The 230,686-nt window shown below is 57.6% G+C and carries 186 protein-coding genes, 8 tRNA genes and 5 pseudogenes (1 of these 199 running past the window's edge); 124 read left to right on the forward strand and 75 right to left on the reverse strand.

Features of this window, described 5'->3' with window-relative positions; translation table 11 throughout:
- Positions 1 to 26: 26 nt before the first annotated feature.
- The 3 genes from ptsH to cysZ form a co-directional block, all read right to left on the reverse strand.
- The gene (ptsH, locus tag S7A_RS05940; RefSeq protein ID WP_003848868.1) at positions 27 to 284 is read right to left on the reverse strand and encodes a phosphocarrier protein Hpr; all 258 of its coding nucleotides are present in this window, start codon (positions 282 to 284) and stop codon (positions 27 to 29) included.
- 387 nt (positions 285 to 671) lie between these two features.
- A complete protein-coding gene (gene cysK / locus S7A_RS05950; protein WP_009088849.1) occupies positions 672 to 1,640 on the reverse strand; it encodes a cysteine synthase A in 969 nt (322 codons plus the stop codon).
- A gap of 141 nt (positions 1,641 to 1,781) precedes the next feature.
- On the reverse strand, positions 1,782 to 2,549 hold the full coding sequence (gene cysZ, locus S7A_RS05955; RefSeq protein WP_009088851.1) for a sulfate transporter CysZ: 768 nt from the start codon (positions 2,547 to 2,549) through the stop codon (positions 1,782 to 1,784).
- A gap of 218 nt (positions 2,550 to 2,767) precedes the next feature.
- Here cysZ and zipA point away from each other — a divergent pair, with 218 nt between their 5' ends.
- From zipA to S7A_RS05970, 3 genes are all read left to right on the forward strand, one after another.
- Positions 2,768 to 3,781 carry a cell division protein ZipA gene (zipA, locus tag S7A_RS05960; RefSeq protein WP_033736157.1) on the forward strand — a complete coding sequence of 338 codons (1,014 nt, stop codon included), beginning with the start codon at positions 2,768 to 2,770 and terminating at the stop codon, positions 3,779 to 3,781.
- Between the two features lie 75 nt (positions 3,782 to 3,856).
- Positions 3,857 to 5,875: an NAD-dependent DNA ligase LigA gene (ligA, locus tag S7A_RS05965; RefSeq protein ID WP_009088853.1), complete on the forward strand. Its 2,019-nt coding sequence runs from the start codon at positions 3,857 to 3,859 to the stop codon at positions 5,873 to 5,875.
- Between the two features lies 1 nt (position 5,876).
- Positions 5,877 to 6,095, forward strand: coding sequence for a DUF3820 family protein (locus S7A_RS05970; protein ID WP_009088854.1), 219 nt, complete (start codon positions 5,877 to 5,879; stop codon positions 6,093 to 6,095).
- 28 nt (positions 6,096 to 6,123) lie between these two features.
- Here S7A_RS05970 and S7A_RS05975 read toward each other — a convergent pair whose 3' ends face one another.
- Entirely contained in the window at positions 6,124 to 7,134 is a 1,011-nt protein-coding gene (locus S7A_RS05975; protein WP_009088858.1) for a bile acid:sodium symporter family protein, read from the reverse strand.
- Between the two features lie 95 nt (positions 7,135 to 7,229).
- Between S7A_RS05975 and S7A_RS05980 the strand changes: the two genes are divergently transcribed.
- A complete protein-coding gene (locus tag S7A_RS05980) occupies positions 7,230 to 8,150 on the forward strand; it encodes a LysR family transcriptional regulator (RefSeq protein ID WP_009088859.1) in 921 nt (306 codons plus the stop codon).
- Here S7A_RS05980 and S7A_RS05985 read toward each other — a convergent pair.
- The 5 genes from S7A_RS05985 to S7A_RS06005 all read right to left on the reverse strand — a co-directional run bounded on the left by S7A_RS05985 (position 8,147) and on the right by S7A_RS06005 (position 9,116).
- Positions 8,147 to 8,500, reverse strand: coding sequence for a FlxA-like family protein (locus tag S7A_RS05985; RefSeq protein ID WP_033736159.1), 354 nt, complete (start codon positions 8,498 to 8,500; stop codon positions 8,147 to 8,149). The genes S7A_RS05980 and S7A_RS05985 overlap by 4 nt on opposite strands.
- A gap of 234 nt (positions 8,501 to 8,734) precedes the next feature.
- Positions 8,735 to 8,810: transfer RNA gene (locus tag S7A_RS05990), tRNA-Lys, on the reverse strand.
- A 4-nt stretch (positions 8,811 to 8,814) separates the two neighbouring features.
- Positions 8,815 to 8,890: transfer RNA gene (locus tag S7A_RS05995), tRNA-Val, on the reverse strand.
- A gap of 34 nt (positions 8,891 to 8,924) precedes the next feature.
- Positions 8,925 to 9,000: transfer RNA gene (locus S7A_RS06000), tRNA-Val, on the reverse strand.
- A gap of 40 nt (positions 9,001 to 9,040) precedes the next feature.
- Positions 9,041 to 9,116, reverse strand: a tRNA-Val gene (locus S7A_RS06005).
- 271 nt (positions 9,117 to 9,387) lie between these two features.
- Here S7A_RS06005 and gltX point away from each other — a divergent pair.
- Positions 9,388 to 10,803: a glutamate--tRNA ligase gene (gene gltX / locus S7A_RS06010; RefSeq protein ID WP_009088861.1), complete on the forward strand. Its 1,416-nt coding sequence runs from the start codon at positions 9,388 to 9,390 to the stop codon at positions 10,801 to 10,803.
- 35 nt (positions 10,804 to 10,838) lie between these two features.
- Here the strand turns inward: gltX and S7A_RS06015 are convergent, their stop codons facing one another.
- The gene (locus tag S7A_RS06015) at positions 10,839 to 11,192 is read right to left on the reverse strand and encodes a YfeC-like transcriptional regulator (RefSeq protein ID WP_009088863.1); all 354 of its coding nucleotides are present in this window, start codon (positions 11,190 to 11,192) and stop codon (positions 10,839 to 10,841) included.
- A gap of 111 nt (positions 11,193 to 11,303) precedes the next feature.
- On the reverse strand, positions 11,304 to 12,092 hold the full coding sequence (locus S7A_RS06020) for a formate/nitrite transporter family protein (protein WP_009088865.1): 789 nt from the start codon (positions 12,090 to 12,092) through the stop codon (positions 11,304 to 11,306).
- Positions 12,093 to 12,452: 360 nt separating this feature from the next.
- On the opposite strand from S7A_RS06020, the gene S7A_RS06025 reads away from it, so the two are divergent.
- Together S7A_RS06025 and S7A_RS06030 are read left to right on the forward strand one after the other, a co-directional pair.
- Positions 12,453 to 12,528, forward strand: a tRNA-Ala gene (locus S7A_RS06025).
- Between the two features lie 44 nt (positions 12,529 to 12,572).
- Positions 12,573 to 12,648: transfer RNA gene (locus S7A_RS06030), tRNA-Ala, on the forward strand.
- A gap of 300 nt (positions 12,649 to 12,948) precedes the next feature.
- On the opposite strand, the gene S7A_RS06035 is transcribed toward S7A_RS06030, so the two are convergent.
- Positions 12,949 to 14,139 (reverse strand): NupC/NupG family nucleoside CNT transporter, encoded by a 1,191-nt coding sequence (locus tag S7A_RS06035; RefSeq protein ID WP_009088868.1) that lies wholly within the window; start codon positions 14,137 to 14,139, stop codon positions 12,949 to 12,951.
- Positions 14,140 to 14,508: 369 nt separating this feature from the next.
- On the opposite strand from S7A_RS06035, the gene S7A_RS06040 reads away from it, so the two are divergent.
- Positions 14,509 to 15,750 carry an Nramp family divalent metal transporter gene (locus S7A_RS06040; protein WP_009088870.1) on the forward strand — a complete coding sequence of 414 codons (1,242 nt, stop codon included), beginning with the start codon at positions 14,509 to 14,511 and terminating at the stop codon, positions 15,748 to 15,750.
- Positions 15,751 to 15,795: 45 nt separating this feature from the next.
- Here the strand turns inward: S7A_RS06040 and S7A_RS06045 are convergent, their stop codons facing one another.
- Complete coding sequence (locus S7A_RS06045) at positions 15,796 to 16,200, reverse strand: DUF2502 domain-containing protein (RefSeq protein WP_009088875.1); 405 nt, start codon at positions 16,198 to 16,200, stop codon at positions 15,796 to 15,798.
- A gap of 170 nt (positions 16,201 to 16,370) precedes the next feature.
- Entirely contained in the window at positions 16,371 to 17,360 is a 990-nt protein-coding gene (mgrA, locus tag S7A_RS06050) for an L-glyceraldehyde 3-phosphate reductase (protein ID WP_009088876.1), read from the reverse strand.
- A gap of 219 nt (positions 17,361 to 17,579) precedes the next feature.
- On the opposite strand from mgrA, the gene ipdC reads away from it, so the two are divergent.
- A complete protein-coding gene (gene ipdC, locus S7A_RS06055; protein WP_009088877.1) occupies positions 17,580 to 19,232 on the forward strand; it encodes an indolepyruvate decarboxylase in 1,653 nt (550 codons plus the stop codon).
- Between the two features lie 160 nt (positions 19,233 to 19,392).
- A complete protein-coding gene (gene glk / locus S7A_RS06060) occupies positions 19,393 to 20,358 on the forward strand; it encodes a glucokinase (RefSeq protein WP_009088878.1) in 966 nt (321 codons plus the stop codon).
- Positions 20,359 to 20,481: 123 nt separating this feature from the next.
- Here the strand turns inward: glk and S7A_RS06065 are convergent, their stop codons facing one another.
- Complete coding sequence (locus S7A_RS06065) at positions 20,482 to 21,210, reverse strand: LytTR family DNA-binding domain-containing protein (RefSeq protein ID WP_009088880.1); 729 nt, start codon at positions 21,208 to 21,210, stop codon at positions 20,482 to 20,484.
- Complete coding sequence (locus tag S7A_RS06070) at positions 21,207 to 22,877, reverse strand: sensor histidine kinase (protein WP_009088882.1); 1,671 nt, start codon at positions 22,875 to 22,877, stop codon at positions 21,207 to 21,209. Before S7A_RS06070 ends, S7A_RS06065 begins: the two co-directional genes overlap by 4 nt.
- 278 nt (positions 22,878 to 23,155) lie before the next feature.
- Between S7A_RS06070 and S7A_RS06075 the strand changes: the two genes are divergently transcribed.
- Together S7A_RS06075 and alaC are read left to right on the forward strand one after the other, a co-directional pair.
- On the forward strand, positions 23,156 to 23,680 hold the full coding sequence (locus S7A_RS06075) for a GNAT family N-acetyltransferase (RefSeq protein ID WP_033736493.1): 525 nt from the start codon (positions 23,156 to 23,158) through the stop codon (positions 23,678 to 23,680).
- 117 nt (positions 23,681 to 23,797) lie between these two features.
- On the forward strand, positions 23,798 to 25,033 hold the full coding sequence (gene alaC, locus S7A_RS06080; RefSeq protein WP_009088884.1) for an alanine transaminase: 1,236 nt from the start codon (positions 23,798 to 23,800) through the stop codon (positions 25,031 to 25,033).
- Between the two features lie 51 nt (positions 25,034 to 25,084).
- Here alaC and ypdK read toward each other — a convergent pair whose 3' ends face one another.
- The 3 genes and pseudogenes from ypdK to S7A_RS06090 all read right to left on the reverse strand — a co-directional run bounded on the left by ypdK (position 25,085) and on the right by S7A_RS06090 (position 27,989).
- Complete coding sequence (ypdK, locus tag S7A_RS21195) at positions 25,085 to 25,159, reverse strand: membrane protein YpdK (RefSeq protein WP_099257831.1); 75 nt, start codon at positions 25,157 to 25,159, stop codon at positions 25,085 to 25,087.
- 201 nt (positions 25,160 to 25,360) lie between these two features.
- Entirely contained in the window at positions 25,361 to 26,389 is a 1,029-nt protein-coding gene (locus tag S7A_RS06085) for an HlyD family secretion protein (protein ID WP_009088887.1), read from the reverse strand.
- 2 nt (positions 26,390 to 26,391) lie between these two features.
- A pseudogene (locus S7A_RS06090) lies at positions 26,392 to 27,989 on the reverse strand (MFS transporter).
- A gap of 149 nt (positions 27,990 to 28,138) precedes the next feature.
- On the opposite strand from S7A_RS06090, the gene S7A_RS06095 reads away from it, so the two are divergent.
- From S7A_RS06095 to S7A_RS06115, 5 genes are all read left to right on the forward strand, one after another.
- A complete protein-coding gene (locus tag S7A_RS06095) occupies positions 28,139 to 28,924 on the forward strand; it encodes an IclR family transcriptional regulator (protein ID WP_009088889.1) in 786 nt (261 codons plus the stop codon).
- 7 nt (positions 28,925 to 28,931) lie between these two features.
- Positions 28,932 to 29,384, forward strand: coding sequence for a universal stress protein (locus S7A_RS06100; RefSeq protein ID WP_009088890.1), 453 nt, complete (start codon positions 28,932 to 28,934; stop codon positions 29,382 to 29,384).
- Between the two features lie 9 nt (positions 29,385 to 29,393).
- Complete coding sequence (locus S7A_RS06105; RefSeq protein WP_009088891.1) at positions 29,394 to 30,200, forward strand: hypothetical protein; 807 nt, start codon at positions 29,394 to 29,396, stop codon at positions 30,198 to 30,200.
- 266 nt (positions 30,201 to 30,466) lie between these two features.
- A complete protein-coding gene (locus S7A_RS06110) occupies positions 30,467 to 30,748 on the forward strand; it encodes a lipoprotein (protein WP_009088892.1) in 282 nt (93 codons plus the stop codon).
- A 510-nt stretch (positions 30,749 to 31,258) separates the two neighbouring features.
- Positions 31,259 to 32,134: an SMP-30/gluconolactonase/LRE family protein gene (locus S7A_RS06115; protein WP_009088893.1), complete on the forward strand. Its 876-nt coding sequence runs from the start codon at positions 31,259 to 31,261 to the stop codon at positions 32,132 to 32,134.
- A 35-nt stretch (positions 32,135 to 32,169) separates the two neighbouring features.
- Here the strand turns inward: S7A_RS06115 and S7A_RS06120 are convergent, their stop codons facing one another.
- Positions 32,170 to 33,396 (reverse strand): OFA family MFS transporter, encoded by a 1,227-nt coding sequence (locus S7A_RS06120; RefSeq protein WP_033736497.1) that lies wholly within the window; start codon positions 33,394 to 33,396, stop codon positions 32,170 to 32,172.
- Positions 33,397 to 33,681: 285 nt separating this feature from the next.
- Between S7A_RS06120 and S7A_RS06125 the strand changes: the two genes are divergently transcribed.
- Positions 33,682 to 33,915, forward strand: a complete 234-nt coding sequence (locus tag S7A_RS06125) for a hypothetical protein (protein WP_009088895.1) — start codon at positions 33,682 to 33,684, stop codon at positions 33,913 to 33,915.
- A 36-nt stretch (positions 33,916 to 33,951) separates the two neighbouring features.
- On the opposite strand, the gene S7A_RS06130 is transcribed toward S7A_RS06125, so the two are convergent.
- Positions 33,952 to 34,851 carry a DMT family transporter gene (locus S7A_RS06130; RefSeq protein ID WP_009088897.1) on the reverse strand — a complete coding sequence of 300 codons (900 nt, stop codon included), beginning with the start codon at positions 34,849 to 34,851 and terminating at the stop codon, positions 33,952 to 33,954.
- Positions 34,852 to 35,029: 178 nt separating this feature from the next.
- Here S7A_RS06130 and S7A_RS06135 point away from each other — a divergent pair, with 178 nt between their 5' ends.
- The 10 genes and pseudogenes from S7A_RS06135 (at position 35,030) to S7A_RS06175 (ending at position 44,418) form a co-directional block, all read left to right on the forward strand.
- The gene (locus tag S7A_RS06135; protein WP_009088898.1) at positions 35,030 to 35,899 is read left to right on the forward strand and encodes a helix-turn-helix domain-containing protein; all 870 of its coding nucleotides are present in this window, start codon (positions 35,030 to 35,032) and stop codon (positions 35,897 to 35,899) included.
- Between the two features lie 604 nt (positions 35,900 to 36,503).
- Complete coding sequence (gene tssB / locus S7A_RS06140; protein WP_009088899.1) at positions 36,504 to 37,001, forward strand: type VI secretion system contractile sheath small subunit; 498 nt, start codon at positions 36,504 to 36,506, stop codon at positions 36,999 to 37,001.
- 33 nt (positions 37,002 to 37,034) lie between these two features.
- Complete coding sequence (tssC, locus tag S7A_RS06145) at positions 37,035 to 38,582, forward strand: type VI secretion system contractile sheath large subunit (protein ID WP_009088900.1); 1,548 nt, start codon at positions 37,035 to 37,037, stop codon at positions 38,580 to 38,582.
- 17 nt (positions 38,583 to 38,599) lie between these two features.
- Positions 38,600 to 39,148, forward strand: a pseudogene (tssK, locus tag S7A_RS06150) (type VI secretion system baseplate subunit TssK); the annotation flags it as partial.
- The gene (gene hcp, locus S7A_RS06155) at positions 39,145 to 39,606 is read left to right on the forward strand and encodes a type VI secretion system effector Hcp (RefSeq protein WP_033736161.1); all 462 of its coding nucleotides are present in this window, start codon (positions 39,145 to 39,147) and stop codon (positions 39,604 to 39,606) included. The pseudogene tssK and the gene hcp, both read left to right, overlap by 4 nt.
- A gap of 163 nt (positions 39,607 to 39,769) precedes the next feature.
- Positions 39,770 to 41,521, forward strand: a pseudogene (locus S7A_RS06160) (AAA family ATPase); the annotation flags it as partial.
- A gap of 170 nt (positions 41,522 to 41,691) precedes the next feature.
- A pseudogene (gene vgrG / locus S7A_RS06165) lies at positions 41,692 to 42,240 on the forward strand (type VI secretion system tip protein VgrG); the annotation flags it as partial.
- A pseudogene (locus S7A_RS20730) lies at positions 42,237 to 42,431 on the forward strand (type VI secretion system baseplate subunit TssE); the annotation flags it as partial. The pseudogenes vgrG and S7A_RS20730, both read left to right, overlap by 4 nt.
- Before the next feature lie 14 nt (positions 42,432 to 42,445).
- Positions 42,446 to 42,916 (forward strand): hypothetical protein, encoded by a 471-nt coding sequence (locus S7A_RS06170; protein WP_009088911.1) that lies wholly within the window; start codon positions 42,446 to 42,448, stop codon positions 42,914 to 42,916.
- Positions 42,917 to 43,032: 116 nt separating this feature from the next.
- Entirely contained in the window at positions 43,033 to 44,418 is a 1,386-nt protein-coding gene (locus S7A_RS06175; RefSeq protein WP_009088913.1) for a VasL domain-containing protein, read from the forward strand.
- A 257-nt stretch (positions 44,419 to 44,675) separates the two neighbouring features.
- On the opposite strand, the gene S7A_RS06180 is transcribed toward S7A_RS06175, so the two are convergent.
- Together S7A_RS06180 and S7A_RS06185 are read right to left on the reverse strand one after the other, a co-directional pair.
- Positions 44,676 to 44,747 (reverse strand) — tRNA-Arg (locus tag S7A_RS06180).
- Between the two features lie 177 nt (positions 44,748 to 44,924).
- Positions 44,925 to 45,872 (reverse strand): formate/nitrite transporter family protein, encoded by a 948-nt coding sequence (locus tag S7A_RS06185; protein ID WP_009088915.1) that lies wholly within the window; start codon positions 45,870 to 45,872, stop codon positions 44,925 to 44,927.
- 242 nt (positions 45,873 to 46,114) lie between these two features.
- Between S7A_RS06185 and ccmA the strand changes: the two genes are divergently transcribed.
- The 10 genes from ccmA to mlaA all read left to right on the forward strand — a co-directional run bounded on the left by ccmA (position 46,115) and on the right by mlaA (position 53,977).
- Positions 46,115 to 46,732, forward strand: a complete 618-nt coding sequence (gene ccmA, locus S7A_RS06190) for a cytochrome c biogenesis heme-transporting ATPase CcmA (protein ID WP_009088917.1) — start codon at positions 46,115 to 46,117, stop codon at positions 46,730 to 46,732.
- Positions 46,732 to 47,391, forward strand: a complete 660-nt coding sequence (gene ccmB, locus S7A_RS06195) for a heme exporter protein CcmB (protein ID WP_009088919.1) — start codon at positions 46,732 to 46,734, stop codon at positions 47,389 to 47,391. The genes ccmA and ccmB overlap by 1 nt, the downstream gene beginning before the upstream one ends.
- Before the next feature lie 50 nt (positions 47,392 to 47,441).
- A complete protein-coding gene (locus S7A_RS06200; protein WP_009088920.1) occupies positions 47,442 to 48,182 on the forward strand; it encodes a heme ABC transporter permease in 741 nt (246 codons plus the stop codon).
- Positions 48,179 to 48,412 carry a heme exporter protein CcmD gene (gene ccmD, locus S7A_RS06205; protein WP_009088921.1) on the forward strand — a complete coding sequence of 78 codons (234 nt, stop codon included), beginning with the start codon at positions 48,179 to 48,181 and terminating at the stop codon, positions 48,410 to 48,412. The genes S7A_RS06200 and ccmD overlap by 4 nt, the downstream gene beginning before the upstream one ends.
- Positions 48,409 to 48,894 (forward strand): cytochrome c maturation protein CcmE, encoded by a 486-nt coding sequence (gene ccmE, locus S7A_RS06210; protein ID WP_009088922.1) that lies wholly within the window; start codon positions 48,409 to 48,411, stop codon positions 48,892 to 48,894. Before ccmD ends, ccmE begins: the two co-directional genes overlap by 4 nt.
- A complete protein-coding gene (locus tag S7A_RS06215; RefSeq protein ID WP_009088923.1) occupies positions 48,891 to 50,849 on the forward strand; it encodes a heme lyase CcmF/NrfE family subunit in 1,959 nt (652 codons plus the stop codon). Before ccmE ends, S7A_RS06215 begins: the two co-directional genes overlap by 4 nt.
- On the forward strand, positions 50,846 to 51,403 hold the full coding sequence (locus tag S7A_RS06220; RefSeq protein ID WP_009088927.1) for a DsbE family thiol:disulfide interchange protein: 558 nt from the start codon (positions 50,846 to 50,848) through the stop codon (positions 51,401 to 51,403). The genes S7A_RS06215 and S7A_RS06220 overlap by 4 nt, the downstream gene beginning before the upstream one ends.
- The gene (locus tag S7A_RS06225) at positions 51,400 to 51,855 is read left to right on the forward strand and encodes a cytochrome c-type biogenesis protein (RefSeq protein ID WP_009088929.1); all 456 of its coding nucleotides are present in this window, start codon (positions 51,400 to 51,402) and stop codon (positions 51,853 to 51,855) included. The genes S7A_RS06220 and S7A_RS06225 overlap by 4 nt, the downstream gene beginning before the upstream one ends.
- The gene (gene ccmI, locus S7A_RS06230) at positions 51,852 to 53,063 is read left to right on the forward strand and encodes a c-type cytochrome biogenesis protein CcmI (protein WP_009088931.1); all 1,212 of its coding nucleotides are present in this window, start codon (positions 51,852 to 51,854) and stop codon (positions 53,061 to 53,063) included. The genes S7A_RS06225 and ccmI overlap by 4 nt, the downstream gene beginning before the upstream one ends.
- Positions 53,064 to 53,212: 149 nt before the next feature.
- Positions 53,213 to 53,977 carry a phospholipid-binding lipoprotein MlaA gene (gene mlaA / locus S7A_RS06235; RefSeq protein ID WP_009088933.1) on the forward strand — a complete coding sequence of 255 codons (765 nt, stop codon included), beginning with the start codon at positions 53,213 to 53,215 and terminating at the stop codon, positions 53,975 to 53,977.
- A gap of 93 nt (positions 53,978 to 54,070) precedes the next feature.
- On the opposite strand, the gene fadL is transcribed toward mlaA, so the two are convergent.
- Positions 54,071 to 55,354 (reverse strand): long-chain fatty acid transporter FadL, encoded by a 1,284-nt coding sequence (gene fadL, locus S7A_RS06240; protein ID WP_009088934.1) that lies wholly within the window; start codon positions 55,352 to 55,354, stop codon positions 54,071 to 54,073.
- A 358-nt stretch (positions 55,355 to 55,712) separates the two neighbouring features.
- Here fadL and S7A_RS06245 point away from each other — a divergent pair, with 358 nt between their 5' ends.
- The 4 genes from S7A_RS06245 to sixA all read left to right on the forward strand — a co-directional run bounded on the left by S7A_RS06245 (position 55,713) and on the right by sixA (position 60,281).
- Positions 55,713 to 56,009, forward strand: a complete 297-nt coding sequence (locus S7A_RS06245) for a YfcZ/YiiS family protein (RefSeq protein ID WP_009088938.1) — start codon at positions 55,713 to 55,715, stop codon at positions 56,007 to 56,009.
- A gap of 158 nt (positions 56,010 to 56,167) precedes the next feature.
- Positions 56,168 to 57,478: an acetyl-CoA C-acyltransferase FadI gene (gene fadI / locus S7A_RS06250; RefSeq protein WP_009088939.1), complete on the forward strand. Its 1,311-nt coding sequence runs from the start codon at positions 56,168 to 56,170 to the stop codon at positions 57,476 to 57,478.
- Positions 57,478 to 59,598, forward strand: a complete 2,121-nt coding sequence (fadJ, locus tag S7A_RS06255; RefSeq protein WP_009088940.1) for a fatty acid oxidation complex subunit alpha FadJ — start codon at positions 57,478 to 57,480, stop codon at positions 59,596 to 59,598. Before fadI ends, fadJ begins: the two co-directional genes overlap by 1 nt.
- A gap of 200 nt (positions 59,599 to 59,798) precedes the next feature.
- Positions 59,799 to 60,281: a phosphohistidine phosphatase SixA gene (gene sixA, locus S7A_RS06260; RefSeq protein ID WP_009088942.1), complete on the forward strand. Its 483-nt coding sequence runs from the start codon at positions 59,799 to 59,801 to the stop codon at positions 60,279 to 60,281.
- Positions 60,282 to 60,309: 28 nt separating this feature from the next.
- Here sixA and smrB read toward each other — a convergent pair whose 3' ends face one another.
- Positions 60,310 to 60,858 carry an endonuclease SmrB gene (gene smrB / locus S7A_RS06265; protein WP_009088943.1) on the reverse strand — a complete coding sequence of 183 codons (549 nt, stop codon included), beginning with the start codon at positions 60,856 to 60,858 and terminating at the stop codon, positions 60,310 to 60,312.
- A gap of 159 nt (positions 60,859 to 61,017) precedes the next feature.
- On the opposite strand from smrB, the gene prmB reads away from it, so the two are divergent.
- The 6 genes from prmB to S7A_RS06295 are packed head-to-tail and all read left to right on the forward strand — an operon-like array spanning position 61,018 to position 65,604.
- A complete protein-coding gene (gene prmB / locus S7A_RS06270; protein ID WP_009088944.1) occupies positions 61,018 to 61,950 on the forward strand; it encodes a 50S ribosomal protein L3 N(5)-glutamine methyltransferase in 933 nt (310 codons plus the stop codon).
- A 45-nt stretch (positions 61,951 to 61,995) separates the two neighbouring features.
- Positions 61,996 to 63,081, forward strand: a complete 1,086-nt coding sequence (gene aroC, locus S7A_RS06275; RefSeq protein ID WP_009088945.1) for a chorismate synthase — start codon at positions 61,996 to 61,998, stop codon at positions 63,079 to 63,081.
- A gap of 4 nt (positions 63,082 to 63,085) precedes the next feature.
- On the forward strand, positions 63,086 to 63,910 hold the full coding sequence (gene mepA / locus S7A_RS06280; RefSeq protein ID WP_009088946.1) for a penicillin-insensitive murein endopeptidase: 825 nt from the start codon (positions 63,086 to 63,088) through the stop codon (positions 63,908 to 63,910).
- An 8-nt stretch (positions 63,911 to 63,918) separates the two neighbouring features.
- Positions 63,919 to 64,722, forward strand: a complete 804-nt coding sequence (locus S7A_RS06285) for a sulfite exporter TauE/SafE family protein (RefSeq protein ID WP_009088951.1) — start codon at positions 63,919 to 63,921, stop codon at positions 64,720 to 64,722.
- A gap of 19 nt (positions 64,723 to 64,741) precedes the next feature.
- Positions 64,742 to 65,287, forward strand: coding sequence for an elongation factor P hydroxylase (locus S7A_RS06290; RefSeq protein ID WP_009088952.1), 546 nt, complete (start codon positions 64,742 to 64,744; stop codon positions 65,285 to 65,287).
- A 32-nt stretch (positions 65,288 to 65,319) separates the two neighbouring features.
- Positions 65,320 to 65,604 (forward strand): YfcL family protein, encoded by a 285-nt coding sequence (locus S7A_RS06295; RefSeq protein WP_009088954.1) that lies wholly within the window; start codon positions 65,320 to 65,322, stop codon positions 65,602 to 65,604.
- A 37-nt stretch (positions 65,605 to 65,641) separates the two neighbouring features.
- Here S7A_RS06295 and mnmC read toward each other — a convergent pair whose 3' ends face one another.
- The gene (gene mnmC, locus S7A_RS06300; protein ID WP_009088956.1) at positions 65,642 to 67,648 is read right to left on the reverse strand and encodes a bifunctional tRNA (5-methylaminomethyl-2-thiouridine)(34)-methyltransferase MnmD/FAD-dependent 5-carboxymethylaminomethyl-2-thiouridine(34) oxidoreductase MnmC; all 2,007 of its coding nucleotides are present in this window, start codon (positions 67,646 to 67,648) and stop codon (positions 65,642 to 65,644) included.
- Between the two features lie 154 nt (positions 67,649 to 67,802).
- Here mnmC and fabB point away from each other — a divergent pair, with 154 nt between their 5' ends.
- Positions 67,803 to 69,023: a beta-ketoacyl-ACP synthase I gene (gene fabB / locus S7A_RS06305; protein ID WP_009088958.1), complete on the forward strand. Its 1,221-nt coding sequence runs from the start codon at positions 67,803 to 67,805 to the stop codon at positions 69,021 to 69,023.
- Positions 69,024 to 69,104: 81 nt separating this feature from the next.
- On the opposite strand, the gene S7A_RS06310 is transcribed toward fabB, so the two are convergent.
- Positions 69,105 to 70,526, reverse strand: a complete 1,422-nt coding sequence (locus S7A_RS06310) for a PLP-dependent aminotransferase family protein (RefSeq protein ID WP_009088959.1) — start codon at positions 70,524 to 70,526, stop codon at positions 69,105 to 69,107.
- Between the two features lie 87 nt (positions 70,527 to 70,613).
- On the opposite strand from S7A_RS06310, the gene S7A_RS06315 reads away from it, so the two are divergent.
- The gene (locus S7A_RS06315) at positions 70,614 to 71,057 is read left to right on the forward strand and encodes a rhodanese-like domain-containing protein (RefSeq protein WP_009088961.1); all 444 of its coding nucleotides are present in this window, start codon (positions 70,614 to 70,616) and stop codon (positions 71,055 to 71,057) included.
- Between the two features lies 1 nt (position 71,058).
- Here S7A_RS06315 and flk read toward each other — a convergent pair whose 3' ends face one another.
- The 4 genes from flk to S7A_RS06335 all read right to left on the reverse strand — a co-directional run bounded on the left by flk (position 71,059) and on the right by S7A_RS06335 (position 75,161).
- Positions 71,059 to 72,108, reverse strand: a complete 1,050-nt coding sequence (flk, locus tag S7A_RS06320; RefSeq protein WP_009088962.1) for a flagella biosynthesis regulator Flk — start codon at positions 72,106 to 72,108, stop codon at positions 71,059 to 71,061.
- 112 nt (positions 72,109 to 72,220) lie between these two features.
- Complete coding sequence (locus tag S7A_RS06325; protein WP_009088963.1) at positions 72,221 to 73,726, reverse strand: tripartite tricarboxylate transporter permease; 1,506 nt, start codon at positions 73,724 to 73,726, stop codon at positions 72,221 to 72,223.
- Positions 73,727 to 73,736: 10 nt separating this feature from the next.
- Positions 73,737 to 74,168: a tripartite tricarboxylate transporter TctB family protein gene (locus tag S7A_RS06330; protein ID WP_009088964.1), complete on the reverse strand. Its 432-nt coding sequence runs from the start codon at positions 74,166 to 74,168 to the stop codon at positions 73,737 to 73,739.
- 12 nt (positions 74,169 to 74,180) lie between these two features.
- Positions 74,181 to 75,161: a tripartite tricarboxylate transporter substrate binding protein gene (locus tag S7A_RS06335; RefSeq protein ID WP_009088965.1), complete on the reverse strand. Its 981-nt coding sequence runs from the start codon at positions 75,159 to 75,161 to the stop codon at positions 74,181 to 74,183.
- Between the two features lie 120 nt (positions 75,162 to 75,281).
- Between S7A_RS06335 and tctD the strand changes: the two genes are divergently transcribed.
- Together tctD and S7A_RS06345 are read left to right on the forward strand one after the other, a co-directional pair.
- A complete protein-coding gene (gene tctD, locus S7A_RS06340; RefSeq protein WP_009088966.1) occupies positions 75,282 to 75,953 on the forward strand; it encodes a transcriptional regulator TctD in 672 nt (223 codons plus the stop codon).
- Positions 75,944 to 77,332, forward strand: coding sequence for a sensor histidine kinase (locus S7A_RS06345; RefSeq protein WP_009088967.1), 1,389 nt, complete (start codon positions 75,944 to 75,946; stop codon positions 77,330 to 77,332). The genes tctD and S7A_RS06345 overlap by 10 nt, the downstream gene beginning before the upstream one ends.
- On the opposite strand, the gene S7A_RS06350 is transcribed toward S7A_RS06345, so the two are convergent.
- Positions 77,313 to 78,212, reverse strand: a complete 900-nt coding sequence (locus tag S7A_RS06350) for a DMT family transporter (protein WP_009088968.1) — start codon at positions 78,210 to 78,212, stop codon at positions 77,313 to 77,315. The genes S7A_RS06345 and S7A_RS06350 overlap by 20 nt on opposite strands.
- Before the next feature lie 96 nt (positions 78,213 to 78,308).
- Between S7A_RS06350 and S7A_RS06355 the strand changes: the two genes are divergently transcribed.
- The 15 genes from S7A_RS06355 (at position 78,309) to hisP (ending at position 92,487) form a co-directional block, all read left to right on the forward strand.
- The gene (locus S7A_RS06355) at positions 78,309 to 79,088 is read left to right on the forward strand and encodes a helix-turn-helix transcriptional regulator (RefSeq protein ID WP_009088969.1); all 780 of its coding nucleotides are present in this window, start codon (positions 78,309 to 78,311) and stop codon (positions 79,086 to 79,088) included.
- A 55-nt stretch (positions 79,089 to 79,143) separates the two neighbouring features.
- Positions 79,144 to 80,277, forward strand: a complete 1,134-nt coding sequence (gene pdxB / locus S7A_RS06360; RefSeq protein WP_009088970.1) for a 4-phosphoerythronate dehydrogenase PdxB — start codon at positions 79,144 to 79,146, stop codon at positions 80,275 to 80,277.
- Between the two features lie 132 nt (positions 80,278 to 80,409).
- The gene (locus tag S7A_RS06365; RefSeq protein ID WP_009088972.1) at positions 80,410 to 81,417 is read left to right on the forward strand and encodes an aspartate-semialdehyde dehydrogenase; all 1,008 of its coding nucleotides are present in this window, start codon (positions 80,410 to 80,412) and stop codon (positions 81,415 to 81,417) included.
- Positions 81,418 to 81,419: 2 nt separating this feature from the next.
- On the forward strand, positions 81,420 to 82,223 hold the full coding sequence (gene truA, locus S7A_RS06370) for a tRNA pseudouridine(38-40) synthase TruA (RefSeq protein ID WP_009088974.1): 804 nt from the start codon (positions 81,420 to 81,422) through the stop codon (positions 82,221 to 82,223).
- 29 nt (positions 82,224 to 82,252) lie between these two features.
- The gene (locus S7A_RS06375; protein WP_009088975.1) at positions 82,253 to 82,915 is read left to right on the forward strand and encodes a DedA family protein; all 663 of its coding nucleotides are present in this window, start codon (positions 82,253 to 82,255) and stop codon (positions 82,913 to 82,915) included.
- Positions 82,916 to 83,059: 144 nt separating this feature from the next.
- Positions 83,060 to 83,974, forward strand: coding sequence for an acetyl-CoA carboxylase, carboxyltransferase subunit beta (gene accD / locus S7A_RS06380; RefSeq protein WP_009088976.1), 915 nt, complete (start codon positions 83,060 to 83,062; stop codon positions 83,972 to 83,974).
- A 94-nt stretch (positions 83,975 to 84,068) separates the two neighbouring features.
- A complete protein-coding gene (folC, locus tag S7A_RS06385) occupies positions 84,069 to 85,337 on the forward strand; it encodes a bifunctional tetrahydrofolate synthase/dihydrofolate synthase (RefSeq protein ID WP_009088977.1) in 1,269 nt (422 codons plus the stop codon).
- The gene (gene dedD / locus S7A_RS06390) at positions 85,327 to 86,109 is read left to right on the forward strand and encodes a cell division protein DedD (protein WP_009088978.1); all 783 of its coding nucleotides are present in this window, start codon (positions 85,327 to 85,329) and stop codon (positions 86,107 to 86,109) included. The genes folC and dedD overlap by 11 nt, the downstream gene beginning before the upstream one ends.
- A 263-nt stretch (positions 86,110 to 86,372) precedes the next feature.
- Complete coding sequence (cvpA, locus tag S7A_RS06400) at positions 86,373 to 86,858, forward strand: colicin V production protein (protein ID WP_009088980.1); 486 nt, start codon at positions 86,373 to 86,375, stop codon at positions 86,856 to 86,858.
- 37 nt (positions 86,859 to 86,895) lie between these two features.
- Positions 86,896 to 88,413 (forward strand): amidophosphoribosyltransferase, encoded by a 1,518-nt coding sequence (gene purF, locus S7A_RS06405; RefSeq protein ID WP_009088981.1) that lies wholly within the window; start codon positions 86,896 to 86,898, stop codon positions 88,411 to 88,413.
- 113 nt (positions 88,414 to 88,526) lie between these two features.
- Positions 88,527 to 89,096, forward strand: a complete 570-nt coding sequence (locus S7A_RS06410) for a UbiX family flavin prenyltransferase (protein ID WP_009088982.1) — start codon at positions 88,527 to 88,529, stop codon at positions 89,094 to 89,096.
- Positions 89,097 to 89,356: 260 nt separating this feature from the next.
- On the forward strand, positions 89,357 to 90,139 hold the full coding sequence (gene argT / locus S7A_RS06415; protein ID WP_009088983.1) for a lysine/arginine/ornithine ABC transporter substrate-binding protein ArgT: 783 nt from the start codon (positions 89,357 to 89,359) through the stop codon (positions 90,137 to 90,139).
- Between the two features lie 167 nt (positions 90,140 to 90,306).
- Positions 90,307 to 90,996 carry a histidine ABC transporter permease HisQ gene (locus S7A_RS06420; protein ID WP_009088984.1) on the forward strand — a complete coding sequence of 230 codons (690 nt, stop codon included), beginning with the start codon at positions 90,307 to 90,309 and terminating at the stop codon, positions 90,994 to 90,996.
- Positions 90,989 to 91,705, forward strand: coding sequence for an ABC transporter permease (locus tag S7A_RS06425; RefSeq protein ID WP_009088985.1), 717 nt, complete (start codon positions 90,989 to 90,991; stop codon positions 91,703 to 91,705). The genes S7A_RS06420 and S7A_RS06425 overlap by 8 nt, the downstream gene beginning before the upstream one ends.
- Before the next feature lie 8 nt (positions 91,706 to 91,713).
- Positions 91,714 to 92,487: a histidine ABC transporter ATP-binding protein HisP gene (gene hisP, locus S7A_RS06430; RefSeq protein WP_009088986.1), complete on the forward strand. Its 774-nt coding sequence runs from the start codon at positions 91,714 to 91,716 to the stop codon at positions 92,485 to 92,487.
- Between the two features lie 80 nt (positions 92,488 to 92,567).
- Here hisP and S7A_RS06435 read toward each other — a convergent pair whose 3' ends face one another.
- Positions 92,568 to 93,515, reverse strand: coding sequence for a sugar-binding transcriptional regulator (locus S7A_RS06435; RefSeq protein ID WP_009088987.1), 948 nt, complete (start codon positions 93,513 to 93,515; stop codon positions 92,568 to 92,570).
- A gap of 194 nt (positions 93,516 to 93,709) precedes the next feature.
- On the opposite strand from S7A_RS06435, the gene dalD reads away from it, so the two are divergent.
- The 3 genes from dalD to S7A_RS06450 are packed head-to-tail and all read left to right on the forward strand — an operon-like array spanning position 93,710 to position 97,878.
- Entirely contained in the window at positions 93,710 to 95,098 is a 1,389-nt protein-coding gene (dalD, locus tag S7A_RS06440; RefSeq protein ID WP_009088988.1) for a D-arabinitol 4-dehydrogenase, read from the forward strand.
- Positions 95,099 to 95,100: 2 nt separating this feature from the next.
- Complete coding sequence (gene xylB, locus S7A_RS06445; protein ID WP_009088989.1) at positions 95,101 to 96,570, forward strand: xylulokinase; 1,470 nt, start codon at positions 95,101 to 95,103, stop codon at positions 96,568 to 96,570.
- Positions 96,571 to 96,597: 27 nt separating this feature from the next.
- Entirely contained in the window at positions 96,598 to 97,878 is a 1,281-nt protein-coding gene (locus tag S7A_RS06450; protein ID WP_009088990.1) for an MFS transporter, read from the forward strand.
- Positions 97,879 to 97,911: 33 nt separating this feature from the next.
- On the opposite strand, the gene S7A_RS06455 is transcribed toward S7A_RS06450, so the two are convergent.
- Complete coding sequence (locus S7A_RS06455; protein WP_009088992.1) at positions 97,912 to 98,808, reverse strand: TIGR01777 family oxidoreductase; 897 nt, start codon at positions 98,806 to 98,808, stop codon at positions 97,912 to 97,914.
- 182 nt (positions 98,809 to 98,990) lie between these two features.
- Here S7A_RS06455 and yfcF point away from each other — a divergent pair, with 182 nt between their 5' ends.
- Positions 98,991 to 99,632, forward strand: a complete 642-nt coding sequence (gene yfcF / locus S7A_RS06460) for a glutathione transferase (protein ID WP_009088994.1) — start codon at positions 98,991 to 98,993, stop codon at positions 99,630 to 99,632.
- Positions 99,633 to 99,739: 107 nt separating this feature from the next.
- On the forward strand, positions 99,740 to 100,264 hold the full coding sequence (gene yfcD / locus S7A_RS06465) for an NUDIX hydrolase YfcD (RefSeq protein WP_009088996.1): 525 nt from the start codon (positions 99,740 to 99,742) through the stop codon (positions 100,262 to 100,264).
- A gap of 104 nt (positions 100,265 to 100,368) precedes the next feature.
- Here the strand turns inward: yfcD and pta are convergent, their stop codons facing one another.
- Positions 100,369 to 102,498: a phosphate acetyltransferase gene (pta, locus tag S7A_RS06470; protein WP_033736164.1), complete on the reverse strand. Its 2,130-nt coding sequence runs from the start codon at positions 102,496 to 102,498 to the stop codon at positions 100,369 to 100,371.
- A gap of 85 nt (positions 102,499 to 102,583) precedes the next feature.
- Positions 102,584 to 103,786 carry an acetate kinase gene (gene ackA, locus S7A_RS06475; RefSeq protein WP_009089000.1) on the reverse strand — a complete coding sequence of 401 codons (1,203 nt, stop codon included), beginning with the start codon at positions 103,784 to 103,786 and terminating at the stop codon, positions 102,584 to 102,586.
- Between the two features lie 335 nt (positions 103,787 to 104,121).
- Here ackA and yfbV point away from each other — a divergent pair, with 335 nt between their 5' ends.
- The 3 genes from yfbV to S7A_RS06490 all read left to right on the forward strand — a co-directional run bounded on the left by yfbV (position 104,122) and on the right by S7A_RS06490 (position 105,887).
- Complete coding sequence (gene yfbV, locus S7A_RS06480; protein ID WP_009089002.1) at positions 104,122 to 104,574, forward strand: terminus macrodomain insulation protein YfbV; 453 nt, start codon at positions 104,122 to 104,124, stop codon at positions 104,572 to 104,574.
- A gap of 145 nt (positions 104,575 to 104,719) precedes the next feature.
- Positions 104,720 to 105,214 (forward strand): YfbU family protein, encoded by a 495-nt coding sequence (locus tag S7A_RS06485; protein ID WP_009089004.1) that lies wholly within the window; start codon positions 104,720 to 104,722, stop codon positions 105,212 to 105,214.
- A 13-nt stretch (positions 105,215 to 105,227) separates the two neighbouring features.
- Positions 105,228 to 105,887 carry a sugar phosphatase gene (locus S7A_RS06490; protein ID WP_033736505.1) on the forward strand — a complete coding sequence of 220 codons (660 nt, stop codon included), beginning with the start codon at positions 105,228 to 105,230 and terminating at the stop codon, positions 105,885 to 105,887.
- 29 nt (positions 105,888 to 105,916) lie between these two features.
- On the opposite strand, the gene yfbR is transcribed toward S7A_RS06490, so the two are convergent.
- On the reverse strand, positions 105,917 to 106,516 hold the full coding sequence (gene yfbR / locus S7A_RS06495; RefSeq protein ID WP_009089008.1) for a 5'-deoxynucleotidase: 600 nt from the start codon (positions 106,514 to 106,516) through the stop codon (positions 105,917 to 105,919).
- A 69-nt stretch (positions 106,517 to 106,585) separates the two neighbouring features.
- Positions 106,586 to 107,803, reverse strand: coding sequence for a pyridoxal phosphate-dependent aminotransferase (locus tag S7A_RS06500; protein WP_009089010.1), 1,218 nt, complete (start codon positions 107,801 to 107,803; stop codon positions 106,586 to 106,588).
- Positions 107,804 to 108,764: 961 nt separating this feature from the next.
- Between S7A_RS06500 and lrhA the strand changes: the two genes are divergently transcribed.
- The 15 genes from lrhA (at position 108,765) to S7A_RS06575 (ending at position 126,077) form a co-directional block, all read left to right on the forward strand.
- A complete protein-coding gene (gene lrhA / locus S7A_RS06505) occupies positions 108,765 to 109,688 on the forward strand; it encodes a transcriptional regulator LrhA (RefSeq protein ID WP_003854247.1) in 924 nt (307 codons plus the stop codon).
- 640 nt (positions 109,689 to 110,328) lie between these two features.
- Positions 110,329 to 110,772, forward strand: coding sequence for an NADH-quinone oxidoreductase subunit A (locus S7A_RS06510; RefSeq protein ID WP_071987796.1), 444 nt, complete (start codon positions 110,329 to 110,331; stop codon positions 110,770 to 110,772).
- A 15-nt stretch (positions 110,773 to 110,787) separates the two neighbouring features.
- Positions 110,788 to 111,465, forward strand: coding sequence for an NADH-quinone oxidoreductase subunit B family protein (locus S7A_RS06515; RefSeq protein WP_009089012.1), 678 nt, complete (start codon positions 110,788 to 110,790; stop codon positions 111,463 to 111,465).
- Positions 111,466 to 111,578: 113 nt separating this feature from the next.
- Positions 111,579 to 113,378, forward strand: a complete 1,800-nt coding sequence (gene nuoC / locus S7A_RS06520) for an NADH-quinone oxidoreductase subunit C/D (protein ID WP_009089013.1) — start codon at positions 111,579 to 111,581, stop codon at positions 113,376 to 113,378.
- Positions 113,379 to 113,380: 2 nt separating this feature from the next.
- Positions 113,381 to 113,896: an NADH-quinone oxidoreductase subunit NuoE gene (gene nuoE / locus S7A_RS06525; protein WP_009089015.1), complete on the forward strand. Its 516-nt coding sequence runs from the start codon at positions 113,381 to 113,383 to the stop codon at positions 113,894 to 113,896.
- A 2-nt stretch (positions 113,897 to 113,898) separates the two neighbouring features.
- On the forward strand, positions 113,899 to 115,239 hold the full coding sequence (nuoF, locus tag S7A_RS06530) for an NADH-quinone oxidoreductase subunit NuoF (protein WP_181161926.1): 1,341 nt from the start codon (positions 113,899 to 113,901) through the stop codon (positions 115,237 to 115,239).
- A gap of 112 nt (positions 115,240 to 115,351) precedes the next feature.
- Positions 115,352 to 118,075 carry an NADH-quinone oxidoreductase subunit NuoG gene (nuoG, locus tag S7A_RS06535; protein ID WP_009089019.1) on the forward strand — a complete coding sequence of 908 codons (2,724 nt, stop codon included), beginning with the start codon at positions 115,352 to 115,354 and terminating at the stop codon, positions 118,073 to 118,075.
- The gene (nuoH, locus tag S7A_RS06540) at positions 118,072 to 119,049 is read left to right on the forward strand and encodes an NADH-quinone oxidoreductase subunit NuoH (protein WP_009089020.1); all 978 of its coding nucleotides are present in this window, start codon (positions 118,072 to 118,074) and stop codon (positions 119,047 to 119,049) included. Before nuoG ends, nuoH begins: the two co-directional genes overlap by 4 nt.
- Positions 119,050 to 119,060: 11 nt before the next feature.
- Entirely contained in the window at positions 119,061 to 119,603 is a 543-nt protein-coding gene (gene nuoI / locus S7A_RS06545) for an NADH-quinone oxidoreductase subunit NuoI (RefSeq protein ID WP_009089021.1), read from the forward strand.
- 10 nt (positions 119,604 to 119,613) lie between these two features.
- Positions 119,614 to 120,165: an NADH-quinone oxidoreductase subunit J gene (nuoJ, locus tag S7A_RS06550; RefSeq protein ID WP_009089036.1), complete on the forward strand. Its 552-nt coding sequence runs from the start codon at positions 119,614 to 119,616 to the stop codon at positions 120,163 to 120,165.
- Positions 120,162 to 120,464 carry an NADH-quinone oxidoreductase subunit NuoK gene (nuoK, locus tag S7A_RS06555; protein WP_003854236.1) on the forward strand — a complete coding sequence of 101 codons (303 nt, stop codon included), beginning with the start codon at positions 120,162 to 120,164 and terminating at the stop codon, positions 120,462 to 120,464. The genes nuoJ and nuoK overlap by 4 nt, the downstream gene beginning before the upstream one ends.
- Complete coding sequence (gene nuoL / locus S7A_RS06560) at positions 120,461 to 122,296, forward strand: NADH-quinone oxidoreductase subunit L (protein ID WP_009089038.1); 1,836 nt, start codon at positions 120,461 to 120,463, stop codon at positions 122,294 to 122,296. The genes nuoK and nuoL overlap by 4 nt, the downstream gene beginning before the upstream one ends.
- Before the next feature lie 210 nt (positions 122,297 to 122,506).
- Complete coding sequence (gene nuoM, locus S7A_RS06565; RefSeq protein WP_009089040.1) at positions 122,507 to 124,027, forward strand: NADH-quinone oxidoreductase subunit M; 1,521 nt, start codon at positions 122,507 to 122,509, stop codon at positions 124,025 to 124,027.
- Positions 124,028 to 124,033: 6 nt separating this feature from the next.
- Positions 124,034 to 125,491: an NADH-quinone oxidoreductase subunit NuoN gene (gene nuoN, locus S7A_RS06570; protein ID WP_009089045.1), complete on the forward strand. Its 1,458-nt coding sequence runs from the start codon at positions 124,034 to 124,036 to the stop codon at positions 125,489 to 125,491.
- 127 nt (positions 125,492 to 125,618) lie between these two features.
- Positions 125,619 to 126,077, forward strand: a complete 459-nt coding sequence (locus S7A_RS06575) for a GNAT family N-acetyltransferase (protein ID WP_009089047.1) — start codon at positions 125,619 to 125,621, stop codon at positions 126,075 to 126,077.
- Between the two features lie 32 nt (positions 126,078 to 126,109).
- Here S7A_RS06575 and S7A_RS06580 read toward each other — a convergent pair whose 3' ends face one another.
- Positions 126,110 to 127,768 carry a glucan biosynthesis protein D gene (locus S7A_RS06580; protein ID WP_033736167.1) on the reverse strand — a complete coding sequence of 553 codons (1,659 nt, stop codon included), beginning with the start codon at positions 127,766 to 127,768 and terminating at the stop codon, positions 126,110 to 126,112.
- Between the two features lie 334 nt (positions 127,769 to 128,102).
- On the opposite strand from S7A_RS06580, the gene elaB reads away from it, so the two are divergent.
- Together elaB and S7A_RS06590 are read left to right on the forward strand one after the other, a co-directional pair.
- On the forward strand, positions 128,103 to 128,414 hold the full coding sequence (gene elaB / locus S7A_RS06585; RefSeq protein ID WP_009089050.1) for a stress response protein ElaB: 312 nt from the start codon (positions 128,103 to 128,105) through the stop codon (positions 128,412 to 128,414).
- A 197-nt stretch (positions 128,415 to 128,611) separates the two neighbouring features.
- Entirely contained in the window at positions 128,612 to 129,808 is a 1,197-nt protein-coding gene (locus S7A_RS06590) for a nicotinamide mononucleotide deamidase-related protein YfaY (RefSeq protein WP_009089052.1), read from the forward strand.
- A 272-nt stretch (positions 129,809 to 130,080) separates the two neighbouring features.
- On the opposite strand, the gene yfaE is transcribed toward S7A_RS06590, so the two are convergent.
- From yfaE to ubiG, 4 genes are all read right to left on the reverse strand, one after another.
- On the reverse strand, positions 130,081 to 130,341 hold the full coding sequence (gene yfaE, locus S7A_RS06595; RefSeq protein ID WP_009089055.1) for a class I ribonucleotide reductase maintenance protein YfaE: 261 nt from the start codon (positions 130,339 to 130,341) through the stop codon (positions 130,081 to 130,083).
- 2 nt (positions 130,342 to 130,343) lie between these two features.
- On the reverse strand, positions 130,344 to 131,474 hold the full coding sequence (gene nrdB / locus S7A_RS06600; protein WP_009089058.1) for a class Ia ribonucleoside-diphosphate reductase subunit beta: 1,131 nt from the start codon (positions 131,472 to 131,474) through the stop codon (positions 130,344 to 130,346).
- 75 nt (positions 131,475 to 131,549) lie between these two features.
- Positions 131,550 to 133,835 carry a class 1a ribonucleoside-diphosphate reductase subunit alpha gene (gene nrdA, locus S7A_RS06605; protein ID WP_009089060.1) on the reverse strand — a complete coding sequence of 762 codons (2,286 nt, stop codon included), beginning with the start codon at positions 133,833 to 133,835 and terminating at the stop codon, positions 131,550 to 131,552.
- Between the two features lie 502 nt (positions 133,836 to 134,337).
- Positions 134,338 to 135,063 (reverse strand): bifunctional 2-polyprenyl-6-hydroxyphenol methylase/3-demethylubiquinol 3-O-methyltransferase UbiG, encoded by a 726-nt coding sequence (gene ubiG / locus S7A_RS06610; RefSeq protein WP_009089062.1) that lies wholly within the window; start codon positions 135,061 to 135,063, stop codon positions 134,338 to 134,340.
- Positions 135,064 to 135,240: 177 nt separating this feature from the next.
- Between ubiG and gyrA the strand changes: the two genes are divergently transcribed.
- The gene (gene gyrA / locus S7A_RS06615; protein ID WP_009089063.1) at positions 135,241 to 137,907 is read left to right on the forward strand and encodes a DNA topoisomerase (ATP-hydrolyzing) subunit A; all 2,667 of its coding nucleotides are present in this window, start codon (positions 135,241 to 135,243) and stop codon (positions 137,905 to 137,907) included.
- 868 nt (positions 137,908 to 138,775) lie between these two features.
- On the forward strand, positions 138,776 to 141,628 hold the full coding sequence (gene rcsC / locus S7A_RS06625; protein ID WP_009089067.1) for a two-component system sensor histidine kinase RcsC: 2,853 nt from the start codon (positions 138,776 to 138,778) through the stop codon (positions 141,626 to 141,628).
- A gap of 43 nt (positions 141,629 to 141,671) precedes the next feature.
- On the opposite strand, the gene rcsB is transcribed toward rcsC, so the two are convergent.
- From rcsB to S7A_RS06640, 3 genes are read right to left on the reverse strand one after another with little or no spacing between them, the layout of a single operon-like run.
- Positions 141,672 to 142,322, reverse strand: a complete 651-nt coding sequence (rcsB, locus tag S7A_RS06630) for a response regulator transcription factor RcsB (protein WP_009089068.1) — start codon at positions 142,320 to 142,322, stop codon at positions 141,672 to 141,674.
- A gap of 1 nt (position 142,323) precedes the next feature.
- A complete protein-coding gene (gene rcsD, locus S7A_RS06635; protein ID WP_009089070.1) occupies positions 142,324 to 144,981 on the reverse strand; it encodes a phosphotransferase RcsD in 2,658 nt (885 codons plus the stop codon).
- Between the two features lie 19 nt (positions 144,982 to 145,000).
- Positions 145,001 to 146,155: an MFS transporter gene (locus tag S7A_RS06640; protein WP_009089072.1), complete on the reverse strand. Its 1,155-nt coding sequence runs from the start codon at positions 146,153 to 146,155 to the stop codon at positions 145,001 to 145,003.
- Positions 146,156 to 146,894: 739 nt separating this feature from the next.
- Between S7A_RS06640 and S7A_RS06655 the strand changes: the two genes are divergently transcribed.
- From S7A_RS06655 to ompC, 6 genes are all read left to right on the forward strand, one after another.
- Positions 146,895 to 164,591 (forward strand): Ig-like domain-containing protein, encoded by a 17,697-nt coding sequence (locus tag S7A_RS06655; protein WP_009089074.1) that lies wholly within the window; start codon positions 146,895 to 146,897, stop codon positions 164,589 to 164,591.
- 349 nt (positions 164,592 to 164,940) lie between these two features.
- The gene (locus tag S7A_RS06660) at positions 164,941 to 166,839 is read left to right on the forward strand and encodes an Ig-like domain-containing protein (RefSeq protein WP_009089076.1); all 1,899 of its coding nucleotides are present in this window, start codon (positions 164,941 to 164,943) and stop codon (positions 166,837 to 166,839) included.
- 303 nt (positions 166,840 to 167,142) lie between these two features.
- Positions 167,143 to 168,498 carry a TolC family outer membrane protein gene (locus tag S7A_RS06665; RefSeq protein ID WP_009089078.1) on the forward strand — a complete coding sequence of 452 codons (1,356 nt, stop codon included), beginning with the start codon at positions 167,143 to 167,145 and terminating at the stop codon, positions 168,496 to 168,498.
- 16 nt (positions 168,499 to 168,514) lie between these two features.
- Positions 168,515 to 170,656 (forward strand): type I secretion system permease/ATPase, encoded by a 2,142-nt coding sequence (locus tag S7A_RS06670; protein WP_009089080.1) that lies wholly within the window; start codon positions 168,515 to 168,517, stop codon positions 170,654 to 170,656.
- On the forward strand, positions 170,653 to 171,822 hold the full coding sequence (locus tag S7A_RS06675; RefSeq protein WP_009089082.1) for an HlyD family efflux transporter periplasmic adaptor subunit: 1,170 nt from the start codon (positions 170,653 to 170,655) through the stop codon (positions 171,820 to 171,822). Before S7A_RS06670 ends, S7A_RS06675 begins: the two co-directional genes overlap by 4 nt.
- Before the next feature lie 598 nt (positions 171,823 to 172,420).
- A complete protein-coding gene (gene ompC, locus S7A_RS06680; RefSeq protein ID WP_009089083.1) occupies positions 172,421 to 173,539 on the forward strand; it encodes a porin OmpC in 1,119 nt (372 codons plus the stop codon).
- 17 nt (positions 173,540 to 173,556) lie between these two features.
- Here ompC and S7A_RS06685 read toward each other — a convergent pair whose 3' ends face one another.
- Positions 173,557 to 173,748, reverse strand: a complete 192-nt coding sequence (locus tag S7A_RS06685; protein WP_009089085.1) for a hypothetical protein — start codon at positions 173,746 to 173,748, stop codon at positions 173,557 to 173,559.
- A gap of 152 nt (positions 173,749 to 173,900) precedes the next feature.
- A complete protein-coding gene (locus tag S7A_RS21475) occupies positions 173,901 to 174,011 on the reverse strand; it encodes a hypothetical protein (protein WP_009089087.1) in 111 nt (36 codons plus the stop codon).
- A gap of 171 nt (positions 174,012 to 174,182) precedes the next feature.
- On the opposite strand from S7A_RS21475, the gene apbE reads away from it, so the two are divergent.
- From apbE to S7A_RS06700, 3 genes are all read left to right on the forward strand, one after another.
- Positions 174,183 to 175,232, forward strand: coding sequence for an FAD:protein FMN transferase ApbE (gene apbE / locus S7A_RS06690; protein WP_009089088.1), 1,050 nt, complete (start codon positions 174,183 to 174,185; stop codon positions 175,230 to 175,232).
- Positions 175,232 to 175,873 (forward strand): DNA oxidative demethylase AlkB, encoded by a 642-nt coding sequence (gene alkB / locus S7A_RS06695; protein WP_009089090.1) that lies wholly within the window; start codon positions 175,232 to 175,234, stop codon positions 175,871 to 175,873. Before apbE ends, alkB begins: the two co-directional genes overlap by 1 nt.
- 96 nt (positions 175,874 to 175,969) lie before the next feature.
- Complete coding sequence (locus tag S7A_RS06700) at positions 175,970 to 177,622, forward strand: multidrug ABC transporter permease/ATP-binding protein (protein ID WP_009089092.1); 1,653 nt, start codon at positions 175,970 to 175,972, stop codon at positions 177,620 to 177,622.
- A gap of 156 nt (positions 177,623 to 177,778) precedes the next feature.
- Here S7A_RS06700 and S7A_RS06705 read toward each other — a convergent pair whose 3' ends face one another.
- The 5 genes from S7A_RS06705 to S7A_RS06725 all read right to left on the reverse strand — a co-directional run bounded on the left by S7A_RS06705 (position 177,779) and on the right by S7A_RS06725 (position 183,447).
- The gene (locus tag S7A_RS06705; RefSeq protein ID WP_009089093.1) at positions 177,779 to 178,495 is read right to left on the reverse strand and encodes a 4'-phosphopantetheinyl transferase; all 717 of its coding nucleotides are present in this window, start codon (positions 178,493 to 178,495) and stop codon (positions 177,779 to 177,781) included.
- A gap of 71 nt (positions 178,496 to 178,566) precedes the next feature.
- Positions 178,567 to 178,770: a hypothetical protein gene (locus tag S7A_RS06710; protein WP_009089095.1), complete on the reverse strand. Its 204-nt coding sequence runs from the start codon at positions 178,768 to 178,770 to the stop codon at positions 178,567 to 178,569.
- Positions 178,771 to 179,215: 445 nt separating this feature from the next.
- The gene (locus tag S7A_RS21200) at positions 179,216 to 179,590 is read right to left on the reverse strand and encodes a hypothetical protein (protein WP_141629803.1); all 375 of its coding nucleotides are present in this window, start codon (positions 179,588 to 179,590) and stop codon (positions 179,216 to 179,218) included.
- 14 nt (positions 179,591 to 179,604) lie between these two features.
- A complete protein-coding gene (locus S7A_RS06720; protein WP_009089099.1) occupies positions 179,605 to 180,609 on the reverse strand; it encodes a hypothetical protein in 1,005 nt (334 codons plus the stop codon).
- 1,224 nt (positions 180,610 to 181,833) lie between these two features.
- Positions 181,834 to 183,447 carry a restriction endonuclease gene (locus S7A_RS06725; RefSeq protein ID WP_033736173.1) on the reverse strand — a complete coding sequence of 538 codons (1,614 nt, stop codon included), beginning with the start codon at positions 183,445 to 183,447 and terminating at the stop codon, positions 181,834 to 181,836.
- A gap of 247 nt (positions 183,448 to 183,694) precedes the next feature.
- Between S7A_RS06725 and S7A_RS06730 the strand changes: the two genes are divergently transcribed.
- The gene (locus S7A_RS06730; RefSeq protein ID WP_009089103.1) at positions 183,695 to 184,465 is read left to right on the forward strand and encodes a DUF3800 domain-containing protein; all 771 of its coding nucleotides are present in this window, start codon (positions 183,695 to 183,697) and stop codon (positions 184,463 to 184,465) included.
- A gap of 138 nt (positions 184,466 to 184,603) precedes the next feature.
- Here the strand turns inward: S7A_RS06730 and S7A_RS06735 are convergent.
- The 3 genes from S7A_RS06735 to S7A_RS06745 all read right to left on the reverse strand — a co-directional run bounded on the left by S7A_RS06735 (position 184,604) and on the right by S7A_RS06745 (position 186,758).
- Positions 184,604 to 184,680, reverse strand: a tRNA-Pro gene (locus S7A_RS06735).
- A 73-nt stretch (positions 184,681 to 184,753) separates the two neighbouring features.
- On the reverse strand, positions 184,754 to 186,508 hold the full coding sequence (gene yejM / locus S7A_RS06740; protein ID WP_009089105.1) for an LPS biosynthesis-modulating metalloenzyme YejM: 1,755 nt from the start codon (positions 186,506 to 186,508) through the stop codon (positions 184,754 to 184,756).
- 22 nt (positions 186,509 to 186,530) lie between these two features.
- Positions 186,531 to 186,758, reverse strand: coding sequence for a YejL family protein (locus tag S7A_RS06745; protein ID WP_009089108.1), 228 nt, complete (start codon positions 186,756 to 186,758; stop codon positions 186,531 to 186,533).
- Between the two features lie 158 nt (positions 186,759 to 186,916).
- On the opposite strand from S7A_RS06745, the gene yejK reads away from it, so the two are divergent.
- On the forward strand, positions 186,917 to 187,921 hold the full coding sequence (gene yejK, locus S7A_RS06750) for a nucleoid-associated protein YejK (RefSeq protein WP_009089109.1): 1,005 nt from the start codon (positions 186,917 to 186,919) through the stop codon (positions 187,919 to 187,921).
- A 118-nt stretch (positions 187,922 to 188,039) separates the two neighbouring features.
- Here the strand turns inward: yejK and rplY are convergent, their stop codons facing one another.
- Both rplY and S7A_RS06760 read right to left on the reverse strand, forming a co-directional pair.
- A complete protein-coding gene (rplY, locus tag S7A_RS06755) occupies positions 188,040 to 188,324 on the reverse strand; it encodes a 50S ribosomal protein L25 (RefSeq protein WP_009089112.1) in 285 nt (94 codons plus the stop codon).
- Positions 188,325 to 188,477: 153 nt separating this feature from the next.
- Positions 188,478 to 190,232, reverse strand: a complete 1,755-nt coding sequence (locus tag S7A_RS06760; protein WP_009089113.1) for a DEAD/DEAH box helicase — start codon at positions 190,230 to 190,232, stop codon at positions 188,478 to 188,480.
- 155 nt (positions 190,233 to 190,387) lie between these two features.
- Here S7A_RS06760 and rsuA point away from each other — a divergent pair, with 155 nt between their 5' ends.
- From rsuA to S7A_RS06775, 3 genes are all read left to right on the forward strand, one after another.
- Positions 190,388 to 191,107 (forward strand): 16S rRNA pseudouridine(516) synthase RsuA, encoded by a 720-nt coding sequence (gene rsuA, locus S7A_RS06765; RefSeq protein ID WP_009089116.1) that lies wholly within the window; start codon positions 190,388 to 190,390, stop codon positions 191,105 to 191,107.
- A 50-nt stretch (positions 191,108 to 191,157) separates the two neighbouring features.
- The gene (locus S7A_RS06770; RefSeq protein WP_009089119.1) at positions 191,158 to 192,354 is read left to right on the forward strand and encodes a Bcr/CflA family multidrug efflux MFS transporter; all 1,197 of its coding nucleotides are present in this window, start codon (positions 191,158 to 191,160) and stop codon (positions 192,352 to 192,354) included.
- A 283-nt stretch (positions 192,355 to 192,637) separates the two neighbouring features.
- Complete coding sequence (locus S7A_RS06775) at positions 192,638 to 192,955, forward strand: hypothetical protein (protein WP_009089120.1); 318 nt, start codon at positions 192,638 to 192,640, stop codon at positions 192,953 to 192,955.
- Here the strand turns inward: S7A_RS06775 and yejF are convergent.
- The 9 genes from yejF to yeiP form a co-directional block, all read right to left on the reverse strand.
- The gene (gene yejF / locus S7A_RS06780; protein ID WP_009089122.1) at positions 192,942 to 194,549 is read right to left on the reverse strand and encodes a microcin C ABC transporter ATP-binding protein YejF; all 1,608 of its coding nucleotides are present in this window, start codon (positions 194,547 to 194,549) and stop codon (positions 192,942 to 192,944) included. The genes S7A_RS06775 and yejF overlap by 14 nt on opposite strands.
- Positions 194,550 to 195,572 carry an ABC transporter permease gene (locus S7A_RS06785; protein WP_009089125.1) on the reverse strand — a complete coding sequence of 341 codons (1,023 nt, stop codon included), beginning with the start codon at positions 195,570 to 195,572 and terminating at the stop codon, positions 194,550 to 194,552.
- Positions 195,572 to 196,663: a microcin C ABC transporter permease YejB gene (locus S7A_RS06790; RefSeq protein ID WP_009089127.1), complete on the reverse strand. Its 1,092-nt coding sequence runs from the start codon at positions 196,661 to 196,663 to the stop codon at positions 195,572 to 195,574. Before S7A_RS06790 ends, S7A_RS06785 begins: the two co-directional genes overlap by 1 nt.
- 10 nt (positions 196,664 to 196,673) lie before the next feature.
- Positions 196,674 to 198,482 (reverse strand): extracellular solute-binding protein, encoded by a 1,809-nt coding sequence (locus S7A_RS06795; protein WP_009089129.1) that lies wholly within the window; start codon positions 198,480 to 198,482, stop codon positions 196,674 to 196,676.
- Between the two features lie 49 nt (positions 198,483 to 198,531).
- Positions 198,532 to 200,094: a cyclic di-GMP phosphodiesterase gene (locus S7A_RS06800; protein WP_033736175.1), complete on the reverse strand. Its 1,563-nt coding sequence runs from the start codon at positions 200,092 to 200,094 to the stop codon at positions 198,532 to 198,534.
- 221 nt (positions 200,095 to 200,315) lie between these two features.
- Positions 200,316 to 200,891, reverse strand: a complete 576-nt coding sequence (gene mepS, locus S7A_RS06805; RefSeq protein WP_009089132.1) for a bifunctional murein DD-endopeptidase/murein LD-carboxypeptidase — start codon at positions 200,889 to 200,891, stop codon at positions 200,316 to 200,318.
- A 514-nt stretch (positions 200,892 to 201,405) separates the two neighbouring features.
- Entirely contained in the window at positions 201,406 to 202,113 is a 708-nt protein-coding gene (locus S7A_RS06810; RefSeq protein ID WP_009089134.1) for a phosphatase PAP2 family protein, read from the reverse strand.
- A 42-nt stretch (positions 202,114 to 202,155) separates the two neighbouring features.
- Positions 202,156 to 203,130 (reverse strand): GTP-binding protein, encoded by a 975-nt coding sequence (locus tag S7A_RS06815; protein WP_009089137.1) that lies wholly within the window; start codon positions 203,128 to 203,130, stop codon positions 202,156 to 202,158.
- Between the two features lie 73 nt (positions 203,131 to 203,203).
- A complete protein-coding gene (gene yeiP / locus S7A_RS06820) occupies positions 203,204 to 203,776 on the reverse strand; it encodes an elongation factor P-like protein YeiP (protein ID WP_009089138.1) in 573 nt (190 codons plus the stop codon).
- Between the two features lie 163 nt (positions 203,777 to 203,939).
- Here yeiP and S7A_RS06825 point away from each other — a divergent pair, with 163 nt between their 5' ends.
- From S7A_RS06825 to fruA, 4 genes are all read left to right on the forward strand, one after another.
- Positions 203,940 to 204,194 carry a YkgJ family cysteine cluster protein gene (locus S7A_RS06825; protein WP_009089140.1) on the forward strand — a complete coding sequence of 85 codons (255 nt, stop codon included), beginning with the start codon at positions 203,940 to 203,942 and terminating at the stop codon, positions 204,192 to 204,194.
- A 271-nt stretch (positions 204,195 to 204,465) separates the two neighbouring features.
- Positions 204,466 to 205,596, forward strand: a complete 1,131-nt coding sequence (gene fruB, locus S7A_RS06830) for a fused PTS fructose transporter subunit IIA/HPr protein (protein WP_009089143.1) — start codon at positions 204,466 to 204,468, stop codon at positions 205,594 to 205,596.
- On the forward strand, positions 205,593 to 206,531 hold the full coding sequence (gene fruK, locus S7A_RS06835; protein WP_009089145.1) for a 1-phosphofructokinase: 939 nt from the start codon (positions 205,593 to 205,595) through the stop codon (positions 206,529 to 206,531). The genes fruB and fruK overlap by 4 nt, the downstream gene beginning before the upstream one ends.
- Before the next feature lie 16 nt (positions 206,532 to 206,547).
- Positions 206,548 to 208,266 carry a PTS fructose transporter subunit IIBC gene (fruA, locus tag S7A_RS06840; protein ID WP_009089146.1) on the forward strand — a complete coding sequence of 573 codons (1,719 nt, stop codon included), beginning with the start codon at positions 206,548 to 206,550 and terminating at the stop codon, positions 208,264 to 208,266.
- A 111-nt stretch (positions 208,267 to 208,377) separates the two neighbouring features.
- Here fruA and nfo read toward each other — a convergent pair whose 3' ends face one another.
- Together nfo and S7A_RS06850 are read right to left on the reverse strand one after the other, a co-directional pair.
- Positions 208,378 to 209,223, reverse strand: coding sequence for a deoxyribonuclease IV (gene nfo, locus S7A_RS06845; protein ID WP_009089148.1), 846 nt, complete (start codon positions 209,221 to 209,223; stop codon positions 208,378 to 208,380).
- Positions 209,224 to 209,274: 51 nt separating this feature from the next.
- On the reverse strand, positions 209,275 to 210,327 hold the full coding sequence (locus S7A_RS06850; RefSeq protein WP_009089150.1) for a YeiH family protein: 1,053 nt from the start codon (positions 210,325 to 210,327) through the stop codon (positions 209,275 to 209,277).
- Positions 210,328 to 210,433: 106 nt separating this feature from the next.
- Here S7A_RS06850 and S7A_RS06855 point away from each other — a divergent pair, with 106 nt between their 5' ends.
- The 5 genes from S7A_RS06855 (at position 210,434) to S7A_RS06875 (ending at position 215,438) form a co-directional block, all read left to right on the forward strand.
- A complete protein-coding gene (locus S7A_RS06855; RefSeq protein WP_009089152.1) occupies positions 210,434 to 210,799 on the forward strand; it encodes a YkvA family protein in 366 nt (121 codons plus the stop codon).
- A gap of 18 nt (positions 210,800 to 210,817) precedes the next feature.
- The gene (gene yieE / locus S7A_RS06860; protein WP_009089154.1) at positions 210,818 to 211,684 is read left to right on the forward strand and encodes a DNA-binding transcriptional regulator YeiE; all 867 of its coding nucleotides are present in this window, start codon (positions 210,818 to 210,820) and stop codon (positions 211,682 to 211,684) included.
- 116 nt (positions 211,685 to 211,800) lie between these two features.
- The gene (locus tag S7A_RS06865; protein WP_009089155.1) at positions 211,801 to 213,267 is read left to right on the forward strand and encodes an amino acid permease; all 1,467 of its coding nucleotides are present in this window, start codon (positions 211,801 to 211,803) and stop codon (positions 213,265 to 213,267) included.
- Positions 213,268 to 213,573: 306 nt separating this feature from the next.
- A complete protein-coding gene (locus S7A_RS06870) occupies positions 213,574 to 214,650 on the forward strand; it encodes an iron ABC transporter permease (RefSeq protein WP_009089157.1) in 1,077 nt (358 codons plus the stop codon).
- Positions 214,650 to 215,438: an ABC transporter ATP-binding protein gene (locus tag S7A_RS06875; protein WP_009089159.1), complete on the forward strand. Its 789-nt coding sequence runs from the start codon at positions 214,650 to 214,652 to the stop codon at positions 215,436 to 215,438. The genes S7A_RS06870 and S7A_RS06875 overlap by 1 nt, the downstream gene beginning before the upstream one ends.
- Positions 215,439 to 215,509: 71 nt before the next feature.
- Here the strand turns inward: S7A_RS06875 and fghA are convergent, their stop codons facing one another.
- The 3 genes from fghA to S7A_RS06890 all read right to left on the reverse strand — a co-directional run bounded on the left by fghA (position 215,510) and on the right by S7A_RS06890 (position 218,492).
- A complete protein-coding gene (fghA, locus tag S7A_RS06880) occupies positions 215,510 to 216,352 on the reverse strand; it encodes an S-formylglutathione hydrolase (RefSeq protein ID WP_009089161.1) in 843 nt (280 codons plus the stop codon).
- Positions 216,353 to 216,364: 12 nt separating this feature from the next.
- Positions 216,365 to 217,489, reverse strand: a complete 1,125-nt coding sequence (locus S7A_RS06885) for an S-(hydroxymethyl)glutathione dehydrogenase/class III alcohol dehydrogenase (RefSeq protein ID WP_009089162.1) — start codon at positions 217,487 to 217,489, stop codon at positions 216,365 to 216,367.
- Between the two features lie 91 nt (positions 217,490 to 217,580).
- Positions 217,581 to 218,492 (reverse strand): LysR family transcriptional regulator, encoded by a 912-nt coding sequence (locus S7A_RS06890; protein ID WP_033736177.1) that lies wholly within the window; start codon positions 218,490 to 218,492, stop codon positions 217,581 to 217,583.
- Between the two features lie 117 nt (positions 218,493 to 218,609).
- Here S7A_RS06890 and S7A_RS06895 point away from each other — a divergent pair, with 117 nt between their 5' ends.
- From S7A_RS06895 to mglC, 7 genes are all read left to right on the forward strand, one after another.
- Positions 218,610 to 219,737 carry a YbfB/YjiJ family MFS transporter gene (locus S7A_RS06895; protein WP_009089166.1) on the forward strand — a complete coding sequence of 376 codons (1,128 nt, stop codon included), beginning with the start codon at positions 218,610 to 218,612 and terminating at the stop codon, positions 219,735 to 219,737.
- Positions 219,738 to 219,861: 124 nt separating this feature from the next.
- Positions 219,862 to 220,527 (forward strand): GTP cyclohydrolase I FolE, encoded by a 666-nt coding sequence (folE, locus tag S7A_RS06900; protein WP_009089168.1) that lies wholly within the window; start codon positions 219,862 to 219,864, stop codon positions 220,525 to 220,527.
- A gap of 50 nt (positions 220,528 to 220,577) precedes the next feature.
- Positions 220,578 to 221,738, forward strand: coding sequence for a DUF418 domain-containing protein YeiB (gene yeiB, locus S7A_RS06905; protein WP_009089170.1), 1,161 nt, complete (start codon positions 220,578 to 220,580; stop codon positions 221,736 to 221,738).
- Between the two features lie 147 nt (positions 221,739 to 221,885).
- Positions 221,886 to 222,926: an HTH-type transcriptional regulator GalS gene (galS, locus tag S7A_RS06910; RefSeq protein ID WP_009089173.1), complete on the forward strand. Its 1,041-nt coding sequence runs from the start codon at positions 221,886 to 221,888 to the stop codon at positions 222,924 to 222,926.
- A 307-nt stretch (positions 222,927 to 223,233) separates the two neighbouring features.
- Entirely contained in the window at positions 223,234 to 224,229 is a 996-nt protein-coding gene (mglB, locus tag S7A_RS06915) for a galactose/glucose ABC transporter substrate-binding protein MglB (RefSeq protein WP_009089175.1), read from the forward strand.
- A 68-nt stretch (positions 224,230 to 224,297) separates the two neighbouring features.
- Positions 224,298 to 225,818, forward strand: coding sequence for a galactose/methyl galactoside ABC transporter ATP-binding protein MglA (mglA, locus tag S7A_RS06920; protein WP_009089176.1), 1,521 nt, complete (start codon positions 224,298 to 224,300; stop codon positions 225,816 to 225,818).
- A 19-nt stretch (positions 225,819 to 225,837) separates the two neighbouring features.
- Complete coding sequence (mglC, locus tag S7A_RS06925; RefSeq protein WP_009089178.1) at positions 225,838 to 226,848, forward strand: galactose/methyl galactoside ABC transporter permease MglC; 1,011 nt, start codon at positions 225,838 to 225,840, stop codon at positions 226,846 to 226,848.
- A gap of 473 nt (positions 226,849 to 227,321) precedes the next feature.
- Here the strand turns inward: mglC and sanA are convergent, their stop codons facing one another.
- The 3 genes from sanA to cdd form a co-directional block, all read right to left on the reverse strand.
- The gene (gene sanA, locus S7A_RS06935; RefSeq protein WP_009089181.1) at positions 227,322 to 228,041 is read right to left on the reverse strand and encodes an outer membrane permeability protein SanA; all 720 of its coding nucleotides are present in this window, start codon (positions 228,039 to 228,041) and stop codon (positions 227,322 to 227,324) included.
- A gap of 135 nt (positions 228,042 to 228,176) precedes the next feature.
- Entirely contained in the window at positions 228,177 to 229,874 is a 1,698-nt protein-coding gene (locus S7A_RS06940) for an NAD-dependent malic enzyme (RefSeq protein WP_009089183.1), read from the reverse strand.
- A 268-nt stretch (positions 229,875 to 230,142) separates the two neighbouring features.
- Positions 230,143 to 230,686, reverse strand: partial view of a cytidine deaminase gene (gene cdd, locus S7A_RS06945; protein WP_009089184.1) — the 3' portion only. The gene runs 347 nt beyond the window's last position; 544 of the gene's 891 nt are visible here — the last part of the coding sequence; its start codon lies beyond the right edge, outside the window — the gene reads right to left on this strand; it ends in the stop codon at positions 230,143 to 230,145.

A 230,686-nucleotide genomic window follows, 5' to 3' on the forward strand; every position in this document is an offset into this window, starting at 1 on the left:
CGATTGGCTGGAGAGCTGAGCGGAGATTACTCCAGTTCAGCCATCAGTTTGACCAGATGCTCAACTGCTTTCTGTTCGTCTTCGCCTTCTGCTGACAGGGTCACAACGGTTCCCTGCGTTAAACCCAGTGTCTGCAGCTTGAACAGGCTCTTGGCGCTGGCAGATTTACCGTTAGAGGTCACAGTGATTTCTGACTGGAAAGCTTTGGCTTCTTTAACGAATTGCGCTGCTGGGCGAGTATGCAGACCGTTTGGTGCAGTAATGGTAACTTCTTGCTGGAACATTCTATTTCCCCAACGTTATCAGAATGAGTGTTATGGATCTAAAGTCTAGCCTGGAGCCTTCACTTTAGCCTGTGTCGGTGCGCGGGTATAGCTTCATGCTGACCCAGGACGCGCATGCGTCAAATCGACATTCCGTTGCGTCGTAAAACCGATTCTACACGTCACCGGTTAATTATGCCGTGATTCGCCGTTTCACTGAATCCGTAAATCGATTCAGCTTGATCCACTTCAAACGCGGATTAATTTCAGGCATCGAAATAATTGGCAGTCTAAATACCAGAGCGGCGTCACTGAAATCAATCTGCCGGGTGGTGAAAGTGAGATCTGCGCCACAAAAAAGCACCCAGGCGGGTGCTTTTTGCGGCATTTTCAGACTTTCTGCCCCGACTACTGCAGCTCTTTTTCTGTAAAGAGATCGGCGAACAAAGCGGTACTCAGATAGCGTTCACCTGAGGAGGGGAGAATCACCACGATATTCTTGTTGGCGAAGGTTTCCTCTTCCTGCAACTTCAGCGCGGCGGCGACCGCAGCACCGGAGGAGATACCTGCCAGAATGCCTTCCTGCTCCATCAGCAGACGCGCGGTGCTGATCGCTTCCTCATTCGTGATAGCCACAACCCGATCAACCAGATTCAGCTCTAGGTTGCCCGGAATAAAGCCTGCGCCGATCCCCTGAATTTTGTGAGGGCCAGGCTTGATCTCCGCTCCTGCCAGGGCCTGAGCAATGACCGGCGAATCGGTTGGTTCCACCGCGACGGTGATCAGATCTTTTTTGCCTTTGGTGTTCTTGATGTAGCGGCTCACGCCGGTCAGCGTACCGCCGGTGCCGACACCAGCAATAAAGACATCCACTTCGCCGTCGGTATCTTCCCAGATTTCCGGGCCGGTGGTCTTTTCATGGATCTCCGGGTTAGCCGGGTTGCTGAACTGCTGCAGCAGGACATATTTATCCGGGTCGCTTGCAACAATCTCTTCAGCTTTGCCGATAGCCCCTTTCATGCCTTTGGCACCTTCAGTCAGGACCAGATTCGCGCCCAGCGCTTTCAGCAGTTTACGACGCTCAACGGACATCGTCTCAGGCATGGTCAGGGTCAGTTTATAACCGCGCGCGGCGGCCACATAGGCGAGGGCAATCCCGGTATTGCCGCTGGTCGGTTCAACCAGTTCAATACCCGGTTTCAGAATACCGCGTTTCTCTGCGTCCCAAATCATATTGGCACCGATACGGCATTTTACGCTGAAGCTCGGGTTACGGGATTCAACTTTCGCAAGGATGCGGCCGTTACCGATGCGGTTCAGTCGAACCAATGGCGTATGACCAATTGTCAAAGAGTTGTCTTCGTAGATCTTACTCATAGCCTGTCCTTAACTGTATGAATTATTGGGAACCCTATGAGCATACCTGTTCTGCCTGGGGGCGGAAGGAAAGAAATCGCATATCTATATGTCACCCGGCAATAAGCCTTGTTAAAAAGAGCATAAGGCGCGCTGATATATTCAGCGCACTTCCTGCCGCGCCAGTTGCTGCCGGTAGCGATCGACCCACATCGCTGTGGCCCCACAGACGGCCACTGGCATGATGACCAGGTTCAGCACCGGGATCATGGTAAACAGACTGGTAAGCGCACCAAACTGCATATTGGCGGTTTTATGCCGACGCAGGGCGTTACGCATCTGCTGAAAAGGCACTTTGTGATTATCGAAGGGGTAGTCGCAATACTGGATCGCGAGCATCCAGGCGCTGAACAGGAACCACAGTACGGGCGCAACCGTCTGGCCGAAACCCGGGATAAAGTAGAGCAGCAGCAGTCCTACCGCACGTGGCAGGTAGTAGCCCAGCTTTTGCAGCTCGCGCTTCATGATGCGCGGCACATCTTTGATCAGACCCGCCCAGTCGCTGTCAGGCAGCGGTTTACCGGTCAGGCGTCCCTCAAGCTGCTCGGCCAGCAGGCCGCAAAACGGTGCGGCGATAAGGTTAGCGAGGGTGGAAAAGAAGTAGCTGAAGACCAGCACAATCGCAATCACCGACAGTGGCCATAACAGATAGCTGAGCCACTGCAGCCAGTCCGGAATCGAGGCCATCAGTCGCGGGATCCAGTCACCCAGACGGTAGAAAAGCCAGATGAATGCGCCACCCAGCATCAGAATGTTGATCAGCAGCGGCATGACCACAAAGCGACGAATGCCAGGCAGACGCATCAGTTTCCAGCCCTGGCTGAAGTAGTGTATGCCGTTAAAATCTGAGACGGACTTCTCAAGGGCCATATAGGCAATTCTCCTGAAGGTAATAGGGCGGGCCCACTATAACCTGGCTTTTTCCCCAGGCCAGGTGCCGTTTGGGTAAAAAAACAGCGAAAAAGCGTGGGTTGCCTATCTTATTTGTTAGAAAATAGTGCACAGACTTGCACTTGTGTAGCAGGGCAAATACAGTTAGAGGATAAAGTTTGCCGCGGTGGCAAGGTATTGGAACAACAGAGAATACAATGATGCAGGATTTGCGTCTGATATTAATCGTTGTTGGCGCGATCGCCATAATAGCGCTCCTTCTTCACGGACTGTGGACCAGCCGTAAAGAGCGTTCGTCAGTGTTCCGCGATCGCCCGCACAAACGTCTGAAACAACGTGATGAACATGATGAACCGGACCTGATCGACGACGAAGATGATGGCGTCGGCGAGGTTCGTGTTCGCGCTGAGCGCAGCAACCATCAGGAACCGCGTTTCGATGATATTCGCGAATCCCAGCCGGTTGCGCCGCGTAAGCCCGCGCCTGCTGAGCCTGTACGTCAGCCTGCGCCACGACCTGCTCCGCAAGCCGAACCGGAAAGCGACCCGCTTTTCAGCCCCGCACCGCAGCCTGCTCCTCAGCCGCGTCCGGAACCGGCTCGTCAGCAGCAACAGCCTGCGCCTGCTTTTGTCGCACCGCCTGTGCAGGCCGATCCGCTGCTGGATCTGGACCCGCTGGAATCGGTGCAGCCCGCACCGCAGTACCAGGCTGAACCCGAGCCGCAGCCTGAAATCACTCAGGCGCCGGAACCGACTCCCGTTCCGCCGTCTGCACCTGCCGCACCGGCAGAGAAGCCGAAAGAAGCCGTGCTGGTTCTGCACGTTGCCGCACACTCGGGTGGCGAACTCAATGGTGAGGCTCTCCTCCAGGGGATTCTGCAGGCGGGCTTCCAGTTTGGTGAGATGAACATCTTCCATCGCCATCTCAGTCCGGCAGGCAGTGGTCCGGTCCTGTTCAGTCTGGCCAATATGGTCAAGCCTGGCTCGTTTAACCCTGACCTGATGACAGATTTCAGCACGCCGGGTATCTCCATCTTTATGATGGTGCCTTCCTATGGCGATGCGAATCAGAACTTCAAGCTGATGCTGCAGTCGGCACAGCGCATCGCTGATGATGTTGGCGGCGTAGTGCTGGATGATGAACGTCGCATGATGACGCCGCAGAAGCTGGAAACTTACAAGGCGCGTATTCGCGATGTGGTCGGTGTCTGACCACGGCGCAAACCGCTATCTGAACTGTTAAAACAAACCCCCGCATGTCGGGGGTTTTTTATCTGATGGGGCTTTATGAAATCCGTCCAGGATCACATCACCGAACTGCGCACTACGCTGCGTCATCACGAATACCTCTATCACGTCATGGATGCACCGGAAGTGCCGGATGCCGAATATGATCGCCTGATGCGTGAACTGCGCCAGCTGGAAGCGGATCATCCCGATCTCATTACGCCGGACTCACCAACCCAGCGCGTCGGCGCTGCGCCGCTGACGGTGTTTGAACAGGTTCGCCATGAAGTCCCGATGCTGTCGCTGGATAACGCCTTCGATGAAGCGACCTTTATGGCCTTCAACAAGCGGGTGCGCGATCGGCTGAAAAGCAGTGAAGAGATTACCTACTGCTGTGAACTTAAACTCGATGGCTTAGCGGTCAGCCTGATGTATGAAAACGGGCTGCTGGTTCAGGCCGCAACGCGGGGAGACGGCACCACCGGCGAGAATATTACCGCCAACGTGCGCACCATTCGCGCTATCCCGCTGCGTCTTAAAGGTGACAACATCCCGGCGCGGCTGGAAGTGCGTGGCGAAGTCTTTATGACGCAGCGCGGCTTCGAAAAGCTGAATGAGGAAGCGCGCCGCACGGACGGCAAAGTCTTTGCTAACCCGCGCAACGCAGCGGCAGGTTCGCTGCGTCAGCTTGATCCGCGCATCACCGCAAAACGTCCGCTGACCTTCTTCTGCTACGGTTTCGGCCTGCTGGAAGGCGGCGAGATGCCGCACAGTCACATGGCACGCCTGCAGCAGTTCAAAGCCTGGGGGCTGCCGGTCAGCGACCGCATTAAGCTGGTGCATAATGCGGAAGAGGCGCTGGCTTTTTATCACGACGTTGAGCAACAGCGCCCCAGTCTCGGATTTGATATCGATGGCGTGGTCATCAAAGTCGATTCACAGGCGCAGCAGGAACAGCTGGGCTTTGTGGCGCGTGCGCCGCGCTGGGCGATAGCCTTTAAATTCCCGGCGCAGGAGCAGCTGACCTGGGTGCGGGATGTCGAGTTCCAGGTTGGCCGCACCGGGGCTATCACTCCTGTCGCCCGCCTGGAGCCGGTGCAGGTAGCGGGTGTGATTGTCAGCAACGCCACGCTGCACAACGCCGATGAAATTGCGCGGCTGGGACTGCGCATCGGGGACCGGGTCGTGATTCGCCGTGCAGGCGATGTGATCCCGCAGGTCGTGAATGTGGTCACCGCTGAACGTCCTGAAGAGACGCGTGAAGTGGTGTTTCCTGCTCACTGCCCGGTCTGTGGTTCTGAGGTGGAACGGGTCGAAGGTGAATCGGTCACGCGCTGCACCGGCGGTCTGATTTGCGGCGCGCAGCGAAAAGAGGCGCTGAAGCATTTTGTCTCGCGCCGGGCGCTCGATGTCGACGGCATGGGCGATAAGATTATCGACCAGCTGGTGGAGAAAGAGTATGTCTCGACCCCCGCCGATCTCTTCCGTCTCACGGCGGGTAAGCTGACCGGGCTGGATCGCATGGGGCCAAAATCGGCGCAGAACGTGGTGGATGCGCTGGAAAAAGCGAAGTCGACGACGCTGGCGCGTTTCCTCTATGCGCTGGGGATCCGTGAAGTGGGCGAAGCCACCGCCGCCAATCTGGCAAACCACTTTGGTGAGCTGCAGAAGGTGATGGATGCCGATCTGGAGGCACTGATTGCCGTGCCGGATGTGGGCAAAGTCGTCGCCGCGCACGTTCGCAACTTTATGGAAGAGGAGAGCAACCGCGAGGTCATCCGCCAGCTGACGGACGATATCGGCGTTCACTGGCCGGCTGTTGTGGTGGTGAAAGCTGAAGAGATTGACAGTCCGTTTGCCGGGAAAACCGTGGTGCTGACCGGTTCGCTGTCGCAGATGAACCGCGACGATGCCAAAGCACAGCTGATCGCGCTGGGAGCTAAAGTCAGCGGCAGCGTGTCGAAGAAAACGGATCTGCTGATTGCCGGTGAAGCGGCGGGTTCCAAGCTAGCGAAAGCGCAGGAGCTGGGCATCGAGGTGATCGATGAAGCTGAAATGATCCGTCTGCTGGGTGCCTGAGATGGATAAGCATCAGCTGGTGGCGATAGCGAACACGGCGATGCCGTTTGGGAAATATAAAGGGCGGATGCTGATCGATCTGCCTGAACCCTACCTGCTGTGGTTTGCCCGCAGTGGCGACTTCCCTTCCGGCCAGCTGGGTGACCTGATGCAGCTCACGCTGACAATAAAAATCGAGGGTCTGGAGGGGCTGGTGAAGCCGCTTCAGACCCGGAAATAACGTGGCCCGCACAGGCGGGCCATGCAGACTATTTCTGCGACTCCATCACGGAGGTTTTCACCTCTGAAGCCTGCTTTTTCTCACCGCTCTTCTTGTAGCGTCCGGCGATGAACGAACAGACCATCAGCTGAACCTGATGGAAGATCATCAGAGGCAGCACGATAATCCCCACGGTACTGGCCGGGAACAGGATATTTGCCATCGGTACCCCATTCGCCAGACTCTTCTTCGATCCACAAAACAGCACCACAATCTCATCGGCGCGTTTGAAGCGGAACAGGCGCGAAGCCAGCAGGTTGATAATCAGCACGGTGGCCAGCAGCAGAATGGAGCCCGCCACAATCCAGAGCAGGGTAATCACGCCCACGCGATGCCAGATGCCGTTCACCACCGCCTCACTGAAGGCACTGTAGACCACCAGCAGAATCGAGGTCTGGTCAGTTTTGCCAATCAGGCTGCGGTGCTTTTCAACCCAGCCGCCGATCCAGCGGCGTGAAAGATGGCCCAGTATGAACGGCACCATCAGTTGCAGCATAATCTTACCGATCTGCTCCAGACCGTCAGTCGGCGCGCTGCTGTGGATATCCATCACCACATTCACCAGCAACGGGGAGATGAAGACCCCCAGCAGGCTGGATGCCGAGGCGCTGCACACGGCGGCGGCGACGTTACCGCCGGCCATCGAGGTAAATGCGATGGCGGACTGCACGGTGGCAGGCAGGATACAGAGATAGATAAAGCCGGTATAAATTTCCGGACCGACATCAACCGGATGCCACCAGACCAGCAGCATGCCCAGCGCCGGAAAGAGCACAAAGGTGCTGAACATGATCCAGAGATGCAGCTGCCAGTGGCTGCTTCCCGCAATGATCTTCTCCCGCGACAGCTTGGCACCGTGCATAAAGAACAGCAGTGCGATAGCCGCGGTGGCGAGGTAGCTGAAGATATCGACGTAGATCCCTCTGGCAGGCAGGAAGGTGGCCAGCAGCACGGTGATGATGAGCTTAACCATCATCGGATCAAGTTTTAAAAATCCCATTGTTAAAATCCGGTAAATTTTTCAATAGGCCGATTGTGCGGGAATCATTTTTAGAAATAAAATTGATTTATTGCATTAATCTATGAGCATAATCGATGAATTATACCCTGCGTCAATTGCGGACTTTCATTGCGGTGGCACATTACGGTGGTTTCAGTCAGGCGGGGCAGGCGATAGGCCTGAGCCAGTCGGCGGTGAGTCACAGCATTAAAGAGCTGGAGGCGGAAACCGGCGTGCGGCTGCTGGATCGCACCACGCGCGAGGTGATGCTGACCGAGGCAGGAAAACAGCTGGCATCCCGCATGGAACGTCTGCTGGAGGAGATTAATACCACGCTGCTGGATATCCGCAGCTTTGGCGAACAGCGCAGCGGCACCGTGCGGGTGGCAGCCAGCCAGACGATTTCCGCGCATCTGATGCCTCAGTGTCTGGCGGCCAGCCAGCAGCACTTCCCCGACATTAAAGTGATACTGCACGACCGCGCGCAGCAGTGGGTGCTGCAAAGTGTGCGAAACGCCGAAGTCGATTTTGGCATCGTAATCGGGCCGCTGCGCGACAGCGATTTTGACACGATTGCCATTCTCGATGAGCCTTTCTTACTGTTGTGCCGGGATGATGATCCGCTGGCGCGGGTGGACAGGGCGGAATGGTCGATGCTGGAGGGGCGCACGCTGGTGTTGCAGGATTATGCATCCGGCAGCCGGGTACTGATTGATGCAGCCATGCAGCAGCAGAATATTCAGGCAGAGGTAGTGCAGGAGATTGGTCATCCTGCCACGCTGTTTCCGATGGTGCAGGTAGGGATTGGTATCAGTATTCTGCCCGCGCTGGCATTACCCCTGCCGGCGGATCGCGCGCTGACCGTGCGGCGGCTTTATCCCGAGATCAATCGAAGTCTGACCCTCATTAAACGCAAAAACCGCTCGCTGACGCCCGCCGCCGAAGCCATCTGGCAGGAGGTGCGCCAGCAGGCGGCGCTGCTGGCGCAACAGCGGGCCATTACGCCCGCGTTTTAGATATAGACATCGACATTATTTTTGTCAGTCGGGCGGTTAATCCCGTTCGCCTTGCTTTCACTGACCGGATTAACACTGTCGCTTTTCTGCTGCGCCTTTTCGGCCTGCTCAGCCTGCTTCTTTTGCAGCTGAGCAATCTGCGCTTCCAGCATGGTGATCTGCGACTGGTACATCTGCGCTATTTTAGATTTCTGGTCTTCGTCAAGATCGTGGTTGTCGGCCAGCTCTTTGACTTTTTTCATCACGCTCTGAATCTGTTTATTCAGTGCGGCGATCTGCGAGGCGATACTGCCGCCGCCGCTGTCACCGCCACCTGACATAACTTTTAAAACTCCGGCTATTGAGGACATCATTTTCTCCCTGTAGTTCGTCTATAAGGTTATCGGCGCAGGCAGGAATAACTGAAGTGTCAAAAAGAGCAGGGGAGTAAAAAAGCAGATTCTTCTTCTGAAAGCCCCTTTCTGAGGGGAGTCGTCATTCAGGCTGAGCCTGGCGCAGTAAAATAAACGTGGTACTCAGGCAGCCAGAATAAGTGAAGGGCGGCAGAAACGAAAAAAGCGCCTTAAAGGCGCTTTTCTCTGAATTGGTGGGTCGTGCAGGATTCGAACCTGCGACCAATTGATTAAAAGTCAACTGCTCTACCAACTGAGCTAACGACCCGAAGTGGTGGGTGATGACGGGTTCGAACCGCCGACCCCCTCCTTGTAAGGGAGATGCTCTACCAACTGAGCTAATCACCCACTTCGTACTTCAGTAGTGCTAACAGGCAAGATATGGTGGGTGATGACGGGTTCGAACCGCCGACCCCCTCCTTGTAAGGGAGATGCTCTACCAACTGAGCTAATCACCCATATCTTCATACCTGTTCACTGCGGGCACCCTGTTAAGAGTGGTGGGTGATGACGGGTTCGAACCGCCGACCCCCTCCTTGTAAGGGAGATGCTCTACCAACTGAGCTAATCACCCCCGCTGTGTGGAGTCGCATTATAGGGATAGTTGATTTTGAGTCAACGCTTTTTAAAACATAAATGTTCGTTCGGTTTATTTTTAAACATCCTGTCGCGCTTTTAGCCAATATGCTGGTTTTACTGGCAGAAAAGCGCCTTTTCACGGCCGGCAACCGGCCGGCATCCATTGAGGATTCATGGGCAGATGCTAGAATGTGCCCACTGTTTTTCGCGTCTAACCTGTTTTTTGTCATCCAGACAACGAACCCGCGCATCTAAGGCAATACTCAATGAAAATCAAAACACGCTTCGCGCCCAGCCCGACCGGCTACTTACATGTCGGTGGCGCTCGTACCGCACTTTACTCCTGGCTTTTTGCCCGTCACAACCAGGGCGAGTTTGTGCTGCGCATCGAAGACACCGATCTGGAGCGCTCCACGCCGGAAGCCATTGAAGCCATCATGGATGGGATGAACTGGCTGAGCCTCGACTGGAATGAAGGCCCTTACTACCAGACTAAACGGTTTGATCGCTACAACGCGGTCATTGATGAAATGCTGGAAGCGGGCACCGCCTATAAATGCTACTGCTCTAAAGAACGTCTGGAAGCGCTGCGTGAAGCGCAGATGGCCAATAATGAAAAGCCGCGTTATGACGGCCGCTGCCGTGACAGCCATGAACATCATGCCGATGATGAGCCCTGCGTCGTGCGCTTCCGCAATCCGCAGGAAGGCTCGGTCATCTTTGATGACCAGATCCGTGGCCCGATTGAGTTCAGCAACCAGGAGCTGGATGACCTGATCATCCGTCGCACCGACGGTTCGCCAACCTACAACTTCTGCGTCGTCGTAGATGACTGGGATATGGGTATCACCCACGTTATACGCGGTGAAGACCACATCAACAACACGCCTCGCCAGATCAATATCCTTAAAGCGATTGGTGCACAGGTTCCGGTCTATGCGCACGTTTCGATGATCCTGGGCGATGACGGTAAAAAACTCTCTAAACGTCACGGTGCGGTAGGGGTTATGCAGTATCGTGATGATGGCTACCTGCCGGAAGCGCTGCTGAACTACCTGGTGCGTCTTGGCTGGTCACACGGCGATCAGGAAATTTTCAGCGTAGCTGAAATGACCGAGCTGTTTACCCTGGATGCGGTCAGCAAGTCTGCCAGTGCGTTCAACACTGAGAAACTGCAGTGGCTGAACCATCACTATATTAACGCGCTGCCGCCTGAATATGTGGCGACCCATCTGCAGTGGCATATTGAACAGCAGAATATTGATACCCGCACCGGCCCGGAACTGGCGAAGCTGGTTGGCCTGCTGGGCGAACGCTGCAAGACGCTGAAAGAGATGGCGGAATCGTGCCGCTACTTCTATGAAGACTTTACCGAATTTGATGCGGATGCCGCGAAGAAACATCTTCGTCCGGTGGCGCGTCAGCCGCTGGAAGTGGTGCGCGATAAGCTGGCCGCAATCGCTGAGTGGAACGCTGAAAACGTGCATCAGGCTATTCAGAGTACGGCAGATGAGCTGGAAGTCGGGATGGGCAAAGTCGGCATGCCGCTGCGTGTTGCGGTGACCGGTGCTGGTCAGTCTCCGGGTCTGGATGTCACCGTGGAGGCGATTGGCCGCAGCCGCAGCGTGGCGCGCATTGAGCAGGCTCTGGCCTTTATCAGTGAGCGGGAAGCGCAGGCTTAATTTACACAGCCGGAAGCATCACGCTTCCGGTTTCTTTACTCCTGGCTGATGCCCAGTCGCTGCAGCACGCCTTTTATCCCTTCACGTAAGATTAACGCAGTGAACTGATCCTGCTCTTCCTGACTCATTTGCTGGACGGAACTTATTAATAACGCAGGTAACGAATTGGCTGCGGCACCGTAGGTTGCCACCGGTTCGTGGAGATTGCGGGTAGACTGTATAAAACTTTTCACACGCTCATCAATATGGATGAGACGCGCTTTGCCGCCTTGCACACCGGGCTTCGGTGTCGTCGTCCAGTTCTCACGCTTAATCCATTTATTCACCGTTTGCCGACTGTAACCCGTTTCTGCAGCCAGCTCTTCGGGAGTAAGCCATTCCTTTTTCACGATGCTATCCCTGTTAAATACATTAGCGGTACATATTACAGCAAAACCTAACGCGTGAAAGTAACTGAAGCAGAAATTGCCTTTTGTCGCTCGACAAAAGGCAAAAGAGGATTATTGCGGGTTGCTGGCAGGTTCAGCGGCAGGACGGAAGGCAAGGAAGTAGGCCAGGCCGACGAAGACGGCGCCCCCTACGGCATTGCCTGCGAAGACGGCAACGAAGTTGGGGAAGTATTCCGCCCAGCTCAGCTGACCGGCAAAAATGGCGGCCGGAATAATGAACATGTTCGCGACGACGTGCTGGAAGCCGATGGCCACAAACGCCATGATCGGGAACCACATGCCAAAGATTTTGCCCACCACATCTTTACTGGCAAACGCCAGCCAGACTGCCAGGCAGACCAGCCAGTTGCAGCCGATGCCGGAAATAAAGGCGTGCAGGAAATCGGCGTGAACTTTTGCCGAGGCGATGGCTACGGTCTTCTTCAGATAATCGCCTTCGGTCATGCCCAGGATGTGGCCAAAGAACCAGGCGACAGCTACGCTGCCGAGGAAGTTAGCCAGGGTTACCCAGAACCAGTTGCGCGCCACGCTCATAAAGCTGATGCGGCGGGCGAACCAGGCGACAGGCAGGGTCATCATATTACCGGTCAGCAGCTCACCACCGGCCAGTACGGTCAGAATCAATCCGACCGGGAAAACGGCTGCGCCGAGCAGGCCGCCAAAGGAACCCCAGTCTGCAGGCAGGGAGTTAATGACATGAAGATCCAGCAGGAAGCCGGTCGCGATAAACGCGCCCGCCAAAAAGCCGAGAATCAGAAGGATGCTGACAGGCACACGGCTTTTAGCCACGCCTGCCTGGATCGCCAGTTGTGCGATTTCTTTAGGTGTATGCAGCGACATAGTATCTCAGTAGTTTTTTTATGAATAATGGGACGATAAACGCCTGGTGGACGCGCGGCGCGCGGGAGAGGGGCCCGGCATCCGCTAAATTAGCGGGCTAAGTTTTGCATGCGTAAAAGATGAAGACAAGAAAATTCCTATAACATATTTAACCATGAATTAACCTGACATCAGGGTAAATAACAGCCATTGTCCCCGTATGAGGTCAGCGTCACGGTTTTCCGCTGCGCCATGCTGCTGAAACTTCGCAGGTTGCCGCCTTTTTCAGCGATCAAACCGAGAATGTGATTTTGCCGTTGACACCCCGAGGGCGGTTTCATATTATGCCGTCCGTCGCTTAACACGACAGTTTTTCGGTTCGGGGCTATAGCTCAGCTGGGAGAGCGCCTGCATGGCATGCAGGAGGTCAGCGGTTCGATCCCGCTTAGCTCCACCAAACTTCTTCCCAAAAGTTTGGTACTGAAAAACGATTCCAGATGTGGGGGTATAGCTCAGCTGGGAGAGCGCTTGCATGGCATGCAAGAGGTCAGCGGTTCGATCCCGCTTATCTCCACCATTTTCTGACACATCGCTGTCAACATCCTTTCTGTAGTACGCATTCTTCGCCTTTTCTGCGAGTCTCATTTTCTGTTGCTGTTTCTCCCGCTTTACCCTCGTTAACGCTTTCCGCCATCAGGGTTGTTCTGCGCCATGCTGCTGTCCCGGACATGCTGCGCGGCTTCTGCACGGCTGTTAAACAAAGAGGACAGGCCTGAGCAGGCGGGCGGAAGTCGAGCGAAGGAGATAAGTTAAAGCGATGCAGGGAAGAGAAAGGTAAGGCAGAAGAGAAGGGCGAGACCGGCTCGCCCTCTGAAACTTAAAACGCCAGCACCAGCCCGGCGATAGCGGCGGAGAGCACGCTGACCAGCGTAGAGCCGTACAGCAGCTTCAGGCCAAAGCGGGAGACCACGTTGCCCTGTTCTTCGTTCAGACCTTTAATCGCACCGGCCACGATGCCGATGGATGAGAAGTTAGCAAACGATACCAGGAACACCGACAGGATACCTTCTGAGTTTGGCGACAGCTGACCCGCAATTTTCTGCAGATCCATCATGGCAACAAACTCATTGGAGACCAGTTTGGTCGCCATGATACTGCCAACCTGCAACGCTTCACCGGACGGCACGCCCATCATCCACGCAAACGGATAGAAGACAAAGCCAAGCACGCCCTGGAAGGTGACGCCGAAGATGAGGTCAAACAGCGCATTCAGGCCTGAAATCAGCGCGATAAAACCAATCAGCATGGCCGCAACGATAATCGCGACGCGGAAACCCGCCAGAATATATTCACCCAGCATCTCAAAGAAGCTCTGACCCTTGTGCAGATCCTGCAACTGGAGGTCTTCTTCGTTCTCAACGCGATAAGGGTTAATCAGCGACAGCACAATGAAGGTGCTGAACATGTTGAGCACCAGCGCCGCGACCACATACTTTGGCTGCAGCATGGTCATGTAGGCACCGACGATAGACATCGAGACGGTCGACATCGCGGTGGCTGCCATGGTGTACATGCGGCGGTTAGACATTTTGCCGAGGATATCTTTATAGGCAATGAAGTTTTCTGACTGTCCCAGAATCAGAGAACTCACGGCGTTGAAAGATTCCAGTTTTCCCATGCCGTTCACTTTCGACAGCACGGTGCCGATACCGCGAATTACCCACGGCAGGATACGGAAATGCTGCAGAATGCCGATCAGCGCAGAGATAAAGACGATAGGGCAGAGGACGTTCAGGAAGAAGAAGGCCAGACCTTTGTCGTTCATGTTGCCAAAGACAAAGTTGGTGCCCTGGGCAGCATACTTCAGCAGATGGTCAAAGAAGCCTGCGAAACCTTTGACGAAGCCCAGTCCCGCTTCTGAGTTCAGGAAGAACCAGGCGAGGACTATTTCAATCACAAGTAGCTGTATGATGTAGCGGATGCGAATGCTTTTACGATCGTGACTGACCAGCAGGGAGAGTATCCCGACCACCACCAGTGCCAGAATAAACTGCAAAATATGGGACATAGTTGCTCCAAATTTGAGGAGGATTGTATTTTGCTGCGTATTCTATGTAACGCGTTACTTAAAAACGAGATCTGAACCACAATATAAGTATTCGCTATCGCTATATTTTCCAGAAAAGTTTCCGTGATCACGTCCTGTTTACAAATCATTTACCTCTTATAACCACATAATTATTGTCTATATTTTACACAGAGCGTAAAGTGACATGCTTGCTCACATTTTTAGCAGTCACTTCCTTTGCTGTAATGTATAGCAATGGCTATACTTTATAGCAGTATCTATTACACCGATAACAATAAACGAATTTCACTTGCTCATGCCAACCCCTAAGCTGCCGGGGCAGGCACATGTTCAGACAGGGTACCGGATATGTTTGAAAGTCGTACCGCCGAGCGCGCCGCTCGCGGAGTCAGAAAAGTCAAACTCGCACTGCTGGGGCCCGCCTTTATCGCCGCTATCGGCTATATCGATCCGGGCAACTTTGCGACCAATATTCAGGCGGGCGCCGCTTACGGCTATAAGCTGCTGTGGGTCGTGGTGTGGGCAAACGTCATGGCCATGCTGATCCAGCTGATGTCCGCCAAGCTGGGTATCGCCACGGGTAAAAACCTCGCTGAACATATCCGCGATCGTTTTCCCCGGCCCGCCGTCTGGTTCTACTGGGTGCAGGCAGAAATTATCGCGATGGCGACCGACCTGGCGGAGTTTATCGGGGCCGCGCTGGGGTTCAAACTGCTGCTCGGCATCTCGCTGATGCAGGGCGCGGTGCTGACCGGTGTCGCCACGTTCCTGATCCTGATGCTGCAGAGCCGGGGGCAAAAGCCGCTGGAGCTGGTGATAGGAGGGCTGCTGCTGTTTGTGGCGGCGGCCTATATCGTTGAACTCTTCTTCTCTCAGCCTGACGTCAAAGAGCTGGTGACCGGGATGGCACTGCCCGCGCTGCCGACATCCGATGCCGTCTTCCTGGCGGCCGGTGTGCTGGGCGCCACCATCATGCCGCACGTTATCTATCTGCACTCAGCCCTGACGCAGGGTAAAAGTGAGGACAGCAAAAGTCAGCGTTACTCCTCGACCAAGCTGGACGTGGCCATTGCGATGACGATTGCCGGATTCGTCAATCTGGCGATGATGGCGACTGCGGCAGCCGCCTTTCACTTCAGCGGTCACAGTAAAATTGCGGAACTCGATCAGGCCTACCTGACGCTGCAACCGCTGCTGGGTCAGGCAGCGGCGACGGTCTTCGGTCTGAGTCTGGTCGCCGCGGGATTATCCTCGACCGTGGTGGGCACCCTGGCGGGACAGGTGGTGATGCAGGGCTTTATCCGCTTCCATATTCCGCTCTGGTTACGCCGCACCATCACCATGCTGCCCTCGTTTATTGTCATCGCGGCAGGCTGGGACCCAACCCGGGTTCTGGTGATGAGTCAGGTGCTGCTGAGTTTCGGAATTGCACTGGCGCTGATCCCGCTGCTGGCTTTTACCGGCAATCGCGAGCTGATGGGGGAGGATATGGTTAACTCCCGCCTGATGCAGAACACCGGCCGCCTGATTGTGCTGCTGGTGATTACGCTGAACCTCTATTTGCTGGTGGGAGAGGCGCTGGGGCTGTAACGCGCCTGACTGACAAAAAACGCCCGGTTATGCCGGGCGTTTTGTTTAGTGACGATCGTGGCCGTGCGGGCCCGGTCCGTGAGGCCCGAACCCATGCGGCCCCGGACCACGACGGTCATGATGATCCCAGTCACGATCGCGGCGATGCTGATGTTCCCAGCGACGCTCACGGTCGCGCTCATGCCAGCGACGTTCACGCTCCCACTGCTGATGACGCCGCCACTCTTCGTGGCGCCACCAGCGGCGTTCATTATAAGAATAACGATCGTTCCACCAGCGCGGTTCACGCCAGCGACCGCCATCCCAGTAGTAGCCACGGCGATCGCGGTCACCCAGGTTCAGGGTTACGCCGGGGGCCAGTGTAATTGAGGCTCCAGAGGCCTGGGCGGTCTGGTGTGCCAGTGGCGACAACAGGGCCAGCAGGGCAGCAAATATCAGGGCTCTTTTCATTTTTTTCTCCTCATCAACAGTCTGATGCTGTTGCGGCGCAGTCTGTGCCTGCGGATTGCTGTTGTTACCGTATCATTGTGTCGGAAGATTGTGAGGAAATTGGGGAGAGAAAGGGGATTGAGACAATTCTGGCCCTGAAACTGCCCGGTGAGCACCGGGCAGGGCAGGGATCACATCAGGGCCGCGTCAATGGCTGCCAGCTCGTCATCGCTGAATTCACGGCGGGCCAGCATCGCCACGGCATCATCAATCTGCGCCGTTTTACTGGCACCAATCAGTACTGAGGTGACGCGCTCATCGCGCAGCACCCACGCCAGCGCCATCTGCGCCAGCTTCTGCCCGCGCTGCTGCGCCAGGGTATCCAGCCTGCGCACCCGCGCCATTTTCTCCTCCGTCAGCTGCTTCTCATTCAGGAAGCGGCTGCCGCTGGCCACACGCGAATCGGCCGGGATGCCCTGCAGATAGCGATCGGTGAGGACGCCACCCGCCAGCGGGGAAAAGGCGATACAGCCGACGCCCGCCTCGCCGAGCGTCTGAATAAGTCCCTGCTCCGGTGTGCGTTCAAACATCGAATAGCGCGGCTGGTGGATCAGACAGGGCGTGCCGAGATCGCGCAGGATCGCTATCGCGTCAGCCGCGAGCCCGGCCGGATAGTTCGAGAGGGCGGCGTAGAGCGCTTTGCCCTGACGCACCACATGATCCAGCGCGCGCATCGTCTCCTCCAGCGGGGTGTCCGGATCGGGGCGGTGATGATAGAAAATATCCACATACTCCAGTCCCATTCGTTTCAGGCTCTGGTCCAGACTGGCGACCAGATACTTACGCGATCCCCAGTCGCCATAAGGCCCCTGCCACATGGTGTAACCCGCTTTAGTGGAGATAATCAGCTCATCGCGATGCGCCCGAAAATCTTCCCGCAGAAGCCGGCCGAAGTTCTCCTCTGCCGAGCCGGGCGGCGGACCATAGTTATTCGCTAAGTCGAAGTGCGTAATGCCACGGTCAAAGGCATGGCGCAGCAGTTCACGGCTGTTATCGACGCGGGTGCTGTCACCAAAGTTATGCCACAGCCCCAGCGAAATGGCGGGCAGCTTAATGCCGCTGCGGCCGCTGCGCCGGTATTCCATCTGCTGATAACGGTCGGGATGGGGGAAAGAGGACATTCAGCGCTCCTGAGTAAAAACGGGAAGATGTGCCAAAAGTCTATCAGTGTATACGGTTACACTTGGTGGCAATGCGCACCAGTTCGCAATTTTACAGAATATTCCGCCAGCGTAACGCCCGCTTTCCGCACATTGCGGCGGCTGAAAGCTACCCCTTTTCTCGCTAATTTCAACGGCTGTCAGATACTTAAGCCGACTCTTCCCTGAAAGGAATGCGCGATGTCTACATTTACCGTTGGCGATTACCTGCTAAGCCGTCTGCAGGAGATTGGTATAGAGCATCTGTTTGGTGTGCCGGGCGACTATAACCTCCAGTTTCTTGATCGGGTCATTGCCCATCCCACCCTCAGCTGGGTGGGGTGCGCCAATGAACTTAACGCAGCCTATGCGGCGGATGGTTATGCGCGCTGCAACGGCGCAGGGGCACTACTGACCACCTTTGGTGTCGGCGAGCTGAGCGCAATCAACGGCGTCGCAGGCAGCTATGCTGAATATCTGCCGGTCATTCACATTGTGGGTGCGCCAGCGACAGGCGCACAGTCGCAGGGCGACTGCGTTCACCATTCGCTGGGCGATGGCGATTTTCAGCATTTTGTTCGCATGGCCGGGGAGGTCAGCGCCGCAACCGCCCGGCTTACCGCGAACAACGCCACGGCTGAGATTGACCGGGTGATAACCCATGCGCTGCAGGCTCGTCGTCCGGGTTATCTTTCGCTGGCGGTTGACGTCGCGGCGACGGAAGTCCCGCCGCCCGCCCGGCCGCTGATTATCCGGCAAACCTCTTCGCCCGACGTCCGCCGTGCTTTCCGCGCTGCGGCGGAGCGGATGCTGGCTTCGGCGCAGCGCGTATCACTGCTGGCGGATTTCCTTGCGCTGCGCTGGCAGCAGCAGGCAGCACTGGCCGCGCTGCGTGAACAGCGTGCGATACCCTGCGCCACGCTGCTGATGGGTAAAGGCGTACTGGATGAACAGCAGCCGGGTTACGTCGGCACCTATGCCGGTGAGGCGAGCGCCGGACAGGTGCGTGAACAGATTGAGCAGGTGGACGTGGCGATCTGCGTCGGCGTCCGTTTTACCGATACGATCACCGCGGGCTTCACGCAGCAGTTCGCCCCGGAGAAATGTATTGACCTGCAGCCACACAGCGCCCGCGCAGGCTCGGAACAGTTTGCGCCGCTGTCGATGGCCGATGCGTTAAGCGAACTCCAGTCGCTGTTCGCGCAATATGGGCAGCAGTGGCAGAGTGGCGACACGCCCACCGTCGCACAGCCCGAAGCGCCAGCGGCGATCATCAGTCAGCAGGCGTTCTGGCAGGCCATGCAGTCATTCCTGCAACCCGGCGACCTGATTCTGGCCGAGCAGGGGACGGCAGCCTTTGGTGCAGCGGCCCTGCGACTGCCTTCACAGGCACAGCTGGTGGTGCAGCCATTGTGGGGCTCGATCGGCTATACTCTTCCGGCAGCCTTTGGCGCGCAGACGGCCGCGCCGGATCGCCGGGTTATCCTGATCATCGGTGACGGCTCGGCGCAGCTGACCATTCAGGAACTGGGCTCAATGCTGCGTGACCAGCAGTCGCTGATTATCTTTCTGCTGAATAATGAAGGTTATACCGTCGAAAGAGCGATTCACGGTGCAACTCAACGTTATAATGATATTGCACAGTGGAACTGGACCGCCTTACCGCACGCTTTCAGCCTGCAGGGCCAGGCGCAGAGCTGGCGCATCAGTGAAACGGTGCAGTTAAACGAGGTGATGGCGCGGCTCTCACGGCCTCAATGGCTGTCGCTGGTTGAGGTGGTGATGCCGAAAGACGATCTGCCGCCGCTGTTACGAAAAGTCACGGCCTGCCTGAATCAACGCAACGGCGGCTAAGATTCAGATAGTTGCCGCTGTGCAGGGTTGACTATCGCGGTTAGGCTGTAGCACACCTGAGTAAGACGCTCACCAATCGCACCGGTGAGCGTTGTTGTTTTATGGGCAGAATTTTATAGTGTCCTCCAACTCTTAAGACCCCAAGCGGAGCAACAGAAGAATGACAACCTATGCCTTGGTCGGCGATGTCGGCGGGACTAACGCGCGCCTCGCCCTGTGTGAGGTGGAAAGCGGCAGCATCTCCCAGGCCAAAACATTCTCAACATCAGACTACGACAGCCTCGAAGCTGTCATCCGCCACTATCTTGATGAACAACAGCAGGATGTTAAAGATGGCTGTATTGCCATTGCCTGCCCGATTACCGATGACTGGGTTGAAATGACCAACCATGACTGGGCGTTTTCGACGCGCAAGCTCAAAGAGAACATCGGTTTTGAACACCTGGAAATCATTAACGACTTCACGGCCGTCTCAATGGCGATCCCGATGCTGACCGCTGACAACGTGATTCAGTTCGGCGGAACTGAACCGGTAAAAGATAAACCTATCGCGATTTATGGTGCCGGTACCGGGTTAGGCGTCAGCCATCTGGTGCATGTGGACAAGCGCTGGGTAAGCCTGCCGGGCGAGGGCGGCCATGTCGATCTGGCGGCCAACAGCGAAGAAGAAGATCAGATTCTGGAAGTGCTGCGCGAAGAGCTCGGCCATGTTTCCGCCGAGCGCGTGCTGTCGGGTGCCGGTCTGGTTAACCTCTATCGCGCGATTGTTAAAGTGGACAAGCGCGTGCCGGAGAACCTGAAGCCGAAAGATGTCAGCCAGCGTGCGCTGGATGACAGCTGCACCGACTGCCGTCGTGCGCTGTCGATGTTCTGCGTCATCATGGGCCGTTTTGGCGGCAATCTGGCGCTGAATCTCGGCACCTTCGGGGGCGTCTACATCGCAGGGGGCATCGTGCCTCGCTTCCTGGAGTTCTTTAAGGCGTCCGGGTTCCGCGCCGCCTTCGAAGACAAAGGGCGTTTCCGCGACTATGTGGCCAGCATCCCGGTCTATATGATTACGCACGATCAGCCTGGCCTGCTGGGCGCGGGCGCGCATCTGCGTCAGACCCTGGGTCGCGAAATCTGATCCGGCTTCCGCTCGTGCACGGTATCTGACTGTGCGCGAGCGGGTTCCCGGCTTGATCGGGGCGGGCCCGGGCACGCCTTATCCGCCTTACGACTCCCTTCCCGGAGACGCTTTTCCCCGGCGTCAGAGCCGCATTAACTGTCGAAACAGCTTGACCTTGCTGCGACTGACCGGCACCTGAAACTCCAGATCGCGCAGTTTCAGCAGATAGGTATTGTTAAACCAGGGTTCGATTTCGCGAATTTTGTTCAGGCTGACGCAGTAAGAGCGATGGCAGCGGAAAAACTGCTGCTCCGGCAGGCGGGAACAGAACTCGGTAATGTTCATCGACATCACATAGGATTCACGCCGGGTGTAGACGAACGTCAGCTTCTCATGTGCCTCAACGTAGTAAATATCATTCACGTCCGTGACGATGATGCGCTCATCTTTGACCAGATTGACCGTCTGCGGGGCGGGTGTGGCACTGAGGTGGCTGACCGCCTGCTGCGCCTGTGCCGTGGCTTCAAGCTTGTTCAGCATGGTGACAATCCGTGATTCCTGATAGGGCTTGAGAATGTAGTCAAACGCCTCCAGCTCAAACGCCTCCACCGCATGCTCTTTCCAGGCGGTAATGAAGACAATCAGCGGCTTGTGGGCAAACTGATGGATGTTCTGCGCCAGCAGCATGCCATCCAGTGAAGGAATGTTGATGTCGAGAAAGATCACATCCACCCGATGCTGTTGCAGATACTTCAGCACGTCGAGGCCATCATCAAAGCAGGCTTCAATTTCGATTTTGCTGTGATGCTGGATCATCCAGCTCAGCTCCTGCTGCGCCAGGAATTCATCTTCCACAATAATGGCTTTCATAACAGATTCTCCGCCAGCCGCTGGCCGTTTTTACTGAGCGTAAAAGAGATTTCCGTGCCCGGCTCATGCCGCACAATGCACAATCCCTGACCCGACAGCAGTTTCACCCGGTGATGCACGTTGAGCAGGCCGATTTTATTGCCGGGCATGTCGTTGCGCGCCACCCGGGCCATCACCTCCTCGCTGATCCCCTTGCCGGTATCCCGCACCGAAATCCGCACCTGGTCGCCCTGATCCCGCACGCTCAGCGTCACCACGCCTTTGCCTTTACAGGGCTGGATACCGTGCACAATGGCATTTTCCACCAGCGGCTGAATCAGCAGGCTGGGCAGCAGAAAGTGCAGATCTTCATCGACGTCATAAATCATCGTCAGCTTGTCGCCAAACCGTGCCTGTTCAATGGCAATGTAATCTTTGACCTGCCACAGCTCTTTGCGGATGTCGATCAGCTCATCGTCGTTCAGCTCCAGGTTGTAGCGCAGATAGCGCGACAGGTTAATCACCAGCTGGCGGGCGGTATCGGGATTGAGCCGGATGGAGGAGGAGATCGCGTTCAGAGCATTAAACAGAAAATGGGGATTTATTTTGCTTTGCAGCGCGCGCAGTTCCGCTTTATTGGCCATTTCGCGCAGCTGCTCGGCGCGCGACACCTCCAGCTGCGTAGAGATAATCTGTGACAGACCGATCGCCATCTCTTTCAGCGAGCCGGTAATACGATGCGCACGACGGTAGTAGATTTTCAGCGTACCGGTGACCTTGCCCTTTTCCCACAGCGGAATCACAATCATGGAGTGAATGTCTTTGGTGCGATGGGCTTCATCATTGTTTTTGATGATAATTTTACCGCTGGCGATCGACTGCGCGGTGGTAGGACTGATACCGTCATCCCCGTGCTGATAGTTATGTTCGCCATAGCCAACATAGGCCAGAATCTGCTTTTTATCGGTCATCGCCACCGCATCGGCTTTGATTTCCCGCCGGATAATGTCACAGATGTTGCGCAGTGAGTCGCTGTTAACCTGACGAAACAGCGGCAGCGTTTTATTGGCGATCTCCAGCGCCAGCTTGGCCTGCCGCGCGGCAATCGCCTCTTTTTCCCCTTCAACGCTCTGCACCAGCAACACAATCAGGCCGATGCTGGAGGCACCGAGGATCATCGGCAGGGCGATTTCCGACACTATTGCCAGGCCGAGCGATGTGGGGCGCGCCCACAACACAATCAGCACCATCGTCAGGGCTTCACACAGCATCCCGCCGACGATACCGGCACGCCAGCGATGCTCTTTCAGAACCCGCCGGTTAATGCCACCCGCCACAACACCGGCAATGATGCTGGTAATCAGGCAGGGAACAGAGGTCACGCCGTGGATATCGATCAGAAAACGGTGCAGGCCGGCGATGATGCCGGTGGCGATGCCGACCCAGGGACCAAACAGGATGCCGCCCGCCATCACGGCGATCACCCGCACGTTCAGCAGCGACCCATCCACGTTGACCCCCGACCAGGTGCTGAACAGGGCAAACAGGGAGAAGATCGCGGTGACCGCTATCTTCTCTGCGCGGGTATGTTCATCTTTCTGCAGCAGCTGACGAAACGGACGGGTGCGCGTCAGGAAAAACAGGCAGATCAGCATCAGGGCGGCGCGGTCAAAAACGGCCAGCAACATCGTGAAGTGGGAGGGCACAGGCGGCTCGTCGGCAAGGGAAAGTGACCCTATGATAAAAAATGTGATCGCGAACCGCCAGCCTCCTGGTGAATCGTGCCGGGCATTCCTGCTGCAGGTCAATTTTTAAGGGGATGCGGCTAAAAGAGGAAAGCCTGAGCGCAATAAAGGGGAACAGTTTTCCTGCCGGTTAACGCTGGTCGCTGGAAGGCCGTTTTGCTATGTTGCGCGATAACGCGTGCCAGCGATCGCCGGTAAACCGCATCACCCGGGAGCAGCAGATGCAACTTGTCACCACCCGTTTAACCCTCACCCGACTACAGCCAGAAGACTGGCAGCTGTTTCGCGCCGTCCATGAAGATCGCGACACCATGGCCTGGGTGAGTGAAATCCCTGATGAGGCGGATATCCGCCAGCGTTTCACGTCGCGTCTGGCACCCTGGCAGCCCGGGAGCTTTCATATGCTCTGTCTGGTTGCGCGGCGGCGGGATAACGGGGAGCCGATTGGCCTGTTTGGCTGTAGCCCGGAGTGGGAGCCGCATCGGCAGGCAGAAGTGGGCTACATGCTGCTGCATCGCTACTGCGGTCAGGGATTTGGCAGCGAGGCGCTGGCGGCCCTGTGCCAGTTTTTACTGGAGGCTGATTTCCATAAACTTAAGGCGCTGGTGGTGGAAGGTAACTGGGCCTCGCGCCGTATTCTTGAGAAGAACGGTTTTCAGCTGGAGGGGACGCTGCGGGATAATTATCTGCTGAACGGCTGTTGGGTGAACGACTGGCTGCTGGGACGACTGAATCCGCAGCAATAAAAATATTTTCTGCCATGCTCGACAAAATGATCCTCACCACGTTATGTTCATAACGGGTCACCGCAGTGACCCGCGTCGCTCGGACGGTCCGGGCGCTTACGTAATCCAGAGGACACTATGGCTGATAACAGCACACCCCGTCGTTTCTCGCGTATTGAACGTTTACCCCCTTACGTTTTTAATATCACCGCTGAACTGAAGATGGCTGCGCGCCGGCGCGGCGAAGATATCATCGACTTTTCAATGGGCAATCCCGATGGTCCGACCCCACCGCACATCGTCGAAAAGCTCTGCCAGGTGGCACAGCGTGATGACACCCACGGTTACTCGACTTCCCGCGGCATTCCGCGTCTGCGCCGGGCCATTTCCCGCTGGTACGCCGATCGCTACCAGGTCGAAATCGATCCGGAATCGGAGGCGATTGTCACTATCGGCTCTAAAGAGGGGCTGGCGCATCTGATGCTGGCAACGCTGGACCACGGCGACACCGTGCTGGTGCCGAACCCCAGCTATCCGATTCATATCTACGGCGCGGTGATTGCGGGTGCGCAGGTGCGGTCAGTGCCGCTGGTGGCGGGCGTTGACTTCTTCAACGAGCTGGAACGCGCCATCCGCGAGAGTTATCCCAAGCCAAAAATGATGATCCTCGGCTTCCCGTCCAACCCCACCGCCCAGTGTGTGGAACTCGACTTTTTCGAACGGGTCATTGCGCTGGCGAAACAGTACAACGTACTGGTGATCCACGATCTGGCCTACGCCGACATCGTCTACGACGGCTGGAAAGCGCCGTCAATCATGCAGGTGCCGGGGGCGCGTGATGTCGCCGTGGAATTCTTTACCCTGTCGAAAAGCTACAACATGGCAGGCTGGCGCATCGGTTTCATGGTGGGCAACAAAGAGCTGGTTGCCGCACTGGCGCGTATCAAAAGCTACCACGACTACGGCACGTTCACACCGCTCCAGGTGGCGGCGATTGCTGCGCTGGAGGGCGATCAGCAGTGCGTGCGCGACATCGCCGAACAGTACAAACGCCGTCGCGATGTGCTGGTGAAAGGTCTGCATGAAGCGGGCTGGATGGTGGAGAATCCGAAAGCGTCCATGTACGTCTGGGCAAAAATTCCGGACCACTATGCGCATCTGGGATCGCTGGAATTTGCCAAACATCTGCTGCAGGAGGCAAAAGTCTGTGTCTCACCTGGTATCGGATTTGGCGACTACGGTGATACGCACGTGCGTTTTGCGCTGATTGAAAACAGCGATCGCATACGTCAGGCGGTGCGGGGGATAAAAGCGATGTTTCGTGCCGACGGCGTGTTGCCGGGCAGCATGAAACTGCAGGAAGAAGAACGCTGACAGCCAGCAAGGGCGACGTTATCGTCGCCCTCTGGCGGCACTGTCACGCCGTTACTTCAGCAGCAGAACGAAGGTTCCGAACCAAAGTAATGCGAAAAAAGAAATTCCCATCAAGGCATATTTCACAAAGCAACTCCTCTGAGCGGTTACGATGATGGCGATCCCAAACCAGTGCAACGCGAACAGATGTGGAAAAGAGAGCGCCATAAGCGGCAGGGTCTTCTCTTGTCCGGGTCGATCTGAATAACTCAGAACAGGATCGAGCGCTAATTTACGCGTAATCCCGCCCAAATGAAATAGGTCCGTTCTGAGATATTGCTCACAATATTACGGTACGTCGATGTCCGGGATCGCAGACATGCCGACACGCAACTGGGCCAGATTGGGTTGGTCACTATCCAGCACAATTTTGACCGGCAAACGCTGAACCACTTTAGTGTAGTTGCCGGTAGCGTTATCGGGAGAGATAGCGGAAAAAGTTGCGCCGGTTGCCGGTGCAATGCTGTCCACATGGCCGGTGAACATCCTGCCCGGCAGGGCATCTACCCGAATCTGCACCCGCTGACCGGGACGCACATCGCTGAGCTGCGTCTCAAGGTAGTTCGCGGTCACGTAGGTTTGCTGCAGCGGGACCACCGCCAGCAGACGGGTTCCGGCGGAGACATAGGCGCCTGTCCGCACCGCACGCTGACCGACCATGCCGTCCACCGGGGCGACAATACGCGTGTAGGAGAGATTCAGACGGGCCTGATCGACGCTGGCCTTCGCGGCAGCCACATCCGCTTCCGCCGACCGCACCGCTGCCTGGAGAACCCCCACCTGTTTAACGGCTGACGCCAGCGCGGCCTGACTCTGGTGAACTGCCGCCAGGGCTGAGCGCTGAGTTGAGCTCGCTTTTTGCTGATCGTCGGCTGCGACGGTGCCGCTCTTATAGAGGCGGTTGTAGCGTTCCGCGCTCTGACCGGCATACTGTGCTGACGCCTGACTGGCCGCTACGCTGGCTTTTTGTTGATCGATCACGGACTGCTGCTGTTCAAGCTGCGCCTGACTGCTGAGCAGCTTCGCCTGGCTCACCTGCAGGTCAGCGGTGGCGCTCTCCAGCGCCACGCGATAGTCACGATCGTCCAGCGTGGCCAGCAGCTGGCCTGCTTTAACCTGCTGATTATCCTGAACCTGCACGCTGCTGACATAGCCCGAGACTTTCGGCGCCACTAGCGTGTAATCGGCATTGATGTAAGCATCGTTGGTGCGGTGATCGTTGCCGTTCATCAGTGACCAGACGACAAAGGCCATGACCAGCAAAATCACCAGCAGCAGAGTCAGCAGCAGGGTTCTTTTCATTTCAAAAGCACGCATATTCAGTTATTCCGGGAAGGGGGTTGAATCAGAGTCTGCGGCGGCCAGACCCGTTTTGGCAGGATGGCGGTCAACAGCAGCAGGCAGGCGGCAAAGCCTGTCAGCATCAGCCAGCTGTCGCTCAGGCCCAGCACCGTTGCCTGATGCCGCACCAGGGTGGCGAATCCACTCAGATTCGCGCTGGTACTGATGCTGCCGTCAGGCAACAGCGGCAGGCTGCTGCTGGCCTGAGCGGCAGCCGGGGCGGTCATCAGCCAGCTGCGGCTGGCCGCCTGGTCAATCAGCACGCTGGAGTGAAACTGCTCGCGGTGAGTCAGGAATACTTCAACCAGTGTGGAGGCTGCGATGCTGGAAAAGCCGCGCACCGTATTAAACATCGCCGAGGCAAAGGGGCCTTCGGGTGGCGCCACGACGCTGGTGGCGCTCATCAGAATCGGCAGAATGATCATGGGTTGTCCGAACGCCTGCAGGATCTGCAGCAGCCAGAAATTCTGTCGCGCCCAGTCGCTGGTGATCTGTGTGCCCAGCAGACAGGCAACCACCAGCAGGCCGACGCCCGCTGTCAGCATCCAGCGGCAGTCGACCCGGCGAATATTCAGCAGGGCGGCAATCAGCGGCGCGATCAGCAACTGCGGCAGGCCGACCGTCAGCGCCAGCGGGGCAAACTCCAGGGTGCGAAATCCGCTGACCTGAGCAAAATAGGCGGAGGGCAGGGCAGAACCTGAGAGTCCCAGGATCAGCACGCAGGCCAGGCCCAGCAAGCCATGCGCCAGATTGGGCCGCCGGAGCATCTGCAGCTTAAACAGCGGCAGCGGGTGAAACCACTCGTTAATCAGAAAGACCAGCAGCAGCGGCAGAGCCGTCAGCAGCATCCCGGTAATCAGCGGCGAATTGAGCCAGTCGAGGCGCTCCCCCTGGGTCAGCACCAGCACCAGCAGCGCCACCCCACTGCAGCCGGTCACCATGCCGAACAGATCGATCTGCTGAAAACGTTCGGGACGCAGCGGGTCCTGCGGGATCCCGCGGCTGATCAGCAGCATGGCAATCAGCATGCCGGGCACCACCTGCCAGAAGACCATCATCCAGCTGACGTGATCGGTCCACAACGCGGCGAGCGAGGCCGCCATGTTGGGACCGAACGTCGCGGTCAGGGCATAGCCCGCCAGGCCAAAGAGTTTAAACGGGGGCGGCAGAAAGCGCAGGGCGACCGTCATCAGCATCGGCGGTAATGCGCCGCCAAAAAGTCCCTGCAGAACGCGCAGGCTGATAAACAGCATTGGGTCAGGCACCAGCGGCAGCAGAATGCCGGTCAGCATAAATCCCGCTGACACGCCGAGCGTAAAGCGTCGCAGCGACAGCGTGACGGCAAACCAGGGCGCAATCATCATGGCAGCGACTTCGGCTGCCTGATAACCGGAAATAATCCAGCTACCCTGATCGACACTGATACCGATTGCGGCACGAATATCGGCCAGCGCAATATCACTGACGCGATCGTTCAGTCCGGAGGTCAGGGCGGCGATCAGGACACCGACTAAACCCAGCGCCAGACGCAGCGTAAAAGGGTGGGGGCCGGCACAGCGGCGGACCTGGCGTTCATAGCAGGCTATCTCGTTATTATGATGCAGTGTATTGCGATGTGATACAGCCGGTAATATTACATCCCGGTATGCTGTATTGCAATGTGGTACAGGCTGTAAAAAGTGCGGCAATCGGGTTACAGTAAGGCAGCTCAAACAGGACGACGCTATGGCACATCACCCCTCCAGCCGCGAGGATGAAAAAACGGGCGGTATACAGGTCATCGCCCGTGCGGCAAAAATTCTTAATGCGCTGGGCCAGCAGCCGGGCGGCATGAGCCTCGGCGAGATCGCGCAGGCGGTCGAACTGCCGCGTTCAACGGTGCAGCGCATTGTCGCCGCGCTCGACAGCGCAGAGCTGGTGCGCAGCAGCGGGGCGGGCGGACTGCGGCTGGGGCCGGCACTGCTGAAACTCATCTCCAGCGTCCATACCGATGTCGTAGACCTGGTCAGCCCGCTGCTGGAAAAACTCTCCTCCGATACCAACGAAACCGTCTCACTGGCACGCGCCAGCGGCAGCCAGCTGGCGATTGTTCATCACGTGGTGGCATCGCGTGAGCTTCGTGTCGTTCCGCATATGGGACTTAATCTGCCGCTTTACAGCACATCCGGGGGGCGGGCACTGCTGGCGCTCGAGTGTGACAAAGATGTGCGAACCATTGTCGGCGATGACTGGCAGGAGTTAACGGATATGACCGTGAAAACCCTGCCGCAGTTGCTGCAGCTGCTCGGGGAGGTTCGCGAAACCGGCATTGCCGTGGATCGGGGCGAAACGCTGGAAGGGGTCTCTACCATGGCGTTTGCGCTGGATACGCTGTTTGGTCGTTTTTCTGTCTCTTTGCTGGTGCCCTCTGCACGTTTTCTGCGACACGAAGCCCGCTTTCGTGACGAGATGCTGAAGTGTAAAGAGGCACTGGTACGTGAAATCGGCAAAGTTGCCGCGATAGAAGGATAAGCATCTGATGAAAACCCTGCTGATGGCCATTGATCACTCTCCGGTAGCGGAGAAAGTGGTCGCCTTAACCATTGAAGAAGCGCTGGCACATCGTGCGGAAGTGGTGGTGCTGTGCTGTATAGATCCTGCCTACTCCGCCTGCAATCAGCCGATGGAAATCGACGCGGGTGAAGATCCGGCCGATTTTGTGGCCGCGCAGGATGAGCAGAACACTGCGGAGCTGGTGGTGCGCCATGCGCTGGCACCGCTGCTGCGCGCCGGCATTACGGCCCGAGGCATGATTCTGGCCGGTGACGCGGCAGAGTCTATCGTTGCCCAGTCGCAGCAGCTCAAGGCCAGCATGATCATTATGGGGCGTCGCCATCTCTCCTCTTTTAACCGGTTATTGAAAGGCTCCGTCAGCGCGTCGGTCATTGAACGTGCGCACTGTCCGGTGCTGATCGATGTGCGTAAGGATTAATCCCGCCGCATGAATGGGCTGCTTTTTATTACGCTGGCGGCGTTTGCGCTGCTGGCGCTGATCATTATTGTTCTGATCAAAACGACCCGGCTGCGTTTGTGGCAGGGGCTGGTTCTCTTTCTGCTGCCGCTGATACTGGCGAATCTGGTCTGGTTCAGCTGGGTCGCCCCGCATCGGTTGCAGGCCAGCCAGCATGAGCAGGCGGTGAAGCAGCTGGCAACAATGCCGGGCTACCGGGTGCTGCAGACGCAGGAACCGGCGCTGTGGCTGCTGCTGACCCAGGAGCTGACCCGCCGCATCCGGGCCGGAGAACCGGCTGAGCAGGCGACGGGCGAACTGCGCGGCTGGCTGATCGAGGTGATTAATCAGCGGCTGATGCGCGGAACGGATCAGGCGGTTGTTAACTATATCCGCGTTTCAGTCGAAGAGATGAAGGCGCTGAACAGACTCGATCCGGGCCTCTGCTTCCGTTATCTCTATCCGCAGGTGAGCGGAGGCATCAATTTGCTGACCACGCTGCCACCTTCCCTGAATCGCAAGGAGGCGGATGCGATGGAACAGCTGCTGCTGAACAGTCCTCCGCCCGATCAGCCACTGGATAAGCCGCTGGCACAGGCGGATCTGCAGAACATCGTCGGTCGCCTCTATCAGCAGTGGGGCGAAAAGCTGCAGCAGCTGAATATGCCTGCCGACACGGCGGTAGACCGTTCATCGCTGTGTGCCATGTCTATCGATCTCTACAGTGCCATTCTGGCATTACCTGACAAGCGCGCCGCTAATCTGTTACGTAGAATGATTGCCCTGACCGGTCAGTAACGGATGGCCGGAAGCGGGCAAAAAAAAGCCCGCTAAGCGCGGGCAGGGAAGAGAGGAACAGATTCTTATTTTTGGCATTTCCTGGTGTGGTGCAGTCTTTCGTTGGGTCTGACTGCATCCTGTCATGTCTGGTACGATAGCGATAGCCGTTTAATCGTATCGCATTAATTGGCAAAATCTTCTAAGGTTTCGATTTTTCGCGCATTAATCCTATGGATGCGTGACAGGCCGCGTCATACACTGCGCGGCAAAGTGAGGACAACGAAATGAAAAAATTAATTACCGGCGCACTGGCGCTTATTCTGCTGAGTGGATGTACCTCCAGCAAACCCGGGGCATTTGAACGTGTTGACGAAGATCCCAGCTCAAATACCGTTCAGTATCGGTTTGACCCGCTGAAGGTCAATCGTGATGCGATGGATATTGACCTGGCGAATTACTGCAGCAACAAAGGATTTGATAAAGTGGAGGCGCTGCCGGCACAGGAAAGTCATATTCCGGGGCTGAAGAAAGCGTGGTTCCAGTGTAATTACGCCATAAAAAGCTAAATAAAAAAGGGCGGGATAATTATCCCGCCCTGACGATGTTATATTTTTATTTTATGCTGTGTGACATCTTTGCCCGTTAATGGCGATGGTGACCGCCATGATACCCTCCGTGATGACCTCCGTAATAGCCTCCGTGATACCCGCCACCTCCATGGTGCCAGCCGTTGTCGTGCCTCGGGCTGATGATACAACCGCTTAATAAGGTCATCAGCGTTACCACCGAAGCGACTTTAATTAATCTCTTCATCGGAAGCGTCTCCTCTTTTCCAATGACTATGACATTACGACGGAAAAGTGGAGTGAGAATGCAGGCTTTGTAGAGTTATTTAAACAGATATGACGGAATATTTCAGCGCGGTCTTTTCTGCGGCGGCTGAAAATAAAGAAATCAGAATGGGCTGAATAATAAACACTATCAGAGAGAATCTTCTTAAAATCAAGCGAAAATAATTCTCATATGACCGTTTTTATCACTACATTATTAGCAGGTCAGTTTAACGGGAGAAAAACATGGCACATGAAGTAAGACATATTCTGGCATTACAGGCTGAGCTGGGCGAATGTCCGCTCTGGTCAGTGGAAGAACAGGTGTTGTGGAGTGTCGATATTCTGGCACCGGCGATTCACCGTTTCGACCCGGCCAGCGGTGAACTGCAGACTTTTCCGCAGGCGGAAGAGGTAGGCTGCATTGGTCTGCGCGAGCAGGGTGGACTGATCGCCGCCTTGCGTAACGGTGTCTGGCTGCTGGACGCACAGGGCCGGCCTGAGAAAAAGATTGCCGAAAATCCGGGTGACGCGCCGTTAAGCCGGTTCAATGATGGACGCGTCGATCCCTGGGGCAATTTCTGGTGTGGCAGCCTGTGGGAGCCGCAGGATAAAAATGGCGGCCTGCTTTGCCGCGTCACGCCCGACCTGACGCTGGAGGTGAAAGCGCGCGACATCAAAATCTCTAACGGGCTGGCTTTCTCCCCCGATCGGCGCTGGATGTATCACAGTGACACGCCGAACGAGACCCTCTATCGCTATCCTTTAGATGAGCAGGGGGAACCGGGCGAGCGTACGGTATTCCGGCGCTTCGATGCGAAAGGGGGACTACCGGATGGTGCTGCGGTGGATAGCGAAGGATTTTACTGGTCAGCCCAGTTCGATGGCGGACGTGTGGTGCGTATCGACCCGCAGAGCAGTGAAATCGTCGATGAGATCCTGCTGCCGGTGAAGTGGCCAACCATGGTGGCCTTTGGCGGCGCCGACCTTAAAACGCTGTTTATCACCAGCTCACGGGAAGATCGAACGGAGGAGGAGCTGGCGCGCTATCCCCTGTCGGGCGATCTCTTTGCTGTGGACGTGGCCGTGGCGGGTGTGGCAGAGCCGCGTTTCCGCGGCTGAGGATGAACGGGCCGTGGCAACACGGCCCGACAGGATCAGTGACGCTGCAATACCGGTGCTGGCGCAACCGTACGCTGTGGCAGACGGATAGTGAGTGACAGGAACAGGGAGATGACCAGCAGCGTCATAATCAGGCTGAATGTCACCGTGAAACCGCCAAACAGTGAGGCAACCAGTGAGCCCAGTACGCTGCCGATGCCAAAGCCGAGATAGAGCAGGCCATAGTTTTTGGTCAGGTTGTTAAGGCCGAAGAAGTCACTGACCAGCGAAGGGAATACCGTGATGGTTCCGCCAAAGCTGAAGGCCACACAGGCGAGCGACAGGAAGAAAGTGCTCTCATTCATCCGGGTGAAAAGCAGCACGCTCATCCCGATCAGCGACACTATCTGCGCCAGTGAAATCACCCGGATGCGCATCATCCGGTCGGACAGCACGCCCAGCACCAGACGACCGCTCAGGTTAGCGATGGCGATCACGGTGACGGCACTGGCGGCAGTCTGGGTGGTCAGATGCACCAGGCCTTCACCAATGTCTTTAGCCACCCCGATAACATAGAGACCACTCATGCAGGCGGTCAGGAACATCAGCGCCAGCATCCAGTACTGCGGCATACGCACCGATTGTGCCAGCGTATAATCACGCGCCTGTTGCTGACCTCGCTGGCTGCTGCTGTTTTCCTGCAGAGGCGCATCGCGCATCAGCAAAGCCCCCAGGATAATCATCGACATGGCCAGCACGCCCCAGATCATAAAGGTCTGCTCCAGACCCACCGAGGCCAGCAGAGCGCCGCAGATGAACTTGAATCCCAGACTGCCCAGGCCATATGCGCCAATGGCACAGGCAGAGATCATCCCTTTGCGCTCCGGGAACCACTTCACGCAGTTTGACAGCGTCATCAGGTAACCCGCCCCATCGGCCAGACCCACCAGCAACCCGGCGCTGAAATAGAGCATCATCAGGTTATCAGCCTGCGCGGTCAGCCAGAAGCCGACCGCCATTAGCACACCGGCTCCGATTGTGACGCGGCGCACGCCAAAACGTTCCTGTAATTTACCGGCCAGTGACGAGGCAATTGCCAGCCCCAGACTCAGCAGGCCAAACGAAAAAGCCACCTGACTGATCGGTGCATTCAGCTTGTGGGAGAGCTGGCCGTTGAAAAGACTCCATGTGTAGACTGACCCCAGCGCGAACTGAGTGATTACGGTGCCGAACAATGTAAGCCAGCGGGAACGCTGGTATGAAGCCTGCTGCGTCTGGTTCATCATTTATCTCTCCCGTCCGGGAATCTGGAAACTGCGGTCAGAATAAAGCAGTAACGCGCGCGCAGGCGTAGCAAACGCATGAACGGAACGGATCAGGGAATGAAATGCCATCCAGCGGGTATGAATGGCATTGTGCACTCTCTGTGAGGTCGCGCTGAAGGTAACCAAAGCGGCAACCTGATGAGTAAGCGTAATGAGCGGTAAGATAATGTTTCACACTGCTGTTTCTGTAAGCAGGTTTCCGGATCTTTTGCCAGGATAGGGGTTCACTCAACAGGAGGAAATATGAAAGACCGGACATATGAATCCACTACCAGTGAAGATGAAGTCTGCTGCATCATCGGTCAGGCCGTGGTTGAACTCAGTACAGAACAGCAGCCTGTGACGAAATCGACGCTGGCACTCAAGCTGCTGTCGATGGCTGACCGTGACGGTGACGATGAGCGTGTTCTGCTCTACTGGATTGCGCGCAAAGCGATCAATCAGCCGCAGCAACTCCTCCCGCAGTCGTGGGCATAACAGCCAGCCCATGCGGGCGCTATGCCCGCATCTCTGTCAGACGGTCGCCCGGCTAACGCTGAGCGGCCAGCGGGCAAACATCACGACATTGCCCAGCAAAATCATGACAAGGCCAGGGATGGCACTGGCGTGCCACTCATATCCCTCATAGCGGGTTGACAGCGCCAGCGCGACCAGCGGAAACAGCACCGTCGTATAGGCCGCCCGGCTGGCACCGATGCGACCCACCAGCGTAAAGTAGGCACCAAACCCCATCACCGATCCCACAATCGCCAGATAGCTTACCGCGCCTGTCCACTGCGCGTTCCACGTCGGCTGCAGTGAAACCCCCTGAAGCAGTGAAACCAGCGCCATCATTAACGCGCCGTACAACATGCCATAGCTGTTGGTGGTCAGCACGTCACGATGCAGACGCTGATGCCGCTGACTGATCATATTGCCGAATGAGAATCCCAGCGTGCCCAGCGCACTTAATCCAATGCCCCATAGCAGGCCCGCAGAGGTCTCTGTGTTGCGCAGATCGTGCCAGAACAGCGCCACAATGCCTGCCATACCCAGCACCATAGCCGGAAGCAGTCGCGCAGAAGGGCGCTGACGGAAAAATATCCAGCTGTTAATGGCGTTATAGATCACCGCCATGGAGAAGATGACCGACTCCAGACCACTGCTGATATATCCCGAAGCGTAATAGAAACAGACAAAATTGAAGCCAAACACACAGCAGCCCTGCAGCAGACAGAAGAGATGATCGCGCAGGGTCAGCTTATCCAGCCGCTTGATCAGCTTAAGCAGAAGCAGCATCACCACCGAGGCCAGTAAAAAACGCCAGAAAACCGCGACGGTCACCGCGCTGGCGCCCGCAGACTGTTGCGCATAAATCGCAATCCAGGTTGTGCCCCAGATCACCACCACAGAAAGATATAAAAACAGGTTCATGGCCTGAATCTCCACGTTAAAACGCGGAGTCTGCCCCGGTACGGCAATCAGGTCTTACAGCGGATTGCGCGGAGTTTGCAAAATCTTGCGCATTTTTCTGTGTCGTCCCGATGTGACCTGTTTTCTGTCCCGCGTTGTCCGTAAACTGGCACTCTGTTCAACCTGAAATGCGACCCCGATGCCTGTTTATCAGACTTTTGAAATGCTGCAGCGCCAGAAAGCCCAACTGCGTGATCAGGTGCAGCTTCACAGCGGCATTCAGCTGGCCGCCTGGTTTAACAGTGGCGATCGTGTCACCAACTTCAGCGATCACCACACGCTGAGCCTCTATGTCGCGGGGGGATATGACACCTGGCACAAAACTGCGCATGGCTGGCGCAACGGTGGGGCACCGGATCGCTTCTGTCTGATGCCTGCCGGCACCGAGTCGACCTGGGACCTGCGGGCCGATCTCGCCTTTGTCCATCTCTACTGCAGTGAGACGCAGCTGCGACAACTGGCTGAGCGGGTATGGGATCGCAGCCCGGCACAGTTAACCCTGCATGAGAAAATCTTTTCTGCTGACGACCGTATCACGCAGCTTTACCGGCACTTTCTGCTGAGCTGCGACTGGCAGCAGCCTGCCAGTCAGGTGATGCTGAGCAGCGCCTCCACCTTACTGCTGACTCACCTGTTGCAGCACTACAGCGACGTGCAGTGGCAGCTGCCCCAGGTGCGGGGCGGCCTGGCACCGGCGGTGTTACGGCGGGTGCTGGACTTTATTGAAACGCATCTCGACCAGCCTTTAACCCTGGCGGTGCTGGCACAGGAAGCGGCGCTCAGCGAGTTTCACTTTGCCCGCATGTTCCGGCACACCACCGGCGCAGCGCCACACCAGTTTGTGATGCAGCGTCGGATGGCACGCGCACACGCTTTGCTGGCACGTCCCGATCTGACACTGACTGAAATTGCCTTTCAGTGTGGTTTTCACTCTTCCGCGCATTTCAGCCATCGGTTCCGCCAGGTTTATGGCATGACGCCCTCCGCCTGCCGTCGGGCGCAGAGCTGAAGGCGGTTTTTAAAAACGTTTTAAATGTTCTCCGGCCGCGTTTTAAAGAGTGCGTGAATCGGTATCTTCTGGTGGCGTAAATCACCGCGCTGGCTGGGTGGGGGGGAGGGTTTAAATCTATTCTCACCAGCGGTTCCTGCAATTATCGCATTAAATCAGGCACGCTTTGTCTTAATAAAATTCGATGTCATTCTGGACATCTTTCTTAGGAATATTCCACAGTTTCTCCTGTCAGCCCGCGTTATAACGTCCGACGTTTCTGTCCGCCTTTATATCTTCTGTTCCAGAATGCTCCTTCAGTCAGTCAATGACTCTTTTTGGTGTGGCTGTATTGATGCAAATCAATGCCATAACCATTTACGCGTAATTTTTCGTTCGTTTTCACTGCAGCGACATAAATGTTTATTTAATTGCTCACTTCTGGCTCAAATCGCTGGTATGGCGACAATCACCGCTATTAAAATTCAGCAGAAAATTCTTAATATATTGAGTAAATAGCGTAATGATCTTAATATTTGATCTTATCTCGATCATTATTCTATTATCGTGCGTCTATAGCTTTAGTCTGAAAAATCCATGTAGCGATAATCTGAGGGATGATGAGATGTCGGATAGTTTCCAGAGTGAAGTGCCTAAGGCACGTATTAATTTGAAACTCGATTTGCATACGGGGGGCGCAAGCAAGAAAACGGAACTCCCCCTGAAATTACTGGTGGCGGGTGACTTCAGTCATGGTCAGGAATCTGAACCCCTGTCTGAGCGTAAGAAAGTTAATCTCAACAAAAATAACTTTGACGCAGTGCTTTCCGAATATTCCCCAAACGTCAATCTGACCGTTAAAAACACACTTGCCGGTGATGGCAGTGAGGAAAATATCACGCTGACATTCCAGAGCATGAAGGATTTCACCCCGGAACAGGTTTCACGGCAAATACCCCAGCTGAAAGCCATGCTTTCCATGCGCAATTTACTTCGCGATTTAAAAGCCAACCTGCTGGACAACCAGGCATTCCGAAAAGAGCTGGAAAAGATTCTGCTCGATCCGGCATTGAGCGCAGAACTCAGAGCCGAACTCTCCGCCCTGGCCCCGAAACAGCCATAACGATCACGATGCTTTAACGGATTAATAAGGAAGATGCTGATGTCTGTAAAAAATGAGAATGCCGCGGGTGGCGAGAGTGTCGTGCTGGAACGTCCTGTTGCCGGTGGGGTATATGCCTCCCTGTTTGAAAAAATCAACCTGAACCCGGTGTCTGAATTGAGTGCGCTGGACATCTGGCAGGACGCGCAGGCGATGTCAGATGCGACCGCGGATGAGCGTCTGACTGCCGGGATGCAGGTGTTTCTGGAATGCCTGACAAAGTCGGGCTCAAAAGTCGAAAAGCTTGACAAAAACCTGATTGACCACCATATCGCAGAACTGGACTATCAGATCAGCCGCCAGCTTGATGCCGTGATGCATAGCGAAGAATTCCAGGCAGTGGAAAGCCTGTGGCGCGGCGTGAAATCCCTGGTTGATAAAACCGATTTCCGTCAGAACGTGAAGGTTGAACTGCTGGATATGTCAAAAGAAGAGCTGCGTCAGGACTTCGAAGACAGCCCGGAAATCATCCAGAGCGGATTGTATAAGCAAACCTATATCGAAGAGTATGATACACCGGGTGGCGAACCGATTGCCGCGCTGATTTCCGCTTATGAGTTTGATGCGTCTGCGCAGGATGTCGCGCTGCTGCGCAACATCTCCAAAGTCTCTGCCGCAGCACATATGCCGTTTATCGGCTCGGCTGGCCCGAAATTCTTCCTGAAAGATTCGATGGAAGAAGTAGCTGCTATCAAGGATATCGGTAACTACTTTGACCGCGCGGAATACATCAAGTGGAAATCCTTTCGCGAGACGGACGACTCCCGCTACATCGGTCTGGTCATGCCGCGTGTGCTGGGCCGTCTGCCCTATGGCCCGGACACTGTGCCTGTTCGCAGCTTCAATTATGTTGAGGAAGTGAAAGGCCCGGATCACGACAAATATCTCTGGACCAACGCCTCTTTTGCTTTTGCGGCAAACATGGTGCGCAGTTTTATCAATAACGGCTGGTGTGTACAGATTCGGGGCCCGCAGGCCGGTGGTGCGGTTCAGGATCTGCCTATTCATCTGTATGACCTTGGCACCGGCAATCAGGTGAAAATTCCGTCCGAGGTCATGATCCCGGAAACCCGCGAATTTGAATTTGCCAACCTGGGTTTCATTCCGCTGTCCTATTACAAAAACCGCGACTATGCCTGCTTTTTCTCGGCGAACTCCACTCAAAAACCTGCGCTGTATGATACGGCAGATGCGACGGCCAACAGCCGTATTAATGCCCGTCTGCCCTACATCTTCCTGCTGTCGCGTATTGCCCACTATCTGAAGCTGATTCAGCGTGAAAACATCGGCACCACTAAAGACCGTCGTCTGCTGGAGCTGGAGCTGAATACCTGGGTGCGCAGTCTGGTCACGGAAATGACCGACCCAGGCGACGAGCTGCAGGCCTCTCACCCGCTGCGTGACGCCAGAGTGGTGGTGGAAGACATTGAGGATAACCCCGGCTTCTTCCGCGTGAAGCTCTATGCCGTGCCGCACTTCCAGGTGGAAGGGATGGACGTCAACCTCTCACTGGTTTCTCAGATGCCTAAGGCCAAATCGTAAGCTAAGGCAGGAAGCCAATGAAAACGGAACAGCCGTTATGGGGCCGGGGGCAGATGATCTCACCCCAGCATTTCCAGCAGCAGGCCGCGTATGCGGCCTGGTCAGCGGAATGCATCGCCCGACTGGGGCTCTCCCATCCCTGGGGGGTGATTGAGGCAACTTTTGAACCTGACGCATTAAAACTGGGCCGCCTGCAGGCCAGTCATCTGCACATCCGCTTTCCCGACGGCACGCTGGTCGACACGAATAGGGGCGATGACCTGCCACCGGTGCTGGCGCTTGAAGGGGAATCCCGGGATGTCGGGGTGGTTCTGGCGCTTCCGCTGATGCGGGCAAACGGGGGCAACTGTCTTAAGCCTGATGAGGTAGCCGATCGCCCGGTTCGTTATCGTCAGTGCTGGCGGGATGTTCGCAACCTCTTTGGGGAAGATACCCGTCAGATTGCGGTGATGCAGCCCGCGCTGACGCTGCGTTTTGCTCATCAGAACAACAGTGATTACCTGACCTGCCCGGTCGCCCGTCTGCAGCAGGATTCGCAGGGCCGCTGGACACGCGATGATGCATGGCCGGCGGCGCGGACATCAAAGGGTCCGTGGACGTTCAGGATCGAGACGGCAGCATTGAAGTGGTTGCACAGCAGCATAACCTCTACATCCCGACCGACAACAACACCGGCAAGCTGACCGGCACCCGTATTCACACCCCGTTCCTGTTTACCAAGGAGATCGACTCCTCCAGCCCCTATCTGTACAAGGCAGTGACCACCGGGCAGACCCTCAAATCTGCTGAATTCAAATGGTACAGGATCAACGACGCGGGCCAGGAAGTGGAGTACTTCAACACCAGACTGGAAAACGTGAAGGTGGTGAAAGTGAACCCGGTGATGCACGACATCAAAAATCCGGCTTTCGAGAAGCACAATCATCTTGAGCAGATTGAATTGCGCTACGAAAAAATCACCTGGACCTACAAAGACGGCAACATCATTCATTCCGACTCCTGGAACGAACGCGCCACCGCATAAGTCACGAGCGGGCAGAGCTTCTCTGTCCGCTCTTTTTGCTGAGCGTCTGCCTGTGCGGGCGCTCAGCAAAAAACATCACATCCCGGAAACAGACCTCATGGGCCTCGGTAACGGCCAGGGGCGGTAGCGTGCCTGAACGGTCCTCAACAGTGAGCAAGCAAATATGGAAAACCCGGCAATCCTTCTTCGACGTCTCAACCCTTACTGCGCCCGTGCGATGGAAGGGGCAGCTTCCCTGTGTCAGATTCGCGCCCATGCTGAAATCCTGCCGGAGCACTGGCTGCTGAAACTGCTGGAGCAGGGTGAAGGTGATCTGACGGTGCTGGCCCGCCGCTATGAGTGGGATATGGACGCCATCTGGCAGGATTTGCTTGCCTGGCTGGATAAGCAGCCGCGTTCAGTACGCCAGCGTCCTCAACTGTCTGACACCATTCAGACATTGCTGCAGCAAGCCTGGCTGATTGCTTCTCTGAACGGTGAGGAACAAATCCGCAGCGTCCATCTGCTAATGGCGCTGGCAGATAAACAGAAACTGGTGCGCTGTGACGGGCTGTGGCCACTCCTGACACTGGGCCAGAGTCAGCTGGAACGTCTGCGTCCGCTGCTCGATGCACAGTCGGACGAACGCCCGGAACTGCAGCAGGAAGCGGAACTTGCGCAGAGCCACAGCGGCGGGATGGAATTTGTCGGCCGTCCGGTGGGTGCCGAGCTGAAAGAAGGCGAGCTGAGCCCGGCGCTGCAGAACGCGCTGGATAAATTCACCCTCGATGTCACTGCGAAAGCGAAAGAGGGCAAAATCGACCCGGTGTTTGGCCGTGATACGGAAATCCGCCAGATGGTGGACATTCTCTCGCGCCGTCGCAAGAACAACCCGATTCTGGTGGGCGAACCGGGTGTGGGGAAAACCGCGCTGGTGGAAGGCCTGGCGCTGCGTATAGCCGAAGGCAACGTGCCGGAATCTCTCAGGCCGGTTGTTCTGCGCACCCTGGATTTGGGGCTGCTGCAGGCGGGCGCGGGCGTGAAAGGCGAGTTCGAACAGCGTCTGAAAAACATCATCGACGCGGTGCAGCAGTCTCCGCTACCGATTCTGCTGTTTATCGACGAAGCCCACACCATTATCGGTGCCGGTAATCAGGCGGGTGGCGCGGATGCCGCCAACCTGCTGAAACCGGCGCTGGCGCGCGGCGAACTGCGCACTCTCGCCGCGACCACCTGGAGCGAGTACAAACAGTACTTCGAGCGCGATGCCGCGCTGGAGCGTCGCTTTCAGATGGTAAAGGTCGACGAGCCGGATGATGAGACCGCCTGCCTGATGCTGCGCGGTCTCAAATCCCGCTATGCCGAGCACCATAACGTGCATATCACCGATGATGCAGTGCGCGCTGCGGTCACGCTCTCCCGCCGTTATCTGACCGGTCGCCAGCTGCCGGACAAAGCGGTCGATTTGCTCGACACCGCCGCCGCCCGCGTGCGCATGAGCCTTGATACCGTTCCGGAGCAGCTGACCCGCATTCGCGCGCAGATTACTTCGCTTGAAATGGAGAAGCAGGCACTGCTGGAAGATATTGCTTTTGGCAGTCAGAGCCACAGCGAGCGTCTGACGCTTATCGGGCAGGAAGAAGTACAACTGATCCTCAAACTTGATGAGCTGGAAACCCGGCACGGTCAGGAGCTGAAAGTCGCAGAGCAGTTGCTGCAAAGCCGCCAGGACTTCTCCCGTCAGGGCGAAACTCACGCGCTGCAACAGCAACTGAACGGAATGCAGCACAGCAATCCACTGCTCTCGATCGATGTGGACGTGCGCACCGTTGCCACCGTCATTGCCGACTGGACAGGCGTGCCGCTCTCTTCGCTGATGAAAGACGAACAGACCGAACTGCTGAGCCTGGAGAAGGAAATCGGCAAACGCGTGGTTGCCGGCGCACGCAACGTCGACAGCCTGCTTAATCAGCAGATTCTGCCGGTGCTGAGCCAGCAACTGCTGACCCACATGGCCGCGAAGCAGAAACCACACACCCTGACGCTCGGCTGGAGCGACGAAGAAGGTATCTCGCTGGACTTTAACCGGACTGAGGGAGAGAACGTATGAGCAGTCATCCCCCGATCAGATTCAGTCATAACCACCACATGCTGGCAGTGAAAGGCTGTACGGCGGAACCTGACGTGCTGGCCTTTGAGGGCGATGAGGCCTTAAGTAAACCGTTCAGCTACCGCATTGAATTCACAAGCTCTGACCATGCCATCAGCAAAGAGATGATGCTGATGAAAACCGGCTCGCTGACGGTGCAGGCCCCGGTGGACCAGGGTTACGGCATTAAAGTGCAGCAGGCCGTGCGCACCCTTCAGGGGGTAGTGACCGGCTTTGAACGCCTCAGCACCTCAAAAGATGAAACCCATTATGCCCTGACACTCCGGCCACGCCTGGCGCTGCTCGACCGTTCGCACCAGAACGCCATCTATCAGGACATGTCGGTCCCGCAGATTGTGGAAAAAATCCTGCGCGAGCGTCACAACATGCGCGGCCAGGATTTTCTGTTCTCGCTGTCAAAAGAGTACCCGCGCCGTGAGCAGGTGATGCAGTACGGTGAGGATGACCTGCACTTTATCACCCGCCTGCTGGGTGAAGTGGGTATGAGCCCCGCCTGAAAAAGATAGACGTTGTTCTGCTTGAGCAGCACGTGCCCGGCGAACTGCGCTATGCCATTGATGCAGAGCTGAAAGGCGTCGGACTTGTCCGCTACGGCACTGAGTTTATGCCCGAGGGGCGGGTGCTGTTGAGGCACCTGAAGCAACATCACTATCTCGACACCACAACCCGGATCTGAGGCCAGAAAGCACCATGTCTCTAAAAACACAGTTCCTCAAAAAACTGCAGGACAGGCAACGTGACCCGGTCTCATTTACCTGTAAAACGCAGGCTGATATAGCGGCATTCCGCCTGCGAATGACACAGCTTCAGGAGCAGATGGATATATGGCTGACAGATACCGGCCTGCATGTTGAAACGCAGTCCGTGTCCGTCACGGACCTGCTGGTCGACAGCGGAGCGTTTGAGATTGCCAGTATCGTCCTCCATATCGACAACCGGTCTGTAAACTTTGTGCCGGTATTCCTGTACGGTCAGGGCGTAACAGGATGCGTGGAGGTGACCTTCCGGGATGGCGTGCAGGTGACGCCATTGGGACGACTATTCATGCGGTCAGTTTCGGTGAACGACTGGACCTTTGCTCCGTCTGGTGATCTCTCCCGTTCCGGGCAGGGGTTTAACGAGAGCACATTTTTTAGCCTGATTATTGCGCTCCTGCAGTAGCGTCTGAGGCTGTAAAAGAGTGCGTGATTTTTAAACCTGTTAATTGCCTGAAATCCTCCCTGCCATTTAAACGAACATCTTTCATCCCTTCAGATCTACCCAATGGACAACTGGTCATGAATGACACTTCCCCGCGAAAAATCAAAACCGGCGGTGATCCGCGCACGCTGCCGGATTACAGCGCCCTGCGCGATGAACTCGGTAAGCTGACACATCCGGCGCGCCCGGATGTGAACTGGCAGTATGTTGAAAAGCTCTGCCTTTCACTGTTTGAGCAGAACGGCGTGGAATTGCAAACGGCAGCCTGGTATACGCTGGCGCGTGCGCAACTGGCTGGCTTATTCGGGCTCAATGAAGGGCTGACGATAATCGAGGCCCTGGTCAGACATCAGTGGGGGGCGCTGTGGCCTCAGCCAGTCCATGCCCGTATGGAAATCCTCAGCAGTCTGAGTCACCGTTTGCAGCAACGAATGCGCTCGCTCCCGTTAAATTACAGCGACCTCAGCCAGCTCTATCGGGCGGAGCAACTGCTTACCGGACTGGGAGAGGTACTGCAGCGTCTGGAGCTTAAGCATCTGAGCCAGCTCGATACGTTGCGTACTCAGATTCACATGAGTGCTGTCCGGCTGGAAAATAGTGATGGCACGGCCTGCACCGCGCCGGACACTCAGCCAGATACCGTATTGCCTGCCACCGTGATGAAGGAGGCGACAGCCGCCTCAAAGGAGCCTGCCGGTTGCCGGTCTGATGATGCTCAGGGCAGGGCAGTGAAGTGGATATATGTCGCGCAATCGGAACCGCAGCCGAACGTGGACGTGCTGGCCGCTGCGCCCGTCCCGGTTAACAGATGGACATTCTTTGCTGCCGGGATGTGCGCCATGCTGATGATATGCATGGCGGCAGGGTGGGCATGGCATTCTCTGAACCGGTCCGAACCCCTGAAGGTCCGGTTTGCCGCATCGCTGGCACCGCTACCTTCACCGCTTGCGCCGGAAGATCTGGAGCGGTTACGCCGGCAACCGCCGCTACCCCAGTCTCTCATTACACAAACGGAGCAGCAGCTGGCCCGACTGGACAGATTGCCTCCTGACTGGAGTATCGCCTACAGCCGGACACTCACAGAGCAGGCTCAGGCGCTGTGGCCGGAGCAGGGCAAATCCCTGGCAGATCAGTGGCAGCAAAACCTTAACGCGGCCGTGTTGTCGCCAGAGCAGCGCAATGGCTGGGATCAGGGGATGACAACGCTAAAAAACCTGAGCAACAGGCTGAACGGGCTGGATCAGCAGAAAGGCAAATACATCACGGTGAGTGAGCTGAAATCCATCGTTTTTACTGCGATGCACTCATTTAACAGATCGATACCCGCTGAAGAACAACTGCGCGTATTGTCTCAACAACCGGCTGGTGCGCCTTTGCCTGCGGCAGCCCGCGCGCAGCTGGAGATGCATCTGAAACAGTTAACAGCCAGCTATGCTGAAATAAAACAGAATGCCGCAGAGTAGTCGCAGGCGCGAAAAGGCGGTGTGATTAAGTCCGCTATAAGCATGGTGACCGCGATGCAGTCAGCGCGGATGAATGTTCTGCAGACTTTGCTCAATGCCTGCCCGAGTGACATTCCGGAAATCGTATTACCGGGTCAGAATCGGTGTGTGACGAAACGTCATGGACAGCATTCTGACCCAATTACCCGTGAGGAGTTATCGCGCCGGTAAAAAGCAGGTTTTGTAATGCGGGCAGGTGTAAAGGAGAGGGCAGATATTGTCCCCTGCAGGAATCGAACCTGCAACTAGCCCTTAGGAGGGGCTCGTTATATCCATTTAACTAAGGGGACAGCGGCACGCAGTATAGCGAAACAGGCGATGAGATTCATCAGGTCGCCGCGCGTTTGCTCATTACGTCAGCAATGTCGCTGTTCAGCCTCTCTTTTGAGACCACTTTTTTCATGCAGGGGCCAGATAACACGTGCAGCGCAAATCCTTCTGCGCTGCACTTTTTTACCTGACGACAGTTATTCAGCACCTTCCTCTTTTTCTCCGCGCTCTTCACGCTCACGACGCTTCTCCTGCCTGCGCTTTTCCGCCTTCGCTTTGGCGACCGCCGCTTCACTCATGTCATTACGGATCTGTGCGTGACTGATCAGCGCAAAAATCAGGGTGCCGCCGGTGATGTTGCCGAGCAGGGTAGGCAGGGCAAACGGCCAGAGGAACTCATGCCAGCTGATGCTGCCATTGAAGACCAGATAGAGCACCTCCACCGATCCCACCACGATGTGCGCCAGATCGCCCAGCGCAACCAGCCAGGTCATCATGACAATGACCACCAGTTTGGCCCCGCCCGCAGAGGGGAACATCCAGACCATGGTGGCGATAATCCAGCCGGAAATGACGGCGTTGGCAAACATCGAGCCGGGCGAGTTCTCCATCACTTTCATGCTGATGTCGGTAAAGGCCTGACGGGTCGCCTCGTCAAAAATGGGCATCTCGTTAAAGGCCAGCGCACCCAGTGCCGTACCGATCAGGTTACCCAGCAGGACAATACCCCATAACCGTAACAGCAGACCGCCATTACCCCAGGTCGGTTTGTGCATGACCGGCAGCACTGCCGTGACGGTATTTTCGGTAAATAACTGCTGGCGCGCCATAATGACGATGACAAAGCCAAAGGTGTAGCCGAGATTTTCCAGCAGAAATGCACCCGGCACGCCATCAAGGTGGACCTTAAATATCCCCTTCGCCATCAGTGAGGCACTCATGGAGAGGCCTGCGGCAATGGCTGACCAGAGCAGGGCCATCCCGTCACGCTCCAGCTCTTTCTCCCCATCCTGACGGATCTCTTCATGGATCGCCGCGGCGCGGGAGGGTAATGCCTCCTCATCGACTTCGATGTCAGTGCCCTTGTCCTTCTCTTCGCTATCGACGTCGTTAGGACCCTGTTCATTACCTGATGAAGGCTTCATATTTTCTCCTGGTGATAGTGCTGTGGCGTAATAAGCGTAGCTGTTTTTTATTTGCCAATTATGTAACGAGCGATGCGAATAAGCGTAACAAGCTTTTTCATACCTGCATTTTTATTCAGACTCAGCGCCAGACCGCACGAATAAACCCCTGACAGCGCGCCTGAGCAGCGGCTCAGACTTCGGCCCTTAGCAACATTGTGGTAATATCCCGGCCACTTTTAGCTGGTGCGATTCCCCCCTCGATGTTGGAAATCATTACGCTCACTTGTGCATACGATGAACGCGCGCTGTTTCAGCAGCTCTCATTTCGCGTCTCTGCCGGTGACATTGTGCAGATTGAAGGCCCCAACGGTGCCGGTAAAACCTCGCTACTGCGACTGCTGGCGGGGCTGAGCCGTCCTGAGCAGGGTGAGATACGCTGGCAGCAGCAGCCGATCCTGCGGCAGCGCGACGCCTGGCATCAGGCAATGCTTTATCTGGGCCATCATCCCGGCGTTAAAGGCGTCCTCACGCCGCTGGAAAATCTGCGGTTCTACCATCCTGACTGCAGTGACGCGCAGATTTTTGCTGCGCTTGACAGTGTCGACCTCACGGGTGACGAAGAGGTGCCGGTAAGCCGGTTGTCGGCGGGTCAGCAGCGTCGCGTCGCGCTGGCGCGCCTCTGGCTCAGCCAGGCCCGCGTCTGGATCCTGGATGAGCCGCTGACCGCCATCGACAAAGCGGGGGTTGAAAAATTAATGGCCAGATTTGCCGCCCATGCCGATAACGGGGGCGCCGTGATCCTGACAACCCATCAGGATCTACCCGCTGCGGCCGCGCGGGTGCGTAAAATTCGCCTTGGCGATGCGGAGGCAAGCTGATGCTGTTTCGCCTGATTCAGCGTGAATTGCGTATCGCCTTTCGTGGCGGCGCTGATGTGGTCAATCCGCTGTGGTTTTTCCTGATTGTGATTACCCTGTTTCCGCTGGGTATCGGACCTGATCCGCAGCAGCTGGCGCGCATTGCGCCGGGTGTCGCCTGGGTGGCGGCGCTGCTGGCGTCGCTGCTGGCGCTGGAGCGCCTGTTTCGCGACGATTTCAGCGACGGTTCGCTGGAGCAGCTTCTGCTGCTGCCTTCGCCGCTGCCGGTGACGGTCATCGGCAAAGTCGTGGCGCACTGGCTGATCACCGGTCTGCCGCTGATTATCCTGTCGCCGCTGGCGGCGCTGCTGCTGTCGCTGGATTTCAATGGCTGGCGGGCGATGGCCCTGACGCTGCTGCTCGGCACGCCCACCCTGAGTTTTCTCGGTGCCATCGGCGTCGGGCTGACGGTGGGATTACGCCGGGGCGGAGTATTGCTCAGTCTGCTGGTGTTGCCGCTGGCGATTCCGGTGTTGATCTTCGCCAGTGCCGCGATGGAAGCCGCCAGTCAGGGCCTGCCGATGGGTGGCTATCTGGCGATTCTTGGCGCGATGCTGGCAGGCAGCGCCACGCTCTCGCCGTTTGCCACGGCGGCGGCGTTACGGATTACGTTGCAGTAACCGTGCATAAAAAGACGCGGCCTTTTTTATCGTTAATGTGAGCATTTGATATGTGGAAAGCGTTACATCAGCTGGCCCGGCCCGAACGGCTCTATCAGCTTTCGGGGCGCCTGGTGCCCTGGTTTGCGATAGCAGGCGTGGCGACATTACTGCTGGGCTGGATCTGGGGATTTGGATTTGCTCCCGCTGACTATCAGCAGGGCGACAGTTTTCGCATCATGTATATCCATGTGCCCGCTGCCATGTGGTCGATGGGCATCTATGCCGCCATGGCCGTCGCGGCGTTTACCGGTCTGGTGTGGCAGATGAAAATGGCCGATCTGGTTGCCGCCGCCATGGCACCCGTGGGCGCGGTCTTTACCTTTATTGCGCTGGTCACCGGTTCCGCGTGGGGCAAACCGATGTGGGGAACCTGGTGGATCTGGGATGCACGCCTCACCTCGGAGCTGGTGTTACTTTTCCTCTATATGGGCGTGATTGCACTCTGGCACGCGTTCGATGACCGCCGCACCGCAGGCCGGGCCGCCGGCGTCCTGATTCTGGTCGGCGTGGTCAACCTGCCCATCATCCACTTCTCGGTGCAGTGGTGGAATACCCTGCATCAGGGCTCGTCCGGCATCCTTCAGCAGGCGATTGCGCCGGTGATGCGAACGCCGCTGCGCTGGGCCATCCTCGGTTATCTGCTGCTGTTTATCACGCTGACGCTGATGCGGCTGCGCAACCTGATTCTGTTAACGGAACGCCATCGCCCCTGGGCTCTTGACGTCGCAAAACGGGGAGAGCAGAAATGACGCCGGCCTTTTCCTCCTGGCACGCCTTTTTTGCCATGGGCGGCTACGCCTTTTACGTCTGGCTGGCGGTGGCCTGCACGCTGCTTCCGCTGGCGGGACTGACGCTGCATACCCTGTTACTGCGCCGCCGCCTGCTGGCGGAGATCCGCCAGCGTGATGCGCGTGAACGTCGCATCCGGGCAGCTAAATCCAGAAAAGCCGCGGCTGAAGCGGCAGGAGAGAGTGTGTGAATAGCCGTCGACGCAATCGCCTCTGTGCGGCCGTTGCGATTCTGCTTGGCCTGGGCCTGGCCACCGCGCTGGTGATGTATGCGCTGCGCTCAAACATCGATCTGTTTTATACCCCGGGTGAAATCCTCTATGGCAAAGGCGAGGCGCATGAGAAGCCGGAGGCGGGCCAGCGGCTGCGCGTCGGTGGCATGGTGATGCCCGGCAGCGTGCACCGGGACCCGAACAGCCTGGCGGTAACGTTCAAACTTTATGATGCGCGCGGCGTCGTCAGCGTCAGTTTTGAAGGCATCCTGCCGGATCTGTTCCGGGAAGGGCAGGGCGTCGTGGCGCAGGGCGTGCTGGCGGACGGTAACCAGATCGTTGCCAGAGAAGTGCTGGCCAAACACGATGAGAAATATACGCCGCCGGAGATAGAAGACGCAATGAAAAGCAATCACAACGGCCCGCAGTCACAGTATCAGGCGGGAAATAAATCATCATGATGCCGGAAACCGGGACTTTTCTGCTTTGTCTGGCGCTGGGGCTGGCGCTGCTGCTCAGCAGCTATCCGCTCTGGGGCGCAATTCGTCAGGATGCGCGGCTGATGGCGATGGCGCGCCCGCTGGCCTGTGGGCTGTTTGTCTGTATCGCTGCGGCCTTTATGCTGCTTGTCTGGGCTTTTATCTCCAACGATTTTACCGTGGCCTATGTTGTCACCAACTCCAACAGCCTGCTGCCGGTCTACTACCGCATTGCCGCCACCTGGGGCGCGCATGAGGGATCGCTGCTGCTATGGGTGTTGCTGCTCAGCACCTGGACCTTAGCCGTGGCGATCTTCAGTCGCGGTATGCCACAGGACGCGCTGGCGCGCGTACTGGCGGTCATGGGGATGATCAATCTCGGCTTCCTGCTGTTTATCCTGCTGACGTCGAATCCGTTTGCCCGCACGCTGCCCGACTTCCCTGTAGACGGGCACGACCTGAACCCGATGCTGCAGGATATCGGCCTGATCTTCCATCCGCCGCTGCTCTACATGGGTTATGTCGGGTTCTCGGTGGCCTTTGCGTTTGCCATCGCTTCGCTGATGGCCGGACGGCTCGATACCGCGTGGGCGCGCTGGTCGCGCCCCTGGACCACCGCGGCCTGGGTCTTCCTGACTATCGGCATTGTGCTGGGCTCGGCCTGGGCCTATTACGAACTGGGCTGGGGCGGCTGGTGGTTCTGGGATCCGGTAGAGAATGCCTCGTTCATGCCGTGGCTGGCGGGCACGGCGCTGATCCACTCGCTGGCCGTCACCGAAAAGCGTGGCACCTTTAAGGCCTGGACCGTGCTGCTGGCGATCACCGCCTTTTCGCTCAGCCTGCTCGGCACGTTCCTGGTGCGCTCCGGCGTGCTGGTGTCGGTCCACTCGTTCGCTTCCGATCCGGCGCGCGGCATGTTTATCCTCGCGTTTCTGGTGATTGTCATCGGCAGTTCGCTGCTGCTCTATGCGATCAAAGGGGGGCAGGTGCGGAGCCGGGTACAGAACGAAACCTGGTCACGGGAATCCTTTCTGTTGGGCAACAATGTGCTGCTGATTGCGGCCATGCTGGTGGTACTGCTCGGCACGCTGTTGCCGCTGGTGCACAAGCAGCTGGGACTGGGCAGCATTTCGGTGGGTGAGCCGTTCTTCAATACGATGTTCAGCTGGCTGATGGCGCCGTTTGCGCTGCTGATGGGGATCGGGCCGCTGGTACGCTGGCGGCGCGATGAACCGCAGAAACTGGCCAAACGGCTGGCGCTGGCGCTGCTCGTTACCCTGGCCTGTTCGATGATGATTCCCTGGTGGCTGCAGGATCGCATTGCGGCGATGACCGTGGTGGGCTTACTGATGTCCCTCTGGATCATTGTGCTGACGCTGCTGGAACTGCACGAACGCGCCACGCATCGCCATCCGTTTCTGACCGGGCTGCGTCACCTCTCCCGCAGCCACTGGGGCATGGTGCTGGGCCACCTTGGCGTCGGGGTCACGGTGATTGGTATCGCCTTCAGCACGCAGTACAGCGTGGAGCGTGACGTACGGATGCGGGCGGGGGATAGCGTAGACATCCATCACTATCACTTTGTCTTCCGCGGCGTGCAGAACCTGCAGGGGCCTAACTACAGCGGGGGCATGGGGATTATCGATGTCACGCGCAACGGAAAACCGGAAGCGACGCTGCAGGCGGAAAAACGCTTCTATACCGCGGCCCGAACCATGATGACCGAAGCGGCGATTGATGGGGGTTTCAGCCGCGATCTCTATGCAGCGCTGGGCGAGGAGCTGGAGGATGGCGGCTGGGCGGTGCGTATCTACTACAAACCCTTTGTCCGCTGGATCTGGGCTGGCGGCGTACTGATGGCGCTGGGGGGCCTGTTCTGCCTGTGGGATCCCCGCTATCGCTCGCGCAAAAAAGCCGCACGTGAGGAGCGCGCATGAACAAGAAAATCCTGTTTATCCCGCTGGTGCTGTTTCTGCTGCTGGCAGCGGCGCTGCTGTGGCAGCTGACCCGCAATGCGGATGGCGACGATCCGACCCGTCTTGAATCGGCGCTGATCGGTAAACCGGTGCCGCTGTTCCGGCTGGAAGCGCTCGACCAGCCCGGCAAAACCTACGACCAGCGCGTGCTGACCGATGGCAGGCCGATACTGCTGAACGTCTGGGCAACCTGGTGTCCGACCTGCCGCGCCGAACATCACTATCTGAATACGCTGGCGGAGCAGGGCATTCGGGTGGTCGGCCTGAACTACAAAGACGATCGCCATAAGGCGGTTAACTGGCTGAACACGCTGGGTAATCCCTACGCCCTGAGTCTCTACGATGGCAGCGGCATGCTGGGACTCGACCTCGGCGTTTATGGCGCACCGGAAACTTTTCTGATCGACGGTAAAGGGATTATCCGCTATCGCCACGCCGGCGATCTCAACGCGCGCGTCTGGGAGCAGGAAGTGAAACCGTTGTGGATGAAATACAGTGCGGAGGCGGGATCATGAGATCGCTGTTACTGATCTGTGGCCTGCTGTTCAGCATCAATCTGTGGGCGACCATCGACACACTGCAATTTGACTCTCCGGCTCAGGAGGCGCAATACCGTGACCTCACCGCATCACTGCGCTGTCCGAAATGTCAGAACAACAGCATCGCCGACTCGAATGCCATGATTGCCGCCGATATGCGGCTGAAAGTTTATGAGCTGATGAAGCAGGGGCAGAGCTGCCAGCAGATCGTTGATTATATGGTGGCGCGCTACGGCAACTTCGTCTCTTATTCGCCACCACTGACCCCGTCAACGCTGATCCTGTGGGCTGGCCCGGCGCTGTTTGTGCTGCTGGGTGGCGCGGTGATTATTCTGCGCAGCCGTCGGCGTCACACCCACAGTGCGCTGGATGACGCTGAGCAACAGCGTCTCGATGCCTTACTGAAGTCAGACAGGAAGCCGTCATGAGTGCATTCTGGATTACCCTTTTTCTGTTACTGCTGGCGGCGTGCACGCTGTTCCTGGCCGCAGGCTGGCGGCAGCGTCATGCCAGCCCGGGCGACCGCGATCGCCTCAATCAGCGCTTTTACCATCAGCGGATCGATGAGCTGGCGCAGGATGAAGAGCAGGGCGTTGTTGCTGAGCGCCCGGTAATGGAGCGCGAGTTACAGCAGACGCTGCTGGCCGATATCCCGCCGGCGCAGAGCCTCCCGTCCCACAGCAGCAGCCGCTGGATTTTGCTGCCGGGCCTGCTCGTGCTGATTGGGGTGTCGCTGGGAACCTATCTGAAAACCGGCGGCCTGACGCAGTACACCGGCTGGATGCAGGTGCAGCAGGCGTACCCTGCGCTGCGTGCGCGGCTGATGGACCCCGGCGCCAGACCGCTCAGCATGGAGGAGCTGGCACGTTTAGAGCTCGGATTGCGTACCGCCCTGCAAACGGAACCGGATAATCTGGCCGACTGGACCATGCTGGGGCGGCTTGGCATGGTGCTGAATCAGGCTGATATCGCCAGTCAGGCGTTTGAGCATGCGTTACAGCTCTCACCCAACGATATGACGCTGAAGCAGGATTATGCAGAGGTGCTGACGCGCTCTCCCGATCCGCAGGATAACCGTCAGGCGTCACTGCTGCTGCGCGCCCTGCTGAAAGCGGAGCCGCAAAACCCGCGTACGCTTGGTCTGCTGGCATTTAACGCCTACGGCCAGCAGCAGTACGATCAGGCGATTGAGGCCTGGCAGGCCCTGCTGAACGTGCTGCCTGCCGGTGACACACGACGCGCGATGATCGCCCGCAGCATTGAGCAGGCGAGAAGCGATGCCGGAGAGCAGAGCCGTCAGCTGGCGCTGACCGTGCGGCTGACCCCGCAGGCAGAAAAAATGTTACCGCAGGACGGAGTGTTGTATATTTCGGTTTCTGACGGGACGTCACCGGTGCCGGTGGCAGTGAAGCGCATGCCGCTGAGCCACTTCCCGCTGTCGCTGACGCTGGATGACAACAATGCCATGATGCCGGATCGCCTGCTGTCGGCGCAGCATCAGGTCGCGGTTCGGGTGCGTATCTCCCGCGACGGCAGCGCCACCCCGCAGCCGGGTGACTGGCTGGGTGAGAGCGCCGTGACGCCCTGGGATGGTCATCAGCCGATCGCGGTAGAGATTAATCAGCAGCTTCCCTGAACGTCATCAACGATCCTGTTCAGGTCGCTGCGTGCCATTGCCTGCTGCCTCTGGCATAAAGTCAGCTATGCTCATCGGGTAAGCCGATTCGACGCCGGGCTGTGCCTGAACGATGGGTAGCCCTTTTTCATCCGCACAGGGAGATTGGAATGAATTATCGCCTGACCAGCCTGGCTGTGGCCAGCGTCCTTCTGGTAGGTTGTGCCAGTTCAAAGCCGTCAAATAGCGATCCTGCGCAGCGCAGCGATCCGTTCGAAGGCTTTAACCGCACGATGTTTAACTTTAACTACAATGTGCTGGATCCCTATGTGCTGCGTCCGGTCGCTGTCGCCTGGCGCGACTATGTGCCGGTGCCTGCACGAACCGGCCTGAGCAATTTCCTCGGCAACCTGGAAGAGCCCGCCAGCATGGTTAACGCCATTCTGGTCGGTGACGGACGCGATGCGGGTATCCACTTCACCCGTTTCTTCCTGAACAGCGTGCTGGGTCTGGGTGGTTTCATTGACGTCGCCGGTAAAGCCAATCCGGAACTGGCGCGTGAACAGCCGCACCGTTTCGGCACCACGCTGGGCCACTATGGTGTCGGCTATGGTCCTTACGTTGAGCTGCCGGCTTACGGCAGCTTCACTATACGGCAGGATGGCGGTGACTACGTTGATACCCTCTATCCGATCCTCGGCTGGCTGACCTGGCCGATGTCGATTGGTAAGTGGACGCTGGAGGGGATTGAGACCCGCGCGCAACTGCTGGATTCCGATGCGATCCTGAAGCAGCAGAGCGATCCGTACGCCTTTATCCGTAACGCCTACTTCCAGCGTCACGACTTCCTGGCGCGTGGCGGCAAACTCAAGCCGGAAGAGAATCCAAACGCCGCTGCGATTCAGGATGACCTGAAGGATATCGACGCGCAGTAAACGCAGGACGCAGGCTCCCTGAGCCAGCATGCGATTCAGGGCGACAAAAAAGGGCGACTCAGTTGAGTCGCCCTTTTTAATTGTGCTATCCGGTCAGAACTTGTAGTTAAAGTTCGCGCCGTAAAGCCAGGCCTTGCCTTCTGAGTTAAAGGTATAAGGACCTTCTTTCACCGTCACTTTCTGTCCGTGCATATAGGAGATGCCCAGATCGACCGAGGCGTTATCATTGAAGGCGTACGACGTACCTGCACTCAGCCACAAACGATCCTGATCCGGGATGGAGATAGAGCGTTTATCGGCTGGCACCGGGCTGTCATCAAATGCGATACCGGTGCGGAACGTCCAGTTGCTGTCGTAGAAATAGGTGGTGCCCAGCGCGATACGGTAGGCATCGTGGAAGCTTTCATCTTTATAGAACAGCGTCTGGCCCTGAGAACCGGTGGCTTTCAGCTCCTGGAACTGACTCCAGCTGGTGTAGGCCATGCTGTAGTGAACCGCCCACTGCGGAGCCACTTTATGCCAGCCCGACACTTCCCACATCTCCGGCAGATTCAGGGTTAACGCGCCCGGAACCGTCGTGCCGTTGGTACCAAAAGGCACGCCTGACACTTCCGGGTTGTTGACCGCATTCAGACGGGAGGGCAGATTACTTTTGTAATCGCCATCAAAGTCGATCTTCACCTCTGAACGATAGCTGAAGCCGAAGCGGTTATTTTCATCCACTTCATACAGGATACCGGCATTCCAGCCGTAGCCCCACTCGTCGCCTTTCAGATGGGCAACCTGCGTATCAGCCGGCACGCCCAGTCTCGCGCCTGATTCACCGGCATAGCGTTCAATTTTCGCTTTGGCATAAACCGCATCAAAACCGACGCCCACGCTGAAGTGCTCATTGAACCGGTAAGCGGTGCTGAGGTTTAAGTTGCCGGTCATCAGGTCCGTTTTACCGCCGTAGCCGCCAGCGGTGTAACCATTATTAAACTCTGTTGCTAAGCCATAGTTAGAGGTTGCCGATGCGCCAATCCACCACTGATCGTTGATGGGCTGAACGTAATGAATATTGGGTATCCACTGATTCGGGGCGATGTTGCTGGCATCCAGGCTGCGGCCCGTCGGACTGCGGCCCGTGATATCCACATCCGGATCAATATAAACCGCACCGATGGAAAATTCCGGGCGATCCATTAACGCCATCGTTGCCGGGTTACGGCTGGCGGATGCCGCCGTATCGCCCATTGCCCCTTCGCCTGAGTAGGCGCGACCTAAACCAATCGTAGAGAACTCATTTAACTGAAACCCAGCTGCGTAAACGTGTGAAGAGACAAGCGCCACTGCAGCCGCCACGGCTGACTTTGCGAACAGGTTCTTATGGTTCATGACCACAACCTCATGTGAATTATTATTTAACGCTATAACGTCGCGTAACAAAGGACGGCGGATTGTAGGGACTGACGGTAAACGCACATATCAGACCAGTGCGGAGAGTATAGGTCCGACCTGTGTGCAAGTTGCAATATTGTTTTTAAAATATTTCAGAGTTGATCGCTTAAAATTCGATCTGCATAACAAAAAGCACCCTGATGAAGACAGCATACCGATTCCAGTTTGTTCTGGATCAATTTTTATTGTGATATTCGTCACTTAGCCACAGTCGCGTGGCGCATCTTATCGCAAGCGGGTAAAATTCCGGCCATAAAATCGCTTAACTCACCCGAAGCCGGGGCAGGAGATAAAGATGACTGATGCCATTAAAAAATGCAGTGCGACCGAAACCGCTGCCTGCTGCTGCGTTGATGTCGGCACCGTAATGGATAATACCGACTGCACCGCCAGCTGGTCAGAGTGGTTCCCGCAGCGACAGGATGCGGAAGCCAAAGCCGCCCGGCTGACTGAGCGTGCCCGTCAGGTGGAATCGGAACCCTGTGTGATTGACGTCCGGTTCAGCGATGTCGATCAGGGCGTGCAGCTGGATATCGATTTCACCTTCAGCTGCCAGGCTGAAACCCTGATTTTCCAGCTCGGCCTGCGTTAGCGCCTCTTACGCCGCCTCAGCGCGGCGTTTTTCAATTTCGTGTTTCCCTTCGCACTTTTTCCTTTCTGCTATTGGCGGCTCACCCGCTTGTGGTTAACACTGATCAGGTCAGACCTCTTCAGGCAATGATGCCACAGTCCCGGCTACAGGTGAGAACAATGAGCAAAGCGCAGCCGCTGCTGACGCGTGATGGCGAACGCATCGTAATTACCCACGGGTTACGAACCCCTTTCTTACGCCAGGCGACCGGCTTTCATGGCATTCCCGCCATCGAGCTGGGACGGATGGTGGTCAGTGAATTAATGGCGCGCAGTGAGTTACCGGCTGACGTGATTGAGCTGCTGGTATTTGGTCAGGTGGTACAGATGCCGGAAGCGCCAAACATTGCGCGTGAAATTGTCTTAAGCAGCGGGCTGAATGTGAATACCGACGCCTACAGCGTCAGCCGTGCCTGCGCCACCAGTTTTCAGGCGGTGGCGAATGTGGCAGAGAGCCTGATGGCGGGAACGGTTTCTGCCGCTATTGCCGGCGGGGCAGACTCCTCGTCAGTGCTGCCGATTGGGGTCACTAAAACGCTGGCCCGTGCGCTGGTGGATCTCAACAAGGCCCGCAGCCTGGGGCAGAAACTGCATATCCTTAAACGGCTGCGTCCGCGCGACCTGCTGCCGGTGCCGCCTGCGGTGGCGGAGTACTCGACCGGCCTGCGGATGGGGGACACGGCCGAGCAGATGGCGAAAAGCTACGGTATCACCCGTGAGGCTCAGGATGCGCTGGCGCTCCGTTCCCATCAGCATGCCGCCAGAGCCTGGCAATCCGGGGTACTGAATCAGGAAGTCATGGCAGCCTTTGTACCGCCATGGAAAACCGCAATCGATCAGGACAATAACGTGCGGATGAACGCTAAAGCAGAGGATTACGCCCGACTGCGTCCCGCCTTTGACCGCCAGCACGGCAGCGTTACCGCCGCCAACAGCACGCCGCTGACGGATGGCGCGGCAGCCCTCATTCTGATGCGGGAAGGGCGCGCCAGGGAACTGGGCGTCACGCCGCTGGGCTACCTGCGCAGCTACGCCTTTACCGCCATTGATGTCCAGCAGGACATGCTGCTGGGGCCAGCCTATGCTTCGCCGCTGGCGCTGGATCGTGCCGGGGTGAGCCTGGCCGATCTGACGCTGATAGATATGCATGAGGCGTTCGCGGCCCAGACGCTGAGCAATCTGCAGCTGTTTCGTGACGAGCGTTTCGCCCGTGAGGTGCTGAACCGGCCGCATGCGCTGGGCGAGGTCAACGAAGAGCGTTTTAACGTGCTGGGCGGTTCCATCGCCTATGGACATCCTTTTGCCGCCACGGGCGCGCGTATGATTACCCAGACGCTTAATGAACTGCGCCGCCGTGGTGGCGGGCTGGGACTGGTCACCGCCTGCGCGGCGGGTGGTCTGGGTGCGGCAATGGTTCTGGAGGCCGAATAATGGAGCAGAATGCCTTTCAGCTGACGATGCGACAGGATCACGTCGGCATTATCACGATTGATGTCCCTGGCGAGAAGATGAACACCCTGAAAGCGGAATTTGCTGGCCAGATTGCCGCCATCATTGCGGAAGCGCGACGCGATCCGCAGCTGGCGGGACTGGTCCTGATCTCCGGCAAAACGGACAATTTTATCGCGGGCGCGGACATCAGCATGATTGACCGCTGCCAGAGTGCGCAGGAAGCTGAAGCGCTGGCGAAGCAGGGCCAGGAAGTGATGGCGATGATCGACGCGCTGCCTTTTCCGGTGGTGGCGGCCATTCACGGGGCCTGTCTGGGCGGTGGGCTGGAGCTGGCGCTGGCCTGCGATGCGCGCATCTGCTCGCTGGATGATAAAACCCGCCTCGGCTTGCCGGAAATACAGCTCGGCCTGCTGCCTGGCTCTGGCGGGACGCAGCGACTGCCGCGTTTAATCGGCGTTCAGCAGGCGCTGCCGCTGATGCTGACCGGCAAAAGTCTGCGCGCGAAGCAGGCGCGAAAGCTCGGCGTCGTCGATGATGCGGTTCCCCGCCCGATCCTGCTGGAGACCGCGATTGCGCGGGTGAAAAAGGGCAAGGTCAGCGGACGCGTCCTGCCGCTGCGCGATCGGCTGCTGCATGGCCCGGTCGCCCGCCAGGCGCTGTTTGCGCTGGCGACACGCCAGACCGCGGCGAAAACGCAGGATAACTATCCGGCCGCCAGACGGCTGATTGAGGTGGTGCGCATCGGGCTGGAGCAGGGCAGCCGCGCCGGCCATGATGCGGAGGCGCGCGCCTTTGGCGAACTGGCGATGACGCCGGAGTCCGTTGCGCTGCGCGGACTCTTCTTTGCCACCACGGCGATGAAAAAGGAGCGGGGCGGTGAAGCTGAACCCGCGACCGTGAAGCGTGTTGCGGTGCTGGGCGGCGGGCTGATGGGCGGCGGTATTGCCAGCGTCACTGCGATCAACGCCGGGTTGCCGGTGCGCATCAAAGATATCAGCCTGGAAGGCGTCAGCCATGCATTAAAAACCAGCTGGGATCTGCTCAGCAAAAAGGTCCGTCGTCGTCAGCTGACCCCGGCAGCGCGCCAGCAGCAGATGGCGCGCATCACAGGTGGCATCGATTATCAGGGGTTCTCGCAGCGCGACGTGGTGATCGAAGCGGTGTTCGAAGATCTTGCCCTGAAGCAGCAGATGGTGCACGACGTCGAGGCACACTGTCAGCCGCATACCCTGTTTGCTTCCAACACCTCTTCGCTGCCGATTGCGGATATCGCCGCCGGGGCGCAGCGTCCTGAGAATGTCATCGGGCTGCACTATTTCAGTCCGGTGGAAAAAATGCCGCTGGTGGAGGTGATCCCGCATCTGAATACTTCGGCCTCGACGCTGGTTACCGTTGTGGCACTGGCACGCAGTCAGGGCAAGACGCCGATCGTCGTCGCAGACAAGCCGGGTTTCTATGTCAACCGCATCCTGACCCCCTATATAAATGAAGCGATGCGCTGTCTGCTGGAGGGGGAGCCAATTGAGCACATCGATCGGGCGCTGGTGAGGTTTGGTTTTCCGGTTGGTCCGCTTCAGCTGCTTGATGAGGTCGGCATTGATGTCGGCAGCAAAATCAGCCCCATCCTGCATCAGGCTTATGGTGAACGCTTTGCCGCACCCGCCGCGTTTGAAGCGGTGATCAGGGATGGCCGTAAGGGCCGTAAAAATGGCCGGGGTTTCTATCGTTATGACCTGCCGCGCTGGCAGCGTAAAAAACCGGACGCCTCGCTTTACAGCCTGCTGAAGGTCACGCCGCAGGCCAGGCAGAGTGGGGCACAGATTGCAGAACGCTGTGTGATGATGATGCTGAATGAAGCCGCCCGTTGTCTCGATGAGCAGGTGATTCGCAGCGCCCGGGACGGCGATGTGGGGGCGGTGTTTGGCATCGGCTTTCCGCCTTTCCTGGGCGGGCCGTTCCACTACATGGATAAACTGGGTGCGGCGGAAATGGTCAGCCGGCTGAACCGTCTCGCGCAGCAGCACGGTGAGCGATTTGCCCCCTGTGAGGCGCTGATTCAGGCGGCTGCGGAACAGACGAAATTTTACATTTCTCTGTGAAATGGAATAACGGCTCCGATTCAGCGGGTTAGAAAAGCGCCGCCCGCGTGTGCGGCGCAGCATGAATCTGAGAAGTGCTTATTTAATAAACAACCGGTTGACTATACTGAAGCCATTAGGGTAAAACACAGCGTTCATTCGCAGAGTGAAGAGTCTGACGCGTCGCGTCGGGCGATATCGACAAACAACAGCGGTGCTTTATGCAAGTTTTTATCATGCGTCACGGCGATGCGGCTCTGGAAGCAGCAAGTGATTCAGTCAGGCCTTTAACCTTATGTGGCTGTGATGAATCGCGTCAGATGGCCCACTGGCTTAACAGCCAGACGCCGGACATCGAGCGTGTCCTGGTCAGTCCCTATCTACGCGCGCAGCAGACGCTCGCTACCGTGCGTGAAGCCTATCCCCTGCCGGAAGGCCAGGATGTGTTACCGGAGTTAACGCCGGGTGGCGATCCGGGCCTGGTCGGCTGCTATCTGCAGGCGCTGGCGAACGAAGGGGTGAAATCGGCGCTGGTCATCTCCCATCTGCCCCTGGTGGGCTACCTGGTTTCCGAACTCTGCCCGCAGGAAACTCCACCGATGTTTGCCACTTCCGCCATTGCCTGCGTCGAGTTCGATCCGGCAGAGAGTGCCGGTAAACTGCTGTGGCAGGTCAGTCCGAAGAAGCTGGCGAAAGCCATCTGACGACGAGGGGCCGATGACACCGGCCCTGTCAGGGCAACTCAGGCGGTTGCCACTCCTCAATCTCAATCAGCACCAGCAGCGCAGCATCACCGCCGAACATTTTCGGCGCCTGATGAAACGCCATGACCCACGGATGCTGGGCCAGCCACAGCGGCGTCTGCTGTTTCAGAATATGTTTTCCATGTCCGGTCATGACGCTGGCGCAGAACAGATGTTCACGGCGGCAGGCGGCGATCAGTGCGCCCAGCTCCTGCTTGGCCTGCATCTGCGTTAAGCCGTGCAGGTCGAGAAAAATCTCCGGGGTATAGTCGCCCCGGCGCAGTTTTTTCAGCTCAAAATGGCTGACATCGGCGCGCACGTAACGGGTAGCCCCTTCGGTCGAGAGCAGGGGCTGAAACTCATCCGAAAAGTAATGGCTGTTGTCCGCCTGCTCGGAAAGCAGACGTTTTACCGGAATCTCGCGGGTTTTTACCGGCGCTTTATGGACATAAGTGTCCTGTTTTAACTGACGTGTCCCCGTCATTAACTGGCGAAACAGCGCCTCATCATCCGGGCTTAGCGGTGTTTTTTTACTCATGGCAGGTCAGTCTTATCAGAAAAGGCTGTCACACAGCAGAGCCGATACCTTACCGTTAAGTGTCATTAATTGTCAGCTTTTTCACCTCGCTGCGCTGAATTCTCCCCGGCTTCATGGCACACTATCGGCCGATTTAGCAAAAGGCCTGCGGAGGGCTACGTGGACAAAATTTTCGTCGATGAGGCAGTGAACGAACTGCACACCATTCAGGACATGCTGCGCTGGGCGGTAAGCCGCTTTTCCGCTGCCGGAATCTGGTACGGACATGGCACAGACAATCCCTGGGACGAAGCCGTTCAACTGGTCCTGCCGTCTCTCTGGCTGCCGCTGGACATTCCGGAAGATATGCGCAACGCGCGTCTGACCGCCAGCGAGCGTCTTCTGATCGTCGAGCGCGTCATTCGTCGCGTTAACGAGCGTATTCCGGTCGCCTACCTGACCAACAAAGCCTGGTTCTGCGGTCACGAATTCTTTGTTGATGAGCGCGTGCTGGTGCCGCGTTCACCGATTGGCGAACTGATCGAGAACCGCTTTGCCGGTCTCATCAGCACGCCACCCGCGCATATTCTGGATATGTGCACCGGCAGCGGCTGCATCGCGATTGCCTGCGCTTACGCCTTCCCGGAAGCGGAGGTTGACGCCGTCGATATCTCGACCGGCGCGCTGGCAGTGGCCGAGCAGAATATTGAAGAACATGGCCTGATCAATCAGGTCACGCCGATTCGTGCCGACCTGTTCCGCGAACTGCCGCCGCTGAAATATGACCTGATCGTCACTAACCCGCCTTATGTGGATGCGGAAGATATGGACGATCTGCCCAATGAATATCGCCACGAACCGGAGCTGGGTCTGGCGGCGGGCAGCGATGGTCTGAAGCTGGTGCGCCGCATTCTGGCCTGCGCGCCTGATTATCTCAGCGAGCAGGGCGTTCTGGTCTGCGAAGTCGGTAACAGCATGGTGCATATGATCGAGCAGTATCCCGATGTGCCCTTTACCTGGCTGGAATTCGACAACGGCGGTGACGGTGTCTTTACGCTGACGCGCCAGCAGATCGTCGACGCACAACACCATTTCTCCTTTTACAAAGACTAAAAGTGGGGCGAAGCCTCGCCCGCCGAACCCTGACAAGGAAACAGCATGGCCGGAAACAGCATCGGACAATTTTTTCGAGTAACTACCTTTGGCGAGTCCCACGGTCTTGCGCTGGGCTGCATCGTTGATGGGGTGCCACCGGGCATCCCCCTGACCGAAGCGGATATCCAGCATGACCTCGACCGTCGTCGTCCTGGCACCTCGCGCTATACCACGCAGCGTCGCGAGCCGGATCAGGTGAAAATTTTGTCCGGTGTGTTTGAGGGTGTGACCACCGGCACGTCTATTGGCCTGCTGATTGAGAACACCGATCAGCGGTCGCAGGATTATGGCGCGATCAAAGATCTCTTCCGTCCCGGCCATGCCGATTACACCTACGAGCAGAAGTATGGTCAGCGCGACTACCGTGGCGGTGGCCGCTCTTCGGCGCGTGAAACCGCGATGCGCGTGGCCGCCGGTGCGATAGCGAAGAAGTATCTGCAGATGAAACATGGTGTGGTGGTGCGCGGCTATCTGGCGCAGATCGGGGATATCGCCTGTGAGCTGAAAGACTGGAGCATCGTGGAAGAGAATCCCTTCTTCTGCCCGGATGCGGAGAAGCTGGAGGCGCTGGATGAACTGATGCGCGGCCTGAAAAAAGAGGGCGACTCCATCGGGGCTAAAGTCACGGTCATGGCTGACAACGTGCCGCCTGGCCTGGGTGAGCCGGTCTTTGACCGTCTGGATGCCGACCTGGCGCACGCGCTGATGAGCATCAACGCGGTGAAAGGGGTGGAGATCGGTGACGGCTTCGCGGTGGTCAGCCAGCGCGGCAGCCAGCATCGGGATGAAATCCGTCACGATGGTTTCCAGAGTAACCACGCCGGCGGCATTCTGGGCGGCATCAGCAGCGGCCAGACCATCAGCGCCAACCTCGCAATGAAACCGACCTCCAGCATCACCGTGCCGGGTAAAACCATTACCCGCGACGGCGAAGAGGTGGAGATGATCACCAAAGGCCGCCACGATCCCTGCGTCGGGATCCGCGCCGTGCCGATCGCCGAGGCGATGATGGCGATCGTCCTGATGGATCATCTGCTGCGCCAGCGGGCGCAGAACGGTGACGTTAACAGCACCGTGCCGCGCTGGTGATGGCATGAAGGCACTTCTGCTTACTCTGAGCGCGCTGTTGTTCAGCGCCTCCAGCCTGGCGGCGACGCCGTGGCAGCGTATTCAGCAGCCGATCAGCGGCGCACCGCAGTCCATCGGCGGCTTTGCAAATGGCTGTATTATTGGCGCCCGGGCACTGCCGCTCAATTCACCCGACTATCAGGTGATGCGTCAGGATCAGCGTCGTTATTTCGGTCATCCCGATCTGATTGCGTTTATTCAGCGGCTGACGACCCGTGTGCACAACCTGCAGCTGGGTAATGTTCTGATTGGGGATATGGGTATGGCGGCTGGCGGACGTTTCAGCAGCGGTCACGCCAGCCATCAGACCGGGCTGGATGTCGATATCTGGCTGCAACTGCCGAAAACCCGCTGGACCGCGCAGCAGCTGCTGAAGCCGCAGCCGCTGGATCTGGTCGGGCCGGGTGATAAAAACGTGATTGCGCGCCACTGGCAGCCGGAAATCGACAGCCTGATTAAACTGGCGGCGAAAGATGATGATGTCACGCGCATCTTCGTCAACCCGGCGATTAAAAAGCAGCTTTGTGCGGATGCCGGTGCCGATCGTGACTGGCTGCGCAAAGTGCGCCCCTGGTTCGCGCATCGGGCGCATATGCATGTGCGGCTGCGCTGCCCGACCGGCAGTATCGGCTGTGAAGATCAGCCGCCACCGCCTCCGGGCGATGGCTGTGGCGCAGAGCTGCAGAGCTGGTTCCTGCCGAAGCAGCCCGGATCGGGCGCGCCGGTGAAACGTGAACCGCCGCCGTTACCGCCTGCCTGTCAGGCTCTGCTGGATAAACATCTACTGTAAGGGATTCCATGGAGTGGTTCGTGGTCAGTCCGCTGCTGGTCGGGCTGCTGTTTCTGATTGCCATGCTCGCCGGTTTTATTGACTCAATTGCGGGTGGCGGGGGGTTACTGACGGTGCCGTCGCTGCTGGCGGCGGGTCTCTCACCGGCTCAGGCGCTGGCGACCAATAAACTGCAATCGGTCGGCGGGTCGTTCTCCGCCAGCCTCTACTTTGTGCGACGCGGCGCAGTTAATCTGAGTGAGCAGTGGCTGAATATCGCCATGACGCTGCTAGGGTCCGTGCTGGGCGCGGTGCTGATTCAGCGCCTGCAGGCGGACTTTCTGCGTCAGATGCTGCCGCTGTTTTTGATCGCGATTGGCTTATGGTTTCTGCTGATGCCGCGTCTCGGTGAAGAAGACCGGGCGCGTCGCCTGCACGGCCTCGCCTATGCGCTGGTCGGGGGCGGTGCCGTGGGCTTCTATGACGGATTTTTCGGGCCGGGCGCGGGCTCTTTCTATGCGCTGGCCTTTGTCACGCTCTGCGGTTACAACCTGGCGAAGGCGACAGCCCATGCCAAAGTTCTCAACTTCACCTCTAACGTGGGCAGTCTGCTGTTCTTTATGTTCGGCGGCAAAGTGGTGTGGGGAACAGGCCTGATTATGATGCTCGGCGCGTTCTGCGGCGCGCGTCTGGGCGCCCGGCTGGTGCTGAGCCGCGGGCAGAAACTGATCCGCCCGATGGTGGTGATTGTCTCTGCCGTAATGAGCATAAAACTCCTGTGGGACAGCCATGGCAGCGCCGTGATGGCGTGGCTCTCCACACTGCAATCGTAACTTTTTACGTGATAACGTCATGAACCCGACCCATCATTATGAACAGCTGATTACGCTGTTCGATCGCTGCTTCAGCGATGAATTTCAGACACGCCTGATTAAAGGCGACGATGAACCGATCTATCTTCCTGCTGATGCAGAGTCGCCGTGGAACCGGGTGGTTTTTGCCCACGGCTTTTACGCCAGCGCCCTGCATGAGATCTCTCACTGGTGCATCGCCGGTGAGGCACGCCGTAAACTGGTCGATTTTGGCTACTGGTACTGCCCGGATGGCCGCGATGCGCTGACCCAGAGCCAGTTTGAAGCCGTTGAAGTGAAGCCACAGGCGCTGGAGTGGATGTTTTGTATGGCGGCGGGCTTTCCCTTCAACGTCAGTTGTGACAATCTCGACGGAGATTGTGAGCCGGATCGCATTGCGTTTCAGCGTAAGGTACATGCTCAGGTCATGAGCTATCTGACGGCGGGTATTCCCGCGCGTCCCGCGCGTTTTATTACCGCCCTGGCGGAATTTTATGGCAGGCCTTCATTAACAGCGGCGCAGTTTCCCTGGCCGGACGATCTGTGATGCAGGATGACATTATCAAAAGAGGAATTGAGATGATCGCAGAATTTGAAGCGCGTATCCTGGCCCTGATTGACGACATGGTCGAGCATGCCAGTGACGATGAACTGTTCGCCAGCGGTTATCTGCGCGGGCATCTGACCCTGGCGGTCGCTGAAGTGGAGCAGCTGGATGAGCATACGCCAGAAGCGCTGCAGGTTCAGGTGACCCGCAGCCTGCAGAACGCCATTGCCGCAGGCGAACTCTCACCGCGCGACCAGGCGCTGGTGGTCGGCATGTGGGACAACCTGTTTGTTCAGGCGCGCCAGCTCTCCGCATGATGTGACAGGGCGGTAAGCGCCGCCCTGCAGACCCGCTTTATACCGCTTTTCCCTTCAGCAGTTTCCTGACCCAGTAGCGATTCGGATTGAGTGCCGCCAGCGTGGTCGCATCCAGCGGCTGTGGCTCTCCCGCCAGCTGGGCGGCCAGCACCTCGGCTGCCAGCGGTGCGCTGCACAAGCCGCGCGAACCCAGCGCACCAAACAGATAAAGTCCCGGCAGATCGGGCGCGTCACCAATCTGACCGCCTGCCGCAAGCCGGGCCGGTAAATCGGCATACTGTGCCAGCGTCGCGGCATAATCGGGCACGCCGCCTACCATCGGCAGGTGATCGCGCGTGGCGCAGCGCACGCCCATTCTGGCTTCTCCCTCACTGACATCCACCGTTTCCGCCCAGCGGCTGTCAGGCAGACAGTGCAGCAGTCGACTGCGATTCTCCTGCTGATCCGCCTCGCGATAACGCGTTGCGGTTTCACCACGATGGTAGCTGGCACCGATACAGTGGGTACCAAACTGGGTGCTGACCGGCGTCAGATAGCCGTCGTAACAGAGCACGGTCTGCAGCGCGCTGAGGGCAGGCGTGGCGGGAACATGGCTCACCTGACCCGCTACCGGGTAGGCTGGCAGCGGGGCGCTTTGCGCAAAGTCGGCGATCGCGTGACCATTTGCCAGGACCACCGCGGAATGATGAACCGCCGGGCGGTCGCTGAAGGTCAGCGTCCAGCCATCCTCCTGTTGAGAAAGCCCGCTTACCCGGTGCAGCCAGTGAATGCGTAAGCCCTGTGTCTCGCCATGGGCGAGCAGCGCGGTGGTCAGCTCAGCCGGTGAGAGCCAGCCGCCCTCCGGATAGAAAATGCCGCCGCAGCCCAGCGCTACCTTCGCCCGGTTTTCCGCCTCTGCGACATCGACGCCGCAGGCGAGGGTTTCAGGCAGATCCATCGCCAGCATCTGTTCGATCTTTTTGCGGCTCTTTTCATCCCAGCCCAGTTGCAGCACGCCACTCCACTCATGCTCAAAGGTGACCCCGCTCTGGTCGTAGAGTCGCCGGGCAAAGCTGAATGCCGCCGGGAAGAAGGTGGCGAGGGCCGGGTCATGCTGATTGAGCAGCGGATAGAGTGCGCCCTGCCGGTTACCGGAGGCACCCAGCGCGGGCGCCGCATCGGCGCAGTAGAGCGTTACCCGCCAGCCTCGGCGCAGCAGCGCCAGCGCCAGGGTCGCGCTGGCTACGCCGCCGCCAATCAGGGCAACTTCCTGCTGCGCCGCCGGATGGCGATGATACCAGGGCTGCGTGCCGGGGAGCAGAGGCGCATCCTGCAGGCTGCCGCACAGCATTTCGCGTTTCGGGCCAAATCCTTTGCGGCGGGTGACGTCAAATCCCGCCTCCTGCAGACCGCGCCGCACAAAACCTGCAGCAGTAAAAGTCGCGAAAGTCCCCTGTGGACGCGCCAGCTTCGCCATCATGCTGAACAGCGCAGGCGTCCACATATCGGGATTCTTTGCGGGCGCGAAGCCATCGAGGAACCAGGCATCGACCTGACGATGCAGGCTCTCATCCACCTTTTCCATCAGCTGGTTGATATCGCCCAGCCACAGATCCAGCGTGATGCGCCCGCCGTCAAACAGCAGTCGCTGGCAGCCGGGCAGGGCAGCCGGCCACTGGGCCTGCAGCGCTTCTGCCCAGGGGGCAAGTTCGGGCCAGTGCTGATGCGCCGCGATCAGATCCGCGCGGGTTAACGGAAATTTCTCAAAGCTAATGAAATGCAGACGTTTTACTGTCGCACCAGGCTGTTCACGCTGAAAGGCGTCAAAGGCCTGCCACAGAGTAAGAAAATTAAGGCCGGTACCAAACCCGCTTTCCGCCACGATCAGCAGATCGCGCGGATGCGCCGCAAAACGCTGCGGGAAACCGTTGCCGCCAAGGAACACATAGCGTGTCTCTTCCAGACCATTGTCGTTAGAGAAATAGACGTCGCCAAACGCTCGGGAAACAGGTGTACCCTGTTCATTCCAGTTTAGCTGCGCATGTTTAACCGGGGTTAATTTCACGGGAAAGGCTCGTTTTTCAGGCAGTGGCGCGATTTTAACGACCCAGGTCACATGACGCAAATTTACAAAAGGAAATAGCTGATCGGACTTGTTCGGCGTACAAGTGTACGCTAGAGTGCATGCCAATTACGAAGAAGTGGATGAGGAAGATTGAATGAAACGTGCTGTGATTACTGGCTTAGGGATCGTTTCCAGTATTGGTAATAACCAGCAGGAAGTGCTGTCATCTCTGCGTGAAGGACGCTCTGGCATCACCTTTTCTGAAGAGATGAAAGATTCCGGCATGCGTAGTCACGTCTGGGGTAACGTCAAATTAGATACCACCGGCCTCATCGATCGCAAAGTTGTGCGCTTTATGAGTGATGCGTCCATCTATGCTTATCTCTCCATGGAAGAAGCGATTAAAGATTCCGGCCTGACTGATGAAATGTATCAGAGCAACCCGCGTGTAGGTCTGATTGCAGGTTCAGGCGGTGGTTCCCCGCGCTTCCAGGTCTTTGGTGCTGATGCAATGCGCAGCCCACGCGGCCTGAAAGCGGTTGGCCCTTACGTGGTCACCAAGGCGATGGCTTCTGGCGTCTCTGCCTGTCTCGCCACGCCATTCAAAATTCATGGCGTAAACTATTCGATCAGCTCCGCCTGTGCCACCTCTGCGCACTGTATCGGTAACGCCGTTGAGCAGATTCAGCTGGGCAAACAGGATATCGTTTTTGCCGGCGGCGGCGAAGAGCTCTGCTGGGAAATGGCCTGTGAGTTCGACGCCATGGGCGCGCTCTCTACCCGTTACAACGACACACCAGAAAAAGCGTCACGCACCTATGACAACGAGCGCGACGGTTTTGTTATCGCCGGTGGCGGTGGCATGGTGGTGGTTGAAGAGCTGGAGCATGCGCTGGCTCGCGGTGCACACATCTATGCCGAAATCGTCGGCTACGGTGCGACCTCTGACGGTGCAGACATGGTTGCGCCTTCAGGTGAAGGTGCGGTGCGCTGCATGAAGATGGCAATGAACGGCGTCGACACGCCAATCGACTATCTGAACAGCCACGGTACCTCTACGCCAGTGGGCGACGTGAAAGAGCTGGGTGCGATTCGTGAAGTGTTTGGCGAGAAAACCCCTTACATTTCAGCAACCAAAGCAATGACCGGTCACTCACTGGGTGCGGCTGGCGTGCAGGAAGCGATTTACTCGCTGCTGATGCTGGAGCATGGCTTTATCGCGCCAAGCATCAACATCAACTCACTGGATGCAGCTGCCACCGGCATGAACATCGTGACTGAGCCGATGGAAAAAGAGCTGACGACCGTGATGTCCAACAGCTTTGGTTTCGGTGGCACCAACGCCACGCTGACCATGCGTAAATATCAGGCGTAATCTTTTACGTCAGCACGCTGAAGGGCCGGCTTTGCCGGCCCTTTTGTTTTCTGGCTTGCGGTAAAACGGCGCCGGCCAGATTTATCCCTCCCGCTGCAGCAGCCTCAGCAGTTTATCGCACCCTCCCACAATCTCATCAGGCGTCAGCGCGGCGAAGCCGAGTATCCAGCCCTGCTGAGACGCGGAGCCGGCATAGAGCGGGCTGAGACGAGGCAACAGCAACCCCTGTTGTGCCGCGAGCGCGGTTAAACGCGCTTCATCCTGTTCAACTGTCACCGTCAGCTGGAGTCCGCCGCCACTGGCGATGGGCGTGATCCACGGTGAGAGGCGCTGCGCAATCTGCTCCAGCAACCGATCGCGGCGGCTGTGATAGAGCTGACGCATCAGCCGCAGATGAGTGGCAAAATGTCCCTGCTGCAGAAAGGCCGCGGTAATCGCCTGAGGCAGCAGGGCGCTGTGTCCATCCAGCACGCTGCGAGCCTGGCCCAGAGGGGCAATCAGCGCGGGAGGCACCACCATCCACGCCAGACGCAGTGAAGGGAACAGCGATTTCGAAAAGGTGCCGAGCGTAATGACCCGCTGATGACGGTCCAGTCCCTGCAGCGCAGGAATCGGGCGCTCGTCATAATGAAACTCGCTGTCGTAGTCATCTTCAATCAGCCAGCTTTGGTTGCGCTGCGCCCAGGCGAGCCAGGCGAGACGGCGGGGCAGGCTCAGCGTTACCCCGGTCGGATAGTGGTGTGAAGGGGTCAGATACATCAGCTTTGCACTGCCGTGACCCGGCACTGCGCCTTCGGCATCGACGGTTATCCCGTGCACCTTTGCGCCTGCGGCGAGCAGCGCGTTTCGTGCGCCGGGATAGCCTGGCTCCTCTATCCACACATCATCTCCGGGATCGACGAACATCATCGCCAGTAACTGTAGCGCCTGTTGCGAACTGGTCAGGATAATCACCTGCCCCGGCTGGCACTGCATACCCCGCGAGAGCGCCAGATAATCAGCAATCGCACTGCGCAGCGGCAGGTAGCCGCAGGGATCGCCATATCCCATGGCGGCGCTGCCCAGCGAACGCTGCACGCTGCTGCTCAGGCGTCGCCAGCTGTCATGGGGAAAAGCGCGTAACTCCGGGGAACCGGCGGCAAAGGCGTGAGGAAACGGGGGATCCTGACAGCCTCCGGTTGCCAGCACCTGCTGACCCCGCGCTGAGAAACGGGCGGGCTGAACGCGTGCCGCTGAAGCGGTGCCTGCGGGAATCGTGATGGCCACAAACGTTCCGCGACCGATCTCGCGTCGCAGATAGCCTTCGCTCTCAAGCTGACCATAGGCGGCTTCCACCGTGACGCGTGAAATCCGGAGATCCTGCGCCAGCTGGCGACTGGAGGGCAGCTGCTGACCGGCGTGCAGATGATGCCGGTTAATGGCCAGCCGCAGGGTGGTGCAGAGGCGCTCACGCACGCCGCCGCTGGCCTGATGCTGGAAAAGCTGCAACAGTGGAGAACTCATATGGGTCTTATTCCTGGCGCAAAATGGGTATCAGCAGGCAGTCCACTCTGCCGTAAACTGCACGCTCACTTCAACAGGAGAATCGCGATGTCATCTGTATTACATTTTCCCGCCGCCACGCCGCAGCAAAGCCTCGACTATCTGCAGGCAAAACTCGCTTATTATACAGACGCCTGGGATCTGGCGGAGGATCTGGCCCGGAATCTGCCTGGCATTCAGGTGATCGATGCGCGCGCACCAGCGGCTTATCGCGCCGGCCATATCAGCGGCGCGATTAATTTTCCCCACCGTGAGATCAATGCTTCCAGCTGCGAGCCGCTCGACCGCGACCGCGTTTATGTCACCTATTGCGACGGCATCGGCTGTAACGGCTCGACGAAAGCGGCTCTGAAGCTGGCGGAACTGGGATTTCAGGTGAAGGAGCTGACTGGCGGGCTGGATTTCTGGAAACGGGAAGGTCATCCGCTGACCTGGGGGGCGGCACCGGGCGAATGGCCCGTTACCGCACCCGATGCATCCTGTGGCTGCTGACCTAGAGCACCAGCCAGAGCAGAAGGGTGATCACCACCAGCGCAACAAACAGACCCAGCAGGGGACGCTGCGCCAGGGGCTGCAGCGGTGACGGCAGCGAGGCGACAAAGGGCGACCAGATTGGCTGCGGTTTGATCTCACTGGCGGCCAGCGGCTGTTCGTGAACTTTCTCGGCACGATCGGCGCGACGGCTGAACAGGAAGTTCAGCAGATCCTGCGTCTGCGTCACGGTTAGCACCGTCTGCGGTGTGGCCTGAAAACGCTGCTGGCTGTACTCCTCCAGGCTATGCCGCTCGTGCTGATCCAGCGGCTGTTTCAGCGAGGCTTCCAGCAGCTGTAAGGTCGGTGCGCTGTGCTGACTCAGCGTCTGACGTACCTGCAGATACTGGGTGAGCAGCGGGAAATGGCGCGAGGGGATGGGATCGCCGCTGGTCAGTCCGACCAGTTTCAGCGCCGCCGTCCAGAGTTTGCCAGTCGGTTCTCCGGTGGCGGCGGCCAGTCGGACCACCTGCTGATTGAGCGTCTGATGCTCCGCCGGGAGCAGGGTCCGATCGCTGACGCGGCTCTGCTGCGGCTGCGGGATCGCCATCTGCCCGTTCTGCAGCATCGTCAGAACCTGACGCAGCTGGTCCTGGCTCAGCGAGCTCAGAACGGTCTGACCAAACTGCTGGCGGATAAAGTCACTCACCGCCTGACGGTTATTGCCCTTCGGCAGCAGTTCTGTGAGCTGAGTCATCAACTGACGCGTGGCATGGCCATTCTGCGCCTGAGTCAGACGACCATTGAGATACTGCTCCGCAGCCGGAAAGTGACGCGACTGCAGCTCCGCCTCACTCTTCACGCCCACCTCATGCCGGACGCCCGCCCAGAGTTCAGGTGCCTTCAGATTGCTGAGCGATAAGATACGCACGATCAGGCGTTCTAATGTCGTGCGCTGAGCCGGGGAGAGGGGCTGTTCACCCGCCACAGAACCGTGACGTGTTACGCCGGTTTGCGGATTAAGAGATGAACGATCGCCGACCGGCACACCGGGGCCGCTGAGAGGTTGCATGGCGGATTCCTTGGGAAAACAGAACAGCGTCGGGTGCGCCGGAAAAAGAATAGGCCATGATAGCAAAAGCCCCCGCGAAATCCCACGGGGGACGCACAGTTCAGCGTGAGATTTACTCTTCAGCCAGTCTGAGGCGATAGCGACGCCAGCGTTTCCAGATCGGTGGCAGAACCAGCACCGAAATCGCCAGCACCAGCAGCACTTTGCAGATAGGACTTTCCCACAGAATAACCAGGTTACCGTTACTGATTGAGAGGGCACGACGCAGGTTCTGCTCCAGCATCTCACCCAGCACAAAGCCCAGAATCAGCGGCGACATCGGAAAGTCCATCTTGCGCAGAATATAACCAAAGATTCCCAGGCCGACCATCAGGAGCAAATCGAAGGTGGTGCTGTGCACGGCATAGACGCCCACCGCGGAGATGGCGGCAATGGCCGGCACCAGGAACCAGAGCGGAATGCTCAGCATCCGGGCGAAAACATTGATCATCGGAATGTTCATCACCAGCAGCATAACGTTGCCAATCAGCAGTGCCGCGATCAGACCCCAGACGATATCTGGCTGCTCAACAAACATCGCCGGACCTGGCGTGATGTTATAGAGCGTTAAAGCGCCGACCATCACCGCTGTGGTGCCGGAGCCGGGGATACCCAGCGTCAGCATCGGGATAAAGGAGCCACAGGCTGAGGCATTATTTGCCGCTTCCGGTGCGGCCACACCGCGAATATCCCCTTTCCCGAACTGTTCACTGCCGCTGATTTTTTTCTCCGTCATGTAGGCGATAGCGCTGGCAATGGTCGCTCCGGCGCCAGGCAGAACGCCGACAAAGAACCCCAGAAAAGAGGAGCGTAGCGTCGCGCCTGTGGCCATCGCCGCCTCCTTCATGTTGAACATCATGCGGCCGCTTGCCCGCACCGCTTTCTGGCCGCTACTGGTCGACTCGAGCATCAGCAAAATTTCACTGACCGAGAACAGACCAATGACAACGACCACAAACTGAATGCCGTCAGAGAGATGAACGCTGTCAAACGTGAAGCGATAGACGCCGGTATTGGCATCCACCCCGACCGTGGCCATGCCCAGGCCAATGAGCGCCGAAAGAAAAGATTTCAGCGGATTGTGGCTCATCATGCTGCCCAGGCAGGCGATGGCAAACACCATCAGGGCAAAGTACTCTGCCGGTCCAAACGCCAGTGACCAGCTGGCCAGCAGCGGGGCGAAGAGAATAATGCCGACGATAGCAATCGTGGAGCCAACAAACGAGCTGACCGCCGAAATGGAGAGCGCGACGCCCGCTTTGCCCTGCTGCGCCATCGGATACCCATCCAGCGCGGTCATGATTGCGCCGGCATCGCCCGGGACGTTGAGCAGAATGGAGGAGATGCGCCCGCCATACTCACAGCCGATATAAACCGTGGCCAGCAGAATCAGCGCCGACTCGGCCGGCAGGTGCAGCGCAAAAGCCAGCGGCATCAGAATGGCTACGCCATTGATTGGCCCCAGGCCAGGCAGCAGGCCAACAATGGTGCCGATAAAGCAGCCGATCAGGGCGATCAGCAGATTCTCTGGCGTCATGGCGACGGCAAAGCCCTGCATTAAAAAGGACCAGGTATCCATGATGCTCTCCTTAACTCAGCCAGCTGCCGACCGGAAGGGTGACTTCCAGCAGACGGTCAAATGCGTAAAACAGCGAGCTGCCCATCACCAGCCCGGCCAGCGCGGCGGCCCACCAGCGCGCCCCAAACAGCAGGCCGATGCCAAAGGTCAGCAGCGTCGTACAGATGGCAAAGCCCAGCGTCTCAAACAGCCAGCCATAGAGCATCATCATCAGCGCAAGCGCTACCAGCCGTTTCAGCGTGCCAGCTGCGGGCCACTGAATGGTGTCCGGTTTCCGAAAGAGCATCAGCAGGGCGCAGATGGCCATCAGGCCAAGGATTGCCATCGGGAATGGACGCGGCCCCACGGGTTCGTAGCTGTATTCACTCTGAATCTGCCAGGCCATCACCATGCCGCCAAGGCAGAGCGCCAGCCACAGGCTGGCAAAAATGCGATCGCTCATCATCTGCTCCCGTTATTTGGCCAGACCAAAGGATTTGGCCTGCTCACGGTAATCCGCCACCTGCTTCTTCACGTAGCTGTCGAGTGCCTGGCCTGTCAGGTTAAATTCGAACAGTCCGCGCAGATCACGCTGCTTTTTGAACTCCGGCGTCTCAGCCATTTTTTTAAAGGCCTGTTCCCACCACTGATAATCCGCATCACTGACTTTTGGACCGAGGTAATAGCCACGAATAATCGGCCAGACGATATTGAAACCCTGCTCTTTTGCCGTGGGCACCCCGGCCAGCTGACCCGGCAGACGCTGATCGGACATCACGGCCAGCACCCGCATTTTGCCGCCCTGCAGATACGGCACCATCTCACTCATATCACCTGAGACCACCTGAATATGGTTTCCGAGCAGGGCGGTTACCGGCTCACCGCCGCCTTCAAAGGCGACATAACGCATTTTGCGTGGATCGATTCCCGCTTCGCGCGCCAGCAACGCCGTTTTCATCCAGTCCTGACTGCCTATTGACGCACCGGCACCGACCACCACTTTGGTCGGATCGGCTTTCATCGCCGTCATCAGCTCACCTAACGTTTTCCACGGTGCATCCTCACGAACGGCCACCATGCCGTAATCTGTTCCCACCGCCGCCAGCCACTTAACGTCGTCCACGGTATAACGACCAAACTTACCCTGTGAAAGGTTCAGCAGTGAGCCGCCAGAGAAGGCGACAACGGTGCCCGCTTCAGCCGGCCGCTGGGCAATAATCGCGTTGTAGGCCACCGCGCCGACACCGCCGGGCATGTAGGTGACGCGCATCGGCGTCTTAATTTGTCCGGTTTCCTGAAGAGAGACCTGCAATAGCTTGCAGGTGAGATCGAATCCGCCACCCGGTTTAGCTGGCGCGATACATTCGGTGCGACCGGGCTCCCCGGCGGCAAAGGTGGGTGTTGCCATCAGCGACAGCAGGGTAGTGGCAAGGGCGGTATGGATGATTTTTTTCATCTTATGCTCCATTCATTCTTCCAGAGTGTGATTGCCGCTGAAACATCAGCGTTACCGAATTGTTAAAACAGTTACCTTTCATTTACCTTTCAGTGCGCGGATTTAATAGCAGGATGTGATATGCGTCTCTTACTGGTTGAAGATACGGAAGAGCTGGCACGCTGGCTGGAAAAAGCCCTCACACAAAAAGGGTTCGCCGTCGACCGGGTCGCGGATGGAATGGCGGCCGACCATGCTTTGCAATGTGAAGCCTATGCACTGGTCGTGCTCGATATTTCACTGCCACGCATGGATGGACTGGAGGTGCTGGCACGGTTGCGGCGACGCGGACAAAGTGTGCCGGTATTGCTACTGACTGCACGCAGTGCGCTGGACGATCGTGTTCGGGGTCTGAACCTGGGGGCAGATGACTACCTGACGAAACCCTTTGAAATGGATGAACTCGAAGCGCGGTTACGGGCGCTTCTGCGACGCAGTCAGAGTCAGACATCACAAAACCAGTCACTGGGTCAGCTGGTGCTGGATGGCGAAGGCTATTTTCTGCTGGCAGACAGACCCCTGGCGCTGACGCCGCGGGAAGCAAGCATCCTGACGACACTCATGCAGCGGCAGGGCAGGCCGGTTTCGCGTCAGTCACTGTACGAGCAGACCTTTACCCTGTCAGATGAAGCCAGCCCGGAGAGTATCGAGCTCTATGTACATCGGGTGCGTAAAAAGCTGGCAGGCAGCAACGTGGCGATCGTGACCCTGCGCGGGCTGGGTTACAGCCTGGAAACGCTCTCATGCGGCTGATTCATTCGTTGCGGGGTGAGCTGCTGGCATGGTTTGGCCTGCCACTTTTACTGCTCTGGGCGCTCTCAGTCTATACCCACTATCAGAGCGGGCTGGCGGCCGCTAATCAGGCTTATGACCGTTCGCTGCTGGCGTCAGCGCGAACGGTGGCAGAGCGGCTGGTGGTGCGGGAACAGCATCTGGAGGTTGATGTGCCGTGGGTTGTGCTCGACAGCTTCGAACGTAACATGAACGATCAGCTCTTTTATCAGGTGATTTCACCGCAGGGAAAAACGTTATCAGGCTATAACGATCTGCCGCCCATACCCATCACCAGCAAAATGTCGAACGCTTATCCCGCACTGGTGCATTTTTATGATGGACGCTATCACCAGCATCGGATTCGCGTTGCGGCATTATGGCAGCCGGTGAGCGAAGCGGGAGTGGATGGCATGGCGCTGGTGCTGGTGGCGGAAACCATCAACTCACGTCAGGAGTTTGCCCGCCAGCTAATGCAAACTGCGCTGATCAGCCAGAGCGGACTGGTTCTGATGACACTGCTGCTGGCCAGCCTGATGCTGCGTCGGGTTTTGCGCCCGCTGCGGCGGCTGTCGCGTATCGTGTTGCAGCGCGACGGTGGCGAATTAACGCCTCTTCCCTCCTTGCCGTGGTCAGAACTGCAACCGCTTATCATCGCCTTTAACCGCTATCTTGCCCGACTGCGGGGACTGCTGGCGCGCCAGGATCGTTTCAGTGCTGACGCGGCACATCAGCTGCGCACACCGCTGACCATCCTCAAAACGCAGGTCAGCGTCGCGCTCAGCAGTGAGCGCCCTGAAGCCTGGCAGGAGAGTCTGCTCGGGATGCGTCATACACTGGATGAGACCATTATTCTGACCGATCGGCTATTACAGTTAGCCCGCATCAAAGCGCGTCACGGCGAGGATAAACCGATGACGCGGGTTGATTTAGCGGCTATCGTGCGTGATGCCTGTTTCAGCCGCTATATGGCGGCCCGTACCCGGCAGATCGATCTGGGTTTCGAAGGGGAAGAGAGCTGTCTGGTCAGGGGCGATGGTGTGCTGATTGGCGAACTGTGCGCCAACCTGCTGGACAATGCGATTAAATATACCCCCTGTCGCGGCATTGTCACCGCGCGGGTGATTGTGGGGGGCCTTGAAATTGAGGACAGCGGGCCGGGCATTGAGGGGGCGGAGCAGCTGAAGGCGTTACAGCCTTTTCAGCGGCTGGACAATGTCGGTATCCAGCCGGGAGCCGGTATCGGTCTCGCACTGGTGCAGGATATCTGTGCCTGGCATGGGGCAACCATGCACCTGGATCGCAGTCCGCTACTGGGCGGACTGCGGGTGACCATATTATTTAAAGCTCACGCAGGTTAACCGATTTACACCGGGTTAAGGGCGTGCGCAGTCGCTGCGCCAGGATCACCCCGCCCAGCGTCAGCCCTCCGCCGATCCAGTGGTAGCTGTGCAGCTGCTCATGAAGAAACAGCACGGCGATAAGCGCCGTAAACAGCGGCGTCAGATTCATAAAGATGCTGGTGGTGCTCGCGCCGAGGCGCTGTACCCCGTGGATCCACAAAAATGGCGCGATAAGGGAGGCGAACAGGCCAGCAAACATCACCAGCGGCAGGTTATGCCGGTCAAGCGAGACATCAGGTGCCAGCAGAAAGCCGGGCAGCAGCATCAGGACACCAGCCAGAATCTGCACATAGAGGCTGTGCCAGATGGGCAGCGGCAGCGCCCAGCGCTTAGTCAGCACGCCGTAAAGGGCATAGGCGGTGGAAGCCGCCAGCATCATCAGCTCCCCTTTACCCAGTCCGTGATGCAGCAACTGCATCACGTCGCCCTCACTGACCAGCCACACCAGACCGCCAAAGGAGAGGATGCTGCCGAACAGGATGCCGGATGTTGGCGCAATACGCAGGATTACCACGCTCAGCAGGACGGTAAGCAGTGGGATCAGCGCGCCGATGATCCCCATGAAGAGGGCGCTGACACTGTGCGCCGCGTAATAGGCGAGGCTCTGGTAGAGCACCATGCCAAGCAGACCGAGTATCGCTAGCCGCCAGAGATGAGGCTTAATCGCCTGACGGGCGCGCCACACACCGGGCAGCACAAACGGCGTCAGCACCAGCAGCGCCAGCAGCCAGCGATAGAATGAGATGGCTGCCGGATCGATCGCGCTGGCCGACAGTTTGCTGACGATCGCGTTGATCGACCAGATCATCACCGCACCGAGCGGATAGAGAAAAAACATACGGACTCTCCTGAATCATGATGCGACGCAGTGTACGCTTGTCCGGTTTTATCCAGATAGTTAATATCGGACAAAAATTTTAACAGAGCGGACAGAATGACTCTGAAAGTGACTTACCAGCCGCCCGCCGACGTCTCGCAGCTGCGCTACTTTATGCGCTATGAACAGGCCAATGCCCGCACGGAATATCTGCCGCATGCCCATGCCTGGGGCCAGCTGATTCTGGTAAAGAGTTACGTGCTGGAGATGCAGGTAGAGGGTGAACGCCTGCTGACCCCGGCTGACATGCCGGTCTGGATCCCGCCGGGGCAGCAGCACAGCAGTTATAACCATCGTCAGGCGCAGTTCCGCACTTTTAATCTGGCGGCCCCGCTTTGCGCTGGTCTGCCGCAGCAGGCCTGCCTGATGCGAATCGACGCGATTGCACATGCCATCCTGGATACCTTTGCCGATCAACAGCTTGAACAGCCCCAAACCGAAGCGCAGTGGCGGCTGTGTGAGGTACTGCGCGATCGCCTGCTGCTGGCGGAGGTGCAGGAGAGTTATCTTCCCACCTCTCAGGATAAATTTCTGGCGCCGGTGCTCCATGCCCTTGAAGCCTGCCCGGGGGATAACACCACCCTGGCAGGCTGGGCGGCGCGGGTCTTTACCACCGAACGGACGCTGGCGCGGCGCTGCCAGCAGCAGCTTCACATGACGTTTGGCGAATGGCGGCAGCGGCTGCGCTTTCTGCGCGCTATCGTGCTGCTGGAGCAGGGCGAAAGCGTGCAGAGTATCGCCCATGAGCTGGGATACAGTTCCGCCTCGGCGCTGATTGTGATGTTTCAGCAGCAGGCGGGCACCACGCCGGAGCGCTACCGCGCCCGGTTAGGCTAACGCGGTGCTTTGTGCCAGAATAATTGCCTCTCATGCAACAGACAGGAAAGCCGTGGTGAAAATTCTGGTCGATGAAAATATGCCTTATGCCCGTGAGTTGTTCAGCCGGACCGGCGACGTGGTCGCGGTACCGGGACGTCCGCTGCCGGTGGATGAACTGGCCGATGCCAGCGGGCTGATGGTGCGCTCAGTGACGCAGGTGAATGAGGCGCTGCTGGCGGGCAAGCCGGTGAAGTTTGTCGGCACCGCCACGGCGGGCACCGATCATATCGACGAGGCCTGGCTGCAGCAGGCCGGCATTGCGTTTTCTGCGGCGCCCGGCTGCAACGCCATTGCGGTGGTGGAGTACGTTTTCTCCGCGCTGCTGCTGCTGGCGGAACGTGATGGTTTCCAGCTGCGCGATCGCACGGTCGGCATCGTGGGTGTCGGCAACGTCGGTGGACGGCTGCAGAAGCGCCTGGAAGCCTGGGGCATCAAAACCCTGCTGTGCGATCCGCCGCGCGCCGATCGCGGTGACGAAGGGGATTTCCTGTCGCTGGAGGCGGTGACCGCGCAGGCCGATATCCTGACATTCCACACGCCGCTGTTCAAAGAGGGGCCTTATAAGAGCTGGCACCTGGCCGATGCCGCGCTGCTGATGGCGCTGAAGCCCAACACCATTCTGATTAACGCCTGTCGCGGCCCGGTGGTCGACAACGTCGCGCTGCTGGAGGTGCTGAAAATGCGGCACGACCTCAGCGTGGTGCTGGATGTCTGGGAGCCGGAGCCGGACCTCTCTCTGGCGCTGCTGGACAGGGTCGACATCGCCACGCCACACATTGCAGGCTACACGCTGGAAGGCAAGGCTCGCGGCACGACCCAGGTGTTCGAAGCCTGGTGTGACTTTATCGGTCAGCCGCAGCAGGTGCCGCTCAGCACCCTGCTGCCGGAGCCGGAATTCAGTGAAATCACCCTGAATGGTCCGCTGGATCAGCCAACGCTGAAACGCCTGGCGCATCTGGTGTATGATGTGCGCCGCGATGATGCCCCCCTGCGAAAAGTGGCGGCGCAGCCCGGCGAATTTGATCGCCTGCGTAAGCAATATCTGGAGCGCCGTGAGTGGTCATCGCTGCGGGTGAAGTGTAATGACGCCACCGCGGCTGAGATGCTGAATCAGCTGGGCTTTAACGCAATCCACTCTCCGGCGTAACCGGCGCGCGATGCCGCAGTGAACGCAGGCGGCGCTGCCGCGTGCCGGGTTAAGGAGGGGGATAAATCTGAATCCCTGGGCGGTGAATATCACCGCCTTCTGTTTTTATGTCATTGTCTGGAGTAAACCAACATGTCTGACGGCTGGAATATTGCGCTACTGGGCGCGACAGGCGCAGTAGGGAACGCTGTACTGGAACTGCTGGCGGAACGCCAGTTCCCGGTTGGTGAATTGTATCTGCTGGCCAGCGAAAATAGCGCGGGCGAAAACAAACGTTTCGAGGGCCGCACGTTGCGGGTCGAAAATGCTGAGACGTTCGACTGGTCGCAGGCGCAGCTGGCCTTTTTCGTCGCGGGGCGTGACGCCTCAGCCCGTTTTGCGGAGGAAGCGGCCAACGCCGGGTGTCTGGTCATCGACAGCAGCGAGCTGTTTGCGCTGGAGCCGGATGTGCCGCTGGTGGTACCGGATGTGAACCCGCACGTGCTGGCGGATTACCGTAATCGCAATATCATCAGCGTGGCGGATAATCTGGTCAGCCAGCTGCTGACCGCGATTAAACCGCTGGTCGATGCGGCCGGACTGAGCCGCCTGCAGGTGACCAATCTGATCTCGGTCTCCAGCTACGGCAAAGTGGCGGTCGATGCGCTGGCCGGTGAAAGTGCCCGCCTGCTGAATGGCATCCCGGCCGACGATCACCATTTTGGTCGTCAGCTGGCGTTTAACCTGATGCCGCAACAGGCGGATGCGGAAGGCAGCGTTGAGAGTGAGCGCCGGGTGGTTGAGCAGGTGCGTAAAGTGCTGCAGGACGAAGGCCTGCCGATTGCGGTCAGCAGCGTTCAGGCGCCGGTCTTCTACGGAAATGCGCAGATCGTGCACATTGAAAACCTGCGTCCGCTCTCGGCGGAGGAAGCGCGTGCCGAACTGGCGCTGGCGTCTGACATTCGCCTCAGTGAAGAAGATGAGGTGCCGACGCCGGTTACGGATGCATCAGGCAACGGCGAGCTCAGCATCGGCGCTGTGCGCAACGATTACGGTATTCCGGAGCTGCTGCAGTTCTGGTCCGTGGCGGACAACATCCGTTTCGGCGGCGCGCTGATGGCGGTGAAAACCGCAGAGAAACTGGTTCAGGAGTACCTGTAACCATGTCCGAAGGTCAGATGCAAAAACTGGCGCTCGGCATTGAGTATGACGGCAGTCGTTACTACGGCTGGCAGCGCCAGAATGAAGTCCGCAGCGTGCAGGAGAAGGTTGAGCGTGCGCTGTCGAAAGTCGCCGATCATCCGGTCAGCATCTTTTGTGCCGGCCGGACAGATGCCGGGGTGCACGGCACCGGGCAGGTAGTCCATTTCGACACCACGGCGCAGCGGCCTGACGGCGCCTGGACGCTGGGCGTCAACGCCAATCTGCCACCGGACATCGCCGTTCGCTGGGTGAAAGCGGTGCCGGAAGATTTCCATGCCCGCTTCAGCGCCACCGCCCGCCGCTATCGCTACCTGATCTACAATCAGCGTCTGCGTCCGGCGGTGCTGGCGCAGGGCGTGACGCACTTTTACCATCCTCTGGATGCGGAAAAGATGCAGCGCGCCGGGCAATGCCTGCTGGGCGAGAATGATTTCACCTCATTCCGCGCGGTGCAGTGCCAGTCGCGTACGCCGTGGCGCAACGTGATTCACCTCAACGTGACGCGTCAGGGCCCTTACGTGATTGTGGATATCAAAGCCAACGCCTTTGTGCATCACATGGTGCGCAATATCGTGGGCAGCCTGATGGAGATAGGCTGCGGCAACAAGCCGGAGTCATGGATGGCAACGCTGCTGGCGGCGAAAGATCGGACGTTAGCGGCCGCTACAGCCCGGGCAGAAGGGTTGTATCTGGTGGCGGTGGATTATCCATCCCACTTTGCGTTACCACAGCCGCCGATGGGACCCCTGTTCCTCGCGGATTAATTCACTTTCAGGACATTAAAGGGCACGCTATGGAGTTCCTCCATTTTCTGGTTGATTTTATTCTGCACATTGATGTGCACCTTGCCGAGCTGGTTGCTCAGTACGGCGTCTGGATTTACGCGATTTTGTTCCTGATTTTGTTCTGCGAAACCGGACTGGTGGTGACGCCCTTCCTGCCGGGCGACTCCCTGCTGTTTGTCGCAGGCGCGCTGGCAGCCCTGCCGGGGAACGATCTGAATGTGCATCTGATGGTGGCGCTGTTAGTGACCGCCGCGATTCTGGGCGATGCGGTGAACTACACCATTGGCCGGCTGTTTGGCGAACGGTTGTTCAGTAACCCGGACTCGAAGATTTTCCGCCGCAGCTATCTGGATAAAACCCATGCGTTTTATGCCCGTCACGGCGGAAAAACCATCATCCTGGCGCGCTTTGTGCCGATTGTCCGCACGTTTGCGCCGTTTGTCGCCGGTATGGGCCATATGTCCTATCGCCACTTCGCGCTGTTCAACGTCACCGGTGCGCTGTTATGGGTCCTGCTCTTCTCCTATGCGGGCTACCTGTTTGGCGATCTGCCGGTGGTGCAGGAAAACCTGAAGCTGTTGATTGTGGGCATTATCCTGGTCTCCGTCCTGCCGGGCGTCATCGAAGTCTGGCGTCATCGCCGTCAGGCTAAACAGCAGAAGCTGCCCTGAGACTTTGCTCAGGGATAAGACCAGATTTTTATCCACAGTCTGAACAGGTTGTGGTTTAATGAGCGACATTTACCGTCTGCTGAAGCGGTTTTCAGCAGTATCAAGACGACTGGACCAGGTCAGTTTTAAACAGAAAGGTCATCAATGAGCTGGATTGAACGAATTCTTAATAAAAGCACCACGACGCCTGCGCGCAAAGCCAGTATCCCGGAAGGGGTCTGGACCAAGTGCGACAGCTGTGGCCAGGTTCTCTACCGCGCCGAGCTGGAGCGTAATCTTGAGGTCTGCCCGAAGTGTGACCATCACATGCGTATGCACGCCCGTGAGCGTCTCGGCAGTTTCCTCGACCAGGGCACCCTGGTTGAGCTTGGCAGTGAACTCGAGCCGAAAGATCTGCTCAAGTTCCGCGACTCCAAGAAGTATAAAGATCGTCTGGTCGCCGCCCAGAAAGACACCGGCGAAAAAGATGCATTGATCGTGATGAAAGGTCAGCTGCACGGCATGCCGGTTGTTACGGCCGCCTTTGAATTTGCCTTTATGGGCGGTTCAATGGGCTCTGTGGTCGGCGCGCGTTTTGTCCGTGCGGTTGAGCAGGCGTTAGAAGATAACTGTCCGCTGATCTGCTTCTCCGCCAGTGGCGGTGCACGTATGCAGGAAGCGCTGATGTCGCTGATGCAGATGGCGAAGACCAGTGCGGCGCTGGCGAAAATGCAGGAGCGCGGTCTGCCTTACATTTCCGTGCTGACTGACCCGACCATGGGCGGTGTTTCCGCCAGTTTTGCCATGCTGGGTGACCTCAACGTGGCGGAACCGAAAGCGCTGATCGGCTTTGCCGGCCCACGCGTTATCGAACAGACTGTGCGTGAAAAACTGCCGCCAGGCTTCCAGCGCAGTGAGTTTCTGATTGAAAAGGGCGCGATCGACATGATCATCCGCCGTCCGGAAATGCGCTACAAACTGGCAAGCCTGCTGGCAAAAATGATGAACCTGCCGGCACCGCTGCATGACGGTGAACAGTCCGCCCCTGCGCCGACTGAATCGGAAAGCAACGAGGCCTGACAGGAGATAGAGAGGCGCGTCCACCGCGCCTCTTACCAATGCACCGTATACCGCAGCAGCAGTCTGCCGGGTATCAATAAGCAAAACGGGACATATGGACAATCTTCACCTTCCTCAAGCCACGTCGCCTTTGGCCACGTGGCTTTATTATCTTGAGCACCTGCATACCCAGGCGATCGAACTGGGTCTGGATCGCATTCGCCAGGTGGCACAACGTCTCGACCTGCTGAAACCCGCCCCCTTTGTTTTTACCGTCGCCGGTACCAACGGCAAAGGCACCACCTGCCGCACGCTGGAAACCCTGCTGATGGCCGCAGGCTATCGGGTTGGCGTCTACAGCTCACCCCATCTGGTGCGCTACACCGAGCGCGTCCGGGTTCAGGGAGAGGAGCTGAGCGAAGCGCAGCACTGCGCCAGCTTTGCGGAGATTGAAGCGGGACGGGCAGACATTTCACTGACCTATTTTGAATTCGGCACGCTCTCCGCGCTCAATCTGTTTCGCCAGGCGAAGCTGGATGTGGTGATCCTCGAGGTGGGCCTCGGCGGACGACTGGACGCCACCAATATCGTTGATGCTGATGTCGCCATCGTCACCAGCATTGCTCTGGATCATACCGACTGGCTTGGCCCGGATCGCGAAAGCATCGGGCGGGAAAAAGCGGGTGTGTTCCGGGCAGGCAAACCGGCGGTGGTCGGTGAGCCGGAAATGCCGCAGAGTATCGCCATGGTGGCGCAGGAAAAGGGCGCTAAGCTCATGCAGCGCGACCGTGAATGGTCCTTTCATGCGCAGGCGGAAAGCTGGTCGCTGCGGGATGCGGCCGGTGAACTGAACGATTTGCCCCTGCCGCAGGTGCCGCTGCCCAACGCGGCGACGGCACTGGTGGCACTGCGCATGTCCGGGCTGGCGGTCAGCGAGGCGCAGATTCGCGCCAGCCTGCCGCTGGCGATGCTGCCAGGACGTTTTCAGACCATCAGTGAATCCCCGCGTGTGATTCTGGACGTGGCGCACAACCCGCATGCGGCGGGCTATCTGGCTTCACGACTGGCCGCCCTGCCGGCACGCGGCAAAGTGCACGCGGTTGTGGGTATGCTGCATGATAAAGATATCGCCGGAACGCTGGCGGCGCTGGCTCCGGTGGTGGATGCCTGGTACTGCGCGCCACTCGATGGCCCGCGCGGTGCCACGGCGGAGCAGCTGCTGAGCAGCCTGCCGCAGGGCGAGGCGTTCAGCTCGGTTGCACTCGCCTGGCAGCAGGCGCGTCAGCAGGCCGCGCCGCAGGACGTTGTGCTGGTTTGTGGGTCATTCCACACCGTGGCGCAGGTCATGGAATCGATTGAAACGGAGAAAGGACGTGGCAAGTAAGTTTCAGAACCGTTTAGTCGGCACGATTATTCTGGTCGCCGTTGGCGTGATTGTCCTGCCAGGGCTGCTGGATGGTCAGAAAAAGCATTATAAAGAGGAGTTCGCCGCGATTCCGCTGGTGCCAAAACCGGACGACCAGCAGGACAGCGAAATGGTGCCGCCGGTCACGCAGTCGCTGCCGTCGCAGCCGCCGGAAGGGGCGGGCAATGCGGTGAGCAGCAGTAACGGCAGCGGTAAAACCAATGTGACGGCAGAACAGGGCCGCACTCAGCCGGAAGAGGAGAGCGATCCGGCTGTGGTCTCGCCGCCGCCGGTTCATCAGTCTGCGCCTGCGCAGACGGTCACGAAGCCGAAGGTCACCGAGCAGCAGAAAGCCAGAGTAACCGAGCAGCCTAAGCCGAAGCCTGTGGAACAGCAGAAGCCGAAAGTGGCAGAGCAGCCGAAGCCGAAGCCGGCTGAACAGCCAAAAGCGGTTGAGCAGCCGAAGGAAGAGACGGCGCCGAAAGCGGCAGAAACCACCGCGCCGGCAGGGCAGGCTTACGTGGTGCAGCTGGGCGCGCTGAAAAACGCCAGCAAAGTGAACGAGATCGTGGCACAGCTTCGGCTCTCGGGCTATCGCGCCTTTACCGTGCCGTCAACGCCGGTGCAGGGGCAGATTACCCGTATTTATGTCGGGCCGGACGCCTCTAAAGCTAAAATGCAGAGCGCAGTGGGCGAGCTGAAAAACATCTCCGGACTGGGCGGTGTGGTGAAGCCTTACAGCGCCCGTTAATCGGGTGATTGGCGCTGCCGATAGCAGTAACAGGCAGCGTCTTTTACCGGCTGGCGCGTTCATTTATAGCGCAGCGTGACGGAAAAAGTGACGATTTTCAACGGCATGAACGGCTGAGAATCACCCGGGCGATAGCGAATTTTTTTATCGCCTTTTTTATGGATGCAGAAAAGGAAAACCGCTACGCAAACGTTTTCTTTTTCTGTTAGAATGCGCCCCGAACTGGATGCAGGGGTGCAATTGCACTGGCGCTGGAAGAGTTCATGATCTGGATTGATTACGTCATTATTGCGGTAGTTGGTTTTTCGGCTCTGGTCAGCCTGATTCGCGGGTTTGTCCGGGAAGCCTTATCTCTTGTTACCTGGGGATGCGCGTTTTTTGTCGCCAGTCATTACTACGCCTACCTTGCAGTCTGGTTTACAGGTTTTGACGACGAACTGGTTCGTAACGGTATCGCCATCGGTGTGCTGTTTGTGGCAACCCTGATAGTCGGGGCCATAGTGAACTACGTTATCGGCACGCTGGTGGAAAAAACCGGCCTGTCGGGAACCGACCGGGTGTTGGGAGTCTGTTTCGGGGCGTTGCGTGGTGTGCTGATTGTGGCCGCTTTGCTGTTCTTCCTTGATACATTCACTGGCTTTTCCAAAAGTCCGGACTGGCAACAGTCTCAACTCATTCCCGAGTTCAGTTATATCATCAGGTGGTTTTTTGATTACCTGAAAAGCACGTCGAGTTTTTTACCCCGGTGATGTGACCGGGAGTGCGGCTTAATGAGGAAATGACAACATGTGCGGTATTGTCGGTATCACCGGTTTCATGCCGGTCAACCAGTCGATCTATGACGCGTTAACGGTGCTCCAGCACCGCGGGCAGGATGCCGCAGGCATTTGTACTATCGATGCGCTGAAATGTTTTCGCCTGCGAAAGGCAAACGGCCTGGTCAGCGACGTTTTCGAAGCACGTCACATGCAGCGTCTGCAGGGCAACATGGGCATTGGTCACGCGCGTTATCCTACGGCAGGAAGCTCCAGTGCCTCTGAAGCGCAGCCTTTCTACGTCAACTCGCCCTATGGCATCACTCTGGCGCACAACGGTAATCTGACTAACGCCCATGAACTGCGTAAGCACCTGTTCGAAAAGGGCCGCCGTCACGTTAACACCACGTCAGATTCTGAAATCCTGCTGAACATCTTTGCGCAGGAACTGGATCGCTTCCAGAACGATCCGCTGGAAGCTGACAACATTTTTTCTGCGGTTGCAGCCCTGCATCAGCAGGTGCGCGGCGCTTACGCCGTCGTGGCGATGATTATCGGACACGGCATGGTCGCCTTCCGCGATCCTAACGGCATTCGTCCGCTGGTCCTCGGCAAGCGCGTCATCGCTGACGGCCGTACCGAATATATGGTTGCCTCAGAGAGCGTGGCGCTTGATACGCTGGGCTTTGAGTTCATCCGTGACGTGGCGCCGGGTGAAGCGGTTTATGTCACTGAAGAGGGCCAGCTGTCGACCCGTCAGTGTGCTGAAAACCCGAAAAGCAATCCGTGCCTGTTCGAGTATGTCTATTTTGCACGTCCCGACTCGTTCCTCGACAAGATTTCGGTCTACAGCGCCCGTGTCCGTATGGGCACCAAGCTGGGCGAAAAAATTGCCCGCGAGTGGGAAGATCTCGATATCGACGTGGTGATTCCAATCCCGGAAACCTCAACCGATATCGCGCTGGAGATTGCGCGTATTCTCGATAAACCCTATCGCCAGGGCTTCGTGAAGAACCGCTACGTCGGCCGCACCTTTATCATGCCGGGCCAGCAGTTACGTCGCAGCGCAGTACGTCGTAAGCTCAACGCGAACCGCGCGGAATTCCGTGATAAAAACGTGCTGCTGGTGGATGACTCCATCGTGCGTGGCACCACTTCCGAGCAGATCATTGAGATGGCGCGTGAAGCGGGCGCAAAACGGGTTTACCTGGCGTCAGCGGCCCCGGAAATTCGCTTCCCGAACGTCTACGGCATCGATATGCCGAGCGCCACGGAGCTGATTGCCCATGGCCGCGAAGTGGAAGAGATCCGTCAGCTGATCAAAGCGGATGCGCTGATTTTCCAGGATCTCAACGATCTGATCGAAGCGGTGCGTGAAGAGAATCCGGATATTACCCAGTTTGAATGTTCGGTTTTCAACGGCGTCTACGTGACCAAAGATGTCGATCAGCAGTATCTGGAGTATCTTGAGTCGCTGCGTAATGATGACGCGAAAGCGCTTCAGCGCCAGAACGAAGTCGAGAACCTCGAGCTGCACAACGAAGGCTGATATCCCCGACAGGCGGACAGCACAGAACAGGGCGGGAGCAATCCCGCCCTGTTTGTTTTCAGAAATCGTCCGGCCGCGTTATGATGGTGCATTAGCGGAGACAAGGTTGGACTATGAAACGACTCATCATTGGCATCTCTGGCGCAAGCGGGGTGATCTACGGCGTGCGCATGCTGCAGGTGTTGCAGCAGGTGGAAGAGGTGGAAACGCATCTGGTCATGAGTCAGGCGGCGCGACAGACGCTGGGACTGGAGAGCGACTACTCGGTTCGCGACGTACAGGCGCTGGCCGATGTGGTGCACGACGTGCGCGATATTGCCGCGAACATCTCCTCCGGGTCGTTTAAAACACTGGGCATGGCGATCTTACCCTGCTCGATGAAAACCCTGTCAGGCATCGTTCACAGCTACAGTGACTCCCTGCTGACCCGGGCAGCGGACGTGGTGTTAAAAGAGCAGCGTAAACTGGTGTTGTGCGTGCGCGAGACCCCGCTGCATGTCGGTCATCTGCGCATGATGACCACGGCGGCCGAACTGGGGGCTATCATTATGCCGCCCGTCCCGGCGTTTTATCACCGTCCTGATACCATCGGGCAGATCATCGACCAGACCGTTAATCGCGTTATCGATCAGTTTGATATCGACCTGCCGGAAGATCTGTTTATGCGCTGGCAGGGTGCATAAAGTTCCGCGGGCGCACTTAATTAGTGCATAAGCGCGCCCCGGATCACTCTTCGTGCATCTGACGCACCAAAAGTTAACATCATCGCTTTTTCTCTTTTACTTCACTGCTATATTCCCCCCTATAAACAGGCGGTTTTCACCGCACTGGCGTCACGCTAACTGCGTGGATAACTTGCAGATCTGGCATGAAACATGCAGATTAATTAGCGCATTCACATCACGAACCACATAACAAAAAGCACTTCACTTGAGGGTAATCTATGAAAAAGCGTGTTCTGGCTCTTTCCCTGATGCTGGGCTTATCCAGTGCTGCCAGCGTCTTTGCGGCGGTTCCGGGGTCAATCCGCATCGGTACAGATCCAACTTACCCACCGTTTGAGTCGAAAAACGCGCAAGGCAAGTTAGTGGGCTTCGATATCGACCTCGCTAACGAAATCTGCAAACGTATCCATACCCAATGTACCTATGTCGAAAGTGATTTCGATGCGCTGATCCCTTCACTGAAAGCGAAGAAAATTGATGCCATCATCTCCTCACTCTCCATCACAGCAAAACGTCAGGAAGAGATCGCCTTCTCAGAAAAACTCTACGCCGCCAACGCACGTTTAGTGGCACCGAAGGGATCAAAAATCGAGCCGACGATTGAATCGCTGAAAGGCAAAAACATCGGTCTGCTGCAGGGCACCACACAGGAAACCTATGCCAATGAGAACTGGCGGCCAAAAGGGGTGACGATTACGCCTTATGCGAACCAGGATCTGGTCTATCAGGATCTGAATGCAGGCCGTATTGATGCCGCTTTCCAGGATGAAGTCCAGGCCAGCGAAGGCTTCCTGAAGCAGCCGGTGGGCAAGAACTACGCGTTTGCCGGTCCGGCGGTGAAAGATGACAAGATCTTTGGTGTCGGAACAGGCATGGGGCTGCGTAAAGATGACAGCGAGCTGAAGGCCGCTATCGACAAAGCCTTTACTGATATGCGTAAAGATGGCACCTACGACAAGATTGCGAAGAAATACTTCGATTTCAATGTGTACGGCGACTAACCATCCTGTCGCTTTATCCTCTGGCTGCTGAAGCCCGCCGGAACGGACGGCTTAACGCCGCTGTGCCCCGGGGGCGGATGGCAGAGACGCCAGAGTGATAAAGCTAAACTGCCCGTCGATGTCTGGCGGGCAGCGTTTTGTTTTCACCCCACGACAGGACCCTTTCGATGCTGTATGGCTATTCTGATGTAATTCTCAGGGGCACACTGGTGACGCTGGAACTGGCGCTCACTTCCGTGGTGCTGGCAGTGCTGCTGGGGTTGATCGGCGCAGGCGCGAAACTGTCGCGCAGCCGGCCTCTGGCGATGATTTTTGAAGGCTACACCACGCTGATCCGTGGCGTGCCCGACCTCGTATTAATGCTGCTGATCTTCTACGGTCTGCAGATTGTCCTCAACCAGATCACCGATGCGCTGGGCATGGCGCAGTTTGATATCGACCCGATGGTCGCCGGTATCATCACGCTCGGCTTTATCTATGGTGCCTACTTTACTGAAACGTTCCGGGGTGCCTTTATGGCGGTGCCGAAAGGGCAGATTGAAGCGGCCACCGCGTTTGGTTTTACCGGCGCGCAGGTGTTTCGCCGCATTCTGTTCCCGGCCATGATGCGCTATGCGCTGCCCGGCATCGGTAACAACTGGCAGGTGATCCTGAAAGCCACCGCGCTGGTCTCGCTGCTCGGACTGGAAGATGTCGTGAAGGCGACGCAGCTGGCCGGAAAAAGCACCTGGCAGCCGTTCTATTTCGCCATCGTGGCGGGCGTGATTTACCTGCTGTTCACCACGCTGTCGAATGGCGTGCTGTGGTGGCTGAACCGGCGCTATACGGTAGGCGTGAAGAGGGCGACTTATGATTGATATTATTCAGGAATACTGGAAATCGCTGCTCTGGACAGACGGTTATCGCTTTACCGGCGTGGCGATCACGCTCTGGCTGCTGATCCTCTCGGTCGCCATTGGCGGATGCCTGGCTATTCTGCTGGCGATTGCGCGGGTTTCCCCTAATCGCTTTATCAGTTTTCCGGTCTGGCTCTTTACCTACGTGTTCCGTGGCACGCCGCTCTACGTGCAGCTGCTGGTGTTTTACTCCGGGATGTACACGCTGGAGATTGTGAAAGGCACGGAGCTGCTGAATGCCTTTTTCCGCAGTGGCCTGAACTGTACATTACTCGCCTTTACGCTTAACACCTGCGCCTACACCACGGAGATCTTTGCCGGGGCCATTCGTTCGGTGCCGCACGGGGAGATTGAGGCGGCGCGGGCGTATGGCTTCTCGACCTTTAAACTCTATCGCTGCATCATTCTGCCGTCGGCGCTGCGTACGGCGCTGCCAGCCTACAGCAACGAAGTGATTCTGATGCTGCACTCCACGGCGCTGGCCTTCACCGCGACGGTGCCGGATCTGCTGAAAATCGCGCGGGATATTAACTCCGCGACCTATCAGCCGTTCACCGCCTTCGGCCTGGCAGCGGTGTTATACCTGATTATCTCTTACGTGTTGATCAGCCTGTTCCGCCTGGCGGAACGCCGCTGGCTGGCCCACGTGAAACCCTCTTCATCGCATTGAGTAGAACTATGGCTGACAATAAATTAAGCGTCACCGAATTGCATAAACGTTACGGTGAACATGAAGTGCTGAAAGGGGTCTCGTTAACTGCTAAAGCGGGCGATGTGATCAGTATCATAGGATCGTCCGGTTCAGGGAAAAGTACCTTTTTACGCTGCATCAACTTTCTCGAAAAACCGAGTGAAGGCAGCATCGTCGTCAACAACCAGCAGATCAACTTAGTCCGTGACAAAGATGGTCAGCTGAAAGTGGCTGATAAAGAGCAGCTGCGCGCATTGCGCACCAGCCTGACCATGGTGTTCCAGCACTTCAATCTCTGGAGCCACATGACGGTGCTGGAAAACGTGATGGAAGCGCCGATTCAGGTGCTGGGACTGAGCAAGGCGGAAGCGCGTGAACGGGCAATCCGCTATCTCGATAAAGTCGGCATTGACGCACGGGCACAGGCGAAGTATCCGGTTCATCTCTCGGGTGGTCAGCAGCAGCGTGTCTCGATTGCGCGTGCGCTGGCCATGGAGCCGGAAGTATTACTGTTTGATGAGCCGACCTCGGCGCTCGATCCGGAGCTGGTAGGCGAAGTGCTGCGCATCATGCAGAAGCTGGCAGAGGAGGGCAAAACCATGGTCGTTGTTACCCATGAGATGGAGTTCGCCCGCCACGTTTCCAGCCACGTCATATTCCTGCATCAGGGCAAAATCGAAGAGCAGGGAGCGCCTGCGGAGCTGTTCGGTAACCCGAAAAGCCCGCGACTGCAGCAGTTCCTCAAGGGATCGCTGAAGTAACGGATAGCGGGGCGGACAGATGCGGGAAGCAGGGCATCGGCGTGACGTGCCCTGCGCCGGTACGCTGCCTGCCCGCTGCGTCACGTCTGCAGTAACTTCAGCGCCGTGTCCTCGTCGGTCACCAGACCCGATACCCAGCCGCCCTGTAAGGCGGCCCGGATCGCCGGGTACTTGCGTTCGCTACCGGCAAAGCCAATGATTTTGCGCTGTGTCTGGCTTTCCAGATGCACGCTGGTCAGGAGTTCATCCGTTTCCCCCCACACGCGTTCACCCTGCTGATTGAAAAAGTGACCGAGCATCTCGCCTGCGACGCCACGCGCATTCAGCGCCTCAACCTGCGTATCGGTAATAAATCCCTCGGCGTTCAGCGGACAGCCTGGCATCACTTCGCCAATCCCGACAAAGGCTACGTCTGCCCGTAAGGCGCGTTCGGTGACGCGCTGATACACCTTATGCTGCACCCACATCGCTTTATCTTCAGGCGTGTCGGCGTAGAGGGGGGCCGGAATAAAGAAATACTTACCCTGCATCTTTTCGGCCATCTTCAGCGGGACATCATAGCGTGTCCCGGAATCATCCCGCGCGATGGCGCCAATCATCGAAACGCAATGATGCTGCGGGCGATCCACCCAGGGCAACGCGTCGATGATCGAGCGTAAGGTTTTACCGGAACCAATGCCAAAGACCTGTGGCGCTTCCTCACTGATGAACTGCGCCATTACCGCCGCCCCTTCGACGGCCAGCATTTGCTGAATGGCATCCTCGTTCAGACTGGCCGAGGGCACGACGCGACAGAGTTCCAGACCAAACTTCTCCTGGACCTCACGCGCCAGCTGCAGACAGTGCGTGACGGGATGATCGATTTTTACGTTCACCATGCCCATTTCACGAGCACTGGATACCAGACGCTGCGCCACCTGGCGCGACAATCCCAGTGCCTGCGCAATCTCCTGCTGTGTCACGCCCGCAACGTAATACATCCATGCGGCACGCGCGGCCAGCTCCTGCTTTTTCTCTTCTCTGCTCATCACGCTGTTCCGTCGAATTCAGAGAGACATCTTAACGCGAGCCGGGCAAAAAGCGCTAACCGGGCAAAAGCCCAATAAAAGAGCAAAAGTATTATTTGTGACAGAGCTCGCAGAAGGATCCGCGTAATGAACACTATGCTAACGGCTATCGGGCAAATGCCCCTCACCGTGGCAAATGTTTAATTGAGGCGATTATGACCAATCAATCCGTGTGGATGCATATCGGCGCAGGATCTTTTCATCGGGCACATCAGGCGTGGTATCTGCATCAGCTGCGTAAGCAGGGCGACGAAAGCTGGGGCATCGCGCTGGGCAATATCCGCCAGGACGCCGCGCCGCTGCTTGATCAGCTCGCGCAGCAGCAGGGCGAATATGTGCTGGAAACCGTAACGCCCGAAGGTGAGCGCGACTATGAGACCATCACGTCGCTGCGCAAAATTTTGCCCTGGGATAGCGACATCCGCGCGCTGATTGAGCAGGGCGCCCGTGCGGAAACACGTGTGATTAGCTTCACCGTGACAGAAGCAGGTTACTACCTGACGCCCGCGTTTACGCTGGATCTCAGTCAAGCGGACGTGAAGGCCGATCTGGGTGGCGATATCCGCACCCTCTACGGCGCACTCAGCCGCATTCTGACACAGCGGGTTGCCGGGGGCGGGGCACCGGTCACGCTGCTGAACTGCGACAATCTGCGCCACAATGGCGAGCGCTTTCGTGACGCCTTCCTGACGTTTCTGACGGCCAAAGGCGATACCGCGCTGGCCGACTGGGTGCGTGCACAGACCCGCTCACCGAATACCATGGTCGATCGCATCACCCCGCGGCCCACCCCGCAGGTAGCCGAACGCGTGCAGGCGGCGACCGGCAGGGAGGAGGGTGCCGCAGTGATGGCCGAATCTTTTATTCAGTGGGTCATTGAGGATGATTTTATTGCCGGACGCCCGGCACTGGAAAAGGTGGGCGTTGAGCTGGTGGAATCGGTGCTGCCGTGGGAAGAGGCGAAAATTCGCATCCTTAATGCGACCCATGCCGCGATTGCCTGGGCGGGCACGCTGATTGGGCTGAACTATATCGATGAGAGCACCCGTCATCCGGCCATCTATCAACTGGCGCACGACTACGTGACCCAGGATGTCATTCCCTCACTGTCACCCAGCCCGCTCGATCTGGCGGATTATCGCGATGTGGTGCTGGCCCGCTTCAGTAATCCCTATATTCAGGACACCAATCAGCGCGTCGGTGCCGATGGCTTGTCCAAAATTCCCGGCATGGTGACGCCAACCCTGCAGGCGTGTTACCAGCGCGGCGTGCAGCCGGCCGCAACGGCGGTGATCCCGGCACTCTTCTTCCTGTTTATGCAGCGCTGGGCCAGTGACGACTTACCCTATCCCTATCAGGATGGTGCGCTTCAGGCCGAAACGCTGCGTAAACAGTTCGCCAGCGCCGATCCGCTCCGTGCGTTCCTGAGCGATCACGCGCTGTTTGCGGAACTGGCGTCCGATAAGGCGTTTCATGAGCTGGTGACGCGCCAGGTGGCGAATCTGCAGCAGTGGCTGAAGCAGCCTGAACTGGCGGCGGTGTAATCATGTATCTCGGTATTGATATCGGTACCTCAGAGCTTAAAGCGCTGATCGTGAACACGCAGGGTGAGATTGTGGCGTCTCAGCACGCCACGCTCAGCGTGCAGCGTCCGCATCCTCACTGGGCAGAACAGGAACCTGAACGCTGGTGGCAAGCCTGCTGTGAGGTTCTGGCGGGATTGCGTCATCAGTCTCCTCAGGCATGGGCTGAGATTCGCGCGATAGGATTGTCCGGTCAGATGCACGGGGCCGTGCTGCTGGATGCCGGAGGCAGGGTGCTGCGTCCATGTATCCTGTGGAACGACACGCGCAGCGCACCACAGTGTGAAAGGCTGGCGAAGCAGCATCCCCGGATGATAGCGATCAGCGGCAATATGATTATGCCTGGCTTCACTGCACCAAAGCTCTGCTGGGTTGCGGAACATGAGCCAGAGATCTTCAGCCGTATCGATAAGGTGTTGCTGCCGAAAGATTACCTGCGCTGGCGTCTGACCGGACGCTTTGTCACTGAGCCTTCAGATGCTGCCGGAACGCTGTGGCTCGATGTATCCCGGCGTGACTGGTCGGACGAACTGCTGGCCATCACCGGACTGACGCGTGCCGCCATGCCTGAACTGGTGGAAGGCAGTGCAGTAAGTGGACATCTGCAGGCGACACTGGCGAGCGAGTGGGGCTTATCCACCTCAGTCACGATTGCAGGCGGCGGCGGGGACAATGCCGCGTCGGCCGTCGGGGTAGGCGCGGTGAACGCCGGGGATGCTTTTATCTCACTGGGGACGTCCGGGGTGATTTTTGTCGTCAATGACCGCTTACAGGCGGACCCGCAATCCGGGGTGCACGCCTTTTGCCATGCGCTACCGGGCCGCTGGCATCAGATGAGTGTGATGCTCAGCGCCGCCAGTTGTCTGCGCTGGCTGTGCAATCTGCTGTCAGTGAGTGAAAGCCAGCTGATGGAGGAGATGGCTCAGCTCAGTGATGAACAGCTGCGCAGTGCCCCGATTTTTCTGCCCTATCTCTCCGGGGAGCGCACCCCTCACAACGATCCTGACGCCTCTGGCGCTTTCTTCAATCTGCGCCATGAAACGCCGCGCGCCCTGCTGGGCTATGCGGTGATTGAAGGCGTGGCATTCGGACTGGCTGATGGGGCAGAGGCGCTCGGCGAGGCCCGGCACCCCATTCAGCAATACAGCCTCACCGGTGGGGGCGCGCGCAGCACGCTGTGGGCGCAATTGATTGCCGATGTGCTGCAACTGCCGGTTGTTACTCACCCGGCCAGCGCCTCTGGCGCGCTGGGGGCGGCACGTCTGGCGTGGCTGGCTGATGGCGGTGCTGAGCATGAGGTGTGCCTGAAGCCGCCAGTCCAGGCGCGCTATCAACCGGACGACGCTCGCGCAGCCGTACTGCAACAGCGGCTGCGTCTGTTCCGGGAACTCTACATCCAGCAGCAACAGGTGCGTAACCTGCTGCCTGCATAAAGACTAACCAAACAGAAGGTGATTGTGATGCAATCGAACGAATACTGGTTTGGCTTACCGAAAAAGATGTTCTGGGGCTTCCTCGCTATCGCCATCTTTATGGCGGGTGATGGCTTTGAAATGGCGTTTCTGTCACGCCATATCACCGACATGGGCTTTTCGCCCGCGCAGTCTGCCGTCGTGTTCACCTTCTATGGTCTGGCAGCCGCGCTGGCAGCCTGGGCATCGGGTGTGGTCGCCGAGCTGATCACGCCGCAGCGCGCGATGATGATTGGCTTTGTGCTGTGGATCGTCATGCATGCCCTGTTTATGTCACTTGGGCTTGGGCTGCGTAACTATCCCCTCATGGTGCTGTTTTACGGCATTCGCGGGCTGGCTTATCCGCTGTTTATCTACTCTTTCATGATGATGCTGGTGCAGGTCTTACCGCGCGAGAAACTGGCGGCGGCGACCGGCTGGTTCTGGGCGATGTATTCAATCGGCATTGGCGTGGTGGGCAGCTATCTGCCCAGTCTGACCATTCCGATGCTGGGGGAGACCGGAACGCTGTGGCTGGCCATCATCTGGGTAGCCTGTGGCGGGATTCTTGCCTGGTTCAGCCTGCGCAACGTGCCGGTAGATCGTTCCCGCGTGAATCTGCCGATGCGTGACAAGATGACAGAGATGTCGCGTGCCGTGACCATCCTGTTCACCAATCAGCATGTCTTTTATGCCTGCCTGATTCGCATCATCAACACGCTGTCGCTGTTTGGTTTCGCCATTATCATGCCACTGCTGTTTGTCGACCGTCTCGGCTTTACCATCTCTGAATGGCTGCAGATCTGGGCGGTGTTCTTCTTCGTTACCATCTTTACGAATATCTTCTGGGGCCTCACCGGTGAGAAGCTGGGCTGGATCCGTCAGGTACGCTGGTTTGGTTGCCTGGGAATGGCTATTTCCAGCCTGACCTTCTACTACCTGCCGCTGTATGCGGGGCATAATTTCTGGGTGGCATTAATTCCTGCGGTCATGCTGGGGATCTTTGTCGCCGCGTTTGTGCCGATGACCGCCGTCTTTCCGACGCTGGAGCCGCATCACAAAGGGGCAGCGGTCTCGATTTACAATCTCTCCGCGGGACTCAGTAACTTTGTGGCACCGGCTATCGCCTCTGTCATGCTGCCATTCTTCGACATCGTCGGAGTGGTATGGGCCTACACCGCGCTGTATGTGTTCGCTGGCGTGCTGACCTTTATTATCCGCGTGCCACAACCGGGGCACACGCGGGAAGAGAAGGCGATGCAGTCGCGGGTCGCCGGACAGCGAAGCTGATTACCCCTGCGGCGGCCCCGGGCCGCTGCAGGATTATCCTGCGACATCCTGCAAGGCTTCCTGCAAATCGTACCAGCGGAAGCCGAAACCAGAGGCTTCCAGCCGCTTCGGCAGCACATGCTGACCGCCCAGCACCAGCACCGACGACTCCCCCATCATCAGCTTAATGGCGCTGGCGGGCGTGCGCATAAAGGCCGGACGATGCATCACCCGCCCCAGCGTGGCGGCAAACTGCTCATTGCGCACCGCGTAAGGAGCCACCATGTTGAACGGGCCGTGCAGATCCTCATGATCCAGCAGCCAGAGAATCGCGTTGACCATGTCATCGATATGGATCCACGGCATATACTGTTTGCCACTGCCGATCGGTCCGCCCGCGCCAAACTTAAACGGCAGTTTCATTTTACTGAGTGCGCCGCCTTCACGAGCCAGCACCACACCGGTGCGTATCAGGCAGACGCGGGTACGTTCACTCGCGGCGCTGAGTGCCAGCTGCTCCCAGCGGGCGCAGAGCTGATGGGTAAACTCATCATGGCCCTCATCCTCTTCAGTCAGCACCAGATCGCCGGTATTGCCATAGAAGCCGGTTGCCGAACCGGAAATCAGGACGGCGGGTGGCGTTGCGCTGGCATTAATCAGTGAGGCAATCTGCTCGGTGATCTGCCAGCGGCTTTCGCAGAGCTGCTGTTTATGGGGTTCTGTCCAGCGTTTATCGGCAATGGGTTCGCCCGCCAGGTTAATCACGGCATCAATGTTATTGAGGTTTGTCTGCTGCGCCAGACCTGACCAGAACGCCACGCTCTCGCCCAGTTTTTCGCGTGCGCTGACGATATCCCGCGTCACGACACTGATCTGATGCCCCAGCTGTTGCAGCCGTGGAATCAGATGACGCCCAATCAGTCCCGTGCCACCGGTAATAAGAATGTGCATGTTGCGGCTCCCTTTGTGTTTTTGTTATCTGCTCCTTTCAGCATAGAAGAGCGGAGCCACTCTGAAGTGCCTCGCGTCGCGCTTTGTTATTCCGGCGTGAGAGGTCGGAGCAGCTCAGCGTTGCCTTCACAAAAAAAAGTCGGTAAACATGATGCAACCCTGACAGCCAATCGAGGTAACCGATGAATTATCCGCCCATTGTCCTGTGGTCAGATTCATCATTTTTCAGTCCTTATGCCATGTCCGCCTATGTTGCTCTTACCGAAAAAGGGGTGCCTTTTCAGCTGAAACGCGTCGATTTATCGCAGAATCAGCAATATGCGGAGGCCTATCGGGCGCTGTCACTGACCTGCCGTGTGCCAACGCTGCAGATTGACAGCTTTCTGCTGAGCGAGTCTTCCGCCATCAGCGAATATCTGGAAGAGCGTTTTCCGGCGCCTGAATTTGAGCGGCTCTATCCCCATGACCGCGAGAAGCGCGCCCGCGCCAGAGAGCTTCAGGCCTGGCTGCGCAGTGACTTTATGTGGATCCGCCAGGAGCGCCCGACGGAAGTGCTGTTTGCCGGTGAACGTTTTGCGCCACTGACGGCGTCAGCACAGCAGGCGGTCACTAAACTGATTGCAGCCGTCGAGCGTCTGCTGCCGGAAGGGCAGCAGAACCTGTTTGGCGAATGGTCCATTGCGGATACCGATCTGGCGGTGATGCTCAACCGGCTGGTATTGCATGGCGATCCCTTACCGACACGTTTGCAGCACTATGCTGAATTTCAATGGCAGCGAGCCTCAGTCCAGCTGTGGTTAGCAGAAAGTGGTAAAAATCGATAACTGTCAGGGCTTGCTCAGGCTGACGGAAGTGATTACCTTACGCCACATTAAAATAACAAGTGGCAAACTGCGTGCATCTGGGCACGCCAAACAGGAAAGGGTTACGGATGGTGGATCAAACTGCGGGTGACGGCATCGAGTGGGTCGATATTGTAAGCGAAGAGAATGAAGTCGTTGCTCAGGCGACACGTGCGCAGATGCGCGCTCAGTGCCTGCGTCACCGCGCCACCTATATCGTGGTTCATGACGGTATGGGCAAGATTCTGGTTCAGCGTCGCACGGAAACAAAAGATTTCATGCCGGGCAAACTCGACGCAACGGCGGGTGGCGTGGTGCAGAGCGGTGAGGATATGCTGGAGTCTGCGCGTCGCGAAGCTGAAGAGGAACTGGGCATTGCCGCCGTGCCTTTTGCTGAGCATGGCAAATTCTACTTTGAAGATCAGCACTGCCGCGTCTGGGGTGGCCTGTTCAGTTGCGTGTCCCACGGGCCTTTCGCGATGCAGGAGTCCGAGGTCGATGAGATTTTCTGGATGACGCCCGACGAGATCACCGCCCGCTGCGATGAGTTTACTGACGATTCGCTGAAAGCGCTGTCGCTGTGGATGAGTCGTAACGGCGATAGCCGCGACTGAGACGGTTCCGGCGCCTTGCCTCAACGGGCAGCGCCGAATCGCACGTTTGCGGATTAAAAAAAAGGCATGCCCCGGGGCATGCCTTTTCTGTTCTCACCTGGCGCTTAGCCTTCAGCCTGCTGTGACTGAATGGCGGTCAGCGCGATGGTGTAGACGATGTCGTCGACCAGCGCGCCGCGCGACAGGTCATTGACCGGCTTACGCATCCCCTGCAGCATCGGCCCGATCGAGATCAGATCGGCGGAACGCTGAACCGCTTTGTAGGTGGTGTTACCGGTGTTGAGATCCGGGAAGATAAACACGGTGGCGCGACCCGCAACCTGTGAGTTGGGCGCTTTTGATTTTGCCACATCTTCCATGATCGCGGCGTCATACTGCAGCGGACCATCGATCACCAGGTCAGGACGTTTTTCCTGCGCAATCCGTGTGGCTTCACGCACTTTTTCCACGTCGCTACCTGCACCGGAGGTGCCGGTGGAGTAGGAGATCATCGCCACACGCGGGTCGATACCAAAGGCTTTGGCAGAATCGGCGGACTGAATCGCGATTTCGGCCAGCTGCTCAGCGGTAGGATCCGGGTTAATCGCGCAGTCACCGTAAACCAGCACCTGCTCAGGCAGCAGCATAAAGAACACCGATGAAACCAGTGAGCTGTTCGGCGCGGTTTTGATCAGCTGCAGTGGCGGACGAATGGTGTTGGCGGTGGTATGAACCGCACCGGATACCAGACCATCCACTTCACCGCTCTCCAGCATCATGGTGCCCAGCACCACGTTATCTTCCAGCTGCTCCTGCGCGACAACTTCGGTCATACCTTTGTTCTTGCGCAGCTCAACCAGGCGCGGCACATAGTTTTCACGAACCTGTTCCGGGTCAACGATCTCAACCCCTTTGCCCAGCTCAACCCCCTGAGCCGCCGCAACACGCTGGATCTCATCCGGGTTGCCTAACAGCACGCAGGTGGCGATACCGCGTTCAGCACAGATAGCGGCCGCTTTAACGGTGCGCGGCTCATCGCCCTCTGGCAGAACGACGCGTTTGCCCGCTTTACGCGCCAGCTCGGTCAGCTGATAGCGGAAGGCCGGTGGTGAAAGGCGACGGCTGCGTTCTGACGTGGCGGTCAGCGACTCAATCCAGTCAGCGTTGATGTAGCTGGCAACATACTCCTGCACTTTCTCAATGCGCTGGGTGTCATCAGCCGGGACTTCAAGGTTGAAGCTCTGCAGGCTCAGGGAGGTCTGCCAGGTATTGGTTTTCACCATAAATACCGGCAGGCCGGTCTGGAAGGCGCGATCGCAAAGACGGGCGATGCGATCGTCAATCTCGTAGTTTCCGGTTAGCAGGATAGCGCCGATCTCGATGCCGTTCATGGCGGCCAGACAGGCGGCGACCAGCACATCCGGGCGGTCTGCGGAGGTGACCAGCAGAGAGCCAGGACGGAAATGCTCCAGCATGTGCGGGATACTGCGGGCGCAGAAGGTTACCGATTTCACCCGGCGGGTCTGAATCTCACCTTCGTTGATGATGCGCGCACCCAGGTGGCGGCACATGTCGATCGCGCGGGTCGCAATCAGATCAAAGCTCCAAGGCACGCAGCCCAGAACCGGCAGCGGGCTGTCTGAGAAGAGCTGCTTAGGATCGATATTGGCGATGCTGGCTTTCGACGAATCATCGAAGATCTCTGACAGGTCAGGGCGGGTACGTCCCTGATCGTCAACCGGCGCGTTCAGTTTATTGATGATCACGCCCGTGATGTTTTTATTCTTCTGACCGCCGAAGCTGCTCTGGGTCAGCTCAATGCGCTCTTTCAGCTGGGCCGGTGAGTCATTACCCAGCGCCATCACAAAGACGATCTCGGCATTCAGCGTTTTGGCAATTTCATAGTTCAGTGCGTTGGCGAACTGATGCTTACGGGTCGGCACCAGACCTTCAACCAGCACCACTTCCGCATCCTGCGTGTTGGCGTGATAGCGGGAGATGATCTCCTCCATCAGCACATCCTGCTGGTTCGATCCCAGCAGTGATTCCACACGGGACATCTGCAGCGGTTCGGCGGCAGGAATCGAGGAGTTCTTGCGAATGATGGTGGTGGTTTGATCCGGGGTATCGCCGCCGGCACGCGGCTGCGCAATCGGCTTAAAGACGCTGAGGCGGACGCCTTTGCGCTCCATGGCGCGGATAACGCCGAGGCTGACGCTGGTCAGGCCGACGCTGGTGCCGGTCGGAATGAGCATAATTGTACGTGACACGTTTGAACCTCTCAGTAATGGCAGGGTGTCAAAAACAACTCCGTCAGCCTGAGCTGACGGAGAGAAGGGGTTATGCAGTCAGACGCGCGGCGTCCTGGGCGATGACCAGCTCTTCGTTGGTCGGAATCACCAGGGCCGGACGGGTGCCTTCTTTATTGATGTGGCCAGATTTACCGAAGCGCGCTGCAAGGTTGCGATCATGATCAACCTCAAAGCCCAGCAGCGCCAGTTTTTTCAGTGAAAGTTCACGCACCATCGCCGCGTTCTCACCGATGCCGCCGGTGAAGACCACGGCATCAAGACGACCGTCCATCAGCGCCGTGTAGCTGCCGATATATTTCGCCAGGCGGTGGCAGAACACATCCATCGCACGTTTCGCATCTTCTTTCGTCGCGTAGTTATCTTCCACGTAGCGGCAGTCGCTGGTGACTTCGGTCAGACCTAACAGGCCGGACTCTTTGGTCAGCAGTTTATTGATGGCGTCAACGCTCATGCCCAGGGTGTCGTGCAGGAAGAAAACAATCGCCGGGTCGATGTCGCCACTGCGGGTGCCCATCACCAGCCCTTCCAGTGGCGTCAGCCCCATGGAGGTATCGACGCACTCGCCATTACGGATGGCAGAGACAGAACCGCCGTTACCAAGATGGCAGGTGATGATGTTCAGTGATTCAAGCGGTTTATTGAGCATTTTGGCCGCTTCGTGTGTCACATAGAAGTGGCTGGTGCCATGCGCGCCGTAGCGACGCACGCCGTGCTCTTTGTACAATTTGTAGGGCAGGGCGTAGAGGTAAGACTCTTCCGGCATTGTCTGATGGAAAGCGGTGTCGAATACGGCGACATTCTTATCTGACAGGTGCGGGAAGTTCTTCATCGCTTCATCAATCCCGATCAGATGAGCCGGGTTATGCAGCGGGGCAAAGGAGGAGGCGTCTTTGATGCCCTGAATCACCTCTTCAGAGATGATAACGGACTGAGTCAGCTTTTCGCCGCCATGAACAATACGATGACCGATTGCAGCAATTTGTGCCGAAAGCTCTGGTTTTTGTGCCAGAATGGATTTAACGATGAAGTTCAGCGCTTCGCTATGCGCTGCACCGGCACCGAGAGGCGCTTCCTGTTTTTCGCCGTCCAGTTTCCATTTAATACGTGCTTCAGGAAGGTGGAAACATTCTGCCAGGCCCGACAGGAACTCTTCGCCGCTGGCAGGGTTGAGGATGGCAAACTTAAGGGAAGAGCTGCCACAGTTCAGAACCAGAACTAACTTACTCGACATGGAAGTACCTATTTTTTGAGAGTGGCTAAATAAAACGCAATCAGACTAACAGCGTAGCCCATGAAAGCTGGTAGATTAATGACAAACATCATGCGGTAGACAGAAATCTGCATTTCCGCAAAAAATTTCGGTAATCTTACGCAAAAATTTGAAGATCGCCTTGTCGAAACATGGCTCAAGCCTCTTCCCAACGGCATCCCGCGCCCGGAAAGGTGTTGAAACGGCGTCAGAATAGCTGGAGTCATCTTTAAAGACAAAAAAAATTGAAGGATGTCACGTAAAGTTGTGTGGTTATAACTTTTTTTTAATGTTTGCAGGATTAGTTGAGGTGAGCCATGGCGAATGAATCTGGCAGTACCAATTGGTTTCAGATGTTTCAGCGCGGTCAGCACTACATGAAGACCTGGCCTGCTGATAAGCGCCTGGCCCCCGTGTTTCCGGAAAACCGTGTTTCATCCGTGACGCGTTTTGCCATTCGCTTTATGCCTCCCCTGGCGATTTTTACCCTGACCTGGCAGATCGCGATGGGTGGCCAGCTTGGCCCGGCCGTGGCGACGGCGCTGTTTGCCTGCAGCCTGCCGATGCAGGGGTTGTGGTGGCTCGGTAAGCGTTCTGTCACGCCGCTGCCGCCGACGCTGCTGAGCTGGTTTCATGAAGTCCGCGCCCGACTGGAAGAGGCGGGACAGGCTATCGCGCCGGTAGAAGGCAAACCGACCTATCAGGCGCTGGCCGACCTGCTGAAACGTGCGTTTAAACAGCTTGACCGCACGTTCCTCGACGATCTCTGACCCTCTTCAGGCGGGCGGTAATTTAATTACCGCTAACCCGCAACCAAATCAAAGAAAGGCGATACGGCGATTTCCGTATCGCTAACGCTATGCAATCATTTCCTCCTTGTCGATTAACTGAGCGGTCGCCGACCGGGAGCGAATGATGGAAATGACCCATGCACAGCGTTTAATTCTTACCAACCAGTACAAAATCATGGCGATGCTGGAGCCGGAAAATGCTGAACGTTTTCGCCGTTACCAGACCATCATTGAGCGCGGTTATGCACTGCAGATGCGGGAGCTGGATAAAGAGTTCGGCGAACTCAGCGAAGCAACCTGCCGGACGGTGATCGACATTATGGAAATGCATCACGCGCTGCACGTCTCCTGGTCAAACCTGAAAGAGAAAAGTCAGACGGATGAGCGCCGTCTCGCTTTTCTCGGTTTTGATGCCGCGACAGAAGCCCGCCTGCTGGGATATGTGCGCTTCATGGTCAACACGGAAGGGCGCTACACCCACTTCGATTCCGGCACCCACGGCTTTAACGCGCAGACCCCGATGTGGGAAAAGTATCAACGCATGCTGGCTTTATGGCAGACTTGTCCGCGCCAGTACCATTTGAGTGCCAACGAGATTGCACAGGTTATTAATGCATGATGAGGAGAAGCGCGTGACCTACAGAGGTTTTCTTTTTGATTTGGACGGCACGCTGGTCGATTCGCTGCCCGCCGTAGAACGCGCCTGGAGCCAGTGGGGTGCGCGTCATGGTATTGCTGCCGATGAGATCCTCGATTTTATTCATGGCAAACAGGCCATTACTTCTCTGCGTCATTTTATGGCAGGCCAGCCGGAAGAGGCGATTCAGGCGGAGTTTGTGGCGCTGGAGCAGGCGGAAGCGGCGGACACCGACGGTGTGCAGGCGCTGCCGGGTGCCAGAGCGCTGCTGGAAAGGCTGAACGCGCTGCAGATCCCCTGGGCCATTGTCACCTCCGGTTCGGTGCCGGTTGCGCATGCCCGACATAAAGCCGCAGGCTTGCCGAAACCTGTGGTGTTTATTACTGCGGAGCAGGTGGCAAAAGGTAAACCGGAACCCGATCCCTATCTGCTCGGGGCGGAGAAACTGGGCTTAGACGCCGCAGCCTGTGTGGTGGCAGAGGATGCCCCCGCCGGCATCGTATCCGGACTGGATGCAGGCTGCGCGGTGATCGCCATCAATGCTCCGGCGGACACCCCCCGGCTGGATGAGGTGGCGCTTCGCCTCAGCTCACTGGCATCACTGGTCGTGACCCGTGAATCTGACGGCAGTTTTACCTTCAGCCAGCAGGCGTAAGGGAGGGGCCGGCGGTCACGCCGCCGGGCTCAGAGTGGCGTATCCTGCGAGATTTCATCCAGCGACAGGCTGAAGCTCGGAATAAAGACCTCAACGAAATAATCCATCTCAGGCGAACGCCGTTGCGCCAGCGTTGTCTCCAGTCGCGCTTTCGCCAGTAAAAACTCATTGTTCCCGGCAGAGAGTTCCTCAAGACACTTAACATAGGCGCAGAGCGCATCGGCCTGCTTGACGACGGCCTGCTCCTCTTCACTGTGCAGGTGCTCATCGATTAACGGGCGATAGATCGCCTGAAACTCTTCCGGCAACATCTCAATCAGCTTCTGCTGCGCAATTTTCTCAATTTTTTTATATTCGTGCGCGATCTGCGCGTTGTAATACTTGACCGGTGTGGGCAGGTCGCCGGTCAGCACTTCGCTGGCATCATGATAGAGCGCCAGCATGGCGATGCGATCGGCATTCAGCGATCCGCCGAACTTAAGGTTTTTGATCACGGCCAGGGCGTGCGCCACCATGGCAACCTGCAGGCTGTGTTCAGACACGTTTTCGGTGCGCACGTTGCGCATCAGCGGCCAGCGGTTGATCAGCTTGAGACGGGAGAGATGGGCGAAGAAGTGACTTTGAGTCATGCGCGTTCCTGTTAGCCGGCAGGGGAGAGACAGGCTCTCCCCAAATAGCTTCAGTATACGCGGGCGGGATTACTGACGATAGCCTTGCAGGAAACGGCCAAATTTATTGATGGCCATTTCCAGATCGTCCACGCGCGGCAGCGTGACGATGCGCAGGTGGTCGGGCGAGGGCCAGTTAAATGCGCTGCCCTGAACCAGCAGGACTTTCTCCTGCAGCAGGAAATCCAGCACCATCTTCTGATCGTCGAAGATGTTGAATTTTTTAGCATCGATTTTCGGAAACATATAGAGCGCGCCCTGTGGCTTCACACAGCTGACGCCCGGAATATCGTTAATCAGTTCCCAGGCGCGCTGACGCTGCTCGTAGAGACGTCCGCCAGGCATGATAAATTCGCTGATGCTCTGGTAACCGCCCAGCGCCGTCTGAATCGCATGCTGCGCCGGCACGTTAGCACAGAGACGCATTGAGGCGAGCATCTCCAGCCCTTCGATGTAGCCTTTAGCATGTTTCTTCGGCCCGTTCAGCACCATCCAGCCCTGACGGAAACCGGCCACGCGATAGGTTTTGGAGAGGCCGTTAAAGGTCACGGTCAGCAGATCCGGTGCCAGCGCGGCGATGCTGTGATGCTGTGCCTCATCATAGAGGATCTTGTCGTAGATCTCGTCGGCAAAAATGATCAGGTTATGCTGACGGGCAATCTCAACCACTTCCAGCAGCAGCTCTTTGCTGTAGACCGCACCGGTCGGGTTATTCGGGTTGATAATGACGATGCCGCGGGTGCGGGGCGTAATCTTGCTGCGGATGTCATCCAGGTCGGGGAACCAGCCTGCGGACTCATCACAAAGATAGTGCACAGCTTTCCCGCTGGAGAGAGAGACGGCCGCCGTCCATAACGGATAGTCGGGAGCCGGGACCAGCATTTCGTCACCGCTGTTCAGTAACGCCTGCATCGCCTGCACGATCAGTTCTGACACACCGTTGCCAATGTAGATATCTTCTACCGTGACGTCGCGCATGTCGCGCGCCTGGTAGTGCTGCATAATCGCTTTGCGGGCAGAGTAGAGGCCCTTGGAGTCGCAATAGCCCTGGGCGCTGGGAAGATTACGAATCACATCGACCAGAATCTCGTCCGGCGCTTCAAAGCCGAAAGGCGCCGGGTTGCCGATGTTCAGCTTAAGAACTTTGTTGCCTTCTTCTTCGAGGCGTTTTGCCTCTTTCAGTACCGGACCACGGATGTCGTAACAGACATTGTCGAGTTTCCCGGATTTATCAATTTGAAAAGTCATTGTTACCGCCTTAATGGGCAGAATCCTTTTGGCTGCCACAGAAATCAAACCAGCACAATGTACTCTCCTCAGGATAACAAAAGAAGGGTGCCGTCCGGTTTTGGCGGGTTCAACACCTTTTTGCCCGGCGCATAGCGTAAAAATTATTTACCACGGCTTTAGCTGGTCAATAAAACCATAAATAAGGGTAAGGTCAGGTTTTTAAACTGATGAATAGCGTGGCAGGGGCGGGGCTGCGGTGCGCGTTTTCTCAAAGCGGACCGTAAATAATCTGAAGCGGTCATTTTTCCGCCGCGGAAATATACCCCAGGAGAAATAGTTAAAGGATATTTTATGAATGCTCATTTTGTGGACGATTTTGCGGCCTCGTTAATACTTACGCCTTAACGCTGCTTAAGAGTATCCGGTTTAAGGTGTTGTGATCGCCGGAAAAGGTCCAAAAGCAGAGGGTAAAAGAGGCATCAGATTGAACTATTGTGGGCAGCAGTTAACAGTTTCTCACTAAATTTCAGAGCGATGAAGGCTTAAAAAGTGATCAATAATGTGGCATAAGGGTCTGGAAATGCCTTTGCCGCAAAATTTACAGCGCTTTTCACAAAATCATTTCCATTTTGAAGTCAAAAATGATTAAGTATAATTTATTATTTAATGCACTTTACCGCTTTGTCCCGCCAGCCCGTAAAGTGTGAATTTCGTCCTGTCCGGTTCTTTTCGGCAGGATCACGATTATGACGCAGCTTCCTGCATTCGCGCCCCCCGCGCTTTCGGTTCAGACGTGGTCTTTTTCACGACAGCGTATGACCCATCAGGTGAGTGAGCCGTGCGGAATCCGCACAAGAGATTTTTTGTGCCAGTCTTCACACAGGACTGTCATTAAGCACCATTACTGCTTATCACTTTGATAAGCTTGTAATAACACCAGGGTAGTAGTTCGTAAAATCTTATAAGTGAAGAAAAAAACATGACTAATGCAAATCGTCCGATACTGAATCTCGACCTCGATCTGCTGAGAACTTTCGTTGCCGTTGCGGATTTGAATACCTTTGCAGCCGCCGCTGCAGCGGTCTGCAGAACCCAGTCAGCAGTCAGTCAGCAGATGCAACGTCTGGAACAATTGGTAGGTAAAGAGCTGTTTGCCAGACATGGACGTAACAAACTGTTAACAGAGCATGGAATTCAGCTTCTGGGCTATGCCAGAAAAATTCTGCGTTTTAATGACGAAGCCTGCACCTCACTGATGTACAGCAACATTCAGGGCGTACTGACTATCGGTGCCTCTGATGACACCTCAGACACGATCCTGCCATTCCTGCTGAACCGTGTGACCTCGGTGTATCCGAAGCTGGCTATCGATGTGCGGGTTAAACGTAATCCTTTCATGATGGAAATGCTCAACCAGGGTGAAGTGGACCTGGTTGTGACGACCTCCAGCCCGGGTAATTTCACCTATCAGGTGCTGCGGACATCACCGACTTTATGGTACTGCGCTGCGGATTATATCTTCCAGCGTGGTGAAGCAATTCCACTGGTGCTGCTGGATGAGCCAAGTCCTTATCGTGATATGGCCATCGACCATCTTAACGAAGCCGGCATTCCGTGGCGGATCTCCTATGTCGCTTCAACCCTGGCTGCTGTACGCGCCGCGGTAAAAGCGGGTCTGGGTGTGACAGCCCGTCCGGTGGAGATGATGAGTCCGGAACTGCGTGTGATGGGTGCGGCGGAAGGGCTGCCGGTGCTGCCTGATACGCAATACCTGCTGTGCCGCAATCCGGATAGCGATAACGAACTGGCACTGGCGATCTTCAATGCCATGCAGTCCACTAACGATCCCTACAATCTGAGCAATAATCCCGATGGTGCATTGTTGCTGGATGACGAAGAGTAGTTTCGCTTACGTATTGCACTCCATACCAGCGTGACTGTCTTAATAGACGCTTATAAATCGCCTCTCGATTTCCGAACCGGACGAGAGGCTTTTTTTTGTCTGATGCACTTCAGACGCCCATCCGCACACGTCCTGTCCCGCTGATTCACGTCCTTTTCAGCCTCACACCGCTCTCTACTGAAACCTGCCAGTCATAAACCCGCTATTTTGTTCCATGATGTCTCATTTGAGGTGGATAAAATTGCGGCAAAAAGGGCAAAACTGTGTTCCTGATCAAGAAAATACCCCTGGTAAGGGGAAGGAAAACAGCGTGAGACCTGTCAAAATATGATTGTTAAATGCACGATCCATGCGTGTGAATACCCGCTACACTAAAATTAACCCTACAGACTGAAGCGATTTAGCTGGAAAGCGGGGCATCATTTGTTAATAATATGATGCAGGTGTGAAATAATGTTTGGATACTTTTGTCAAAGTTGACAAAAGGTTATAGAAAGGAGTAAAAAACCCCATAAAATTGCTGCTTATTGACAAATAACAGCGACGTTTGAAAGGTTTTTACCCTTCCCTTGAATCGATGTGGTCAGTTTGCTGCGGGAAACGCGTGCAGGATGCCAGCGCCACTTTTGATGAGTAAGCAATGAGTATGTCAACTACCACCGAAATCATCGCTCAGCACTGGGCGTTTATCGTATTTATCGTTATTGCCTTTGGCCTGTGTGCTTTCATGCTGACCGGAGGATGGCTGCTCGGCGGCAAAGCACGCGCCCGCTACAAAGACACGCCATTCGAATCGGGCATCGAATCCGTTGGTGATACCCATATCCGCCTCTCGGCGAAATTTTATCTGGTTGCGATGTTTTTCGTCATTTTCGACGTCGAAGCCCTCTTTTTATACGCATGGGCGACCTCAATCCGTGAAAGCGGATGGATCGGCTTTGCGGAAGCCGCAATTTTCATTTTGGTGCTCCTGGCGGGGCTGGTCTATCTGGTGCGCATCGGCGCGCTGGACTGGGCGCCTGCCCGCCGTCGCGTAGTGGTGAAAACCACTACGGTCAGCCACACCAAACCTCACAAGCAGTAAAAGAGAGGCAATAAGATGGACTATACGCTCACCCGCATAGACCCGAACGGTGGTGAGAACGACCGTTATCCTCTGCAAAAGCAGGAAATCGTCAGCGATCCGCTGGAGCAGCACGTTCATCGCAGCGTCTACATGGGCAAACTCGAAAATGCCCTGCATGACATGGTGAACTGGGGACGTAAAAACTCCCTCTGGCCCTACAACTTTGGTCTCTCCTGCTGTTATGTAGAGATGACAACGTCGTTCACGGCCGTGCACGACGTGGCCCGTTTCGGCGCGGAAGTGATGCGTGCCTCGCCACGTCAGGCTGACTTTATGGTCATTGCCGGTACCCCCTTCACCAAAATGGCCCCGGTCATTCAGCGTTTGTACGATCAGATGCTGGAGCCAAAATGGGTCATTTCCATGGGTGCCTGTGCCAACTCCGGCGGCATGTATGACATCTATTCCGTTGTGCAGGGCGTGGATAAGTTCCTGCCGGTTGATGTGTACATTCCTGGCTGCCCGCCTCGTCCTGAAGCCTATATGCAGGCACTGCTGCTGCTGCAGGAGTCGATCGGTAAAGAGCGCCGTCCTCTCTCATGGGTTGTCGGCGATCAGGGCGTTTATCGCGCCAACATGCAATCCGAGCGGGAAAGAAAGCGCGGCGAGCGCATCGCCGTCACTAACCTGCGCAGCCCGGACGAAGTCTAAAACCGTACGGATGGAAAATCGCGCCTGCAGCAGAACATCACAATTTAATGCATGGCCCCATCCTGACGCCTTCATTTGAGTGCCTGAGATCAGGCCGGAATGGTGAGTAACGTATGACAGATTTGACCACGCAAGATCTCGCTCAGCCGCTATGGCAAACCCGTGATCACCTGGACGATCCGGTGATCGGCGAGTTGCGTAACCGTTTTGGGCCGGACGCCTTCACTGTTCAGCCTACCCGTACCGGTATTCCGGTTGTCTGGGTAAAGCGTGAACAGATACTGGAAATTACCGAGTTCCTGCGTAAATTGCCGAAGCCTTACGTCATGCTGTATGACCTGCATGGTGTGGATGAGCGTTTACGTACCCACCGTGCAGGCCTCCCTGCTGCGGATTTCTCCGTTTTCTACCACCTGCTGTCGATTGAACGCAATCGTGACATCATGCTCAAGGTGGCCTTATCTGAAAACGATATGCATCTGCCGACGCTTACCCGGCTTTTCCCGAATGCCAACTGGTATGAGCGTGAAACCTGGGAGATGTTTGGCGTCACCTTTGATGGGCACCCGCATCTGACGCGCATCATGATGCCACCTACGTGGGAAGGCCATCCGCTGCGCAAAGATTATCCGGCGCGCGCCACGGAGTTCGATCCTTTCACGCTGACGAAGCAGAAAGAAGATTTAGAGATGGAGGCGCTGACCTTTAAGCCTGAAGACTGGGGCATGAAGCGCAGCACCACTAACGAAGATTTTATGTTCCTCAACCTCGGGCCTAACCACCCGTCAGCGCACGGTGCGTTCCGCATCATCCTGCAGCTGGATGGCGAGGAGATTGTCGACTGTGTTCCGGACATCGGCTATCACCATCGTGGTGCCGAAAAGATGGGCGAGCGTCAGTCGTGGCACAGCTACATTCCCTACACTGACCGTATCGAATACCTGGGCGGCTGCGTCAATGAAATGCCGTATGTGCTGGCCGTTGAGAAACTGGCCGGGATCGTGGTGCCCGATCGCGTAAACGTGATCCGCGTGATGCTCTCTGAGCTGTTCCGCATCAACAGTCATCTTCTCTATATCTCGACCTTTATTCAGGACGTCGGTGCGATGACACCGGTGTTCTTCGCCTTTACCGATCGCCAGAAAATTTATGACGTGGTTGAAGCCATTACCGGCTTCCGTATGCACCCCGCCTGGTTCCGCATCGGCGGGGTTGCCCACGATCTGCCGCGCGGCTGGGAACGTCTGCTGCGTGACTTCCTGGACTGGATGCCGAAGCGCCTGAAGGAGTATGACAAAGCCGCACTGCGCAACAGCGTGCTGGTTGGCCGTTCCAAAGGCGTGGCCGCTTACAACATGGAAGAGGCGCTGGCATGGGGCACCACCGGTGCCGGTCTGCGTGCCACCGGTCTCGACTTTGATGTACGCAAATGGCGTCCTTACTCTGGCTACGAAAACTTCGATTTTGAGATCCCGGTCGGCTCCGGCGTCAGCGATGCTTACAGCCGTGTCCAGCTGAAGATGGAAGAGATGTGGCAGTCGCTGCGCATCCTTGAGCAGTGCCTCAACAACATGCCAGAGGGACCGTTCAAAGCGGATCACCCGCTGACCACGCCGCCACCGAAAGAGCGCACGCTGCAGCACATCGAAACGCTGATCACACACTTCCTGCAGGTGTCGTGGGGGCCGGTGATGCCAGCCAATGAATCTTTCCAGATGATTGAAGCGACGAAAGGGATCAACAGCTACTACCTGACCAGCGACGGCAGCACCATGAGCTACCGCACCCGTGTGCGTACGCCGAGCTTCCCGCATCTGCAGCAGATTCCTTCGGTAATCCGTGGCAGCCTGGTATCCGACCTGATCGTTTACCTGGGCAGTATCGATTTTGTTATGTCAGACGTGGACCGCTAATTATGCACGATCAACACATTGCCATTAAAACGATCGACCCTGATGAGGTCTTCGTGCTGAGCGCGGAAGAGCATCACGCCATTGAGCACGAAAAACACCACTATGAAGATGCGCGTGCAGCCTCCATTGAAGCGCTGAAGATCGTGCAGAAACAGCGTGGCTGGGTACCGGATGGTGCCATCAACGCAATTGCCGACGTCCTCGGGATTCCGGCGAGTGATGTTGAGGGTGTGGCGACATTCTACAGCCAGATCTTCCGTCAGCCGGTAGGGCGTCATGTGATCCGTTACTGCGACAGCGTGGTCTGTCACATCACCGGCTATCAGGGCATCCAGGCCGCACTGGAGCAGCAGCTGAATATTAAACCGGGTCAGACCACAGCTGATGGCCGCTTTACGCTGCTGCCGACCTGCTGCCTGGGGAACTGCGATAAAGGGCCGACCATGATGGTGGACGAAGATACCCATGTTCATCTGACGCCGGAAGGCATTCCCTCTTTGCTGGAGCAGTATCAATGACAATCAAACAGATCATTCGTACTGCTGAAACTCACCCGCTGACCTGGCGGATGCGCGACGACAAGCAGCCGGTCTGGCTGGACGAATACCGCAGCAAAAACGGCTATGCCGGTGCGGAAAAAGCGCTGAAAACCATGTCGCAGGATGAGATCGTCGCGGCAGTCAAAGATTCCGGCCTGAAAGGGCGCGGCGGTGCAGGCTTCTCGACCGGGCTGAAGTGGAGCCTGATGCCGAAAGATGAGTCGATGAACATCCGTTACCTGCTGTGTAACGCCGATGAGATGGAGCCGGGCACCTATAAAGACCGCCTGCTGATGGAGCAGATGCCGCACCAGCTGGTCGAGGGGATGCTGATCAGCGCCTTCGCTCTCAAGGCTTACCGTGGCTATATCTTCCTGCGTGGTGAATATATTGAAGCAGCGGTGCATCTGCGCCGCGCGATTGCCGAAGCGACCGAAGCGGGCTTTCTCGGCAAAAATATTCTTGGCACCGGCTTCGACTTTGAGCTGATCGTCCACACCGGCGCAGGACGTTATATCTGCGGCGAAGAGACGGCGCTGATTAACTCCCTGGAAGGCCGCCGTGCTAACCCGCGTTCCAAACCGCCCTTCCCGGCGAGTGCCGGTGCGTGGGGCAAGCCGACCTGCGTGAACAACGTGGAAACCCTCTCTAACGTCCCGGCGATCCTGGCCAACGGCGTAGAGTGGTACAAGAGCATCTCAAAAAGTGAAGATGCCGGTACCAAAATGATGGGCTTCTCCGGGCGGGTTAAAAATCCTGGCGTCTGGGAACTGCCATTTGGCATTACCGCGCGTGAAATCCTTGAAGATTACGCGGGCGGCATGCGCGACGGACTGAAGTTCAAAGCCTGGCAGCCCGGTGGCGCAGGCACCGACTTCCTGACAGACCAGCATCTGGATCTGCCGATGGAATTTGCCAGCATCGGCAAAGCAGGCAGCCGACTGGGCACCGCCCTGGCGATGGCCGTCGACCACGAAATCAATATGGTCTCGCTGGTTCGCAACCTGGAAGAGTTCTTTGCCCGTGAGTCGTGCGGCTGGTGTACGCCGTGCCGTGACGGTCTGCCGTGGAGCGTAAAAATTCTGCGCGCGCTGGAGCAGAAGCAGGGGCAGCCAGGGGATATCGAAACCCTGCTGCAACTCTGCCGTCAGCTCGGTCCGGGTAAAACCTTCTGTGCGCATGCCCCGGGCGCGGTCGAGCCGCTGCAGAGTGCGATTAAATATTTCCGTGAAGAGTTTGAAGCCGGCATGGCGCCGCAGGTCTTTGGCAATACCCGCTCCATTGGCGGGATCCAGCCAAACCTGCTGAAAGCGCGCTGGTAATTCGCCGCCGCACACGGAACAGGCCTGGTGCCGCCGCCCCGACAATGTCGTGCGTCGGGGCAAGAATATGATTAACGCTCGTCTCTGACGAGCCTTACGGAAGCATGTCACTATGGCTACAATTCATGTAGACGGTAAAGAGTATGATGTGAACGGAGCGGACAACCTGCTACAGGCGTGTCTCTCTCTGGGCCTTGATATTCCTTACTTTTGCTGGCATCCGGCGCTGGGAAGCGTCGGGGCCTGCCGCCAGTGTGCGGTAAAGCAATTCCAGAATGCCGAAGATACTCGCGGTCGTCTCGTCATGTCCTGCATGACGCCGGCCTCTGACGGCACATTTATCTCCATCGACGATGGCGAAGCGAAAGAGTTCCGCGAAAGCGTGGTGGAGTGGCTGATGACCAACCACCCACACGACTGTCCGGTGTGTGAAGAGGGCGGTAACTGTCACCTGCAGGATATGACAGTGATGACCGGCCACAGCTTCCGCCGCTATCGCTTCACCAAGCGCACCCACCGTAATCAGGATCTCGGCCCCTTCATCTCGCACGAGATGAACCGCTGTATCGCCTGCTATCGCTGCGTGCGTTACTACAAAGATTATGCCGATGGCAAAGATCTGGGCGTCTACGGCGCACATGACAACGTCTACTTCGGTCGCCCGGAAGATGGCACGCTGGAAAGCGAATTCTCCGGTAACCTGGTCGAAATCTGCCCGACCGGCGTGTTCACCGACAAAACGCACTCCGAACGCTATAACCGTAAATGGGATATGCAGTTCGCGCCGAGCATCTGCCAGCAGTGCAGCGTGGGCTGTAACACCAGCCCGGGTGAACGTTATGGTGAGTTGCGCCGTATCGAAAACCGTTACAACGGCACCGTTAACCACTACTTCCTCTGTGACCGTGGCCGCTTTGGCTATGGCTATGTGAACCGCAAAGATCGTCCGCGTCAGCCAATGCTGCTGCGTGGCAACGACTGGGTGACGCTGAACGCCGAGCAGGCGGTCAACGCCGGGGCTGATTTGCTGCGCCAGGCGAAGAAAGTGATCGGTATCGGCTCACCGCGCGCCAGCGTTGAAAGTAACTTTGCCCTGCGTGAACTGGTCGGGGCGGAGAACTTCTCAACCGGTATACCGGCAGCTGAGCAGGCCCGGCTTGAACTGATGCTGAAGGTGCTGCGTGAGGGGGGGATTTACACCCCTTCGCTGCGTGAGATTGAAAGCTACGATGCGGTGCTGGTGCTCGGTGAAGATCTGACCCAGGTCGGCGCACGTGTCGCGCTCTCCGTCCGTCAGGCGGTGAAAGGCAAAGCGCGTGATATGGCCGCGGCACAGAAGGTGGCTGACTGGCAGATCGCCGCGGTCCTGAACATCGGTCAGCATGCGAAACATCCGCTGTTTGTCACCCACGTTGATGAAACCCGTCTGGATGATATCGCCGCATGGAGCTATCGTGCGCCGGTTGACGATCAGGCGCGTCTCGGTTTCGCCATCGCCAGTGCGCTGGATGAATCCGCGCCTGCGGTGACCGATTTCGACAGCGCACTCAGCGCCAGAATGGATGTGGTGGTTCAGGCACTGGCGGGCGCGAAAAAGCCATTAATCATCTCCGGTACCCATTCCGGCAGCAGTGCCATGATTGAAGCCGCCGCAAACGTCGCCAAAGCCCTTAAGGCCCGCGGTGCCGATGTCGGCATTACGTTGCTGGCTGGCCACGCCAACAGTGTCGGACTTGGCCTGATCGGCGGCAATCCACTGGAGCACGCGCTGGAGCAGCTGTCAGGCGGTGAAGCCGACGCGCTGGTGGTGCTGGAAAACGATCTCTATCGCCATGCGCCCAAAGCGCTGGTGGATGCGGCGCTGGCTCAGACCACGAACGTGATCGTGGTGGATCATCAGCGCACCGCGACCGTGGAGAAGGCGGGTCTGGTCTTATCGACCGCGAGCTTCGCCGAAAGCGATGGCACCTCTGTTAACCATGAAGGCCGCGCGCAGCGTTTCTTCCAGGTTTACGATCCCGCTTATTACGACAACAGCGTCGTGATGCTGGAGAGCTGGCGCTGGCTGCACTCGCTGCACAGCACCCTGGAAAGCCGTCACGTGGACTGGACTCAGCTCGATCACGTTATCGATGCCGTGGTCACCCGTCTGCCGCAGCTGGCCGGCATTAAAGAGGCGGCGCCTGACGCCAGCTTCCGTATCCGGGGCCAGAAACTGTCACGTTCGCCGATCCGTGCGAGTGGTCGTACTGCCGCACGCGCTAACATCAGCGTCCACGAACCGCGTCAGCCGCAGGATCAGGACACGATGTTTGCCTTCTCGATGGAAGGGAACAACCAGCCGTCGGCCCCGCGTTCTCAGATCCCGTTTGCCTGGGCACCGGGCTGGAACTCCCCTCAGGCGTGGAACAAATTCCAGGCCGAAGTGGGCGGCAAACTGCGTCATGGCGATCCGGGCGTGCGCCTGTTTGAAGCCAGCGCCGGTCAGTTACCCTGGTTTACCCGTGTGCCTCAGGCCTTTGTCAGTGAAGGGCAGTGGCGTGTGGCGCCGTGCTACCAGCTGTTTGGTAGTGAGGAGATGTCGCAGCGTTCCCCGGTTTTCCAGCAGCGTATGGCGCAGCCTGCTCTGGTGATCAACCCGGACGATGCGGCGAAGCTGGGCGTCAACGATGGCGCAGCCGTCGAGTTCAGCTGTGCCGGTGAGACCGTGCGTCTGCCGGTGCGTTTCTCGGCGTCACTGCAGGCGGGACAGATTGGTCTGCCGCTGGGCATGCCAGGCGTTCCGCCATTCCTGGCGAACGGTAAAATCGACACTCTGCAGGAGGCGGCGCAATGAGCTGGTTAACACCGGACGTTATCGACATTCTGCTGGCCATTGTTAAAGCCATCGTCATTCTGCTGGTGGTCGTGGCCTGCGGCGCGTTCATGAGCTTCGCCGAGCGTCGTCTGCTCGGCCTGTTCCAGAACCGTTACGGACCGAACCGCGTAGGCTGGGGCGGGTCACTGCAGCTGGTGGCGGACATGATCAAAATGTTCTTTAAAGAGGACTGGGTACCGCCGTTTACCGACCGCTTTATCTTTACTCTGGCACCGGTTATCGCCTTTGTTTCGCTGCTGCTGGCCTTTGCTATCGTGCCGGTTTCACCGACCTGGATGGTGACCGACCTGAACATCGGTCTGCTCTTCTTCCTGATGATGGCAGGTCTGGCGGTCTATGCGGTGCTGTTTGCCGGCTGGTCGAGTAACAACAAATACTCGCTGCTGGGTGCGATGCGCGCCTCGGCGCAGACCCTGAGCTATGAAGTGTTTCTGGGGCTGTCGCTGATGGGCGTAGTGGCGCAGGCGGGCTCGTTCAATATGAACGACATCGTCAACAGCCAGACGCATCTCTGGAACATCATCCCACAGTTCTTCGGTTTTGTGACCTTCTGTATTGCAGGTGTGGCGGTGTGTCACCGTCATCCCTTTGACCAGCCAGAAGCGGAACAGGAACTGGCTGACGGTTATCACATCGAATACGCCGGGATGAAGTTCGGCCTGTTCTTCGTCGGCGAGTATGTGGCGATTACCACGGTTTCCGCCCTGATCGTCACGCTGTTCTTTGGTGGCTGGCATGGACCCTTCCTGCCGCCGTTCATCTGGTTCGCCCTGAAAACGGCGTTCTTTATGATGATGTTCATCCTGATCCGCGCCGCGCTTCCGCGTCCACGCTACGACCAGGTGCTGTCATTCGGCTGGAAAGTGTGTCTGCCGTTGACGCTGCTGAACCTGCTGGCGACTGCCGCAGTGATTCTCTACACAGCGTCGTAAGGGGTTAACAAATGACTTTGAAAGATATTGTCGTCGGTTTTGGCACGACAGTTCGCAGTATCTGGCTGATAGGGCTGCACGCCTTTGCCAAACGTGAAACGCAGATGTACCCGGAAGAGCCGGTTTATCTGCCACCTCGCTATCGCGGCCGTATCGTGTTAACGCGCGATCCGGATGGGGCAGAGCGTTGCGTGGCCTGTAACCTGTGTGCGGTTGCCTGTCCGGTGGGCTGTATTTCGCTGCAGAAAGCGGAAACCAAAGATGGCCGCTGGTATCCGGAGTTTTTCCGCATCAACTTCTCACGCTGCATCTTCTGCGGCATGTGTGAAGAAGCCTGTCCGACCACCGCGATTCAGCTGACGCCCGATTTTGAACTGGGCGAGTTTAAGCGTCAGGATCTGGTGTATGAGAAGGACGATCTGCTGATTTCGGGACCGGGTAAATATCCGGAGTACAACTTCTACCGCATGGCAGGTATGGCGATTGACGGTAAAGATAAAGGCGAAGCGGAAAACGAAGCGAAGCCAATCGACGTCAAAGGCTTATTACCTTAAGGAGCAAGGCATGGAATTTGCGTTTTATCTTTGCGGACTGGTGGCGGTGCTGACGACGTTGCGCGTCATTACCCACACCAATCCGGTACATGCGTTGCTGTACCTGATCGTTTCGCTGTTATCGATCGCCGGCGTCTTCTTCTCAATGGGAGCCTATTTTGCGGGTGCACTGGAGATCATCGTCTATGCCGGCGCGATCATGGTGCTGTTCGTCTTCGTCGTGATGATGCTGAACCTGGGCAAACAGACGCAGAAACAGGAGCGCGAGTGGCTCAGTCCCTCACTCTGGATCGGTCCGGGCCTGGTGTCATTGCTGCTGCTGGTAGTGATGGTCTACGCCATCCTGACCGCCAATGACCAGGGTATTGACGGCACGATCATCGACGCTAAAGCGGTCGGTATCAGCCTGTTTGGTCCATACGTCCTCGCGGTAGAGCTGGCGTCGATGCTGCTGCTGGCCGGTCTGGTCGTGGCCTTCCATATCGGTCGTGAAGAGCGCCAGGGTGAAGTCCTGAGCAACCGTCCTGCTGACGCCGCACAGGCGAAAAAGGAGAGCGCATGATCCCGTTACAACATGGATTGATTCTGGCTGCCGTGCTGTTTGTCCTTGGACTCACGTCGCTGGTTATCCGCCGCAATCTGCTGTTTATGCTGATCGGCCTGGAAATCATGATCAACGCCGCCGCGTTAGCCCTGGTGGTTGCCGGGAGCTATTGGGGTCAGGCCGACGGACAGGTGATGTATATCCTGGCCATCAGCCTGGCGGCAGCGGAAGCCAGTATTGGTCTGGCGCTGCTGCTTCAGCTCTATCGTCGTCGTCAGACGCTGAACATTGATACTGTGAGCGAGATGCGCGGATGAATCTTCTCTATTTAACTGTCTTGTTTCCGCTAATCGGCTTTCTGCTGTTAGCGTTTTCCCGCGGTCGCTGGTCAGAGAACCTGTCGGCCACGATTGGTATGGGATCGGTAGGCCTGGCGGCCCTGACCACAGCGATGATCGGTTTCGACTTCTTCGCCAACGGTCAGCAGGCTTATACCCAGTCGCTCTGGACCTGGATGCATGTCGGCAACTTCGACATGAAGGTGAACCTGGCGCTGGATGGCCTGTCGCTGACGATGCTGTCTGTGGTAACCGGTGTGGGTTTCTTCATTCACATGTTTGCTTCCTGGTACATGCGGGGTGAAGAGGGCTACTCCCGCTTCTTCGCCTACACCAACCTGTTTATCGCCAGCATGGTGGTTCTGGTGCTGGCCGATAACCTGATGCTGATGTATCTGGGCTGGGAAGGGGTAGGGCTCTGCTCCTATCTGCTGATCGGTTTCTACTACAGCAATCCGGAAAATGGCAAAGCGGCGATGAAAGCGTTCATCATCACCCGCGTGGGCGACGTCTTCCTGGCATTCGGCCTGTTCATCCTCTACAACGAGCTGGGCACGCTGAACTTCCGTGAGATGATGGCGCTGGCACCGGCGCACTTTGCCGCAGACAACCACATGCTGCAGTGGGCAACGCTGATGCTGCTGGGTGGCGCGGTCGGTAAATCGGCTCAGCTGCCGTTGCAGACCTGGCTGGCAGACGCCATGGCCGGTCCGACACCGGTTTCAGCACTGATCCACGCTGCGACCATGGTCACCGCGGGCGTCTACCTGATTGCCCGCAGCCACGGTCTGTTCCTGCTGACGCCGGAAGTGCTGCATCTGGTAGGGATTGTCGGGGCGATAACCCTGGTGCTGGCGGGCTTTGCTGCGCTGGTACAGACCGATATCAAACGCGTGCTCGCTTACTCCACCATGAGCCAGATTGGCTACATGTTCCTGGCACTCGGTGTTCAGGCGTGGGATGCGGCGATTTTCCATCTGATGACGCACGCCTTCTTTAAAGCGTTACTGTTCCTCTCCTCTGGTTCGGTCATTCTGGCCTGCCATCATGAGCAGAACATCTTCAAAATGGGCGGCCTGCGTAAAAGTATTCCGCTGGTCTACACCTGCTTCCTGGTGGGTGGCGCGGCCCTGGCGGCCCTGCCGCTGGTCACCGCGGGCTTCTACAGTAAAGATGAGATCCTGTTTGGCGCACTGGCTAACGGTCACATCAATCTGATGGTGGCCGGACTGGTCGGGGCATTCCTGACCTCAATCTATACCTTCCGTATGATCTTTATCGTGTTCCACGGCGAAGAGAAAATTCATGCGCATGCCGGTAAGGGGATTACCCATCATCTGCCGCTGATTGTGCTGCTGCTGCTCTCCACCTTTATTGGTGCGCTGATCACGCCACCGCTGGCGGGTGTCCTGCCAGCCAGTGAGTTCGGCGAAGCGGGCAAAGTGGGACTGGAAATCACCTCAGGCGTTGTCGCGATTGTCGGCATTCTGATCGCTGCCGCGCTGTGGCTGGGCAAACGTGAACTGGTCACCCGGATTGCAAACAGTGCACCTGGCCGTTTCTTCGGCACCTGGTGGTTTGCTGCCTGGGGCTTCGACTGGCTCTACGATAAAGTGTTCGTCAAACCTTACCTGGGTATTGCGTGGCTGCTGAAGCGCGACCCACTGAATGGCCTGATGAACCTGCCTGCACTGCTGTCACGTATTGCCAACAAAGGTCTGGTCGTCAGTGAGAATGGCTACCTGCGCTGGTACGTTGCGTCAATGAGCGTGGGTGCCGTGCTGGTGCTGGCTCTGCTGCTGGTGATGTAAAGATTGATGAGCGGGGCAGGTTAGTTAATCTGCCCATTGAGAATGTCAAAAATTGTCCTGAGCAAGGGCGTTATCGTCGCAGCCAGTTTGGTTTCCGCCAGCGCGCAGCAACCGCAGCATACTGAAGTATGTGAGGATTGCGAGCACTGCCGGGAAGCAAAATGGCCAGTAAGATAGCCCGAACTAAGACAAAGAAAAGGGAAGTGTGCCGTGTTATTACCTTGGCTAATTATCATACCCTTCGTCGGCGGTCTGATCTGCTGGCTGACCGAGCGCCTCGGCGCGAAGGTGCCACGCTGGATCGCGCTGATCACCATGGGGCTGACGTTGGCGCTTTCACTGCAACTCTGGTTGCAGGGAGGCTATTCACTGACGCAGGCAGCGGGCATTCCGCAGTGGCAGTCAAGTTTCTCCGTTCCGTGGATCCCACGCTTCGGCATCAGCTTCCATTTAGCTATCGACGGTCTGTCGCTGCTGATGGTGGTGCTGACCGGCCTGCTCGGTCTGATGGCGGTGCTCTGTTCCTGGAATGAGATTGAAAAGTATCAGGGCTTCTTCCACCTCAACCTGATGTGGATCCTGGGCGGCGTCATCGGTGTGTTCCTCTCCATCGATATGTTCCTGTTCTTCTTCTTCTGGGAAATGATGCTGGTGCCGATGTACTTCCTCATCGCGCTCTGGGGTCATAAAGCCTCCGACGGCAAAACCCGTATTACCGCTGCAACCAAGTTCTTCATCTATACCCAGGCGTCAGGTCTGGTGATGCTGATTGCGATTCTGGGACTGGTTTTTGTCCACTTCAACGCAACCGGCGTCTGGACGTTCAACTATGAGCAGCTGCTGCAGACGCCGATGACACACGGTGTTGAATATCTGCTGATGCTGGGCTTCTTCATCGCTTTCGCGGTGAAAATGCCGGTGGTGCCGCTGCACGGCTGGCTGCCGGACGCGCACAGTCAGGCGCCGACGGCGGGTTCTGTTGACCTGGCGGGTATCCTGCTGAAAACCGCAGCGTATGGCTTACTGCGTTTCAGCCTGCCGCTGTTCCCGAACGCCTCGGCGGAATTTGCGCCTGTTGCCATGTGGCTGGGTATCATCGGGATCTTCTACGGTGCCTGGATGGCGTTTTCGCAGACCGATATCAAGCGTCTGATTGCCTACACCTCGATTTCGCACATGGGCTTTGTGCTGATTGCTATCTACACCGGCAGCCAGCTGGCGCTGCAGGGTGCGGTGATCCAGATGATTGCACACGGTCTCTCGGCTGCCGCGCTCTTCATCCTGTGTGGTCAGCTGTATGAGCGTCTGCATACCCGTGATATGCGTCAGATGGGTGGACTCTGGTCACGCATCAAATGGATTCCGGGCCTGTCGCTGTTCTTTGCTGTCGCCAACCTGGGGATGCCGGGTACCGGTAACTTCGTCGGCGAATTCATGATCCTGACGGGCAGTTTCCAGGTGGTGCCGACGATTATCATCATCTCCACCTTTGGTCTGGTGTTCGCCTCTGTTTACTCGCTGGTCATGATGCAGCGCGCCTACTACGGCGAAGCGAAATCAAAAGATCCGCTGCCAGGCATGTCACCGCGTGAGTTCATGACCATCGGGGTTCTGGTGGTCCTGCTGGTGCTGCTGGGCGTCTATCCACAGCCGATTCTGGATACTTCGCACGCTGCCATGAGCAATATTCAGCAGTGGTTTACCGCTTCAATTTCAACTACAAGGCCGTAATTCGCCATGACAATAACTCCTCACCAATTGATTGCGTTGCTGCCGCTGTTAATCGTCGGATTGACGGTGGTGGTTGTGATGCTGTCCATTGCCTGGCGACGCAACCACTTCGTTAACGCCACGCTAACGGTCGTTGGCCTGAACCTGGCGCTACTGTCGCTCTATTTTGTCGGTCAGGTCGGCGCGATGGATGTCACGCCGCTGCTGCGTGTCGATGGCTATTCGATGTTCTACACCGCGCTGGTGATGCTGGCGAGTCTGGCGACCTGCACCTTTGCCTATCCGTGGCTGGCCGGTTTCCCGGACAACAAAGATGAGTTCTACCTGCTGGTGCTGATTGCGGCCCTGGGTGGCATCGTGCTGGCCAGTGCCAACCATCTGGCGGCGCTGTTCATTGGGATTGAGCTGCTGTCGCTGCCGCTGTTTGGTCTGATCGGCTATGCGTTCCGCCAGAAACGTTCGCTGGAAGCAGCGCTGAAATACACCATTCTTTCCGCGGCGGCCTCCTCGTTCCTGCTGTTTGGTATCGCGCTGATCTACGCCGACTCCGGTAACCTGAGCTTCGTTGCGCTGGGTCAGAGTCTGACCGGCAGCATGATTCAAGAGCCCCTGCTGCTGGTTGGGCTGGGCATGATGATCATCGGTCTGGGCTTCAAACTTTCGCTGGTTCCGTTCCACCTCTGGACGCCTGATGTCTATCAGGGTGCGCCGGCGCCGGTGTCGACCTTCCTGGCGACCGCCAGCAAGATCGCCATCTTCGGTGTCATCATGCGTCTCTTCATGTATGCGCCGGTGACCGACAGCGAGGCCGTTCGCACGGTACTGGGCCTGATCGCCTTCGTATCGATCCTGTTCGGTAACCTGATGGCGATTTCGCAGAGCAACATTAAGCGTCTGCTGGGTTACTCTTCCATCGCCCACCTGGGTTATCTGCTGGTGGCGCTGATTGCGGTGAAAGATCATGAGCTGTCGATGGAAACGTCCGGGGTTTATCTGGCCGGTTACCTGTTCAGCAGTCTGGGCGCGTTTGGTGTGGTCAGTCTGATGTCCAGCCCGTACCGTGGCCCGGATGCGGACTCGCTCTACTCCTACCGTGGCCTGTTCTGGCATCGTCCGATTCTCTCTGCGGTCATGACGGTGATGATGCTGTCGCTGGCGGGTATCCCGATGACGCTGGGCTTTATCGGTAAATTCTACGTCATCGCTTCCGGCGTCAGTGCACACCTGTGGTGGCTGACCGGCGCCGTGGTGGCGGGCAGTGCGATTGGTCTTTACTACTATCTGCGCGTCACGGTCAGTCTTTACCTCAGCCCGCCGGAGCTGCACACCCGTGATACGCCAGCTAACTGGGCATTTACCGCCGGTGGTGTGGTCGTGCTGATCTCCGCCATTCTGGTGCTGCTGTTAGGGGTTTACCCGCAGCCCCTGATCAGACTGGTGATGATGGCTCAGCCGCTGATGTAAGCGGATTGACACTCTGATGAATCAGGCCTTCGGGCCTGATTTTTTTGTCTGCCATTGACCTGTCATCTGTAAACCGCGACGTTATGACCTCGTCGCTATAACCCATCCGGCCTTCTCAGGAGAAATCATGGATATTTGCTGGCTCGATAAACACCATCGTGAACTCACGCCCGCCGAACTCTATACGCTGCTGGCGCTGCGCAGTCAGGTCTTTGTGGTGGAGCAGCAGTGCGCCTATCTGGATGTGGATGGCAGAGATTTACAGGCAGAAAACCGCCATCTGCTGGGGATGGCCGGTGACCAGCTGGTGGCCTATGCGCGCCTGCTGTCTCCGGAGGAGGCCTCTGGCCCGGTAAAAATCGGCAGGGTGATTGTGTCAGATCGGGTGCGCGGTGTGCAGCTGGGACGTCGTCTGATGGAGCAGGCGGTCAGCCGTTGTCAGCAGCACTGGCCGGGCCGCGACCTGTTTCTCTCTGCGCAGGCGCATCTGGAGAACTTCTACGGGCAGCATGGTTTTGTGGCGAAAGGGGAGGTCTATCTGGAAGATGGGATCCCCCACGTCGATATGCTGAAGGTCGCGCCATAAAAAAGGCGAGGCCGGAGCCTCGCCTGTTGACATCAGCCGACCGTCATCTGGCGGTCATCGACATATTTCCGCTGATCCGGCGCAGGCGGGAAGTATTGATAGAGCCAGGTTTCGCTCAGCGTCTCCTCTTTGGTGCGCAGGAAGAGGCGCATCTCGACCGGCGCGGTCGAGTCGCTGTTCGGATACCAGTCAAACAGAATGCGATAACCCTTCAGCGGATCGACATACAGAATCTCGACCTGTTTCACGCTACCGGATGACACGGTAATGACCGGCTCGATGCCTTTCGGCGCGGCAGCCTGCAAATCACCCCCGATGAAATCAATGGCGAAGCGACGGCACCAGGTTTCCGGGAAGTGTTCGCCAGGCGCCCAGCCTTCCGGGAAACCGCCGATACCGGTGCGGGTGGCGTCAACGCGCGCCAGACCGCTGCGCACCGGCGGCAGACCACTCCAGTAGAGCTTGTAGGAGAAGTTCAGCTCGCTGCCCGCTTTGACCGGTTCTGCGGGTTGCCAGAAGCAGACCACGTTATCCAGCGTTTCGCCAGTCGTCGGGATCTCCATCAGGTTAATCGCACCTTTGCCCCATTTGCCGACCGGCTCAACCCACAGGCTCGGACGCTTGTCATACCAGCCAATCACATCCTGATAATCTTTAAAGTCGTGATTAAGCTGGAGCAGGCCAAAGCCACGCGGATTCTCATCTTCGTAGGCGTTGAACTGGAGTCGCTGCGGATTGTTCAGCGGACGGGCAATCCATTCCCCTTTACCGGTCCACATCGCCAGGCGATCGGAGTCATGGATTTGCGGATGGTAGGTGTTGCACATGCGGCGTTCATTCGTGCCGCAGCTGAACATGCTGGTCATGGGCGAGATGCCAATCTGGCGGATCTCTTTGCGGGCAAACAGGTGGTTTTCCACCTCCATCACCACGCGTTTCTCTTCGCAATGGATGATGAACTTGTAGGCACCGGTGACGCTCGCGCCATCCAGCAGGGCGTAGCAGGTAAAGGTGGTATCTTCCGCCTTTGGCGTTTCAAACCAGAAGGCCGTGAAATCGGGGAACTCTTCCTGACCGTTGCTGAAAGTGTTAATCGCGACGCCACGTGCCGAGAGGCCGTACTGATAGGTATCGTCAACCGCACGGAAGTAGCTTGCGCCGAGGAAGGAGACGATATCCCGGCGAGCCAGTTCCGGTTTCTTAAAGGCGCGGAAACCGGCAAAGCCCAGGTCGGTTTTACCCTCCAGCTGCTTTGTATCGACCTTCGCATCGTTATAGTTAAACAGTTCAGGACGGAAGTGGATTTCGCGCGCCTCGCGGCTGGCACTGTCAACCGAGAACATGCGGATGCGGCGCTTGAAGCCCATGCCGACGTGGAAGAACTGCACGTCCAGCTGACGGTCGGGCAGGTTGTTCCAGAGCGAGTGGTTCGCGTCATACTGAATTTCGTTGTACGCCTGCGGCGTCAGCGTTGCCAGTGTCTCCGGCAGTGCGCCTGGCGCGCCGCCCCAGGGTTGCTTCGCCAGCGCGGCCGCTTTTTTCTTCAATACGTCGAAATCGAAGCGTACTGCGGTTCCGTCAGCAATGCCATCTTCTGCCCAGGCGGATTGCGCAAACAGCGTTGACAGGCCGGTCATGCCGCTGACGGCGGAGAAGGCCATTGACGCTTTCATAAACATTCTTCGATTCATGCCAGAGATCATTCCTTAGCTGTTCGAGGGTGTCGTGACTGTCGTGCAAAATGCACTTTCATGGCCCGATAATCACAGGCAACAGAGGGGTACGACAGCAGGGTAACTGGAAAATTCAGTTCCGTTAAAATTTATCAGATTAATCAAAGAAGCGAAGCGAAATTGCGTCTCTGCCGCTGCGTCTTACGCATCTTTGCACGGGGAAGGGCGCGCTGCCTGACGCTGCCCCGGTTAACAAATGAAAAATCAGGTGATTCCTGGCGCAGGAAATCGGCAGAGCGTCAGATTGTGGCTATAGTTAATGAACTGCTTTGCAATTCACACGGAGGAAACGATGGTAAACCAGACAAATCAATTCGAAACGGGCCTCGATGACGATATTGCGTTACTGACGGAAACGCTGGAAGAAGTGCTGAAGGCATCCGGTGATCCGGCTGACCAGAAGTACATCGAGCTTAAAAGCAAAGCCGAGCAGGCGCTGCACGATGTGAAATCCCGTGTCAGCCAGGCGTCCGATAGCTACTACTATCGTGCAAAACAGGCCGCTTACCGTGCCGACGATTACGTGCACGAAAAACCCTGGCAGGGTGTTGGCATCGGCGCTACCGCCGGTCTGATCCTGGGGCTGCTGCTGGCGCGTCGTTAATCGCGACGCCCTGACAGTCATCAAACGGCGGGTCTCACCCGCCGTTTTTGTTTTTCCTGAACGTACTGCCCGCCTCCGAAAACCCTCGTTTTTCTCTTTCCGGCCTGAAGCGCCCTGTGCTCTCAGTGGGGAATGCGCATTGTGTTTCTCTGATGGAGTTCCTAAAGTAAAGCAAACGTTAAAAAGGAGAATGCGACGTGATCAGAGTAGAGATGCTGTCAACCGGGGATGAGGTGCTGCATGGCCAAATCGTCGATACCAACGCGGCCTGGCTGGCGGATGTGCTATTTCAGCACGGCCTGCCGATGACCAGCCGCACCACGGTCGGGGATTCTCTCGATTCGCTGATCGCGACGCTGCAGGCGCGCAGTCACGAGGCGGATGTGCTGATTGTGAATGGCGGGCTGGGGCCGACCAGTGACGATCTCAGTGCGCTGGCGGCGGCTCAGGCCTGTGGCGTGGAACTGGAGATGCAGCAGGGGTGGCTGGAGCAGATGGAAGCCTGGTTTGCCAGCCGGGGACGGGTGATGGCGGCGAGTAATCGCAAGCAGGCCGAGATCCCGGCCAATGCAGAACTGATTGATAATCCGGTCGGCACCGCCTGTGGCTTTGCCCTGCAGCTCAATCGCTGCTGGATGTTTTTCACGCCCGGCGTTCCCTCTGAGTTTAAAGTTATGGTGGAGCAGCAGATCATTCCGCGCCTGAAGGCGAAGTTTACGCCGCCCGAGCCGCCGGTCTGTCTGCGACTGACGACCTTTGGTCGCGGCGAAAGCGATATCGCCGCCGAACTGGAGTCGCTGCCGCTGCCCGAGGGTGTGGTGATGGGTTATCGCTCCTCCATGCCGATTATCGAGATCAAACTCACCGGCCCGGCAAGTCAGCGTGTGGCGATGGAGCAGGCGTGGCAGCAGGTTCGGCTGCTGCTGGCGGAATGCACCATTTTTGAAGGCACCGAAGGGTTACCGTCCCTGCTGGCCCGTGAACTGACGCAGCGCGGTGCAGCGCTGGCGATCAGTGAGCAGTACACCGCCGGACTGCTTTACTGGCAACTGGCTGCCGCCAGTGTGCCGTTGCGCGGGGCAGACATTCTGCCTTCCCGCCCTGAGACGCTTGAGCAGCAGGTTACCCGCACCGGCCAGCTCGCCGCGCAGCAGCAGGCGGCGCTGGCGCTCTCTGTCGGCAGTCTGGATCAGGAAGAGATAGCGATTGCCCTGCATACTCCGGAAGGCAGTGTCGGACAGCGGGTGAAATTCAGCACCGGCCGTCATAACCTGGAGACGCGGCAGAAGGTGGTGGCAATGATGGCGATGAACATGCTGCGCCGCTGGTTGCACGGCAGCGAAGTCAGCACCGGTCACGGCTGGATTGATGTGGTTGAAACTATCAGACAGTGAGAACAGGGAAAATAAAACGGGCGCCTGAGGCGCCCGTTTTATTCTGGCTGCTGGCCAGATTAGCCCAGATGGCTGCCAGATCGAGCCTGCGCAGGGAACCCGGTCAGATCGGAAAGACGCAAACAGCGTCATCCCTGACAGCTCGGCCCGCGCCGTCCATGGCGCGGGACGCTTTCCTTTTCTGACCGGGTTCCCTGCGCTTTTACATTGCCATTGCGGTGAGTTTCACCCGCATTCAGGCAGCGTCGCAGTCAGAGAGATAGCTACCTCAGTTACAACTCAAGCTCAATCTCGCCTTTGGCTTTGCAGCAGCAGGGCAGGATCTCATCCTGTTGCACAAAGGCCAGCGGTTTCTGCGGGTAGTGCACTTCACCCTTCAGCAGCCGCATCCGGCAGGAGCCGCAGTAACCTTCGCGGCACTGGAACTCAACGCAGAGATTGTTGGCTTCCAGCAGCGTCAGCAGATTCGTGTGCTCGTCCGTGCATTCCAGCCGGGTGCCGGAGCTGCGCAGAATAACAACGTCGCGGCTCATGATTACAGCTGGAAGTCGTCGAAGTCGTTAGCGCCCACTTCAGAGTCAATCTGACCCACCAGATAGGAGCTCACTTCCACTTCCTGCGGCGCAACCTGAACGTTGTCAGACACCAGCCAGGAGTTGATCCACGGAATCGGGTTTGACCGCGTCTGGAACGGCAAATCAAGGCCTACCGCCTGCATACGGATATTGGTGATGTACTCAATGTACTGGCAGAGAATATCTTTGTTCAGGCCGATCATTGAGCCGCCGCTGAACAGATAGTCTGCCCACTCTTTCTCCTGCTCGGCGGCCTTCTTAAACAGCTCGAAGCACTCATCACGGCACTCTGCCGCAATCTCTTTCATCTCCGGATCGTCTTCACCGCTGCGCAGCAGGTTCAGCATATGCTGGGTGCCGGTCAGGTGCAGCGCTTCATCGCGGGCGATCAGCTTGATGATTTTGGCGTTGCCTTCCATCAGTTCACGCTCTGCGAAGGCGAATGAACAGGCGAAGCTGACATAGAAACGGATGGCTTCCAGCGCATTGACGCTCATCAGGCAGATATAAAGCTGCTTCTTCAGGGCGCGCAGGCTGACGACAACCGTTTTGCCGTTGACCTGATGCGTGCCTTCACCCAGCTGATGCCAGTAGTTGGTCATTTCAATCAGGTCGTCGTAATAGCGTGAGATATCCTGAGCGCGCGCCAGAATCTGCTCGTTGGTGACGATATCGTCAAACACCAGCGCCGGATCGTTCACGATATTACGGATAATGTGGGTGTAAGAACGGGAGTGAATCGTCTCGGAGAAGGCCCAGGTTTCGATCCAGGTTTCCAGCTCAGGGATCGAGATCAGTGGCAGCAGCGCGACGTTCGGGCTGCGGCCCTGAATCGAATCCAGCAGCGTCTGATACTTCAGGTTGCTGATGAAGATATGCTTTTCATGTTCCGGCAGCGCCTGATAGTCGATACGGTCGCGGGACACGTCGACCTCTTCCGGACGCCAGAAGAAAGAGAGCTGCTTTTCGATCAGCTTTTCAAAGATGTCATATTTCTGCTGGTCGAAGCGCGCCACGTTGACCGACTGACCGAAAAACATCGGCTCTTTCAGCTGATCATTTTTGTTCTGTGAGAAGGTGGAGTAAGCCATAAAAGTTGTCCAAAAAAAGAGGAAGCGAAGTGGCCTCGTGAAATGAATGAGGCGGGAGAATCTCCCGCCTGGCCATTAGATTTTACAGGCGCCGCTCTCGCAGCCATCATCCTGGATAGAAGGTGCCAGGTCATCCTGAGCATCTTCCGCACCGTCACGGGTGTTCTGATAGTAGAGCGTTTTCACGCCGAACTTGTACGCCGTCAGCAGATCTTTCAGCAGTTGTTTCATCGGCACTTTACCGTTGGCAAAGCGGGATGGATCATAGTTGGTGTTAGACGAAATCGCCTGGTCGATGAATTTCTGCATCAGACCCACCAGCTGCAGATAGCCATCGTTGTTCGGCATTTCCCACAGCAGCTCATACTGATCTTTCAGGCGCTCATACTCCGGCACCACCTGACGCAGGATGCCATCTTTCGACGCTTTGATGCTGATGTGACCGCGTGGCGGCTCAATGCCGTTGGTGGCATTAGAGATCTGCGACGATGTCTCAGACGGCATCAGCGCTGACAGCGTCGAGTTGCGCAGGCCGTGAGTTTTGATCTCTTCACGCAGGCTTTCCCAGTCGAGATGCAGCGGTTCGTTGCTGATCGCGTCCAGATCTTTTTTGTAGGTGTCGATAGGCAGGATGCCCTGCGCATAGGTGGTTTCGTTGAACCACGGGCAGGCACCTTGCTCTTTCGCCAGCGCGTTTGAGGCTTTCAGCAGGTAATACTGAATGGCTTCAAAGGTCTTGTGCGTCAGGCCATTAGCGCTGCCGTCGGAGTAGCGCACACCGTGCTTCGCCAGGTAGTAAGCGTAGTTGATCACGCCGATACCCAGGGTACGACGACCCATCGCGCCACGCTTCGCTGCCGGGATGGGGTAATCCTGATAGTCGAGCAGGGCGTCAAGCGCACGCACCGCCAGGGTTGCCAGCTCTTCCAGATCGTCGAGGCTGTCAATCGCACCCAGGTTGAACGCAGAGAGCGTACACAGGGCGATCTCACCGTTCTCGTCGTTCACATCTTCCAGCGGCTTAGTCGGCAGCGCGATCTCCAGGCAGAGGTTAGACTGGCGAACCGGCGCGATGCTGGCATCAAACGGGCTGTGCGTGTTGCAGTGGTCGACGTTCTGAATGTAGATACGGCCGGTTGAGGCGCGTTCCTGCATCATCAGAGAGAAGAGATCGACCGCTTTGACACGCTGTTTGCGGATGCTCTGATCCTGCTCATATTTGGTGTAAAGGCGCTCAAACTCATCCTGATCGGCGAAGAAGGCGTCATACAGACCCGGGACATCAGACGGGCTGAACAGGGTAATCTCTTCCCCTTTCAGCAGGCGCTGGTACATCAGTTTGTTGAGCTGCACGCCATAGTCCATGTGGCGCACGCGGTTGCCTTCAACACCACGGTTGTTTTTCAGCACCAACAGACTTTCGATTTCCAGATGCCACATCGGGTAGAACAGCGTAGCGGCACCGCCGCGAACGCCGCCCTGAGAACAGGACTTCACCGCAGTCTGGAAATGTTTGTAGAACGGGATACAGCCGGTGTGGAACGCTTCACCGCCGCGGATCGGGCTGCCCAGCGCACGGATGCGACCGGCGTTGATGCCGATACCGGCACGCTGAGAGACATATTTCACGATCGCGCTGGAGGTGGCGTTGATTGAGTCCAGGCTGTCGCCGCACTCGATCAGGACACAGGAGCTGAACTGACGCGTCGGGGTACGCACGCCCGACATGATGGGTGTCGGCAGGGAGATCTTAAAGGTCGAAACCGCATCATAGAAACGTCTGATGTAATCCATGCGGGTGTCGCGCGGATAGCCAGAGAAGAGGCAGGCGGCGACCAGGATGTAGAGGAACTGCGCGCTCTCGTAGATTTCACCGGAGACGCGGTTCTGCACCAGATATTTGCCTTCGAGCTGCTTTACGGCAGCATAGGAGAAGTTCATGTCGCGCCAGTGGTCGAGGAACTCGTCCATCTGCGCAAACTCTTCCGGGCTGTAATCTTCCAGCAGGTGGCGGTCATATTTGCCGAGGTCCACCATTTTGACGACCTGGTCATAGAGCTTTGGTGGCTCAAACTGACCATACGCCTTTTTGCGCAGGTGGAAGATTGCCAGGCGGGCAGCCAGGTACTGATAGTCAGGGGCATCGCGAGAGATGAGGTCTGCTGCGGCCTTGATGATGGTCTCATGAATGTCAGAGGTTCTGATGCCATCATAGAACTGAATATGGGAACGCAGCTCCACCTGTGACACTGAGACGTTGTTCAGCCCTTCAGCTGCCCAGTCCAGCACACGGTGAATTTTGTCGAGATCAATGCGCTCCTGGCGGCCATCGCGTTTAGTAACGAGCAGACTCTGGTTCATGTCGCGTTTTTACCTTTGCGTGAGTATCCAAAAATTAAAAGAAATCCCGGTTTATACACAGCATATTCATTGTGAATAATATGTGGATAAACACAACATCTAGGGGGTGATGGGAAAACCTGCAACTACATGGAGGCATATTTTAGTATTTTGCGGCGGGTTAACAAGAGCAAAAAATGATGACGGGAGGGGTTGTAATTCTGGCGAAAATTCTTAGCCCACGCCTTATAAGGCCTGACACCCTGTCAACCCGATCACACTTTTTTTTGTTAATTTGATCGGACGCGTATTTCTTATTCAATCCTCAGATGTGCGCAGAAAAAGGGATGAAAATTGCGCAAAAGCCGCTAGCGCTCTGCGGCTCTGGCAGAAAAGGCGGACGGGCAGGTGAAATCTGTCAGGGCCAGCCTGAGCTAAGTGACTGGCAGATATCAGAATGGTGTGGTGGTCTGAGCGGCTGCGCGGGGAGAAGGCCCGCCGGAGAAAGAGGCGGGCCAGAGACTTAGCGGGCGCGGTGGGTGTGCACCATATAATTGACGTCGGTGCCGGGTGCCAGTTTGAAGCGGTTGGTCACCGGGTTGTAGTGCAGGCCAATGATGTGACGTTCACGCAGGGTGGTTTCATCGACCCAGCCGAGCAGCTCAGAGGGACGGATAAACTTTTTCACGTCATGGGTGCCGCGTGGCACCATGCGCAGCACATATTCTGCGCCGAACACCGCCAGCAGCCAGGCTTTGGGATTGCGATTCAGCGTGGAGAAGAAGACCTCGCCGCCCGGCTTAACCAGCTGCGCACAGGCGTGTACCACCGAGCGCGGGTCCGGAACGTGCTCCAGCATCTCCATACAGGTCACCACATCATATTTTCCGGCGTTCTCTTCCGCATGCGCTTCGACGGTCTGCTGCACGTAGTCCAGCGTGACGCCGCTCTCAAGGGCATGCAGACGTGCGACCGCCAGAGGTTCCGCTCCCATGTCCAGTCCGGTCACTACCGCACCTTCGCGCGCCATGCTCTCGGCTAAAATGCCGCCGCCGCAGCCGACGTCGAGCACGGTTTTACCGAACAAACCGTTGCTGTGCTCCGCGATATAGCCCAGGCGCAGCGGGTTAATGCGGTGCAACGGTTTAAATTCACCCTCCAGATCCCACCAGCGCGAGGCAACGGCCTCAAACTTGGCAATTTCCTGTGCATCGACGTTCTGCTGATGATTCTGCGGTTGTGCATTCATTGAATCGTAACTCCTGACAAAATGTCCCCACAGTATAAACGCTTAACCGCCGATGGCACACCTTTCAGGCACAAGGAAAAGCGGGTGAAATCGGTGGTTAACGTTCACCAGAGCATTGCAGTGTGATATACTTTCGCACCTTTAAAATCCGGGATTAAGTAGAGGGATAGCGGCTCCATGAGCGACCTTGCGAGAGAAATTACACCGGTCAATATCGAAGAAGAATTAAAGACTTCTTACCTCGATTACGCCATGTCGGTCATCGTTGGCCGAGCTTTACCCGATGTGCGTGACGGCCTGAAGCCGGTGCATCGTCGCGTACTCTTTGCGATGAGCGAACTGGGTAACGACTGGAACAAACCCTATAAAAAATCTGCCCGCGTCGTCGGTGACGTTATCGGTAAATATCACCCGCATGGTGATTCCGCCGTTTACGACACCATTGTACGTATGGCCCAGCCTTTCTCCCTGCGTTACATGCTGGTGGACGGACAAGGCAACTTCGGCTCCATCGATGGCGACTCTGCCGCGGCGATGCGTTATACCGAAGTTCGCATGTCAAAAATCGCCCACGATCTGTTAGCTGACCTGGAAAAAGAGACCGTCGATTTTGTGCCGAACTATGACGGCACAGAGCAGATCCCTGAAGTTCTGCCGACCAAAATCCCTAACCTGCTGGTTAACGGTTCCTCCGGTATCGCCGTGGGGATGGCAACCAATATTCCGCCGCATAACCTGCGCGAAGTGATTAACGGCTGCCTGGCCTACATTGAAGATGAGAACATCAGCATTGAAGGGCTGATGGAGCACATTCCGGGACCTGACTTCCCGACCGCCGCCATCATCAACGGCCGCCGTGGCATTGAAGAAGCGTACCGCACCGGACGCGGTAAGATTTATATTCGTGCGCGTGGCGAAGTGGAAGCGGATGCCAAAACGGGCCGCGAGACCATCGTCATTCACGAGCTGCCTTATCAGGTCAACAAAGCCCGCCTGATCGAGAAGATTGCAGAGCTGGTGAAAGAGAAGCGTGTCGAGGGCATCAGCGCGCTGCGCGATGAGTCTGACAAAGACGGCATGCGCATCGTGATCGAGATTAAGCGTGATGCGGTCGGCGAAGTGGTGCTGAATAATCTCTATTCACTGACTCAGCTGCAGACTTCGTTTGGTATCAACATGGTTGCCCTGCATCAGGGTCAGCCGAAGATTATGGCGCTGAAGGAGATTCTGGAAGCCTTTGTTCGCCATCGTCGTGAAGTGGTGACGCGCCGTACCATTTTTGAACTGCGTAAAGCCCGTGACCGTGCGCATATCCTTGAAGGTCTGGCGATTGCGCTGGCGAATATCGATCCGATCATCGAGCTGATCCGCCGTGCGCCAACGCCGGCAGAAGCAAAAGCGGGTCTGATTTCGCAGGCGTGGGATCTCGGTAACGTGTCAGCGATGCTGGAGCGTGCCGGTGATGACGCCGCCCGTCCGGAGTGGCTGGAGCCGCAGTTTGGCATCCGCGACGGTCAGTACTACCTGACCGAGCAGCAGGCTCAGGCGATTCTGGATCTGCGTCTGCAGAAACTGACCGGCCTTGAGCATGAGAAGCTGCTGGATGAGTATAAAGCGCTGCTGGATCAGATCGCCGGGTTGCTGCTTATTCTGTCGAGCGCTGAGCGTCTGATGGAAGTGATCCGCGAAGAGCTGGAGCTGATGCGCGATCAGTTTGGTGACGATCGTCGCACCGAGATTACCGCGAACAGCGCGGACATCAACATCGAAGACCTGATCAATCAGGAAGACGTGGTGGTGACGTTGTCGCATCAGGGCTATGTGAAGTATCAGCCGCTGAGTGACTACGAAGCGCAGCGTCGTGGTGGTAAAGGCAAGTCAGCGGCACGCATCAAGGAAGAGGACTTCATTGATCGTCTGCTGGTAGCTAATACCCACGATACGATTCTCTGCTTCTCCAGCCGTGGCCGTCTCTACTGGATGAAGGTTTATCAGCTGCCGGAAGCGAGCCGTGGTGCGCGTGGACGTCCAATCGTCAACCTGCTGCCGCTGGAAGCGAACGAGCGTATTACGGCGATTCTGCCGGTTCGCGAGTATACCGAAGGCTTCAATATCTTTATGGCGACCGCGCTGGGCACCGTGAAGAAGACCGCGCTGAAAGAGTTCAGCCGTCCGCGCAGCGCCGGCATTATTGCCGTGAATCTGCGTGACGACGATGAGCTGATCGGTGTGGCGCTGACCAACGGTAATGACGAAGCGATGCTGTTCTCCGCCGCCGGTAAAGTGGTGCGCTTCGCCGAGAGCGCTGTGCGTGCCATGGGCCGTACAGCGTCAGGTGTTCGCGGTATCAAGCTGGCTGAAGGCGATCGCGTAGTTTCTCTGATTGTGCCGCGTGAAGAGGGTGCGATTCTTACCGTGACGCAGAATGGTTACGGCAAGCGTACCGCCAACAGCGAATACCCGACCAAGTCGCGTGCGACGCAGGGTGTGATTTCAATCAAGGTGACCGATCGTAACGGTCCGGTGATTGGCGCTGTTCAGGTGGTGGATAGCGATCAGATTATGATGATCACCGATGCCGGTACGCTGGTGCGTACCCGCGTTTCAGAAGTCAGCATCGTGGGTCGTAATACCCAGGGTGTGATTCTGATCCGCACCGCAGAGGATGAGAATGTGGTCGGATTGCAGCGTGTCGCCGAGCCGGTTGAAGAGGAAGAGCTGGATTCAATCGACGGCAGCGTGGCGGAAGGCGAGGATGATATCGCGCCTGAAGCGGATTCTGATGATGAAGAGATTGCACCGGAAGCGGAAGACGAAGACGACGCGGCTGAAGACGACGAGTAAGTTGTCTGGCATAAGCTGAGGTTCGTTGCAGAAACGGCAGGTCAGGGGAAACCCGGCCTGCCGTTTTTTTTGCAGGGGCGTTTGGCCGCAGATGGGTGTGGCGGTGAGGCCGCTGCGATCGAAAGACCTTTCTCGGCGGGATGTGGTGTCGCTTCAGGCCGCTGCGATCGAAAGGCCCGCCATGCCCGATCGCAAAGGATTCCCGCATCCCTGCGGATCGGCCACGCCATCCCTGGCGTGGACGCTTTGCTCTTCGGGCATGGCAGGCCTTTCTCGCCGGATAGGGTGTCGCTTCAGGCGGGTGAGTGCGCGGGCGGGAGGATGCGGATTCTTGTGGGTGTGGCGGTGAGGCCGCTGCGATCGAAAGGCTTTTCTCGGCGGGGTATGGTGTCGCTTCAGGCCGTTGCGATCGAAAGGCCCGCCATGCCCGATCGCAAAGGATTCCCGCATCCCAGCGGATCGGCCACGCCATCCCTGGCGTGGACGCTTTGCTCTTCGGGCATGGCAGGCCTTTCTCGCCGGGATAAGGTGTCGCTTCAGGCGGGTGAGTGCGCGGACTGGAGGATGCGGATTCTTGTGGGTGTGGCGGTGAGGCCGCTGCGATCGAAAGGCCTTTCTCGCCGGGATAGGGTGTTGCTTCAGCTTTTTCTCGCCGGGATGTGGTGTCGCTTCAGCTCTTTCTGGCTGGAAAACGGTTTCGCTTCAGGCGGGGGATGGGGGACGTCAGGCGTGGCGGCAAAAGCTGTCCGAAAAGCGTCCCAAACTGCCTGCCGGGCCTTCCGCTGGCTGGCTTTTTTCGCCCGATGAAGCTAGTGTATGGGCAATAAAAATTGATGATGCGACTAACCTTGCCAACTGCGAGTTCCCTTTGAAATATCCTGTCTCTTTCCGCACTACGCTTCGCATCTCGCGCTATCTTTTCCGCGCGCTGGCGCTGCTAATCTGGACGCTGGGCGCTGTTCTTACCGCGTTTTACATCATCAGCGTGCTGCACAATAAAGAGACGCAGGTTCGTCAGGAGTTTGCCAGCAATTACGGCACGATACAGTGGTATGTGCGGCACTCCGCCGACATGATGCGGGAGCTGAAATATATCACGGAGAACCGGCTGACGAATGCCAGCAACGGCATGGATGCGCTGACCGGCATGATCCCGGGTAAAACGACCCAGCCGCAGTTTACGCCGCTATTTTCAGATGGCGACTGCACCGCCATGAGCAACACCTGGCGCAACTCGCTCGACTCCCTCAGTTATTACATCAACTACTGGAAAAGCAACTTCGCCTCCTCGTATGAGCTGAACCGGGTGTTCTTTATCGGAGGGGAAAGCCAGTGTCTGGCTGACTTTACGATTGGCAGCAGCACCGCCGATCGGGAGCGCAGCCTGAAATCGCTGCGTGAGAATGTGCTGCGCTACCGCAACAGCAACGAAGAAGAGCGCCGCAACCCGATGTACTGGATCAACAGCAGTGCTCAGCCGGGTGTCGGCACCTTCTACATGGTGGTGCCGGTCTACGTGGCCAATAAGTTGCAGGCGCTGCTGGGCGTCGAACAGAATATCCGCCTGGATGAGTTTATTCAGCCGGGCAGTCTGCCAATCATCGCCTCGATTACCGACGAAAATTATCGTCCACTGCTCAATTCGCGCCGGGGCGGGCTGGGCTTCTCGCTCGACAGTCTGCCCGATGACAAAACCTGGTTCGGTTATCTGAATGGTTACCGTCAGCTGGTGCTGAAAAAGCCGCTGCCGCCTTCCGATCTCAACGTGGTGTGGTCGATACCCACCGACGTGATGATGGATCAGCTGAAGCTGATGATCATCAATGCGCTGCTGCTCAATGTGTTCAGCGCCATTATTTTGTTTACGCTCGCCTGGCTGTTTGAGCGCCGTATGTTCCTGCCCGCCGAGGAGAATGCGCACCGGCTGGAGGAGCATGAGCAGTTCAACCGTAAGATTGTGGCCTCGGCGCCGGTGGGGATCTGTATTTTACGCACCAGCGACGGCACCAATATTCTGAGTAACGAGCTGGCGCACAATTACCTGACCCTGCTGACCCAGGAAGATCGCCTGCGGCTGAATGAGATTATCGGCGGCCAGCAGGTTAACTTTGTTGATGTGCTCACCGGCAGCAACACCAACCTGCAAATCAGCTTTGTCCATTCGCGCTATCGCAATGAAAACGTGGCGATTTGTGTACTGGTGGATGTGTCGGCCCGTGTCCGCATGGAGCAGTCGCTGCAGGAGATGGCCCATGCGGCAGAGCAGGCGAGCCAGTCGAAGTCGATGTTCCTTGCCACCGTCAGCCATGAGCTGCGCACGCCGCTCTATGGGATTATCGGTAACCTCGATCTGCTGCAGACCCGGCAATTGCCCAGCGGGATTGACTCGCTGGTGACGGCGATGAACAACTCCTCCAGCCTGCTGCTGAAAATCATCAGCGATATCCTCGACTTCTCTAAAATCGAGTCAGAGCAGCTGAAGATCGAGCCGCGTCCGTTTGCACCGCGTGAAATCGTGACCCACATCGTCGGCAACTATCTGTCGCTGGTGGTGAAGAAGCGGCTGACGCTCTACTGCTTTATCGAACATGACGTTCCGCAGGTGCTGGATGGCGATCCGCTGCGTCTGCAACAGGTGATCTCCAACCTGCTGAACAACGCCATTAAGTTCACCCACACCGGCTGTATTATCCTGCACGCCTACGTCTCGCAGGGCTATCTGGCCTTCCGGGTGCGCGATACCGGAGTCGGGATTCCGGCGAAAGAGCTGCCGCGCCTGTTCGATCCCTTCTTCCAGGTCGGGAATGGCGTGCAGCGTAATTTCCAGGGCACCGGGCTGGGACTGGCGATCTGTGAAAAGCTGATCAATATGATGGACGGCGACATTGAGGTCGACTCAGAGCCGGGCATGGGCAGTCAGTTCATTGTGCGTATTCCCGTCTACAAAGGGCAGAAGCCGTCGCTGATGCTGCTGGAGGATTTGCAGGAGAAGAAAATCTGGCTGGCGATGCGCAATGATTATCTGGCGGCGTTTATCACGCGTCAGATGCAGCAGCAGGGGATTCAGGTTGCGGATTATCACGGCAGACCGGGCCCCGACGATGTGGTGATGACCGATTACGAGCTGGAGATCGATCTACCGTTGCGGGCGCTGGTCACATTTGATGGATCGCATGTGGATATGCCGCGTGAACGTCAGCCTGGACGCTGGGTTCATTCGACCGCCACACTGCATGAGGTGCCGGCGCTGCTGGCGCGAATCTATCGCATCTCCCTCGGCCACGACGCGGCAGATGCGCTGCTGCTGGCTGGCCCGGTGGAAGAGAAGATTCACAACGATGACATCATGGTTCTGATCGTCGATGACCATCCGATTAACCGCATGCTGCTTTCAGAACAGCTCGGCACGCTGGGGTATCAGGTGAAAACCGCCCAGGATGGCGTCGATGCGCTTAACGTGCTGAGCCGCAATGAGATCGACATTGTACTGACCGACGTGAACATGCCGAACATGGATGGGTATCGCCTGACGCAGCGGTTGCGTCAGCTGGGGCATCTCTTCCCGGTCATTGGCGTCACGGCAAATGCGCTGGCCGAAGAGAAGCAGCGTTGTATGGACGCGGGCATGGATAACTGCCTGTCGAAACCGGTGACGTTAGATGTGCTGAAAAGCACGCTGGCAATCTATGCTGAGCGGGTGCGTAAAACGCGCATGAAGTAGGGCAGAGGGGAGGCGGTGCAGGCTGCACCGCCTCAGCGATCGATTAGTCTCTTTCGACCTGGGTCTGGCTGACAGAGGAGAGGTAGTTCAGCAGGGCAATATCGTTATCCACGCCCAGTTTCATCATCGCTGATTTCTTCTGGCTGCTGATGGTTTTGATACTGCGGTTCAGTTTCTTGGCAATTTCTGTCACCAGGAAACCTTCTGCGAACAGACGCAGCACTTCGCTCTCTTTCGGTGACAGGCGCTTGTCGCCGTAACCGCCCGCGCTGATTTTCTCCAGCAGTTTCGCCACGCTTTCCGGCGTATATTTCTTGCCTTTCTGCAGGGCTGCCAGCGCTTTCGGCAGGTCGGTTGGCGCGCCCTGTTTCAGCACGATGCCTTCGATGTCGAGATCAAGCACAGAGCTCAGGATCGCCGGGTTATTGTTCATCGTCAGAACAATAATGGAGAGATCCGGATAGTGGCGTTTGATGTATTTAATCAGCGTGATGCCGTCGCCATACTTCTCACCAGGCATTGAAAGGTCGGTGATCAGGACGTTAGCATCCAGCTTGGACAGATTGTTGATCAGTGCTGTTGAGTCTTCGAACTCACCTACAACGTTGACCCATTCAATTTGTTCCAGAGACTTTCGGATACCGAAAAGGACAATTGGATGGTCATCGGCAATAATTACATTTAAGTTATTCATCTTATTGGTTACCTTGCTGCAGCAGTTGATTGACGTAAGCGTCAATATCACTGGTGGTATTTGTAATGTTTGAATCGTCACACGCTTTAATGTGGTGTTCTAACTCTTCACAAAGCTGTTTGCCGGGAGACAGGTTGAGCATGGCAAACACGCCCTTCAGGCGATGCGCTGTCTGAGCAAGCGAGTCGTAGTCCTTTTCTGCTGACTCAGTATACAGTCTCTTCACATCAACCGGTACTGTCTCGGTAAACAGCTGGAAATAGCCGCCGCTCATCAATGGCGTGGCTGTGTCGTCTTCCCTGTCATTATCCATCACATCATGCGACAGTTGCTTCTCAATCAGGGCCAGCAATGCATCCAGCAGCGCATTACTGAGATTGAAATTGACCCGATACTGCTGGTCGTTCAGTGCATGATGACCGAGTTCATCTTCCGCCAGCAGCAGTGCCCAGCCGCTCAGCTTCGACGGATCGTCGGTTACCAGCACGTCGTGATCCTGTCCGGAAATACGCTCGTCCGGAGTGAGACAGCGCGCTCCCCAGTTTTCCAGATGGCGGCAGACGATTTTATGGACGTCCTCCACGGTGATCTCCACCAGGGCGGTGACCCCATCCAGAATTTTTTCCTCTTCTTCTTCCTGCTTCTGCTCCAGTGCCATCGGCAGCTGCATATTATAGCGGGTGCCGATATCCGCTTTCGCGACGATATCCAGACTGCCCCCCATCTGCTTGCAAAGCTGTTTACAGAGGAAGAAGGCCATGCCTGACGCCTGACCATATCGATCCTGGCTGGTGTCGCCCAGGAAGGGGAAGTCGACATTCGCCAGCTCATCCACGGTCAGGCCCGCGCCGGTATCAACCAGTTCGATGATGAGTCTATCGGCCTGTTTATTCGCAACCTTAACTTCCAGGGTAATTTTTCCCCAGCGGGTGGTGGTCAGCGCATAGTGCATCAGGGTGGTCAGCACCTTACGCAGGGCGCGACGGTCGCCAAAGCGCATCTCATCATTGGCCAGATGGTTATTGACCACCAGTGACAACCCTTTGCGACGCATCAGCGGCAGGCTTTCCAGTGCGATCTCATCCAGCAGTTCCTGCAGGTTGAAGATGGTGGCATCCGGTGACCAATCGTGCGCCTCCAGCCGGTTCAGCAGCACGATATCATCCACCAGCCGCGCCAGCCCCTGGCTCTCATCAAGCAGGTCGAGTACGGATTCATCGGCATCCCGCTGACTGAGCTGCACCAGCTGCGCCACGATCTTCTCCAGCGGCTGATTCAGCGCATGGCCAAGATTGTGCAGCAGCTGCTGACGCATCTGATGGTTGCGATCCAGAACCTGCTGCGCTTTCTGCAGCTTCTTGTTCACCAGCAGTTCGCGATCCTGGTCACGCATCATAAACAGCTGGGTATGGGGTGAGAGCACGCTACGGGCGTGGCGGATCTCATACACTTCGTTATTGATGGTAGCCTGCAGAACGCCCTGATGCTGGTCGGACATATTAATAATCTTCTGCAGATTGAGGTGCGGCAGAAGATGCTCTGCAATCTTGTTGCTCAGCAGGGTGCGGTTGCTGGCAAAGTCATAGACCAGCAGGCCCACCGGCAGGCTGCCCACAATCTCTTCATTCAGTACCCGAAGCGAGTCGAGTTCTGCGCTCTGGTTCTCACTGGGGCGCAGGGACTGCTGACGCAGCAGCATCACACCGCCCAGCGACAGCAGGAACAGCAGCAGGTTGATCAGCAGCGGCCAGAGCAGGTTGTGCAGCGTGTCGACGATCAGGCGGGTAATCGGCACCTGATAGACCAGCTGCAGCGGGGTGCTGGGCAGCGTGGCAGCAATCTCGACGTTCGGGTTAACCAGCGAGATGTGCGTATTTTCCACCTCCTGCTGTTCACTGCTGGCAGAGGGCAGTGAGCTGTCCTGGCGCAGCTGGAAATTCTCCAGCGGCATATTCTGCGGCACCAGATCGTTCACCGGCAGATCAAAGGCGACCACGGTGGCCAGGTGGCCCGGCTGATTAAAGGTGGTGCGCAGCGTGAAGTAGTGATCGTTCTGGAAGGCGAGGTGACGCAGGGGCGAGAAGCTCTCACGCTCGTCCAGCGCGTTTGCCTGCTGCAGCATTTCTGCGCGACGGCTGTCCACCATTGAACTGATCGCGCTCTCTTTGTAGCGCGTCGCCATATCCTTCAGCGGCAGCGTGGAGATCATGATCAGGCTATTGTCCTGACCATTCAAAAAGTACATCGACCAGGTCGGGTTTTCCGCGCCCCAGAGCGTATCCAGATAGTTGGACATCCGCATGGTCATATCCAGCGTGCTGCTGTCATGCGATCCGAAGATCAGCGCTTCGGTCTTGCGGCGGGTTTTTTCCAGATAGTAGACGTCAGGACGCAGGCGCGTCTCCTGCAGGCTGCTGCCCGGAGGCGTTCCTGCCGCACTGGTGGAGAGGTTTTCATAGATCTGCCAGGTGGCAAAGCGATAGGCGTCGATACGCTTCTGAACGTCGCGGGCCAGATCGTCCATGGCATAGCGTTTTCCGGTGAGCCAGGCATTCACGGAGTTCTGCACCATAAAGCCCAGCGCCAGCAGCAGCACCAGATTGAAAACCACAAAAAAGCGGGTGACATTGCCGGATGTCAGTGGAAACTTATACAACATAGCGTGTCAGGTACCTGAATTATCGCGCAACTCTTCGCGCACTGGCGGCTACCACTAACAGCAGCAGGGCGATCACTAAAAACGCGCCGCTGAGGCTGATCCATTGCGAAATGAATCCGATTAAAGCCGGACCTGAGAGAATACCCGCATATCCCAGCGTTGTCATGGCAGAAATCGCCAGGTTCGCGGGCATATCCCGTTGATTCCCGGCAGCATTGAACAACATCGGCACCGTATTGGATAAACCAAAGCCGACCAGCAGGAAAGCCAGCAGGGCGATCTCCGGCCACGGCAGCCACACCGCCAGCGTCATGCCCGCTGCGGCGGTCAGCGCCCCGGTTATCATGACCGGATAGCGACCAAAGCGCTGAATGATTTTATCGCCGCTGAACCGCCCCAGCGTCATTGCCACAGAGAAGGTGGCATAGCCGAGGCCGGCATAGGCCGTTGACATCGCCGGGTTCTGCAGCAGCAGCAGCGCGCCCCAGTCGAGCACCGCGCCCTCTGCCAGAAAGAGAATAAAGCAGAGCAGGCCGAGAAACGCGACCCAGCCACGGGGGATCACCAGCCAGGGCTGGTCGGGCTGATGGAGACGCTCATTCATTAAAACCGGGATGCGCCACAGTAAAAGCAGCAGCATCACGGCCATCACCACCAGCGTAGCGGCCAGCGGAGAGAACGACTGGCTCAGCAGCAGGCTGACCGTCCCCGCTCCCAGAATGCCGCCAAGGCTGAAGAAGCCATGAAAGCCGGACATCATCGGCTTACCCGCCGCCTGTTCAACCTGAACCGCCTGATAATTCATGGCGACATCCAGCATGCCCAGCCCGGCACCAAACAGCATCAGCGCGGCCGCCATCAGCAGATGCGAGTCCGCCGTGGCCAGCAGCGGCATCATGATCAGCACTAACAGAGTGGAGAAGCACATCACCCGACGGCAGCCAAACCGCGCAACCAGCGTGCCGGTGACCGGCATCGCCGCCAGTGAACCGATGCCGAGACAGAGCAGCAACGCACCCAGTGAGGCGCCGCTCAGCTGCAGACGATCACGGGCAAACGGCACCAGCGGTGCCCAGGCTGACATGCCTAACCCGTTGATCAGAAAGATGGTGCGGGTGCCCCAGTTCAGGCGGCTCTGCTGTTGATGTTGTTGTGCAGCGTCCAGTGCGGTCATAGGTCAGATTCATCAGTGATAAAGCGAAAAAGTGTAGCATCGGCCGGCAATCTATGGCCGTCGCGCCTCTTATCAGCAGGGGTGCAGCACCCTCATCAATATGACAAAACCGGGAGTTTACCGATTTTTAATGCGCTGCGGATTTTTTCCAGAACTTTCCTGGCAGGACGGGACGCCGCGCAGGTCGACTTAACTCAAATTTCAGTGCCGTTTTCAACGGGTTGTCTGCTTAAACGAAGCTGTCGTCCCGGTGGGAAATGCTGGCTGAATCGCATAACTAAAAAAATCTTTTCAGCGCCCTGAAGTTCTCAGAATGGCGATATTTTAGCCGTTTTGTGACATTTATGGAAACATCCCGCCACAAATTGACATGAAAAATCAAGGGCAAAGCGTTATTTCATGAACGTTTTATAGCAAGACTGACTTATGTAATAAAGATTAAATCATAATTAAATCTGTACATTGGTGTTGATTTTCAGCACGTTTAGGATAAAAGTTATTTTGTCAGAACCGCTACGTTTCGCGTCCGTCTGTACAACTTAATCTAACAATAAAAGCGTTGTTTTCTGCCCGGACCAGGATCTGCGGCACCGCTTGGCTTTGCCCTTACTACATACACCAGGTTAACGCGCCCGCTGTTTTTCAGTGGGTGGAACTAAGTGTGAATATCGTAAACGTAAAATAAATTTATGTTTACGGATTCAGTATATTAGCTAATCTGGTGGAGTAGAGGTTACAAATGGCAGAACTCACGCAAGGCCGTGTAGACATCATCTCGCGCGAAAACGGCACGCTCATCTCGCAGGCCACTCCCGGTTCATCACAATCCATTAACCTCACCGAGCCCAGCGTCGTGCGCATCAATGGCACCCGCGAACTGGTCACGCAATATGAGCGCCAGGGAAATGACCTGGTCCTGCACATGCGTGACGGCAGCACCGTCCGCTATCAGAAATTTTTTGTTGATGATGCCGAGGGTAATCACAGTGAGCTGGTGTTCGATGATGGGGTCAATCCACCGGAACATGCCCTGTTCCCGCAGACCGCAGAAGGCACTGAACTGGCCTCCGGTTCCGTCACACCAACCTACGAATCACTGGAGAGCGTCGAGCCACTGCTGCTGGCCGATAACACCAACGCCTCGATGGGTGTGATCACCGCGGGCGGTCTCGGCGTACTTGGCTTAGCCGGGCTGGCCGTGGGTCTGGGGGGTGGCGGCGGAGGCGGTGGCGGCGGAAATGACGGCGGCAGCGATCCCGGTACCGACCCTGGCACTGACCCCGGCACGCCAGGTACGCCAGGCAGCCCCGCCATCACGCTCAACACCTTTGCCGGCGATAATGTGCTGGATAATGCCGAAAAAACCACCGATCAGCTGCTGAGCGGTTCCACCAGCAATGTCGAAGCGGGACAGGTTGTCACGGTGACCCTGGGCGGCCAGACCTACAACACGACGGTGGGCGCTGACGGCAGCTGGAGCGTGACCGTGCCTGCTGCCGCGCTGGCGGCCCTGGCCGCCGGCTCTGCCACGATCGCGGTCAGCGTGACAAACGCAGCAGGCACCGCCGCCAGCGGGTCGCTGCCCATTACCGTGGCTGCTGCCGATCCGGGCACCCCTGCGACGCCCGGCATCAGCCTGAATCCTTTCGCCGGCGATAACGTGCTGGATAACACGGAAAAAACCACGCCGCAGACCTTATCCGGCAGCACCAGCAATGTCGAAGCCGGACAGATTGTTACCGTCACGCTCGGCGGTCAGACCTACAGCGGCACCGTTGCCGGTGATGGCAGCTGGAGCGTGACCGTGCCTGCTGATGCGCTCGCAGCGCTGGCATCAGGCACCACCACGGTGACGGCCACGGTCGCGAATCAGGCGGGTGCCTCCGCCAGCGGCAGCCTGAGCGTCAGTGTTGCAGCCCCTCTGACCCAGCCGGGGACGCCGGTCATTACCATCGATCAGTTTGCCGGCGATGACATTCTCAGTAATCCGGAGAAAAACAGCGCCCAGACGCTGAGCGGCTCTACCACCAATGTGGAAGCGGGACAGGTTGTCACGCTGACGCTGGGCGACCAGACCTACAGCGCTGTGGTCGATGCCCAGGGCAACTGGAGCATTACGCTGCCGTCTGCCGCGCTGAATGCCCTGGCCGCCGGAACGGTCACGATCTCCGCAGTAGTCACCACCCAGGCGGGCATTGAAGCCAGCGAAAACCGCGCGATCAGCGTCGATACGCCCGCCGTCCCGGGCGCGCCCGCCCTCACGCTGGATGATTTTACCGGCGACAATCAGCTGACTAACGCAGAAAAAACCAGCGATCAGACCGTGACCGGCAGCACCAGCAATATTGAAGCCGGACAGATTGTTACCGTCACGCTGGGCGGTCAGAGCTACAGCGGCAGCGTGGATGCGCAGGGCAACTGGAGTGTCACGCTGCCCCAGGCGGCCCTGAGCGCCCTGGCGGCTGGTGAAACCACGCTGACGGTGTCAGTCAGCGATGCAGCCGGTAACACCGTGACCAGTAGCCTGCCGATTACGGTAGAGGCCCCGGTGACACAGCCGGGCGGCGTTACCCTGACCATCGATCAGTTCGCCGGGGATGACATCCTGAGCAACGACGAAAAAGGCACGGCGCAGACTCTCTCAGGCAGCACCACCAATGTCGAAGCGGGGCAGACGGTAACCGTTACCCTGGGGGGACAGACTTACCTCGGCACCGTGGATGGCAGCGGAAACTGGAGTGTGATTATCCCGGCCGCTGGCCTGAGCAGCCTGCCTGCGGGCAGCAATGCCATCAGCGTTACGGTCAGCAACCTCGCGGGGGTAACCGGCAGTGAAACCCGCGATATTGCGGTGGAAGCGCCCGCTACTGAACCTGGCGTGCCGGGGCTGATCCTGAATGATTTTGCCGGCGATAACCTGCTGAGCAACGACGAGAAGACGGTCGATCAGGCGGTCAGTGGCACCACCACCAATATCGAAGCCGGGCAGGTGGTCACGGTCACACTGGGCGGCCAGACCTACAGCACCACCGTGCAGGCGGATGGCAGCTGGAGCGTCACGGTGCCCGCCACGGCGCTCTCCGCGCTGGCAGCAGGCACGACCACGCTGACGGTTGCCGTCAGTAATGCGGCGGGCGATAGCGTGACCGCAACGCAGCCGATCACGGTAGACGCCCCGGCGACGCAGCCGGGGGCCGCCACGCTGACCCTTGACGCCTTTGCCGGGGATGACATCCTCAGCAACAGCGAAAAAGCCAGCGATCAGCTGCTGACCGGTAGCACCACCAATATCGCAGAGGGCCAGCAGGTTACCGTCACCCTGAACGGGGAAACCTTTACCGCCACGGTCGGCGCGGATGGCAGCTGGAGCCTCACGGTGCCGGCCAGTTCACTGGCGGCGCTGGCGGCAGGCAGCGCCACCCTGAGCGCCACGGTAACGGATCAGGCGGGAAACCCGGTCAGCGAAACGCGTGACTTCCTGGTGGAGTCCTCGGGCACCGCACCAGGCAACCCGACGCTGACCCTGAATGCCTTTGCTGAAGACAACGTGTTAAGCAACGAGGAGAAGCTGGAGGCGCAGGCCATCTCCGGCAGCACCACCAACGTCGAGGCGGGCCAGATTGTGACGGTTACGCTGGGTGGACAGAGTTACAGCGGAACGGTCAGCGCTGACGGCAGCTGGAATATTGCGATTCCGGCCGATGCGCTGGGCGCCCTGGCAGCAGGCCCGGCCTCACTGGTGGTGACGGTCAGCAATGCAGCCGGTACCTCTGTCAGCGACACGCTGGGCATCGTCGTTGAAGCCCCGGTGACCGAACCGGGCCAGCCGGTCATCACCCTCAATCAGTTCGCCGGTGATGATGTGCTGAGCAACGACGAGAAAGCCAGCGACCAGCTGCTGAGCGGCAGCACCAGCAATGTTGAGGCGGGTCAGGTGGTGACGGTGACGCTGGGCGACCAGAGTTACAGCGCCACCGTCGGGGCCGATGGCAGCTGGAGCCTGACCATCCCCTCCAGCGCCCTGGCCGCCCTGGCGGCGGGCAACGCGACCTTCAGCGCCAGCGTAACCACCCAGGCGGGTGTGGTCGCCAGTGAAGATCGGGTCATTGTGGTCGAAGCCTCACCGGAGCCGGGCGTACCAACGCTGACGATCGCTATTTTTGCCGGCGACGACCTGCTCGACAACAGCGAAAAAGCGCTGGACCAGACGCTGTCAGGCAGCACCAGCAACGTAGAGGCGGGCCAGACGGTCACCCTCACGCTGGACGGGCAGACCTACAGCACCACCGTTCAGGCGGATGGCAGCTGGAGTCTGCCGATCCCGTCCGCTGCGCTGAGCGCACTGGCGGCGGGCACCACAACCCTGGTCGCCAGCGTGACCACGGCGGCGGGCGTTTCAGCCAGCGGCAGCCGGGATATCAACGTCGCGCCTGCCGCAGGCGAACCGGGCGTGCTCACCATCGCTGAGCCCCTCAGTCTCGACGGTTTCCTGAACCAGCAGGAGGCCGACAGCGATCTGATCATCAGCGGCTCGGCACTGGGCGTTAACCCCGGCCAGACGGTGCTGGTGGCCTTCAACGACAACACCTACAGCGCGGTGGTAAACAGCAACGGCTTCTGGAGCGTCACCGTTCCGGCCAGCGACCTCACCGGCATCACCGACGGGACAAAACTCATCTCCGCAACGGCCACCGATGCCAGTGGAGCGCTGCTGACCGACGCCGCCCAGCTCAATGTGGTGGTGAACACGCTGCCGCAAATCACCCTGGATGAGAGTGCGATCAGCGATGGCATTCTGAATCAGGCGGAAGCGGGCAGCGACCTGACGATCGGCGGAAACACCGGTAAAGCCGTGCCGGGCCAGCAGGTCACCCTGGAACTCAACGGGAAAACCTACAGCACCACGGTGAATGAGGACGGCAGCTGGAGCCTGACGCTGCCCGCCGCCGTTCTCGCCTTACTGCCGCAGGGCGCTAACACGCTGACACTGACCGCGATTGATGAGGCGGGTAACCGTGTCGACCAGACGCTGGACTTCAGCGTCGATACCCTGCCACCGAATCTGATTGTGGCGGCGGTGGCAGGCGGAGATGGCATTCTTAACGGCGCTGAAGTGGCGGCGGGCGTGCCGGTCAGCGGTTCAGGTGCCGCGCCGGGCGACGTCGTCTCGGTCACGCTGAATAACCTGATCTACAGCGCCACGGCAGATGCACAGGGCAACTGGACGGTGGATCTGCCCGCGGAGGATCTGCAGACGCTGGCTGAGGGCAGCAGCTATACGCTGGTGGTCACCCTGACGGATGCCAGCGGCAATACGGTCAGCCAGTCGCAGACGCTGGCCGTCAGCACCCTGTCGCCGGACGTGTCAGTTAACGCGCCGGGCGGTGACGGTGTGCTGACCAGTAATGAACTGACCCAGCCGCTGCTGATCAGCGGAACCGGCACGCCAGGCGATCGGATTACGGTTGAGTTAAACGACAAAACCTACAGCGCGCTGGTTGACGACAATGGCAACTGGAGTGCGCAGGTGCCGGTGGCCGATCTGGGCACGCTGACCAGTCAGACCTACCCGGTGACGGTCACCGTGACCGATCCGGCGGGCAACAGCAGCGTCGAGAACACGTCACTGCGGGTTGCCACCGCAGTGCCTGCGCTGACGCTGGATGCGATCAGCGACGATGGCGTCATCAACGTCATTGATGCACAGCAGCCGCTGATCGTCAGCGGAAGCGGCGACGCGGGCGATACGATCAGCGTGACGCTGAATAACCAGACCTACACCGTCGTCGTGGCGGAGGGGGGCCGCTGGAGCGTCACCATTCCGGCATCCGACCTGGCCGCTGTTCCTGACGGAACACAGCCGCTGGCAGTGGTGGCAACGGATGGTGACGGGAATACCACGCTGATCAACAGTGCCCCGATCTTTGCGACCACGCCGCCGCAGCTGACCGTCTCCACACCGGGCAGTGATGGTTACATCAATATTGCGGAACATAGCCAGGATCTGACGATTGACGGACGCGGAGGCGTGCAGGGCGACACGGTTTCGGTGAGTTTCAATGGCGAAACCTACACTGCCACCGTGGATACCAGCGGCGCGTGGCAGGTTACGGTGCCTGCGGCGGTCGTCAGCCAGCTGGGCGATGCCCGCTATCCGGTGGATGTGGTGCTCAGCGACGCGTATGGCAACAGCAGCAGCGTCGCCTCCAGCGTGACGGTACTGGCGGCCGCATCGCCGGTGCTGACCCTGGATCCTGTGACCGGCGACAACCAGATCGACAGCGCGGAACAGCGTGTTGATACACTCATTACCGGCAGTGTGACCGGCGTACCGGCAGGCCAGCCGGTCGTGGTAACCATCAACAACCAGTCTTATGAGGGCGTGGTACAGGCAAACGGAAGCTGGAGCGTGACGCTGCCTGCCGGATCGCTGGGAGGCGCGGGCGACAAGCCCTTTACCGTGGCGATCACCGATGTGGCTGGCAACCCGGCGCAGCCCGCGCAGGGGCTGATCACCGTGGTCACCAGCGACACGCCGCTGCTGTCGATTGCACCGATAAGTGAAGATAACGCGCTGAATGCACTGGAAGCGCAGAGCGATCTGATCCTCAGCGGCAGTTCCGCCAGTCTGCCTGAAGGCAGCCCGGTCAGCGTGACGCTGGTGCCGGGCGGGACCGTTTACAGCACCACCATCGATCCGGACGGTAACTGGACGGTTACCGTGCCCGCCGCCGATCTGGCGAACCTGTCGCAGGGTGACACCACGGTGACCGTTACTTCCGGCGACGTGCAGAGCAGCCAGACGCTGCTGGTGGCAACCACACCGCTGGCAGCCCCGCAGATTGATACCCCCTTCACTGACGGCATCCTCAGCAATAACGAGGTCACCGCGCCGCAGACCCTGACCGGTTCCGTCACGGAAGGCCAGGCCGTCAGCGTCACTCTGGGCGGCGTCAGCTATCCGGCAACGGTCGCGGCGGATAACACCTGGAGCGTCACGCTGCCGCCGGAAGCGCTGCAGGCCCTTGCTCAGGGCAGCAACCCGATTACCGTAACGGTGAGCGATAGCGCGGGTAACAGCACCAGCATCAGTGAACCGCTGACGGTGGATACCGGCACACCGGCGCTGACCGTGAACCCGATTGCCACCGATGGCGTCATTAACGCGGCGGAAGCCGCCGCCGACCTGATCGTCAGCGGTACCGCTGCGCCGGGCAGCAGCGTCAGCCTTCTGCTGGGCGGCGAAACCTATAACGCCGTCGTGGCCGCCGATGGCAGCTGGAGTGCAACGCTGCCCTCCGACGATCTGAGTCAGCTGGCCGATGGCCGTTACGATCTCAGCGTCACCGTAACTACCGTGGGCGGCAACGTCGCCACCACGCCGGTGCCGGTTACCGTCGACACCAGCGTGCCGGACTTCAGCATCAATCCGCCAGCGGGTGATGGTGTGCTGAACCTTGCTGAACAGGCGGCCGGGTTCAGTTTCAGTGGTGCAGGCAGTGAGGGCGACCAGGTGAGCCTGACCCTGAATGGCGTGACCTACACCGGCACCGTCGGCGCAGACGGTCTCTGGACTCTGGCCGTGCCGCCTGCGGCACTGGCCGGTCTGGCCAGCGGCAGCAGCTATCCGGTTGTGGTGACGGTGACCGATGCAGCCGGTAACAGCAGCAGCCAGAACAGTTCGCTGACCGTCGACACGACGCCGCCTCCGCTGGTGGTTGCGCCGATCAGCGAGGATAACGCGCTGAGCGTCGGCGAACTGGCAGAGCCGCTGGTGGTCAGCGGCAGCGGACAGAACGGCGACCTCGTGACGGTTCAGCTTAATGGTCAGACTTACAGCACCACCGTCGCGGTGAACGGTCAGTGGACGCTGGAGATCGCGTCTGGCGATCTGGCAGCGCTGCCGTCCGGCCCGAATCCCGTCACGGTGACCGAAACGGACGCCAGCGGAAATCAGAGCAGCCAGGTGGTGGATCTCAATGTGGCCACCTCGCCAGCGGTGCAGCCGCAACTGAGCGTCGACAGCAGCACCTTTGCCGGTGACGGTATCGTCAACGCCGCGGAGCAGTTACAGCCGATTACCCTGCGCGGCAGCAGCCTCAACGTTGAGCCGGGTCAGCAGGTCACGGTTTCACTGAACGGCACCGATTACAGCGGGGTGGTTGAGGCGAGTGGCAACTGGAGCATCATTCTGCCAGCGGGCGCGCTGGCGGATCTGGGCGAGGGTAGTCAGACGCTGATTGTCAGCGTGAACAACGCCGTCGGTAACAGCGCCAGCGCGCCGCTTAACTTCAGTGTGGACAACACACTGCCCGCGATTGCGCTGGCACCCGTCAGCGACGATAACTATCTGAATGCAGGCGAGCTGAACGGCCCCGTCGTCGTCAGCGGCAGCAGCAGCGGTCTGCCTGCGGGAAGCCTGGTCACCGTTGACGCCAACGGGACGCCGTTCACCACCACGCTTAACGCTGATGGCAGCTGGAGCCTGACATTACCGGCAGGCACCTTCAGCGGCGTGGCTGATGGGCCGCAAACCCTGACCGCCACCGTCAGCGATGCAAACGGCCAGCCGCTGGCGACCACTGACACCACCCTGACGGTCGTGGCCAGCGCGCTGCCGGTCGCGACGCCGGGCGTGGCCTTTGATGATGGCATTGTGAATAGCGGGGAAGCCGCAACCGGGGGAGCTATCACCGGTAACACCGGCGTAACGGGTGACGGTCAGACGGTCACCATTACGCTGGATGGCGTCAGCTACAGCGGCACGGTCGATGCTGCGGGTAACTGGCAGGTCACGGTTCCGGCTGGCGCACTCACTGCGCTGCCGCAGGGCGACACGGCATACAACGTCGTGGTCAGTGATGTGGCGGGCAACAGCAGCCAGGCGACAGGCACGCTGCGGGTCGATACGCTGCCGCCGGTGCTGACCGTTGTCACGCCGTCCGACGGCATCATCAACGCCGCTGAAAGTCAGCAGCCGCTGACGCTGAACGGCAGCAGCGAAGCCAATGCCCTGATTGTCGCCAGCTTCAACGGCACCAGCCTGAGCACCACCGCTGACGCCAGCGGCAACTGGTCGCTGACGCTGCCCGCCACCGTCTACAGCGGGCTGGTTAACGGCAGCTATCCACTGACGGTTACCGCCAGCGATGCGGCCGGCAACGCCACCACCACCAGCCGCGATCTGGCGCTGAAAGTGGAGGCGGGCACGCTGCCGACGCTGACCCTGGATGCCTTTGCCGGCAACAATGTGGTCGATGGCGCGGAACGCCTCACCGACCAGCGGCTGAGCGGTACGACAACCAATGTTGAGGCGGGCCAGCTGGTGACCGTCACGCTTGACGGAACGGTCTACAGCGCCGCCGTCCAGGCCAGCGGGGCCTGGAGTCTGATTGTGCCAGCCGGCGCGCTGGCTGCGCTTGCCGATGGCAGCGCCACATTTACCGTTGCGGTCAGCGACGTGGCGGGTAACACCACCACCAGCAACCTCGCTTTCGACGTCAACAGCAACGCGTCTGGTCTGGCGCTGGATGCCATCAGCGAAGATAACTACCTCAATGCGCAGGAGCTGAGTCAGCCGCTGATTGTCACCGGCACTGCGGTAAACGTGCCGGCGGGCAGTACCGTCACGCTGCTGTTCAACGACACCGCTTACACCGCCCAGGTTTCGGCCAGCGGGCGCTGGAGCGTTATCGTTCCGGCGGAGGCACTGACGGCGCTCGCCGATGGACCTTACACGCTGACGGTCACCGCGACCGACAGCGGCGGAGCAACTCTCAGCAGCGAAGCCACGCTCAGCGTACTGGCGACCGGCCTGCCGGAACCGCTCATCGTCTCGGCGTTTGGTGATGGCGCGCTCAACAGCGGCGACGTTACCGCGGCACAGAGCCTGAGCGGCACCACCGGCGTAACGGGCGACGGACAGAGCGTCAGCGTGCTGCTGAATGGCGTGACCTACACCGGCACCGTCGACGGCAATGGCAACTGGCTGGTGACCGTTCCCGCGACGGCGCTGGCTGACCTGCCGGAAGAGACCCTCAGCTACACCGTCACGGTGCAGGATGCCGCTGGTAACACAGGCAGCACCCAGGGCAGCGTCACGGTGGATCTGACGCCACCGACGCTGACGCTGGCGGCCGTCGCGGATGATGACATTGTGAATATCGCAGAGAGCACCGGACCGATCGTGCTCAGCGGGACGACCAGCGCCGAAGCCGGACAGACGGTCTCCATCACCCTCAACAACCAGCGCTATACCACCACCGTGACTCAGGATGGCGACTGGAGCCTGACGCTGCCAGCCGGTGCGCTGGCCGGTATCCCGGCCGGGGCCTATACCCTGACGGTAACAGTCAGTGATGCGGCGGGTAATCCGGTGACGGAAACCCGCGACATTACGCTGGCGACCGGCGCGCTGTCGGTGACGATTGATACCCCGTTCGGCAACGGTTATCTGAACCAGAGTGAGACCGGGGTCAGTCAGACCCTGAGTGGCAGCACCGGCGTCACCGGTGAGGGGCAGACGGTCACCGTCTCCCTGGGTGGCGAAGACTATCCCGCCACGGTGGATGCACAGGGCAACTGGACGCTGACCCTGACGCCGGAGGCGGTGCAGACGCTGGATGAAGGGGTGAATACCCTGGTGGTGAATGCCAGCGATGGGGCCGGAAACAGCGGTTCGCTGACCAGTGCGGTCACGGTGGATCGGACGCCGCCTGCGCTTAGCCTGGACCCGATCAGTGGCGATAATATTGTTAACGCTCTGGAAGTGCTGGAAGCCGTTACCATCAGCGGCAGCGCGTCAGCGGAGGATGCCGGACAGACGGTCACCGTCACTTTCCAGAACAGTAATTACACCACTCTGGTGCTCTCTGATGGCAGCTGGCAGGTGACGCTGCCGGCCAGTGTGATGCAGGGGCTGACCGATGGCGGCTACCCGGTCAGCGTGACGCTGACGGACGCGGCAGGCAACAGCAGCAGCGCGACCGCCACCCTGACGCGTGATGCAGACAGTGCCGGCCTGCCGACCCTGACGATCGGGCCGATCAGCGGCGACAATTTCCTGAATCAGGCTGAGTCGCTGCAGGATCTGAGCATCAGCGGCAGCAGCACCAATCTGGCCGAGGGCCAGCTGGTCACAGTGACGCTGAACAACGTTCAGTACAGCGGCACGGTGACACAGGATGGCAGCTGGACGGTGACCGTGCCGGCCGCCGATCTGGGCGCGCTGCCGGATGGCGATCAGCTGCTGGTGGTGGTCTCTGCGGATGCCTCCGGCAACCCGGCCAGCAGCAGCGCCTCACTGGTGGTGCTGGCCAGCGCCCAGGCGCAGCCGACGCTGACCCTGGACGTGGTGGCAGGGGATGATGTGATCAATGCCAGCGAGGCCGCCGCGGATGTGGTGGTCAGCGGTAGCAGCACCCAGCTTGCAGCGGGCACCCCGGTGACCGTGTCGTTTAACGGCACGGACTATGTGACGACGCTGGACGCTGACGGCAACTGGACGGTGACTCTTCCCTCCACCGCCTTTGCCGGCGTGACGGCGGGCAGCACGGAGACCCTTACCGTGACCGCCAGCGACATTGCCGGGAATCCGGCCACCGCCAGCCAGACGGTGACGTTCAGCACCACACCGCCAGCACTGACGGCGATCACCGTCAGTACGGGTGACACCCTGAACTTTGCAGAGTCGCTGGAGGATATCAGCGTCAGCGGTTCCACCACGGGGGCCCTGCCGGTGACGGTGACGCTGAATAATGTCAGCTACAGCACCACGGCCGATGCCGACGGTAACTGGTCCGTCACCATCCCGTCAGCCGATCTGCAGCAGCTTGCAGATGGTGCTAACGCGATCGCGGTTTCCGTCACCGACGCGGCGGGCAATACCACCACGGATACCACCACCTCGCTGGACGTGGCGTTTAATACGCTGCCTGCGCTGACGCTGGATACGCCGTTTGGCGATGCGCTGGTCAGTGCTGCGGACGCTGCGGGCGCGCTCACGCTGAGCGGCGACAGCACCAATCTGCCGGAGGGCAGCCTGATTAGCATCACCATTGGCGGGCTGGACTTCAGCACCACGACCAATGCCAGCGGCAACTGGACGCTGAATCTGGCCGCGGGCGCGCTGTCAGGGCTGGACGATGGCGTGACCGACGTGGTGGTGACTGCCACCGATGCAGCAGGCAATCCGGCCCAGGTGACCGCCGGGGTTGAGATCCTGCAGGCTGCGCCGGATAACGCCACCTTTGACAGCACGTTGTTCGGCGACAACATCATTAACATCAGTGAAGCGGGTGTCGTTCAGCTTGTCACCGGGACATCGGACCCTCTCCCGGGCCAGACCCTGAGCGTGACGGTGAGCGATCAGAACATCCCGCTGTCCGTAACGGTGGATGCCAGTGGCAACTGGACAGCCAGCCTGACGCCAGAGGTGATCGCCAGCCTGGGGGCGGGTGAACAGACGCTGACTCTCACCACCACCGATCGGGCAGGCAATACCAGCGTCACGACCCAGACATTTGTCTCAGCGATTACGCCGATTGCGGCGCCCACGCTGGACACGCCCTTTACCGATGGAAGGCTCAATGCGGATGAGGCGGCCGCAGGGGGTTCACTGAGCGGCGCGGTCAGCATTGATAACGCGGCGTCGGTGACGGTAAATGTGAATGGCTCCGTCTACGCCGCCCAGCTCAGCGAGGATGGGACGCGCTGGTCGCTGGCGCTGTCACCGGCGCTGTTGCAGTCTCTGCCGGATGGCAGCTGGCCGGTGACGGTGACCGTCACCGATGAGGTCGGCAACATTGCCAGCACCAGCGGCAGCCTGCTGGTCGCCGTTAACGCGCTGCCGGACGTCACGCTGAACCTGCCGTTCGGGGATGGTGCGCTGAATGCTGAAGAAGCGCTCAGTGAACAGACGCTCAGTGGCACCACCGGCATTACCGGTGCCGGGCAGACGGTCTCGGTACTGATTTCAGGCTTTAACGGCGATGCGCCGCTGACGGCCACGGTGCAGGACGATGGCAGCTGGTCTCTGGCGCTGTCGCCTGCGCAGTTAAGCACCTTCACCAGCGGGGCGCACACCGTCACCGTGACCGCCACCGATGTCGCCGGTAACAGCGACACGACGGCGCTGAGTGTGGTAACGGAAGTGGCGGTGCCGGTGCCGACCTTCAGCCCGGATGCCTTTGGCGGCGACGGCCTGCTTAACATCAGTGAAGCGGCGGCTGGCGTGACCCTGACCGGCACCACCGGCAGCGTCGGGGCAAACCAGGCGGCCAGCATTACCGTTGATTTCAATGGCAGCCGTTATTCGGGTGTCGTTGACAGTAACGGGAACTGGCGCGTCACGATCCCTGCTAACGCGCTGAGTGCCCTGGATGATGGCGCGCAGACGCTGACGGTGAACGTGGTGGATGCGGCGGGCAACAGCGCCTCGGCGCAGCTGCCGTTCACCGCCGATCTCAGCGCACCTCAGCCTGTGCTCAATCCGGACTACTTCGGGGGCTATGTTAATGCGGCTGATGTGGCAGGCGGCATTACCCTGGGCGGCACCACGGGTGTCAATGAGACGGTGCAGCTCACGCTGGCAGGCACAGTCTATACCGCGACTGCGGATGAGAACGGCAACTGGTCGGTGCCGCTGACGACGGCGCAGCTTTCCGCGCTGGCAGATGGCACCTATCCGGTCCTCATCACGGCCACGGACGCGGCGGGTAACAGCACGACGCTTAACAGCGCCTTTGTGCTGGACAAAACCCCACCCGTGCTCACTGCCTCGGCGTTCACCGGCGACAACGTGCTGAACTACGCGGAGAGCATTCAGCCGCAGACGCTCACTGGCACCGCAACGGGAGCAGGGACGGGCGCAGTGGTCACCGTCTCGCTGAATGATACCCCGCTTGGCACGGCGATAGTGGCGGCCAACGGCAACTGGAGTCTGACGCTGACGCCAGAGCAGATGGCCACCTTCGGGCCTTCCACCACGCTGGCCTTGTCGGTGACCGATCTGGCAGGCAACCTCGCCACCGGCTCCGTTCCGCTGACGGTCGATCTGACCCCACCGCCAGGCCCGCTGGTGACACTGGGCACAGTGTCGGGCGATAACATCATCAGCACCCAGGATGTCGCGGGGGGGGTGGTGGTGAGTGGCACCTCGGCCAATCTCGGCACAGGGGGCACGGTGACGGTGCTGATCAATGGCACGAGCTACCCCACCACGCTGGATGCGTCAGGCAACTGGTCAACGGCGACCCTGCCGGTCAGCGCGTTTGGCGAAACAGATGGCAGCGCGACCGTCACGGTAAATGCGACGAACGGCACGGATACCGTCAGCGTCAGCAATAACATCGTGATTGACCTGACGCCACCGACGCTGAACCTGGATGCCTTTGCAGGCGACAATCAGGTCAACGGCAGTGAAAGTGCCACCAGTCAGACCATCAGCGGTACCGCCGATGTCAGCGAAGCCGGTCGCACCGTGCTGGTGACCTTTAACAACAAAACCTACAACGCGGTGGTGCAGGGGGATGGCAGCTGGTCGGCTACGGTGCCCGCCAGCGATATGCAGGCGCTCACCAGTGGCAGTTCGCTGCAGATCACCGCGCAGCTGGCGGATGTGGCGGGCAACGTGACCACGGCGACACAGACGGTCACCGTGGATACCGGGGCGCCCGTGTTGCAGGTGGATGCCCTGGCGGGCGATAACGTCCTCAATGCCACGGACCTGGTGACCACGCAGGTGCTCACCGGCAGTGCGCAGGGCGCAGAAGGTCAGACCATCGGCCTCTATCTGGGCGATGCCGCGCCGATTGCCACCGCCATTGTCGGAGCCGACGGCCGCTGGAGTATCGATCTGACGCCGGAGGTGCTGACGAACCTCACTGAGGGCGCGCTGGTCTTTGGCGTGCGGGTCAGTGACACCGCCGGGAACCAGACGGATGCCACGCTGACGGTCAACAAAGTGGTCAACAGTGCGCTGACGCTGGTCGTCGATTCGGTCTTCGGCGACGGCACACTCAGCGCGCTGGATACCACGGTGGCGCAGACCATCTCCGGGGTGGCGACCTCGGCGGGCGTGGGTGCGACGGTCTCCGTGGTGCTGGGCGGTACGACGCTCTCGGCAGCCGTGGGGCAGGATGGTAAATGGGCTATCGTGGTGCCGCCGTCGGTGCTGGGTCTGTTAAACGATGGTCAGCTGGCCGTTGACGTCACGCTGACGGATGCGGCAGGCAACACCCGTACCGTGGGTGAAACCGTCACCGCGATTGTCGATGCGGTGCCGGTCGTCGGCGCGCTCACCGGGCTGTTTGGCGGTGATAACCTGCTGAACATCGCGGAAGCCGCTGCCGGACAGGTGGTGGGTGGCGTCATCGACAATGCGGCGGTGGGTTCACAGGTCACCGTGACCCTGGGCAGCAGAAGTTACAGCACTACCGTGCAGGCGGGCGGTGCCTGGAGCGTTAACCTGCCGGCCAGCGATCTCACCTCGCTGCTGGATGGCAACCTGACGCTGGGCGTCAGCGTCCGGGATGTGGCGGGTAACGTCGCCTCCAGCAGTGCTACGGTCGGCATCTTCACCCAGACGCCATCCATCTCGCTGACTTCGCTGTTCGGGGATGGGGTGCTTAATCTGGCGGATATCGCGACCGGGCAGGTGATCAGCGGGGTGGTAAATAACGTCGCCCAGGGCAGTGTCGTCACACTCTCGGTGGGGAACAGCCAGCTGACGACTACCGTCGGCGCGGGCGGAGCCTTCAGCGCCACGGTCACACCGGATATCCTGGGCACCCTGGCGCAGGGGAATCTGACGGTAGGGGCATCGGTGACCGATGCGGCGGGTAACACCGCCAGCACCAGCGCCGGCATCCGCGTCGACACGCTGCTGCCGACCATCACCGTCAATCCGCTGTTTGGTGACGGTCTGCTGAACGTGGCGGATGCGCTGGTCACCCAGGTGATCGGCGGCGTGGTGGGCGGCGCGGAAGCGGGCTCGCGCGTGGTGGTCTCCGTAGGCGCCCAGCAGTTTGTGACGGCGACCGATGCGAACGGTAATTTTAACGTCTCGCTGACGCCGACGCTGCTGCAGGGCATTGCGGACGGCAATCTCACGGTGGGCGTGAGCGTCACCGACAGCGCCGGTAACACTAACAGCGCCACGGCGGGGGCACTGGTCGGCATTCACAACGTGCCGAAAGTGACGCTCAATCCGCTGTTTGGTGACGGGGTGCTCAACCTGGCCGAGTCGCTGGTCACGCAGACTATCAGCGGCACCGTCTCCGGCGTGGCCGCGGGCAGCAGCGTCAGGCTGGCGATTGGTAACACCACCGCGACCGCGCTGGTCAACGCCGACGGCACCTTCTCAACCACCGTCTCACCGGCCGTGCTCTCGACGCTGCTGAACGGTAACTTCACCGTCAGCGCCTCGGTCACCGATCCGGTCGGCAACGTCAGCAGCACCAGTGCAGGCGTTTCGCTGGGACTGGTTCAGCCGACCCTCTCGGTTAACACGGTATTCGGCGATGGCGTGCTGAGCGCGGCCGATCTGGCCTCAAACCAGACGCTGAGCGGCAGTTCCAGCCTCTCTGCGGGGTCAACCGTCAGCGCCACGCTGAATGGCATTACCTACACCACCAAGGTGGCCAGCGGCGGTAACTGGAGCATCAGCGTGCCGAAAGCGGATCTGGCTGCGCTGACGGACGGCAGCAAAACCGTGACGGTGACCGGCACGGATGCCTACGGCAACGTGGCGAATGCCAGCGGCTCGCTGAACGTCATCAGCCAGTCGACGCCGGTGGTGGCGATTACCTCGCTGTTTGGCGACGGCGCGCTCAGCGCGGCGGATGTGAAAACGGCACAGACCATCAGCGGCACCGCGAGTAACGCCGAGGGATCGGTGGTGCGGGTCACGCTGGGCGGCCAGACCTACAGCACCACGGTGAGCAGCAACGGCAACTGGAGCCTATCGGTTCCGGCGGCCAGCCTCGCCGCCATCGCGGATGGTCTGCAGACCGTGACGGCCAGCGTCACCAACGGCGCGGGCAGCAGCGGCACCATCTCCGCGTCGCTGGGTGTCGTCAGCCACACCACGCCAACGGTCAGCGTAAGCAGCTTCTTTGGCGGCGATGGCTACCTCAATATCGCGGAAGCCAGTGCGGCGGAAACCATCAGAGGCACCAGCACTAATGCGGCGGGCGGCACGGTGACGGTAAACGTGGCGGGTAACATTCTCACGACCACCATTGGTGCCAATGGCGCATGGAGCGTCAGCGTGCCGTCAGCGACGCTGAAAAGCATCCCTGATGGCAGCCGTCCTCTGACGGTGACGGTGACGGATATTGGCGGTAACACCGCCACCAGCACCAGCAGCTTTACCGCGCTGTCGCATAATCAGCCGGTCGTGGGGGTCGATCCGGTGCTCAGCCTCGTCGGTTCGCTGCTCACCGGTCTGGTGGTGCAGGGCGGATCGCTCAATGCGGCGCAGGGATCAAGAGTCAGCGTGACGCTGCTGCTCGCCAACGGCAGCAACGGCCCAACGCTGAATACCACCACCGACGCACTGGGGCGTTATGCCGTCAACTTCTCACCGTCACTGCTGTCGGTGGGTGGCCTGCTGCTGTCGCTCAACACGCTGGCAAAAGTGTCGATCACCGACGTGGCGGGTAACAGCTATACCACCACCAACACCCTGCTGCTGGGTTCTGTCCTGCCGGTCACCCTGGCCGCTACCGAGTCCGTGGCCCTGTTCTCGGTGGTGGATGACAGCGCCACGGTGGCCAGCACGGAGACGCAGCACAACAGCAGCACCAGCAGCGATGACGGCAGCGCCCATGTGGCCGTGGCCTCTACGCTGGTGACCGACGCGGATGTTGCGACGCCGGTCAGCAGCAGCCAGAGCGCCGTGGTCAGTGACACCGCGGTGGCTGCAGCCCCGGCCGAAGAGGCGGGTTACACCATTGGCGGGGTAGTCATTACGCTGGCGGATGGCAGCACGGCGCAGGGGGCCTCGGTTACCGGCAGCAGCGGCGCGGATACCGTGACGGTCAGTGACCTCAGCTTTACCCATATTGATGGCGGCGCAGGCACCGATACCCTGGTGCTGAACGGTGAGAACCTCACTTTGGATCTCACTGCGCTGGGCCTGAAAGTCGAACACATTGAAGTGCTCGATTTGGGTAAAACCGGCACCAACTCGGTGAAACTCGATCTCAATGAGGCACTCAATCTGACGGATAAACAGAGTGACGATTTGCTGATCAAAGGCGCGGACGGCAGTCAGGTGACTCTGGCTAACAGCAATGGCGGTATCTGGGAAGTGACCGGCGAACGGACGGTGGATGGCAGAGTCTTTGAGATCTACCACAACTCGGCGCTGACCAGTGATAACACCCTGGGGGATGTGCTGGTACAGCAGAACCTGCAGGTCCATGTGATGTAGCCACGACGTTGTCTGTCAGGCGGTTATGAGGCGCGGGTGCGAAAGCACCCGCTTTTTTGCGTCAGCCCCGTGATAATTTCACTTTCCAGATTTTCGCCACTATTCATTAGCGGAATGAAAGCTTAGGGTAGGCGCAGCAAACGGCGACACGCCGTCAATCATGCTTCTGATCTTATTTGACGCGTTATTCGCGTCCTGTTCATTACGCCCTGTTACCTGCGGGTAACCGGTTCAGACCAGCGGAAACGGGCAGCTTCGGCTGACTCACTACCACGTTGTCAGAGTCAGCTATCGGGTTATCCGACGGTTTTGCTCTGCGTTTCTGATCTGTTATGAACTGAGGTGACCGATGTCAACACGCGATACGTTTCGTACCACCCGGCTCGACGCCATTTTCCAGGCGGCAGTCAGCGACTTTGCCGTCGCCGACAGCGCCGTGCCCGCTGTGCCGCCCGTGGCGACGCCGCGCCTGAACCTGCCCATAAACCCGCTGCCCGCTGAAACTCCCCATACCCTGGCGACCGCCGACAGCGCCCGCACCGTCAGTGCGGTTGAGAGTGCGCCACCCGCAGCCCTGCGGCCCTACGAACCTGTCGCTGCCGATGGTGTGATCGCTGGCTGGGAAGCGCAAAAGCGGGTGCATCTGCGCGGCCGGGCTGAAGGCGAAGCGGGTTCGACCGTCACACTCACCTTCAACGACCAGAGCTGGTACAGCACCGTCAACAAGTGGGGCTACTGGAACGCCTCAATGCCGGCGGAGGCGCTGAAAGGGGTGCCGGATGGCAATCACACGCTGACGCTGACCCTGACCAATAAAGCAGGCCACAGCACCACGACTGAGGTGGGGTTTGGTCTCTATACTGACCGCACCCTCAGTCCGACCCTGACCATCGACACGGTCAGCGGTGACAATGCGGTGAATATCGCTGAAAGCATCTACGGCGTTGAGATCAGCGGCAGCGCAACCCACCTGCCGGTGGGGTCCGTGCTCAAATTAACCCTGGGCACGCAAACGACCACCGCGACCATGGGAAGGGATGGCAGGTGGTCTGGCACATTTTCTGAAAGCGATATGCAGGCGCTGCAGGATGGCGTCTACAGCCTGAAAGTGACCGCGACCGATCCCAACGGGAAAACCGCAACCGACTATCACGATCTGACGCTGATCACGCACCTGAGCAGCCTGCCACTTATTACGTTCGACAACGTGACGCCGGATGATGTGATCAATCTGGCGGAAACCCAGCAGGACCTGCTGCTCAGCGGCACCCTCTCGACGGTTATGCCGGGTCATCGGCTGGTGATCACCGGTGCGAATCAGAAAGATTACGCTGCCACACTGGACGAAAGCGGGCACTGGCAGGTGGTGATCCCGGCTGCAGAGGTGAACGCTTTCATCAACGTGGGTGAGATCCGCGCCTGGTCGATCGACGGGGCCAGCAACTACACCGACGTCACGCATGTGCTGAATATCCACACCGGGTTTATTCCGGTTTACACCGAGATGAATATCGGCGGTGACATGACGCTTAACTATCAGGAGGCGCAGCACGATCTGAGCTTCTACGTTGAGGGATGCAACACCGTTGAGATCAACGGCATAACTTACCAGCCCGATAGCGGGGGAATGGTGACGCTGACTTCTGCCGAGCTGATGGCGCTGGCGGATGGCCCGGTTGCCGCCACGTTTCATCGCTGGGATCAGTATGGCAACAGCGACAGCCAGACCCAGGATGCGCTCTTTACCGTCGCTGTGCATCAGCGGCCGACGCTGACGCTGGAGACCGCCTTTGGCGATAACGTCATTGATGCCGCCGATGTGAACAGCTGGCATCTGATTCAGGGCAGTTCCAGCCATCTGCAGCCGGGCAGCCTGGTGCAGCTGACGCTCGGTGACCAGCACTACAGCGCCAGTGTGAAGGTCGATGGCGGCTGGGCGCTGACCATTCTGGCCGGACAGCTGGCTCCGCTGGAGGAGGGTGACTACACGATGACGGTCAGCGGCCAGGACAGCGCCGGGAATCTGGCCACGGCCAGTCAGAGCGTGCGGGTGGCCTCCCATACGGAAAGCGCCGGCACATTGCCTGCGCAGACGGTGGATCGGCTGCTGGACAGTTTCAGCGTGACGGCGGAGCACGCGCCGGAGGCGCAGGCGTCCTCTGCGTCCGAAGGGGTGATCGTCTCTGGCATGCCCTACACCCTGGCCGATCACCTGTTACAGCATCCGGCAGCGCATCCCCTGGCCTGATGCGGAAACATTAAAAAAGGCAGGGCCTTCCGGACAGGTCTGTTCAGTCTGTCTGGAGTGGCTCAGGCTGTTAAGATGGCGTTTTTTTATGCAATCGGCAGAAAGATGAAAGATTTCATCAGTTTTTAACAGGACTCGGTGCAGAATATGATCTAATAATGTTAAGGGTTATTCAGACTCTGGCTTGTAAAACATAAATAAAATAACGCAATAAAACCTTTAAGTGCGCCGTAACGCCTTTTCTGTCTGCTTTGTTCACCAGGAAAAAAACCATGATCATAAGAACGCCTGTTGGTATGGATAATGAACAAAGCACGATTAACTTTTCTGATATGCGCCCTGAGTGGCGTGGCACTCCCGGCGGCCTGGGCCGCACCGTTACCGAAGGCGGAGTTTAACTGGCGCGCCGCGCCCAGCGAAGAGCAGATTGCCAGCTTAACGCTGCGCGACGCCATCCTCCGGGCATTCGCCCGTAATCCAAAAATCTCGGAAGCCGCGGCACAAATCCATGTCGGTGAGGGCGATCTCGACGCCGCCCGCAGTGCCTGGTATCCGCAAATCTCACTGCAGGGCGCGGCGGGGCGTTCGCATCAGACCGACTCCGCAGGCAGCCTGAACAATAATGGCTCCGGCGGCATCACGCTCAGTCAGCTGCTCTACGACTTTGGTCGCACCGGCAGTGCCATCGACGAGCAGCATGCCCTGTCAGATGCCTATCGTTACGGCCTGTTCGACGCAATGACCACCGTGGCGGAAGATACGCTGCAGGCCTATCTCGAAGTCAAACGCTATCAGGCGCTGGCTGAAACGGCGCACACCAATATCGCCTCACTGCAGCGGGTGCGGGATATTGCCGGACTGCGCGCCGACGCCGGACTCAACTCCCGATCCGATGTGCTGCAGGCGGAAACCCGCATCGCCGCCATGCAGGCCACGCTGGAGCAGTATCGCGCCCAGCTGCGCTCTGCCACGGCCCAGCTGACCGTGCTGACCGGCGTGGTGCCCGCCACGCTGCCGGAACTGCCGCAGGCGCTGCTGAAACAGCAGATTACCCTCGACAAAATCGCCTATGAAAGCAGCGCTGCGGTTCGCAGCGCCCAGTCTAAGCAGGAAGCGGCCCGCGAACGGGTGCGTCAGGCGCAGTCGGGTCACTGGCCGACGATCAAAGTGCAGGCGGGCCGGACCCGTTATGAAAACGATCGCCAGTCGTACTGGGATGACGAAGTGCAGCTTCAGGTGGAAGCTCCCCTCTACCAGGGGGGCATGGTGAATGCGAAAACGGCCTCAGCCGAGGGCGATCGGGAGGCGGCGCAGGCGGCGGTGCAGCAGGCCAAACTCGCCATCAATCAGAACGCCTCAACGGCCTATGCGGATATGATCGGCGCGCAGCAGCGGCAGGCTGCCGGAGAAGTGCAGCTGGCCAGTGCCGATCATACCCGCGCCGTCTACGCCGACGAATATCGCCTCAGCAAGCGCAGCCTGAACGATCTCCTGAGTGTGGAGCAGGATGTGTTCCAGGCCGACAGTTCGCGGATCACCGCGCTTTATGATGGCTGGGATGCCACCGTTCGCTACGCCGCCGCAGTCGACAATCTGCTGGATATCATGGGTATCGATCGCCAGCAGAGCAGCGGCGATCTTCTTCCTTCGCTGCAATAGCGATAAGGCAATAATAATGAGTACAGCCACCCTGAACACTGAAAACTGGATTGCCGCCATGCTGCGCGTGGCCGCGCGATTCGGTAAACCGGCCGATGGCAAAACCCTGCGACAGCAGATGCGCTGGTTTGAACATCTGCCGGTGTCCCAGCAACTGGAGCGCCTCTCCGGTCTGCTGGGACTGCATCTGACAATGGTGCCCCAGAATAAACTGCGCTGGCGTCAGGAGATCACCCCTGTGGTGCTGGTGCTGGAAAATGCCAGCGTGGCGGTGCTGGAGAGCATCGATAAAGAGGGCAGCGCGCGCTACTGGCTGAGTGAAGGCGGCGACGTGGTGCGGGAAAGCCCGTTATCTGAACTGCTGGCGCGTGCCCAGGGGGATGTGGGGGTCACGGGCGTCGCGGCGCGGGGCCGGGATGCGCGCATTGATGAGTTTATCCAGCCCTATGAGCCGCACTGGTTCTGGAAAAACTTTCGTGGCATGGGACGCCGCATCACGGAGATTTCGCTGGCCTCGGTGGTCAGCAATGTCCTGGCGCTGGCCGGCATCCTCTTTTCGATGCAGGTCTACGATCGGGTGATCCCGGCGCAGTCGCAGTCGACGCTCTGGGTGCTGTTTGTCGGCGTGCTGATTGCGGCGGCTATCGAGTATCTGATCCGGCTGATGCGCACCCAGGTGTCGGACCTGATGGGCAAACGGATCGACCTGAAAGTCTCCGCCATGCTGTTTGCCCGCGCGATGAGTATCCGCAATGAAGCGCGGCCAAAATCGACCGGCTCGTTTATCTCGCAGCTGCGTGAGATTGACCAGGTGCGCGAGCTGCTGACCTCCACCACCGTGGGGGCGGCTGCCGATCTTCCCTTTGTTATTCTCTTCCTGTTTATCATGTCGTTTGTCGGCGGCTGGCTGGTTCTGATTCCGCTGGCGGCCATTCCGCTGATCGTGATCCCCGGTCTGCTGGTGCAGATCCCGATGGCGCGGCTGGCGAAAGAGGGGCTGCGTGAGGGGGCGCTGCGCAATGCGGTGCTGGTGGAGACCATCGAAGGCATTGAGGATATCAAGGCTCTGCAGGCCGAGCCCTATTTTCAGCGCCAGTGGGAACAGACGCATGAAGTCAGCGCTTCAATCAGCAATCAGCAGCGCCTCTGGGGTGCGCGTCTGACCGGCTGGGCGGCGACCGTGCAGCAGCTCACCTACGCGGGCATGCTGGTCTTTGGCGTCTACCTGGTGCTCGATTCGCAAATTACCACCGGGACCCTGGTCGCCTGTAGTCTGCTCTCCTCACGGACCATCGCCCCGCTGATGCAGCTGACGATGGTCTTCTCACGCTGGCAGCACGCCAAAATGGCGATGAAAGGGCTGGATGAGCTGCTGAAGAAGCCGCTGGATCAACCGGAAGCCAGCACGCTGGCGCACTGTCCGACGCTGACCGGCCATTACGATCTGCGCAATGTGCACTACAGCTATGACGAAGAGAATGAAAAAACGGTGCTCAGCGTGCAGCAGCTGCAGATCAAGCCGGGCGAGAAGGTGGCGATCCTCGGCAAGGTGGGGGCCGGAAAGTCGACGCTGCTGAAGATCCTGGCGGGTCAGGCACTGGCGACCCAGGGCAAGGTGATTGTCGATGGCGTCGACATCGAACGCATCGATCCCGTCGACCTGCGCCGTCAGCTCGGCTGGCTGTCACACGACTCCCGCCTCTTCTTTGGCACGCTGCGGCAGAACCTGATGCTGGGCAATCCCCACGCCAGTGAGCAGGAGATGCTGCAGGCGCTGCGCATCAGCGGCGCGCTGTCGCTGGTGCAGCAGGATGCCGCCAGCCTGGATCGCATTATCAATGAGGGGGGACGCGGACTGTCGGGCGGACAGAGACAGATGGTGATGCTGAGCAGGATGATCCTGCGTCAGCCGCAGGTGGTGTTGCTGGATGAGCCCACCGCGGCGATGGATGAACAGCTGGAGGAGCAGGTGATCCGGCAGCTGCAGGGCTGGATCAGCGGGCGAACGCTGGTGCTGGTGACTCACCGTCCGGCGCTACTGAAAATGGTCGATCGTATTGTCGTCATGGATAACGGCCGGATTGTGGCCGATGGCCCGCGCGACGACATTCTGCGCCGCGCGACGCCAACGGCGCCCGGTAAAGGAGGTGCCGCATGAGTCTGGTGATTGTTGATAAAGATCTTGCCCGCCATGAGCGCCGCACATCGGCGATTATCTGGCTCTGCACCGCCGCGCTGGCCCTTTTTCTCATCTGGGCGCACTTCGCCATTCTGGATGAGGTCACTGTCGGCACCGGCAAAGTCACCCCCTCCAGCCGCGCACAGGTGATCGACAGCCTGGATGGGGGCATCCTCAAGCAGCTTAACGTTCATGAGGGTGACATCGTTGAGAAAGGGCAGGTGCTGGCAACGCTCGATCCTACGCGCTTTCAGTCGAACTTCGGCGAGGCACAGGCGAAGGTGCGCACGCTGCGCGCCTCTGCCGAGCGGCTGGAGGCGGAGCTCTCCGGCACGCCGCTGACCTTCAGCGCAGAGACCCTTAAAGAGCCGCAGCTGGTGACGCGGGAACGTCAGCTCTATGAGTCGCGACGTCGCAACCTCACCGAAACGATCAGCAATCTGCAGCAGTCGCTGCGGCTGGTGCAGGATGAACTGCGGCTGACGGAGCCACTGGTGGCTAAAGGCGCGGCCGGGCAGGTGGAGGTGATTCGTCTGCGCCGTCAGGTCAGCGATCTGCGCGGCAAAATCGATGAGGCGCGCAATGACTATCTGGTTCGTGCGCACGAAGAGCAGGTGAAAAATAATGCGGAACTGGATGCGCAACTGCAGGTGGCCGCCGGCAAAGAGGATCAGCTGACCCGCGCCACGCTCTACTCGCCGGTGCGCGGCATAGTCAAAGATATTCAGGTTACGACGGTGGGGGGCGTACTGGAGCCGGGTGGCAAACTGATGGAGATCGTTCCGCTGGAGGATCAGCTGCTGATTGAAACGCGCATCAACCCGCGCGATATCGCCTGGATCCGGCCTGGCCTGGCAGCCATCGTCAAGGTGACGGCCTACGACTCCTCTATCTATGGCGACCTGCCGGGTGAAGTCGAGACGGTCTCGCCGGATACCCTGCAGGATGAGGTAAAACGCGATCAATATTACTACCGTGTCTACGTGCGCACCCGGAAAGCGGAGCTGACCAACCGGGCCGGGCGAAAATTCCCGATTGTGCCCGGTATGGTGGCCAACGTGGAGATCAAAACCGGTCAGAAATCGGTGATGGATTATCTGATTAAACCCCTGAATAAAGTCAAAGAATCGCTGCGGGAACGCTGAGACTTTTCTGAAGCCAGCATAACCGCCTGCTTAATTACGGTGATAAATTAACATGGCGGTTATTTCAGCATTCAGGCGGGAAAAGGGGGCGAAATTTACCACTCTGTGCGGTAACCGCCGGATGTTAATTTAACCCACTTAAGAAAGTTTACGCAGATATAGCGAAACGGTAAATCGCAGGCAAAAAAAAGCCGGACAAACTGTCCGGCGGGAAATAATAAGTTGTACATCTCATTCGGGGAGAATGAAGGTAATAATGGAATAAATGATGATAGCGGGGACTATTCTATTCTCAGATGCGTCATAAGTTTTATCATTCAGTGCTTCGGAATGATCTGAAATAACTCATTGATAAACAATGAATCTGAATGGGTTTAGCGATTTGTGCGGCAATTTTTATCGATCTGTGCTGGTTATTAGTTCCCCGAAATTTACAATATGAAATAACTGTTTCGACTTGTGTAACACTTTTGGAAATTTAGTAGCATTTTCCAGGTGGATTATTACCTGTTATAAAAGAACAATGGCCTGCCGGCTGAATTTTAAACATTCAGTTAGCAGTGGCAAATTATAAAGGCACATAACAGAGGGTAATAAAATGAAACGTCGCGTTCTCTCCCTGGTGATCCCTGCATTACTGGCAGCAGCAGGATCAGCAAACGCAGCTGAAATTTATAACAAAGACGGCAACAAACTGGATCTGTTCGGTAAGGTTGACGGTCTGCACTACTTCTCTGACAACGATGGCTCTGACGGTGACCAGTCCTACGTTCGTTTTGGCTTCAAAGGTGAAACGGAGATCAGCAACGAGCTGACCGGTTATGGTCAGTGGGAATATCAGGCTGCGCTGAACAACTCCGAGGCTGAAGGCACTGCCGACAGCTATACCCGCGTGGGCTTTGCCGGACTGAAGTTCGGTGATGCCGGTTCATTCGACTACGGCCGTAACTACGGTGTCGCCTACGATATCGGCGCATGGACCGACGTGCTGCCAGAGTTCGGCGGGGATACCTATGGCGCTGATAACTTCATGTTCCAGCGCGGCAACGGCATGGCGACCTACCGTAACAATAACTTCTTTGGTCTGGTGGATGGCTGGAACTTTGCGGTTCAGTATCAGGGCAAAAATGATAACAACACCGAGTCGGCTGGTGGCCGCGACGTGCTGGGTGAGAATGGTGACGGCTGGGGTCTGAGCACCACCTATGATCTGGGCTCAGGTTTCGGTATCGGTGCAGCCGCATTCCAGTCCGATCGCACGAACCGCCAGAATGGCGGATCAGAGGGTATCCTGGGACGGGGTGATAAGGCGGAAGTTTACACCGGTGGTCTGAAATATGATGCCAACAACGTCTACCTGGCGGCCATGTACTCACGCTCTTACAATGCCACCCGCTTCGGCGACAGCAGTGACAGCTCTTCAGCCTACGGTTATGCCGATAAAGCGGACAACTGGGAACTGGTTGCCCAGTATCAGTTCGACTTTGGCCTGCGTCCTTCTCTGGCCTACGTGACCTCACGCGGCACCGACGTGCAGAACTGGGGCAAACAGAACCTGAAAAAATATGTTGATGTCGGTGCGACGTACTACTTCAACAAAAACATGTCCACCTATGTTGATTACCAGATCAACCTGCTGGACGACAACGACTTCACCGACGCAGCCGGTATCAATACCGACGACGTGGTGGCACTGGGTCTGGTTTACCAGTTCTGAGTCAACAGGGAGCGCAGTTACCGCTGCGCTCCTGCGTGACCCTGTGGGCTGACCGCGTCAGCCTTGCGCCATTTTGCCGGTTCCGCCACCGTGGTTTCTGGCGATACCACGCTGCCAAACCGCGCACCTTCAAAGGCCACACCCGCCAGGGTGAAAGCTGAAAAGCTCAGCCAGTGCTGCCAGGCTGCCTGCCATCCGGAATTTTTCATTCTGCACCTCTCATCAGAGATAAACACTGTTTCAACTGTGCAGAATTCATGCCAGCTTAACCGCTCTCACAGCCACAGACTTTACGCCTGCTTTGATACACTTGCTGCGCCCGACGGGAGCAGGTTGCCCCACGCCGGTGCAGTGCAGCCTGTTAATGGCGCGGCCGGGAAGGGAGCATGTGACGATGACGACGCTGGTGCAGAACTTTATAGGTGCTGAAAACAAACAGCCCCAGGGCAATGGCGAGAATCAGATAGATCATCTGCTGCTCCTTTATTAAATGAATGTCGATCGCCTGATTAAAGGCGGGCAGAGGGTAGATGACGGGTCAAGTTTGAGGGGCTTAACAGAGAGATTCAACTCTCTTTAAGCGTCTTTACCCGAAGTTTATGCTTTGTAGCAGGTCGGAATAAAGTGTTACAAGTGAGGAAGGATGCGTTATCAGACTAATCTGCTGCTTACAGCAGTGCTGGCACTGTCATTAGTGGCCTGCGATAAACCTGCGGCTGAACCGGCGCTGGTGCTGGAAGGGAAAACGATGGGAACCGTCTGGCGGGTGAGCCTTGCGGGTGTCGATCAGGCGCGCAAGGCGGAACTGCAGCAGCGTATTCAGCAGCGGCTGGATGCTGACGATGCGGAACTCTCGACGTGGAAGCCGGACTCCGCGCTGTCACGCTTTAACCAAAGCCGCGATCTCACACCGCAGCCGGTGAGTGAAAACATGGCAGACATTGTCACCACCGCACTGCGGATTGGCCGTAAAACCGGTGGCGCGATGGATATCACCGTCGGCCCGCTGGTCAATCTGTGGGGCTTCGGCCCGACGAAACAGCCCGTCCACACGCCCGATGCTGCACAGATCGCGGCCGCCCGTGCGGAGACCGGTCTGCAGCATCTGCGGGTGGTGCAGGGCGCCGGGGGGCAGTGGCTGCAGAAAGATCTGCCGGGGCTCTATGTTGACCTCTCAACCGTCGGCGAGGGCTTTGCGACCGATCATCTGGCGCGACTGATGGAGCAGCTCGGCATCAACAACTATCTGGTGTCGGTGGGCGGCGCGGTGCTGAGCCGCGGGTTGAATGCGCAGCAGCAGCCCTGGCGGGTGGCGATCCAGAAACCTACCGACCGCGAGAATGCCGTTCAGGCGCGCGTGGATCTGCAGGGCCACGGCATCAGCACCTCCGGCAGCTATCGCAACTATTATGAACTGGACGGCAAACGGATTTCTCATGTCATCGATCCCGTTACCGGACGGCCTATTGAGCATAAGCTGGTTTCCGCCACGGTGATTGCCACCACGGCGCTGGAAGCGGATGGCTGGGATACGGGCCTGATGGTACTCGGCACGGAGAAAGCCAAAGCGCTGGCACTCGAACAGCATCTGGCGGTCTATCTGATCAGCAAACAGGGCGATAAATTTGTCAGCTGGATGTCGCCGCAGTTTGCTGCTTTCCTGATCCCCGCTGAAACGACCGGAGAACCCTGATGTTAGATCTCTTTAGTGAAGAGCAACCCTGGCAGGAGCCGCTGGCAGAAGGCGCCGTGATCCTGCGCCGCCGCGCGCGTGAGGATGCAGAAACGCTGTATCAGCAGGTGATGGCGATTGCAGAACAGAATCCGTTTGCCCATCGCATTACGCCCGGCGGGCACCGCATGTCGGTCGCGATGACCAACTGCGGCGACTTTGGCTGGTCGGTGGATTCGCGCGGCTATCAGTATGAGCAGCAGGACAATCTTAATGGCCGCCGCTGGCCCCCGATGCCGCCCCTGTTTCGCACCCTGGCGCAACAGGCCGCCCTTGAAGCGGGCTTTCCCGGCTTCAATCCGGATGCCTGTTTACTTAATCGCTATGAACCGGGCGCAAAGCTGACGCTGCATCAGGACAAAGATGAAAAAGATATGCGCCAGCCCATTGTCTCCGTGTCGCTGGGGCTACCGGCCGTGTTTCAGTTTGGCGGCTTTGAGCGTGGCGACGCTACCCAGCGGGTGCTGCTGGAACATGGCGACATTGTGGTGTGGGGCGGGCCGTCACGCCTGCGTTATCACGGTATCCTGCCGCTCAAGCCCGGCGTGCATCCGCTGGTGGGTGCCTGGCGTTATAACCTCACGTTCCGCCGCGCCTTCTGAGCCCTGGGGCACGAGGCGGCGTGGTGAGAATAACTATTGCTATCATTCCGCATCCCATTACACTGCAGGCTGTTTTTTGACTGCTGGATTGCCTGCATGACGTTGCTACACGTTGTTTTTCGCCAGTTCCGCTGGCCTTTCATTGGGGTGATTGCCCTGACGCTGTTAAGCGCAGTGCTGGGCATCGGGATGATCGCCTTCATCAACCGCGAAATGATCGTCGCCATTAACACCTCTTTTGCGGTGCTGCCGCAGTTCCTGTTGCAGCTGGTGGTGCTGATGGCGGTCACGCTCGCCTCGCAGCTGGCGCTAACAATGCTCGGCCATCAGTTTGTCTGGCGGCTGCGCGGTGAATTTATCAAACGTATTCTCGACACCCGGGTCGAGCGCATTGAGCAACTCGGCAGTGCCCAGCTGCTGGCCGGGCTGACCAGCGATGTGCGCGCCATTACGCTGGCCTTTGTGCGCCTGCCTGAGCTGTTTCAGGGCGTCATCATTACTCTCGGTTCGGCGATCTATCTCGCCTGGCTCTCTCCGGAGATGTTACTGGTGACCAGTCTCTGGATGGCCGTCACGCTGGTGGGCGGCTGGCTGCTGGTCTCGCGGGTCTATCAGCATATGGCGAAGCTGCGGGACATCGAAGATAGCCTCTATCGCGACTACCAGACGGTGATAGAGGGGCGTAAAGAGCTGCAGCTTAACCGGTCGCGCGCTCAGCAGGTCTACGACACGGTTTATCAGGAAGATGCCCGCGCCTGGCGTCATCATATTGTGCGGGCCGACACCTATCATCTCAGTGCGGTTAACTGGTCGAACATCATGACCTTAGGCGCTATCGGCATCGTCTTTTTTATGGCCAACAGCCTGGGCTGGGCTGACACGGCCGTCGCCGCGACCTTCTCCCTGACGCTGCTGTTTCTGCGCACGCCGCTGCTCTCGGCGGTCGGCGCGCTGCCTACGCTGCTCAGCGCGCAGGTGGCGTTCCGTAAGCTTAACGCCTTCGATCTCGCTCCCTATCAGCCCGGCTTCCACGCGCCAGCCGCCACCGCGGCGTGGCAGACGCTGGAGTTACGTGATGTCTCCTTCCACTACGGCGACAACGGCTTTAAGGTCGGGCCGATCAACCTGACGCTGCGCCGGGGAGAGCTGGTCTTTCTGATTGGCGGTAACGGCAGCGGGAAATCGACGCTGGCGATGCTGCTGACCGGGCTTTATCAGCCGCAGTCCGGCACGCTGCTGCTGGATGGCCAGCCGATCACGGCAGATGAACTCGATCGCTGGCGCAGTCAGTTCTCGGCGGTCTTTACCGATCTGCACCTGTTTGATCGGCTCATCGGGCGGGAAGGGGTTCCGGCCAATCCGGCGCTGGTTCAGCAGTGGCTGGAGAGGCTTAAGATGCAGGATAAGCTGAAACTTGCCGGTAATAAGGTGCTGAACCTCCGGCTGTCCAAAGGACAGAGCAAGCGCCTGGCACTGCTACTGGCGGTGGCAGAAGAGCGGGATGTGCTGCTGCTGGATGAGTGGGCGGCCGATCAGGACCCCCATTTCCGTCGCATCTTCTATCGTGAGCTGCTGCCGTGGCTGCAGGAGGCGGGCAAAACGGTATTTGCCATCAGCCATGACGATCACTATTTCATTCACGCTGACCGGCTGCTGGAGATGCGCGAAGGGCAGTTAACGGAGCTGACCGGTAATGAGCGCGACCTCGCCACGCTCGACTCGGTAAAACGCACCGACACCGGCCTTTAGCGGCAGATGGCAAAACTTAGCAAAAAAGTGTATTGGCAGGCCGCGCCTGAAAGCGGTTACTGTAGCGGACAGCAGAAACAGCGGTTTCTGCGATCCTGAAACTTCTTCTTTCGTCTGTGTTTACCCCCGGCTAAGCTGCGTTGTTTAGCCGGTTTTTTAAACCGGATGCACCACCTGCGTCATCACCAGATTTTCCCGCCACAAAAATGTCGCCTGTAATAATGTGCCCGCCGGAAATCGCTCACTGAAGTGCTGAGTCAGCCGCAGCGTGGCGTGCTGTCGGGCATGATCCACCGACACCAGCGCCGCCTGAAGAAAGTCCATCGGCTGATGCAGTTGGGGCCAGAGTGCCTTGTAAACACTCTCTTTCAGAGAGAACAGCAGGGTCGCGGCGGCACTGAAGCTGACCGGCAGCGACCGCAGCAGTTGCTGCTCCTGCGCATTCATCAGCAGCCCGGCCATGTCGTTTGCCGTCGTCTCCGGCATGATCTGTTCAACATCGACCCCGACAGCGCAGGACTGACGCGTTGCCGCGACGACCACAACGCCCGCGCTGTGTGACAGCGACGCCTGAATACCCGCCGGCCAGCAGGGAGAGCGGTCGGGGGCATTGTTCAGGATAAAATCAGGGATGCCCAGTTCTGCCATGACCGACCTCACCAGCATCCGGCTGGCCAGGTATTCGGCACGACGTTTGCGGACAGCCTGTTGCAGGCGGGCAGGCAGCGTGATGCCCCAGGCAGCAGCCAGTGCCTCATCGTAAGCGTGCGGATTAAAGTGACTCACCGCCAGCAGCGGATCGCTATGGCTCAGGTGCGAGGAGAGAATAAAGCCGCCTGCAACAGGCGGCAGCGGCAGGTCGGGATAGCGCATGCGGAACCATGATGGATGCCAAAACGGCATTAAATCAGGTGCATGCAAACAGGGCAAGCAGCCTGCCGGGATCAGTCGTTGGGCGGGATGGCAAAACTCTTCAGAGAAACAACAAAATGGTGATGACCTTTGCTGATACGCGCGCCGCGGTCGCACCAGTGGCTTGCCAGGCGAAAGAAATCGTCGCTGCCGATGTCATACGCCAGTTCCACTTTGCTGATGCCTGAGTGCAATAACGTTTCTGCATCTTTCAGGCTCTTTGCTTTAATCGCCATACACATTATCCGTCAGTTTCAGGGGAATTCAGGGTAAGGCGTTTCTGTGACATTTTTGTTTCAGTTTGATGAAAAAGCGTAGCGGGAGATGATTTCTGTGAGGCGGATCCACCTCTGCTGCAAGCCATAACTGGCTGATTGCAGAGATAATGTTAACGGCTGGCAGGATTAATCTGAATATACGAACAGGAACTACTCTGTCAGAAAAAGGCCGCGTCACGCGCGGCCCTGGTGGGTTACTTCTGGTCTGGCGGGGAAGGTTGCTTATCGCCTGACTCAGGTGCTTCTGTTGGATCGTCTTTTTCAATAAAGGTCATAAACTCTCCTCTTGTTACCCACAGGCTGTTAAGTATAGATCGGATTGGCGGGGACGCGAGGAAAGGGGGATTTGATCAAGTCGGCGGCATGACGACGTAAACGCAGGCCGCCCACTGTTGCTCTGTGCTTAAACCACATTGAATCTGATCAGGATTGCAATAAACGCTAACAGAAAGCAGCAAAAGAAACCGGCTAAAAATGTGTAATAAAGGGGTTTCAGGCTGTCGATCCTTTCCTGGTTTTTACGCTCACTGGCGAAGTCATAATTCTGGCTTTTCTGCTCTAAAAAGAAAATCTTCTTTTTATCTTTCAGTCGGATGAAGAACCAGGTCATTAGTGGTGAACCCAGATATCCCATATTACATTGAAAAAGATAAGGCGCAGGAAGTGTACGTCCTTTTTGGAAGTCTGAAATAAGACGTTGATATTGCGTTCTGTTGACCAGATATAAAATAAAACTTATCACCAGGCAACAAAAGGGAAGGATGATTAAAACCATCATGGCCGATTTCATTTTTATATTCCCATATATTGATAAATCGTATCCATCGCAGCGTCACTTGCTTTAGCACCTGCATAGCCAGCAGCCAGAGACCCTACAGCTGCACAGACTACTGCCCCTGTTCCTGCTGTGGCTATCCCAATTGCCGCACATACTCCTAGTCCAGCCGCTGAGCCAAATGCACCTGCTCCAACACCCGATAATGTTGATGCACCAAATTTACCATACTCTTTGAATGCAGTTCTTTTGCATTCGTTTTCGCGTCCCTTAACACAAGCATTGACGACATCGTTTGTTGTTCCAATAAACGAAAATCCAATGCCTATGTAGCCACCGGTTTTTAGAAATTTTGCTGCTTTTGCTGCATTACCAACATAATTTGAATAGCCTGGTATGCCCCCGAGTCCCGCAGTTGACCATTCATGCACCAGAGAACGGCTGGAGAGATTGAGTGCTCTACGCATATCCTCATAAGGTTTAAACTTCACTGTATAGCGGGTTAAAGATTTTAATAATGGCTTATTTACCAGTTCTTTTAATTGGTGAAAAAGTTGGTTACGTTCAATGAAAAATTGTTGACTGATTAGTGTACCCTGCATTCGAAACTGATTCTGATAACTCGTTTCGATCTTTTTTAAGGTATTTTCTATTTCTGAAAAGTACTTTTCGCCAATGTCTCCAACTGTGCTAAAAATGTTATCTCCTGATGTGGTGAGGGCAGCGATTAAACCGTAGTGTTGTTGTAAAAAGCTGGCTTCATCAGAGCTAACGCCAATAAACGCTCTGTTAGTTTTATGTTTTGCCTGTCGTAGAGCATTAAGCATCTGAAGGGTTGGCTTAGAGGCTGGGTCTATCACGATCGCTATCTGTCCCGGATTGAGCCAAAGAGTGTCTGCATTGTTTTGCTTGAAGATGCGGGCAGACTCTGAATGACTATCACGAAAAAGCATTCTGGTCTGGAAATCAAGGTTACCGGGTTGTTGAATGATGCAGTAGGCAGGTGCGAGGTTGCGTGACATTCCATTTCCTCCGATGAAATAGTAGACAGCTAAGCATATTGCCATATGATAGCATTTAATTCACCAATAATATTAAAAAATGTATGTAAATAAATATTATAATCCGGCATTTAAAGTTTTTCATTTAATTGAAGAGTGTTACTCTATAGTTTTTATTTAATTTTATAGTTCTCTCGAAATGAAATTTTTGGGTGTAGGTTATTAATTATAGATTTAAGTATAACTGCTGCTGTGCAAAACAACATCTGTTATCAAGTAGGTTTTTATAGGGCGCGCGAGATCAGAGCATGATATTCCTTGAGTATGAAAAGTATAGCAATTCTTTTAAGGCTCCTAATTAACAGCAGATTGCTGGAGCGATGTTAAGTCTTCATCCACATCGTGATATGAAGCAAAGAAATAAAAAATTAAAAGCTGCAAAAAAGAGAGAGGCTGAAGCGTATAATCCATAAATAAAAGAGCCAATTTTGTTATTAATCCTTTAACCTTTTTGGTGGGATTATACGACTCGAGATACAATGACTTTCACGATATTGCATTTGGCGAGTGCTAATAAAGGAATTAAGTGTGCAGATGTGGTGTAATTATTTAAATTGCCTTCGCCTGAAAAACCACATGAAAATATCATTTAACCTCTATTATATAAGATATTACTTGATGTCATTAGTCCATGAATGAAGCCAACCGTGATGCTCACATACGAAACTGTGAGGTGCAGTTAATTTTGAGTGCCAAAACCAGTATTGTTAAGTTTGGGCTAAGGTTATACATCTGACGGAAACTAAAAATAGTGAAAGCCGAGGTGCTCCACTCTCACCTGTAGCACTCTTCCTACTAAAAAAACTATTCTAGGGTAGAGACAAACAGATACCGTTTCAGTACGTTGTTTATACTGTATCACAGGCATTCAAGAGAGCTGAGAAGCGTGAAATTAACTGGTGTTTTTTTTCTCATCCTCAGAAACACTGCTATTATACTTTATGCCGAGAAAAGGCTAAACACAATTCAGTTATAGTGCATCTTTAGGAACAAAAGTATCGGCATGTTAACTCAGTATAGTCACTTGAAAGCAAGTCCTGTAGTAGATTTATTGGGATAACAAATATTAAGCAGGGCAGAAATTTCTGCCCTAAGCCAAAACCTACAGATTACTTAACTAACATCTTGTGCTATATTTATCTTGATAACATTCGCTACAAGCAGTAGTTGTCAGCTAATCAGTGTTCAAAAATTGGGGTTGATACGTGCTGAGACGCCAGCATGCTCCTTCAAAAGGTAAAGAAGCCCGCCTCCATCAATAAGTTCAATCGGTTTGTCTTCGCAGAACCGGTATGCATCTTTACCGTATTGACTCGTACATACCAGAATTCCTTTGTTAGCCCCTTCATTCATCATTGTTCCGTATAGATCCCTAACAGAACTGACACCGACAGTGTCTTTGTATCTTTTAGCCTGAATAACAACTTTGCCACCTAGAATTGGACGAGTATCAAATGCAACTGCATCAACACCTCCGTCTTTTGTACCTCTGGTGAGTTTTGTGTCTAGCCCCATTTGACTGAAAAGATTTGATACCAATACTTCGAACTCAGACGGTGAAAGCTCCATAAGGTTTGGTCTTATTTCAAGCCCAGATAGAGCATCGCCTTGCTCAATGAAGCGCTTGTCAACCATGTTGAACTCAATAATAGGTTTCACTGCTTGTAGTTCATCGGGTCGCCCTGAAACTTGTGCACCCAAACTTTTAAGACATGCAGTTTTTTCAACCCTTTCGAGTTTTATTTGCATGAAATCGTCTTTGTGAGCACGGGCAGATACCAATGTGACTTTTGTGTCATGCCCGCTCGTAGGATCGATAGTTTCAATTACACCGTTAAACAGAACTGACGTTAAAGCAGACGCCTTATCAGCTTCGAAAAGCTCATGCATTGTGCGTAGTGTGATTGCAGCGATGATGTTTTGATAAAGTTCTTTAATCTCACTAATCTTCCGTGCTTTCGCATCTATGACATCTCTTGTTTTGACATATCTGTATTCCAACTCACGAGGTACTATTGAAATTTCAGGTAAATTGTATTCAACCACCAACTCCTTGTTGCCGGGTAAGTATGCCAACCTAAAAGTTTGGGGAAAGCCGTCTTTAGGATACTCAGAGCGCGTCAACACCATTTCGCAATAAGCCAACACGCTGTCAGGATCGCAGTTAAGATAGTCTTGCTCAAACTGGTCAACTTCATCGTGTTGGTTTTTGATTTCTTGAAGGTAAGCAGTTCTACGAGTCTGATAATCAGCAACTAAAGAATCAAGCTCAATTTTTTGTTTTGATAGTTTAATTGCATAATCCTCCTTACTTTTAATGAACAATTCTTCTGCACTCTGCAAGTCTCGATAATATTTTTTCTTTACCCACGGGAAAATAGTCTTCCATAACGCCGGGACGTTCACAGCTTTCACCTCAGGCTCAGGGTCAGGTAAGAGATGTTTAGGTGTCTTAAAATCTTCAAATTTCGGGGTTTTTTTCAAAGCCGAAAAATCAATCGAATCGTCAAATTTGAGAGTGTGTTCCAGAAGTGTAGTAAGCGCGGTGATATTCTCGTTAAGCTCAGCGTTTAGATCTGACACTTCATCTTGCCGCTCTTCCAGATACATGATTTTTGATAACTTATCAGCCTCTTTTTGCTCACGAAGTCTTTGTGCATTATCACGCTTTATTTCACGCTCTATACGGCGAACTTCGGCATAATGTTGACGTTCTGATCTCTTACGCTCACGCTCTGCCGCAGCAGCGGCTCTGCCTGCAGCACGTATAAAACCTTTAAATCCTGATCTCCGTCCCATTCCAGTCCCCACAGACTCCAACCGAAACTTCGGTTTCTAACTAGTAAAGTTGCCTCAAGCAACCATCAATTTAATTAAACTACCCTTAATTTACTCTATAAGTATCAAATCAATCTATAGAATTTAAGAAAAAGCAATTGGCTGACATCTCAAAATTAGTAATCTTGTTGCCAGCTGACAGGTTCGATCTTAAGATAGATGAAAGATTAACCCCCATGAAGATGGGTAGAAGCGCGTAAACAAAAGCATGGAATATATAGCGTTTGGTGATGAAAGTGGTACTACAGGGAGTGACCGCTGTTATGGCATAGGTTTGCTGTGCATACGTAAGGACACACTTGAAATCTTCAATGAGCGCGTTTTGCGATTGAAGCATAAGTACGGCATTGTTGGCGAGCTAAAATGGTCAAAGATCAAAAACAGTGCGGGTCAGGCGAACATCTGCATTGAGTTGCTTCAAATGGTGCTAAAAAACTCTTGCTGCTTCCATTCAATCATTGTCGTCAAGAATATTTACCGTAACTGGCAGACTGACAAAGAAACGGCTTTCTATCAAACATATACAATGCTGGTTAAAAATACAGCACGTCAGCTAAAGAAGCCTCTTGAAGTAATCATCGATCAGAAAATTGACAAGTATAAGAAGAATGATGAAGTTACAGGCATCATTGCGAACAACATGCTTGCAATGGAAGGTGTCAAAAAATTAGTTCAATCAGTAACGATGCAGGATTCAAAACATCATCCTGGATTACAAGTCGTAGACATTCTCACTGGCGCTGTAAACTCTGGCTATTTGAAGTTTCTCAACCCACAATTAGAGTTATCTGTAGCAAAAGAAATCGCATTTAAGCGCATGGCTGCATTATTGGGTTGGGATGTCTTTCATTACGACACTTACCCAAACAAAGACTTTAACATCTGGCATTTTCCGTTAGAGATGAGAAGGGTGCCTGATACCATGCCAATTAGGGCTGACTACAATGTACCTCTTGTGCGTCGAGAAGAATTGTCGTGAGTTATTTAACGATTGGTCACTAATTTAAGTGTGAAAGATCAAATTGCATCGTCTTTCCAAAGATAAAAAACGAGGCGGTAATGATGACTGTAATCGCCGTGGTCACTCATCAAAAACTGCTATGACGGGGAAATTGGTTGGTCGGCACGAGAGGATTTGAACCTCCGACCCCGGACACCCCATGACCGTGCGCTACCAGGCTGCGCTACGTGCCGAACACTGGAGGGTTAGTCTACTGGTTATCGGCATGAATGCAAGACACCAGCTGACTATTTGCCTGATAATTAATCAGTTAGCGATAAAACGCTTCTCCTCAGTTAGTACCTGCAACAGCAACGTCAGTTCCGGCTTGTGATCTTTCAGCGCATTGCCCGCGGCATCATAAGCGCGATAGCTGCCGTTGTTGTTGAGCACCAGCGTCACCTGCGGCGTGGTGATCACCAGCTTGTTCTCTTCGCTGCTGGCGACCCAGTCATGGCGACGACGTGCAGCAAACAGATCTTCACCCTGCGAATAGTTCACCGGATTGGTTCGCACATGCAGCAGGCGCTGCATCAGCGTCGTCATCACATCCTGATGATCGGAGAGACGATCAACGGTCTGCGCGGGCGTATCAGGCCAGTGAATCACTAATGGCACCTGCAATGTCTGGCGATTGCCTGCGCTGTCAGGGTTACCCTCCAGCGCCAGACCGCGCTGCGCGGTGATCACCACCACTGTGTTCTTCAGCAAATCACGCGCCTGCAGGCTGCTCAGAACGGCATGAATCTGCTGATCGACGGCGGGTGCCTGACGCAGATAACTGCGCTGACGGGATTTGGCGCTGTCGCCGGTGACGTCAGGGCCGTTCAGCGCGATCCAGGAGAACCAGGGCGCCTGGGAACCTGTCTGCTTCTCCAGCCAGTTCTGCCATTGCGCGACGGTGCTGGCGTTCGGCTGGCTGGTCATCGCCGGCAGTGAATAGTCGGTCAGCAGCGCTTGTCGGTAGAGCGGCGGATTAAAGCCCTCAGAGGAGAACAGGCCAAACTGATAACCCTGCGTGCTCAGCGCGCCCAGCAGGGCAGACGGCGTACGGGATGCCAGAATACCGTTCATGTAGCTGGAGGAGATGCCGTAGAATAGGCCAAACAACCCTTTCTCCGGGGTATCTCCGGCGCTGTAGTGCTGCGTGAAACGCACGTTTTTGCTGGCAAACTGATTGAGTTGCGGCAGCGCACTGGCCATCGTGGCGTTATTCAGGCCATCCACGGTCAGCACCAGCAGGTTATTGCGTGTACCGCCATCGCGGAAGGTAATGTCGCTCAGCGGATATTCCACCGCCAGCGCTTCCGGGTCGCCCTGCTGAACCAGGCGACGCTGATACTCCTGCGCATCCAGCAGACCGTGACGCTCCAGGAAACGGCGGGCGGTCATCGGATAGGAGAGCGGCAGGTTAGCGCGCTGCATGGTTATCGGGCGATAGAAGTTGGCATCAGCCCAGATATACATCAGGTGGCTGGCAAAAAAGGCGCTGATAAACAGGGCCGCGAGCGGCTTACCAAATGAACGGCGATTCAAACTGCGCAGTTTCTGCCAGCTCCAGGTCGCAAACAGCATCTCGACCAGAAAAATCAGCGGCACGCTGATAAACATCAGCTGCCAGTCGCGTGCCATCTCGCTCTGATCGGGGTTAATCACCAGCTCCCACACCACCGGGTTCAGGTGAAGGTGGAAGCGGCTGAACACCGCGCTGTCGACCATGACCAGTGTCAGACCCGCGGTGGCGACCACCGCGGACACTACCCGCATCAGCCGTTGCGACATCACCACAAACGTCAGCGGGAAGATGATCAGCAGATAGGCGGCAAAAACGATAAAACTGAAGTGGCCAACCCAGCTGGTATAGGCGTAGATACGCCCCGCCAGTGAAGAAGGCCAGTCGGCGACCAACAGGTAGCGACTGCCTAAAATCAGCGCGAATAAGATATTAAACAGAGCAAACCAGTGCCCCCAGCTAATCATCTGGGAGACTTTTTCGCGGTAGCGCTGCCGGTTGGTTACCATATTATAAAATCAAATCAGCCAATTAGTGAGCGTTGTCGTCACGCACTGACGCCTGCAGGGCATCGGCGAAAGATCGGGCCAGAGAGCGACGCTGCGCCGGGGCAACATCGCTGTTAATCAGGTTAGTCACCATATTGCCCAAGACCATCAGGGAGAGGTCGGTGGGGGCCTTATCCTTCTGCAGGATTTGGGCCATTTCCGCGAGGAGTTGTTCCACGCGTTCGTCGCTGTAACGGGATGATTGTGGCATAGGGTCGTCTGAGCTCATTTCAAAAGGCGATATAGTACCGGAACAGCGTACTTTTTTCCGCAATTTTATCGAAAGTACCGCGTCCGCTTTACGTATGGAGTTGAAAGCCGATGCCGGCGGTGTTTGAATACGCGCCTGAGCTAAAAGGAGAGTCTACCATGAGTCTGGATATCGACCAGATTGCCCTGCATCAGTTGATCAAACGCGATGAAAACCAGCTTGAGCTGGCGCTGCGCGATTCGCTGCTGCCTGCCACCAACACGGTCAACGCGATGGTGGAGGAGTTACACCGGGTTTACAGCGCAAAAAGCAAAGCCTACGGCCTGTTTAATGCAGAAAGTGAACTGGCAGAAGCGCTGCGTAATTGTCGTAAGGGCAACGATGATTTTCTCGCCTTTAGCCGTGCCGCCACCGGCCGTCTGCGTGACGAACTGGCGAAATATCCGTTCGCCGAAAGCGGCGTGGTGCTGTTTATTCACTACCGCTATCTGGCCGTAGACTATCTGCTGATCGCCGTGCTGAACAGCCAGTCCAGCATGCGCGTCAACGAGCAGATGGATATCAGCAGCACCCACTATCTCGACATCAACCATGCGGATATCGTCGCGCGCATCGATTTAACCGAATGGGAAACCAACCCGGAATCGACCCGCTATCTGACCTTCCTGCGCGGCCGCGTCGGACGCAAAGTGGCTGACTTCTTCATGGACTTCCTCGGTGCCGAAGTGGGATTAGACACCAAGGCGCAGAACCGGGGACTGTTGCAGGCGGTGGATGACTACTGCAACGAATCCGGGCTGGATAAGCAGGAGCGGCAGAATTATCGCCAGCAGGTCTACAGCTACTGCAACGAGCAGCTGCAGGCGGGCGAAGAGATTGCGCTGGAAGATCTGTCAGGCGAATTGCCACCGGTGGGTGAAAAAACCTTTCAGGCCTTTACCCAGGAGCAGGGCTACGAACTTGAGGAGAGCTTCCCGGCGGATCGCAGCACGCTGCGCCAGCTGACGAAGTTTGCCGGCAGCGGCGGGGGACTGACCCTGAACTTCGACGCCATGTTACTGGGCGAGCGTATTTTCTGGGACCCGGCAACGGACACCCTGACAATCAAAGGCACGCCACCCAATCTGCGTGACCAGCTACAGCGCCGCACCAGCAGCAAATAAAAAAGCCGGGCTCAGCCCGGCTTTTTTGACGCTACGCGGCAATAACCTTTGGCAGCGACAGACAAAATAAAAGGGCCGGTTTCGCAACCGGCCCTTCTACGTTCAACAAGGCTCGCGATTACGCGCGAACGAAGTCGATGTGAAACAGTTTTGGCTTGAACGGGTGACGCTGAACAGCCTGAACTTTCACTTTGGTTTCTTTACCGTCAACAACCAGGGTCAGCACTTCTTCGTAGAAACCTGGTTTTGCCTGCAGGTTCATTACGGAGTCGTGATCCAGGTCGATGGCAACAGCCGCTTCAGAACCACCGTAGATGATGGCCGGGAAACGGTTTGCTGTACGCAGGCGGCGGCTCGCACCCTTACCCTGCTCTTTACGTTCTACTGCATTGATAGTGAACATTAATACGTCTCTTTATTTAATTCCTGCTACAGGCGACCCAGTAACAGGCAGGTTATTCAATTCCGCTGATGCACATGCAAAAGCGGGCGGCAGTATAGCGGTTATCCCTGCCGGGAGCAAACGATATAGCCGCCTGCCAGCGGCGCATCCGCGTCAGCGCAGCTCATTCGCGCGGCGGTAGCGGCCCTGATAATCAAACATCTTTTCACGGATCTGCCAGAACTGGCCTTTGGCCCTGGCCACCACAAAATCGGGATGACGCAACAGCGGCTGCAGCGCCAGCACGTCGGCGGCGGTCTGCCAGCCAAGCGGTACGCCGGGTGCGCGCTGATGCGGACGCATAAAGAGTTGCTCAAACGCTTTCCGCTGCGCGGGCGTCTGCAGCCGGAAACGTTCGCTGACGCTGGTGCCATCCTCGTCATGGTAGGTCGCTTTGAGCCACTCACCTTTGGCATCCGATCCCTGTTCCAGCGTCATGCCGCCACAGCGCAGCACCAGTGCATCCTTGAGTTTCAGTGCCGCTTTGAGCATATCGTCGGGATCGACCAGCACTTTATCGCACTGGTGACAGCGCCGGGCGGCGATATCATTTTCCGCGCCGCAGTCGGGACAGCTTTTAAAGCGGAAACGATAGTCGCACTGTTCGCGTTCTCCCTCATCATCTTCCAGCACCCCCTGACAGCGCCGGCCAAAATGTTCGATGACCATGCCATCTTCGGTCGCCTTGCCCCAGAAGGTATTGGCAAAGCCGCAGGCGGGGCAGAAAACCTGCACCGGCTGATTGTCGCTGGCCCCTTTCGGCGCGCCGACTTCCGGCGTGAAGAGGTCGTGGGGATTACCGGCATAATCCAGGATCAGGCAGTCGCGCTTACCAGGCGAGAGCCGCAGGCCGCGGCCGACGATTTGCTGATAGAGGCTGACCGACTCGGTCGGGCGCAGTATCGCAATCAGGTCAACGTGCGGCGCATCAAAGCCGGTAGTCAGTACCGCTACGTTCACCAGGAATTTCAGCTGCTGCGCTTTAAACGCCAGGATCAGGGCATCACGCTCGCGGGCGGGCGTTTCGGCGGAGACCAGCGCGCTGTTTTCGGGCAGCAGTTGCAGGATTTCACGCGCATGATCCACGGTGGAAGCGAAGATCATCACCCCCAGCCGATCCTCAGCGAACTCCACAATCTGACGGATGATATGGGGCGTCACGCGCTGCTGCTGTTTCAGTTCGCGATTCAGATCGGCTTCGCTGAACAGGCCGTTCGACTGCGCCGTCAGGCGGCTGAAGTCATACTGTACCACCGGCATATCCAGCCGCTCCGGCGGCACCAGGAACTGATGCTTGATCATGTAACGCAGCGGCAGTTCATAGATGCAGTCGCGGAACAGCGATTTCTCGTCGCCCCGCACCATGCCGTGATAGTGAAACTGATAGATCCAGCCTTTGCCCAGCCGGAACGGCGTGGCAGTCAGGCCGAGTAAACGGAGCTGAGGATTGTGCTGGCGCAGATGACTGAAGATCTGCTGATACTGGCTCTCTTTGTCATCGCCGATGCGATGGCACTCGTCGACAATCACCAGTGAAAAGGCGCTGTCGAACTGTTCGAGGTTACGCGCGATGGACTGCACGCTGCCAAACACCACTTTGCGCTGGCTCTCTTTACGCTGCAGTCCGGCGGCAAAGATGTCCGCCTCCAGCCCGTACGCTTCATATTTGCTGTGGTTCTGTGCCACCAGCTCTTTGACGTGCGCCAGCACCAGCACCCGGCCACGCGCCAGCCGTGCCAGCTCGGCGATCACCAGGCTCTTCCCGGCGCCGGTGGGCAGTACGATCACTGCAGGTTCCTGATGACGACGGAAATGCGCAACGGTGGCATTAACCGCATCCTGCTGATAGGGGCGTAAGGTAAAAGACATGGCGCTCACTTTTGCAAAACTGGCGGCAATTATGCCATGAAAGTCCGGTAAACGCGCTGTCAGGCGGACGCAGATCACGTTATACTTCCCGCACATTTTCAACGGTTAACCAGGCCGTTTCAGATTCCCTCCGCAGTAACAGGCAAAACGAATTCATGCGACTCGACAAATTCATCTCTCAGCAACTGGAAATCAGCCGCGCCATCGCTCATCGCGAAATCCGCGGCCAGCGTGTCACCGTGAACGGGGAGATCGTGCGCGATACCGCGTTTAAACTGCTGCCCGACCACGAAGTCGCCTATGACGGCAACGTGCTGCAGATGCTCACCGGTCCACGCTACTTTATGCTGAACAAACCACAGGGTTACGTCTGCTCAACCGACGATCCCGATCATCCCACCATCCTCTATTTCCTCGAAGAGCCGATGTCTTTCAAACTGCACGCAGCAGGGCGTCTCGATATCGACACCACCGGACTGGTGCTGATGACGGATGATGGTCAGTGGTCACACCGGATTACCTCGCCGCGTCATCACTGCGAGAAAACCTATCGCGTCACACTGGAATCGCCGGTCAGTGACGATACGGCCGCGCAGTTTACGGCGGGCGTACAGCTGCACAATGAGAAGAGCCTGACCAAACCGGCACAGCTGGAGGTGATCACGCCGACCGAAGTGCTGCTGACCCTGAGCGAAGGGCGTTATCACCAGGTGAAACGGATGTTTGCGGCAGTCGGCAATCGGGTGGTTGAGCTGCATCGTGAGCGCATTGGCGACATCGTGCTGGATGCCGATCTGGAACCGGGCGAATACCGGCCGCTGACGGCAGAAGAGATCGCCAGTATTGGTCTGCCAAAAGAGTTACAGGCTAAATAAGCGGACGGGCTGCCAGCAGCCCGTGCCAGTCCCACAGGGCAGGAGAAGGTGTGCGTAAGGAAAAGAATTCGCCAACAGGTCTGGTCGTCATCCTCGGTCTGTTAGCCATGCTGATGCCATTGTCGATCGACATGTATCTGCCTGCCATGCCGCAGATTGCGCGTGAGTTTGGCGTGTCGGCGGGTAGCGTGCAGATGTCGCTGAATCTCTACATTCTGGGGTTCGCGATCGGGCAGCTCATCTATGGGCCGCTGGCGGACAGCTACGGCCGCAAGCCGGTGATTGCGCTTGGCACGCTGATCTTTGCCTGCGCCGCCGCCGCCTGTGCGTTGTCACAAAGTATTGATCAGCTGATTACCATGCGCTTTCTGCATGGGCTCTCGGCTGCGGCCGCCAGCGTGGTGATCAACGCCCTGATGCGCGACAGTTACTCGAAAGAGGACTTTTCGCGCATGATGTCCTTCGTGATGCTGATCACCACCATTGCGCCGCTGCTGGCGCCGATTATCGGCGGCTGGCTGCTGGTGCTCTGGAGCTGGCACGCCATCTTCTGGGCGCTGTCGGGCGCGGCATTAGTCACCACACTGCTGGTGACCACGCAGATCCGCGAAACCCTGAAGCCGGAGCAGCGCAAGCGGTTCCATCTGCGCACCACGCTGGGTAATTTCGTCACGCTGTTTCGTCACAAACGGGCCTTCAGCTATATGCTGGCGAGCGGCTTCTCCTTTGCCGGACTCTTCACCTTTCTTAACGCCGGTCCCTTTGTTTATATCGAACTGAATCACGTTTCGCCGCAAAACTTCGGCTACTATTTTGGCCTTAACGTGGTGTTTCTCTTCGTGCTGACCCTGATTAACAGCAGGGCTGTGCGCCGCTTTGGCCCGGTCGCGATGTTCCGGCTGGGGTTGCTGATCCAGTTCTCTATGGGGATCTGGCTGCTGCTGGTCAGCGCCTTTGACCTGGGCTTTTTGCCGCTGGTGCTGGGTGTCGCACTGTTTATCGGCTGTGTGTCGATCGTCTCATCCAATGCGATGGCGGTGATCCTGGATGCGTTTCCGCATATGGCGGGCACGGCCTCCTCTCTGGCGGGCACCCTGCGTTTTGGCGTCGGGGCTTTTGTGGGGGCGCTGCTGTCGCTGATGAGTTTCAACAGCGCCTGGCCGATGGTGGGCACCATCGCGCTGTGCGCGACGATTTCCCTGCTGCTCTTTTTCTACGCGTCACGTCCCCATCCTGCGTCCCGCTAGCCGGGCGCAGGGGTTTTTCCCCGTTACCGCTGGCTCTGTTAACGACCTTTCTGGTTATGTTTCTTTATTGTGAAAATCTTTAGCTAAAAAAGTAATCATATTGCGTCTAAAATGATTGTTAACGGCGTGTGAACGCGGTACATATAGCCAGAAGTGCGATGCGAGTCGCAAAAAATGCGCGCGGGCAGACGATTAACACTCGTCCGGACTCAGCGGTTGTCGGTCAGCTTTCAGCGTCGGTTGCTGTGTGTTGCGACATAAACTCATTCGGGGAGAGTAAACGATGCTGCAACTTTCAATTGTGCATCGCCTGCCGCAGCGTTTCCGCTGGGCCAGCGATCGCCACAGTGCTATTGAGCCTGATGAAGCCCTGGATGACCAGGAGTTCGTGGCGCTGCGTCTGATCAGCCACGATGGCATTCCGGCGTGGGAAATCCTGCAGCAGTTAAAAGAGGTGCTGGCAGAGATTCAGGTCGACTGTAAAGTGGCCGAATGTGAAGGGCAGCCCTGCCTGTTCATTCAGCGCCGTGACGAGAGTGCCACTAACTGCTGCCTGAAAAATCAGGGCGTGGCGATTGCCGAAACCTTTAACGCAGGCTGAGCCGGGACGACTGCAGCAGCTCGCGGGTGTAGTCGTTCTCAGGTGAAGCAAACAACTTTTCACACTCTCCCTGTTCTGCCACTTCCCCCTGACGCAGCACGATAAGCTGGTGACACAGGGATCGAACCACATCGAGATCGTGACTGATAAACAGATAGCTGAGCTGGCGCTGCTGCTGCTGCAGACGACGTAGCAGCGTCAGGATCTGTTTCTGCACCGTGCGGTCCAGCGAGGAGGTCGGTTCGTCCAGCACCAGCAGCTCCGGTTCCAGAATCAGCGCCCGCGCGATGGCGATCCGCTGTCGCTGCCCCCCCGAAAATTCGGCCGGATAGCGGTGGCGGCTTTCCGGGTCAAGTCCCACTTCTTCCATCACTGCGATGACGCGCTGCTCCTGTTCTGCCCGGCCGATAGCGGGCAGATGTACCGCCATGCCTTCGGCAATAATCTGCTGCACCGTCATCCGCGGATTCAGGGAGGAGTTGGGGTCCTGAAACACCACCTGAATGCGCTGGCGCAGCGGCAGCAGTTGCCGGCGCGTCAGCTGATGCAGCGGCTGACCATCAAACCAGACTTCCCCGCACGAGCGAATCAGCCGCAGCAGCGCCAGCCCGGTGGTGCTTTTGCCCGAACCGGACTCGCCAACCAGGCCCAGGCTTTCGCCGCGCCGCAGGGTAAAACTCAGCCCGGCGAGTATGAGCTTTTCGGCCGCCTGCCGCCGGAACAGTCCGCGCCGTAGCGGAAAACTGACCTGAAGCTGTTCGACCCGAAGTATCACCGGGGCGTCCGCAGGCAGCGGCAGCGCGGTTCCTTCCGGTTCGGCGGCCAGTAACTGCTGGCTGTAGGGATGCTGCGGCTGGTCCATCAGAACCTGACCGCGGTTCTGTTCCACGATGCGACCCTGACGCATCACGCTGACGCTATCCGCCAGCTGGCGCACAATATTCAGGTTATGGGTGATAAACAGCATGCCCATGTTCATCTCCCGCTGCAGTTCGCGGAGCAGCTTAAGGATCTGCGCCTGCACCGTCACATCCAGCGCGGTGGTCGGCTCATCGGCGATCAGCAGCTGGGGTTCGGTCAGCAGTGCCATGGCGATCATCACGCGCTGGCGTTCGCCGCCGGAGAGCTGGTGCGGAAAATCGTTGAGCCGGGCGGCAGGCTGCCGGATGCCGACCCGATCGAGCACGCTGAGTATCTCTCCGCGTGCCGCCGGACGACGCAGTCCGCGATGCAGCGAGAGCACTTCATACAGCTGCTTTTCCACGGTGTGCAGCGGGTTGAGCGACACCATCGGCTCCTGAAAAATCATCGCCATCTGATTGCCGCGAAGGGCACGCAGCCGCGCCTCCGGGACGCGCAGCAGATCTTCACCCTGAAACAGGATCTCGCCACGGGGATAAACCACCGACGCCTCATGCAGCAGTCGCATCACCGACAGCGCCGTTACGCTCTTGCCGGAGCCTGACTCGCCCACCAGCGCCAGGGTTTCGCCTGCATTGATGCGCAGGGAGAGATCCTCCACCACCGGGCGAAGCGCATCGCCCTGACGAAAGGCAATCGAAAGATCGTTGATGGCCAGTAAGGGTGTCGTCATTCAGGCTCCTTTGCCCGGATCGAAGGCATCGCGCACCGCTTCGCCAATAAAAACCAGCAGCGAAAGCAGGATAGCGAGCGTGAAAAAGCCTGCCAGGCCTAACCATGGCGCCTGCAGGTTATTTTTGCCCTGCAGCAGCAGCTCTCCCAGCGAGGGCGAGCCCAGCGGCAGACCAAAGCCGAGAAAGTCGAGTGAGGTGAGCGTGGTGATCGACCCACACAAAATAAACGGCAGAAAGGTCAGGGTCGCCACCATGGCGTTAGGCAGCATATGGCGCAGCATAATCCGGCCGTCGCTGACGCCAAGGGCCTGCGCCGCGCGAATGTAATCGAAGTTACGGGTGCGCAGAAACTCGGCCCGCACCACGCTGACCAGACTCATCCAGCCGAAGGCGACGGTGACCAGCAGCAGCCACCAGAAGCCGGGCTGGATCACGCTGGAGAGTAAAATCAGCAGAAACAGCGCGGGCATGCCGGACCAGACTTCAACCAGCCGCTGCCCGATCAGATCGATTCTGCCGCCGAAATAGCCCTGCACCGCGCCGACCACAATGCCAATTACGCTGGAGAAGAGCGTCAGCAGCAGACCGAACAGCAGCGAGATACGCGTGCCGTAAAGCAGCCGTGCCAGCACGTCGCCCCCGTTGGCGTCGGTGCCAAGCCAGTTCTGTGCCGACGGCGGAGAGGGGAAGGGCACCTGGGTCGCAAAATTGAGGGTGCTGTCGCTGAAGCGAATCGGCGCCCACAGGGCCCAGCCCTGCCGGGCAATGCGCTGCTGCAGCCACGGGTCCTGATAATCGGCGGCGGTCGGCAGCACGCCGCCATAGTCCGTTTCGCTGTAGTTAAACAGCAGTGGCAGCATCCAGCGCTGCTGGTAATGCACCAGCAGCGGCTTTTCATTGGCAATCAGCTCGGCACCCAGCGACAGCAGAAAAAGGACCAGAAAGATCCACAGCGACCAGTAGCCGCGCCGGTTATGGCGAAAGCGCTGCCAGCGCTGCTGAGTGAGGGGAGAAAGCGGCATCAATGGCTCCTGAAATCGATGCGCGGATCGACCAGCGTATAGGTCAGATCGCTGAGAATGTTCATCAGTAACCCGATCAGGGTAAAAATATAGAGCGTGCCAAACATGACCGGATAGTCGCGTTGCAGGGTGGCGTCATAGCCGAGCAGCCCCAGCCCGTTCAGGGAGAACATTACCTCGATCAGCACGGAACTGGTAAAGAACATGCTGATAAAGGTGGCAGGAAAGCTGGCGATGACCAGCAGCATCGCATTGCGAAACACATGATGATAGAGAATACGCCGCTCCGGCACCCCTTTGGCGCGCGCGGTCACCACATAGAGTTTGCGGATCTCATCCAGAAACGCGTTTTTCGTCAGCATCGTCAGCGTGGCGAAACCGCCGATCACCGTCGCCAGCACCGGCAACGCGATGTGCCAGAAGTAATCCAGCACCTGACCATACCAGGGCAGCGTGTCGTGCTGCGCAGAGGTGAGCCCGCGCAGCGGAAACCAGTCCAGATAGCTGCCCCCGGCAAACAGTACGATCAGCATGATGCCGAACAGGAAAGCCGGAACGGAGTAGCCCACAATAATCAGGGCGCTGCTCCAGATATCAAACGCAGAGCCGTTGCGCACGGCCTTGCGGATACCCAGCGGGATCGACACCAGATAGATAATCAGGGTGCTCCATAACCCCAGACTGATGGAAACCGGCAGGCTCTCTTTGATCAGCCCCACCACTGAGGCGCTGCGAAACAGGCTGTCGCCAAAATCGAAGCGCAGATAGTTCCACAGCATCTCGCCGTAGCGCTGCCACAGGGGTTTATCGAATCCGTAGCGCTGTTTGATCTCTGCAATTACCTCCGGGTCCAGCCCGCGTGCGCCCCGGTACTGATTGTCGGCAGGATTGAGATGACTGCGCGTGGCATGTGAACCGGCGCTGTCGGCGCCGCTGCCGGGCAGGCCGGTTGTCTGACCAAACTCAATATTAGCCAGCGCCTGATCGACCGGTCCGCCGGGGGCGATTTGCACAATAAAGAAGTTCAGCGTGATGATCGCCCACAGCGTCGGAACGATCAGCAGGACTCTGCGCAGAAAGTAAGCGGCCAACGGTGTCTCCTTAGCGTTTACTGGCCGGCAGGCGTCCGGCTTTGTGTGCGTCGTACCACCAGCTATCCAGACCGGTACTGTAGGCAGGCTTGCGGGCGGGATGGGAAAACTTATCCCAGTAAGCCAGCCGCTGCTCTGCGTTGTACCACATCGGGATCATATACGCATTCCACAGCAGTACCCGATCCAGTGACTGCGCCAGCGGCCGCAGCGCAGCGGGATTGCCCTGGTGCGCCACGATCTGCTGCACGAAGTGGTCAACGACAGGATCTTTCACCCGCGCGGTATTCCAGGAGGAGCTGATGTAGTCCGACTGCCACAGGATCTGCAGGCTGGAGGTGGGGATCGGCATCGCCTGATAGAGGGTGGCGATCATGTCATAGTCGCCTTCACGCCAGCGCCGCAGATATTGCGAGCTGTCGACCTGCCGCAGGTTCAGGGTGATGCCGAGCCGCGAGAGCGCGTGCTGGAACGGCAGTGCCCACTCCGTGCTGGTGCCGCCGCGCAGCAGCAGCTCAACGGTGAACGGCTGACCGGTTTTGTCATTGACCAGACGCTGATTCTTAATCTGCCAGCCCGCCTCTTTCAGCAGCGCGTATGCTTTTAACAGGCTGCCGCGGTCGTAGCCACTGCCATCGCTCGCCGGAGGCTGGTAAGGCTGAGTGAACAGTCCGGCGGGCAACTGCGCGCGCCACGGTGCCAGCAGGCCCCGCTGTTCCGCATCCGGCGCACCCTGAGCAGCATACTCTGTGTTCTGGAAGTAGCTGCTGGCGCGCTGCCAGGCACCGTAATAGAGCGCCTTATTCATCCAGTTAAAATCGAACATCAGTGAAAAAGCCTGGCGCACGCGACGGTCATGGAACAGCGGTTTCTCATTGTTAAACGCCAGCCAGCGGGTATCAGTAGCGGCCTCGTTGGGCGTGGTCTGCTTCACTATATCGCCCTCGTCGAAGGCGCGGCCGCGATACTGGGTGGCCCATTTCTTCGCTGAGACCTCCTCACGCCAGTCGTAAGCCCCCGCTTTAAAGGCTTCGAACGCCACGTTGTCATCCAGATAGTAGTCGTAGCGCATCCGATCAAAATTGAAGCGCCCGCGATTCACCGGCAGATCGGCGGCCCAGTAATCTTTGACCCGGCTGAACTCAATAAACTGACCCAGCTTCCAGCGGCTGATGCGATAGGGCCCGCTGGAGAGCGGCGGGGCGCTCAGCGGCTCATTAAACTGCTTATCTTTCCAGAATGACGCCGGAATGACCGGCAGCGTCAGCAAGCCCATCAGCAGATCTCTGTCCGGTTTAGTCGCGTCGATGCGCACCGTAAGATCGTTCAGCGCGGTCACCGTCACGCCGCGATAGGCCACACGGAACTGAGGCACGCCTTCGGTCATAAACTTCTGAAAGCTGAAAGCCACATCACGGGCCGTAATCGGTGAGCCATCGTGAAAGCGGGCGCGGGGATTCAGGCGAATCTCAGTCCACGAAAAATCGCTGGCGTAGCGCGCCGACAGGGCGATCAGCGGGTAGTAGCTACCCGGCTCGTCGTCTGAACTGGTGTAGAGCCCATCATAAAGCGCACCGGTATTGATACCCGGATTGCCGCGCGAGGCGTAGCGGTTGAAGTTGTCGTAGGTGCCAATGACCGCCAGGGTGATGCTGCCGCCTTTGGGCGCATCGGGATCGGCATACTCATAATGGCTGAAGCCGGGCGGATATTTCGCTTCCCCGGCCTGAGTAAAAGCGTAACTTTGCAGAACGGAGGCGGCCAGCAGCGGGGCGCTGAGTAGGGCACCTGTCAGCAGAAGTCCAGCGCGAAGCAGCATAGCGAATGCCCTCTCCAGTAAGTGTTCGGCTCCGCCCGGGCCAGGCCGGTCAGGCGCGATGACGCTGAAAATAGTCTATCAGCGTTTCCGGCCGCAGCGGGCGACTAAAGATATAACCCTGCAGGTGAGTCACGCCGCGATTGATCAGCCACGCCGCCTGTTCGCCCGTTTCCACGCCCTCGGCCACGCTTTTCAGGTTCAGCTTTTTTGCCAGCTGCAGCACGGTATCCAGCACCGGCGAGGTCAGCGTCTCGGTGCCGATACTCTGCACAAAGCCGCGATCGATTTTCAGGTAATCAAAGGCGTAGCGCTCCAGATAGATCAGTGCGCTGTGCCCGGTGCCAAAGTCATCAATGGCGATGCGGATCTGCTGCTGATGCAGCCAGTCAAACAGCTCGCCGACATTTTCGTCGCGCACCATGACGCGTTCGGTAATCTCGAACACATAATTAAAGTGGCCGGCCGGCATGCTCTCAAGCCAGTTCAGGACATCCTGACGGAAGCTGCGGTCGGCCAGGTGCAGGGGCGAAATGTTGAGGCTGAGGCTGGCATAACGGGGAACGGTGTGACAGAGCAGGTGCGCATCGCGGGAAACCAGCTGAAACAGATGGCGGGTCAGTGGAACAATCAGGTTTTGCGACTCGGCATACTGAATAAAGACATCGGGTGGAATCGGGCCTTCCGTCGGGTGCGTCCAGCGCAGCAGTGCCTCCATGCCATAAGGCTGACTATCGTGAGAAGTAACCAGCGGCTGATACTCCACGTGAAACTCGCCCCGCTTCATGCCCCGAATCAGCTCTCTGCCCGGACGCTGATAGTGGGCGAGCAGCAGCCAGCAGCCACCTGAAACCAGCAGTGACAGCAGCAGACCACTCAGCAGAATGTTCTGATAATCGCTGAAGGCGAGGGTGGAACCGTAGAGAACAAACTGCAGCGGATAGCCTTCCAGCGACCGCTGAAGCAGCGGTGTCGGCAGGTTCTCATTCTCCGTTACGCCATGCTGCCAGCTGGTCAGGGCACTGTGCTGTGCCACCAGAGCCATACCGGTAATCTCCGGATGCCAGGAGGCCATCAGCTGATAGGGGGCCAGGCTGATGTTGAGTGTCGCGAAAACGCCGGTCTGCAGATTGCCGGGATTCTTCACCCACAGGGCCAGGGCCGGTTTATCCGGCTGCAACGGCGTGCCCGGCATCAGCTGCAGATCGGTATCGCGCGAGATATCACTCTGGGGCGAAATCACATTGATCGGCAGACTGAAACTGCCGGTGGCTGAGGAGCAAAAGGCATTGCCATTATTCACCAGCAGGATGGCACGAAGATTCCCGGCAAAGGCGGCGCGTGAGGTCAGTTCACGATTGATGGTGTGGCAGGCATTATGGGTAAACGGGAGCAGGGGACTGAGGGTGCTGTTATACAGGCTGGCGAGCGTTTGCTGTAGTGCCGACCGGCTGTGCTCCAGCAGGCGCTGATGTTGCCGCTCGCGCTTATGCCAGGTGTGATGAATCGCCAGCAGCGTGAACAGGAGAAAGAATAGGCCGCCGACCATCGCGCTACGCCATGCGATTTGGTAAGGATAGGTGGCATGGCGCTGTAGCGCCCCCGACAGTGGCATGAGGAGCTTCCCCTGATCAAATTATTATTATGTTAATGCACACGACTGCTTCGGTTTAAGCGACCGAGAATATAACGAGAATGCCGGAGATGTCTCGTTATTAATCTGAAATACAATGCTTTTATCTGCTATGGCGAAGGCGGATAAAACAAAAGACGAAAAAAAACGCTGCGTAAGCAGCGTTTCATGTTCTCTGGCTGAGAGAAAATCGAATCTGAGGATCAGGACGGGTTACGACTCAGTACCCGGCGCCCTTCACGGTAACGCTTTTTCCAGTAGTCATCATTCAGACTGGAGATCATGACGCCACTGCTGGTTGAAGCATGAACGAAGTTATCGTTGCCCAGATAGATCCCGACGTGACGACCGGTTGAACCTGCGCGGAACATCACCAGATCGCCCGGACGCAGTTTACTGCGGGTAATCTCTCTGCCGGTGTCCTGCTGCTCAGAGGTGGAGCGGGGTAATTCTAAGCCAAACTGATCGCGGAAGGTGCGTTGTACAAAGGCGGAACAGTCGATTCCGCGTTTGGTATCGCCACCGAGACGATAGCGCACACCTTTCCAGACGGCGTATTGTTCCATGATGCGCGACTTAACGTCGACATTACGCACCATTTCTTCAAACTCATCCTGAGACGCCTGAAGTAAAAAACCATTCTGGTTGTTAACTTCATGATTCTCGTTATTCGCGTTCTGACTGCTATGGGTACTGCTACAAGCTGAGAGGAGGGTTGCCAGCACCAGTGCGGGCACAATCCGCAAAATATATCTCAGTATTGGTTGAGACTTGACCATTATTCGGGTTTTCCTTCGATGTCCTTACGACAGAATTGTCGCCAGCCAGATAACAAAACAGGGAGATTAATAAGCGAGACAGACTAAGACAAATCCTTAATGACTAAAATGTGTTAATGGACACATTTTTTCACGGTAAAAATCCGAATTTTCTGCCGCTAATGCCTCACAGGGACTGAGGTTAACTGATTACACACGCCGTGGCGAGTGCTTTTAATCAATTTTATATAGGTTTTTTTGATGTGAAATCAAACCGTAACACGCTGACTAATTTAGCAACAATTATGGGGAAATGATGGCGATAACAAGCGGTAAAAGGGGCGCCAATTCGGCGCATAGAAACGGATTCTGGAATTTTCTTTATTGACAGCGGCGGGTGACGACTATTTAACCACCTGGCGGGGTCATAACCTTTTCCTCTCGCTATTTTAATTAGCAGACTAATAATGATGAGCTGTTTTTTATTAGCGCGGGCAGTTAACATCCTGTCAAATAAACCGACCGCGCTTAACATTTACATCACGGGCTTATATTTTCCCGGTAATTTGCGATAAAACCAGTTAACCAGCGCGTCACTGGCAGGGGTTAAAAGCCACCAGCTCAGACCCACCAGAACCACGGACAGCGATCCCACGGCAATATCGGTAAACCAGTGCGCCCCGGCCATGACGCGCGGCAGAGAAAATAGCACCACAATTGCCAGCGCGATTAAAAAACGGCTGAAACCAAAATAACGCCAGATAAAGCAGGCGAAAATAATCAGCATCATGCCGTGGTCGCCAGGGAAGCTGTCTTTCGACGCATCTTTGGCGGGAATGCCGGTCAGCTCACTGACGCGATGCACGTTTTCGAAGAAGAGGGTCGGGCTGGAGTGTTTCACCGGCAGCAGATGCCCCAGCTGATTCAGCACCACGGCAGTCAGCAGCATGGTGATACCGATAGCCAGCATCCGGCGGCGTGCCTGAGGCGCTTCATGGCGCCAGATCGACAGATACAGCAGGCCCATCGCCAGCAGTGACACCACATCAAAGCCACGGAAGTTGGTGATAGCGACGATCAGCGCAAACAGCGGATGGGTCACCATCTGATTATTGAAGCCATAAAAAATCGATTTATCGATGCCGAACCAGAAACCATGCTGAGGCGGCAGATACCACGAAAGAAAGAGCACGACGCCCAGGGCATTCAGCAGCAGGATAGTAATAAGACGAATTGCGCGCATAAGTAAGCTCAATTAAAAAAATAACCGCCGACAATACCTCTGTTAGCGTAAACGGCACTTCAACAACGCCGATTGTAGCCGATTCCAGTCAGCCTGCTCAGAATGAATAATCTCGATGCGGCTGTCGGATGGCGTGGCGGCGAGTGTCTCACTCTGCAACTCTTTTGCCTGACGGTTAATACGCATTGTGCCTTCGCGGATGCGCATCACGCCTTTGATCCGATCCACCGGCGCCTGCCGGACCCACTCCAGCAGCGCAGCGGCGTCAAACAGTGTGTCACCATCAAACAGCCAGCCGCAGGCGCTATAGCCCTGTCCGTGGTTCAGCGCCCGCCGCCAGCGCGCCGCCCCTTCCAGCTGTAAGGCGGCCAGACCGCTCGCCGGTTTCGTCGTGTGAGGGTGATGGTGGTGTGGCAGGGGGAGTTCACGTGGCTGGCGCGGCGTATCAAGCAGGCCGGAGGGAATCCGGCCAAACTCGGTCGCTATCACCGGTCGTGGCGGCTGCATCTGCTGCTGCCAGTCAGTCAGACGCTGACGATCTTCGTCCTCCCAGCAGTCGCGCTTGTTGGCGATAATGATGTCGGCGGCGGCCAGCTGGTCGCGGAAGTTCTCATCGGCGACCACGCGCGGGTCGGCAAGCTGGCGCGCATCGAGTAGCGTCAGGGTGGCATTGAGTTGCAGCCACGACTGATAGACCGGCGCGCTGAGCATCTCCAGCACCTGGCGCGGATGCCCCAGGCCGGTCGGCTCTATCAGCAACCGGTCAGGCCTGCTCTTCAGCAGCATATTCAGCCCGACCTGCATGGGCAGGCCATTGACGCAGCAGAGACAGCCGCCAGGGATCTCTTTCAGCGTCGCGCCGCGATCCGCCAGCAGCGCGCCATCAATGCCGATTTCGCCAAATTCATTGACCAGCACGGCCCACTGTTCGCCTGCGGGCCTGGCGGCCAGCAGATGGCAGAGCAGGGTGGTTTTTCCGCTGCCTAAAAAACCGGTGATGAGATTAACGCGCGTCATGGGAAAAGCTCCTGCCGGGATAGCGTGATAATGTAATACTATAACATTATCACGATCGGTTTCCCGCCCTCGCTTACTCGGCGCGCCCCATATAGCGACGTTCGGCAATATGGATGCGGATGCGGTCACCGTTGCTCAGGTATTCCGGCACCTGAATCGAGAGGCCGGTGCTCATTCCGGCGGGTTTGGTGCGGGCGCTGGCTGAAGCACCTTTGATGCCCGGCGAAGTTTCAACGATCTCCATATCGACCGTCTGAGGCAGTTCCAGTGCCAGCACCTGGCCTTCCATCGTCAGCACATGGATACCCGGAATGCCTCCTTCCGGAATAAACAGCAGCTCTTCTTCGATCTGATCGCGTTTGAAGGTGTAGGGGGTGTAGTCTTCGTCATCCATAAAGATATATTCGTCACCATCTATATAAGAGAAGGTCACGCTGCGACGGCTGAGCGAAATCGCATCAATAATCTCGTCGCCCTTGAAGCGCTCTTCAACTTTTAAACCGGTGCGGACATCGGTAAAGCGCATTTTATAGAGGGTGGCGGCACCGCGTGCGCTGGGGCTCTGGACATCAATGTCCTTAACCAGCAGCAGTTTACCGTTGTGCGTGACGGCCATCCCTTTTTTGATTTCGTTGGCTTTTGGCATTGCTGTTCTCGCTATCTTGAGAGTGAAGTGCGCGCAACGTTACTCGCGCCGGTGAAAACTGGCAATATCGCGGGTGCGAAATTTTGCGTCAGGCCGCCGCATTCATGGTAATTGTCGCGCCGGACTGCTATTGTCGCCGCGACTTTCTTTGCCGGAGCTCAGCATGCAATGCCGTAGCCAGTGCGGTGCCTGTTGCACGGCACCCTCTATCTCATCCCCCATCCCCGGTATGCCCGACGGCAAGCCCGCCAACACCCCCTGCATTCAGCTTGATGCGCTGCTGCGCTGCAAACTCTTTGGTTCGCCCCTGCGTCCCGCCGTCTGTTCCGGGCTGCAGCCGCAAGCGAGCATGTGCGGCGACTCGCGCGAGCAGGCGATGACCTGGTTGCTGCAGCTGGAAGCGGATACGGCCCCCTGAGGCGCTGACGCAGCTGACGTTTTTCTGCCAGCGTCGTTGCCTTACAGCAACAGCTTCAGCCGGATCGACCTTTCTGCCTCACAACCGTCATGAAATGTGCGTAACATCAAAAATCTGCTACGCCGTTTGCGCATTTTCTTGCCTGCAGAATCGCGCTGTACCACAATCCCTGAAACGTTTCAGCGGTGGTCCGGCAACCTGTCCCTGACAGTGCGACGCAAAAATCTCCCCACCGGCTGAAACGATTCAATCTCAGCAAGCGAGGAGAATTATGTTCCAGCTCGAATTGCAGGCTATCCATACCGGAGCCAGCGCCCAGAATAAAGAAGAGGCCATTCGTCAGGTCGCTGCCGCGTTAACCGCGGCGGGCAATGTGACTGAAGGGTATGTCAACGGCATGCTGGCACGCGAACAGCAAACCTCCACCTTTCTCGGTAACGGCATCGCTATCCCTCATGGCACCACAGACACCCGCGATCTGGTGCTGAAAACCGGCGTTCAGGTGTTTCAGTTCCCGCAGGGCATTGCCTGGGGTGACGATCAGACCGCCTATGTCGCCATCGGCATTGCCGCGAAGTCTGATGAGCATCTGGCGCTGCTGCGTCAGCTGACCCACGTTCTGAGCGATGACTCCGTTGCCGAACAGCTGAAAACCGCCTCTGCTGAAGATCTTCGTGCGTTGCTGATGGGCGAGAAACAAGCCGCCGAATTCAGCTTCGACACCGCATTAATTACCCTTGACGTCGCGGCCAGCGACCTGATCACCTTACAGGCGATGAACGCCGGTCGTCTGCAATCCGCTGGCGTTGTGGATGCCAGCTATGTGGCGGATGTGGTTTCAGCCTCCCCGCTGAACCTGGGGCAGGGCATCTGGCTCAGTGACAGCAGCCTGGGCAACCTGCGCAGTGGCGTGGCGATCAGCCGTGCTGCCCATCCCTTCGACCATCAGGGCGAATCGGCTGCGATGCTGATCAGCGTGTCGGCAACCGATGAACGTCCGCTGGAGGTGCTGGGCTACCTGAGCGCCTTACTGCAGCAGGGGAAAGCCGATCGTCTGCTGAAAGCGGATGCCGCAGGCGTTTATGCGCTGCTGACCAGCGAAGTGGATGAGCAGGCTGACGTCCTGACCGCTGAATTCACCATCCGCAACGAACATGGCCTGCATGCCCGTCCGGGCACGGCGCTGGTCAGCGTCATCAAGCAGTTCAACAGCGAGATCACCGTGACCAACCTCGACGGCAGCGGTAAGCCTGCCAATGGTCGCAGCCTGATGAAAGTGGTGGCGCTGGGCGTGAAGAAAGGGCATCGCCTGCGCTTTACCGCCAGCGGCGACGATGCTCAGCAGGCGCTGAACGCCATTGAAGAGGCGATCAGCAGTGGTCTGGGCGAGGGGGCAGCATGAGCAGACGTGTCGCCACCATTACGCTGAATCCGGCGTATGACCTGGTGGGCTATACCCCTGAAATTGAACGCGGCGAAGTCAATCTGGTGAAAACCACCGGACTGCATGCGGCGGGCAAGGGCATTAACGTCGCCAAAGTTTTGAAAGATCTGGGCATTGACGTGACCGTCGGCGGCTTCCTGGGCAAAGAGAATCAGGATGGCTTCCAGCAGCTGTTCAGCGAGCTGGGTATTGCTAACCGTTTTCAGGTGGTGCCAGGCCGCACCCGCATCAACGTGAAACTCACCGAACAGACCGGCGATGTGACCGATCTGAATTTCTCCGGTTTTCAGGTGACGGGTCAGGACTGGGATCGCTTCACCACCGACTCCCTGACCTGGCTGGGCCAGTTTGATATGGTCTGCGTCAGCGGCAGTCTGCCGGAAGGGGTCGATCACGACGCCTTTACCCGCTGGATGACCGAACTGCGCACCCACTGCCCGTGCATCATCTTTGACAGCAGCCGTGAGGCGCTGGTGGCAGGACTGAAAGCCGCCCCGTGGCTGGTGAAGCCTAACCGCCGTGAGCTGGAGATCTGGGCCGGTCGCAAACTGCCGACGCTGCAGGATGTGATTGGTGCCGCGCACGAACTGCGCGAGCAGGGCATCGCCCATGTGGTGATTTCACTGGGCGCAGAAGGGGCGCTGTGGGTCAACGCCTCCGGCGAATGGATTGCCAAACCCCCGGTCTGCGATGTGGTCAGCACCGTGGGTGCCGGCGACTCGATGGTGGGCGGCCTGATTTATGGTCTGCTGATGCGCGAGTCCAGCGAGCATACGCTGCGTCTTGCCACTGCCGTGGCGGCGATGGCCGTCAGCCAGAGTAATGTTGGTGTATCCGATCGAACTCAGTTGGCCGCCATGATGGCGCGTGTCGACTTACAACCCGTTAACTGACAGCAGGAGAGCGATAATGAAAACGCTGCTGATAAAAGACCCTACACTGGGACTGGCTTCCGCTTACATGGCGCAACAGCGCCTGGCTGCTGCGGCAGCTGCTGCGGGCCTGACCCTGACTGAAAACCCTGCCGATGCTGAACTGGTGATTGTGCTGGGTAAAAACGTGCCGGACGACGCGGCGCTGAACGGCAAAGCGCTCTGGCAGGGCGATGTCCAGCTGGCCGTCCGTGAGCCGGAAACCTTCCTGAACCGCGCGAAAGCAGAAGCCAAGACCTGGCAGTCGCAGGCTGCGGTGGCGACACCGGCGGGCGCATCTGCTGCGGCTCCGGATCAGGCTGGCGCGCAGAAACGTGTGGTTGCCGTTACCGCCTGTCCGACCGGCGTGGCGCACACCTTTATGGCGGCAGAGGCGATTCAGGCCGAAGCAACCCGTCGCGGCTGGTGGGTGAAAGTTGAAACCCGCGGTTCAGTCGGGGCCGGTAATGCCATTACCCCGGAAGAAGTGGCGGCAGCCGACCTGGTGATCGTGGCCGCCGATATCGAAGTCGACCTGGCGAAATTTGCCGGTAAGCCGATGTACCGCACCTCAACCGGACTGGCGCTGAAGAAAACCGCCCAGGAACTGGATAAAGCGGTAGCCGAAGCGAAGCCTTATAAAGCGGCTGCCAGCGGACAGAGCAACGCCAGCGCAGAAGAGGAGAAAAAGCAGGGCGGCGCAGGGGCGTATCGTCATCTGCTGACCGGTGTCTCCTATATGCTGCCGATGGTGGTCGCAGGCGGTCTGAGCATCGCACTCTCATTTGCCTTTGGTATCACCGCATTTAAAGAGCCGGGCACGCTGGCGGCTGCCCTGATGCAAATCGGTGGTGGCAGCGCCTTTGCCCTGATGGTGCCGGTACTGGCGGGCTTTATCGCCTTCTCCATCGCTGACCGTCCGGGTCTGACCCCGGGTCTGATTGGCGGTATGATCGCCACCAGCATCAACGCCGGCTTCTTAGGCGGCATTATCGCGGGCTTCATTGCCGGTTATGCGGCGAAGCTGATCAGCGGCAAAGTTAAACTGCCGCAGAGTATGGAAGCGCTGAAACCGATACTGATTATTCCGCTGTTTGCCAGTCTGATTACCGGTCTGCTGATGATCTACGTGGTAGGCAAACCGGTTGCGGGCATCATGAACGGTCTGACCCACTGGCTGGCGAACATGGGCACCGCGAACGCGGTTCTGCTGGGCGCGATCCTGGGCGGCATGATGTGTACTGACATGGGGGGTCCGGTGAACAAGGTGGCTTACGCGTTTGGCGTTGGCTTACTGAGCTCGCAGACGTATGCCCCGATGGCCGCCATCATGGCCGCCGGCATGGTGCCACCGCTGGCGATGGGTGTGGCTACGCTGGTTGCGCGTCGTAAGTTCAACAAAGGTCAGCAGGAAGGGGGCAAAGCGGCGCTGGTTCTGGGTCTCTGCTTTATCTCTGAAGGTGCGATTCCGTTCGCGGCCCGCGATCCGATGCGTGTTCTGCCTTGCTGCATCGTGGGTGGCGCGGTGACCGGTGCCATCTCCATGGCGATTGGCGCAAAACTGATGGCGCCGCACGGTGGGCTGTTCGTTCTGCTGATCCCTGGCGCGATTACCCCGGTACTCGGTTATCTGATGGCGATCGTCATCGGCACCGCGATTGCGGGTCTGAGCTACGCGGTACTGAAACGTCCGGAAGAGCAGCTGGCGAAAGCCTGATACGCGGAAGTGAAATAAACAGGGAGCCAGATGGCTCCCTGTTTGCTTTGATACGGCTGCTTCCCTCGCTTTGATGTCATCACCGTCTGGAAAGCCTTCAGGCTCCTTTTCCTAGGCCTGCTGTTCGGCTTTCAGCCACGCAATCTCATCTTTCCAGATATCGGGATTGATGGTTTCCAGAATCAGCGGGATGCCATCGAAGCGGGGATCTTTCATCAGCCAGCTGAACACCGTCCTGCCGATGTTTCCTTCTCCCAGACTGTGATGGCGGTCAACGCGGCTGTCGAAGGCGCTCTTGGCGTCGTTCAGGTGCATGCCACGCAGATAGTGAAAACCGACGATGCGCTCAAAGCTGGCAAAGGTCGCTTCGCAGTCTGCCTCGGTTCGCAGATCATACCCGCCGGCAAACGCATGGCAGGTATCAATGCAGACCCCGACACGCGATTTGTCTTCGACATGCTCAATAATAGTGGCGAGATGCTCGAAGCGGAAGCCCAGATTACTGCCCTGACCGGCCGTATTTTCGATGACGGCGGTAACGTTCTGCGTCTGGTCGAGCGCGATATTGATCGACTCAGCGATGCGCTTCAGGCAGCTCTCCTCATCGATCTGATGCAGATGGCTGCCGGGGTGGAAGTTCAGCAGCGTCAGCCCCAGCTGATCAGCACGCCGCAGCTCATCAATGAAGGCCGCGCGGGATTTCTCCAGCGCCTCCTCAACCGGATGGCCCAGGTTAATCAGAAAACTGTCGTGCGGCAGGATCTGCTGTGATGTGAAGTGATAAGTCTCGCAGGCGGCGCGAAAAGCATCAATGACCTCAGTGGTCAGCGGGGCGGCCTTCCACTGACGCTGATTTTTTGTAAAGAGGGCGAAGGCGGTGGCTTCTAATTCATGGGCGCGGATCACGGCCTGATCCACTCCCCCTGCCGCACTGACGTGTGCGCCAATATATTTCATGCCTTTCTCCTGGGGCTATGCACGGATGAAACGGCATGATACCCGATGCGGTTAGCCCATGAAATGTTGCACCAGCAGATTGATCGCGCCACCGCCTGCGATTAGCCAGCCAAAGACCAGCGCACCCAGCAGCAGGGGTTTAACGCCCGCTTCACGCAGCGCGCTGAAACGGGTGGTTAAGCCCAGCGCGGCCATCGCCATCGCCAGCAGCAGGCCAGCCAGCTGATTCAGTGAGGCCACCAGCGCAGCAGGCAGCAGCTGCAGCGAGTTAAACAGCGCGACCGCAATAAACAGTAAGGCAAACCAGGGAAAGGTCACCGGCTGACGGGCGCGGCCCTGACGTCCGCCGCGCAGCATCGTCCCCAGGCAGAGCAGGAACGGGGCCAGCATCATCACCCGCAGCATCTTGGCAATGACCGCGCTGTTTTCGGCTTCCGGGCTGATACTGTGTCCGGCTGCCACCACCTGCGCCACTTCATGAATCGTGGACCCGGTGAAAACGCCAAACTGTGCAGCACTCAGAGCCGGAAACAGATGATGCGCCAGCGGCCAGAGCAGGGGATAGATGAAGATCGCCAGCGTGCCGAACAGCACCACGGTCGCGATGGCCACCGCGACTTTCGACGGCGCGGCTTTGACCACCGGCTCGGTCGCCAGCACCGCTGCCGCACCGCAGATGCTGCTGCCTGCCCCGATCAGCCAGACGGTTTCGCGATCCAGCTTCAGTAACCGGATACCCAGCAGACAGGTGATAAAGAAGGTGCTGCTCAGGGTCAGCGCATCGATCAGGATGCCGCTGACGCCGACATCGGCAATCTGCTGTAAAGTAATACGAAAGCCAAACAGGATAATCCCGAGCCGCAGCAGCTTCTGCTTCGCCAGCGCGACGCCGCTGTCGCAGTGTGACGAGAGAGGGGAACAGACGCTATTCCCGACCACGATGCCCAGCATGATCGCCAGCGTCAGTGAACCCAGTCCCAGCCCAGCGATTAACGGCTGTTGCGCCAGCCAGTTCGCCGCAGCGGCGAGCGCGGCGGTCAGCAGCAGACCGGGAAACAGGCGCACAACGGGATAGTGCGTTTTAACGATGCTCAGTTCGGCCATAAGGGTCACTCCTCTTCAGTGAGTGTCGATCATGGCGCGCACTGGCTTAAAAGTGAAATTGATAATATATTTATAATCAACCGGAATAAACGATAAGGCCGACATTATGAGCGTTTTGCGTCTGCGCCGCTGGGCAACGCTGATCAAGAGGGATGTGCTGGTACTCTGGTTCGCCTTTCGCGACCCGCGCACGCCCTGGTGGAACAAGCTGGGCATGCTGGGCCTGGTCGCCTATGGCGTCAGCCCGATCGATTTCATCCCGGATGTGATCCCGTTTGTGGGACTGCTGGATGACGCGGTCATCATTCCGACCGGTGTTATGCTGCTGCTGCGCCTGCTGCCGCGTGAGGTGCACATCAGCAGCAGCGAAAGGGCCGCATCACGGCGTTCCCGTGGCAAAAAAATCGCAGGCTGGCTGGTGGTAGTGGGGCTGATCTGGCTGGCGCTGATCATCTATCTCGTCAGACATTAACAGACTTAAGGATCGACGATGCACATTACGCTGCGGCAAATCGAAGTCTTTACCGAAGTGCTCAAGAGTGGCTCGACGACCCAGGCGTCGCAGCTGCTGGCGCTGTCGCAGTCGGCGGTCAGCGCGGCGCTGGCCGATCTGGAGAGTCAGCTTGGGGTTCAGCTCTTTGATCGGGTCGGTAAACGACTGGTGCTGAACGAACATGGCCGCCTGCTTTATCCCCGCGCCGTGGGTCTGCTGGAGCAGGCGGGGGAGATTGAGCAGCTGTTCAAAGAGGACAACGGGGCCATCCGCATCTTCGCCAGCAGCACCATCGGTAACTATCTGCTGCCGGGCATGATGGCGGCCTGGCGACGCGATTTTCCCGGCCTGCCGCTGGAGCTGAGCGTGGGCAACAGTCAGGATGCGATTCAGGCGGTCTCCGACTTCCGCGTCGATGTCGGCCTGATTGAGGGGCCGTGCCATATGACCGAACTGGTCAGTGAACCCTGGCTGGAGGATGAGCTGGTGGTGTTTGCCGCGCCGGATGCGCCTGTTCTGCAGCAGCCGGTCACCCTGAAAACGCTGGCGGACGCCCCCTGGATCCTGCGCGAACGCGGCTCCGGCACCCGTGAAATCGTCGATTATCTGCTGCTGTCTCACCTGCCGAGCTTTCAGCTGGGGATGGAGCTTGGCAACTCTGAAGCGATTAAACATGCGGTGCGCCACGGCATGGGGATCAGCTGCCTGTCGCGCCGGGTGATCGCCGATCTGCTGGAGGCGGGAACGCTGATCGAACTGGCGATTCCGCTGCCGCGCCTGACCCGGACGCTGTATCGCATCCATCACCGACAGAAGCATATTTCCAAAGCGCTGACGCGCTTTTTATCCTACTGCCGTGAGTGACCGCTAATAATTCGGGCGCGATCATGAACTTAACTAATAACAGCGTGGCTTCGCTATACAGAGGCGAGCTGGCTGCTACAATCTCGCCTCATTTTTACCCTTCGTAGCGTTTACACATGCATAATGACTCAAAAACAACACAACAACCTGCGTTACAGCGTGCACTAAAAGCACGCCATCTCACCATGATCGCCATCGGCGGCTCCATCGGAACCGGCCTGTTTGTCGCATCGGGTGCCACTATTGCTCAGGCCGGACCCGGCGGAGCACTTCTCTCCTATATGCTCATCGGTCTGATGGTCTATTTCCTGATGACCAGCCTGGGTGAACTGGCGGCCTTTATGCCCGTGTCCGGGTCGTTTGCCACCTACGGCGCAAAATATGTCGAAGAGGGCTTTGGTTTCGCACTCGGCTGGAACTACTGGTACAACTGGGCGGTAACCATCGCGGTTGATCTGGTGGCATCACAGCTGGTGATGAATTACTGGTTCCCCGACACGCCAGGCTGGATCTGGAGCGCGCTGTTCCTGGGCCTGATGTTCCTGCTCAACTACATCTCCGTCAAAGGCTTTGGTGAAGCGGAATACTGGTTCTCGCTGATCAAAGTGGCCACCGTGGTGATTTTTATCGTGGTTGGCGTGCTGATGATCACCGGCATTATGCGCGGTGCAGAACACGCGGGCTGGCATAACTGGCAGGTGGGCGAAGCGCCGTTTGCAGGCGGTTTTGCGGCGATGATCGGCGTGGCGATGATTGTGGGATTCTCCTTCCAGGGCACCGAGCTGATCGGTATCGCGGCGGGCGAATCTGAAGATCCGGCAAAAAATATCCCGCGTGCGGTGCGGCAGATCTTCTGGCGTATCCTGCTGTTTTACGTCTTCGCGATTCTGATTATCAGCCTGATCCTGCCGTACACCGATCCCAAGCTGCTGCACAATGACATCAACGATATCAGCGTCAGCCCGTTCACCCTGGTGTTCCAGAATGCCGGTCTGCTGTCAGCGGCGGCGGTGATGAATGCGGTGATCCTGACGGCCGTGCTGTCAGCGGGTAACTCCGGCATGTACGCCTCAACCCGTATGCTTTACAACCTAGCCTGTGAAGGCAAAGCGCCACGGATTTTCGCCAGACTCTCTAAAGGTGGCGTACCGCGTAATGCACTCTGGGCAACGACGGTGGTGGCGGGACTCTGCTTCCTGACCTCGAAATTTGGCAATCAGGAGGTTTACCTCTGGCTGCTGAATACCTCAGGCATGACCGGTTTTATCGCCTGGCTCGGTATCGCGATCAGTCACTACCGCTTCCGTCGCGGCTATGTCACTCAGGGACATGACCTGAACGCGCTGCCTTACCGCTCCGGCTTTTTCCCGCTGGGTCCGATTTTCGCCTTTGTGCTCTGCCTGATCATCACGCTGGGTCAGAACTATCAGGCGTTTCTCAACGACACCATCGACTGGTACAGCGTAGCGGCCACCTACATCGGCCTTCCGCTGTTCCTGATCATCTGGTTCGGCTACAAGCTGACGCGCGGCAGCCGTTTCGTGAAGTACAGCGAGATGGAGTTCCCGGTTCATAAAGATTAGTTCTGTGCGCTGACTCCTGCGCACGGTGCCTGCCACAGTTCTGGCAGGCCGCAGGAATCGTGAAGCGATGGGAGCCTGTGCCTGTAGCAAAGCATAGCGGGCCAGGGATGGTCCGCGCTGAGCCCGCCAGGGATGGCGGGTTTTGCGTCTTTGCGAAAGGCACAGGCTCCCTGAGCCATTCTCCCGCCTGCAACACCGTTTTTTACCCTTTTTTCACGTCTCGCTTATCTTCACGAATTGATAATTATTATCACCTGCACTATTGTGGCTGCGTTTTCTGACAGGATAGCCACACAGGGTTAAAACATGACTACCGAAACTTCGCTGCTGGCGGGAGAAGAGACGCGTCAGCACAGCATGCATAGCTACCACCGGGTGCTGCGTCGCCGCGTCATCTGGATCGGCGTGCTGCTGCTGGCCATTATTGCCTCGCTGGTCCTCGACTTCACGCTGGGTCCGGCCGGACTCTCGCTGGAGACGCTGTGGAATACGCTGCTCAGTCCCGACAGCGTCGACGCCGGAACCCGCGTCATCGTCTGGGACATCCGTCTGCCCTATGCCCTGATGGCGATTGTGGTGGGCCTGTCGCTCGGCCTCGCGGGCGCAGAAATGCAGACCATCCTGAATAACCCGCTGGCGAGCCCCTTTACCCTCGGTGTCTCCTCGGCGGCGGCATTTGGTGCCGCGCTGGCCATCATCCTCGGCGTCGGCATCCCCGGCATTCCTGACCAGTGGTTGATCTCCGCCAACGCCTTCGTCTTTGCGCTGTTTGCCGCCCTGATGCTGGACGGCATCACCCGCTGGACCCAGGTCTCCTCGGCGGGCGTGGTGCTCTTCGGCATTGCACTGGTCTTTACCTTCAACGCGCTGGTCTCCATGATGCAGTTCATCGCCAGCGAAGATACCCTGCAGGGGCTGGTTTTCTGGACCATGGGCAGCCTGGCGCGCGCCTCCTGGGAGAAGCTGGGCGTCCTGACCGTGGCGCTGGCGATCCTGGTGCCGTTCTCCATGATGAGCAGCTGGAAGCTGACGGCGTTGCGGCTGGGTGAGGATCGGGCGGTCAGCTTTGGCATTGACGTGCGTCGTCTGCGTCTGGCGACGCTGCTGCGCATCAGTATTCTCTCGGCGCTGGCCGTGGCCTTTGTCGGCCCGATTGGCTTTATCGGCCTGGTCGCTCCCCATATTGCCCGCATGATGTTTGGTGAAGATCACCGCTTCTATCTGCCAGCCAGTGCGCTGGTCGGAGCCCTGGTGCTGTCGCTGGCCTCGGTCGCGTCGAAAAACCTGCTTCCGGGCGTGATCATCCCGGTCGGCATCGTCACCTCACTGATTGGCGTGCCGTTCTTCCTGAGTATTATTCTGCGTCACCGGGGGACAGTGTGATGGAACAGGGTCTGACGTTACGCGGCTTCAGTGCCGGTTACCCAAAACATAAGGTGATTGAGAATCTCAACGTGGCGCCGCTGCCGCGTAGGGAGATCACCGTGCTGCTGGGGCCCAACGGCTGCGGCAAATCGACACTGCTGCGGGCCCTGGCCGGACTGAACAAAGGGCAGGGCGAAATGTGGCTCAACGGCGAGGATCTCATGACCCAGCCGTTTGCCCGCCGGGCGAAGAACGTGGTCTATCTGCCGCAGTCCCTGCCTGCAGGCGTGCATCTGCATGTGCTGGAGTCGATCATTGTGGCACAGCGCGCCTCCGGCGGCCTGCACAGCGCCAGCAGCGAAGCCGAAATCATGCACCTGCTGGAGCAGCTGGGCATTGCCCATCTGGCGATGCGCTATCTCGATCAGCTCTCCGGCGGACAGAAGCAGTTAGTCGGGCTGGCACAGTCGCTGATCCGTCGCCCTGAGCTGCTGCTGCTGGATGAACCGCTGAGCGCGCTGGATCTCAACTACCAGTTTCATGTGATGGATTTGGTGCGGCGCGAAACCGCCCTGCGCAATATCGTCACGGTGGTAGTGGTGCATGATATCAATATTGCGCTGCGCCATGCGCAGCATGCGCTGATGCTGAAACAGGGGGCACTGGTGGCGCAGGGGCAGCCGGATAAGGTGATTACGCCCGCGACCCTGGCGAAAGTCTATGGCGTCGATGGACGAATCGAGCACTGCTCGCGCGGCATTCCGCAGGTGATGATTGATGGCCTGACCGGTCCGGCGCTGGTCTGACACAACGGCGGGTCGTTACCGGCCCGGCATCGTGCAAAAAAGTTCAGGGCCGCAGTTGCGGCCCTGATTTTTTACGCCAGAAGATGCTGCGCGTGGAAGCGCAGATGATCTTCCACAAAGCTGGCGATAAAGAAGTAGCTATGGTCATAGCCCGGCTGAATGCGCAGCGTCAGCGGGAATCCCACCTCACTGGCCACGCTTTCCAGCCGCTCCGGTTGCAGCTGGTCGGCCAGGAACTGATCGCTGTCGCCCTGGTCGATCAGGATCGGCAGACGATGCGCCACCTCCGCCATCAGCTGACAGCTGTCATATTCCCGCCAGGCCGCCGGGTCATCGCCCAGATAGGCCTGAAACGCTTTCTGACCCCACGGCACCTGCATCGGGTTTACAATCGGTGCGAAAGCCGACGCCGAAGCAAAGCGGTTGCCCAGACGCAGCGCCAGCATCAGCGCACCGTGTCCGCCCATGGAGTGACCCATGATCGACTGACGGTCGCTGACCTTAAAGTTATCCGCAATCAGCGCAGGTAACTCGCTGCTCAGGTAGTCGAACATGCGGAAATGCGCGGCCCATGGCTGCTGGGTGGCATTGAGATAAAATCCCGCTCCCTGACCCAGATCGTAGCCCTCATCGTTGGCCACCTCATCGCCGCGCGGGCTGGTGTCCGGCATAATCAGCACCAGACCCAGCTCCGCCGCCACCCGCTGCGCGCCCGCTTTGGTGGTGAAGTTCTCGTCGTTGCAGGTCAGCCCGGCCAGAAACCAGACCACCGGTGGCGGCGCATCGCCCTGCGGTTCAGGCAGATAGATGCTGAAGGTCATCGGGCAGTTCAGCACGACCGACGCATGACGCCAGCGCTGTTGCCAGCCGCCAAAAATACGGTGTTCTTCCAGTAGCTCCAGAGTGGATGCCATAACGCCTCCTGATTACCTGTTGAAATGCACAACCGAGCGGATCGATTTTCCTTCGTGCATTAAATCAAAGGCGTCGTTGATCTCTTCCAGCGGCATGGTGTGGGTGATGAAGTCGTTCAGGGCAAATTTACCGTCGAGGTAATCCTGCACGATACCCGGCAGCTGTGAGCGGCCTTTCACGCCACCGAAGGCGGAGCCGCGCCAGACGCGCCCGGTCACCAGCTGGAACGGACGGGTAGAGATCTCTTCACCGGCACCGGCTACACCGATAATCACGGACTCGCCCCAGCCTTTGTGGCAGCACTCCAGCGCAGAACGCATGACGTTGACGTTGCCGATACATTCAAAGGAGAAATCCACGCCGCCATCGGTCAGCTCAACAATCACCTCCTGAATCGGCTTATCGTAATCTTTCGGGTTGATCAGGTCAGTGGCACCCAGCTTGCGCGCCAGGTCGAATTTACTGGTATTGATGTCGATGGCGATGATGCGGCCGGCTTTCGCCATTTTGGCACCGATAACGGCCGACAGGCCAATGCCGCCGAGGCCGAAAATCGCCACGGTGTCGCCTTCTTTCACTTTGGCGGTGTTCATGACCGCGCCCATGCCGGTGGTGACGCCACAACCCAGCAGGCACACTTCTTCCAGCGGCGCTTCTTTACTGATTTTAGCCAGTGAGATCTCCGGAACGACGGTGTACTCCGAGAAGGTCGAGGTGCCCATATAGTGGAAAATCGGTTTGCCATCTTTAAAGAAGCGGGTGGTGCCATCCGGCATCAGACCTTTGCCCTGGGTCGCACGGATCGCCTGACAGAGGTTGGTTTTACCCGACAGACAGTACTTACACTTGCCGCACTCCGGAGTGTAAAGCGGGATGACATGGTCACCCACTTCCACGCTGGTCACGCCTTCGCCTACGGCTTCCACGATGCCGCCGCCTTCATGGCCCAGGATCGCCGGGAAGACGCCTTCCGGATCGGTGCCGGAGAGGGTGTAGGCGTCGGTATGGCAGACGCCGGTCGCGACGATACGCACCAGGACTTCGCCTTTCTGCGGTGGCATCAAATCCACTTCTTCAATTTTCAGCGGTTCGCCAGCAGCCCAGGCAACGGCGGCACGGGTTTTGATCATTTTCATGCAATCCCTCTTCCAGTCAGATTGTGACGCACGGTGGCGCCAGGTGGTCGTGATTAATCAGAGCCAGGCTCTTAAACATAGCGCGGAACGCTTATTCCGCCGCCTGTAAGGGGTAGATCAGCTCATCATTGAGCGGCCGATCGTCAAATTTTTCGATAATCAGGTACTTCAGCGCCTCCACGTTGGGAGTAAAGGCGTCCCGTCGCCACATCAGCCAGGTGGCCGTATTGCGATAAGCAGGGGGGAGGGTGTGCGCCTGCACCCGTGAACGGTCCGGCATCTGTTTCAGCACCGAGGCCGGGATCATGGCGACGCCCGCACCGCCCGCCACGCAGGCCAGCATGGCGTGATAGGACTGAATCTCCATCACATTGTCCGGCGCGGTCTGGCTGTCGCGATACCAGCTCTCCAGCTTCACCCGATAAGAGCAGCTGTTGCGGAAAGCAAACAGGGTATCGTCCTGCACATCGCGGGCGGTGGTGATAGGGGCATGATCCAGCCCGGTAATCAGCACCATCTCCTCGCGAAACGCGATGCAGCCGTTCAGGTCATCATGCGCCACCGGGCCATCCACCAGCGCCGCCGCCAGGGTGCCTTCACGCACCCGATCGATAATTTCGCCCGAAGTGCCGGTAATCAGCGAGAGGGCAACACCGGGAAAGCGCTGGTGATAGGCGGCCAGTAAACCGGGCAGGCGGGTGGCGGCGGTGCTCTCCATTGAGCCGAGCGCAAAGTTACCCGCCGGTTCACCGGTGCGGGTCATGCTCAGCGCTTCTTCGCTCAGGGCCAGAATGCGCTGCGCATAATTGAGGAAGTTATGGCCCATCGGTGACAGGCGAATGCGCTGCTTCTCACGAATAAAGAGGTCCACACCCAATTCTTCTTCCAGCTGACGCAGCCGCGTGGTGAGATTAGAGGGTACGCGATGCAGCTGTTCGGCGGCGCGTGCCAGGGAACCCGTTTCGGCGACGGAACAGAACATACGTAGTTGTACTAAATCCATATCTTCTCTTCCTGTAAACAAGTTGGTCATGATTATTCACTTTTCGTGAGTGTAAACATCCTGCAAGCTGTTAGCAAGTCAGAAAAGATCCCAGCCCGAAACCACAGGAGTTCAGCCATGGCGTTACGCGTCGCGCTCAGCGCGTTCTTAACTTTGTTTGTCGCGATGGGTATTGGCCGGTTTGCCTTTACGCCGCAGGTGCCACTGATGATTCAGGCGCACCAGCTGACCCTCACCAGCGCCAGCCTGGTGGCCGCACTCAACTATCTTGGCTATCTCTGTGGCTCGTTCGATGCCATGCGGGCGCACAAGCGGGTGGAGCTGCGCCTGACGGCGGGCATATGGGGCGCGGTGATCCTGACGCTGCTCTCGGCCTGGGCCAGCGGGCCGTGGCTGCACGGGGCCATTCGTTTCCTGATCGGCTGGGCTAGTGGCTGGGCGATGGTGCTGGTGGCCGCCTGGAGCAATGAACAGCTGCATCGCCATGGCCGGGCGGGGCTGTCGGCGGCCGTGTTTGCCGGGCCAGGCTGCGGCATCTTTGTCAGCGGCCTGCTGGGGGTGGCGCTGCACACGCTGCAGATCTCTGCGGGGCTGGCCTGGGCCGCCTATGGCGCACTGGCGCTGCTGCTGGTGGCGCTGATTGCCCGTAATCTGCCCCGGCGTGGCGAGCTGCATCGCCCCGATCAGGCCCCGGAGCCGCTGGTGCTGGACCGCAACCTTAAACGGCTGGTGCTGAGCTACAGTCTGGCGGGCTTTGGCTACATCCTGCCTGCGACCTTCCTGTCGCAGATGGCTGCCGTGCGTTTTCCGGATGGCGCATTCGCCCAGTTTGTCTGGCCGATTTTTGGTGGCGCAGCGATGGTGGGGATCCTGCTGGGCATCCTCACGCGCCACCTGGGGCGCAGCCACGTCCGTCTGGCGCTGGTGCTCTGGGCGCAGGCGCTGGGGGTCTTTGCGGCGGCGCTGCTGCCGGGCTTCAGCGGCCTGCTGGTGGGCGCATTGCTGGTCGGCGGCGGCTTCCTCAGCGTGGTGCAGCTGTCGCTGCTCTGCGCGCGTGAGCTGGCCCCCAATCATCTGCGCTATATGGCTGGCCTGCTGACCACCGGCTATGCCGTGGGACAACTGGTGGGCCCGCTGCTCTCGTTTCTCTCCACCGCCTTTTTACACCGGCTGGAACCCGCCCTGTGGGTGGCCGGCGCGAGCCTTATCTGGGCGGGCCTGCTGGTCTGGCGGCGGAGCCGATAAACGCTTTCTTCACCAATCTGATTGATTGCTGGATTCCCCGCAAAGAAAGTTTCACAATACGCGCCTGATTACAGGGCCCGCCGCAACAGCCGACGGGCGCAACACCCAGCCGGAGAAGAGTACGATGAGCACCCTAAGTCAGGAAGCTGCCCTGGTTCATGAAGCGCTGCTGGCGCGTGGCCTGGAAACGCCATTACGCGCCCCGACACGCGACATTGATGACAACACGCGCAAGAGCCTGATTGCCGGGCACATGACCGAAATCATGCAGCTGCTGAATCTGGATCTTGAAGATGACAGCCTGATGGAAACCCCGCATCGCATCGCGAAGATGTATGTGGATGAGGTCTTTTCCGGTCTCGATTACGCCAACTTCCCGAAAATCACCGTCATTGAAAACAAGATGAAGGTGGATGAGATGGTGACCGTGCGTGACATCACCCTGACCAGCACCTGTGAACACCACTTTGTGATTATCGATGGTAAAGCGACCGTCGCCTATATTCCCAAAGACAAGGTGATTGGCCTGTCGAAAATCAACCGCATCGTGCAGTTCTTTGCACAGCGCCCGCAGGTGCAGGAGCGTCTGACACAGCAGGTACTGGTTGCCCTGCAGACCCTGCTTGGCACCAACAACGTGGCCGTTTCCATTGATGCGGTGCATTACTGCGTGAAAGCGCGCGGCGTGAAGGATGCCACCAGCGCGACCACCACCACCTCACTGGGCGGCCTGTTCAAGTCCAGTCAGAATACCCGCCAGGAATTTTTGCGCGCGGTACGTCATAGTTGAGTTAACGGCGGGCGCATAATGCTGCCCGCCTCAATGGGGCAGGGTGCCGCATGCAACGCTATCACGCGCTGGATTTTATTCGAGGCTGTGCCATTCTCGGCATTCTGCTGCTCAATATCGTCGGCTTTGGTCTGCCCTCTGCGGCCTACCTGAATCCGGCATGGCAGGGGAGTGTCGCCCTCGCTGACGCCTGGACATGGGCCCTCTCCGATACCTTTGCCCAGCTCAAATTCCTGACGCTGTTTGCACTGCTGTTTGGTGCCGGTCTGCAGATGCAACTGCCGCGCGGCAGTCGCTGGCTGACTGCCCGGCTGTCACTGCTGGTGCTGATCGGTTTTCTGCACGGGGTGTTTCTCTGGGAGGGGGACATCCTGCTCGATTACGGCATCATCGGGCTGGTGGTGTGGCGGGTCGTGCGCGATGTCCCTTCCACCCGCAGCCTGATGAATACCGGTATTCTGCTTTACCTGGTGGGCTGCGGTGTGCTGCTGGTATTCGGCTCGATCTCCGATCCTGAGCCGACCCGCTCCTGGCTGCCCGGCGCGGCCGATCTGCAATATGAGCGCTACTGGAAACTGGCCGGCGGCTGGGAAGCGATTCAGAACCGGCTTGATCACCTCTCATCGGGACTGATGGCGCTGGCGGCGCAGTATGGCTGGCAGCTGGCAGGCCTGATGATGATCGGTGGTGCGCTGCTGCGCAGTGGCTGGCTGACGGGCCAGTTTCCCCTGCGGCACTACCGTCAGGCCGCCGTCGTGCTGCTGACGGCGGGATTCTCGATCGCGGTGGCCGGTGTCGCTGCGCAATGGCTGTTACACTGGGAGTTCCGCTGGAGCGGCTTTTATCTGCAGACCCCGCGCGACCTCGCCAGCCCGCTGATCAGCCTGGGCTATGCGGCGCTCTGTCTGGCCTGGTGGCCGCAGATTTCACGCTGGCGGTTCAGTTATGCCATTCAGTGTGTCGGGCGCATGGCGCTGACCAACTACCTGATGCAGTCGCTGATCTGCACCACGCTGTTCTACCGCTTTGGCTTCTACATGCACTTTACCCGGCTGGAGCTGGTGCTCATGGTGCCTGCGGTCTGGCTTATCAATATCCTCTTTTCACTCATCTGGTTACATTTCTTCGCACAGGGCCCGCTGGAGTGGCTGTGGCGGCGGCTTACCCAGCTCTCAGCCGGAAAACCCCGCCTGTCCGACCACGCCAGATAATGACCGCCATCACAAAGGTTACAGAATTGTATGTAACCGCTTTCATTGATGTGACGCAATTCACGCTGCACATCGCCCGCCCCTGACAAAATAGCGCCGGTGTTCAACCCGGCGTGATGCCCTCTTTTTCCTTTCTGGAACTGCTGCATGATAACAATTCGTGATGTTGCCCGTCAGGCTGGCGTCTCAGTGGCGACCGTATCGCGCGTCCTCAATCAGAGCAGCGCCGTCACCTCTGATACCCGCGACGCGGTGTTACAGGCGGTTGAGGCGCTGGGGTATCGTCCTAACGCCAACGCACAGGCGCTGGCGACTCAGGTCAGCGACACCATCGGGGTGGTGGTGATGGATGTTTCCGATCCCTTTTTTGGCGCGCTGGTTAAAGCGGTGGATACCGTGGCGCAGCGCGTCCATAAGCATGTCCTCATCAGCAACTCCTGGCATCAGGAAGAGAAAGAGCGTCATGCCATTGAAGTGCTGATCCGCCAGCGTTGCAGCGCCCTGGTGGTGCACGCGAAAACGCTTTCAGACGCGGAGCTGGCAGACTTTATGCAGCATGTGCCGGGCATGGTTGTCATCAACCGCGTCATACCGGGATTTGAGCAGCGCAGCGTCAGTCTGGATAACGTCGCCGGTGCGCTGATGGCCTCCCGGACCCTGATACAACAGGGGCATAGCCGCATCGGCTATCTCTGTTCCAGTCATCCTATCGAAGATGTCGCCCAGCGCCGCGAAGGGTGGATGCAGGCGATGGCAGAGCAGGGCATCCGGCCGCATGAGAGCTGGATTGCCAGCGCAGAGCCCGACATGCAGGGCGGCGAAGCGGCGATGGTGGAGCTGCTGGGGCGCAATCTCAATCTCAGTGCGGTATTTGCTTACAACGACGGCATGGCAGCGGGCGCGCTCACGGCGCTGAAAGACAACGGCATTCAGGTGCCACAGCATTTTTCTGTCATTGGCTTTGATGACATCCCCATCTCGCGTTACACCGACCCCCAGCTTACCACTGTGCGTTATCCTATTGTTTCTATGGCAAAAATTGCGACAGAGCTGGCACTGCAGGGGGCGGCAGGCCTGCTGGATGACACCGCCACGCACATCTTTATGCCGACGCTGGTGCGGCGTCATTCAGTCGCGCAGCGGCAAAATGTGGAGTCCGTCACTAATTCAGGCGATTCAGCCATGTAACCGCTTTCAATCTGTGATTACATTCACAGTTAATTAACATTGCTCTCACTATGATGGCAGCGTCTTACCGGACTGAAACATTATGTAACGCCAGTGTAACGGCATCAGTTGTGGTCTCAGTAGCCGGTTAACGGGTTCATCCCCTCTTCACGGACGTGTTCAGGCACAGGGAAGTCAGGTTTTAGACGGCGTCAGCGGTAAGCGGCAAATTGCGCAGACTGCCCCGCCGATCTGTTTTACCGATTGCTTTCGCGCCACGTCGCGCGGCAGCGCTAAAAAGACCCTGCATAATAAAACCGGAGATACCATGAATAAGAAGGTTTTCACGCTTACCGCACTGGTTGCCAGCATGATGTTTGGTGCAACCGCTCACGCAGCTGACACCCGTATCGGCGTGACCATTTACAAATATGATGACAACTTCATGTCAATGGTGCGCAAAGACATTGAGAAAGAAGCGAAAACCCTTGGCGGCATTCAGCTGCTGATGAATGACTCGCAGAACGACCAGTCCAAACAGAATGACCAGGTTGACGTACTGATGGCAAAAGGCGTGAAAGCGCTGGCCATTAACCTGGTTGACCCGGCTGCTGCGGCCGTGGTGGTCGACAAAGCGCGCGCGAATGACGTGCCGGTGGTCTTCTTCAACAAAGAGCCTAACGCGAAAGTGCTGGCCGGTTATGACAAAGCCTACTATGTCGGGACCGACTCTAAAGAGTCCGGCATCATTCAGGGTCAGCTGATTGAGAAACACTGGAAAGCGACCCCGGCCTGGGATCTGAACAAAGATGGCACCATCCAGTTTGTGCTGCTGAAAGGTGAGCCAGGCCATCCTGATGCGGAAGCCCGTACCAAATATGTGATCGATACGCTGAACAAAGATGGTCTGAAAACCCAGCAGTTAGCGATGGATACGGCGATGTGGGATACCGCACAGGCTAAAGATAAGATGGATGCGTGGCTGTCAGGCCCGAACGCGAAGAAAATCGAAGTGGTGATTGCCAACAACGATGCGATGGCGATGGGTGCCGTTGAAGCGCTGAAAGCGCACAACATGACCTCTATCCCGGTCTTCGGCGTCGATGCCCTGCCGGAAGCGATGGCGCTGGTGAAATCGGGTGCGCTGGCCGGTACCGTGCTGAACGATGCGGAAAACCAGGCGAAAGCCACGCTGGATATCGCCAACAACCTGGCTAACGGCAAAGCCGCGACCGAAGGTACGAACTTCAAGATGGTGGATAAGATCGTCCGCGTACCTTACGTTCCGGTTGATAAAGAGAATCTGGCTCAGTTCCAGAAGTAAGTTCGATTCCGGGCGCGACCCCTGTCGCGCCTTTTTTATGTCACCACCGTTTTTTAGCCAGGTAAAATATGGCCAGTGATAATACGACCGCGCAGCGAGAATATCTGCTGGAGATGAAGGATGTCTCAAAATCATTTCCCGGCGTTAAAGCGTTAGATAATGTGAATTTAAAAGTGCGGCCTCACTCTGTTCATGCGTTAATGGGCGAGAACGGTGCCGGTAAATCCACCTTATTAAAATGCCTGTTTGGTATTTATAAAAAAGATTCCGGCAGTATCCTGTTTCAGGGTAAAGAGATCGACTATAAAAGCTCCAAAGAGGCGCTGGAAAATGGCGTGTCGATGGTACATCAGGAATTAAACCTGGTCCTGCAGCGCACCGTGATGGACAACATGTGGCTGGGGCGTTATCCGCGCAAAGGCTTCTTTGTCGATCAGGATAAGATGTATCAGGATACCAAAGCTATTTTTGACGAGCTGGATATCGATATCGATCCGCGCGACAAAGTGGCGAATTTGTCTGTATCGCAGATGCAGATGATTGAAATTGCCAAAGCGTTCTCTTATGACGCAAAAATTGTGATTATGGATGAGCCTACCTCCTCGTTAACGGAGAAAGAGGTTAATCACCTGTTCACGATTATTCGTAAGCTGAAAGATCGTGGCTGCGGCATCGTCTATATCTCTCATAAAATGGAAGAGATTTTCCAGCTGTGTGATGAGATTACGATTCTGCGTGACGGACAGTGGATTGCGACTCAGTCGCTGGAAGGGCTGGATATGGATAAGATCATCGCGATGATGGTCGGCCGTTCACTGAACCAGCGTTTTCCTGACCGTACCAACGTGCCGGGGGAAACCATTCTTGAGGTGCGGAATCTGACCTCTCTGCGTCAGCCTTCGATTCGTGACATCTCATTTGATCTGCGTAAAGGGGAGATCCTCGGCATTGCCGGGCTGGTGGGCGCCAAACGTACCGATATCGTCGAAACGCTGTTTGGCATTCGCGAAAAATCGGGCGGCACCATCAAACTGCATGGTAAACCGATTAATAACCACAGTGCGAATGAAGCGATTAATCACGGGTTCGCACTGGTGACGGAAGAGCGTCGCTCAACCGGTATTTATGCTTATCTGGATATCGGATTTAACTCTCTTATCTCGAATATTAAAAAATATAAAAGCAGTATGGGGCTGCTGGATAATAAACGCATGAAAAGTGACACCCAGTGGGTGATCGATTCCATGCGCGTAAAAACGCCGGGCCACCATACGCAGATTGGTTCGCTTTCGGGCGGTAATCAGCAAAAGGTGATTATTGGCCGCTGGTTATTGACCCAGCCTGAAATCCTGATGCTTGATGAACCAACACGCGGTATTGATGTTGGTGCAAAATTCGAAATTTACCAGCTGATTGCTGAGCTGGCGAAAAGAGAGAAGGGCATCATTATTATCTCATCCGAAATGCCGGAGCTGTTAGGCATTACCGATCGTATTCTGGTAATGAGTAATGGTCTGGTAGCAGGCATAGTTGATACCAAAACGACCACGCAGAACGAAATATTGCGTTTAGCGTCATTACACCTTTAATGAAGCAAGGGCTGTTAACATGAAAGCGACTACAAAAAAGAATGCGCTAACCTGGTTAAAAGAGGGCGGCATTTATGTCGTGCTGCTGGTATTGCTGGCTATTATTATTTTCCAGGACCCGACATTTTTAAGTTTAATGAACCTGAGTAATATCCTGACCCAGTCTTCAGTGCGCATTATTATTGCACTGGGTGTAGCGGGCCTGATTGTGACCCAGGGTACTGACCTGTCAGCCGGACGTCAGGTTGGTCTGGCGGCGGTTGTGGCAGCGACGCTGCTGCAGTCGATGGACAACGCGAACAAAGTGTTCCCGACGCTGGATACGGTGCCAATTCCGCTGGTTATCCTGACCGTGTGTGTGATCGGGGGAGTGATTGGTCTGGTGAACGGTGTGATCATTGCCTATCTGAAGGTGACGCCTTTTATCACCACGCTGGGCACCATGATTATCGTTTACGGTATTAACTCACTCTATTACGACTATGTGGGTGCGTCACCGATTGCCGGTTTTGATGCAGGCTTCTCGAAATTCGCTCAGGGCTTTTTGCGGTTTGGTGATTTTAAACTGTCGTTCATCACGTTCTACGCGGTGATTGCGATTGTGTTCGTCTGGGTGCTGTGGAACAAAACCCGTTTCGGCAAAAACATTTTCGCTATCGGGGGTAACCCGGAAGCGGCGAAAGTGTCAGGTGTGAACGTGCCGCTGAACCTGATCCTGATTTATGCGCTGTCTGGTGTGTTCTACGCCTTTGGCGGGATGCTGGAAGCGGGTCGTATCGGTTCGGCGACTAACAACCTCGGCTTTATGTATGAGCTGGATGCGATTGCAGCCTGTGTGGTCGGCGGCGTCTCGTTCGCCGGGGGTGTGGGTAGCGTGGCGGGTGTGGTAACCGGTGTGTTGATCTTCACTGTTATCAACTACGGTCTGACCTATATCGGCGTTAACCCTTACTGGCAGTACATTATTAAAGGCGGCATCATCATCTTCGCCGTGGCGCTGGATTCACTGAAGTATTCGCGTAAGAAGTAACGTTCTCTGGTGCGGAAAAAGCGACCTTCGGGTCGCTTTTTTTATGAGGATGGCGCTGGGCGGTTGATGTGAGACGGAGTATGCGAAGGGAACAGGGTCAGATCGGAAAGACGCAAAAGCTGTTGTCCGTGACACGCTCGGCCTGCTTAAAGGCTGAGGTTATTGCTTTGAGACGGAGCCTGCGCAGGAAACAGGGTCAGATCGGAAAGCCGCAAAGGCCGTCATCCATGACACGCTCGGCCTGCTTAAAGGCTGAGGTCATTGCTTTGAGACGGAGCCTGCGCAGGAAACAGGGTCAGATCGGAAAGACGCAAAAGCCGTCATCCATGACACGCTCGGCCCGCGCCGTCCATGGCGCGGGACGCTTTCCTCTTCTGACCCTGTTCCCTGCGCGTTGAGCTTAGTGGTTGCTGTCAGAATTCACTGAGCCTTTAACATGAATGCCAGACTGCAACACGGTGCTGGCAACTGAGCTATTTCCGTAACTTCTGTTCCAGCTCCAGCAGCTGTTCCGGCGTCACAGCAGGATAACTCTGCGCATCATCCGGAACGGTTCGCACGGCGGGAATGGGCACCAGCGGGCCAAGGAAACGGGGTTCTCGCTTGAGCAGGAAGAGGTCTGCCAGCGCACCCAGCCGGGCCCCCACTTCACGGAAGCGCACGCTAAGCATGTTCTTCGGCGAGGGCACGGCATAACACTGCGCCTGAATGCCCAGCTGCAGGGCGATGAAGAGCGCGCGCTCACAATGAAAACGCTGCGTGATGATAATGAAGTCGTTGGTATCAAAGACCTTACGGGTACGCACGATCGAATCCAGCGTGCGGAATCCGGCGTAGTCGAGCACGATATCGGCCGGATCGACGCCCGCTTTGATTAAATCACGGCGCATTGTCATCGGCTCGTTATAACTCTGCAGCGCATTATCCCCGCTCAGCAGCAGATAATTGACTTTACCGCTGTTGTAAGCGTTTAGCGCACCCTGCATACGATAGAGGTAATACTGATTAATTACGCCGGTGCGGTAATATTTTGCCGTTCCCAGTACCACGCCCACCTGACGATGCGGCAGAGAAGAGACATTTTCGTAGATGAAAGGCGCCGTTTTCCAGCTGATCCAGCGATCGAGGCCGAGCGCAGTTGCCACCATCACTAAGATGATGAAAAGCAGACCAATGAAAACGCGTTTCAGCATGCGCCTGGAGACTCGGTGTCAGAATGTTGAGATGGCACAAGGCTACTTGAGGCGTCGCAGCGAAGCAAGTTACTGCCGGCTGGCTGTGCGCTTTTTGAACACTGCCGGACCCTATCAGGTCCGGCAGGCTGAGGATTAAATCGAGGTACGGCGATAGTGACGGTACTGCGGCAGCCAGAAGTTGTTGGCAATAGCCTGTGACAACACATCTTCTGAGGTCACCACGGCAACGCCCGCCAGCTGAGCGGCTTTGCCCACTTCCATCGCAATGATCTTCGACACGCCCTGAATATCTTTGATCTCGGGCAGTACCGGGCCTTCGCCTTCGTTGACCAGCGGAGAGCAGTCAGCCAGTGCGCGGCTGGCGGTCATCAGCATGCTGTCGGTGACGCGGCTGGCGCCTGAGGCAATCACACCCAGACCAATTCCCGGGAAGATGTAGGAGTTGTTGCACTGCGCGATCGGATAGGTTTTACCGTTCCAGCTTACTGGCGAGAACGGGCTGCCGGTGGCGACCAGTGCTGCACCGTCAGTCCAGGCGATGATATCGGCTGGCGTCGCTTCCACGCGTGATGTCGGGTTCGACAGTGGCATCACGATAGGGCGCTTACAGTGCTTGTGCATTTCACGGATGATCTCTTCAGTGAACAGACCCGGCTGACCGGAAACACCAATCAGGATATCGGGCTGGGCATTGCGCACTACGTCCAGCAGCGAGATTGAGTCGCTGGCGACATCCCAGTTCTGCAGGTTTTCGCTCTTCTGCACCAGCTTGCTCTGGAAATCGAGCAGGTTAGGCAGTTTGTCAGTGAGCAGACCAAAACGATCCACCATCATCACCCGGCTACGGGCTTCGTCGTCGCTCAGACCTTCAGATTTCATCTGCGCAATGATCTGTTCAGCGATACCACAACCCGCGGAACCGGCTCCCAGGAAGACCACTTTCTGCTCGCACAGACGGCTGCCGGCTGCGCGGCTGGCGGCGATCAGCGTGCCGACGGTGACGGCAGCAGTGCCCTGAATATCATCGTTAAAGCAGCAGACCTCTTCGCGATAGCGGTTCAGCAGCGGCATCGCGTTCTTCTGGGCGAAATCTTCGAACTGCAACAGCACCTTCGGCCAGCGGCGCTTAACGGCCTGAATGAACTCATTGACGAAAGCATCATACTCTTCGCCGGTGATACGCGGATGACGCCAGCCCATATAGAGCGGGTCGTTCAGCAGCTGCTGGTTATTGGTGCCGACATCCAGCACGACCGGCAGGGTGTAAGCCGGGCTGATGCCGCCGCAGGCGGTATAGAGTGAAAGCTTACCAATCGGAATCCCCATTCCGCCGATGCCCTGGTCGCCCAGACCCAGGATACGCTCGCCATCGGTCACCACAATCACCTTCACATTCTGTTTGGTGGCGTTCTGCAGCATATCTTCGATGCGATCGCGGTTCGGGTAGGAGATGAAAACGCCACGCGCACGACGGTAGATTTCAGAGAAGTGTTCGCAGGCTGCGCCGACGGTCGGGGTGTAGATGATGGGCATCATCTCTTCGAGATGGTTATCCAGCAGGCGGTAGAACAGCGTTTCGTTCGTGTCCTGGATGTTTCGCAGGTAGACGTGCTTATCGTTATTGTTTTTGAAGTCCTGGAACTGACGCCAGGCGCGCTTTGCCTGCTCTTCAATCGATTCCACCGCTTCAGGCAGCAGACCATTGAGGTTAAATTCGTTACGTTCTTCGAGGGTAAAGGCGCTGCCTTTGTTCAGCAGGGGAAATTCAAGCAAAATCGGGCCAGCATATGGGATATAAAGCGGGCGTTTACTTTCGTAGTCGAGTTCCATGCGGTGATGCTCCGGTTGCAGTGTTGTCTGGCGTCACGCCGGAAAGGTAGCGCCAGTTTTCTTACCCGTTATAGCTCAGACTGCAGGCCTGTAGCGGCAGGGTCACCGCTGCGGGAAAATTCACGACCGTGCTGCCATCCTGCAACCTGAATTATTCAGAGTAATTTGTCATGACGTGAATTCTGGCGCCAGATCCTATGAAATTTCCCGCAGAAGTACAGCGTTTGTTCATAAAAGCTCACAAAACTGTGGCCTTTCTGACAGCCGGTTATGCTTTGTTCAGCGTCACATGCAGCAGCTCACTGCAGCCAAATGTCTGCAGCGTGGCTTGCGTGGCGGCAAACTGGCTCAGCGTGGCATTTTCTGCTTCCGCTAATACCGCTCTTTTTATCTGACGGACATCGCCGCCCTGCATGTTCAGCCGCACCAGCGCCGCCTGAAGGGGCGGGAAGCTGGGATTAAACGCGGCGTTTTCCGCATAGCGGCCGGTGACAATTGAACCGCTCACGGTCAGCAGCGCAACCCCGGCGTGCGACTGGCTGTAGGGGGCGTGACTGGCATTGGCGGCGGCAACGGCCGCCTGCACCAGTTCGTCACCCGCAGCGACGTAGCCGTGGTCAACGCGGTCCATCAGGAAAGTGCTGATGTCGAGGTCGCGCGGGCCAAACGCATCCGGCAGATAGTCAGCCAGTGTACTCACCGCGCGCTGCGGCAGGCTGATACGAATAGCGGTGCCGCTGTTCAGCTCGTTCATAAACTGGCGGCAGTGACCGCACGGCGTGTAGTTGACGGTGATGCTCTCCAGCTGCGGC

It is taken from the genome of Pantoea sp. Sc1 (assembly GCF_000255315.1).
Lineage (GTDB): Bacteria > Pseudomonadota > Gammaproteobacteria > Enterobacterales > Enterobacteriaceae > Pantoea > Pantoea anthophila.

Excerpts from the sequence above, each read along its gene's own strand:
- ptsH (WP_003848868.1), bottom strand. The coding sequence starts at position 284 with ATGTTCCAGCAAGAAGTTACCATTACTGCACCAAACGGTCTGCATACT.
- cysK (WP_009088849.1), bottom strand. The coding sequence starts at position 1,640 with ATGAGTAAGATCTACGAAGACAACTCTTTGACAATTGGTCATACGCCA.
- cysZ (WP_009088851.1), bottom strand. The coding sequence starts at position 2,549 with ATGGCCCTTGAGAAGTCCGTCTCAGATTTTAACGGCATACACTACTTC.
- zipA (WP_033736157.1), top strand. The coding sequence starts at position 2,768 with ATGATGCAGGATTTGCGTCTGATATTAATCGTTGTTGGCGCGATCGCC.
- ligA (WP_009088853.1), top strand. The coding sequence starts at position 3,857 with ATGAAATCCGTCCAGGATCACATCACCGAACTGCGCACTACGCTGCGT.
- S7A_RS05970 (WP_009088854.1), top strand. The coding sequence starts at position 5,877 with ATGGATAAGCATCAGCTGGTGGCGATAGCGAACACGGCGATGCCGTTT.
- S7A_RS05975 (WP_009088858.1), bottom strand. The coding sequence starts at position 7,134 with ATGGGATTTTTAAAACTTGATCCGATGATGGTTAAGCTCATCATCACC.
- S7A_RS05980 (WP_009088859.1), top strand. The coding sequence starts at position 7,230 with ATGAATTATACCCTGCGTCAATTGCGGACTTTCATTGCGGTGGCACAT.
- S7A_RS05985 (WP_033736159.1), bottom strand. The coding sequence starts at position 8,500 with ATGTCCTCAATAGCCGGAGTTTTAAAAGTTATGTCAGGTGGCGGTGAC.
- gltX (WP_009088861.1), top strand. The coding sequence starts at position 9,388 with ATGAAAATCAAAACACGCTTCGCGCCCAGCCCGACCGGCTACTTACAT.
- S7A_RS06020 (WP_009088865.1), bottom strand. The coding sequence starts at position 12,092 with ATGTCGCTGCATACACCTAAAGAAATCGCACAACTGGCGATCCAGGCA.
- S7A_RS06035 (WP_009088868.1), bottom strand. The coding sequence starts at position 14,139 with ATGTCCCATATTTTGCAGTTTATTCTGGCACTGGTGGTGGTCGGGATA.
- S7A_RS06040 (WP_009088870.1), top strand. The coding sequence starts at position 14,509 with ATGTTTGAAAGTCGTACCGCCGAGCGCGCCGCTCGCGGAGTCAGAAAA.
- S7A_RS06045 (WP_009088875.1), bottom strand. The coding sequence starts at position 16,200 with ATGAAAAGAGCCCTGATATTTGCTGCCCTGCTGGCCCTGTTGTCGCCA.
- mgrA (WP_009088876.1), bottom strand. The coding sequence starts at position 17,360 with ATGTCCTCTTTCCCCCATCCCGACCGTTATCAGCAGATGGAATACCGG.
- ipdC (WP_009088877.1), top strand. The coding sequence starts at position 17,580 with ATGTCTACATTTACCGTTGGCGATTACCTGCTAAGCCGTCTGCAGGAG.
- glk (WP_009088878.1), top strand. The coding sequence starts at position 19,393 with ATGACAACCTATGCCTTGGTCGGCGATGTCGGCGGGACTAACGCGCGC.
- S7A_RS06065 (WP_009088880.1), bottom strand. The coding sequence starts at position 21,210 with ATGAAAGCCATTATTGTGGAAGATGAATTCCTGGCGCAGCAGGAGCTG.
- S7A_RS06070 (WP_009088882.1), bottom strand. The coding sequence starts at position 22,877 with ATGTTGCTGGCCGTTTTTGACCGCGCCGCCCTGATGCTGATCTGCCTG.
- S7A_RS06075 (WP_033736493.1), top strand. The coding sequence starts at position 23,156 with ATGCAACTTGTCACCACCCGTTTAACCCTCACCCGACTACAGCCAGAA.
- alaC (WP_009088884.1), top strand. The coding sequence starts at position 23,798 with ATGGCTGATAACAGCACACCCCGTCGTTTCTCGCGTATTGAACGTTTA.
- S7A_RS06085 (WP_009088887.1), bottom strand. The coding sequence starts at position 26,389 with ATGCGTGCTTTTGAAATGAAAAGAACCCTGCTGCTGACTCTGCTGCTG.
- S7A_RS06095 (WP_009088889.1), top strand. The coding sequence starts at position 28,139 with ATGGCACATCACCCCTCCAGCCGCGAGGATGAAAAAACGGGCGGTATA.
- S7A_RS06100 (WP_009088890.1), top strand. The coding sequence starts at position 28,932 with ATGAAAACCCTGCTGATGGCCATTGATCACTCTCCGGTAGCGGAGAAA.
- S7A_RS06105 (WP_009088891.1), top strand. The coding sequence starts at position 29,394 with ATGAATGGGCTGCTTTTTATTACGCTGGCGGCGTTTGCGCTGCTGGCG.
- S7A_RS06110 (WP_009088892.1), top strand. The coding sequence starts at position 30,467 with ATGAAAAAATTAATTACCGGCGCACTGGCGCTTATTCTGCTGAGTGGA.
- S7A_RS06115 (WP_009088893.1), top strand. The coding sequence starts at position 31,259 with ATGGCACATGAAGTAAGACATATTCTGGCATTACAGGCTGAGCTGGGC.
- S7A_RS06120 (WP_033736497.1), bottom strand. The coding sequence starts at position 33,396 with ATGAACCAGACGCAGCAGGCTTCATACCAGCGTTCCCGCTGGCTTACA.
- S7A_RS06125 (WP_009088895.1), top strand. The coding sequence starts at position 33,682 with ATGAAAGACCGGACATATGAATCCACTACCAGTGAAGATGAAGTCTGC.
- S7A_RS06130 (WP_009088897.1), bottom strand. The coding sequence starts at position 34,851 with ATGAACCTGTTTTTATATCTTTCTGTGGTGGTGATCTGGGGCACAACC.
- S7A_RS06135 (WP_009088898.1), top strand. The coding sequence starts at position 35,030 with ATGCCTGTTTATCAGACTTTTGAAATGCTGCAGCGCCAGAAAGCCCAA.
- tssB (WP_009088899.1), top strand. The coding sequence starts at position 36,504 with ATGTCGGATAGTTTCCAGAGTGAAGTGCCTAAGGCACGTATTAATTTG.
- tssC (WP_009088900.1), top strand. The coding sequence starts at position 37,035 with ATGCTGATGTCTGTAAAAAATGAGAATGCCGCGGGTGGCGAGAGTGTC.
- hcp (WP_033736161.1), top strand. The coding sequence starts at position 39,145 with ATGGCCGGCGGCGCGGACATCAAAGGGTCCGTGGACGTTCAGGATCGA.
- S7A_RS06170 (WP_009088911.1), top strand. The coding sequence starts at position 42,446 with ATGTCTCTAAAAACACAGTTCCTCAAAAAACTGCAGGACAGGCAACGT.
- S7A_RS06175 (WP_009088913.1), top strand. The coding sequence starts at position 43,033 with ATGAATGACACTTCCCCGCGAAAAATCAAAACCGGCGGTGATCCGCGC.
- S7A_RS06185 (WP_009088915.1), bottom strand. The coding sequence starts at position 45,872 with ATGAAGCCTTCATCAGGTAATGAACAGGGTCCTAACGACGTCGATAGC.
- ccmA (WP_009088917.1), top strand. The coding sequence starts at position 46,115 with ATGTTGGAAATCATTACGCTCACTTGTGCATACGATGAACGCGCGCTG.
- ccmB (WP_009088919.1), top strand. The coding sequence starts at position 46,732 with ATGCTGTTTCGCCTGATTCAGCGTGAATTGCGTATCGCCTTTCGTGGC.
- S7A_RS06200 (WP_009088920.1), top strand. The coding sequence starts at position 47,442 with ATGTGGAAAGCGTTACATCAGCTGGCCCGGCCCGAACGGCTCTATCAG.
- ccmD (WP_009088921.1), top strand. The coding sequence starts at position 48,179 with ATGACGCCGGCCTTTTCCTCCTGGCACGCCTTTTTTGCCATGGGCGGC.
- S7A_RS06215 (WP_009088923.1), top strand. The coding sequence starts at position 48,891 with ATGATGCCGGAAACCGGGACTTTTCTGCTTTGTCTGGCGCTGGGGCTG.
- S7A_RS06220 (WP_009088927.1), top strand. The coding sequence starts at position 50,846 with ATGAACAAGAAAATCCTGTTTATCCCGCTGGTGCTGTTTCTGCTGCTG.
- S7A_RS06225 (WP_009088929.1), top strand. The coding sequence starts at position 51,400 with ATGAGATCGCTGTTACTGATCTGTGGCCTGCTGTTCAGCATCAATCTG.
- ccmI (WP_009088931.1), top strand. The coding sequence starts at position 51,852 with ATGAGTGCATTCTGGATTACCCTTTTTCTGTTACTGCTGGCGGCGTGC.
- mlaA (WP_009088933.1), top strand. The coding sequence starts at position 53,213 with ATGAATTATCGCCTGACCAGCCTGGCTGTGGCCAGCGTCCTTCTGGTA.
- fadL (WP_009088934.1), bottom strand. The coding sequence starts at position 55,354 with ATGAACCATAAGAACCTGTTCGCAAAGTCAGCCGTGGCGGCTGCAGTG.
- S7A_RS06245 (WP_009088938.1), top strand. The coding sequence starts at position 55,713 with ATGACTGATGCCATTAAAAAATGCAGTGCGACCGAAACCGCTGCCTGC.
- fadI (WP_009088939.1), top strand. The coding sequence starts at position 56,168 with ATGAGCAAAGCGCAGCCGCTGCTGACGCGTGATGGCGAACGCATCGTA.
- fadJ (WP_009088940.1), top strand. The coding sequence starts at position 57,478 with ATGGAGCAGAATGCCTTTCAGCTGACGATGCGACAGGATCACGTCGGC.
- sixA (WP_009088942.1), top strand. The coding sequence starts at position 59,799 with ATGCAAGTTTTTATCATGCGTCACGGCGATGCGGCTCTGGAAGCAGCA.
- smrB (WP_009088943.1), bottom strand. The coding sequence starts at position 60,858 with ATGAGTAAAAAAACACCGCTAAGCCCGGATGATGAGGCGCTGTTTCGC.
- aroC (WP_009088945.1), top strand. The coding sequence starts at position 61,996 with ATGGCCGGAAACAGCATCGGACAATTTTTTCGAGTAACTACCTTTGGC.
- mepA (WP_009088946.1), top strand. The coding sequence starts at position 63,086 with ATGAAGGCACTTCTGCTTACTCTGAGCGCGCTGTTGTTCAGCGCCTCC.
- S7A_RS06285 (WP_009088951.1), top strand. The coding sequence starts at position 63,919 with ATGGAGTGGTTCGTGGTCAGTCCGCTGCTGGTCGGGCTGCTGTTTCTG.
- S7A_RS06290 (WP_009088952.1), top strand. The coding sequence starts at position 64,742 with ATGAACCCGACCCATCATTATGAACAGCTGATTACGCTGTTCGATCGC.
- S7A_RS06295 (WP_009088954.1), top strand. The coding sequence starts at position 65,320 with ATGATCGCAGAATTTGAAGCGCGTATCCTGGCCCTGATTGACGACATG.
- fabB (WP_009088958.1), top strand. The coding sequence starts at position 67,803 with ATGAAACGTGCTGTGATTACTGGCTTAGGGATCGTTTCCAGTATTGGT.
- S7A_RS06310 (WP_009088959.1), bottom strand. The coding sequence starts at position 70,526 with ATGAGTTCTCCACTGTTGCAGCTTTTCCAGCATCAGGCCAGCGGCGGC.
- S7A_RS06315 (WP_009088961.1), top strand. The coding sequence starts at position 70,614 with ATGTCATCTGTATTACATTTTCCCGCCGCCACGCCGCAGCAAAGCCTC.
- flk (WP_009088962.1), bottom strand. The coding sequence starts at position 72,108 with ATGCAACCTCTCAGCGGCCCCGGTGTGCCGGTCGGCGATCGTTCATCT.
- S7A_RS06325 (WP_009088963.1), bottom strand. The coding sequence starts at position 73,726 with ATGGATACCTGGTCCTTTTTAATGCAGGGCTTTGCCGTCGCCATGACG.
- S7A_RS06330 (WP_009088964.1), bottom strand. The coding sequence starts at position 74,168 with ATGAGCGATCGCATTTTTGCCAGCCTGTGGCTGGCGCTCTGCCTTGGC.
- S7A_RS06335 (WP_009088965.1), bottom strand. The coding sequence starts at position 75,161 with ATGAAAAAAATCATCCATACCGCCCTTGCCACTACCCTGCTGTCGCTG.
- tctD (WP_009088966.1), top strand. The coding sequence starts at position 75,282 with ATGCGTCTCTTACTGGTTGAAGATACGGAAGAGCTGGCACGCTGGCTG.
- S7A_RS06345 (WP_009088967.1), top strand. The coding sequence starts at position 75,944 with ATGCGGCTGATTCATTCGTTGCGGGGTGAGCTGCTGGCATGGTTTGGC.
- S7A_RS06350 (WP_009088968.1), bottom strand. The coding sequence starts at position 78,212 with ATGTTTTTTCTCTATCCGCTCGGTGCGGTGATGATCTGGTCGATCAAC.
- S7A_RS06355 (WP_009088969.1), top strand. The coding sequence starts at position 78,309 with ATGACTCTGAAAGTGACTTACCAGCCGCCCGCCGACGTCTCGCAGCTG.
- S7A_RS06365 (WP_009088972.1), top strand. The coding sequence starts at position 80,410 with ATGTCTGACGGCTGGAATATTGCGCTACTGGGCGCGACAGGCGCAGTA.
- truA (WP_009088974.1), top strand. The coding sequence starts at position 81,420 with ATGTCCGAAGGTCAGATGCAAAAACTGGCGCTCGGCATTGAGTATGAC.
- S7A_RS06375 (WP_009088975.1), top strand. The coding sequence starts at position 82,253 with ATGGAGTTCCTCCATTTTCTGGTTGATTTTATTCTGCACATTGATGTG.
- accD (WP_009088976.1), top strand. The coding sequence starts at position 83,060 with ATGAGCTGGATTGAACGAATTCTTAATAAAAGCACCACGACGCCTGCG.
- folC (WP_009088977.1), top strand. The coding sequence starts at position 84,069 with ATGGACAATCTTCACCTTCCTCAAGCCACGTCGCCTTTGGCCACGTGG.
- cvpA (WP_009088980.1), top strand. The coding sequence starts at position 86,373 with ATGATCTGGATTGATTACGTCATTATTGCGGTAGTTGGTTTTTCGGCT.
- purF (WP_009088981.1), top strand. The coding sequence starts at position 86,896 with ATGTGCGGTATTGTCGGTATCACCGGTTTCATGCCGGTCAACCAGTCG.
- S7A_RS06410 (WP_009088982.1), top strand. The coding sequence starts at position 88,527 with ATGAAACGACTCATCATTGGCATCTCTGGCGCAAGCGGGGTGATCTAC.
- argT (WP_009088983.1), top strand. The coding sequence starts at position 89,357 with ATGAAAAAGCGTGTTCTGGCTCTTTCCCTGATGCTGGGCTTATCCAGT.
- S7A_RS06420 (WP_009088984.1), top strand. The coding sequence starts at position 90,307 with ATGCTGTATGGCTATTCTGATGTAATTCTCAGGGGCACACTGGTGACG.
- S7A_RS06425 (WP_009088985.1), top strand. The coding sequence starts at position 90,989 with ATGATTGATATTATTCAGGAATACTGGAAATCGCTGCTCTGGACAGAC.
- hisP (WP_009088986.1), top strand. The coding sequence starts at position 91,714 with ATGGCTGACAATAAATTAAGCGTCACCGAATTGCATAAACGTTACGGT.
- S7A_RS06435 (WP_009088987.1), bottom strand. The coding sequence starts at position 93,515 with ATGAGCAGAGAAGAGAAAAAGCAGGAGCTGGCCGCGCGTGCCGCATGG.
- dalD (WP_009088988.1), top strand. The coding sequence starts at position 93,710 with ATGACCAATCAATCCGTGTGGATGCATATCGGCGCAGGATCTTTTCAT.
- xylB (WP_009088989.1), top strand. The coding sequence starts at position 95,101 with ATGTATCTCGGTATTGATATCGGTACCTCAGAGCTTAAAGCGCTGATC.
- S7A_RS06450 (WP_009088990.1), top strand. The coding sequence starts at position 96,598 with ATGCAATCGAACGAATACTGGTTTGGCTTACCGAAAAAGATGTTCTGG.
- S7A_RS06455 (WP_009088992.1), bottom strand. The coding sequence starts at position 98,808 with ATGCACATTCTTATTACCGGTGGCACGGGACTGATTGGGCGTCATCTG.
- yfcF (WP_009088994.1), top strand. The coding sequence starts at position 98,991 with ATGAATTATCCGCCCATTGTCCTGTGGTCAGATTCATCATTTTTCAGT.
- yfcD (WP_009088996.1), top strand. The coding sequence starts at position 99,740 with ATGGTGGATCAAACTGCGGGTGACGGCATCGAGTGGGTCGATATTGTA.
- pta (WP_033736164.1), bottom strand. The coding sequence starts at position 102,498 with ATGCTCATTCCGACCGGCACCAGCGTCGGCCTGACCAGCGTCAGCCTC.
- ackA (WP_009089000.1), bottom strand. The coding sequence starts at position 103,786 with ATGTCGAGTAAGTTAGTTCTGGTTCTGAACTGTGGCAGCTCTTCCCTT.
- yfbV (WP_009089002.1), top strand. The coding sequence starts at position 104,122 with ATGGCGAATGAATCTGGCAGTACCAATTGGTTTCAGATGTTTCAGCGC.
- S7A_RS06485 (WP_009089004.1), top strand. The coding sequence starts at position 104,720 with ATGGAAATGACCCATGCACAGCGTTTAATTCTTACCAACCAGTACAAA.
- yfbR (WP_009089008.1), bottom strand. The coding sequence starts at position 106,516 with ATGACTCAAAGTCACTTCTTCGCCCATCTCTCCCGTCTCAAGCTGATC.
- S7A_RS06500 (WP_009089010.1), bottom strand. The coding sequence starts at position 107,803 with ATGACTTTTCAAATTGATAAATCCGGGAAACTCGACAATGTCTGTTAC.
- lrhA (WP_003854247.1), top strand. The coding sequence starts at position 108,765 with ATGACTAATGCAAATCGTCCGATACTGAATCTCGACCTCGATCTGCTG.
- S7A_RS06510 (WP_071987796.1), top strand. The coding sequence starts at position 110,329 with ATGAGTATGTCAACTACCACCGAAATCATCGCTCAGCACTGGGCGTTT.
- S7A_RS06515 (WP_009089012.1), top strand. The coding sequence starts at position 110,788 with ATGGACTATACGCTCACCCGCATAGACCCGAACGGTGGTGAGAACGAC.
- nuoC (WP_009089013.1), top strand. The coding sequence starts at position 111,579 with ATGACAGATTTGACCACGCAAGATCTCGCTCAGCCGCTATGGCAAACC.
- nuoE (WP_009089015.1), top strand. The coding sequence starts at position 113,381 with ATGCACGATCAACACATTGCCATTAAAACGATCGACCCTGATGAGGTC.
- nuoG (WP_009089019.1), top strand. The coding sequence starts at position 115,352 with ATGGCTACAATTCATGTAGACGGTAAAGAGTATGATGTGAACGGAGCG.
- nuoH (WP_009089020.1), top strand. The coding sequence starts at position 118,072 with ATGAGCTGGTTAACACCGGACGTTATCGACATTCTGCTGGCCATTGTT.
- nuoI (WP_009089021.1), top strand. The coding sequence starts at position 119,061 with ATGACTTTGAAAGATATTGTCGTCGGTTTTGGCACGACAGTTCGCAGT.
- nuoJ (WP_009089036.1), top strand. The coding sequence starts at position 119,614 with ATGGAATTTGCGTTTTATCTTTGCGGACTGGTGGCGGTGCTGACGACG.
- nuoK (WP_003854236.1), top strand. The coding sequence starts at position 120,162 with ATGATCCCGTTACAACATGGATTGATTCTGGCTGCCGTGCTGTTTGTC.
- nuoL (WP_009089038.1), top strand. The coding sequence starts at position 120,461 with ATGAATCTTCTCTATTTAACTGTCTTGTTTCCGCTAATCGGCTTTCTG.
- nuoN (WP_009089045.1), top strand. The coding sequence starts at position 124,034 with ATGACAATAACTCCTCACCAATTGATTGCGTTGCTGCCGCTGTTAATC.
- S7A_RS06575 (WP_009089047.1), top strand. The coding sequence starts at position 125,619 with ATGGATATTTGCTGGCTCGATAAACACCATCGTGAACTCACGCCCGCC.
- S7A_RS06580 (WP_033736167.1), bottom strand. The coding sequence starts at position 127,768 with ATGAATCGAAGAATGTTTATGAAAGCGTCAATGGCCTTCTCCGCCGTC.
- elaB (WP_009089050.1), top strand. The coding sequence starts at position 128,103 with ATGGTAAACCAGACAAATCAATTCGAAACGGGCCTCGATGACGATATT.
- yfaE (WP_009089055.1), bottom strand. The coding sequence starts at position 130,341 with ATGAGCCGCGACGTTGTTATTCTGCGCAGCTCCGGCACCCGGCTGGAA.
- nrdB (WP_009089058.1), bottom strand. The coding sequence starts at position 131,474 with ATGGCTTACTCCACCTTCTCACAGAACAAAAATGATCAGCTGAAAGAG.
- nrdA (WP_009089060.1), bottom strand. The coding sequence starts at position 133,835 with ATGAACCAGAGTCTGCTCGTTACTAAACGCGATGGCCGCCAGGAGCGC.
- ubiG (WP_009089062.1), bottom strand. The coding sequence starts at position 135,063 with ATGAATGCACAACCGCAGAATCATCAGCAGAACGTCGATGCACAGGAA.
- gyrA (WP_009089063.1), top strand. The coding sequence starts at position 135,241 with ATGAGCGACCTTGCGAGAGAAATTACACCGGTCAATATCGAAGAAGAA.
- rcsB (WP_009089068.1), bottom strand. The coding sequence starts at position 142,322 with ATGAATAACTTAAATGTAATTATTGCCGATGACCATCCAATTGTCCTT.
- rcsD (WP_009089070.1), bottom strand. The coding sequence starts at position 144,981 with ATGTTGTATAAGTTTCCACTGACATCCGGCAATGTCACCCGCTTTTTT.
- S7A_RS06640 (WP_009089072.1), bottom strand. The coding sequence starts at position 146,155 with ATGACCGCACTGGACGCTGCACAACAACATCAACAGCAGAGCCGCCTG.
- S7A_RS06655 (WP_009089074.1), top strand. The coding sequence starts at position 146,895 with ATGGCAGAACTCACGCAAGGCCGTGTAGACATCATCTCGCGCGAAAAC.
- S7A_RS06660 (WP_009089076.1), top strand. The coding sequence starts at position 164,941 with ATGTCAACACGCGATACGTTTCGTACCACCCGGCTCGACGCCATTTTC.
- S7A_RS06665 (WP_009089078.1), top strand. The coding sequence starts at position 167,143 with ATGAACAAAGCACGATTAACTTTTCTGATATGCGCCCTGAGTGGCGTG.
- S7A_RS06670 (WP_009089080.1), top strand. The coding sequence starts at position 168,515 with ATGAGTACAGCCACCCTGAACACTGAAAACTGGATTGCCGCCATGCTG.
- S7A_RS06675 (WP_009089082.1), top strand. The coding sequence starts at position 170,653 with ATGAGTCTGGTGATTGTTGATAAAGATCTTGCCCGCCATGAGCGCCGC.
- ompC (WP_009089083.1), top strand. The coding sequence starts at position 172,421 with ATGAAACGTCGCGTTCTCTCCCTGGTGATCCCTGCATTACTGGCAGCA.
- S7A_RS06685 (WP_009089085.1), bottom strand. The coding sequence starts at position 173,748 with ATGAAAAATTCCGGATGGCAGGCAGCCTGGCAGCACTGGCTGAGCTTT.
- S7A_RS21475 (WP_009089087.1), bottom strand. The coding sequence starts at position 174,011 with ATGATCTATCTGATTCTCGCCATTGCCCTGGGGCTGTTTGTTTTCAGC.
- apbE (WP_009089088.1), top strand. The coding sequence starts at position 174,183 with ATGCGTTATCAGACTAATCTGCTGCTTACAGCAGTGCTGGCACTGTCA.
- alkB (WP_009089090.1), top strand. The coding sequence starts at position 175,232 with ATGTTAGATCTCTTTAGTGAAGAGCAACCCTGGCAGGAGCCGCTGGCA.
- S7A_RS06700 (WP_009089092.1), top strand. The coding sequence starts at position 175,970 with ATGACGTTGCTACACGTTGTTTTTCGCCAGTTCCGCTGGCCTTTCATT.
- S7A_RS06705 (WP_009089093.1), bottom strand. The coding sequence starts at position 178,495 with ATGCGCTATCCCGACCTGCCGCTGCCGCCTGTTGCAGGCGGCTTTATT.
- S7A_RS06710 (WP_009089095.1), bottom strand. The coding sequence starts at position 178,770 with ATGGCGATTAAAGCAAAGAGCCTGAAAGATGCAGAAACGTTATTGCAC.
- S7A_RS21200 (WP_141629803.1), bottom strand. The coding sequence starts at position 179,590 with ATGATGGTTTTAATCATCCTTCCCTTTTGTTGCCTGGTGATAAGTTTT.
- S7A_RS06720 (WP_009089099.1), bottom strand. The coding sequence starts at position 180,609 with ATGTCACGCAACCTCGCACCTGCCTACTGCATCATTCAACAACCCGGT.
- S7A_RS06725 (WP_033736173.1), bottom strand. The coding sequence starts at position 183,447 with ATGGGACGGAGATCAGGATTTAAAGGTTTTATACGTGCTGCAGGCAGA.
- S7A_RS06730 (WP_009089103.1), top strand. The coding sequence starts at position 183,695 with ATGGAATATATAGCGTTTGGTGATGAAAGTGGTACTACAGGGAGTGAC.
- yejM (WP_009089105.1), bottom strand. The coding sequence starts at position 186,508 with ATGGTAACCAACCGGCAGCGCTACCGCGAAAAAGTCTCCCAGATGATT.
- S7A_RS06745 (WP_009089108.1), bottom strand. The coding sequence starts at position 186,758 with ATGCCACAATCATCCCGTTACAGCGACGAACGCGTGGAACAACTCCTC.
- yejK (WP_009089109.1), top strand. The coding sequence starts at position 186,917 with ATGAGTCTGGATATCGACCAGATTGCCCTGCATCAGTTGATCAAACGC.
- rplY (WP_009089112.1), bottom strand. The coding sequence starts at position 188,324 with ATGTTCACTATCAATGCAGTAGAACGTAAAGAGCAGGGTAAGGGTGCG.
- S7A_RS06760 (WP_009089113.1), bottom strand. The coding sequence starts at position 190,232 with ATGTCTTTTACCTTACGCCCCTATCAGCAGGATGCGGTTAATGCCACC.
- rsuA (WP_009089116.1), top strand. The coding sequence starts at position 190,388 with ATGCGACTCGACAAATTCATCTCTCAGCAACTGGAAATCAGCCGCGCC.
- S7A_RS06775 (WP_009089120.1), top strand. The coding sequence starts at position 192,638 with ATGCTGCAACTTTCAATTGTGCATCGCCTGCCGCAGCGTTTCCGCTGG.
- yejF (WP_009089122.1), bottom strand. The coding sequence starts at position 194,549 with ATGACGACACCCTTACTGGCCATCAACGATCTTTCGATTGCCTTTCGT.
- S7A_RS06785 (WP_009089125.1), bottom strand. The coding sequence starts at position 195,572 with ATGCCGCTTTCTCCCCTCACTCAGCAGCGCTGGCAGCGCTTTCGCCAT.
- S7A_RS06795 (WP_009089129.1), bottom strand. The coding sequence starts at position 198,482 with ATGCTGCTTCGCGCTGGACTTCTGCTGACAGGTGCCCTACTCAGCGCC.
- S7A_RS06800 (WP_033736175.1), bottom strand. The coding sequence starts at position 200,094 with ATGCCACTGTCGGGGGCGCTACAGCGCCATGCCACCTATCCTTACCAA.
- mepS (WP_009089132.1), bottom strand. The coding sequence starts at position 200,891 with ATGGTCAAGTCTCAACCAATACTGAGATATATTTTGCGGATTGTGCCC.
- S7A_RS06810 (WP_009089134.1), bottom strand. The coding sequence starts at position 202,113 with ATGCGCGCAATTCGTCTTATTACTATCCTGCTGCTGAATGCCCTGGGC.
- S7A_RS06815 (WP_009089137.1), bottom strand. The coding sequence starts at position 203,130 with ATGACGCGCGTTAATCTCATCACCGGTTTTTTAGGCAGCGGAAAAACC.
- yeiP (WP_009089138.1), bottom strand. The coding sequence starts at position 203,776 with ATGCCAAAAGCCAACGAAATCAAAAAAGGGATGGCCGTCACGCACAAC.
- S7A_RS06825 (WP_009089140.1), top strand. The coding sequence starts at position 203,940 with ATGCAATGCCGTAGCCAGTGCGGTGCCTGTTGCACGGCACCCTCTATC.
- fruB (WP_009089143.1), top strand. The coding sequence starts at position 204,466 with ATGTTCCAGCTCGAATTGCAGGCTATCCATACCGGAGCCAGCGCCCAG.
- fruK (WP_009089145.1), top strand. The coding sequence starts at position 205,593 with ATGAGCAGACGTGTCGCCACCATTACGCTGAATCCGGCGTATGACCTG.
- fruA (WP_009089146.1), top strand. The coding sequence starts at position 206,548 with ATGAAAACGCTGCTGATAAAAGACCCTACACTGGGACTGGCTTCCGCT.
- nfo (WP_009089148.1), bottom strand. The coding sequence starts at position 209,223 with ATGAAATATATTGGCGCACACGTCAGTGCGGCAGGGGGAGTGGATCAG.
- S7A_RS06850 (WP_009089150.1), bottom strand. The coding sequence starts at position 210,327 with ATGGCCGAACTGAGCATCGTTAAAACGCACTATCCCGTTGTGCGCCTG.
- S7A_RS06855 (WP_009089152.1), top strand. The coding sequence starts at position 210,434 with ATGAGCGTTTTGCGTCTGCGCCGCTGGGCAACGCTGATCAAGAGGGAT.
- yieE (WP_009089154.1), top strand. The coding sequence starts at position 210,818 with ATGCACATTACGCTGCGGCAAATCGAAGTCTTTACCGAAGTGCTCAAG.
- S7A_RS06865 (WP_009089155.1), top strand. The coding sequence starts at position 211,801 with ATGCATAATGACTCAAAAACAACACAACAACCTGCGTTACAGCGTGCA.
- S7A_RS06870 (WP_009089157.1), top strand. The coding sequence starts at position 213,574 with ATGACTACCGAAACTTCGCTGCTGGCGGGAGAAGAGACGCGTCAGCAC.
- S7A_RS06875 (WP_009089159.1), top strand. The coding sequence starts at position 214,650 with ATGGAACAGGGTCTGACGTTACGCGGCTTCAGTGCCGGTTACCCAAAA.
- fghA (WP_009089161.1), bottom strand. The coding sequence starts at position 216,352 with ATGGCATCCACTCTGGAGCTACTGGAAGAACACCGTATTTTTGGCGGC.
- S7A_RS06885 (WP_009089162.1), bottom strand. The coding sequence starts at position 217,489 with ATGAAAATGATCAAAACCCGTGCCGCCGTTGCCTGGGCTGCTGGCGAA.
- S7A_RS06890 (WP_033736177.1), bottom strand. The coding sequence starts at position 218,492 with ATGGATTTAGTACAACTACGTATGTTCTGTTCCGTCGCCGAAACGGGT.
- S7A_RS06895 (WP_009089166.1), top strand. The coding sequence starts at position 218,610 with ATGGCGTTACGCGTCGCGCTCAGCGCGTTCTTAACTTTGTTTGTCGCG.
- folE (WP_009089168.1), top strand. The coding sequence starts at position 219,862 with ATGAGCACCCTAAGTCAGGAAGCTGCCCTGGTTCATGAAGCGCTGCTG.
- yeiB (WP_009089170.1), top strand. The coding sequence starts at position 220,578 with ATGCAACGCTATCACGCGCTGGATTTTATTCGAGGCTGTGCCATTCTC.
- galS (WP_009089173.1), top strand. The coding sequence starts at position 221,886 with ATGATAACAATTCGTGATGTTGCCCGTCAGGCTGGCGTCTCAGTGGCG.
- mglB (WP_009089175.1), top strand. The coding sequence starts at position 223,234 with ATGAATAAGAAGGTTTTCACGCTTACCGCACTGGTTGCCAGCATGATG.
- mglA (WP_009089176.1), top strand. The coding sequence starts at position 224,298 with ATGGCCAGTGATAATACGACCGCGCAGCGAGAATATCTGCTGGAGATG.
- mglC (WP_009089178.1), top strand. The coding sequence starts at position 225,838 with ATGAAAGCGACTACAAAAAAGAATGCGCTAACCTGGTTAAAAGAGGGC.
- sanA (WP_009089181.1), bottom strand. The coding sequence starts at position 228,041 with ATGCTGAAACGCGTTTTCATTGGTCTGCTTTTCATCATCTTAGTGATG.
- S7A_RS06940 (WP_009089183.1), bottom strand. The coding sequence starts at position 229,874 with ATGGAACTCGACTACGAAAGTAAACGCCCGCTTTATATCCCATATGCT.